We start from the raw sequence: 230,686 nt of genomic DNA on the forward strand, positions 1-230,686 counted from the left end.
CGCATCTCGCGGGTGCTTCCTTGATCCTCGGGCTGATATTCCGTCGCAAGAACATCATCCCAGGTCAGCGGGCACCCGCGGCCTATTTTGCGGTGACATCACTCATGCTGGCCGGTGGATCCGGGCTGAGAGACCTGACCGCGGGAGCGCCCCACCGGCACGGGCGTCCCGGCGTCCCTCCTTGCACGCCCCCGCGACCAGGTCCATGACCATAGTTTTCTTGAATTTCTCCGGCCCCAGCCGGGAAAGCCGGTGAATCAGGTGTTTACCTGAGCCCGCACCACGCTTTGGACGGGTGTTTGATTGAATTCTGGGCGCCTGGAGAAATCCGCATTCGGTATATCGGCGCTCTGTGTAATGAGGCGATCACAGAATGTCCGGACCGGGCGGTGGCATCTGGTTGACCGGGTGCCCACTCGTCCCCCAAAGGTGCTGCACCGCGTATGCCCGCCAGGGCCGCCAGATCTCGGCCCTCACCGTGAGCGGCCCGGGCTTGTCCGGCAGCCCGAGCCGTTGCGCGGCCTGCCGCACCCCGAGATCACCGGGAATGAATGCGTCCGGATCACCCAGGGCCCGCATGGCGATCGATTCGACGGTCCACGGACCAAATCCGGGAAGCGCGGACAACTGCTCGCGAGCGGTATTCCAGTCACCGCCGATGTCCAGGACGACGTCGCCGGAATTGAGGGCTTCGACCAGCCGCAACAGGGTCACCCGGCGGGCGCGGGGCAGGGCCAGACTCTCGGGGTCCAGCTCGGCCAGTGCCTGGCTGGTAGGGAAGAGGTGGGTCAGGCCGCCGGCCGGGTCGTCGATCGGCTCGCCGTGGGCCTGCACCAGCCGGGCCGCGTGGGTGCGCGCAGCGGCGGTCGAGACCTGCTGGCCGAGAACGGCCCGGACGGCGAACTGCTCGGGGTCGATGATGCGGGGCACCCGGCGGCCCGGCGTCTTCTCGACCAGCGGGGCCAGCACCTCGTCGCGGGCGAGCTGGTCGTCGATGGCCACCGGATCGGCGTCGAGGTCGAGCAGCCAGCGACACCGGCTGATCGCCGCGGTCAGGTCGCGGGGGTCGGTCAGCCGGAGCTGGCAGGCGATGTGGTCGGGCAGCGGCCTCAGCGCAGCGATCGCGTGGCCGTTCGGCAGGCGAAAGGCGCATCGGTAGGCGCCGTCCCGCCACTCCTCGACCCCGGGCACGGCGGTCGCGGCCAGGTGGCCGAACAGGTTGTCGGGGAAGAACGGCCGGCGGAAGGGAAGTTTCAGGGAGATGGAGCCGGGCTGGGTCTGAGCGCGCGATCCGGCCCGGGCGCGGAGCTCGCCCGGGGTCAGGGCGAACACCTCGCGCACGGTCTCGTTGAACGAACGCACGCTGCTGAACCCGGCGGCCAGGGCGATCTCGGTGAACGGCATCGGTGTGCTCTCGATCAGCAGCCGGGCCGATTGGGCGCGCTGCATGCGGGCCAGGGCCAGTGGACCGGCGCCGAGCTCGGCCATCAGGTGCCGCTCGACCTGCCGCACGCTGTAGCCGAGGCGGGCGGCCAGACCCGGCACCCCGTCCCGGTCGATCACCCCGTCGGTGATCAGGCGCATCGCGCGGGCGACCAGGTCGGCGCGCACGTTCCAGTCCGGGGAACCGGGGGCGGCCTGGGGACGGCAGCGTTTGCAGGCGCGGAAACCGGCCCCGGCCGCGGCCGCCGCGCTCGGGTAGAACCGCATGTTCTTCGGCTTGGGCGGCACCGCCGGGCAACTCGGGCGACAGTAGATCTTCGTGGTGAGCACGGCGGTGAAGAAGAACCCGTCGAAGCGCTCGTCGTGCGACTGCACGATGCGCACGCACCGTTCGGGGTCTTCGTGCAGCGCGTTCACCGGAAGCTGCCGTTGACCTCACCGAAGCCGGCGGCCCCGGCGTTGGCCGGAACCACCGGGTTCCCGGTGCGGTGCCGGTCGGCGAAGTGTCGGGCGGTGTTCCGGGACGTCATATTTCGAGCATCGCACGTGGATCGGCGCTGATGGCCGGGGCACGGGGTCGACGTCGTTTTCCTGCTGAACCACGGGTGGCTGGTGCTCGCGGGTGCTCTGTGTCTGTGCCTCACCCACTACCGTGCTCGAATGACGCCGGACGGCTGGTTGGGTGCGGCCGGGGCGTTCGTCGTCATGGTGGTACTGATGATCAGCGTGTTCTCCTTTCGCCGGCGCCGACGCGGTCCCGATCTCGGCACCCCGGCCGAACGCGCCACCTTCGACACCCTGCACACCGCCTCGCTGGCGGCCCCACCTCTGCGGGACGGGCTCACACCCGAGAGCGCCCAGCTGGCGATCCGTCATCTGAGGACGCTTCTGGGCACCCCGGCGGTCGCCCTCGCCGACAGCTCCCGGTTGCTGGCGTGGGACGGCGACGGGGTGCACCACCGCGAGCACGCCCGGCGGCATGCGGCCGGGGTGATCGCGAACGGCCGCACCAGCGTGCTCGACGCCGCCCAGATCGACGGGGACCAACCCTGCCGGGTCCTCGACTGCCCGCTGCGCAGTGCCGTGGTGGCCCCGCTGATCAGCGGCGAGACCGTGGTCGGGGCCCTGATCGCCTACGGCGGCGCGGCCAGCGCGGCCCTGGTGCGGGCGACCGGTGAGGTGGCGATCTGGGTGTCCACCCAGATCGAGCTGGCCGAGCTCGACCGTTCGCGCACCCGGGCGATCGAGGCCGAGGTGCGGGCGCTGCGGGCGCAGATCAGCCCGCACTTCGTCTACAACTCCCTGGCCGCGATCGCCTCGTTCGTGCGCACCGATCCGGAACGGGCCCGGGAGCTGCTGCTGGAGTTCGCCGACTTCACCCGCTACGCCTTCCGGACCGGCGGCGAGTTCACCACGCTGGCCGACGAGCTGCGCAACATCGAGCGCTACCTGGTGCTGGAGCAGGCCCGGTTCGGCGAGCGGCTGCGCGTGCGGTTGCGCGTGGCGCCGGAGGTGCTGCCGGTCGCCGTGCCCTACCTGTCGGTGCAGCCGCTGGTCGAGAACGCCGTGCGGCACGGCCTGCAGGCCAAGGAGGGCGGTGGCCTGATCACCCTGGGGGCCGCCGACTCCGGTGCCGATGCGCTGATCTGGGTGGAGGACGACGGGGTGGGCGCCGATCCGGTGCTGATCGAGCGGATCCTGGCCGGGCAGAGCGGGGAGTCGGTCGGCCTGGGCAACGTCGACGCCCGGCTGCGCCAGGTGTTCGGTGACCGGTGCGGTCTGGTGGTGGAGACGGCGCCGGGTGCGGGCACAAAGGTGAGTTTCCGGGTACCGAAATACGCTCCGGGAGTTCACGCGGGGCCGCCCGGCCCATAGGCTCAGCCGTTATGGCAACGACGCCGAGCCCGCTTCGCGCCCTGGTGGTGGACGACGAGCCCCCGGCCCTGTCCGAACTGGCCTGGCTACTGGGTTCGGACGACCGCATCGGCCGGGTGCTGACCGCCGACAGCGGCGCCCAGGCCCTGCGCGTCCTCGAGACCGAGCAGGTGGACGTACTGTTCTGCGACATCTCCATGCCCGGGCTGAACGGCCTGGACCTGGCCCGGGTGCTGGCCCGCTACAGCTCCCGCCCGCACCTGGTCTTCGTCACCGCCTACGAGCAGCACGCCGTGGAGGCGTTCGACGTGCGGGCCGTCGACTACGTGCTCAAGCCGGTGCGGGCGCAGCGGCTGGCCGAGGCGGTGCGACGGGCGGTGGAGGCACAGAGTGCCGTGCCCGTGCCGGTGCCCGAACGCGACGAGGACATCCCGGTCGAGCTGGGCGGCGTCACCCGCTTCGTGCGGCGTTCCACCGTGCTCTTCGTCGAGGCCTCGGGCGACTACGCGCGGCTGCACACGGCCGGGGGCAGCCACCTGATCCGGGTGCCCCTGAGCACGCTGGAGGATCGCTGGGGCACGGCCGGTTTCGTGCGCATCCACCGCAGCACCCTGATCAACATGCGGCACGTGAGCGAGCTGCTGATGGACGGCGGCCGGTTCCACGTGCGGCTCGGCAGCCACCACCTGACCGTGAGCCGGCGGCACACCCGCCAGGTGAAAGACCTGCTGATCCGCCGGGACGCCCGGTGACCGAACGCGCGCGGGCGAACGACCGCGCCCGCGCGACCGAGCGGGTGCGAGCGACCGAGCGGGTGCGGGTGACCAGCCCGCGGATGTCGGCTGTCCCGCGGCCGGAGGTCCGCCCGGCCACCCGGGAGATCGACGAGCAGACCGAGGTCGGCGAGGTCTACCTCAAGGCCCTGCTGCGTTCCCAGCTCCGGCCGGCCCTCGTGGTGCTCGGCGTGACACTGGGGGGTCTCGGCGCCCTGCCGCTGTTCTTCCTGGCTCTGCCCGAGGTGGCCGGCACCCGGGTCGGCCCGGTGACGGTGGCCTGGATCGTGCTCGGGGTCGCTGTGTTCCCGCTGCTGTTCGCGGCGGCCGGGTGGCACGTGCGCGCCGTGGAGCGGGCCGAACGCGACTTCACGGAGATCCTGCGGCGCCGGTGAGCACCTGGATCGCCGTTGCCCTGGTCTGCGCCGCGACCCTGCTGGTGGGTGCCCTCGGCCTGCGCCTGTCCCGCACCACCAGCGACTTCTACGTGGCCTCCCGGATGGTCAGCCCGCGCTGGAACGCCTCCGCCATCGGCGGCGAGTACATCTCCGGCGCCAGCTTTCTCGGAGTGGCCGGGCTGATCTTCGCGACCGGCAGCGACATGCTCTGGTACTCGATCGGCTACACCGCGGGCTACCTGGTGCTGCTGGCGCTGGTGGCCGCACCGCTGCGTCGCAGCGGCGCCTACACGCTGCCCGACTTCGCGCAGATCCGGCTGCGCTCGGCCGGGGTGCGACGGGTCACCGCCGTCCTCGTCGTCGGTATCGGCTGGCTCTACCTGCTGCCGCAGTTCCTCGGCGCCGGGCTGGCCCTGCGCACGGCCACCGGGGCGCCGGGCTGGGTCGGCACGGCGATCGCGGTGCTGGTGGTCGTGGCGAACGTGACCGCGGGCGGCATGCGATCGGTGACGTTCGTGCAGGCCTTCCAGTACTGGCTCAAGCTGACCGCGATCGCGCTACCCGTCGTCCTTCTCCTGATCGCCTGGCACTCCGACGGATCCCCGAGCCCCGCGTCCGTACCCGGTTCTGCGTGGTCCGAGCCACTGAGCGGTGGGGACCACCCGGTCTACCGCACCTACTCACTGCTGCTGGCCCTGCTCTTCGGCACGATGGGCCTGCCGCACGTGCTGGTGCGGCTCTACACCAACCCCGACGGCCGGGCCGCCCGCCGCACGGTGCTCTCGGTGATCGCCCTGCTCGGTGCCTTCTACCTGTTCCCGCCGGTCTACGGGGCCCTGGGCCGGATCTACGCCGGCGACCTGCTGGACAGCCCCGACTCGATGATGCTTCTGCTGCCGGGCCGGATGCTCGGCGAACCCTGGGGAGACCTGGCCACCGCCCTGCTCACCGCGGGCGCGTTCGCCGCGTTCCTGTCCACCTCCAGCGGGCTCACCATCTCCGTCGCCGGGGTGCTGAGCCAGGACCTGCTGCGGGGACGCTTCCGCACCAGCGTCAGCGGGTTCCGGGTCGGCGCCGCGCTGGCTGTGCTGGTCCCGGCCACGCTGTCGCTGCTCGGTGTGCGCACCGGCCTGGCCGACACCGTGACCCTCGCCTTCGCCCTGGCCGCGTCCACCTTCTGCCCCCTGCTGGTGCTGGGCATCTGGTGGCGGGGCCTGACCCGCGCCGGGGCGCTGGCCGGGCTGGTCGTCGGGGGCCTGCTGGCCAGTGCCGCCGTGCTGCTGACGGTCTCCGGGGCGGTCTCGTCCGGCTGGCCCGCCGCCCTGCTCGGGCAGCCCGCCGCCTGGACCGTGCCGTCGGCGTTCCTGGTGATGGTGGTGGTCTCCCTGCGCACCCGCCGTACCCCCGGGGTGAACACGATCATGGTGAGACTGCACGCCCCAGAAGCCCTGGACCTGAACCGGGGCGATCACCCCACCCCGCCGTAACCCTCCTCAACTTCCTCCGTGATCATGCAAATCCTCCCCGGCGTTCTAGAACTCTCCGGACCACAGTTCTAGAACTCCGGGGAGGTTTTGCATGATCACGGAAAGGTTTTTGGGTGATCACGCACCGCCCGGGGATGGCCACTCATCGTGTCTGGGTGACCGCTCGGCCCTCTCGCATTCACCGCACATCGCCCGCCGGGAACCATCCACCGAAGTGACGGCGGTCACCCCTATCGGCGGGCGAGTGACCCGGCTCACAGTGGGCGCGCATCTGCGCAATCGACGCGTACCGAGTCATGTGAGGAGCTGTGATGTCCGACGATCAGCCCGACCGCCCCCTCGGCGGCACCGGATACCAGGAGGTGCAGGCGAGCGACGAGTTCCAGGAGTTGCGTACGCGCTTCCGCCGGTTCGTCTTTCCGCTGACCGGCGTCTTCCTGGCCTGGTACTTCCTCTACGTGGCGCTCTCCGCCTACGCCCCCGACTTCATGAGCACCGAGGTGATCGGCCGGGTCAACATCGGCCTGATCATCGGCCTGCTGCAGTTCGTCTCGACCTTCGCGATCACCATGACCTACGCCCGCTGGGCCGACCGTGAGTTCGACCCGACCGCCGACCGCCTGCGCGCGCACATCGAGAGCGGTGAGACGAAGTGAAGTGGCCCATGCCTGCTGCGGCAACGGCTTCCGGTGACATCGGCAGCCCCGCACTGAACATCACGATCTTCCTCGTCTTCGTCGTGATCACCCTGGGGATCGTGCTGCGGGCCTCCCGCAACAACCGCACGGCCGCCGACTACTACGCCGGAGGGCGCGCCTTCACCGGGCGGCAGAACGGCATCGCGATCGCCGGCGACTATCTCTCCGCCGCCAGCTTCCTCGGCATCGCCGGGGCCATCGCGACGGTCGGCTACGACGGCTTCATGTACTCCATCGGCTTCCTCGTGGCCTGGCTCGTCGCCCTGCTGCTCGTGGCCGAACTACTGCGCAATACGGGCCGTTTCACCATGGCCGACGTGCTCAGCTTCCGCCTGCGACAGGGTCCGGTGCGCACCGCGGCCGCGATCTCGACCCTGGCGGTGAGCTTCTTCTACCTGCTGGCCCAGATGGCCGGCGCCGGCGGCCTGGTGAACCTGCTGCTGGGCGTGGACGGTTCGGCCGGACAGAACCTCACCATCGCGGTCGTCGGCATCCTGATGATCGTCTACGTGCTGGTCGGCGGCATGAAGGGCACCACCTGGGTGCAGATCATCAAGGCCGTGCTGTTGATCATCGGCGCCGCCCTGATGACGGTCTGGGTGCTGGGCCGGGCCGGGCTGAACTTCTCCGCGCTGCTCGGTGACGCCGCCGCAGCTTCCCCGGCCGGTACCGCGCTGCTGGAACCCGGTCTGCGGTACGGCCTCACGGACACCACGAAGCTGGACTTCATCTCGCTCGGCCTGGCCCTGGTGCTCGGTACGGCCGGCCTGCCGCACGTCCTGATGCGCTTCTACACCGTGCCCAGCTCGAAAGAGGCTCGGCGCAGTGTGGTCTGGGCGATCTTGCTGATCGGGATCTTCTACCTGTTCACCCTGGTGCTCGGTTTCGGCGCGGCCTGGCTGGTAGGGCCGGAGAAGATCCTGGCCGCCCCGGGCAAGGCCAACTCGGCGGCGCCGCTGCTGGCGTTCGAACTCGGGGGCACCTTGCTGCTCGGGGTGATCGCGGCCGTCGCCTTCGCCACCATCCTGGCGGTGGTGGCCGGGCTGACCATCACCGCGAGCGCGTCGTTCGCCCACGACATCTACGCGAACGTGATCAAGAAGGGCTCGGTGCGGGCGGACGACGAGGTCCGGGTCGCGCGGATCACGGCCGTGGTCATCGGTGCGGTCGCGATCGTCGGCGGCATCTTCGCCAAGGACCAGAACGTGGCCTTCCTGGTGGCCCTGGCCTTCGCGGTGGCGGCCTCGGCCAACCTGCCGACGATCCTCTACTCGCTGTTCTGGAAGCGGTTCAACACCCGGGGTGCCCTGTGGAGCATCTACGGCGGGCTGACCTCGGCGATCGTGCTGATCATCTTCTCCCCGGTGGTCTCCGGGAAGATCGACGCGAAGACCGGGGCCTCGTTGTCGATGATCACCGACACCGGGATCGACTTCCACTGGTTCCCGCTGGACAACCCGGGCATCGTGTCGATCCCGATCGGCTTCCTGCTCGGCTATCTCGGCACCATCACCAGCAAGGAGGTCGGCTCGGCGGAGAAGTACGCCGAGATGGAGGTCCGATCCCTGACCGGTGCGGGCGCCGAGAAGGCCGTGGATCACTGATCCTCAGCCGAAACGCCAGGTGTGCGTGACCTCTGAGGTGCGGCGGTCGGTCACGATCCGCAACCGCTCGTCGAGGATCGTGGCCGTGTCCACCACGTAGGCCCGGCCCGTTCCGTCGAAGGTCGTCCGGCGCATCACCAGCGCCGGGCGGCCTTCTGCGGTCGAGGTGAGCCCGGCCAGACCGGCGGTCAGGGCCTCGGCGGTGAGGGCTTCCTCGGCCCGTTCGGGGTGGGTGCCGGTGGCCTCGCCGATCGCGCCGTAGAGCGGGGTGACCCGGAAGTCGACCTCCGCGATCGCCTCGGCCCACGGCTGCGGCACCCAGGAGATCTGGTGCAGCAACGGGATTCCGCGGACCGACCGCAGCCGCTCCAGCCGCAGGGCGGGTGCCTCGGCGGGCATGCCCAATTCGATCGCCACCTCGCGCGGCAGCTTGCCGGTCTGCACATCGAGCACCTCGGTGCGCAGCGGCACTCCCTGGGTGTTCAGCTCGTCGGCGAGGCTGCGCAGGTTGGCCTGGTCGTGGGCGACCTCGGGGGGAACCACGAAGGTGCCCCGCCCGGCCCTCTGCTCGATCAGCCCGTCGTCTTGCAGCGCCTTCAGTGCCTGACGCAGAGTCATCAGGGTCACGCTGTACTCGTCGCTCAGGACGCGCTGCGGGGGTAGGGCGCCATCAGCACCGAAATCCCCGGCGCGAATCCGCTCGGCCAGTGCGTCGGCGATCCGGCGGTACTTCGGTTCAACTGCCACACCCTCAGATTAGGGCCAATGCGGCTCGACGATCGCGTCCAGGGCCGTGCGCACCTCCCGCACCAGGCCGGCCACCTCGTCCGCGTTCTCGCCCGCCAGCACCCGGCGCATCACGGCGGCTCCCATGATCACACCGTCCGCATGCCGGGCCGCCTGTGCCGCGGTCTCCGGTCCGGAGATGCCGAAACCCATCAGCACCGGCCGGTCGGTGGCCGCCCGCACCCGGGTGGCCAGGTCGGCCGCCTGGTCACCGAGCACGATGCGCTCACCGGTGGTTCCCATGACGGTGGACGCGTACACGAACCCGGATCCCAGGCGCGCGATCGCGTCGATGCGGTCGGGTGGAGTGGAAGGTGCCACGATCAGCACGGTCTCGATCCCCTGCGACCGGGCGGCGGCGACCAGGGGCGAGGCCTCGTCCAGCGGGGTGTCGACGGGGATCAGCCCGGACACCCCGGCGCCGGCCAGACGTTCGCAGAACACCCCGGCCCCGCGGTGCCGGATCAGATTGCTGTAGGTCATGACGACCAGCGGGATGTCGAGGTCCAGCTCCGCCACCGCCGCCAGCGCCCGCTCGGTGGTCATCCCCTGCTCCAGCGCCCGTTGTGAGGCCTCCTGGATGGTCGTGCCCTCGAGCATCGGGTCGGAGAAGGGCAATCCGATCTCGATCGCGTCGGCCCCGGCCGCGGCCAGCGCCTCGACCAGCCCGGTCCAGCCGGGCACCACTCCGGCGGTGACATAGGGCACGAGAGCCTTGCGGCCCTGGTCACGGTGGTCGCGGAGGTGTCGTTCCAAGGGTGGACGCCCGACCGTCACGGTGGTCATGCGAGCAGCTCCCTCACCTGGGCGGCGTCTTTGTCGCCGCGGCCGGACAGGGTCACCAGCACCGTTGACCCGGTGGGCAGCTCGTCGGTACCGGCGGCACGCAGCACCCAGGCCACGGCGTGGCAGCTCTCCAGGGCACCGAGAATGCCCTCGGTGCGCGCCAGTTTGACCATCGCGGCCAGCACCTCGTCGTCGTCGGCGCTGACGTAGGTGGCGCGGCCGGAGTCGGCGAGATGAGCATGCTCCGGGCCGACACCGGGATAGTCCAGGCCGGCCGAGAGCGAGTGCGCCTCCAGCACCTGCCCGTCGTCGTCCTGCAGCAGGTAGGACTCGAAGCCGTGCAGGATGCCGGGCGAACCGTTGCCGATCGCGGCCCCACCGGCCGCCTCCACGCCGACCAGCCGGGCGGAGGTGCCGACGAACCCGGCGAAGGTGCCCGCCGCGTTCGAGCCACCGCCCACACAGGCGACCACGACGTCCGGAATTCCGGCCGGCAGCAGCTGCGCGCACTGCCCCCGCGCCTCTTCGCCGATGACCCGCTGGAACTCCCGCACCATCCACGGGTACGGATGCGGACCCATCACCGAACCGATGCAGTAGTGCGCGGTGTCGGACTGCCCCACCCAGTGCCGGAACGCCTCGCTGGTGGCGTCGGCGAGCGTCTGGCTGCCCGCCGTCACCGGCACCACCTTCGCGCCGAGCAGCTCCATCCGGAACACATTGAGCGCCTGCCGCTCGACGTCTTTCGCGCCCATGAACACTGTGACATCGAGCCCGAGCAGTGCCCCGACGGTGGCGGTGGCCACGCCGTGCTGCCCGGCCCCGGTCTCGGCGAGCAGGGTGGTGCGGCCCATGCGCTGAGCCAGAAGCGCTTGCCCCAGAACGTTATTGATCTTGTGTGAGCCGGTGTGGGCGAGATCTTCGCGCTTCAGCAGCACGGTGACCCCGAGCTCGGCGGAGAGCCGGGCGGCGGGCGTGACCGGTGTGGGGCGCCCGGCGTACACGGCGAGCGTGCGGGTCAGATGCTCACGGAACGCCGAATCCGACCAGGCGGAACGAAACTCGCGCTCGAGGGTGCGACAGGCCGGGATCAGCGCCTCGGGTACGTAACGACCACCGAAGGCGCCGAACCGGCCGTCGGCGCCGGGATCGGCCAGGACGGATGCGGTCTGCGTCATGCCTTGACCGTAAGAGTTCTAGAACTCTCCGTCAAGAGTTCTAGAACTCTTACTCGAAAGTGCCCGTCCCCGGGAATCGATCTTGAGGAACCGCCACGCTCGGCCCGAAGGCCTCCCTGAGGAAAAATGCCTGCCTGATGGGGCCATCTGAGGCGAGTACGGAAACTTCTCTGCCAAAGCTCAAGTTGGGACCGACAGAGCAGGTAGTCGATAAAACATCTATGGATCGGTGGTGAGCACCATGAGCTCGATGACCATCCTGCCGGTCGCGAACCAGCACCTCACGGCCAGCAGTTATGCCCCCGTGCTGCAGCACAACAGCCGTACTGACCTGCGGGCCCTGGTGAAGTCGGAGGCCACCTCGGACACGGCCCGTCAGCTGGCCGGAGCGGTGCAGACCCGTGTCGGCGTCGAGGCCGCGACCGCGGTGCTGGCCACGAACACGGAGAACCGCGCCCGGCAGTACGAGGAACGCTCGACCACGAGCACCGTCACGGCCCGGCGGAGCACCACCAGCGCGGGTGCGGGCAGCGCCGGCGAGACGGCCGGCTCACCGGAGTCCGACACCGGGGCCGCCCCGGGACAGGCCCGTCCGGACCCGTCCCAGCTCGGCGCCGTGATCGACCTCTACCTGTAGATCATCGGCCGGTAGATCATCTTCACGGGCGTCGGCTCAGCGCACGAGCCGGCGTCGCACCTCCTGCCGCGCCTGGTTCAGGCGCGACTTCACTGTTCCCAGCGGCAGGTCCAGACGCCGGGCGATCTCCTCGTACTCCAGATCGGCCAGGTCGCGGTAGACGAAGGGCAGCACCAGCTGCGGGTGCGAGCTCTCCAGCGACTCCAGGGCCTCCAGCAGGTCGATGCGCGACCCGGCGATCACACTGGTGCGCCGGGGGTCGGGGCGCACCTGTTCCTCCACGGTGAGGGGCTGCTCGCCCGCTCTGCGCTTCAGGTCGCGGTAGGTCTGCCGGGCGGCGTTCGACACGACCACGTAGAGCCACGTGCGGAACGAACTGCGGCCCTCGAAGCTGCTGATGCGACGCGCGACCTGGAGCAGGGCGTCCTGCGCGGCCTCCTCGGCGTCTTCCCGATGGGGCAGCATCTTGCCGGTCCGTCGTAACACTTCCGGCTGGATGGCGGCGAGGAGATCGTTGAGAGCTGCGTCATCGCCGGCCGCGGCAGCCCTCGCCAAGATATCGATCCGGTCACTACCGGGTCGAGTAGCGCCCTGAGGGGCAGCGAACTCTTCGGGTACGTCGGTCATAGCGGCATGATGCTGCCATGCCTCTGCCCGAGCTGATCGGCCGCTACCGGCCCGTCCGTCGCCTCGGTGCCGGTGGTTTCGCTGTGGTGTGGCTCGCCCACGACGAGTCACTGGACGCCGAGGTCGCTGTCAAGGTCATGGCCGACAACTGGGCCGACCGCCTCGACCTGCGTGAACGCTTCCTGCGCGAGGCCCGCATGCTGCGCCAGGCGGCGTCGCAGCGGATCGTGCAGGTCTTCGACATCGGGGAGCTGACCGACGGTCGGCCCTACCTGGTGATGGAATACGCCGATCGCGGAACTCTCGCCGATCGGGTCAAGGCCGACGGCGCCTATCCCCTGGCCGAAGCGCTCCGGGTCACCGCCGAGGTGGCCCGGGGTGTGGCCGAGCTGCATTCCGCCGGGGTGGTGCACCGCGACCTGAAGCCCTCGAACGTGCTGATCACATCGGTGCGCGGAGGCGGAGAACGGCTACTGGTGGCCGACCTCGGAGTGGCCAAGAGCCTGGCCCACGGCTCGGGCGTGACGATGTCGGTCGGCTCGGCCGGGTATATGGCCCCCGAGCAGATGGAACCGCAGATCGGCGTCGACCCCCGCGCCGACGTGTACAGCCTGGGTGCGTTCGCCTACCACCTGATGACGGCCGAGAGGCCCCCGATCTCGCTGGTCCTGCGCGAGAAGCTGCCGTCCGACCTGCCGCCCGCGGTGCGCGAGACACTGCTGCTCACACTGCTGAGCGACCGGGAGAGCCGCTGGCCCGACGCCGCGAGCCTGGCCGCGCGGTTCGACGAGCTGGCCTCCCACATCGATGACGACGTCACCGTGGCCTCGATCCCGACGATCGGTCACGGCGGTTCGGCCTCCACCCCGACGCCGGGTTCCTTCACCCCCGGCGGGACGGGCCGCTCCGGTTATCCGCAGCCGGTCAGCCCGACGCCGGGCTGGAACTATCAGGGGACGCCGGGGCCGCAGGGCCCGCAGCCGGCTCCGACCGGGCCGGGATGGCAGAACCACCAGAACCACCAAGGCGCCCCGGCCGGCTCGGACCAGTTCAGCCCGCAGCCCCAGTTCACCCAGCAACCCCGGTTCGGGCAGCAGCCGGCGTCCCAGGGCGGTTATCAGAGCAGCTACCAGGGCGGTTACGCGAACCCTCCCTCGAACACCCCGCACCGGACGCCGGACCCGCAGGGCTGGAACCAGAGCGGATACGCCCAGGCCCCTCCGGTCACCGAGCAGCAGTACAACCATCCCCAGCAGGCCCAGCAGGCCCAGCAGGCCCAGCAGGCCCAGCAGGCCCAGCAGGCCCAGCAGGCCCAGCAGGCCCACAGCCCTCTTCAGGGGTTCCAGTCGACCCAGGGGCCTTCCACGACCCCGGCCCGACCGCTGAACCAGGGGCACGGACGCTGGATCGCGACGATGACGGCCGTGGTGGTCCTGGCCGCCGCCACCGGTATCGGAGCGGTACTGCTCTGGCAGTGGCGGGCGAACCGCGACCTGACGGTCAGCGATGCCAGCCGTTCGATCACTCTCACCGCGCCCCCCGCCTTCGGTTCGCAGCTGGTGGAGACCGGCTGGAACCCGACCACGATCGGTCTCACCGCCACGGAGGCCGACGGGCTGCTGCTCTCGGACAGCGTGCAGAACTGGTCGGACCTCGAAAAAGACGTCAACGGTGTGTTCGTGGGACTGAGCGATTCTGAGAACCTGCCGAAGAAGGTCATGGCCATCACCCACGACACGTGCACGGACGGCAAGGCCAAGGCGTTCGGGGTCGAGAGCACGTGGACGGGTCAGATCCACACCTGGACCGACTGTGAGGGTGGCACCGGCCAGGTGCAGGAGGTGTACCTGGAGCCCCAGGAGGGCAGCAGCACATACGTCTACCTGCAGATCCGCCGCACCAGCGACAACGACCACGCCCCCCAGGAACTGATCGACCAGCTGGTTGTCGACGAGGGATCCGCGGCCCGGAGCTGAGCTCCGGGAGAACCACCCCGAACTTTTCCGCCGTCCGACGCATCCAAGGATTCAGCGCCCGCCCCGGGCGCTCGTGATCCGGAAGGAGCGACCATGATCTCCCCCCGCGCCGCCCACACCGGTCGCCGCCGGGCTCTCTCGGCGATGGCCCTGATTCCCGCGGGCCTGCTCACCCTCGCCGCCTGTGGCTCGCCCTCGGCCACGCCGGTGGCCGACGCCACCGCCGGCCCGGCGGGCCTCACTACCTCCCGACCGTCGAGCAGCGCCACCAGCGACTCAAGCTCGACGTCGTCCTCCAGCACCACGACCAAGGACGACGCCGAGCCGACCGCGGACGGCGAGGGGTGCGCGGCGGACGGCTCCGACATCCCGGCCGGCGCCGCCACGGCCAAGGCCGGTGACCTGGACGGTGACGGTCAGGCCGACCAGATCTGGCTGGCTGACGACGGCGACACCCGGCTGCTCGGCGTGAAGACAGCCACCGGCGCGATCTTCGACACCACATTCACCAGCGCCAGCCCGATCGCCGGCTCGGCGGTGGCCAACCGGCTGAGTGACGGTTCGGCCATCATCCTGCTGAGCACCGGCCGCAGCGCCGCGCTCTACGCGGTGATCGACTGCCAGATCATCAAGACCCGGAACAAGAACGACCAGCAGTACACCTTCGACCTCGGCTACACGGGCTACGGCAACGGGGTCGCCTGCCCGGCCGTCGACGACAAGCTCTACCTGGCCGGTTACCGGGCCGATGCGACCGGCTCGGGGGCCTACACCATCACCCGCACCCGCATCGATCTCAGCGAGGGCGGCACCCGGGCCGACAACGGCACGGAGAGCATCCTGGGCGACTTCGCCCAGGGATCTGCCACCTACCGCATCGCTCACAGCGTCGGCTGCGGCGACGCCGGTACCGCCAAGGAACCGCAGGGCTGAGAATTCCGCTCCTGGAGGGGTGACCGACGATTGAGGACGTCGGCCACCCCTTCGTCCGTTCGGTGCCGGTTCGGTGTCCGTTCGGGCGGGAAATCCCGAGCATCAGTGAAACCCGGTCATTTCCAAGAGCTTTTTCAGAACGGGTGGGACACCCAAGTGATGCGGTTTCAGCGGCGGTGACGACGAGCCGGCCCGGATGTCGTAACCCCGGGCCCGGCGCGGGTCAGCTTTCAGTCCACCCGCGTCAGGGTGCCCGACGCCGTGTTGCCGACCGCGGTCTTGTCCGTCCAGGTGTAACTGATCGTGTCGGCACTGGTCCCGATCAGGATCACCTCGGCCCGGCGGGCGCAGGCCTGGTTCGGGTCGTCCGCGGCCTTCACCGGCGCATTGAGCTGGGCCGTGGTGAGACCCGAGCTCTCCACGGTGAGCTTCGCGAGACAGCCCAGCTCGGGCATGGTCATCGTGCCCGCGCGCTTCTTGCCGCCGGTCAGCTCCAGGTGCACGGTGAAGCTCGAGACCTTGCCCAGCGGCTGCGAGACCTCGCCCTCCCAGGTGCCGTCCAGGCCGTAGGGCAGCGTGCCGGAGGCTGCGACCTTGTCCGTACCGCTGCTGGAGTCGTCGGCCGAGGACGAGTCGTTCGACACCGAACTGTCCGAGGCGCAGTCGGAGTCGGCCCCGACGTTGATGCGCCCGCCACACGCGGCCGGATCCGGCGCGCTCTTCGAACCGCTGCCGGAGCTACTGCCCGAGGTGTCACCCGAACTACTGCTCGACGAACCGTCCCGGCTCACGGTGTTGTCGATCACCCGGTCCCAGACCACGATGGCAGCGGCCAGGATCAGCACGGCCGCCGCCGTGACGAGAACCACCGGGCGGCCCCGGTTCGGCGCCTTCTGACGCGGCCCCGGGACACCGGAGTTACCGGCACCCCAGGTCTGGGGCTGGGACGGCTGGGGCTGGGGGCCGCTCCAGCCGGGTCCGTTCGAGGGCTGGGACACGGCTGCGCCGCCGCGCTGAGCCGAACCGGGAACTGCGGACGACGGTCCCCCGTACGTGGGCAGCACCCCGTAGTCCGGCGAGGGAGTGCCGAAGTTCGACGGCGGAGTGCCGTGGTTCGCTGGAGCGCCATAGCTCGGAGCAACACCCTGGCCCGGGGACGAAGCGCCCCGGTCGGGCGGTGAAGCAGGCCGGTTCGAGGGGGCGCCATAGGTCGGTGCGGTGCCATGGTTGGGCGAAGCACCCGGGTGCGCGGGTGCCGCCGTGCCCTGGTTCGGCGAGACCGCGCCACGGTTCGACGGAGTCCCGTAGCTCGGCGCCGCACCGTGGCCGGGAGAGACACCGTGATTCGGCCCACCAGTGCCATGGTTCGGCCCAGTGCCGTGGCCCGACGCAGCACCCTGGCCCGACGAGAAGCCCTGGCTCACTGGCGACGTGCCCTGGTTCGACGGCACCGAACCACGGTTCGACGGAGCTCCGTAACTCGGCGAAGTGCCCTGGCCCGATGCTGGGACGCCGCGGTCCGGCGGGGTGCCGTAATTCGGCGGAGCACCCTGGTTCGACGAAGCGCCCGGGTTCGACGGAGCGCCAGGGTTCGATGGAGCGCCAGGGTTCGACGACGGAGCGCCGGCACTCGACGGCGAAGTGCCTTGCGGCTGCCCCCAACCCCGGTTCTGCTGGTGATTCTGACCCGGTGGTGCCCAGGACTGCTGGCCCGGCGCCGAGCCGCCGGAGGCCGACTGCGCACTCTGCCACGAACTCTGACCCTGCTGTACCTGACCCTGCTGTACCTGACCCTGCTGTACCTGACCCTGCTGTACCTGACCCTGACCCGGGCCCGGCTGCCCCTGGCCCCGCGAAACCGGGCTCTGCGGAACTTGCCCCGGTGAAATGTGGCCCGGCTGGAGGCCCGTACCCTGCTTGTTCTGGCTGGCTGCACCACCCCGGCCGACTGCACCACCCTGCCCCGCAGGCCCCTGTGGTCCCGGCGCACCCTGCTGGGGCTGCGTGTAGAGGGCCCGGCTGTGCTGGGGCGGGCCGTACTGGGGCTGCTCGGGGGTGCTCGGCGCGTACGTGCCCCACGGCGGCAGCTGCCCCAGGCCCGCACCGGAATCCGGGACCGCACCAGCAGCGGCACCGGTCGCGGACGCCGCGGTGGGCCGGCCCTTCCCCGCCGGGCCACCGGGGCCGGTGACCGGGGTGGCCGGGAGGCCAGATGCGTCTGTCATTGAGTGGTCCACCCGGGTCTCGCCCATCGACGCCGGCTGGTGCACCGCCGTGAGGCGGGCGTCGGGGTGGGCCGCGGTGTAGCCCACGGTCGGGCCGGTGGAACTGGCCTCGACCAGCTGCGTGGCCTCGGCCAGCACGATCGTCGCGTTCGGGGTGTCGAGCTCGGAGGGCCGCCCCAGCAACATGTACAGCGTCTGCTGGGCGGTGGGCCTCCGGGCTGGGTCCTTGCTGAAGCAGTGCCGCAGCACGGTGAGCAGTTCCGGCGGTATGCCGGTGAGATCCGGCTCCTCGTGGGCAATCTTGTTGATCGCGGCCATGATGTGGTTGGCCTCGAACGGGGCCCGGCCGGTGGCGGCGAAGGCCATCACCGAGCCCCAGGCGAACATGTCGGTGGCGGGGCCCACCTTCTCGGCGCGCAGCTGCTCCGGCGACATGTAGGCCGGGGTGCCGAAGAGCTTGCTGACCTTGGTGGTGTCTTGCGCGAGGTCGCGGGCGATGCCGAAGTCGATGACCCGCGGACCCTCCGGCGACATCATCACGTTGGCCGGCTTGAGGTCGCGGTGCACCACACCGACCTGGTGGATGGCGGCGAGCGCGGTGGACGTGCCGATGGCGAGGCGCTGCAGGCGGGTGCCGGTCAGGGGCCCCCGCTCGGCGACGTACTGCTGGAGGGACGGGCCCTCGATGAACTCGCTGATGACGTACGGCGACGGGCCGTCCGTCTCGAAGTTGATGATCTGCGCCGTGCAGAACGGCGCGACCCGGCGGGCGGCGGCGACCTCCCGGGCGAAGAGCTGGCGCGAGTGGTCGTCCTCGACGCGTAGCAGCTTGACCGCGACCCGCTCGTCATCGGGGGAAACACCCAGGTAAACAACACCCTGACCACCGGCCCCGATGCGGCCGGTGAGCCGGTACCCGGCCACCTGCGCAGGGTCTCCGGCACGTAAGGGGGCGATGTCAGGCACCGTTGCAGTCTGCCATCCGAAGCGAGTGATTCAGTAGTACTCAGGGTGAACGACCACGGCTGTACCGGTTGATGTCACTCTGCGCCGAAGAAATATCACTGTGAGGTAAGCGTTCCGTAAGCAGTGTTGCCGTCCGCGTCGTTGTCCACCCAGTCGAACGTCAGTTCGTTGTCGCTCGTGTGCCGCAATCTCACCGAGCTGTCGTCGGAGCACTGGTCCCACAGGTCGTTCTCCAGGAGCGTCGCCATCTCGATCGAGTCGCCACTGCCGCCGCTGTAGGTGAGCACGCCGTCGCAGCCGAGGTCGCGACTGGTCATCCGGCCCGTGGTCGCGTCGGCGTCCAGGGTGATGGACACGTCCCACTTGGCCACCCCGCCGAGGGGCTGCACGATCGTGCCCGTCCAGACCCCGTCGGCCCAGGCGGGCAGCGTGAAGGCCGAATCATCGGTGGACGACGGCACGCCACCGCCTGTCGGCGGCCCGTCGGTCGTGGGCACCGGAGCCGGGGTCTCCCCCTGCCCGGAAGGAGTCGATGCGTCGTGGTCCAGGAGCGTGCGCACCACGATCGCGCCGCCGGCCACCAGAGCGATCGCGAGCACCAGCACAGCCACCACCGCTCCGACGGACGATCCGAAGCCGTTCTTCCGCAGCGGCCGGGCCGACAGCGGGGAGCCGTCGGGCAGTGTGACAGGGGTTCCGTAGCGCGGGATCTCGACCCCCACGGCGGTGGGCAGGGTGTCCGGCCCGGCGACCGAGGCGACCGGCGCCACCGGAACGACGGGCTTCTCCGCCACCTTGGCCTGCGCCACCTTGGCCTGTTCGAGCTTCTCCTGCTCGGCCTTGGCCCGCTTCAGTTTCGCCTGCTGGGTCACCGGGGTGGGCACGGTCTCGTCCGCCGGGTGGGTCTTGCCCGCGGTGCTCGCCTGCGCGAAGCGACTTCCCTCGGCCAGCACGGCCGTCGGATTGGGGACGTCCTGGTCGGGTGTCGGTCGCCCGAGCAGCATCGCGAGGGCCTGCTGGGCGGTCGGGCGCTGCTTCGCGTCCTTGGCCAGGCACTGGAGGAGCACGTCGACGAGGGCGTCCGGCACACCGTCGAGCATCGGCTCCATCGTGGTGATCCGGTGGACCACAGCCATCATGTGCCCGGCGTCGAACGGGGCCCGGCCGGTGGCGGCGAACGCGACCACGGACGCCCAGGCGAACATGTCGGTCTGCGGACTCACCCGCTCGTTGCGGATCTGCTCCGGGGCCATGTAAGCCGGGGTCCCGAAAATCCGGCTGGTGACCGTGGTCTCACTGGACATGTCGCGGGCGATACCGAAGTCGATCACCCGCGGACCGTCCGGGGAGACCATCACGTTGGCCGGCTTGAAGTCGCGGTGCACGACACCCGCCTGGTGAATGGCAGCGAGTGCGGTGACGGTTCCGATGGCCAGCCGCTCGAGGCGGGTGCCGGTCATCGGGCCGGAGTCGCGCACCAGACGCTGCAGCGACGGACCTTCAATGAACTCGCTGACCACGTGTGGCTTTTCGCCGTCCAGGTCGAACGAGATCACCCGCGCGGTACAGAACGGGGCCACCCGCCGGGCGGCGGCGACCTCCTTGGCGAACTGCCGTCGCGCCTGCTTGTCCTCCACCTGGCGCAACTGCTTGATGGCGACCTTCTGGCCGTCGGCGCCGAGTGCGAGGAAGACGACTCCCTGACCACCCTGACCGAGGCGGCGAACAATGCGGTAGCCCGCGACCTGCGCGGGGTCGCCGGTGCGAAGCTCGGTCGCGTCAGGCATGACCGCCATAGTGCCAGTCCGCACTGAGCAACCCCCAGAAACCGCCACATTGTGACCTGCGGATCACGACCCGTCACTACGGGATGTGACCGAAGGGCTCAGGGAGAACCCTGATGCTGTCGGGCGATTACGCATGGTTCACTGGCCCTGGGCCGGGCAAGTGGGGATGACGAACGCCGGCCCGCGTCGGTTCGAGGGGGCGGTGGCGGAATGGTCCGCGCGTGGCAAGGTGTTCGGGAACTCATTCTGCTGGGCGCACTCTGGGGTCTCTACTCACTGTCCCGGCTGCTGGCGTCGGCCGATCTGCACCCGGCCCTGGATCGCGCGAGGTCGTTGCTGTCGTTCGAGGGGTTCACCGGGCTCGACCTCGAGCTGGGGCTGAACCGGTTCGCCGCGCATCACGAATGGCTCGGAGTCAGCGCGAGTTTCTACTACGCGGCCGCGCACTACGTGGTCACCGCGGCCGTGCTGGTGGCGCTCTGGTTCAGTGGCCCGGGGCACTATCGACTGGCCCGCAACGCACTGGTGCTGTCCACGGTGATCGCGCTGGCGGCCTACCTCACCCTGCCCACGGCACCGCCCCGGTTCCTGCCGGGCTACACCGATGTGGTGGCCGCCAGCTCACATCTGGGCTGGTGGGGCCACGGTGACTCGTTACCCGGCTCGATGGGACGGATGACCAACGAGCTGGCGGCCATGCCCTCGATGCACGCCGGCTGGGCCCTGTGGGTGGCCCTGGCCGTGCCCCTGATCACCGCGAACCGGCCGCTGAGGGCGCTGGGCTGGACTCACGCCGGGCTGACCACCCTGGTCGTCGTCAGCACCGCCAACCACTGGACGCTCGACGTGCTGGCGGGCTGGCTGGTGGTCGCCGGGGCCTGGGCGGTGACGACCAGGATCGAGGCGGGACGCCACCCCACCGAGCCCCTCAGTCCCGCTGGGGCTGGTACCCCGCGGCCGTGAGGTCGGCCACCACCTGCTCGCAGTGCGCCGGACCCCGGGTCTCCAGCCAGAGCGCCACCTCGACCTCGTTCACCGGGGTGTGCGGGCCGGTGCGCACGTGCTCGACCTCCATCACGTTGGCGTCGGTGGTGGCCAGGCGCATGAGCAACGCGGCGAGCGAGCCCGGGGAGTCGGGTACCCGGACCTGTAGCCGCAGGTACCGCCCGGACGAGGCCAGGCCGTGCCGGATCAGGCGCATGAGCAGCAGCGGGTCGACGTTGCCGCCGGAGAGCACGGCCAGGGCCGGGGTCTCGATCTCCAGTTGCCCGCTGAGCAGGGCCGCGACGGCCACCGCCCCGGCGGGCTCGATCAGCAGCTTCTGCCGTTCCAGCATCAGGATCAGGGCCCGGGAGATCGTCTCCTCGTCGACCGTGACCACCTCGTCCACCAGGTGGTCGACGATCGTGAACGGCACGTCTCCGGGGCGGCCGACCGCGATACCGTCGGCCATGGTGCTCATCGAGGGCAGCGACTCGGGCTTACCGGCGGCCAGCGAGGGAGGGTAGGCGGCGGCGGTCTGGGCCTGCACGCCGATCACCCGGATGTCCGGTCGGCGGGCCTTGATCACGGTGGCCACCCCGGCCAGAAGACCCCCGCCACCGGTGCTGACCAGAACGGTCTTCACCTCGGGCTGCTGTTCCAGCAGCTCCAGCGCAATGGTGCCCTGACCGGCCACCACGTCGGGGTGGTCGAACGGGTGGATCATCACCGCACCGCTGGACCCGGCGTGCGCCAGCGCACTGGACAGGCACTCGTCCACGGTGCTGCCGGTGAGTACCACCTCGGCGCCGTAACCGCGGGTGGCGTCGAGCTTGGGCAGCGGAGCCCCGACCGGCATGTAGACCCGGGACTCGATCCCGAGCAGGCGGGCGGCGAGCGCGACCCCCTGGGCGTGGTTACCGGCGCTGGCCGCGACCACGCCGCGGGCCTTCTCCTCGTCGGAGAGCCGGGCCATCCGGGTGTAGGCGCCCCGGATCTTGAACGACCCGGCGCGCTGCTGGTTCTCACACTTCAGGTAGACCGGGCCGCCAAGCAGGTCGGACAGGGCGCGACTGCGCACCACCGGCGTGCGCCGGATCACCGGTTCGAGCAACCGGGCCGCCGCCTCGACATCGGCAACGGTCACGGGCAGGACGAGGTCCTCGACGGGCATGAACGGAATCCTTGCACGCCCGCACGGATGGCCGTGAGCCGACTGCGTCCGCCGTCTACCTCGTCCAAAAGCCCAGGACTCTCTCGCGTGATCATGTAATCCCCGGGGAAGTGGGACACCTCCCGGCCGAAGGCAGGGGGATCGCCTGATCACGATGGAAAAGGGGGCGCGGAAAAGAGGGGAGACTGGGGGCCATGTGGGGCGACCGCGGCCTGCGCCGGATTCCGTTGCTCCGGTTCGACGAGGAGGGCCTCGTGGACCGGGGCCGCATCTGGCTGCTCGAACTCGCCCATGTCTTTCTGGCCGTGCCGTGCCTGGTGTTCTTCGTCTTCATCGTGGTGGGCTGGCCGACCGCGACCGTGCTGGCCGGGCTCCTGCTGCTCTACCTGGCCGTGCCGGCGGCGGCGCAGCTCGGCCGCCTGCACCGGTTCCTGGCCGGTGCCGCCCTGCGGCAGCCGGTCGAGGTGCCCGACTACAAGCAGTCGAAAAAGACCGGTCTGGCCGCGATCTGGTCCCGCCCGTGGACGTGGCTGCAGGACTCGCGGCGGTGGCTCGACCTGGCCTTCATAGCGTTCGCCTCGACCGGTGGCTTCGTGATGTCGGTCGTCGTGGTCAGTCTGCCCGCCGGGGTGATCGGCCACGTGGTGCTGGCCATGGTGTTCAGGAACCCCTGGTGGCTGCTGCCGATCACGCTCGAGCTGGCCCTGTGGTGGATCCTCACCCCGGTGCTGTCGAGGGTGCGGGCCATCACCACGCTGGGCATGTACGGCAACACGCTCACGGCCCAGCTGGAACGGCGCGTCGCGGCGGTGGCGGAGTCGCGGGCCGAGTCGATCGACCACTCGGCCGCCGAGATCCGGCGCATCGAACGTGACCTGCACGACGGAGCCCAGGCCCGGATCGTCTCGCTGGGGATGAACATCGGCCTGGCGGAACAGCTTCTGCACCGCGATCCGGAGGCCGCCGCGGCGTTGCTGGCCGAGGCCCGGCAGGCGACCACCGATGCACTCGAAGATCTGCGCGGGGTCGTGCGCAGCATCCACCCGCCGGTGTTGGCCGACCGAGGGCTGACGGGGGCCGTCGAGGCACTCGCGGTGCAGCTCGCGCTGCCGGTCACGACGTCGGCCGACCTGTCCGGGCCGATCCCGGCCCCGATCGAGACCGCGGTCTACTTCGCTGTCGCCGAGGCTCTGGCCAACGTGGTGAAACACGCGGGTGCCCAGCGGGCCTGGGTCAGGCTCGCACTCCGGGAGGGCAGGTTGCGAGCAGAAATTGGGGACGACGGGGTCGGCGGGGCCACGCTGGGTTCCGGTTCCGGGCTGGCCGGAGTGGCCCGGCGGTTGCGTGCGTTCGACGGCACACTGGTGATCGACAGCCCTGCCGGGGGCCCGACAAGTGTCATCGTGGAGGTGCCGTGCGCGTCGTCATCGCCGAAGACCTAGCCCTACTGCGGGACGGGCTGATCCGGTTGTTCAAGGCGCACGACTTCGAGGTGGTCGCGGCCGTCGACAACGCCCAGACCCTGCTGCAGGAGCTGGAGACGAAAGACGCCGACATCGCCGTGCTCGACGTGCGGCTGCCGCCCAGCTTCACCAATGAGGGGTTGATGGCGGCCGTCGAGATCCGGCGTCGCCGGCCGTCGTTCCCGGTGCTGGTGCTGAGCCAGTACGTGGAGCAGCTCTATGCCAAGGAGCTGCTCGCCTCCGGCCAGGGCGCCATCGGCTACCTGCTGAAAGACCGCATCACCGATGTGAAGGCGTTCGTCGAGGCGGTGCAGCAGGTGGCCGAAGGCGGCACGGTGCTCGACCCGCAGGTGGTGTCGAGCATCCTGAGCCGGGCCCAGCGCGAGGCACCGATGGAGCGCCTGACCGAGCGCGAGCGGGAGGTGCTGGCGCTGATGGCCCAGGGCCGGTCCAACGCCGCGATCGCCGCCCGGCTGTTCGTGTCGGAGAAGGCCGTGGGCAAGCACACCAACAGCATCTTCACCAAGCTGGACCTGCCTCAGGCCGCGGACGACAACCGCCGGGTGCTGGCCGTTCTCGCCTACCTGCACTCGGACTGAGCCAGGGGCCTGAGGCCTGGGCTCAGGCGATCTGCTCGCCGACTCCCGCGGCCGGCGCGGGCAGTACGACGCGGCCGCCGGTGGCCAGCCGGTCTTTCAGCCGGAGCGCGGGCTTCTCCACCAGGAACCAGGAGAAGACGGTCAGCGTCACGGTCACCGAGATCTCGAGGGAGTGCTGCACCAGGCGCGGGTACCCCTGGTGCTGAATGATCATGAAGACCGGGAAGTGGTACAGGTAGAGGCCGTACGAGACCATCCCGATCGCGACGAACGGTTTCAGCGAGAGCAGGCTCACCATCGGCCCGTCGGTCCGGGTGACCAGGTGGTGCACGACCATCGCGCTGAGCAGCGCGGCCAGCGGCAGACGCCAGTGGTAGGTGTTGGCGGCCTCGATGTACGAGGTGGCGAACAGCGCCGCCAGCCCCAGCACGCCCACCCAGGCCACGGTCTCGGACCTCCGCACCAGGGTTTCGCGGTTCTGCAGGAGCACGGCCATCAGACTGCCGAGCAGTAGACCGTCACAGTGCGAGGTGGTGGCGTAGTAGATCCACAGGGTGCTGTCGGAGTTGTGCACGCTGAGCCAGCGCACCACGATCACGACCGCGATCAGCGCGGCCAGGCCGAGGGCCGGAGCCTTGCGGCGCCGGACCAGCACGGCGATCAGCACCACCGGCCAGATCAGGTAGAACTGCTCCTCGATCGACAGCGACCAGGTGTGCGTCCAGATCCCGGTGCCCTCGTTCACCCACACGTTCGCCCAGTTCGCCACGTACAGAAGCACACTGAGCACGGCCACGAGCGGATTGATCGTGAGGTCGTAGTGCATCCACGTCAGCGCGAACGGCAGCGTGATGACCAGCATGAACACCAGCGGCGGGAGCAGGCGCAACCCCCGGCGCAGGTAGAACTGCCGCAGGTCGATACGGCCCGTACGCGTCCATTCCCGCAGTAGCAGGGCCGTGATCAGGTACCCGCTGATGACGAAGAAGACGTCCACCCCGAGGAAGCCGCCGTGCGCGGCCGGTGAGGTGTGGAAGGCCATCACGGCCAGCACGGCGAAGGCCCGCAGGCCGTCGAGCGCGGGGCGACGCGACATGGTGTCCTCGAAATCACTGGACCGATCGGGAACCTTCTGGCGCCCCGCCCCAACTGTGTACTCCTTCACCGCCGGATCCAGAAGAAGGATCGGCGGTGATTTCCACCGGAGTCACGGATTCGGCTCAGTGATATTTCAGATTGTCACCACATTGAACTTCCGGTCACCGTCAGTAGACGTCACAGGTCATCGAGGCCCTTCGGCAGATCGCCGTGGTGAACGATCGAGAGCCGTTGGGTCGGCCGGGTCAACGCGACGTACAGATCGCTGGCCCCGCGCCGTGAGGCGGCGATGATGCCCGCCGGGTCGACCACGGTGACCGCGTCGTACTCCAGGCCCTTCACGTCGTCGACGCTGAGCACCGACACCCGATCGGCCGACACCGCGAACTCCGGCGCCAGCAGCGACTTGCGCACCCGCTCCGAGACCTCGCCGGTCACCGCCTCCCTCGACAGGATCACGGCGAACTGGCCCCCGCCGAGGGCCTTGTCGTCGGCGGTCAAGGCCTCGAGCACAGCCCCCACCACCTCGTCGGTGGTGCGGGCGACCGGGAACAGGGACGGGTCCCAGTCACCCTCACGGGCCGACTCGGGCAGCCGCACACTGATGCCCTCGGTCGTCAGCATGGCCGCCGCCGGGCGCATGATCTTGGCCGGCGTGCGGTAGTTCACCGTCAGCTCGGCCACCCGCCAGCGGTCCTTGGCGATGGTGTCCAGCGCCCCGGCCCAGGTGGTGGCGCCGGCCGCGGAGCTGGTCTGGGCCAGGTCGCCGACCACCGTCATCGAACGGGTCGGCACCCGGCGGGCCAGCGTGCGCCAGAACATCGGCGAGACCTCCTGGGCCTCGTCCACCACGACGTGCCCGTAGGTCCAGGTGCGGTCGTCGCGGGCCCGCTCGGCGACGGTCAGGCTGCCACCCGGCCCTTCGAAACGGTCGGCCAGCATGTCGGCCGTCATCATCGCCGACGCCTCACCGGACATCTGCAGCACACCCTGGGCGTAGCGCACGGCCTCGGCCCGCTCGGCCGCCGCCCGGGCCCGCTCCCGGGCCGCCGTGGCACTCACCGTCACGTCGGCCCCGATCAGTTCGGAGACCTCGTCGAGCAGCGGCATGTCGGCCTGGGTCCACGGGCTGCCGGCCTCACGCAGCAACAGCCGCGACTCGGCCTTCGACAACTTGCCCTCGGCCGCCGCCCGCAGCCGGGCCGGGCTGGAGAACAGCTTGTCCAGGAACGACTCGGCCGACAGCGGCATCCAGCGCAGGTTGATCTCCCGCCGGACGTCGATGCTGTCGCGCAGCTCGGGGATCAGGTCCTGCCGGGTCTCCGGATCGTTCTCCAGACGCCGTGACCGGGCCAGCTGCCCGGCCAGGTCGTCGAGCAGGTGCTTCACGAACGTGTTGCGGGCCTCGTTGTGCGGCCGGCCGTTCTGCCGCGCCCGCGAGCGCGCCTCGGCCACGGCGGCCGGGCGCAGTGTGATCTGGTCACCGTCGAGGCTCATCGGGATCGGCTTCGGCAGGAGCAGCTGGCGCTGGCGCACCGCCTCCCGGATCACCCGGGCCATCCGCAGGTCGCCCTTGAGCACGGCCACCTCGGGCCGGTCGACCACGGTCGCCTCGACGCCCGGGAAGATCTGCCCCGGGGTGGAGAGCACCACGCCGGTCTCACCCAGCGAGGGCAGCACCCTCTCGATGTAGCGCAGGAACACCGGTGACGGGCCGACCACCAGCACACCGCTCTTCGCGATGCGCTCACGGTGGGTGTACAGCAGGTAGGCCGCACGGTGCAGGGCGACCGCGGTCTTGCCGGTACCCGGACCACCCTGCACGACCAGCACACCGGTCAGCGGGGCGCGGACGATCTCGTCCTGCTCGGACTGCAGGGTGGCGACGATGTCGCGCATCTTGCCGGTGCGGTGCTCGGTGAGCGCCGTCATCAGGGCACCGTCACCGGTCACGGTGGTCAGGTCGTCGGCGTTCAGACCGGCCGCGTCGAGCAGTTCGTCGTCGATGCCCGTCACCGTGCGGCCGCGCGTGGCCAGGTGCCGACGGCGGGCCACACCGCTCGGAGAAGCGGCCGTGGCCTGGTAGAAAGCCGCCGCCGCGGGTGCCCGCCAGTCGACCAGGAGCTGCTGCTGCGCCTCGTCGGACATGCCGATGCGCCCCACGTAGCGGCGCTCGCCGCCGGTCATGTCGAGACGGCCGAACACCAGACGGTCCTCGACCGCACCGAGCTGGGCCAGGCGCTCCGTGTGCAGGGCGTCGAAGGCGTCCTTCTCGGCCCGGCCGGCCGGGGTGTTCGACGACGACGACCTGCGCAGATCGTCGAGGGTCCTCTCGGCCCGGGACCGGATGTCGTCGAGGCGCCCGTAGAGCACGTCCACATAGGCCTGCTCCTGTGACACCTCACGTTCGGTGGCATTCTGCGTTCCACCGGCGGCATCGCCCACGCCGTCGACTCCCATTTCGTATCCCACCTGTTCGCCCACTGCTCACCGTGCGGGGCGCCCCGGCGTCCGGTGCCCCGACCTGCCCCTGGCAGGCCTTTGGTTCATTCCGCGCTGCATGCCCTACTGCACCGATGTCACCGATGTCACCGACTGCAGCAATGTCATCGCCTGCAGCCGTATCACCGCGGCCCGGCCATGATCCTTCACGCCCGGCACGTCAGTGCCGGCACAGGTCATCGTCCCGACTCACTGACACGGTCCGCCGGTGCTGCCACCACTCCTCCGTCGTCGTGATCCGGCGACAAAGGGACTTACAAGTATGGCCTCTCAGACGACCTCGCGCTGGCCCTGGGCGACGCGGTTCTCCGTGACCCACCCGTCGATCTGGCGCCACCACTCGTACAACCAGGCGATGCGCTGCTCCCGATCCTGCGGGACGCTGCCCGCCGGGACCTGCCACCAGCGCATCTTCAGGTCGATACGGACCGGCAGGGCGCCCCACACGTCGGCCACCGTGAGCAGGTGATCGGTGCCGGTGTGAGCCACCCACACCACGTCGGCCTCGGGCGCGTTCTCCAGCACCGCGAGCACCCCGCCGGGCCGGGGCGGCAGCACGTACCGCATGGCCTCGGCCTTCGCGGCCTCGGCCATCAGCCCGCGCCGGCGCAGCCGGGCAATGGCCCGGGCGCGGCGCCGGGCCGTGAAGTTGCCACCTTCGGGGAAGAGAACGAGCGCGTCGTCGTGGTCGAGCCGCCGGGCCAGATCACCGATCTGGGTCTCGGCGTCGGGGCCGGCGGCCGGGTCGATCGTGGCCCGGCCCGGCGCACCGGACCGGATGAACCGGGTCGGCAGGCGGTTCAGCACGATGTCGATCGCCGGGTCCCACTGCAGCGTGTCCTTGAGAACGATGCGCGGTTCCCGGTCGTACCAGTTCATCAGGGCGTGGACCAGGAGGAACGAGTCGCCCGGGCCGGCGTGGCGGCTGAACACGATCAGGGGCTTGTCGCGGTAGGCCTCGGGGATCGGGCCCTCCACCCGTACCTGAACCTGCAGTACGTGGTTGACCAGCCAGAAGATCCAGCGCAGGAAGGTACGCACGCAGACGTAGTGCCGGCGCTCGTGCTTCGGCTCACGCACCCGGCGACCGAACCCCGCCGCCACCCACAGATAGGCGAGCACGAACAGGGCCACGCCCTCGGCGGCCAGGTAGCCGATCACCAGTGCGGTGATACGGAACAGGCGCCCCTTCTGACCGGGTACGGCGAAACCGGCGATCGCGGCGAGCAGCAGGGTGACCGGGGACGTGACGACGGCGAACAGACTGATGACGAGCATCAGCGGAACCAGGAGCAGACGGCGGACCCAGTACGGGGGAAGCATGGGTCAGTCCTGCCCAACGGCCGGGAGTGTCTCCAGGTAGGTGCGCGAGGCCTGGTAGGCCTCGTCGATGCGTAGGCGCACGCGCTGGGTGTTGCGGTAGCGGAGGTTCGCGCTCGGGCTCACCACGGCGCCGGCCGGCATCACCCGCACGGTGACGCCCTCGGGCACCGCGGCCATGTCGGCAGCGAACCGGTGCCGACGGGCGATCTCGAAGGCCACGGTCGCGACCTCCCAGGGCCGGGTGGGCACCTTCAGCGGCTGCTCGATGCGGCCCACGTGAAGCACGAAGATCTCGGTGGCGCCGAGCGCGACGGCCCGGCCCACCGGCAGGCTGTTGACCAGGCCGCCGTCGAGGTAGTGCTCACCGTTGATCTGCACCGGCCCGAACATGCCCGGCACCGCACACGACGCAGCCACCGCGGCCGCCACCGGGCCCTGGGTGAACCAGGTCTCGGCCGCCCGCTCGATACTGGAGGCACAGCACTGGAACGGCACGGCCAGGTCTTCGATCCCGATCGGCCCCAGCCGGCGCTCGATCAGTGCGCGCAACGGCTCGATCGAGTGCAGGTGCGTGCGGGTACTGGCCGCCACCCGAAGTCGCTGGAGCGGGCCGGAGAAAAGCTCCCGGCCGCCCAGCGACTCCCAGGTCTCCACCAATTCGTCCACGCAGCCGAGTGTCGGATCGGCGGCCAGCACGGCTCCGTTGATCGCGCCGACGCTGGTACCGAGGACGAGATCGGGACGGTGCCCGGCCTCCATCACGGCGCGGAGCATGCCCACCTCACTGGCCCCGAGCATGCCCCCGCCACCGAACACGAATGCGGTCTTGCCCATACCTGCCTGTTACCCCTCTTGGGCTGCCGGGACCCGCAGACCGTACGCCATATCGGTCATTCCAGCGTGCCGAGGTCGGCCACCGCCCGCTGATCGAGATCGCAGATCTCGCCCAGCAGCCCGAAGGCCGGGTGGTGGTGGAGCACCGTGAGGTCATGCTCCAGCGCCGTCGCGGCGACGAGCAGATCCCGCGGCCGCACCGGGGCTCCTGCCCACCGGCCGAGCCGGGCCTGCAGTCGTAGGGCCCGCTCCCCGACGGCGGGTCCGAACGGCACCGAGCGGTAGGCCCGTTGCCGGTCGGCCCGCATCTCGCGGTAGACCTGCGGCGTGGCGGCCGTGCCCAGAGCCTCCAGGTCGAGCACCGGGCAGGTGTAGAGCACACCGGCCGTCAGCATCGGCCGCAGCCGGGCCGCCACCTCCTTGTGGTGCGCCAGACCGATCGCGCTGCTGTCGAGCAGCCACCCAACGTTCATTCCCCTCCCCCTCTCTGCACCGTCGGCACCGCCGGACCGGTCGGCACCGTCGGCCCGTCCGGCCCGGCCGGTCCCGCGCCCCCGGCCGCCCCCGACCGCCCGGCCAGTCCCGCGAACTGACCGGACTCGTATCGTTCGATCTCCGCAGCGACCGCACGCCGCTGATTGCGATCGCGGATGAGCTCGGCGAGAGCCTGATCGACCACCGCCGCACCCTCCACCCCCAGGAGTCGCGTGGCCTGCCGGAGCAGTGCCAGGTCGACCCCCTCGACCATGATCGTCGTAGCCAGCCGGGCCCCCTCGGAGGCTGGCGGCTGACCCCCCTCCCTCTCTCTGCTCATATCCCCATAATGCAACCCACCACCGACAATTTCGCCGATCGTCCCGGACCTGCCCCGTCGTCGCAGGTCAGGCGCCCGACCCGGAGACGGACCGGGCGGCGGCCGCCGCCCACACCGCCCGGGCGACCATCTCGTCCATCATTTGGCCTCTCGCAATTACTTTCGCAATATTACGTCGAAACAAACTGCAGTGCTTTACTTTCTATCAGACCGACCACCCGACCGCTCGGCCCCGATCCCGGCCGCCACCACGAACCCCACACCGAGGGCGGCCGACCAGCCGGGCACCTGCCCCAGCACCAGCAGGCCGATCGCCGTGGCGACGGCGGGTTCCAGGCTCATCAGCGTGCCGAACGCCGCCGCGGTCAGCCGGCGCAACGCGAACATCTCCAGTGTGAACGGCACCACCGGAACCAGGATGGCCAGGAAAAGCCCGTGCAAAAAGAGGTTTCCGTCCAGGTCGACCTCTTTCAGACCGGGCAGGGCCACGGCCGTGGCGAGCAGACCGGCCACAGGCATCGAGATACCCAGCCCGCGCAGCCCCGAGACCTCGTCACCGATCTTCTGGGTGAGCAGGATGTACGCCGCCCAGCAGCAGGCCGCGCACAGGGCGAGGGCGACCCCGGCCGGGTGCGTACCACCCGCCCACGGTTGTGTCAGCAGCAGCACGCCGGTCAGCGCGAGCACCGGCAGCAGACGGGCCCGGCCCTGGCCCCGGAACACCGCCACGCCCAGGGGCCCGAGGAACTCCAGGGCGCTGGCGGTACCCAGCGGCAGGTACTGCAACGAGGCCATGAACAGCATCGTCACACCCGCCGTCACCGCCCCGAGCAGCGTGGCGGCGAGCAGGGCGGACCGGCTCAGGCCGCCCGGCCGGGGCCGGACCAGGACGGCGAACAGCAGCCCGGCCCAGCCCAGTCGCAGCCAGGCCGTGGTCAGGGCGCCGACCTCGTCGAGCAGGGGCACGGCGACGGCCAGGCCCAGCTGGACGCTGACGATGGCACCGGCCGCCATCAGGGTGCCGGTGCGCGCGGAGGCGGTGGGCCGGGTCAGAGTCGCTGCACTCATGCGGATCATCCGAACGCCTGGGCATCGTTCGCGTCCACGTGCCGACCATGGACATACCGTTCATCGATCCCGAACAATGACGGGATGGAGACCCGCCGTCTGGAACTGCTCCTCGAGCTCTCCCGGCAGGGCTCGATGCGCGGGGTGGCCGACGAACTCGGCATTACCACGTCGACCGTCTCGCAGCAGATTGCCGTGCTGGCGCGGGAAGTCGGCGTGCCGCTGATCGAGCCGGACGGGCGGCGGGTGCGGTTCACCCCGGCCGGGCGTCGCCTGGCCGGGCACGCGGTGACCATCCTGGCCGCGGTCGAGGCCGCCCGGGTCGATCTCGACCCGACGGCCGAACCCACGGGCACGGTGCGGGTCAGCGGTTTCGCCACGGCGATCCGGCGGGCGCTGCTGCCGATCGCGACGCAGCTGGCGCAGACCCGTCCGGGAGTTCGGCTCCTCATCCACGAGTACGAGCCCGCCGAAGGGCTGGCGTCGCTCCTCGCGGACCAGGTCGACCTGGCCCTGACCTACGACTACAACCTCGCCCCACGCGCCAAAGATTCCTCTCTGCAATTCTTTCCACTGTGGTCCGCGCCGTGGTCCATCGGCGTGCCCGAGCGATGGGCGCACGCCGCCGGGCCGACGTCCACCCAGACGATGGACGCCCTGGCCGGCGAGGCGTGGATCGTCAACTCCCGCAATTCCGCCGATGAGGACGCTGTGCGAACCCTGGCATCGATGGCCGGTTTCGAGCCCCGCATCAGCCATCAGGCCGACAGCCTGGAACTGGTGGAAGACCTGATCATCGCCGGGCAGGGCATCGGGCTGCTGCCGGCCGACCGCCGCACCCGTCCCGGAGTCACTCTGCTGCCCCTGCCCGACCCGGAGATACGCCTGCGCGCCTACGCCGTCACGCGCCAGGGCCGGGCCGAATGGCCGCCGCTGGCGCTCCTTCTTCACCTACTGGATTCCGTCAAAACACCCAATTAGGTCGGTATTGCGTTACCCCTGTGACTGGAGTGACTGACCCTCGCCAGTAATCGATAGATCGTGCAGACTGCCGGACCTGACCGGTTGACGCCGGGTAGCCTGATCCGTCATGGAGGGGGCGGGAATGAAGAAAATAGGGTGGCACGAAGCGAGGTTGATCCCGACCACGGGAATCAGCTCACAGGTGGAGCAGGAGCGCCGGGCGACAGCCGCGCTGCTGGCCACCATGACCGCGGTGGAACGGTTCGGGCGCGCCCTGACGGAGCCTCTCGAGGCACCGGAGGGCACGATCGAGACCTTCACCGAGGTGCCGTTCTCGATCGGCGACAACGAATGCCTGCCGCACGGCGTGATCCGCGTGAGCGACGGCGGCACTCTCTGGACGGCTCTGGTCGAGGTGAGCACGGGCCCTCGACCGCTGCGCAGTTCCCGGCTGGAGGCCTATCTCGACCTGGCCACCGAGCACGGCATCGACGCACTGCTGACGATCAGCAACGAGATTCCCCCGGTGGCCGGGCAGCACCCCACCCCGGTGGCCAAGGAGAAGCTCGGCACGGTACCCATGCTGCACTTCCCGTGGAGCACGATCGTGGCCGAGGCGGTGGTGGAGCGCGAAGAGTGCTCCAGCGAAGATCCCTCCACCGCATGGATTCTCGGCGAACTGATCCACTACCTGGAACATCCTCGGTCGGGAGCTCTGCTGTTCGAGATCACCGACGACGCACCCACGACCTATCTGCCCCGCATCGACACTGCCGCGGAGCACGAACCGAACCCGGTGGCCGACCTTCCCGCACCGCGCGGGCCGGTGCGCCGGGAGATCCGGATCGCCCTGCGGGAAGACCCCGAACCCGAACCGCCGGGTGAGCCCGGCTGGTACCGCGACCAGGATCAGCAGGAGAACGCCGGCCGGATGCGCTGGTGGGACGGCAGCACCTGGACCGAGCACGTCTACCGGCTGCCACCGGCCCCCGAGAGCGAAAAGGTCGACAACTAGCGAAGTTCGATGTCGAGGCGGGTCTGGAGTTCGTCCGGCGTGATGCCGAAGGTCTCCCGCACCCGAACTCCGCCCTCCTCGATCTCGAACACGCCGAGCTCCGTGTACACCCGGCTCACGCACTGCCGACCGGTCAGCGGGTAGGTGCATTCCGGCACCAGCTTCGGGGTTCCGTCGCGGGTGAAGAGCGTCATCATCACGAACACCTGCTTGGCCCCGATGGCCAGATCCATCGCACCGCCCACCGCCGGGATCGCCCCCGGCTCACCGGTGTGCCAGTTGGCCAGGTCGCCACGGGCCGACACCTGGAACGCACCGAGCACACACACGTCGAGGTGACCGCCCCGCATCATGGCGAAACTGTCGGCGTGGTGGAAGTACGCGGCCCCGGGCGGCTGCGTCACTGGCACCTTGCCCGCGTTGATCAGGTCCGGGTCGATCTCGTCACCGACGGCGGCCCGGCCCATGCCCAGCATGCCGTTCTCGGTGTGCAGCACCACCCCGCTGTCCGGCGCCAGGTAGTCGGCCACGGTGGTCGGCTGCCCGATGCCGAGGTTCACGTAGGCACCCTGCGGGATATCCCGGGCGACGGTCGCGGCCAGCTCGGCCTTGCTCAGGCTCATCGGATCTCCACTACCCGGTCGACGAAAATTCCCGGCGTGACAACGGCTTCCGGGTCGAGATCGCCGGTCGGCACGATCTCGCCCACCTGCACGACCGTCGTGGTCGCGGCCGTGGCCATCACCGGGCCGAAGTTGCGCGCGGTCTTGCGGTAGACCAGGTTGCCCATCCGGTCGGCCCGGTGCGCCTTGATCAGGGCGATGTCACCGCGGATCGGATACTCCAGCACGTACTGGCGACCGTCGATCGTCCGTTCCTCCTTGCCCTCGGCCAGCGGGGTACCCACGCCGGTCGGGCCGAAGAAGGCACCGATCCCCGCGCCGGCCGCGCGCATCCGCTCGGCGAGGTTGCCCTGCGGCACCACCTCGAGCTCGATCTTGCCCGCGCGGTAGAGCTCGTCGAACACCCAGGAGTCGCTCTGCCGCGGGAACGAGCAGACCATCTTGCGCACCTGCCCGGCGGCCAGCAGCGCGGCCAGCCCGAAGTCACCGTTTCCGGCGTTGTTGCTGACCACGGTCAGATCGCGGGCACCGAGCCGGCGCAGGGCGTCGATCAGTTCCACGGGTTGCCCGGCCGATCCGAAGCCACCGATGAGAACTGTTGAACCGTCGGCAATTCCGGCGACTGCGGCATCGGCGGAGTCATAGAACCCGGCCATCAGGCGACGCTCTCCAGCACGACGGCCAGAGCCTGGCCGACACCGATGCAGATAGCCGCCACACCCCAGCGCTCATTCCGTTCGGCCAGGACGGCCGCCAGGTTCCCGATCAGCCGGCCGCCGGATGCACCCAGCGGATGACCGATCGCGATCGCCCCGCCCCGCACATTGACGATCTCCGGGTCGATCTTCCAGGCGTCGACACAGGCCAGAGCCTGCACCGCGAAGGCCTCGTTCAGCTCGACCGCGCCGACGTCACCCCAGTCGATACCCGCGCGTTGCAACGCCTTCTGCGCCGCGGCCACCGGCGCGAACCCGAACTCCGGCGGATCGCAGGCGTGGGCCGCGCGCCCGGCGATGCGGGCCCGTGGCGCCAGCCCGAGCAGGTCCGCGGCCTTCGGCGACCCGACCAGAACGGCGGACGCCCCGTCGTTCAGCGGGGAGGCGTTGGCCGCGGTGATCGTGCCGTCGGGGCGGAAGACAGGTTTCAGCGAGGCGAGTTTCTCCACGGTGGAAGAGGCCCGGATTCCCTCGTCCTTCGTCAGCCCGGCCGTGGGCGTCACCAGTTCGTCGTAGAAGCCGTCGTCCCAGGCCTGCTGCGCGAGCCGGTGCGAGCGCAACGCGAACTCGTCCTGCCGCTGCCGGCTGATCGAGAACCGTTCCCGCAGCTGCTCGTTCGCTTCACCCAGCGATACCGTCCACTCGTCGGGCATCTTCTCGTTGACCAGACGCCACCCCAGGGTGGTGGACACCAGCGAGGCGTCGCGCGCGGGTGCCGGTTTCATCAACACCCAGGGCGCCCGCGTCATCGATTCCACGCCGCCCGCGATCACCACGTCCGCGTCACCGGTCTCGATCGAGCGCGAGGCCGAGATCACCGCGTCCAGACCGGACCCGCACAGCCGATTCACCGTGGTGGCCGGCACCGAGGTCGGCAGCCCGGCGAGCAACCCGGCCATCCGGGCCACGTTGCGGTTGTCCTCACCCGCGCCGTTGGCGTTGCCCAGCACGATCTCGTCGATCCGCGCCGGGTCCAGAGCCGGAGCACTGCTGGTCAGAGCCTTGACCACGTGAGCGGCGAGGTCATCGGGGCGGCTGTCGGCGAGCGCACCGTTGAACCGCCCGAACGGTGTGCGCAGGGCTTGGTAGACGTACGCGGCGGGCATTCGTCGACTCCCAGTGTTCGCTGAGCGAACGCTTGTGCGTTCTGAGAACAGAATAGTTCATTCGTGGGTCGCCGGGGAAGAAGTGGGTGGCATCCGGTCGCACAACAGAGGACGCCTGTGGGGGTCGTAGCCACCATGCGGGCACACGGGTCAGGAATTGTGGGCGTGGCAGTAGGGGATGAGGAGCACTGGTGGGCTGCCCTGAGCAGGGGTATCGGTGACCAGGCTCTTCGGAGCCGATCCGGACCGGCCGGGAACCGCCGACGATGTGTACACCTGGTACATCCGGTACCCGATGTACCAGGTGTACACACGGCGCATGCCTCGCCGGCGGCCGGACCGCGGCGTGAGCGGCTCGCACGTGGCCGCTGTTGAACTCTTGACGTTGTGGCCGGCGTGAGAAGCGAGCCACAAGCCATGAGGTTGTTGCGCCAGAGTCAGTGGTTGTGTGCCCGCGCCCGGGCCAGGTCGGCGCCGATCTCCCGGGCACAGGCCAGGAGGGGTTCCAGGAGCTCGGCCCGGATCTCCTCGATGCTGCGGCGGGTGGTGGTGGAGATGTTCACCGCCGCGATCACCTCGCCGGACGGCGCGATCACCGGCGCGGCGACCGAGCGCAGGCCGGGTTCCAGTTCCTCGTCGACCAGGCACCAGCCCTGGTCGCGAACCCGATCCACCTCGGAACGGAGCTGACCGGCGTCCTCCATCGTGTGGCTCGTGAACCCGACCAACGGCACCCGCGAGAGATAGGCGTCCACCCACGCAGCCGGCCGCCCGGCCAGCAACACGCGACCCATCGACGTGGCGTAGGCCGGGAACCGGGTGCCGATGCCGATCGCGACGGTCATGATGCGCCGCCGTTCCACCCGGGCGACGTAGACGATGTCGTCGCCGTCGAGTTCGGACATCGAGCTCGACTCGTCGCAGGTCGCGGTGAGGTCGGACAGGTGCGGACGCGCGAGGACGGGCAACGGGGACGAGGCCAGATAGGCCCCTCCCAGTTCCAGCACCCGGGGTGTGAGCGTGAACCGGGCGTCCCGCATGCGCACGTAGCCGAGGTCTTCGAGCGTGTGCAGAATGCGGCGGGCGGTGGCGCGGGAGGTACCGGACCGGCGGGCGACGTCGGACAGGGTGAGCTCGGCGTGATCGGCGTCGAAACAACGGATCACGGCAAGCCCCCGGGTGAGCGACTGCAGGCTCTCGGCGCGGGGGCCCGGATCCGTCATGGTCGAAGACTTTAGAGCTTGCGTACGCTGCCGGTATGAGGGGTGGGATCCGGCAGGTGGCGCAATGGGCCAGCAGCACGGCCGATGACGACGGCTACGCACGGCCCGGGCCGTCCGCGCGGCAGCTGCGGTGGGACGTGATCACCGGCCTCCTGCTGACCGCGGGCATGGTGCTCAGTGCCTTCCTCTACCGCAGTATCTCGAGCGACGACGACGATCTGATGAAGATCTCGATCCTGGAGTCGGTGCTCTGGTCGTTCGCCGTGGGGCTACCGCTCTGCCTGCGCCGCCGGCACCCCCTGCCCGTGTTGCTGGTGGTGTCCGTCGCGTTCATCGGGATGCAGTCGCGGGCGATCATCGAGAGCACGATGAGCTCGATCGCCCTGTTCTGCACGCTCTACACGGCCGGGGCCTGGGGCCGTGACCGGCGCCTGACGAACGCCGCCCGCACGATCGTCGTGGTGGTGATGTTCTGCTGGCTGGCCTACGCGATCAGTGCGACGGCCTGGGCGGAGGGCGAGGGCCACGAGGGCGAGGGACCGATCCCCGCGCATCTGGCGACCGTTCTCTACAGCACTCTGTACAACGTCCTCTTCTTCGCCGGCGCCTGGTATTTCGGTGATGCCTCGTGGCGGCAGGAGCGGCAGCGGGAGCAGTTGCACGAGCGCACGCTGGAGCTGGCCCGCGAGCGCGACGAGAGCGCGCGCCGGGCCGTGCTGGCCGAAAGAGTGCGCATCGCCCGGGAACTGCATGACGTGGTGGCTCATCACGTGAGCCTGATGGGGGTGCAGGCGGGAGCCGCGCGGCGGGTGCTCGACCGCGACCCGGAACTCACCCGCCGGACGCTCGGCGTGATCGAGGAGTCGGGACGTTCCGCGGTGGAGGAGATGCGCCGGCTGCTGGTGGTGCTGCGCGACACCGATGAGAAGCCGATGGGGGACGACACCCCACCACCCCCGGGTGTCGACGGTCTGCCGCATCTCCTGGAGAATGCCGCGTCACCCGGCCTGGCAACGCATTTCACCGTGGTCGGCACACCCGTGCCGCTGACCGTGGCGGTCTCGGTGTCGGTCTACCGGATCGTGCAGGAGGCCCTGACGAACGCCCTGAAGCACGCCGGGGCCAGCCGGATCGACGCCCGGCTGCGGTACCTGGCCGAGGCGGTCGAGGTGGAGGTCGTCGACAACGGTCGGGGCGTGGGGCTTGTCGGCAGTCAGGGTTCCGGACTGGGTCAGGTCGGCATGCGCGAGCGGGTGGAGGTGCACGGCGGCACGCTCGACCTGGGCCGTCGTCCCGAGGGCGGTTACCGGGTGCGCGCCCGGCTGCCGCTGGTCAGAACCACGAACGAGGAGATGGCGGGCAAGTGACCGAGTCGATCAGAGTGCTGCTGGCGGACGATCAGGAATTGATGCGGGCCGGGTTCCGGATGATCCTGTCCAGCGAGCCCGGTCTGGAGGTGGTGGCGGAGGCCTCGAACGGCGCCGAGGCGATCGCCCGGGCCGCCGAATGCGCACCTGACATCATCCTGATGGACGTGCAGATGCCGGGCACCGACGGCATCACCGCCACCCGGGAGATCACCAGGACGTCGAGCGCGAAGGTGGTCATCCTCACCACCTTCGACCGGGAGGACTACCTGTTCGAGTCGTTGCAGGCGGGAGCAGCCGGGTTCCTGCTGAAGAACTCCACCCCGGAAGACCTGATCCACGCCATCCGCATCGTGGCCCGGGGCGACGCCATGCTGGCCCCCGAGCTGACCCGCCGGGTGCTCGACCGGTTCACCGTCAACCCGGGGTCTGTGCAGCGTCCGGCCCTGCTCGACCAGCTGACCGATCGGGAGTGGGACATCCTGCGGCTGCTGGCCGCCGGTTCGAGCAACGCCGAGATTGCCGCCGCACTCTTCGTCGGCGAGGCCACCGTGAAGACCCACGTGTCCCGGGTGCTGGCCAAGCTCGGCGTACGCGACCGGGTACAGGCCGTGGTGTTCGCCTACGAGAGCGGTGTGGTGACGCCCGGGGATCGCTGAGGGCACGTCGCAGGTCCGTCGCAGGTCCGTCGCAAGGGGGACACGGCCGGTCCGTCGCGCGCCGGACGACGAGTGATCAGGTGAGCGCCTAGCGTCGGTGGGGTCAGCAGAACCACCCACGAAGGAGCGCGGATCATGCTTGAGCTGAACGGCATCAGTCGTTCGTTCGACGGCCGCCGGGTCCTGGACGGCATCTCGTTCACCGTCGGGCCGGGTCGGCTCACCGGGTTCGTCGGCTCGAACGGCGCCGGCAAGACCACCACCATGCGGATCGTGCTGGGCATTCTCGCCCCCGACTCCGGCACGGTGAGCTGGAAGGGGCAGCCCGTCGATCGGGAGGCCCGCCGGGGGTTCGGCTACATGCCCGAGGAACGCGGTCTCTATCCCAAGATGAACCCCCTCGACCAGCTGATCTTCCTGGCCCGCCTGCACGGGGTGGACGCGGGCGCGGCCCGGCGCCGGGCCACCGACCTGCTGGAGCAGCTCGGCCTGGGCGACCGGATGACCGACAAGCTGGAGTCGCTGTCGCTGGGCAACCAGCAGCGGGTGCAGGTGGCCGCGGCCCTGATCCACGAACCGGCGCTGCTGGTGCTGGACGAGCCGTTCAGCGGTCTCGACCCGATCACCGTGGACACGATGACCACGATCCTGCGCACCAGCGCCGCGACCGGTGTGCCGGTGCTGTTCTCCAGCCATCAGCTCGACCTGGTCGAGCGGATCTGCGACGACCTGGTGATCATCGCCGGGGGCGGCGTGGTGGCGCAGGGCCCGGTCGAGGCACTGCGGCACGAGCGGGCGGGTGCCCGTTTCCGTCTGGTGCTGGGTGAGGACGCGGGCTGGCTACGGGACGTCGACGGTATCCAGGTGCTCGACGTGGACGGGCCGAAGGCCCTGGTCGAACTGCCCGACGTGTCACACGACCAGCAACTGCTCTCCGTGGCCCTGAAACACGGGCCGGTCCACGAGTTCAGCCGGGTCATTCCCGCCCTGGCCGACATCTATCGGGAGGTGTCCCAGTGATCGAGACCATTCGCCTGATCGCGGCCCGGGAGATCACGACCAAGCTCCGCGACAAGGCCTTCCTCATCTCCACCGCGGTGATGCTGCTGATCGTGGCCGGCTCGGTGGTGGTGCCGATGTTGCTGAGCGGCGACGACGGCCATCCGAAGTTCCGCCTCGCGGTGGCCGGGTCGAGCGCGACCACGATCGGCGAGACCGCCAAGACCGTCGGGGCCGCCGCGATCACCAGCGCCGACGAGCAGGAGAAGGCCGACGACAAGGCCAGCGAGGACGATCTGCCGCTGGTCACCCGCGCCGCCGAGACCGGGGTGCCGCCAGCCGACCTGACGCTGGTGAACGCGGACTCGGCCGACGCCGCCACCGCCCTGGTGCGTTCCGAGGACGCGGACGCCGCGCTGGTCGAGAACGCCGACGGCACGCTCGAGGTGATCGGCCGCGACGAGGTCGACAGCGACCTGAGCACGCTGATCACCGTGGCCGCGCAGGCCGACGAGACCAGGGCGGTGCTGGCCGAGGCCGGGGTCGGTGACGACGTGCTGACCCAGCTGCAGAGCACCCGGCCGCCGGGTGAGCGCCTGCTGGAGCCCGGCTCCCCGAACGAGGGCGTTGCCACGGTGCTCAGCTTCGCCTTCGCCGCCCTGTTCTACTTCACCGCCATCGTCTTCGGCCTGACCATCGCGCAGAGCGTGGTGGAGGAGAAGCAGAGCCGGGTGATCGAGATCCTGGTCGCGGCCACCCCGGTGCGGCTACTGCTGGCAGGCAAGATCGTGGGCAACGCGGTGCTCGCCCTGGGCCAGGTCGCCCTGTTGCTGGCGATCGGCCTGGCGGCGGCCAGCGCGACCGGCCAGGGGGCCGCGGCCAGTCTGCTGCTCAGCTCGGGCGGCTGGTTCCTGCTCTTCTTCGCCCTCGGCTTCGTGATGCTGAGCTGTGCCTGGGCCGCCGCGGGTGCCCTGGCCGCGCGACAGGAAGACCTCCAGTCGACCACGATGCCCCTGCAGATGGCCCTGATCATCCCCTTCTTCCTGGCCTTTTCGTTCACCGATCCCGGTACCGGCCTGAAAGTTCTTTCCTACGTCCCCTTCACCTCACCGATGAGCATGCCCCGGCGACTGCTGATCGAGGACGCGTCCTGGTGGGAGGCCCTGATCTCGCTCGGCATCATCGCCGCCACCGGGGCCCTCCTCATCGTCCTCGCCGCCCGTCTCTACGAGGGATCTCTGCTGCGCACGAGCACCAAGACCTCGATCGCCGCGGCCTGGAAGAGGGAGAAGCAGACCTCCGCGTAAGCCCTGCACCGACCCGAACCCCGTCACTGAATGCTTTCACCGGCCAGTGGCGGGGTTCGCTGCTGTCACCGGGGCTGCAAGTTCGTGCAGCATCGACGCAAGGCCTTGCAATCGGGTTTGCCCACGTCAGAGCGATGTGAAGAGCGTCACCGATTCCTATGTCCGGACAGGTTCACAACACCTGTCCGGACAGGTACGGTGGAGAAAACCCCGCGGACAACGACGTTCCGGCTACCGCCCGTGACATCAGAACGTCGTTCTCATGTTGTCGGGGCGAGCCGGGGCGCTGTCTGTTCCAGGCGTGATTCACACCCACGAGGAAGGCAGCCCCGTGACGACATTCCAGAACGACGCCATCACCCCCGCGCAGGCCCCGACCAGGCATCCCGGCCTGCTGGCCTGGGTCTCGCAGACGGCCGCACTGACCACTCCGGAGCGCGTGGTGTGGATCGACGGTTCGGCTGAGCAGCACCAGGAGATCATCGACGAGCTCGTCGCCGCAGGCACTTTCGTGAAACTTGCGAAGAAACCGAACTCGTACTGGTGTGCCTCCGACCCCACTGACGTGGCCCGGGTCGAAGACCGCACCTTCATCTGTTCCGTCGACGAGGCCGACGCCGGCCCGACGAACAACTGGATGGACCCGGGCGAGATGCGGGCCGTTCTGAAAGACCTTTACCGCGGCTGCATGAAGGGCCGCACGATGTATGTGATCCCTTTTGTGATGGGGCATCTCGATGCCGAGAAACCGATGTTCGGCGTGGAGATCACCGACTCCCCCTACGTCGTCGTCTCGATGAACGTGATGGCCAAGACCGGCACCCGGGTGCTCGAGAAGATGGGCCCGTCGGCGGACTACGTGCCGGCGATGCACTCGATCGGTGCCCCGCTGGAGCCCGGCCAGGAGGATGTGGCCTGGCCCTGCAACGACACCAAGTACATCGTGCAGTTCCCGGAGAGTCGCGAGATCCAGTCGTTCGGTTCGGGTTACGGCGGCAACGCCCTGCTCGGCAAGAAGTGCTACTCGCTGCGCATCGCCTCGGCGATGGCCCGCGACGAGGGCTGGCTGGCCGAGCACATGCTGATCCTCAAGCTCACCTCACCGTCGAACGTGGTGAAGTACATCGCCGCCGCGTTCCCGAGTGCCTGCGGCAAGACCAACCTGGCGATGCTCGAGCCGACGATCCCCGGCTGGAAGGTCGAGACGCTGGGCGACGACATCGCCTGGATGCGGTTCGGCCACGACGGCCGGCTCTACGCCACGAACCCCGAGAACGGCCTGTTCGGAGTGGCTCCCGGTACCGGCTGGGACACCAACCCGAACGCGATGCGGGCGATCGAGGCGGGCGGATCGGTGTTCACCAACGTGGCGCTGACCGACGACGGCGACATCTGGTGGGAGGGCATGACCCCGCAGCCACCCGAGCATCTCACCGACTGGCACGGCAACGACTGGACACCCGCGTCCGAAAGCCCTTCGTCGCACCCGAACTCGCGGTTCTGCACGCCGATCCGCAATTGCCCGATCCTCGCCGCCGAATACGACGACCCGGCCGGTGTGCCGATCTCAGCCATCCTCTTCGGCGGGCGCCGCAAGACCACGATCCCGCTGGTCACGCAGTCGCGGGACTGGACCCACGGCACGTTCATGGGTGCGACCCTGAGCTCCGAGACCACCGCCGCCGCGACCGGCGCGGTCGGCGTGGTGCGCCGTGACCCGATGGCCATGCTGCCGTTCATCGGCTACAACGCCGGCGACTACTTCCAGCACTGGATCGACGTGGGCAAGGGCGCCGACGCCGACAAACTGCCGAAGATCTTCTACGTCAACTGGTTCCGGCGTGATGAGGACGGCGGGTTTCTCTGGCCGGGCTACGGCGAGAACGGCCGCGTGCTGAAGTGGGTGGTGGAGCGGCTGGAGGGCCAGGTCGCCGCCGTCGAGACCCCGATCGGCCATGTGCCGGCGCCGGGCACGCTCGACATCAGCGGCCTCGATCTCGGCGAGGACCAGCTGGAGCAGGCCGTGCGCGTCGACCCGGACGAGTGGAGGGCCGAGATCCCGCTGATCGAGGAGTGGTTCGACAAGATCGGGGAGAAAACGCCGACCACCCTGCTCACCGAGCTGAACGATCTGAAGGCCCGCCTGGGCGCCGCCTGAACCCCTTCGTGATCATGCAAGACCTCCCCGGAGTTCTAGAACTCATCGCGCGGTGAGTTCCAGAACGCTGGGGAGGTCTTGCATGATCACGGAAGGCTTTATTCGTAGAGGACATACTCCGGGCGGGGCTTCAGCTTCAGTACCTGCGACGGCGTCATCAGCTTTCCGTGCTCCCGGTCTTCCTCGAAGAACAGCTTGAAACCGGCGTGGGTACCGTCAGGCAGGGGTTGCACCAGCTTGCGCCAGGTCTTCTCCTTGTCCACCCGCGCGCCGATCCCGTCCACGCTCAGGATGAACTGCAGGCCCTTGCGCTTCCGGATCTTCGGCACGTCACTGATGATCCGGGGCGCGAGCTGGTGCACCACGAAAGCCTTTTCCGGCAGACCGCGCTGGGTCACGAACTTCGAGAGCCACAGCGACACCTGGTTGAGCTCACCCGCGCTGGTGTGGCCGTAGACATGGCCGGGTGTCTGCTTCGGCCCGACCGCCCATTCCGGGTCCAGGGCCAGGCCCACGTCGGGCTCCTCCAGCCACTTGCTCATCGCGGTGACCTCGGTGAGGAAGTCGGCCCGGCCGGGCTGGATGTTCAGCAGCAGCAATGCCTTGTTCGCACGGGCCACCTTCAGGTAGCGCTCGATCTCGGTGTCCCGGGTGCGGGCCCGGTACATCTTGTCCCGGCCCGGCGACGCCTGCACCACGGTGGTGATGAGCTCCAGCACCGGCAGCGGCTCCCGCCCGTCACCGGCGTACTTCCGGCCGAGCTTCTCGATCTCGTCGACCCGGGCCTGCAGATCGCCGATGCCCAGCCGGCCGAACGACTTGGCAGCCCCTCCGGAATAGCCCACGAGGCGATAGCGCGGGAAGAGCTCGGTACCGCCCCGCGGCAGTTCCTGGGCCGCCGGGGCGGCCGTCGAGGTCGTTTCCGAGGTCACCGGTGCGGTGGTCGGGTCGACCGCACTGCCTGAGGACGCCGTTGAGCTTCCCTGCGGATCCGCGGTTCCCGGGGTGGCTGGGGTCGTCGAGGTGGCCGGGGCGGGTGGGGAACTGCTCGTGGACGTGGCGAGGGGCGGGGTGTTCGTCGTCCCCGATCCGCACCCGGCGACCACCAGGGAAGCCAGCGACACCAACCCCACCCCCACAGACAGATTCCGGCGCAACAAGGGCCGAGCGGGGCGCATAGGGGCAACCTCCGGGTGCTGTGGGTCTGATGTGACTCTCGTATGACTCTCGGGTGGCGCACCCATCCGACCACGACTCGGACGAACGGCGCACCTCTGGGCACCCGAACGGATGAGATCCGGAGAAGGCCGACAAAACACGAGAGGGCCCTGTCAACTGGTGACAGGGCCCTCTCGGACCGCGGAGGCGGCGAGATTTGAACTCGCGATGGGGGATAAACCCCAAACCCGCTTAGCAGGCGGGCGCCATAGACCGGACTAGGCGACGCCTCCTCGTGGTGCGGCAAGGCTACCGGTCCGGCACGCCTGACGGCAAAGCAGATGTCGCGGCGCGCCGTGATCAACCGGATTCAGAGCAAAGGAACGGGCCCGGAGAGGCACAGATCGGGCCTGGGCGAGACTGAATGAGATGGGACTGGTAGCCAACACAGCCGAAGCCCTTATTGTTAGCCACTAGCCAGATCCGCGCATATCGCGCTGATACGCCACGAATCCGGCCGTGTCACTTCGGTAACAATCTGATCGTGTGACCCACCGCACGACAGCAATGTTGTAACGAATTATCTATCTGCAGCGAGGCAGAGGGTTGGCACCGGTAGTGCATGCTCTTCCGGTCAGCATGTTCACGAGGCACCACCGATACGGCAGGAGACGCGGGTGACGCAGGTCGAGCCTTCATCTCGGCGCTCGCGACGATCCGATGCCGATGCCCGTTACGGCGAGCAGTCGCGCGGTAACGAGCAGGCTCGACCGGGGCGCTCCGGCGGGCCCGGCTACGGCGGCGGGCACGACGATCGCGCGGGCAACCGGGCTCCCCGGGAACCGTGGGACTCCCCCGACAGCCGGGGTGAACGTCCCCCGAGCCGTTCCGGGAGCCGCGCCGGTGGGCCCTCCTCGCGACGTACGCAGCCCGCTCCCGAGCCGCTCCTGGACGACGAGGACGGCCGCCGCGGTAGCCACGCCACCACCTACGGCCAGGGTTTCTCCTGGGTCGTGGCCTGGACCATCATCGGTGCCCTGATCCCGGGCCTCGGCCTGATCGCCGCCGGCTGGCGCCGGCTCGGCGCCGCGGTGCTCGGCGTGCTCGCCCTCGTCGGTGCGGCCATCGCGGTCTGGGCCCTGAGCGGCAACATCATGAAGAAGGGCGTCTCGTTCGCCGTCGACCCGCAGAAGCTGCTGATGCTCGCCGTCGCAGCGGTGCTGATCGGCGTGCTCTGGGCCCTGACCATTCTTCTCACCAACAGCCAGCTGCGCCGCTACGCCACGCTCGACGCCGGTCAGAAGGCCTTCAGCTGGGTGGTGGTCGCGGCTCTCGTCATCGGCGTCGGCGTGCCCACCTACACCGTCGGTGACTACGCGCTCGTGCAGCGTGACCTGGTCAAGAGCCTGTTCAACAGCGAGAACGACAGCGACGCGGACGATGCCAAGCCCGATGCCGAGGCCGCCGACCCGTGGGCCGGCACCGATCGCATCAATGTGCTGCTCATCGGCTCCGACGCCGGCGCCACCCGGGAGGGCATCCGGCCCGACACGATGATCGTGGCGAGCATCCAGCCCTCCAGCGGCAACACCGTGCTTTTCAGCATCCCCCGCAGCCTGCAGCGGGTGCCGTTCAAGGCCGGTACACCGGGTGCGGAAGCCTGGCCCGAGGGCTACTACTGCCCCGAGGCCGGAGTCGGCAACGAGTGCCTCATCAACGCCATCTGGCGCTGGGCCGAGGGCGACGGTGCGCAGTACTACCCCAAGACCAAGTTCAAGAACCCCGGTCTACGAGCCACCGAAGACGCTCTCACCGGCGCCACCGGCCTGGAGATCGACACCTACGCGATGCTCAACCTCGAGGGCTTCGCCGACTTCATCGACGCCATCGGCGGCCTGACGCTGAACGTCTCCGAGCGCCTGCCGATCGGTGGTAACTCCAAGAACCCGGTCGCCAAGGCCTGGATCGAGGTCGGCGACAACCAGAAGATGGATGGTTACCACTCGCTCTGGTACGCCCGGTCGCGCTGGAGCACCGACGACTACGACCGCATGCGCCGCCAGCGTTGTGTGATCGCCGCCGTGACGGATCAGGCCGACCCGGTCACCATCGCCAAGAGCTGGACCAAGATCGCCAAGGCCCTGAAGAACAACATGGCCACCGGCATCCCACAGTCCGACCTCCAGGCCTGGGTCGAGCTCGCCACCCGCGTGCAGGGCGGCAAGGTCACGAGCCTCTCATTCACCAACGAGGCCGTCGGCGGCACCACGGTCAACCCGGACTTCGACCTGATGCACTCGAAGGTGAAGAAGGCGATCAAGAAGTCCGAGAACGCCGGCAAGAAGAAGTCGACCGCCACCTCGACCGCCACGCCGAGCGCGGGCGCCTCGACCGGCACGGACAAGAGCACGGGGTCGGGCACCAAGAAGGACGACACCGACAAGACCGCCAAGGCCGAAGACCCGGACAACGCACAGGACGTCACCGAGGTCTGCTGATCTCCTCCGGTCGGTCGACCCTCGGGTCGGCCGACCGGACAGGCCAGGATCGGGCAGTCGCACACAAGTAGCCCGGTTGTCCCTTTCCGGACCCGGGATTTACTGCTCTGCGGGCATACTCACCGCTCAGTGCGCGAAGCGCGGCCGCCCGGGCCACCCGCGCCGAGGGGTGCGATGTCCGACCTACGCCAGCCGGATACCGGTCGACCCATGGCCGGCGGCCGGGTGGGCTCGTACGACGATGCGCCGATCGTCTCGGCCGGACGGCGCGGCAGTCACGCCACACGTCACGGTCAGGGCTTCTCCTGGGTGATCGGCTGGACGATCATCGGTTCCCTGCTGCCCGGTTCGGGCCTGCTGGCGGCCGGGCGCCGTCGCACGGGCGGGTTCGTCCTCGGCCTGACCGGTGCCGGGCTCGTGGCCCTGGGCTGGGCCGCCCTGGAAGGCGATCCGCTGGACCGGGTCCAGAGCCTGGTGGTCGAGCCGGGCCGGCTGATGATCGCGACGGTCTCGATCGCCGTCGTCGCCACGATCTGGGTGCTCTCGATCGTGATCACCCACACCCAGCTGCGCCGCGAGGCCTCGCTCGGCACCGGCCAGCGGCTGTTCTCCACCGTGCTGGTGCTGGCCCTGGTCATCGCTGTGGCCCTGCCCGCCTATCAGCTCGGGCGGTACGCGCTGATCGGGCGGGACCTGGTGGACGCCGTGTTCCAGGACCGGGTCGACGCCGAGACCAGCTCGGTGCTGGCTGATTCCGCGCTGGCCGACCCGTGGGCCGGCACCCCGCGGGTGAACGTGCTGCTGATCGGGTCGGACGCGGGTGAGGACCGGGTCGGCATCCGCCCGGACACGATGATCGTCGCGAGCATCGACACCCGGACGGGCAACACCGTGCTCTTCAGCCTGCCCCGCAACCTGGAGAGGGTGCCCTTCCCGCTGGGCACCCCCGGGAACAGTGCCTGGCCGGATGGTTTCGACTGCGGCGACGCCTGCCTGTTGAATGCCGTCTGGACCTGGGCCGAGGGACCAGGCTCGGGCTACGACGATTTCCGCAACCCGGGCCTGGCCGCGACCGAGGATGCGATCGAGGGCGCCACCGGCTTGAAGATCGACACCTACGCCATGCTCAACCTCAAGGGCTTCGCCGAATTCGTCAACGCCATCGGCGGTCTCACGGTCAACGTGCGCGAGCGACTGCCGATCGGCGGTGACAGCAACCCCGCCTCACCGATTTACCGCACGGCCACCGGCGGCTGGATCGAGATCGGCGACCAGCAGCACCTGGACGGCTATCACGCCCTCTGGTTCGCCCGGTCGCGGTGGGCCAGCGACGACTACCACCGCATGCAGCGCCAGCGGTGCGTGATCGCCGCGTTCGTCAGCCAGGTCGACCCGGTGACGGTGGCCCTGCAGTTCCCGAAGCTGGCCAAGGCCGCCAAGCGCAACATCACCACCGGCATCCCGCTGAGCGATCTGGACGCCTGGGTGGACCTAAGCAAGCGGGTGCAGGGCGGCCGGGTGACCAGCCTGCCCTTCACCCGCCAGGTGGTGGACGTGGTCCACCCGGACTTCGATCGCGTGCACGAACTGGTCGAGCGGTCGATCAGCAGCTCCGAGCAGGCCACCACGCCGAAACCCAAGCCAGGTAAGGCCAGGACAGCCAAGCCGGCGAACCCGAACAAGGCCCAGGACGTGAAGTCGGTCTGCTGAAAACCCTCTCCGTGATCATGCAAATCCCCCAGCCTTCGGCCGGGAGGTGCCCCCACTCCCCAGAGTTCTAGAACTCCGTCACCCACAGTTCTAGAACGCCGGGGAGGTTTTGCATGATCACGAACGGTTTTTTAGGGGGTTGCCACCGGCTGCTCCACCGTCAGGGCCCCGTCCGCATAGGCCGCGCGCAGCACCTTCTTGTCGAACTTGCCCACGCTGGTCTTGGGCACCTCGGTGACGAACGCCCAGCGCTCGGGCACCTGCCAGCGCGCCACCCGGGTCTGGAGATAGGTCCGTAGCTCCTCGACGTCCGGCACCGCCCCCTCACCGAGCACCACCACCGCCAGGGGCCGCTCACCCCACTTGTCGTCGGGCACCCCGACCACGCTGGCCTCGTGCACCGCCGGATGCCCCATCAGGGCGTTCTCCAGGTCGATGGAGCTGATCCACTCACCACCGGACTTGATCACGTCCTTGGCGCGGTCGGTGACGGTCAGGTACCCGTCGGGCGTCAGGCTGCCGATGTCGCCGGTGCGCAGCCAGCCGTCGTCGAACTTGTCCGGGTCTTCTTCGCGGTAGTAGGAACCGGTGATCCACGGCCCGCGAACCTCGATCTCGCCCACCGCCTCGTTGTCCCAGGGCTGCGCGGAACCGTCCGGGCCGACCAGCCGGGCCTCCACGTGCAGGGCGAGCCGGCCCTGGCTGTGCCGGTATTGCCAGTACTCCTCGCCTTCGGTGCCGACCGGCGCGATGGCGACCGTGCCCAGCGGCGAGGTCTCGGTCATCCCCCAGCCGTGCAGGATGGTGACGCCGTACCGGTCGTGGAAGGCGTGCATCAGCGCGGGCGGGCAGGCCGACCCGCCGATGATCACCTCGCCGAGGGAGCTGACGTCGGCCTCCGGGTGCGCGTCGAGGTACTCCAGCACGCCGGTCATGATCGTGGGAACGGCGCCGCCGCAGGTGACCTTCTCCGCCTCGATCATCTTCACCAGCGGCTCGGCCTGGAGGAAGCGGTCGGGCATCACGATGCTCGCGCCCGACAGCATCGCCGCGTAGGGCAGGCCCCAGGCATTGGCGTGGAAGAGCGGCACGATCGAGAGGGCCCGGGCGTTCTGGTTCAGACTCAGGGCATTGCTGCCGGCGCAGAACGTGGCGTGCAGCAGATTCGAACGGTGCGAGTAGACAACGCCTTTCGGGTTGCCGGTGGTGCCCGAGGTGTAACACATCAGTGCGCCGTCGTTCTCGTCGAGCTCCGGCCACACGAAGGTGTCGGGCTGGGCGTCGAGCAGGGCGCGGTAGTCGTGCACCTGACGCTTGCCACCGCCCGCCAGCGCCTGGGCCACCTCGTCGGGCACCGGGCCGTTGACCACCACGTGCTGCACCAGCGGGGCATGCTCGAGGAGCGCGGCGAACGGCTGGGCCAGGGAGTTGTCGACGAAGACCACGTGGTCCTCGGCGTGGTTCACCACGTAGACCAGCTGCTGCGGGAACAGCCGGATGTTGATCGTGTGCAGCACGGCGCCGGCGGCCGGCACGCCCAGGTAGAGCTCGAGATGCTCCTCGTTGTTCCACATGAACGTGCCGACCCGCTGGTCACCGTCCACCCCGAGCGAACGCAGGGCGTTCGCCAGGCGGCGGCAGTCCTTGGCGACGTCGGTGAACGACGAGCGCCGGGGGCCGTCGGCCCCCCAGGTCACCACCTCGGAACCGGGGTAGACCGTTCCCGCGTACTCAATCAGCCGGGAGGTCAGAAGCGGAACATTCTGCATCGTGCTGCGCATGTGAGATCACCTCGTCGTGACACGGGACACATCGACGATCAAACGCACACGGTAGGTCAGAGGTTTCCCCGGCGGGGGGTTTCGGGGGCGATCAACCGTTCCAGTGGTCGATCACCGCGGTTCCGCGGTCCCAGTTGAGCACGCTGAGCGTGGAGGTGTGCAGAGCCAGGTGCGCGGCAAGGTGCGGCTCCTGACCGATCCAGCGGGCCGCCAGCACCCGCAGGAAGTGGGCGTGGGCCACCACCACGGCCCGGGTGGGCGCCTCCCGGCGCACCCGGGCGATCACCGCGTCCGCCCGCTCCGCCACCTGCTCGACGGTCTCCCCGCCGGGCACCGGCGAGTCCCAGATCGACCAGCCCGGCGCCTTCTCCTGGATCTGGGCGGTGGTGATGCCCTCGTAGTCGCCGTAGTCCCATTCCACGGCCTGAGGCTCGGGCTCCGGGGCCAGACCGGCCAGTTCGGCGGTTCGCCAGGCGCGCTGCAGCGGGCTGGCCAGTTGCAGGTCGAAGTGCACGCCGGCCAGACGGGGAACGAGGGCGGCGGCCCCCTCCTCACCCTCGGGCAGGAGCGGGATGTCGGAGCGGCCGGTGTGCCGACGGTCACGGGCCCATTCAGTGAGGCCGTGACGGATCAGCCAGAGTTCTGGTTCGTACGAGGTCACACGGCCGATCTTCACACGGGCGCGAGAACAGTTCCCACGATCTGCCCCACCTGGCCCACCCTCCACAACTCCGACCGGTGGAAGTCGAGGCCGGACGAGCGCACCAGCACCAGGCCGAGCGGGCTGCTGCCGATCGGGACGAGCGCCGTGCCGCTGTTCGGCTCGGCGGCCCCCGGGGCGGTCATCCGCACCGAGGCCAGGCGCAGCGGCGAGGTCAGCACCACGTGCTCCGGCCCCGGACTGGCGGAACTCACGGTGAGCACGGAGGAGACGACGGCCAGGTCAGTGCCGTACTCCACCAGCGCCGCCCAGTCGGCCCCGAAGCAGTGCGGGGCGCCGTCGACCAGGGTCTGCAGGCCCCGCTCGGGCCGGGACAGCACCTGATCGATCAGTTCCAGGTCGGCGTGACCGGTGACCGGCGGGGCGGGGTACTGCAGGCCGGTGACGCTGACGCCCGGCAGGCCGTCGAGCCGGGCGGCGACCCGTTCCAGGTGGGCGACATCACGGACCCGCACGAACACGTCGTCCAGGGCCCGCCCGGACTCGCTCTCCAGCACGTCGATCTCGGCGATGTCGGCGCCCACCGAACCGATGGCAGAGGTGACGCGGCCGAGCGTGCCAGGCCGGTCCGGGATGCTGAACCGTACGCGCGCGAGCAAACCGGTCCTCCTGGTTCAGTCCCCCGTCGATGATGAGAGGAACAGGATTCCACACCGCACCGGGCCGCCACCGGCCACCCACGAGACGCCCACAGGCCAGGTGAAGAGGGGTACGTCACGAAAGGCGCACCAGCCCCAAAGGGCCCAGAATGATCATGGTGAGCGAAAGACGACCGAACGAGACCCCGTCCGAACGCGCCGATCGCAACTTCGGCGACCTGTTGCAGGAACTGCGGGTCACCCAGACCGGTGTGCAGATCCTGTTCGCCTTCCTGCTGACGCTTCCGCTGCAGAGCCGCTTCGAGTCGCTGGACGCCTGGGAGCGCGACGTCTACGTGGCGTCGCTCCTGCTCTCGGCCATGGCCACGGTGTGCCTGATCGCCCCCGTCGCCTATCACCGGGCGGTGTTCTCCCTCCACAAGAAGCCTTTGGTGGTGCGGGTCGCCGCCCGCTTCGCCATCGGCGGCCTCTTCTTCCTCGCCCTGGCCATCTGCTGCGCGGTCGACCTGGTGCTCGACCTGGTGCTGGGGCGGGGCACCGCACTCGCCATCACCGGCGGTCTGGCCCTGGTACTGCTGGCCACCTGGGTGATCTTCCCGTTGCTGCAGCGCGTGGGCGATCTGCCCGAAGACGCGGCGGAGAGCACGCCGCCCGAAGACCACTAAGCTGTGTACGAAGCTACCGGTCGGCACGAAGCTGACCGAAGTCGGCATGGAGGTGGTCACCGTGACGGGGCCGGACGAGGTCCATGCCCTCGATCGCTCGAGTCCCATGCCGCTCTGGGCCCAGCTCCAGCAGGAGCTGACCAGAAGACTTCAGGCGGGCGCGTTCGATCAGGAGTTCCCGGGCGAGCTCGAGCTGGTCGAGGCCTACGCCGTATCCCGCTACACCGTGCGGGAGGCACTGCGGCGTCTGCGTGAGTCCCGGCTGATCGACTCGGCCAAGGGCCGGGGTTCGTGGGTGCGTCGTGGGGGTGACTCCAACCCGCCGCTCGGCAGCCTGTACTCGCTGTTCCGCGAGGTCGACGCGCAGGGCATCCGGCAGCGCAGCATCGTGATCGCGCAGGAGATCGTCACCTGGGCGGCAGCGGCCGAAGAGCTCGGGCTCGAGCCCGGCACCCCGCTGTTCCACCTCGAGCGCATGCGGCTGGCCGACGAACTGCCGATGGCGCACGACCGGGTCTGGATCCCGGCCGACATCGCCGGCCCGCTGCTCGACGTCGACTTCACCGTGTCCGGCCTCTACGACGAGCTCGCCGCCCGCTGCGGTGTCTCGATGGCCGGGGGGCGCGAGCGGATCGGCGCGATCATGCCCACGCAGCGCGACCGCGACCTGCTCGCCGTACCGCCCGACGTCGCCTGTTTCCAGATCGAGCGGGTGAGCACCGTGCAGCAGCGCCGCATGGAATACCGCCACACCGTGGTGCGGGCCGACCGCTACTCGGTGCTGGCCGAGTGGTCGCCGCAGGGCTACACCGTGGCGGCCGAACCGCTCGACGGCCCCCCGAAGGCGTCCTCAGAGAGCTGAACCCCACCAGAATTGAGGACGCGGACGCGCACCGGTGGTGCGCGTCCTCAATTTTCGCTTCTCGCACCGGGGAGAGCCCGTGACACTCGCCTACACGTTCTGGCACCGGCCGCAGGCCGGAATCTCGCCCGAGGGCTACGAGCGTGATCTCTCGCTCTTCCACGAGCGGCTGGGCATGCTCGGCACCGGGCAGATTCCGGGCTACCTGGGGTCGTACTCGCTGCGGGTGCCCGACCTGCCCTGGCAGAGCGGTGGCGGTTACGAGGACTGGTACCTGGTCGACGGTTACGCCGCGCTCGGGGTACTGGCCGACGCGGCCGTCGACGAGACCCGCCTGGCCCGGCACGACGCCCTGGCCGGAGCGGTGCTCGACGGCACGGGCGGTCTGTACGGGCTGCGTCTCGGCAGCGCCGCCCCGGCCGAGGGTGCCTGGGTGGGCTGGGGTCACAAACGCCCGGGGGTGGGCTACGCCGAGCTGTTCTCCGACCTCGAGTCCCGGGTGGAAGACGGCTCGCTGAGCGCGGTCTGGCAGCGCCAGCTGGTGCTGGGCCCGGCGCCGGAGTTCCGCCTCGAAGGACGTACCCCGGTCACCGTGGCCGGTCTGGATCTACTGCTGGGGCTTGCCGTCGGTACCGTCGCCTGAGATGAGCCAGCCGTGCGGCGCCGCCAGTTCGTCCGCCGCCGCGGGGCCCATGCTGCCCGGCTCGTACGGCTGCGGCGTGGGCTTGTTCTTCAGCACCGGATCCGCCACGCGCCAGGCGTGTTCGAGGCCCGCGCTGCTGGTGAACAGGGAACGGTCACCGGTCAGCACGTCGTAGAGCAGAGCCACGTAGGGCGGTAGCGGATCCGCGTCCTCGATCCGGTCGAGTTCGAGCGTCTGCCGCACGTGTGCGAGCCGGATCCCCGCCCCCGGCCGCTTCAGCACGAAATCGGCTTCCACCGAACCGGATCCCGCCAGCGACAGGGAGATCGTACTGGGCTCGTCCGACTGCGGCAGGGGCCCTTCGACCGGCTTCATCACCAGGCTGACCCGCTGCTCGCTGACGCCCAGCCGCTTGCCGCTGCGCAGCAGGAACGGCACGCCGTGCCAGCGATCGGTGTCGACCCACAGCCGCACCGCGCAGAACGTGTCGGTCTGTGAGTCGTCGGCCACACCCTCCAGGTCGCGGTAACCCTCGAACTGCCCGAGCACCACATCGTCCGGCGACAACGGCCGGAACGCGGCGATCACCGATTCCCGGGCGTCCTGCAGGTCCTGGGCGTCCAGGCTCAGCGGCGGCTCCATCGCGATCTCGGCCGCGACCTGCATCAGGTGGGTCACCACCATGTCCATCATCGCGCCGGTGGCGTCGTAGAAGCCCGCGCGGTTGGCCACGTCGAGGGTCTCCGGCACGTCGATCTGCACGGCGGCCACGTGGTGGCCGTGCCAGGCCGTGCTGAAGGTCTGGTTCGCGAACCGCAGCACGTGCAGGTTCTGCGTGGCCTCCTTGCCGAGGAAGTGGTCGATGCGGAAGACCTGCTCCTCGTCGAGAGCATCGTGCACCGTGGCGTCGAGCTGCCGGAAGTCGTCGGGCGAGGTGCCGTAGGGCTTCTCGAACACCACCCGGGCGTGGTCGGTGAGGCCGTGCTTCTTCAGGGCTTTCGCGGTCGGCTCGAAGGCGACCGGCGGAATCGCCAGGTAGTGGATGAAGTTCGGCTGGACCTCGTCGTCGAGCTCGTCCTCGACGTCGCGGATGACGTCTAGCAGACTGCCCGGACCGGTCTCGTCGAAACCCCCGCCGGCGAACAGCAGGTTTTTCGAGAAGGCCTCCCACTCGGCATCTTCCACGTCATCGCCGAGGGATTCGCGCACCTTGGCCCGGAAGTCCTCATGGGCCACGTCACCCCGCCCGTTGCCGATGAGTCTCCACTCCTTCGGCAGCAGGTTCTTCTGCGCCAGGGTGTAGAAGGCGGGCAGCACCATTCGCGCGGCGAGATCGCCGGTTGCGCCGAACAGCACGAAGATCGTGGGTGAAGCCGGGGTCTCAGGCACAACAAGATCCTCACCCGATCCCACCCCCCTCGCCATCCGAGTCCCACCCCCTCTTCCCCCTTCCTCCCCCCTTCTTGCCCCCCTTCTTGCCCCCCTTCTTTCTCCGTGATCATGCAAAACCTCCCCGGAGTTCTAGAACAGTCGACGCAAGAGTTCTAGAACGCCGGGGAGGTTTTGCATGATCACGAGATAGGAAAGCGCCGACGTCTCATAAATTGGATCCAATCTTTACCTGATTGAACCCAACGACACGCTCGCGCCGGGATACGGTCCAGAGATGGTCACGGAGCAGAGCGAAGCAATAGTCGTGGACGGCCGGGAACAGGCCGCCCGAGCCCGTGACCGGGCGGCCGTGTCCCTGGCCTTCGTCAGTGGGGCGACCGACGCGACCGGTCTGCTCGCGCTGGGCGGCACCTTCACCAGCGTGATGACCGGCAACCTCGTCCTCCTCGGGAGCGGCCTGGCCCAGGGCGAACCGGACATCTGGGCGCACGCCGCCTACGCCATCGCCGCCTTCGTCATCGGCGCTGCGATCGGCACCCGGGTGGCGGGCACCTCGGTGTCCAGCGACCCGGTCTGGCCGGCCGCCGTGAACCGCGCGCTGCTGGTGGAGTTCGTCGTCTTCGCGATCTACGCCGCCTTCTACTGGGGCACCGGCAACCATCCCGAGGGCACGCTGATGGCCGTGCTGCTGGCCCTGAACGCCTTCGCCCTGGGCATGCAGAGCAGCGCGATCCAGCGGTACGGCGTCTCCGGGCTGTCCACCACGTACATGACCGGAACCCTGACCACCCTGGTCATCCGGCTGGCCTCGGGCAAGCCGCTGCGTGATGTCGCCCACAGCGGCACCCTGCTGATCTCGCTGATCGTGGGCGCGGCCGCGGCCGCGGCCGCCCTGCGCTGGGCCCCGGGACTCGTGCCCGCGCTCCAGCTGACCGGCGTCGCCCTGGCCCTGGGGCTGGGCGCGTGGAGCCACCGCCGGCACGGTCAGGCACCCCGCTAGATTGACGGCATGCCCGAGTTCAATCTGACCCCGCGAGCACGCATCTGGATCGCCGTCTGGCTGACCGGCGTGGTCGCGCTGGTGCTGATCACGGTGCTGACCGACCTCAACGACACCGTGGTGGGCGGTGCCCTGGGCGCCTGGTGCGGTCTCGCGATCGCCGTGGTCATGGTGCGGTACGAGCGCGCCAAGAAGCAGCCGCCGACCCAGCTGGCCAAGGAGCGTTACGGCAAGAGGTGACCCGATCGTGACTGCCGGAATTCTCTGACCAGCAGGTAGATTGACGGGCATGACCAAGGGACAGCGATACCGGATCATCGGCTGGTCCGTCTTCGCCTTTCTCGGCCTGCTCCGCGCCGCCTACGGGGTGAGCCAGGGCTATGAGTTCGGCATCCTGCTCGGCGTGCTCTGGTGCGCCTTCGGCGCCTGGAAGGCCTGGTCGGAGGCCACGATCGTCGACGAACAGGCGCTCGCCGGGGGGCGCCTGCGCAAGCAGCCCGACCGTCCCGCGAAGACGAAGCGTCAATAGCGCTCAGTCGGTCCGCTCCACCGCCGCCCGGTCCCGGACGTCCACCGCGTCGTCGTCCACCTCGTCCTTCACGTCGTCTCCCAGGGGCCCGGCCATCGCCCGGAAGACCTCCGGCAGGTCCGACGTGACGCCGTCGACGCCCAGGCCGGCCAGTTCCACGGCCCGCCGCGGATCGTTCACGGTCCACGCCATCACCTGACCGAGCCGCCGCAACCGCTCCAGCGAGCCCGGCGTCAGCAGCGGGTGCCGCACGGTCGTGGCGTAGGCGGGTTTGCCCTCGTCGAGCAGGCTGCGCAGGGCCAGAGGGTGCGCCACACTGCGCCAGGTGCGGAAACCCTCCCGTTCCAGCTCTTCCAGCGAGCGCCAGTTCTTGCTGCTCGCGTAGCACCGTGAGGGGTCGAGGCCGAGAGTCAGGACCTTGCGCACCAGCCGGAAGGCCTCGGTGCCGCGGTCGCACTTGAGGTCGAGCAGGATCTCCACGTGCGGAGGAAGCAGATCGGCCACGGCCTCCAGCGGCGGGCCCACCGGGTGCCGGGACAGCGAGAACCGCAGCCCGTCGTGGCGGAACCAGGGCAGCCTGGTCAGCAGCGGGATGTCGTGCGAGAGCACGATCTCGTCGTCGGCGGCGAGCATGACGTCGACCTCGAACACGTTCGCACCGGCAGACACCAGGGCCTCGCAGCCGGGCCGGTCAGCCGGTGTGCGGTGCGCGATCAGCAGGGGATTCGGCACATGTCGATTATCCCGGACTTCCTACTCGCCAGTCAGGGCGCGTCCGGGTTACCGGCAATCAAAGGTTGTCGGTATCGAAGCTTGACTGGAGCACCGGCACCGCCGAAACCACGGCATGGCCATCGTCCTGCGCCGAGCCCGGCCCGCGCGGCCGGAGCAGGTACGCAGGTATACCCGTGCGGCGATCTGGGCCCTTCTGGTGCTGTGTGTCCTGATGATCGTCGCGCTCCTGCTGGGGCAGGCCGCCAACCGCGCGGTCCGGGCCCAGAGTGATCTGGCCACGGTCGCGTCCGACCTGTACGCCCAGGACGCGATGACCTGGCGTGCTGTCAGCGGGCGCACGGACGACGTCACCGCGCTGGCCTGGCTGGACGCGAGTCGCGCACGCACAGCCGCGAAGATCACCGGGCTGGATTCGCCGGGTCTGACCAGCGCTCAGGTCGGCGACCTGCTCACCTCGTACCGGGCCTACGCGCGGGCGGCCGACCGCGAACTGCAGTTGCTGAACGACAGCGAGAACCAGATGGCGGACGCGGAGGTGCGGCAGAGCGTCGACCCCGCCTACCACCAGACCCGGCGGCAGATCCGGACGTTGTCCGGCCAGGTGAGCCGGAAGGCTTCCCGGGCCGGTCAGATGGCAGACATCGGCGTCGCCGGCACTTTCGGCGTGGCCGTGCTGATGTTCGGGTTACTGACGAGTGGACGCCGGTTGTCCCGGATCGTCGAAGAGACACAGGCCCGCGGGGTACTGCGCTACCGGATGCTCGCTGCCGAATCGCCCGTGATCGTCGTGGTGATGCGTCGCGACGGTCTGGTCACCTTCCTGAGCCCGGCGGCCGAGCGCATGCTGGAGGTGGAACCGGCAGACAGCGGCCTGCTCGAGAAGGGCAGTGAGGTGATGCTCCAGCGCATCCATCCGGGCGACCGCACCCTGCTGCTGACCAGCGTCCTCAGTGCCCGTCCCGATTCCCGGGGACTGCGCACCGAGCTACGGCTGCGCGCCGCGCAGGGGCAGTCCGGTGAGAAGGATGCGGCCGGTCTCTGGCGCACCTACGAGGTCTCGTTCCGCGACCACAGTGACCAGCCCGGGGTCGAGGGTGTGCTGCTCACCGCCCACGACGTCACTGAGCAGAGGGAACTGCAGAACGAGATCCACCGGCGCGCCCTGCACGACGACCTGACCGGGCTGCCGAACCGGGCGCTGCTGACCGACCGGATCCAGCAGGCCCTGCGGGACGGCGCCCGTCACGGCTTCCCGATCGGCCTGCTGATCATTGATCTCGACCGCTTCAAGGAGATCAACGACACCCTCGGCCACCACTACGGCGATGAGCTCCTGATCCAGGTCGGCCAGGCCCTGCAGCAGTCCCTGCGGGATGTCGACACCGTCGCGCGGCTCGGCGGCGATGAGTTTGCCGTGCTGTTGCCGCAGGTCAGCGACTTGAACGGGGCCTGCGCCGTGGCCTGGAAGCTGCACGACGCCATGGAAGGCCCGTTCCTGGTGGAGGGGGTGGAGCTCGACGTCGAGGCCAGCATCGGGGTCACGGTTTCCGAGCTGGCCACACAGGACTCCGCCGCCGGGCTGCTCCAACGCGCCGACGTGGCGATGTACGTGGCCAAGGGGCGCAGCACCGGGGTGGCCGGCTACGACCCGCTGGAGGACGTGAACACCATCGAGCGCCTGGCCCTGCTCGGCGACCTGCGCCGCGCTCTGAGCAACGACGAGCTGTATCTCGTCTACCAGCCGAAGATCTCCCTCACCGACGGCGCGCTGGGCTCGGTCGAGGCGCTGCTGCGGTGGAAGCATCCCGAACGCGGCCTGATTCCCCCCGACGCCTTCATCCCACTGGCCGAGAACACAGGCCTGATCGGGGCTCTCACCCGACAGGTGCTCGATCTGGCGCTCGCCCAGAGTCGCGCCTGGATGGACGCCGGAACACCCCTGCGCATCGCGGTGAACACCTCGGCCCGCAACCTGCACGACGAGGAGTTCGACCGCACCGTGCGCGGTCTGCTGACCCAGCACGGCGTCGAGCCCTCCATGCTCATCCTCGAGGTCACCGAGAGCGCCCTGATGGCCGACCCCGTGCGCGCCCGGCAACTGCTGCAACGCCTGGCCGCGCAGGGCATCACGATCTCCATCGACGACTTCGGCGCCGGGTACACGAGCATCAAGCAGCTCCGCAGCCTGCCGATCACCGAGCTGAAGGTGGACCGGTCGTTCGTCCAGGCCATGGAACAGGACGAGGGTGAGGAGTTGATCGTGCGCAGCGTGATCGAGCTCGGCCGCAATCTCGGTCTCACCACCGTCGCCGAGGGTGTCGAAACCCCCGAGGCTCTGGTCAAACTTGCTTCGTTCGGCTGCGACGTGGCCCAGGGCTACGTGCTGGCCAAGCCGATGACCGCGCCGGACCTCGACCACTGGCGATCGCAGTGGCGAGGGCTGGCGGTGCTCATCTCACCGTAGCCCTCAGGCCGACAGGGCTCTCGCCACGCTGTTCGCGTTCTGATCCATCACCAGCTTCGACACCGTGTCCGCCGGGGCCGGACGGCCGAAGTGGTAACCCTGGGCCATGGTGCAGCCCAGACGGCGCAGGGCGATCAGCTGGCTGTGTTCCTCGATGCCCTCGGCAATGGTCTCCAACTGCAGGGTGTGGCCCAGTTGCACGATGCTCTGCACCAGGCTGTCCTGCGCGTCCGCACCCGAGAGCCGGTCCACGAACGAGCGGTCGATCTTCAGGATGTCCACCGGGAAGCGGTGCAGGTAGCTCAGCGACGAGTAGCCGGTACCGAAGTCGTCGATGGCGATGCGCACGCCCCTGTCCTTGAGTTCTTTCAGGGTATTCATGGCGCTCTCGGTGTCGTTCATCAGCACGCTCTCCGTCATCTCGAGCACGAGACTGCCTGCGTCGAGACCACTGTCGGCGAGCGCGCGACTGACCTCGTCGGCGAAGTCGCGACGCTGCAGCTGTTTGCCCGAGACGTTCACACCGATGTTCATCGGGGTGGACGGAGACATCCGAGCCCACTCCTGGCCCTGGAAACAAGCTTCCCGCAATACGAATCGTCCGATGTCGTGAATCAGGCCGGTCTGCTCGGCGATCGGTATGAAGAGGTCGGGCCGCACCATGCCCCGCTCGGGATGGGGCCACCGCACCAGGGCCTCGACCCCCACCAGCTCCCCCGTGTCCAGCACGTAGGTCGGCTGGTAGTGCACCTGGAGCTGGTTGTCCGCGACGGCCTTGCGCAGTTCGGCCTCCAGCGCCAGACGCTCCACCAGGCTGCTGTGCATGATCGGGTCGTACAGGGCCGGCTCACCGTCCTGCCGTTCCTTGGCCCGGTACATCGCCAGGTCGGCGTTGCGGATCAGCTGGTCGGCGCTCACCGTGCCGACCTCGGCGCTGGCGATACCGATACTGGCCCGGATGAACAGGTCCCGGCCGTCGATGACGACCGCCGACTCCAGGCATTGACTGATCCGCGCCGCCACGGCAACGCACTCGGAGCCGGTCAGCGCCCCCTCCATCAGGATCCCGAACTCGTCACCACCGAGCCGGGCGATCGTGTCGCCCGGGCGCAGACAGCTGGTCAGCCGTCGGGCCACATCCACCAGCAGGGCGTCACCGGTGGCGTGCCCCAGGCTGTCGTTGACCTCCTTGAACCCGTCGAGGTCGAGGAACAGCACGCCCACGGTCTCCGGACCGAGCACCCGGCGGCGCATCGCGTGACGCACCCGGTCGAGGAAGAGGGCGCGGTTGGCCAGGCCGGTCAGCGAGTCGTGGAAGGCCTGGTGCACGAGCTCGTCCTCGAGCTGGCGGCGTTCACTGATGTCGCGCGAGTTCAGCACGATGGCCTGTACGGCCGGGTCGTCCAGCAGGTTCGTCACGGTGTTCTCGACAGCGACGCGGCGACCGTCGGGGAAGAAGACAACTGCCTCGAGGGTCGCCGTGGCCAGGGGCGTGGCCGAAATGCTCGCCAGAGCCTCGGTCATCGAGATTCTCGACGCCTCGTCCATCCATTCCTGCACCTGGGCGCCGGCCAGTCGCTCCGGCGACACGCCGAATACGCGGGTCACCGAGTTGCTGGTGTAGATGAACCGGCCGTTTCGGTCGACCATCGACACCACGTCGGAGCTGTTCTCGACGAGGGCCCGGAACCGCTGGTGGCTGGTGTCGAGTTCCTGCGTGCGCGAGACCACTCGATGTTCCAGTTCCCTGGTCAGGACGAGGTTCTCCCGCATGCTGAAGAGCTGTCGCGCCACCATGAGCAGGATCAGACCGGCCTGGATCCAGCGCGTTCCGTCCTCGGGTGTCCCGGTGATGGCCGGGATCACCAGCGACAGTCCGGTCGCGCCGAGAATCACGACGTAGGGCAGCAGCAGGCCGAACTGCCTTGGCAGGGAATCGCTCTCGACGATCTTCTTCGGCGGCATCACGGCCGAGACCAGCAGCAGCGTGTAGGCGGCCAGCCAGCCCGCGTCGACGGCCTGACCCGACCGGTACTCGCCCGTCAGCTCCAGGTAGGCGTAGGCGCAGTCGGAGACGCCGAAGACCAGCACGGTCAGGGCGATCGGCTCGATCGGCAGTGCCGACCTGGTTCCGTCGCCCCGGGTGCGCAGCACCAGGTAGGTGGCCAGGGTGATGAGTGCGATGTCGGCCGAGGGGTAGACGAGCAGCAGCAACTTCTCGGCCGAACCGGTGCTGCTCAGGCGCATCGTCGGCCCGAGCACGCTGACCCAGCCCACGAGCAGCACGGCCACGCTGACCATCAGGCCGTCGACCAGTGCCCGGATCCGGGCGGCGGCGTTCGGTTCGGGCACCACCATGCGCAGCAGCCCGGCCACCAGCAGCACGCCGGCGAGCAGGAACCCGATGTCAGCCACCGACGGCGAGGGACTCTCCCGCTGCCGCACCACTGCGTAGAACCCGTTCACGAACTCGCCGAAGCTCCAGGCCAGCGCCGTCCCACCGAAGAGGAACCAGGTGACCCGGGTGCGACGGTCGTCCCGCACCCGGATCCCCCGCACCCAGCACGCCAGGCCGGCCAGGATCGCCGTTCCACTCAGGGCGACAGCCGACAACCAGGCCTGGGCCAGGTGCGACCCCGGATGGGCGATGAAGCCCGTGGCCACGACCAGATATCCGATCGCGGCCAGGGCCACCAGGAAGGTGCGCACGCCGGGCCGGGTCAAGGTCATACCTCCAGCAGTCGACTAGACGCTGGGGGTTGTTGATGGCCCGTTGGAGTAGCGCGGAGTGTCTGGACAACCCTTTTGGCGGATGGCCCACCCCGGAATCAGCGAGCTTTCCAGTCGGACAGTGAACTCAGCATGAATCCGGCGCCACCCGGATCGGCGACACCCGCCAGGCGGCCGAACGGCGTGTCCTCGGGGCGCATGTTCACCGTGCCACCGTTCTTCTCGATGGCGGCCACCGTGGCGTCCACGTCGTCGCACCCCAGGTAGAAGTGCCAGTTCGCGGGCACGCCCGGCGGCAGGAAAGTGGCGTCCATGATTCCGGCCACCGGCTCGCCGCCGGCGATCTGCATCGTGTAGCGGAAGTCGTCGCTGTCGCCCGTGACCTGCGTGTCCCAGTCGAAGACGTTCTTGTAGAACTCGATCGCGGCCGGGTAGTCGGTGGCATGCATCTCGACCCAGAACGGCGCTCCGGCCTCGTCCCAGATCTGCGTGCCCTTGTGCTTCTTCGGCTCCCAGACGCCGACGAACGCACCGGAGGTGTCCTGGGCGAAGAAAAAGGTGCCAAGGTCCTGCACATCCATGGGTTCCATGATCACCGTGCCCCCGGCCGCCTGCACCTTCTTCGCCGAGGCCGCCGAATCATCGCTCTGCAGATAGATGTTCCAGGCGTCGGGCATCTCCGGCGAAGGCTTGCCCATCAGCCCGGCGACATCCTGGCCCTGGTGCTGGAACATCACGTAGCGGCCGAACTCCTCGCCGGTCACCTCGTAGGTCCAGCCGAAGACCTCGGCGTAGAAGTCACTCATCCGGCTGGTGTCGGACGTGGTCAGGTCGAACCAGATGGGGGCGCCGGAGGGGGCGGTCTCACGAATGGGCATGACGATCTCCTCGGAAGTTCGGGTCCGCGACAGCGTAGTGTGACCAAGCACTCACGCTCGGGGTGTACACGGGTTCTGACCGGCGAGTTCCCCCGAACTCATCGGTGGCGTTTGACGTCTGTCGGCCCTGCGTGGGGGGATGGATGCGTGGAGCGCATCTGGCTGGACGTGCCGTTCGAGGAGAAGGACCAGGCCAAGGCCGCGGGGGCGCGCTGGGACGCCGCGGCCAAACGCTGGTACTGCCCGCCGTCCAAGGCGCCGGCGCTGGAGCGCTGGACCTCCCGGCCCGACCTTCCCGACCTGCTGCCCGGCGAGGACCGCACCCTGGGTCGCGGCCTGTTCATCGACATGGTGCCCTCGACCTGCTGGTTCACCAACGTCCGCTCGTGCGTCTCACCGCGCGACTGGGAACGGATCCGCCGCATGGTCACGGCCCGTGCCGGACAGCGCTGCGAGACCTGCGGGGCTCCTGAAGACCGGGCCCGCCGCCGCTGGCTGGAGGTGCACGAGCGCTGGGCCTACGACGACGCCACCCAGGTGCAGAAGCTCGGGCGCCTGATCTGCCTGTGCACCGACTGCCACGCCACCACCCACTACGGCCTGGCCGGCATCCGGGGCCGGGCGGCCGAGGCCCGCTCCCATCTGCAGAAGGTGACCGGCCTGAGCGTGAGCGACGTGAGCATCCTGATCGAGGTGGCCACCGAGGACTACTACCGCCGCTCCAGTCACCCCTGGACGCTGGACCTGTCGATCCTCACCGAGACCGGAATCACCGTGGCACCACCACCGGAGGCCGAAGACCGGCCCGCCGCCGCGAAAGAAGGCCTGTACCGGGCCTCCCGCGGCAAGTGGTGACCGCCTTCTAAGAGGCCAACTGCTCGCGGGCCGGCGCGGGCTGGTTGATTTCGGCCCACACCACATCAAGAGAGAGATGGAGGACGTCGGCGATGGCGGCGATGGTCGGGAAGGCGGGGGTGGCCACCCGGCCGGACTCGATCTTGCGCAGCGTCTCCGGCGAGACACCGGCATCGAGCGCCGTCTGGAGCATGGAGCGATCGCCCCGGGCGTGACGCAGCAGGGCGCCGAGACGCTGCCCGCGCTCGACCTCTGCAGGCGTGAGTGGCAACCTGACCATGCCCACGATTCTAGTACCGGGATAGTATTACCGGGATAGTTATTGGTTGCGTGAGAAAAGGCGCCGCATGATCGAGATCCTGACCCCCGCCGACCTGGGCCGCGCCCGGGTCACCGGCGCCCTGGTCGCAGACATCCTGTACACGATGAAGAGCCGCGCCACGGTCGGCACGAACCTCCTCGACATCGACCGCTGGACCAAGGAAATGATCGTCGCGGCCGGGGCGGAGTCCTGCTACGTCGACTACGAGCCGTCCTTCGGCCGCGGCCCGTTCGGCCACTACATCTGCACGGCCGTCAACGATGCCGTGCTGCACGGAAAGCCGCACGACTACACCCTGGCCGACGGTGACCTGCTGACGCTCGACCTGGCCGTGCTGAAGTCCGGAATCGCCGCCGACTCGGCCATCAGCTTCATCGTGGGCGACTCCCGCCCCGCGGAGAGCGTCGCCCTGATCGAGGTGACCGAGCGAGCCCTGAAGGCAGCCATCGCCGCCGCCGTACCCGGGGCCCGCATCGGCGACCTCTCCCACACCATCGGCACGGTGCTCAGCGAGGCCGGCTACCCGATCAACGTCGAGTTCGGGGGCCACGGCATCGGCTCGACCATGCACCAGGACCCCCACGTGCCGAACAACGGCCGCCCCGGCCGTGGCTACAAGCTCCGCCCCGGCCTGCTCCTGGCCCTGGAGCCCTGGGTCATGGCCGACACCGACAAGCTCGTCACCGACGCCGACGGCTGGACCCTCCGCAGCAAGACCGGCGCCCGCACCGCCCACAGCGAGCACACGATCGCCATCACCCCGGGCGGAGCCGAGATCCTCACCCTGCCCTCGAAGTGAGACGTTCCGACGAGGAACGGCCCCTACCAGCACTTTCAGGGGCCGTTCCTGGCGACAGGCCTCGCCTGCCATAAGGTGCGGCGATGACGGACGCCCTGGGCCCCCGCATCGGAGTACTGGCCGCCCAACGCCTGGTTCAGCTCGGGGTCATCGACATCCAGGACGGGCTGACCGAAACCGAATTCGCTGACGTCGAGCAGCACTTCGGCTTCGAGTTCTCCGACGACCACCGCGCCTTCCTAGCTGCCGGACTGCCGATCTGGACAGCCGGCCACGACGACCACCCGGACCAGGCCGGCTGGGGATGGCCCAACTGGCGTGACCACGAGTCGGAAACACTGCAACAGCAGGTCAACTGGCCCGTCGACAGCATTCACCGTCACATCGCCGAAGGCCACTGGCCTACCGGCTGGGGCAGACGCCCGAAAACCCAGGAGCTGGTGAAGGCCAAGACCCAGAGCCTCCTGGCCGAGGTGCCACGCCTGATCCCCGTGTATGCGCACCGCTACCTCCCCGCCGGAGCAGGCACGAGCGGCCAGCCCGTCCTATCGGTCCACTCGCTCAACGACATCATCGTGTACGGGGCCGACCTCGAGGTCTACATGATCCAGGAGTTCCACGAGACCGAGGTGACCGTCCCCTTCTGGCGAGACTGCCTCTGAGCCTGGATCGCCGGCGGCGAGCCCGACCCCCGGATGGGCCGACCCTTCGGCGTGACGTGAACCCTGCCGCGGGCTACCCGGTCATGCGTGGTGACCCAGGGGCGGCTCCGGGGGTGGCGATCTGAGAGCAGCACAGCGCCCCCGATGTGTACACCTGGTACCGGGTGTACCAGGTGTACACATCGCGAGTGTGTCGATCGCGACTCCGAGCACCAGCCGCTCCTCAAGGCGCAAAGATCTTGCCAGGCATTTGCCACGACCGGTGAGCTTTGGCGGCGACCCAGCGAGACTCCGGCCACCAGACAAAGAAACGGTCCGCAACCAGCATTCCTGCTGGTCACGGACCGTTTCTCACTGATCTACCGGCGGAGAGCGAGGGATTCGAACCCCCGGACGGTTTAACCCGTCAGTGGTTTTCAAGACCACCGCCATCGGCCACTCGGCCAGCTCTCCTCCACATCTTCCGGAAGCAAGATGCGCGCACCAGTCTGGCACAACCACCCGTCTGCCGACGATGGGGATTCAGCTCGCGGCGGGGGCTTGTTGTGAAGGGAGGCCCCGCACCTGACGGCGGCTGGGGTCCCAGGCGGCCGGCTCGACGGGACGGCCGAAGAAATAGCCCTGGGCCGCCGGGCAGCCTGCCCTGGTGAGGGCCTCGGCGTCGGCCAGATCCTCCACGCCCTCGGCCACGGCGCTCATGTTCAGGGCCTGGGCCAGCCAGAGCACGGCACTGATGATGGCGGCCTTGTCCTGGTCGTGGGAGAGCCCGACGACGAAGCTGCGGTCGAGCTTCACGATGTCGGCGGGCACGCTCTGCAACCAGGTCAGGGACGAGTAACCGGTGCCGAAGTCGTCCAGGGCCAGGCGCACACCCAGCGCCTTGATGGCCAGGAGCCGGTCGCGCAGGTCGATACCTCGTTCCAGCATCGAGGTCTCGGTGATCTCCAGGACGAGTCTGGATGCGTCGGCCAGGCCGGACCGGGAGAGCGCGTCGGTCAGCATCGGCACGAACTCGGGCTCGGCCAGTTGCTTCGGGCTGACGTTGACGGAGATGTAGGGCACGGTGTCGCCCCAGGCCATGAGCTGGGCGAGGGCGGTTCTGAGCACGTGCTCGCCGAGGGGCACGATCAGGCCGGTCTCCTCGGCCAGGGGGATGAAGACGCCGGGGGCGATCAGGTCACCATCGGTCCCCCGCAGCCGCACCAGGGCCTCGGCCCCCACCACCTCCTGGCTCTCCAGCGACACGATGGGCTGGAACCACACCGGCAGCCGGCCGATCGGGTCTTCCTCCAGGGCGGCCTGCAGCGCGCGCTCGGCCGTGACCCGTCGCTCCGTGGCCTCCCGCATGGCGTCGTCGAAGAGCTGCACCCGGGCCCGCCCCGACTGCTTGGCCGCGTACATAGCCATGTCGGCGCTCTGCAGCGTCGCCCCCGCGTCCGCCGCCTCCAGGGGCAGGCTCAGGCCGACACTGGCCGTCACCGTGAGCTGCCGGTCGCCGGGAATGGCGAAGGGTTCCTCGAAGCACCCGGCCACGTTCATGGCCAGGTCTTCCGCGACGCGGGTGGATCCGACGGTCGCGACGGCGAATTCGTCACCGCCCAACCGGGCGACCACCGCCGTGTCGGGCACCACTGCCCGCAATCGTGCGCCGATCGTCCTCAATACCTCGTCGCCGGCGCTGTGCCCGTAGGAGTCGTTGACGTGTTTGAACTTGTCGACATCGATGTAGATCACCGAGACCTGACCGACGTACTCGGCCACCAGCGTCCCCAGATCCGACTCGAAGGCGCGCCGCCCGAGCAGGCCGGTGAGGGCGTCCTCCCGGGCCTGTTTGCGCAGGATCTTCTCGTGCTGATGCTTCTCCGTGACGTCGAGGTAGTGCGAGACGATCACCTGCAGTTTGCCGGTGCTGTCACGCAGGGCACTGGCGTGCATCTCGACCTGCCGGAGCCCGCCCTCGGAGTCGCGGAAGGTGCGCTCCTCCCGGACCACATCGGTCTCACCGTTCAGGATGTCCCGGTGAAGGCGGCTCTCCCGGCCGTCCGCCAACTGCATGGGCAGGTCGGAAAGCCGTGAGCGGGGCGGCAGCGGCCCGGCCATACCCGCCCAGGAGACGAAGGCCGGGTTCACCCGCAGCACGATGCCGTCGGCCGCGAGCATGGTCATCGCGATCGGGGCTTCCTCGAAGGCCGCGGTGAACTGGGCCTCGGCCTGGCTGAGGTCGTCGAGCGCCCGGCGTTCCTCAGCCTCGGTGAGACGCCAGGCCGTGATCTGTGCGGAGGCCGCGAGCAGGACGGCGACACTGTGCACGATCGCCCAGAACCAGGGGTGCTGCGTGCCGTAGCCGTGCTCGTAGGTCATGTGCGGCATCCACGATCCGAGCACGGCGTGGTGCAGGAACGTTGCCAGCAGGAACGTCAGGAACGGCACCCAGTCGCGGTACAGAGCCAGGACGCCGACGGCGACGAAGAAGGAGAAGTGGGCCTCGGTGCGGCCGTCGTAGAGCATGACGAGCTCGGCGCAGGCCGTGGTCAGGCCGATCGCGACAGCCGACGACGCGAGGCGCTGCGACGTGACCTTAACGGCACACGCGATCATCACGGCGATCACCAGCGAGGCGATGGCCCATTCCGCGTCGAGGCGGTGACGCACGGCGGCGACGACGGTCAGGCTCAGCCCGCAGACGACGGTGAGCCAGGTCAGTAACCGATGCCGGTTCTGCCAGTCTTCGTGGCGCAGTCCGATCCCGGCCGGCAGAATCGCCCCGACCTGCCGGTAACCCCGTGCGATCAATGCTGGCACGGGTGTGTCTTCGACTCGTTTCCGGGGCGCCTGAGTGCGGTTCACTCGGTTGCCCAGGGCTTACGGACGAAGTGCTCCCCCCGGGTGGTCACCGTTCAGTCGTCGACGCGACGCCAGAACCAGCGTGGGGGTTTCACCAGGTCGAGCGGAACCCGGCCGAGCGCCGTCGCCAGCACGTCGGAACATCGGGGGCACAGCGGCGCTCCGTCGTCGGGACGGGGAAGGGTGTCTCGGGTGCAGCCGACACAACGGATCGGCCGCACCCCCTTCCCCGGAACCACCATCGTGCCGGGCACAACCATCGGGGCGTCGTTCGCGAACATCTGAGTCATGACAGTTGTCTCCGTCACCCATCCCCTGAGTACCCGAGCCGGCGTGCGACCCGGGCCGACAAACCAATGCGCTCAGTAATCGTATCGCTACGATATGCAATATCGATACCTCACGCACCGGAGTGTGTGCTGTATCGGCAGACCGCCCGAACGGCTTGACCGTGTCGATCGAGCGGCCCGCCGGGGTGGGTTGTTCGGACGACTAGATGGACTAGATCCAGATCGCGGGGTCTTCCATCCAGTGGTCGCGCATGTCCGATGCGGGCTGCTTGATCACACCGGGCACTCCGACCACCACTGCGTCATCCGGAACGTCACGTACGACAACAGCATTGGCGCCGATCTGGGCATTCTTGCCGATGATGATCGGCCCCAGGACGCGGGCCCCCGCACCCACGACCACCCCGTCGAGCAGGGTGGGGTGGCGCTTGACCGGCTCGAGGCTGCGCCCGCCCAGGGTGACGTCCTGGTAGAGCATCACGTCGTTCCCGATCTCGGCCGTCTCCCCGATGACCACGCCGGTGGCGTGATCGATGAAGAAACGGCGCCCGATGGTGGCACCGGGGTGGATTTCCACCCCGGTGACCGTCCGGGTCCACAGCGAGATCAGGCGCGCCGGCACCCGCCATCCGCGCAGCCACATCCGATGGGTGAGCCGGTGGCTCCAGATCGCCTGCAGCCCGGGGTATCCCAGGATCAGCTCGACGCTGCTGTTCACCGCCGGGTCGCGAAGTTTCGCCGAGGCAAGGTCTTCGCGCAAGGTGTCGTAGGCACCCTTCACCTTGCTACCCATCATGTGCAGCTGTTGGCCCTTCAAATGAATCAGTCCACCAGGTCCTTGAAGAGGATGGTGGACAGGTAGCGCTCACCGAACGACGGGATGATGACGACGATGATCTTGCCGTCGAACTCCGGGCGACGGGCGACCTCGTTGGCGGCCCAGAGGGCAGCACCGGAGGAGATGCCGACCAGCAGGCCCTCTTCCTTGGCCGCGCGACGGGCCCACTCCACCGCGTCGTCGACCTCGGCGTCGAACACCTCGTCGTAGACCTTGGTGTCGAGGATCTCCGGGACGAAGTTGGCACCGATGCCCTGGATCGGGTGCGGGCCGGGGGCCCCACCGTTCAGGATCGGCGAGAGCTTCGGCTCGACCGCGAAGATCTTGATGTCCGGGTTCTTCTCCTTCAGCACCTGGCCGACACCGGTGATGGTGCCGCCCGTGCCGATGCCCGCGACGACCGCCGCGACCTTGCCGTCGGTGTCGGCCCAGATCTCCTCGGCCGTGGTCTTGCGGTGGATCTCCGGGTTGGCCTCGTTGGCGAACTGGCGAGCCAGCACGGCGCCCCGCTCGGCACCGATCTCCTCGGCCTTCGCCACCGCACCCTTCATGCCCTCGCTGCCCGGGGTGAGCACGAGCTCGGCGCCGTAGGCCCGCAGCAGCGCGCGGCGCTCCTTGCTCATGGTCTCCGGCATGGTCAGCACCACGTTGTAGCCGCGCGCGGCACCGACGAAGGCCAGGGCGATACCGGTGTTGCCGCTGGTCGCCTCGACGATGGTGCCACCGGGCTTGAGCTGGCCCGAGGCCTCGGCGGCGTCAATGATCGCCACGCCGATACGGTCCTTGACACTGTTGGCCGGGTTGTAGAACTCCAGCTTGGCCGCCACGATGGCGCCGGAGCCCTCGGTGAGACGGTTGATGCGGACGAGCGGAGTATTTCCGACCAGCTGGGTCGCGTCGTCATAGATCGGCATTGCTGCAGGTCACCCCTCTAAGAGCATTCTTTGGCGATACGGTCGAGAAACAGATTGTTCAGGTGCGGGCACGGGTCGGACAACCCTTTGTCTCACCCCTCGGGTCCCTTGGGCCTCATCCCTCGAGGAACGAGAACCGGACCTTCCGGGTCGAGTTGTCCCCGTTGCTGTCGACGAGCACCAGGCTCTGCCAGGTACCGAGCGTGGGCTCGCCGGACAGCACCGGAACACTGATCGACGGGCTGATGAAGGCGGGCAGCACGTGGTCACGGCCGTGGCCGAGACTCCCGTGCCGGTGCCGGTAGATGTCTTCGCGCGGCAACAGCCGGTCGACAGCACCCGCCAGGTCCGGCTCACTGCCGGAACCCGTCTCCATCAGCGCGACACCCGCGGTGGCGTGCGGGACGAACACGTTGACCAGCCCGTCTCCCCGTCCGGCGCAGAATCGCGCCAGCTCTCCGGTCAGATCGGTCACCAGCCGATCGCCGGAGCGGACGGTGATCTCAGTGCTCTCCATAAGGTGAACCATAAGCCTGACTTGCATGCCCCCCAAGTGGGGCCTTGATGAGATTTATCCGCGAAGCCAGACGGTGGTCTCGCCGGGCAGCTGATCGCCGTCGAGCGGACCGCTCGCGACCAGCACCTCACCGGCGGGCAGCGGCACCGCCGCGGTGCCGAAGTTGGTCACCACCTGCCAGCCGTCGGGACGGCGGAAATGGAGGACGTCGATGTCACCCTCCAGCCACTCGAGGGTTTCCGCTCCCTGGAGTTCGCGGCGCAGCCGCAGAGCCGTGCGGTAGAGATTGAGCACCGAGCCCGGGTCGGCGTCCTCGTTCTCCACGGAGAAGTCGCCGAACCAGTCGGGCTGCGGCAGGTGCGCCCCTCCCGTGCCGAAGCCGAACGACTGCCCGTCCCCCGCACTGCGCGAGGTGTTCCAGGGCAGCGGCACGCGGCAGCCGTCGCGACCCTTCAGGGTGTGGCCGGTGCGCAGCCAGATCGGGTCGGCCAGCTCGTCGCGGGGGATGTCCGGCACCTCGCGCAGGCCCAGCTCTTCACCCTGGTAGAGGTACATCGAGCCGGGAAGACCCAGGAGCAGAAGTGTGGACGCGGTGGCGCGCCGGCGCCCGGTCTCGTCGTCGGGTGCGGGGTCGAGTCCGTCGGCCAGCAGCCAGTCGGCCAGGCCTTCCTGCCCGATCCCGTTCGGCAGGCCGTAACGGCTGCGGTGGCGCACCACGTCGTGGTTGGAGAGCACCCAGGTCGACGAGGCGCCGGTGTGGGCGGACTCGGCCAGGTTGTCGGTGATGCTCTTACGGAAACCGGCCGCGTCCCAGTCTTCCCGCAGCAGGTCGAAATTGAACGCCTGACCGAGCTCGGTGGGCCGGGCGTAGAGCGCGCGGCGGGCGGTCGGCACCCAGGCCTCCGCGACGGCGGCCCGCGGCGGGTCGTACTCGTTGAAGACCTCGCGCCATTCCTCGAAGATCGTGTGCACGTCGTCGCGGTCGAACAGCGGCGAGCTGCCGTCGATCGGGAGGTCGAGCTCGGGGATGCTCGGCATGCTGCGCAGCGGCTCGGTCAGGTCTTTCGCCAGGCCGTGCGCCACGTCGACACGGAACCCGTCAACGCCACGGTCCGACCAGAAGCGCAGCGTCTTGCGGAAGTCGTCGCGCACCTCCGGGTTGCTCCAGTCGAAGTCCGGCTGCTCCGGGGCGAACAGGTGCAGGTACCACTGCCCGTCCGGCACCCGGGTCCAGGCACTGCCACCGAAGTGCGACACCCAGTCCGACGGCGGCTCGTCACCGTTGGGCCCCAGGCCGTCGCGGAAGATGTAGCGGTCACGCGCCGCCGAGCCGCGCTCCGCCGCCAGGGCCTCCTGGAACCAGACATGACGGTCGGACGAGTGATTCGGCACGATGTCGGCGATCAGCCGGATGCCGACGGCGTGCAGGCCGGCGCTGAGCTCGTCGAAATCGGCCAGAGTGCCGAGCTTCGGATCCACGTCGCGGTAGTCGTCCACGTCGTACCCGCCGTCGGCCAGGGCCGAGGGGTAGAACGGGCTGAGCCAGACCGCGTCGACGTTCAGCGACTTCAGATACGGGATCTTCGCGGTGATACCGGCGATGTTGCCGATGCCGTCGCCGTCACTGTCGGCGAAACTGCGCGGATAGATCTGGTAGACGACGGCCTGACGCCACCAGTCGGCTTCCGGGTGGGGGGTACGCGCGATCTCAGCCACGGTGCGGATCCATTCTGCCGTGAAGCGTTTCCGTTCTTGGGTCTTCACCCTCGCACGCCGGGCCGGGCGTTGTCCGCCCGGCCCCGGCGCACGCGGTCAGCCCTTCACACCGCCGGCGGTCAGACCGCTGACAATGCGACGCTGGAAGACCAGCACGACGATGACCAGCGGCACGGTCACCACCAGACCGGCCGCCATCGTCTGCGTATACGGCACGATGTGCGGGCCGGCGGTGAAGTTCGCGATGGCCACGGTTGACGGCTCCACGCTCTTCACCCCGTTGGACAGCACGCTGGAGAGCAGGAACTCGTTCCAGGAAGCCAGGAACACCAGGATTCCGGTGGTGAACATGGCTGGTGCCGCCAGCGGCAGGATCACCTTGCGGAAGGCCTGGATCGGCGTGCAACCGTCGACCCGGGCGGCCTCCTCCAGCTCCCACGGCATGTCCGCGAAGAAGCTGGTCAGGGTGTAGACCGCCAGCGGGATCGAGAACGAGATCTGGGGCAGGATCAGGCCCTGGTAGGTGCCCAGCCAGCCCCAGTCGCTGAACAGCTGGAAGATCGGCGTCAGAATCGCGACGCCAGGGAACATCGAGGCCCCCAGAATGGCCGCCAGCACGATCGACTTACCGCGGAACACCAAGCGGGACAATGCATATCCAGCAAAAACACCAATGATCATCGACAGTGCGGTCACCGCTGCGCCGATGATCATGCTGTTGATCAGCGACCGGCCGAACGTGTTGTTCGTCGTGTCGAAGGCATACCGGAAGTTGTCCAGCGTGACATGGGTGAACCAGGGGGTGTTGTCGAACGTGAAGGCACTGTCCCGTAGGGCCAGGACGAGCATCCAGTAGAACGGCGCCAGGCACCAGAACGCGATCAGGGCGATCGCGGCCAGGTTTCCCGCCCGCGCCCAGTCGAAACCCGGCTTGTAGGCGGTGACCGGCCGGTCTGCGGACCGGCCGACCGGTGTACCGACAGAGGTGGCGGTCATCGCGTGCCCCTCTCAACGATGTTGGCATTGAAGAGACGCACGAGCAGGAGGGCTATGGCAAAGATCAGGATGAACGTGATCGTCGAAAGCGCTGACGCAGAGTTGATTCCGCTCTTCAGCTCGTTCACGACCAGGATCGAGATCGTCTGGGTGCCGTTCGCGCCACCGGTGAGGATCTGCGGTAGGTCGTACATCCGCAGCACGTCCAGGGAACGGAAGATCACCGCCACTGCCAGCGCCGGCTTGACCAGCGGCAAGGTGATCCGCCAGAACCGTTGCCAGGCGTTGGCTCCGTCGACCTTGGCCGACTCGTAGATCTCGTTACTGATGCCCTGCAGCCCGGCCAGGATGAGCAGGGCGATGAACGGGGTGGTCTTCCAGACGTCGGCGATGATGATAGCCGCCCGGGCCGGTCCGGACTCGGATGTCCAGGCGAAATCCGTTCCGAGGACGTTGTTCAGAACGCCCTGGGGGTCGAAGATCACGATCCAGAGCTTGGCGATGACGGCGGTCGGGATCGCCCACGGGATCAGCACCGCGACCCGGACCAGGGCCCGGCCCCGGAATGCCTTGTGCATCATCAGGGCGAAGCACATGCCGATGACAGTCTCGAGCACCACCGTCACGACTGTGAAGCCGAGGGTGATGCCGACCGAACTCCAGAACTGCGAACCGCTCGTACCCGCGGGACAGCTACTGGTTCCTCCGCCGCCGGTGGCGCACTGCTGGAGGATCCAGTGCTTGTAGTGGGTAAGACCGGCCCAGGCCCCACCGTCGTTGAACATCCCGGTGGAGCTGTCGAGGCCTCCATCGGTCAGGAAGGACTGGTAGATGGCCTTGACGATCGGGTAGCCGACAATCAGGGTCAGCATGATCAGAGTGGGTGTGAGGAGGAGGAAGGCCAGTCGGCCCTCCCCGGTGTGAAGGGATTGTTCCCGCTTCCGGCGACGCCTCTTACCGCTGGTGTCTGCCGCGTTCTCCGCAATCGGCTCGGAGGTGATGCTCATGGGTGCTCCTGAGCTACTGGTGTCCAAGGGCTGATGTGAGCAGACCGGGCGGCCTGAGTGAGGCCGCCCGGTCTGACTCGATCACAGCGGTCCGAAGGGGCCACCAGCCCCGGAACATGGCACCTGCCGCCGTGACCTTGTAAAACTCACACTCAGCCGCCGGCCGCCGCCGAGTTGATCGCGGCTGCCATGTTCTTCAGAGCTTCCGCCGAGGTGGTGTCACCCTGCATCGCGGCGTAGGCGTTGGTCTGGATGGCCTGCGTGACTGCCGGGTAGAACGGCGTGACCGGGCGGGGGACCGCGGACTCGATGCTCTTCAGCAGGTCAGGCAGGTAGGTGAACTCCTTGACCAGCGCCTCGTCCGTGTACAGCGACGACAGCACGGGGGCCAGCGTGCCCACCGTCAGGTCGTTGCGCTGGACCTCTTCGGACTGCATGAACTTCAGGAACTCCAGGGCGCTGCCCTTGGTGTCCGAGTACTGGCTGATCGCGACACTGTGCCCGCCCAGGCTGGAGGCACCATGGCCGTCCGGGCCGGGAAGCGGTGCGATGCCGTACTTGTCAGCGACCTTCGAGCTTTCACCGCTGAGAATGGCTGCAGCGTAGGGCCAGTTCCGCATGAACATGAGCTGACCGGCGGAGAAGGCGTTGAGGCTCTCGGTCTCCTTGAAACCGAGGGCTTCCTTCGGGATGTAACCATCCTTGAAGCCGTTCACCAGGAAGTCGAGACCCGTCGTGGCCTGAGCGCTGTCGACGGTCGCGCTCTTGCCGTCCTCGCTCACGATGGTGCCGCCGGTGGCGTTGATCGCCTCGGCCGCGTTGACCGTGAGGCCCTCGTACTTCGCCAGCTGACCGGCGTAGCACCCGGGCTTGGAGCCCTTGATGGTGCCCTTGGTGGTCTTCCCGTCGCAGGCGGCGATGAGCTCGTCCCACGTGGTGGGAGCCTTCTTCACCAGGTCCTTGCGGTAGTAGAGAAGCCCACCGTCGGACGCGTACGGAGCCGCGTACTGGGTGCCGTTGTACGTTGCGGCATCAACCGTGGCCGGGAGCAGTGCGGCCTGGTCGAGCGCGTAGTCGTCCTTCAGCGGGACGAGCCACCCCTTGGCCGCGAACTCGGCCGTCCACACCACGTCGACCGTGACGACGTCGTAGTTCTTGTCCTTCGACTGGAAGTGCTGCTGAAGGTCGGAAAGCTGCTGGTCGGCTGAGTCCGACTGCTGCTTGATCGTCACCTTCTCGTCGGGGTGGGCCTTGTTCCACTCATCGGCGATGTACGGCATCGTGCCGCTGTTGTCCTTGCCGGTGACGAACGTGAAGGGGCCCTTAGCCGACGCGTCTCCCGCGTCTGAGCCACCGTCGCTACTGCCGCCACCGCAAGCAGTCAACACCAAAACTGTTCCTAAAAGACCTGCCAGGGCTGCGGCGCCTTTGCCTCGCATGACCTGTGTCCTTTCCGTCGGGACCGGACCGTCGATTCGATTCGACTATTTCAGGGAAGTTAAGACCTCACCGATTCACCTGTCAACGCCGGTGAACGTGCGGCGATCAACCCGTTATACGTGAACGCTCACATAACCTGAGGTGATCACTGCAGGTTTCGGCGTCGTCGAATATCTTTACTACCTGTCTGATATCGCCTGATGATCGACATCGTGCGCCGGGGCGCATGAGCCCCGAAGATTCAGTTCCCCCCTGAAGAGCAATTGCCTGGCCGGAGCCACGTCGCCGTCGAGTCGACGCAGCAACATATCCACGGCCGCCCGGCCGATCTCGGCCGCTGACGGCCCGGCGGTCGTCATCGGTGGCGTGATCAGTTCGGCGACATGCGCGGGCATGTCCAGACACATCATGGACAGGTCATCGGGAATTCGCCTCCCGAAGTCCGCAGATGCCCGGATCAGTCCGGAAACAGCTTGCTCATTGGCGACGATAATTCCGGTGATCTTGGGCGAGGAATCCAGCAGCCAGGCAAAAGCGCTCCTGCCGCCCTCGGTCGAGCACTCGGCCTCCACCGGCACAAGATCAACATTAATGCCCGGGTCCGCCCGCTTCACCGCTTGCAAAATGGCATTCTTGACGGGATTCCGGACGCTCGGCCCGCCGACGAATCCCAGCTGCCGGTGTCCCAGGTCGATCAGATGCTGAACAGCCGCCTCCGCCGTCTGCTCGGCATCCGCATCCACGAAATCGAGGCCGGCCGGATCGGCGTTGCGGCCGATCATCGTGAACGGCACCCCGGCATCCACCAGCACCTGGATCCGGGGATCCTCAGCACGCACCTCCATCAGCAGCGCACCGTCCACGAGCCCCTGCCCGGCGAACTGGGTCAGATCGTCGACGGCCTCCACGTCGGCCGTCCAGAGCATCAGGTGGTACCCGCACCGCTGGGCGTGATCCGCTGCCCCGAGGATGTATTCGAGCGAGCTCGGTTGCGGCGAACCGGGATGGGCCGGGAGCAGCAGCGAGATGATGTGGCTGCGCTTGCTCTTCAGCCCCCGGGCGAAAGCGTTCGGCGTGTACTCCAGGTCCAGCATGGCCTGCTCGATGCGCCGACGGGTGGTGAGCGAGATCGGGCGGGTACCGGACAGGGCGTACGACACGGTACTGACCGACACGCCGGCCCGGCGCGCGACGTCCGCCATCGTTGCCACAGCGCACCTCATCCATGAAAGGCGTCGACGTTGACTGACCTTCTCGCTCAGGGATATTAGGGCGCTAGCCAGGAGACCGGAAGGCGTCGGGGCGTCGGGCCTCGATCTCCGACAGCGTGCCACGCAGCCGTGCAAGCGCCCTCGGACGGCTGGTCGGAGCCGTCGGCTGCAGCAGGGGCGGCGGCACGTCGATCAGGACGCCACTCTTCAGCACCACCCGAATGGACTCCGAACCCCTGATGCCCGAGGCAATTTCGATGCGCTCGATCTCGGACCAGGTGGCCCAGCGTTCGCGCAGCAGATAGCGCACGGCCACGCCCTCGTCGTCGACCTCGAGATACATCCGTAGGCAGCCCACAGCCAGGGCGAAAAGCCCGACCGCAACGGCACCCAGGATGCCCCTGGCCGTCGGGGAGACGTCGAGGTAGAGCGCGACGAAGGCCACGACGCAGACAGCCAGCAGCAACAGCGCCGGGAGCTGCACCGGTATGCGTCGGAGCAGCGGCGGCACCTGCGGGTGACGGTCATCGGCGGTGTCGACCACGGCCCCACCATACGTGCATATCGACAGCGATCATTAAAAAGATCCGGATCTATCCCGGAAAACCTTATTCATCAGGGTTGTTCGAGTGACGCGGCTGAGGCACGCCGGGCTCCTGCCCGTTCCGCGCCGACCGACGGCCCCTCTCGGCACCGCTGCGCAGCCCCGACAACATCGAGCGCACCTGGGTGGCGCGCTGCTGGGCGGCCTCCGTCGGCGCCGTGGAGGTCAGGCTCGAGCGACTGGCGCTGACCATGGGCACCGGTCCGGCCGCCGCGTGGCGCGGCACCGGCCGCTGCGACGGGCCGGCCTGAACCGGCTGGCCGGCCGGCCTCGGCGAACCCTCACCGGCCCGAACCCCGCCCGGGTGCCCCTCGGGCACCGGCTGCTCCTCGAACCCCGGCTCGTCCTCAGGAGCCGCGGTCTGCGAAGGAATCAGGGGCGGCATCTCCGGTCCAGACACCTGAAAATCAGGGTCGTCGAGTGCCGAGTGCGTCAGGTGGGGCGCCTGCGGTCCGTTCTCCTGCAGTGAGGTTCCCCGGGCCGCACGTACTTCTTCGGCCTGACGTTGCCGGCGCAGCTGGGCCCGGGTCGGGTACGGACGGGCCTCCTCGGCCGCCGGCAACGGTTCCGGCCGGACCTCGTTCCAAGGCTCAGGCATCCAGCCCGCCTCGACCGGCTCGACCGGCTCGACCGGCTCGACCGGCTCAGGCAGCTCAGGCAGCTCAGGCAGCTCAGTCGCCATCGGTCCGGATGAGCCAGGACCGAACGAGGCCGGGTCGAACGAGCCCGGATCTGACCCGAACGATCCGCCCGGGACCGGGTGGTCCCAGGCCTGCTCCGGCTGAACCGACTCACCCTGGCGCCCTGGCGCCCACGCCGACTCCACCGACTCGGGCGCAACCGGCCCGGGTGCGACCGGACCACGAACCGCATCGGGCCAGACCGGCCCGGGCAGACCCGGTTCGACCGGAGACCCCGGCGTCCAGACCGCTTCCCCCGACCCCGCCGCAACCGACCCGGATGCGACCGGACCCCTCTGAACCGCATCGGCCCAGGCCGGCCCCGGCAGACCCGACCCAACCCGAGGTTCCGGCACCCAGGCCGACTCCACCGGACCGGGCGCAACCGGCGCAGAGGACACCGGACCACCCTGAACCGCATCAGCCCAGACCGGCCCCGGCAGACCCGACCCAACCCGAGGTTCCGGCACCCAGGCCGACTCCACCGGACCGGGCGCAACCGGCGCAGAGGACACCGGACCACCCTGAACCGCATCAGCCCAGACCGGCTCAGGCCGGCTCGGTTCGACCGGGGACCTCTGCGCCCACGCCGCCTCGACCGACGCCGGCACACCCGACCCCGATGCGAGCGGGTCGGTCCAGACCTGCTCCGGCAGAACCGGCCCTCCCCGGGACCCGTGCCCCCAGGCGTCCTCCACCGAGGCCGGCACACCCGACCCGGATGCGACCGCACCACCCTGAACCGCTTCACCCCAGACCTGCTCGGGCTGAACCGACCCAGCCCGGGGCTCCGGCGCCCAGAGCGACTCCACCGACTCCGGGACACCCGGTCCGGCCCCGGCCCGACGACCCTGAACCGGTTCCGGCCGGACCGACTCGGTCAGGGGCCCCGGCCCCCAGAACGCCCCCGCCGGCTCCGGCGCCATCGATCCCGGTGCGGCCCAGGCCTGATCCGACCGACCCGCATCGCCCAGGGGGCCTGTGGGCCAGGCCACTTCCACCGGCTCCGGCACGACCGGTCCGGGTGCGACCCGCCGACCCCGGGCCGGCTCTTGCTGAACCGGCTCGTACGGGATCGGGTCGTACTGGCCCAACCCGTGCAAGGCCGAATCACGCTGCATCGGATCGTGCTGAATTGCTACGTCGGACAACAGTTCCGAATCCGGTGCGGTGGTCCCGGAAGGCGTGATCGGATCGAAGAACGTCTTCAGCTCCGCCTCCCGGCGTCCCCGCGGACGCGGTTGCGGGACCGTTGGAGCTTCGAATGATTCTGCTGCGGATGGGGCATCGACCGGAGCGTTCGCACCGAACGGTGCATCCAGCGACAGCGGGCCGGACAGCGACACCGGCGCGGGCAGTTCCTCCACCGGGACCTCCGGACGGGTCTGGCGGTCGTCCTCCAACGGCGCCCGATCGGCATACCCCTGCCGCCCGACATATTCCGGCAGGTCGGTGTAGTCGTCGTAGTACGAGTACGCGTCCTGGTCGGGCACCACCGAAGGGGGAGGTGCCTCGTCCGTAGTGGTGATCGGTGAACCCGTGCCCGGCACGAAGGTGCCCTCGGGCAGCCCGACCGTGACGAGCACGCCGCCGCCGACGGCCTGGGCCAGTTGCACCGTGCAGGGCACCTGCCGAGCGAGCCGGCCGGCCACGAAGAGCCCCAGACCGAGCGAGCCGATCTCGGCGGTCGAGATGCCGGGATCACTCAGGCTGCGGTTGGCCGTCTCCAGATCGGCGGACGAGAAACCGGGTCCGGAGTCTTCGATCAGCACCCGCACCAGGTCGGCGCCGGGCTGGACCTCCGCCTGGACCCGCACCTGCACGCCCCCGGCCGGGAACGCATAGCCCGTCGCGTTCTCGAGCAACACCGAGAACAGATGCACGAGTGGCAGGGCGAGGTGCGGACGCACCCGGTGGTCCACCTCCGCCGACACGGTGACGCGGGAACCGTTCTCGATCTCGCCGACCGCCACGGCGAGCACCTCGGACAACGTGGCCGCACCGGGCATCCGCCGTTCCGGCTCGCCGCCGACCATGACCATGAGCGACTCGCCGTTGCGGCGCAGCCCCATGGCCAGGTGCTCCAACCGCGAGATGGCTGCCACCCGGTTCAGGCCACGGCCCACGTCACTGAAGGCCAGCTGCTCGAGACCGGCCAGCTGACGGGCCACCAGTGTCTGGTTCCGGCGTGCCACCTCGACCAGCAAGCCGGTGGGCGGACCGGCGGCGACGGTCGTGGAAGGGTTTTCCGAGACCGACTCGACCGTGGGGCCAGGGGCAGGAAGGGGTTCGTAGCCGAAGGCCGACACCGGCGCGTGCGGCTCGGGCACCGGCTTCATCGCGGAAGGATCGGCCGGGGGCATGACCGTTCTCGGCAACGGCGACTCGATGTCCGACTGATCCACCGGCGCCGGACGGGTCAACCCGGGCCCGAGGGTCAGGGTGACGAGTGTCAGCACCAGACCGAGACCCAGGATCGTGAGAAGGACCGTACGCGCGGTGCCGTCGTTCGCCATGGCCACGCCCAGGGCACAGACCACGTCGAGCACGAGGACCGGCAGCGCGAGTAGTCCGAGCAGCCGTCGTTCACCGGTGTGAGGCACCGTGAGGGTTTCGGCGCGGGCGGCCCGGTGATTAAGTCGCAGCGCAATCGGCATTCGATCACGCACCGCGGTGGCACGATCACCCGCCACGCGCAGAACGCTCGTGCTCAGCTCCACGATCCGGAGCACCTGCGGCCGTATCGTCCTACTTCATGAAGGCCGTGGTCATCACCGAGTTCGGCGAGCCCGACGTGCTCCGCGTCCAGGACGTACCCGATCCGACCGTGCGCGCGGGCGAAGTGCTCATCGACGTCGCCGCCGCCGGCGTGAACCGGGCCGACCTTCTGCAGCGCGCCGGCCACTACCCGCCCCCGGACGATTCGCCGGAGTGGCCCGGTATGGAGGTCAGCGGGACGATCAGTGCGGTCGGCGCCGACGTCGACCACTGGACGCCCGGCGATCAGGTGTGCGCGCTACTGAGCGGCGGTGGCTACGCCGAGCGGGTGGTGGTGCCGCAGGGGCAGGTCCTGCCGGTGCCGAAAGACGTCGACCTGGTCGACGCGGCCGCGCTGCCCGAGGTCACGGCCACGGTGTGGAGCAACGTCTTCATGGCGGCGGGCCTGCGCCCGGGTGAGGTGCTGCTCATCCACGGCGGCAGCAGCGGCATCGGCACCATGGCGATCCAGCTGGCCACGCAGATCGGTGCGAAGGTGGCGGTTACCTGCGGCACGCAGGAGAAGCTCGAACGCTGCCGTGATCTGGGCGCGGAGATCCTCATCAACTACCGCGAGCAGGACTTCGTGGAGGCCGTGGCCGAGGCGACAGGTGGCCGTGGCGCCAACGTCGTGCTCGACAACATGGGGGCCTCCTACCTGTCGCGCAATCTCCGGTCCCTGGCCTACGGCGGCCGCATCGTTGTGATCGGCATGCAGGGCGGCGCGAAGACCGAACTCAACCTGAACCATCTGATGTCCCGCCGGGCCGCCCTGATCGCCACCACCCTCCGCGCGCGGCCCGCCGGCGAGAAGGAAACGATCATGGCGAGCGTCGGTCAGCACGTGTGGCCCCTGCTCAGTTCGGGCGTGGTGAAGCCGGTGATCCACGCCCGGCTGCCGATGACCGAGGCCGCGCAGGCACACCGGATCATGGCGGGCTCGCAGCACGTCGGGAAGATCCTGCTGACCACCTGACACCGGCTGACACCGAGTGGTTGCTGCAGCGAACCTTAGCCACGGGACTGCCTTTTTCATTACTTTCCGTAGCTGAAGTTGAAGGCTGAACGGATTCGGGTGCAGCTATGACCAAGCTCACTTAACAGTGAGTTAGGGCTCTTCATCGGCCGAGCGGACGATCCTCACCGGAACCGAGCGGTGGAGATCCGGCTCCTTGAGGGCCGAACGCCTCGCGTGGGCCCCTCCGGCAGGGCACGATGGAGGCATGACCAGCCAGCCGCACCCGTCTGCCGATACTGGGGACGTAACCGACATGTCCGACTCGGGCCTGGACGAATCGGCCGGCGTTCCGGACGAGCGAGTCGTTGTGGTGACGGCGGAGGGCATGGCGGTCACCGGCCCGAGCAACCGCGAGACCAACCCGGCGAACCAGATCGAGCAGCCCGCCAAGGTCATGCGGATCGGCAGCATGATCAAGCAGCTGCTGGAAGAGGTGCGCAGCGCCCCTCTCGACGAGGCCGGCCGCGCCCGCCTCGCCGGCATCCACGAGCGGTCACTGAAAGAGCTGGAAGACGGCCTGGCTCCCGAGCTGGTCGAGGAACTCCGCTCGATCGTTCTGCCGTTCGACAGCAACACCACCCCGACCGACGCCGAGCTCCGCATCGCCCAGGCCCAGCTCGTCGGCTGGCTGGAAGGGTTGTTCCACGGCATCCAGACCGTCTTGTTCGCCCAGCAGATGGCAGCCCGCACGCAGCTGGAGCAGATGCGCCGCGCCCTCCCGGGCGGCCCCGGTCAGGTGGCGGCCGAAGGACTGCCGGGCGCGCAGCAAGCCGGTCCCGGCGGCACCGGCCAGTACCTGTAGACGATCAGGGTCGGCAGGCAGACAGGGAACGAAGGTATCGCCGTGAGGATGCTCGACTGGATCCGGACGCCGGCCATCGGCTCGGCCCCCCTCGGTCACGGCGTGTGGCGTCGCGTGCACGATCGGTTCGCTCGGGGTGTGCGTCGTTACCGGGCGGTCATCGATGTCGTGCCTTCCCGGCCGGTCCGCATGGAGCTCGCGGAGATCGGTGAAGACCTCGACGAGATCCTCGAACTGGTGCGGGAGGCCTGCGAGCACGCCCAGGCGGCCGCCCCCAGCGAAGGCCCCGACGTTCCGGTCGGGCCCGGTGACGTCTATCTCGACGTGCACCGCCGCCTCGCCCGCGCCGCCACGCTGTGCGGGCGGGCGTCGGAGTCGGCGATGATGACGCGCGTCGCGGTCCGCATGAAAGACGCGGACGGGGTGCGTGACCACATCGATGCGGCCCGCCGCACGGTGAAGCAGGTGCGCGAGATGGTCGAGGGCGCGGTCATCTGACCAATTGCCCTCGACGTGACGTGGGCGGTCGACTAGCGCTTGCTCTTGTTCCTGGCCTCACGCCGGGATCGGGGCTGGGCCGGCGGCCGCTCCTGGGCGTCGTACCCGTCGAAGAACGGGTGATAGGCCTCTTCGGCGTCCGGTTCCGATATCAGAGAAGGCTGGCCGTAGGCCGGGGTGGCGTGCCGGGCCATACCGGTCGGCGGGGTACGCCGCGGCACCGCGTTCGGGCCGGTGACGGCCTGGATGGCACCGGTGATCGGGTCGTCCGCCGGGATCGGCCGGGACGGCGCCTGCCGGCCACGACGGGTCGGCTGGACCGGCTGCGACTGGGTCGGCTGTGACTGGGCCCGCTGGACCGGCTGCGGCTGGGCCCGCTGAACGGGTTGTGGCTGGGCGCGCTGGACCGGCTGTGTCAGGGGGGCCGACCGGACCGGCTGTGTCGCTGGGGCCGACCGGGCCGGTTGTGGCGTCGGCGAGGGCGACCGGACCGGTTCAGTGCGCGCGAATCCGGCGATGGCCCCCGAGATCGGATCGGCTGCCCGCGGTGTGCTGGAGATTTCCTGCTCCTCCAGCACCAGCGCGAGCGTGGGGCAGGCGGCGACCGCCCGCTTGGCGTTCGACTGCACGCCGCGGGTGACGGCGCGATCGGCCAGGATCGGGTAACCCCACTCGTCCAGGGTGATCAACTCGGGAACGAGCTCGGCGCACAGACCGTGGCCCTTGCAGGCCGGCCAGTCCACGCTGAGCCGTCGTTCCGCTGCCATGCGGGAAATCTACCTGCCGACCTTGTGGTCCAGGCCGGCCAGCAGGGACTCGATCACCTGAGCGACCCCGTCCTGGTCACAAGGCGGTGCCTGACGTGACGCAGCGGCAATCGCGTCAGGGTGCCCCCCGGCCATGGCATATCCGGTTCCGACCCAGGTCAGCATGGGGATGTCGTTGGGCATGTCGCCGAACGCGATCACCTCGTCGGCCTGCACCCCCAGTTCACCGGCGAGCCAGGCCAGGGCCGTTGCCTTGGTCACTCCGGGGGCCGAGATCTCGAGCATGTGGGCCAGGGGATCGGAGTGCACCACCTCGGCCAGGTCACCGAGGGTGCCCCGAGCCAGCACCAGCAGCTCGTCGGAGTCCAATTCGCCGTAGTGCTCGGCCGACTGCTTGCACAGCACCTTCACCACGGTCGGGGAGTCGAACAGCAGCTGGTCCAGCGGCGCTGCCTGAGCCTCCTGCGCGGCCGGGTGCATGGCCACGTAGCCGGGCTCGCGGCGGTAGCCGTTCAGGGTCTCCAGAGCGAACGCCGCACCCGGGATCGCCTCGCGCAGACGCCGGGTCACCTCCACGACCGTGGGCAGGGTCAGGGCCCGGCTGCTGACCACGGTGCCGGTGGCCAGGTTCAGCACCACCGCGCCGTTCCCGCACAGGGCCAGGCCCTGATGCCCGGTCATCTCGACGATCGGCTCCATCCACCGCGGCGGCCGGCCGGTCACGAACACCACGTGCACGCCCAGCCGCTCACAGGCGGTCAGCGCGGCCAGGGTCCGAGGCGAGATCCGGCCGTCCTTACGCACGATCGTGCCGTCGAGATCGCACGCAACCATTCGCATGCGCACATCCTGCCCTGCCCGACCGGGTGTGCGAACGCCCGAGGCGGGCCACATCGTCCGATGGCTGGATCTGGAGACCGATGGCCTACCGTTTTGGCCATGAACGGCGTGGACGGCGTGACTGGCCCGGAAGACCCCGAGGGTTTCGAGGGCTCGGAGATCCTGGAAGGCATAGAGGCCCTGGAGGCACTCGAAGGCCTGATGGGTCTGGAGAAGGAGCGCGAGGTCACGGTCTGGGCCGAGGGCACGCTCACGGTCACGGCCACCCTCGAAGAGGGCTCGCTGGTGATCCTCGGGGAGGACACGGACGCGGCCGCCCTCTTCGGGGAAGATGTCTCGCAGTACGAGTACGGCATCACCGTGGCGCCGGGCGATGTGCCCGCCGTGCTCGATGCCCTGGACGTGGCCGAGGGTGTGGATGTCCTGGACGCGCTGGTACTGCGCGGGGAGGACCTGGTGAAGATCGGCGAGGCGGGCTGGTTGGAGAGCATCGGCGTGCAGGCCGAATTCTGGTCCCGCATCAGCTGAGACCCCACGCGGCTGAGACCTTTTACGGCAAGGGGGAAGCGCCGGGCGGGCACGACATCCTTCGCGACGCCGCCCGGCGCCGAGGCCATGGGTACCGGGCCGGATCCGCAGGGCCCGGTCCTCGCCTCGCCGGACACCCCCCGCGGCGTCCCGGCCGGTATCCACGTTAGGCGCCCGACCGATCGGTCGGCACGCCCCACCTTCCGGGGACGTCAGTCGTCCCGGAAACCCTCGCCGTCGTGCAGCAGACCGTCCTCGACCGCGCGCCGGTGCAACGCGATCTTCGTGCGGGCCTCGCGTCCGGCGTGCGCATACTTCTCGCGCACCCGGGTGAGGTAGGTCTTGGCCGTTTCCACCGAGATGTCCAGCTGTCGGGCAACGGTTTTCAGCGGAAGACCAGAGGCGTAGAGCACCAGCGCACGGCGCTCCTGCGGACTCAGCGCGGGGCCGGGCTCACCGTGCTCGTCCGCCACGAGCATCGCCGCCAGGGCCGGGGTCACGTGCCCCTCACCCCGGGCGGCCGCTCGCACCGCATGGGCCATCTCGTCAGCGTTCTCGCTCTTCGGCACGTATCCCAGTGCTCCGGCCGAGACGCACTCGCGCACCCGGCGGGGGTCGGAGAAGGTGCTGACCACCACCACGGCCACACCCGCCGCCGACAACTCGACGATCTTGGCGCTGGCCGGCACGTCGTCACCCAGATCGATGTCGAGCAGCACCACGTCCACCGGGAACCGGGGATGCCGCACCAGCTCCCGGAACTCGGTGACGGCGATGACGACGTCCAGGTCGTCGGCCCGCGTGGTCAGCCAGGTGGTGAGGCCGTCCAGCATCAGCCGGTGGTCGTCCACGATGGCCACCCGGGTGCGCCGCACCGGGTGCTGCCGTGGGATCGACGGCAGACCGGCGAGTTCCAGTCGGTCCCGGTGCTTCACGTGGAGCTCTCCGCGGCCTGCCGCCTGGCCGTCCTTCAGCCGACCCGCTTGATCGCGCTCGTCCACCCCGCCCTCACACCCTCCCGTTGAATCCCGGCCCGTCCTGCCGAGCTGACCGGTGACCTGAGCCCATCATGCCGAGTGGGACGCATGGTTCCGGTCGGCCAGATCGGGAGAGTCTGTGCACGACCGGCCCGTTCGGCGTTGTGGGGGGCGCCCGGATCGGGAGCGCCCGGACAGATGGGGCCAGACGGCCGACAGTCTCACTCAGCGATGGATCTTGCCCCCACAGCTGCCGATAGTGGGATCCCCTAATCTTCGATGGAGAATCTGCGGCCGCCACGCCTGATCCGACGATGCCCCGCCCCCGTAGCATTCCCCTGATCGCTGTCACCGGGGTCGGTGCCGTTGTCACCGGAGTTCTTCCGGTGCTGGGCGCTCCGGCCGCGGCCTCACTGGCCTGTGGTCTGACCGTCGCCGTCATCGCCGGCGTACTCGGCCGGGGCCTGGACCGATCGGTCGGCCGGCTGAACACCGACGCCCGCTCGGCCCGGCCGTCGACCTGCTGCTCATCGCCGACCAGGAGATGTCTGCCGCCGGCGCCACGATCAGCGACGGCGTGCAGGACACCAGCGGCAATGCCGGCCAGATCGCCGAGCAGACCAACCTGCTGGCCCTGAACGCCACCATCGAGGCCGCCCGCGCCGGGGACGCGGGCAAGGGTTTCGCCGTAGTGGCCGAGGAGGTCAAGCAACTGGCGCAGGAGACCGCTCGCGCCACCGCCGAGGTGGCCGGTCAGGCCGAATCGATCGCCGGGTCGATGGCTGTGGTGGCCGACCGGTCCAGTTCCGCAACCACCGGTGCCCTTCGCAACCACAAGGCGGTCAGCGAGGTGGCCCGACTGGCCGGTGAGCTCAAGGACGTCGTCTCTGCCCTGTCGCTGCCGGAAGCCGACATCCCGCCGGCCTCCTACTCGATCGCCTGGGACCGGGCCGCGAACCGGCTCGACATCGCGCTGCGCGGCAACTTCGACCTGCCCACGGCCAAGGCCTACGCCAGTGAGCTGGGGGCTGCCTTCCACGAGAACAAGCCGGGGTGGACGGTCATCTGCGACATGAGTCAACTGGGCGCCACCACGCCCGAAGTGCAGGCCCAGATCGAGGAGACGATGGGGCCGGCCAGCCAGCTGGGTATCCGCTACGCCGTCATCCTGCTGGACAACCCGCTGGTCGCGATGCAGATGCAGCGTTCGTCCGACGCCTCCGGCGCGCCGATCGCCTACGCCACCACGCAGCAGGAGGGTGTGGCCATCCTGGCCCAGCACTGACGGACCAAAAGGGAGGACGCCCACGACAGCTGTCGTGGGCGTCCTCCATGGAGTTTCAGTTCAATGCTTCCAGCTCTACGTCGGTGAGCAGACGCGAGCGGATCAGGAAGCGCACACCGTGCGGAGCCTCCAACGAGAATCCCGCCCCGCGACCGGGAACCACGTCGATGGTGAGATGGGTGTGCTTCCAGTACTCGAACTGGTTGCGGGACATCCAGATCGGCACCTTCTCCGCCTCGAGCGGGAGCTCGGCCAGCAGCACGTCGCTGTCGCCGGTGATGAAATCACCCAGTGGGTAACACATCGGGGAACTACCGTCGCAGCAGCCGCCGGACTGGTGGAACATCAGCGGGCCGTGCTGCTCGCGCAGGGTGTGCAGCATCTGGACCGCGGCCGGGGTGAAGGCCACCCGGGTGTACGGGTCGTCTTTCCCCGCATCAGCCAGTTGAGCCTCCAGCGAGGCACTTTCAGTCATGTCCGCCACCTCCTTCGGCCAGTGTCACCCCGGAACCGGCTGCCGACCATCCCACGTGGACATGGCCGGCAGCCGTTCCGCCCCGGGCGCGCGTCCGCAGTCCCGCGCCCCAGCACCCCGGGCCGGCCCAGCCCGGCCCGGGGTGCGCGTCCATCGATCAGAAGAAGCCCTGCTTGTTCGGGGAGTAGCTGACCAGCATGTTCTTCGTCTGCTGGTAGTGGTCGAGCATCATCTTGTGGTTCTCGCGGCCGATACCCGAGCCCTTGTAACCGCCGAACGCCGCGGCTGCCGGATAGGCGTGGTAGTTGTTCGTCCACACCCGGCCCGCCTGGATGCCGCGCCCGAATCGGTAAGCGGTGTTGATGTCCCGCGACCAGATCCCGGCTCCCAGGCCGTACAGCGTGTCGTTGGCGATCTTCATCGCCTCGTCCTGGCTGTCGAACTTCGTTACCGAGACCACCGGCCCGAAGATCTCCTCCTGGAAGATCCGCATCGAGTTGTCACCGGTGAAGATCGTCGGCGTCACGTAGTAACCACCGGACAGGTCACCCCCCAGGTCGGCCCGCGTGCCCCCGGTGACCAGCGTGGCCCCCTCGGCCTTGCCGATCTCGAAGTAGGAGAGGATCTTCTCGAGCTGGTCGTTGCTGGCCTGGGCGCCGATCATGGTGTCGGTGTCCAGCGGGTTGCCGGCCACGATCGCCTTGGTGCGTTCGGTGGCGTCGGCCAGGAACGAGTCGTAGATGCTCGACTGGATCAGCCCGCGTGAGGGACAGGTGCAGACCTCGCCGGAGTTCAGCGCGAACATGGTGAAACCCTCGAGCGCCTTGTCGTAGAAGGCGTCCTTCTGGGCGGCGACGTCCTCGAAGAAGATGTTCGGGCTCTTGCCACCCAGCTCCAGGGTCACCGGGATGATGTTCTGGCTGGCGTACTGCATGATCAGCCGACCGGTGGTGGTCTCCCCGGTGAAGGCGATCTTGCTGATCCGGGAACTGGAGGCCAGCGGCTTGCCCGCCTCCACGCCGAACCCGTTGACGATGTTCAGCACCCCGTCGGGCAGCAGGTCACCGACCAGGTCGATCCAGTGCATGATCGACGCCGGGGTCTGCTCAGCCGGCTTGAGCACCACTGCGTTACCGGCGGCCAGCGCGGGCGCGAGCTTCCAGACCGCCATCAACAGCGGGAAGTTCCACGGGATGATCTGCCCGACCACGCCCAGCGGCTCGTGGAAGTGGTAGGCCACGGTGTCTTCGTCGAGCTGGCTGATCGAGCCTTCCTGAGTCCGGATCGCACCGGCGAAGTAGCGGAAGTGGTCGATGGCCAGCGGCAGGTCGGCGGCCAGGGACTCGCGGATCGGTTTTCCGTTGTCCCAGGTCTCGGCGACGGCGAGCGCCTCGAGGTTCTGTTCCATCCGGTCGGCGATCTTGTTCAGGATGTTCGCGCGCTCGGCGGCCGAGGTGCGGCCCCAGGCCGGCGCGGCGGCGTGTGCGGCGTCGAGGGCGAGCTCGATGTCCTCGGCGGTGCCGCGGGCGATCTCGCAGAAGATCTTTCCGTTGACGGGGCTGGGGTTCTCGAAGTACTGACCCTTGACCGGGGCGACGCGGCGCCCGCCGATCCAGTTGTCGTAGCGAGAGGCGTAAGTGGTGGGGCTGCCCGGCTGGCCGGGCGCTGCGATGACAGCCATGGATAACCTCCGACGCTTCTTCGGGCCGTCGTTGGACCGAAGCTGGGGCCGACGCTAAGTCCCCGAAGGTTGCAGCGACGTTGCGGACCGACGTTGTCAGCAGGGCTTTTAGCCCAGTCGGCCCAGTCGGGCCCGGGCGAGCGCCAGGCGGGGCGACCCGGCCGGCAGGATCCGGACCAGGGCCTGCCAGGCCGCGGCGTCGTCGCTGCCCTCGGACAGACGCACCCAGCGTTCCAGCACCGCGGCGCTTCCCGAGGCGAGCACGGCCTCCCGCACCTCGCAGACGAATTCGTCGGTCAGGGAACGAATTCCGGGGGCATCTGAGCCGGGGAGAGGGCTGCCGGTGAACTGTTCCAGCGCCTGCTCCACCCGGCCTTCGGCGAGGGCCTCGCGCACCTGGGCGATATCGGTCTGGATCGGCAGATTCAGCCGGTAGGGGCGGGAAGAGAGCAGGGACGGTCCGAGAACCCTTCTCAATCGGTTGATCTCGGCCCGAACGGTGATGAGGTGCTCGCCCTCGTCATGCAGGGCGACGTCGATGGCCTGGGCGGAGAGGCCGTGGGGGGCGCTGGCCAGCAGCCAGACCAGTTCGGTGTGGCGGCGTGAGAGGTCGACGCTGCGGCCGTCGAACTCGATCGTGCCGGCCTTGGCGCCCAGCAGCCTCAGGCGGGCTGCGGGTTTTCGGGGTGCCGGCATCGCGGCCACCGGTGTGGTGCGCAGCTGCAGCCCGGCCTCCACCGCGGCGGCGCAGGCCCGCACCAGTGCCAGGGTGCGGGGTCCGGCGACGTCCGGACCGCCGGTCAGGTCGATGACGCCGAGCAGGTCACCGGTCAGCGGGTGGTGCACCGGGGCGGCCACACAACTCCACGACTGCACGCCCAGGCCGAAGTGCTCGCCCGCGCTGATCTGCACCGGGCGCCGCAGGGCCAGCGCGGTGCCGGGGGCGTTGGTACCCGCGGCTCCTTCGCTCCACAGCGATCCCTCGACGAACTGCATGTTCTCGGCCCGGCTGCGCAGGCGGTGGTGACCCTCCACCCACAGCAGCCGGCCGAGGGCATCACCCACGGCCACGATGTGACCGGCCTCGTCCGCGTCGTCGGTGAGCAGACGCCGGATCAGCGGCATCATCGCGGCGAGCGGATGATTGGCGCGGTAGTCGGCGAGCTCGTTCTCGGGCATGTCCAGAGGGGCGGCCTCACTCTGCGGATCAACGCCGAGGGCGAGCGAACGACGCCAGCTGTCGGCGACGACCGGCCGGATCAGATCCGGCAGCGGCGAGGTGGGGGCTGCGAGGAAGTTCTCGTGAACCGCCGCCAGCGCTCCGATCCGCTTCATCGAGGACATGTCGCCGATAGTAAGTGAGCCATCTCACCAGCGCATCAGCCTGGTCGGGACATTTTCCCGTAGCGCGCCGACCGGTGCTCAGGTTCGGGGCACTCCCGGATGCGCCAGCACCCGGTCGACGAGGCCGTACTCGGCCGCCTCGGTGGCCGTGAACCAGCGGTCACGGTCGGCGTCGGCCTCGATCCGCTCCAGGGGCTGGCCGGAGTGCTCCGCGGTGAGCCGGGCGAGTTGCTGCTTCATCTTGATCATCTGCTCGGCCTGGATCCGGATGTCCGTGGCCGAACCCCCGACCCCGCCGTGCGGCTGATGCATCATCACCCGGGCGTGCGGCAGGGCGAACCGCTTGCCCGGGGCCCCCGAGGTGAGCAGGAACTGCCCCATCGACGCGGCCATCCCCATCACCGTGGTGGAGACGTCGCAGCTGATGAACTGCATGGTGTCGTAGATCGCCATCCCGGCGTCGACGGATCCGCCGGGAGAGTTGATGTAGAGCGAGATGTCGCGGTCCGGGTCCTGGGCCGCGAGCAGGAGCAGCTGGGAACAGATCTGGTTGGCGTTCTCGTCGCGCACCTCGGATCCGAGCAGGACGATCCGCTCGTTGAGCAGGCGGGCGAGTACCTGGGCATTGCCGGGCACGGTGGCGGTCTCATCGGTCATGCCTTCACCGTCGGCCCTTCCGGCACCCGGCTTCCAGTGATTCGGCCGCGGGGAGATCTGCTGCGGGCAGACAGGCCGGAGCTCAATCCGGGCGGCGTTGCGCCGTAGGCTTGGGGGCAACCGCCTGAGGAGGGTGCCATGCTGCTGCGAGGCCTGATCGGGACCGTTCTACGCCGGATCCGGCTCGGCCAGGAGCGCACCCTGCGCGACGTCGCCGAGGCCGCCCGGGTATCGGTGCCCTACCTGTCCGAGGTGGAACGCGGCCGCAAGGAGGCCTCGTCCGAGTTACTCGCGTCGATCTGCGGGGCGCTGGGCCTGGACCTGATGGATCTGCTGGCCGAGGTCCGGTTCGAGCTGGAGACCGAGCGTCTCGCCGAGCTGGCGTCGCAACCCCGCACCATCGGGTTCTCCGCGCTCTCCCAGACCGAACTGGCCCCGCGTCCTTCGTTGTCGGGGTCGGGTGGGGCGGTTCTGCATTCGGTCTCGATGGTGGCGGCCTGAGCATGGAAGACGCGTGGTCACGGTGTGGCGGCGCGGTCCAGGTCGTCGAACTGTCGCCTGAGCTGGTGGTACCAGGCCCGGCGGCGGGGATTCTCCCCGTCGACCGGGGGCAGGCCCAGGGCCAGGATGGGATCGGTCACCGCGTAGGTGGCCCGGTAGGCCAGCAGGCTGGTGGCCACGTCCATCCAGGCCCGGGTGTCCTGGGCAGCGGGCATCGGGCCGAGCACCGACGTGAACCAGCTGGGCAGCAGGGCCCCGCCGCCCACAGCGTCGGCGATCCGCACGCGTAACCGGTTCTGCAACGCCGACCAGGCCCGCTCCCCCTCGGTCACCACGTCGGCCACGGCCACCTGGTTCTCCTCGTCGGCGGCGAGCAGTTCGGCGGCCTCCAGCGCCGGGGCCGCCAGGTCATGCATGCGGGTGCGGGTCTCGGTCATCCCCGCCACCGCGATCTCGAACTCTTCCGCGGCCGCGACGTGACGGGGCTCCTCACGATGGGAGTCCGCGAGCACCGCCGAGGTCTCGAGCACCACATCCCGGTGGTGCGCGTGCTGCCGTAGGGCCGCGGCGTGGGCGGCGACGGCGGCCTCCAGCGAGGAACGTCCGGCCGGCTGCAGCAGTCCGGCCTTGGCCAGGTGCCCCTCCTCGGCGATCAGCGCCAGTTCCAGCTCCCGCCGGTCCAGGGCGTCCAGCTCGACCTCGGGCACCTCGGCCTGCAGGCGGATGTTCCGCTCCAGCCATTCCACCCGGGCGTTCAGCCGTTTCACCAGCGCAGCCAGGTCTTGGGCCGCGAGTTGAGCTTCCAGCGAGCGCCTTTCGACCTGCTGCAGGGTGTTGTTCACCTCGTCCAGCGACGAGCTGAGAGTGCCGAAGCGGTGAGGCAGGTCGGAAATCGCATCACCCAGGTCTTCCACGTCGTGGCGCAACTGCACCACGGCGTGATGGAGCTCGGTGTCGGGCGCGGAGCGGGGCTTGATCACGGCCATGATGTCAGCGAAACCTCCTGGGCAGGGCCCCGATCCGGACCGGTGTCTGCTGGGCGTGCCAGATTCCTGCGGCCATGGCCACAATGCCGAGCAGCACGACGAACGCCGGCAGGTGCGCCGCCGCGCAGAACGCCGTGAGCAGGGCCCCGGCGGCGACCACGACGGCGCCGGGCCGCAACGTCTGGTGCCGGTCGCCTGGCGGGTGCACGGGTAGCCGCAGCAGCAGCCAGGCCGCTCCGCCGCTGGCGATGCCGGGCAGCACCCACCAGCGCGGCAACGCGGCCACCAGAGGTCCTACCAGCAAGGACAGGGCCACAGCCGCCGCCACCAGACCCGACCAGCGCACGATCAGCAGACTCTGGCGGCGGGGCTCGGCGTCGAGCAGCAGCGGCAGACGGCGCTCGTAGCTGATCAGCTCGCGGGTGGCCTCGATGACGGCGTCCGTAGCGTCCTGCAGGCTGGGCCTGCGGTCGGGACTTCTTTCCCCGGCCCGGTCTCTCCGCAGCCGGGCACCGCTGTCCCCGCCCGGGCCGGACCTCGGCCGGTGGTGGTACCGGGAGTTGTCCTCCAGCAGGTCACCGGACTCGGCGTGACGCAGATCGTCGTCTTCTGCGTAGCTGTCCTCGTACGCGCCGTCCGGCCAGTCGTCCTCGTCCTCAACGCCCGCCTCGTCGAGGCGGGCGTCGGTGAGGTCGATGCTGTCGGTGAGGTCGATGCTGTCCGTGAGATCGATGCCGTCTGTCAGGTCGATCTCGTAGACGTCGTCGGCCTGCCCCTCGGCGCCCTGATGTTCTTCGTCCGGGCCGTTCCCGGGCCGGCCCGGCCCGACCCGTACCTCCTGGCTGATCGCATGCAGATCCGCGAGCCGATCGTGGATGCGCGCCTGCAGGACCGCGACCTGCTCCTCCGGGTCAACCCCCATGACACCGACGGTAGCCACCGCGAAGCGCAAAGTCAGCCAGTGACCACCACGGCGTACTGACCGATTCCGAGAAGTCGTCCACCGTCGACGAAGCTGTCCTTGAGCATCAGGCTCGTCACCCGCCCGTCGGCCGGGTCGAACTCGATGTCCTTCACCTTGCCCAGCGGGTGGCCGTGCTCGGTCAGCACCCGGCGTTTCAGCACGTCGAGCTTCTTTCCCGAACGGCTTTTCAGCTCGTCCGGAGGCGCGGCCAGTCGTTCCACCGAGTTCACAGTGAGGGCGTCGGGGCCCAGACCGGCCAGTGCGCCCCAGAGCAGCACGCTGCCCGGGCCCGCGCTCTTGCGGATCCGGAAGCCCACCACCTTGCGCGCGACCGGATCGATGATCGGGGCCTCGACCCGGCCCACGGTGGTGGCGGTGGAGGTGTCCATCACCGGGTTACCCGAGATGTCGCTGAACCTGATCACTGCGGCAGCTCCCCGGTGGTCTGTTCTTCGGTACGGCCTTGCGCGGGTGCTTCGGCCGGGCGGACGGCGTGCGGCCCCAGGCGGGCCCGGAACTCCTCCACCGCCGCACCGAAACCGGCCAGGTCGTCCCGGATGAAGTCGATGGCGGTGTCGGGCAGGATCAGCGCCTCGCCCGAGACCGAGAGCGCGTCGGGCAGCGGTACGAACTGCCGCCGCGGCGCCGTCTTGTCGCTCGGCTGGATCTCGTAACCGACTGCTTCCGTTCGTTTCTCATCGACGGAAAGCACCACGTCGGTGACCGTGCCGAGGTTGCGTCCGCCCTGGGTGAGCACGACCGAGCCGAGCACGACACCGCCGGCACCCTCCAGTTCGCCGTCGAAGGCGCGCTGGTCGGCGAGGTGACTCTCGTCGACGATCATCACCGCGGCCGGGCCCAGACCGTGCACGTTGGCCCAGGGCAGCGTCTTCTTCAACGGCCCGGCGAACAGGCCCCGGCCGTTCAGGGTGAAGCCCGCCAGCTCACCGGACAGCGATGAGTAGACGACATCCTTGATCTGGGCGATGTCGTCACCGGCCAGCGTGACCACGGGGCGCTTCACCAGATCGGCGGCGCGCAGCAGCACGCTCATGACCGACCTCCCGGCGGGTTGGACGGGTTACCGGGCCGGCTGCCACGCGAACGCTGCGCCAGCACGCTTCCCTTACGCCTTCTGGCCTGGATGCCGTAGAAGACCGCTGTCAGCAGTACCAGCACCCCCAGAACCAGCACGAGCCACTGCCACACATCCACGGCGAACTCCTATCTCACCGGCGCAAACGCGCCATGCCCCCATGCTCGCGTGATCCGTTCGTCCCGGCATCCTGAAGAGCCGGTTCAGCTGTTGATCCCGCCGTCGGAGCAGAGCAGCTGCCCGTTGATCCACCCACCATCGGGCGAGCAGAGGAACGAGACCAGCGAGGCCGTGTCCCCGGGCTGCCCGAGGCGCCCCGCCGGGGTCTTCGCCGTCAGGTCGTGCCGCAGCTCGTCGCTCATCCAGCCGGTGTCAATCGGCCCCGGATTGATCACGTTCGCGGTGAGGCGCAGGTGTGCCAGTTCCCGGGCCGCGGCCAGCACGATGCGGTCCAGCGCACCCTTGCTTGCCCCGTAGGGCAGGTTGAACGTGGTGTGATCGCTGGTGAGGGCAATGATGCGGGCGTTGCCGTCCTGTCGTTCCCGTCGTTCCAGCCGCTTCGCGAATTCGCGCACCAGCAGCCACGACGCCCGGGTGTTCACCGCGAAGTGCCGGTCGAAGCTCTCCACACTCGTGCTCAGCAGGTCGGAGTCCACCGATTCGGCGTGGCACATCACCAGGGCCGTGACCGACCCCATCCGCTCGTTCACCGCATCGAAGACGTCCCCGGGCGTGCTGGGCAGGCTGAGGTCCGCCTCCACCGCCAGCGTGCGCGCCCCCGCCGCCCGCAGGCTCTCCCCGAGACTCTCGACGTCCGCCGGCTGCCTTCCCCAAGGCATCCGCTCGTCGTAGGGCGACCAGTGGGTGGTCGCCACGTCGAAGCCGTCCGCGGCCAGCCGCACCGCGATGCCCGCCGCGATCCCGGCGAGCCGTCCGGCCCCGGTGACCAGGGCGACCGGCCGCCCGTGCGCGTCGCCGGACCCTGCGTCCCCGGGCGTTCCCTCGTGCTGCGTCACGAAACCACCTCCACGGCGATCCTGTCCGTGGTCGCGGGAGGTGGCGAGCGAATTAACGCTCCAGCAGCTTCTCCAGCACGTCGGCCAGTCCGTCGTCGGCCACCGTGCCGGTGACCAGATCGGCGTGCGGCTTCACGTCGTCTGTCGCGTTCCCCATGGCCACCGCCTTGCCGGCCCAGGCGAACATCTCGATGTCGTTACGACCGTCGCCCACCGCGAGCGTGGCGTCGGCGTCCACCGCCAGGCGACCACGGATGACTTCCAGGGCGCTGGCCTTGCTGACGCTGTTCGGGGCCAGGTCGAGCCAGGCCGACCAGCCCACGGCGTAGTTCACACCGTGCAGCCCGATCGAACGGGTGAGCTCCAGGAAGTCGTCGGACGTGTGCTCGGGACTGCGCACCACCACCCGGCACGCGCTCTCGGCGCAGAGTTCCTCGAACGTGGCGACCCGGGTGTACGGGCCCTCCAGCTCACCGGGCGGGAAGGGAGCCGTGAGCAGGAACTCGCCGGAACCGTTCTCCAGCGCGTAGAGAGCTGTCGGCAGGTGCTCCCGCAGCAGGGTGAGCACGCTGGACGGGTCGAAGGTCACCGTGTCGGACACCTCGTAACCGCCGGGCGCCATCGGGTCGAGGCGCAGGGTCACGGAGCCGTTGCTGCAGACGGCCCAGCCGTTGACCAGACCCAGCCGGTCGAGCACGGGAACGGTCTCGTACAAGGAACGCCCGGTGGCGATCACCACGTGCACGCCCAGATCGGCGACCGCGCGCACGCTCTCCCTGACCCGGTCGGTCAGACGCTGGTCGTGGTCCAGGATCGTGCCGTCGATATCCAGCGCCACCAGCTTCGGGGCCCAGATGTCGGCTGGATCGATTCGGGGACGGTTCTCCATCACGTGGTCTGTCATCCGCAGAGTTTACGCGCCCTCAGGTTACGGTCCGGGGTCGATTGATGACCAGGCCAGACAAGCGCAACGTAAACAGCGTGTCTCGTCACCCCGCGTCTGGGCGGGTCTACGCTCGATCCCCGGATAACGTGCACGTCATGTCGATCAGCAGCGATGTCCTCAGGGACGTCGTTCTCATCGCCGTTCTCGTGATCGCCGTGGTGGTTCTCATCACGCTGGTCGTGACCCGGCGGCGTCTGCTCTTCCGGAGCCGTCCCACCGAGAACCCGGACGGTGCCAGCGAGGCGCCCCGGGCGGCCGTGGTCGTGCACGGCAAGAAGGTGGACGACCACGACGCCCGCAGGAGGCAGATCGAGGTGCTCTCCGGGCGCCTGGGCTGGCGGGCGCCGGTCTGGCTGGAGACCACCATCGAAGACCCGGGGCGCGGTCAGACCCGCAAGGCCGTGGCCGACGGGGCCTCGGTGGTCATCGCCTTCGGTGGTGACGGCACCACCCGCGTCGTCGCCGGGTCGCTCGCCGGCACCAACGTCCCGATGGGCCTGCTCCCCGCCGGCACCGGCAACCTGCTGGCCCGCAACCTGGGTATCCCTCCCAACCGGCTGGAGTCGTCCCTCCACATCGCCCTCACCGGACGGAACCGCACCATCGACATCGGCCACGTCGAGATGGCCGAGACCCCCGGCACCCCGCCCCGCCAGGAGAGCTTCCTGGTGATGTCCGGCCTGGGCTTCGACGCGGAGGTCATGGCCACCACCGCCCCCGAGCTGAAGAAGAAGATCGGCTGGGGCGCCTACGTGATCGCCGGGGCCGGCCGCCTACGCGGCCGCCGTACCCCCGTCACCATGCGCGTCGACGACGGCCCCGTCCAGCAGCGCAAGATCCGTGCCGTCGTGGTCGGCAACGTCGGCATGCTGCAAGGTGGCATCCAGCTCATGCCCGGAGCCCTCCCCGACGACGGCTGGCTGGACGTCGTGGTCGTCTCGCCCCGCGGTATGACCGGCTGGCTGCCCGTGGTCGGCGCCGTACTGACCCGCCGCAACCACGCCACGGTCGAGCACTTCCGCTGCCGCACGATCGAGATCCACGCCGACAAACCCATGTTCGCCCAGCTCGACGGCGACCCGGCCGGCAAGGCCCAGTCCCTCAGGGCCTGGGTGGACCCACTGGCCCTGATCGTGCGGGTCCCGGGGTAGGAGCGACCCCTTGCGGACGCGCGTCCCCGCTCCCGGGGCAGCCCGGAGTTGGTGGGGTCGGTGGGGTCGGCCAAGGAGGGACGCCCACCCCTCACCTCCCAGCGCGTGATCGTGTGCACTTGTTGCGGGAAGGCCGCAAAGAATGCACGCAATCACGAAGTAGCTGGGGTCGCTGTTGGCTGGAACCGCCCGAACACGGGTCCGGCCGACCACAAGCGCCAGCCTCCTGCCGGTCTGGGCTCATGCGCATCCGGACTATCGGCGGCGCACCGGACCAGGTGCGCGGAGGTGGGCGACGCACCGGATCAGGTGCGCGCGGGGCTCAGTTCTCCCTCGGAGGCCGGCTCGTTGCCTTCTGCCGGCCACTGCTGTTTCCGGGCGACGAGGAACCAGAGGGCCAGGAGGCTGAGGACGGCCCACCAGCTGTACGAGTTCTGGACGATGCGGGCGACGGCGTTCGGGACCTCGTTGCCGGCCAGCAGGTTCGCGCCCCACCAGGGCATGCGGATCCACAGCAGCACGGCCCCGACGAGGGCTGCTGCGACACGACGCAGGTCACGGCCGTCACCCAGCAGTGCCCCGATGACCACGACGCCCCAGTGCATGTGGTGCACCCAGGAGACCGGGGAAATCAGGTAGGCCGTCATCCCGACGACCGCGACCACGGCCACGGGCTCACCGAGCCGGTCGAAGCGGCGGGCCAGGGGCAGGGCGGCAACCAGTACCGCGGCCACGAGCAGCAGGTTCACCGCGGTGAAGGCCAGGCTGCCTTCGGGCGGGCCGATGCGTAGCAGCACACCGCGCAGCGACTGGTTGGACGTGCCGCCGTTCGGGCCGAGCCGCCCGGGGTCGAGCAGGGCATCGGTCCAGTAGGTGGCCGAGGCCGGGGGCAGCAGGAACCAGGACACGATGGTGACCAGGGCGGCCGTGCCGACCGAGGTGGCGAGCACCTTCCAGCGCCGGGCCACGGCCCAGTACAGCCAGAACACCCCAGGTGTCAGCTTGACCGCGGCGGCCAGCGCCACGCCCACGCCACTGCCACCGGCCCAGGAGCCGTCGATCCGCGACCGGCGGGTGACGTCCCACAGGCAGAGGGCCACGATCACCGCGTTGACCTGGCCGAACCGCACGCCGTCGGAGACCGGCAGCAGCCACACGCCACCAGCGGCCAGCACGCCCTGCGCCAGACCGGCACGATGGCCGAAGCGGCGGAGGAAGGGCCGGAAGGCGATACCCACCGTCCACCACAGCAGCGCGCACTGCAGCACCGTCCAGATCCAGCCCACCACCGCGAACGGCGCGATGAGCAGGGGCAGGGCGGTGAAGGCCGCGAACGGCGGGTAGGTGAAGGGCAGGAACTGCGGCTGCACCGTGCGCACGTCGTACAGCGGGAAACCGGTGACGATCGCCCGGGCGCCCTCGCGGTACACCTCGAGATCGACCTGCCAGTTCTCCCGGGGGTAGCTGACCAGGTAGTGCCAGGCCAGGGGGGTGGCCGAGGCAGCCAGCACCAGGAGCCCCAGCACCAGCCAGGGCCCTTGTCTGCGCAGCGATCCAGCCGTATCCACGGAAGAGATTGTGACGTGCCCCTCCGACATTCTCCGCACCCGCCTGTTCAGAGCCCTTTCCCGGCCGACCCGCCCAAGATCATCCACCTCGAGGGTGCGGGGGTGATCCGGACCAGGCTGTCGGTGGGGGCCCATACAGTTGCCCGGGTGAGATTCGGACTGCGGACACGGTGGGCTGCCCTCGGCGTACTCGGAACGGTGGTCGCCGGAGTGGCGTCCACCGCAACCATGGCGTCGGCGACAGCGGCTGTCGCGGCCGACGCCCACCACTCCGCGCTCGGCCGCGCGGCGACGGGCACCCCGGCCGTCACCACCGCGGCCGGCAGCACCGCCCTCGGCAACACCGCGGCCGGCAACACCGCCCTCGGCACCGCTGAGACCAAGGCTGCTTCGACCGACACGGCCGTTACCGCGTCTCCTGCTTCCTCATCCCCCACCACCCCGGTCTCCGCGACCGACACCGCCTCGACCGACACCGCCTCGACCGACACCGCCTCGACCAACGCTGCCACCACCGACACGGCCGTCACCGGCCCCGTCGTGCTGCTCGGTACGGGCGGCCTTCGCTGGACCGATGTCACCGCCAGGCAACCCGCCCTGCAGAACCTTCTCGACACCGGCTCCAGCGGCTGGCTGGCCGTCCGCAGCATCCGTTCCACCACCTGCCCGACCGACGGGTGGCTGGCGATCTCGGCCGGCTCCCGGGCCGGTGACACGGAGGTCTCCAAGAAGCAGCCGATCTGCCGCGACCCCGAGCTGACGGTCACCGACCCCGGTGAGGCGGTCGGCGTCACTCATTGGGACCGGTACGTGCAACAGGCGGCGAGCGACGACTACGACGCGCAGCTCGGTCTTCTCGGAGACACCCTGGCCGCGGCCGGCCAGCACACCGCCGCGGTCGGTGCCGGTGCGGCGATCGCCCTGGCCGGTCAAGACGGCCAGACTCCGCACGCCTGGGCGGGCGGTGCGGGCAATGCCTCCGGCACCGGCGACCCGCAGGCCCTGGCCTCGGACGTGGACGCTGCGCTCGCGACCGGTCCGGACCTGCTGGCCGTCGACCTCGGCACGATCGTCGACCCGGCCCAGCAGAATGACGAGTGGCCCGCGCTGACGGGTAGCTATGGCGCCTCCCGTGCCGATCAGGTCGCTGCGCTGGAACTTCGACTCGAAGCGGTACTGGCCGAATTGCCTACCGCCGCAACGGTCTACGTCGCCTCGCTGGCAGACTCCGGCACCAAGTCGGAGCTGCGGCTGCTCGCCGCCACCGGCCCGGTACCGGGTGGTGGCTCCTACTCCGACTCGCTGCTCGGCAGTTCCTCCACGCGCCAGGACGGCCTGGCCCAGACCACCGACCTGTTCCCGACGCTGGTCTCCGCGCTCGGTGTGGCCGCCCCCGACTCGGTGGTCGGCTCGGTGGTGCGCCCCGCCGCGGCGGGCATGAGTGACAGTGACCGCGACCGCAAACTGCTCGACCTCGACGAGGCCGGCACCGCGGTGAACCCGATCGTTCCCTTCTTCTTCATGGGCCTGATCATCGCCCAGGTACTGCTCTACCTGGTGGTCACGCTCGTGCTCCGCAGAAGGTCGCGGAGCCCGGAGGAGGCCCTCGTCGCTTCCCGCCGGGTCCTGCTGCTGCGCTGGCTGCGCCGGGTCGCCGTGGTGTTCTCGTGCGTGCCCGCGGCCACCTTCCTGGCCAACCTGGTGCCCTGGTGGCGCTACGAGCACGCGGGCCTGGCGCTGACCGGCGCGGTCGTCCTGTTCGTCGTCCCGATGGCCCTGATCGCCCATCTCGGTCCCTGGCGGCACGCCCTCCTCGGCCCGATGGGCGCGGTCGGCGGCATGACCATGCTGGTGCTCGGCGCCGACGTGATGACCGGCTCGCACCTGCAACTGTCCAGCATGATGGGCCTGCGGGCCGTGGTGGCCGGCCGCTTCTACGGCTTCGGCAACCCGGCGTTCTCGGTGTTCGCCACCGGCTCCCTGCTGCTGGCCGTCGCCGTCGCCGACACCCTGGTGCGTCGGGGCCGGTCCCTGGCGGCTGCCGCGGCCATCGCCGTCGTCGGTGTGGCCGCCACGATCATCGACGGTATGCCGGGCTGGGGCAGCGACTTCGGCGGGCCGCCCGCGATCCTCCCGGCCTTCGCCGTGCTGGCTCTGCTGGCCTACGGCGTCAAGGTCAACTGGCGTCGCGCGCTGATCATCACCGCCGGCACCGTCGTGGTGATCATTCTGCTCTGCGTGCTGGACTGGTTGCGGGGCCCGGACGACCGCACCCACCTCGGCCGGTTCGTGCAGACCGTGATCGATGGCGACGCGTGGCCGGTGCTGCGGCGCAAGGCCACCCAGAACCTGCGCATCCTGTTCGGCTCGTACCTGAGCGCCCTGCTGCCGGTCGCGGTGGCCTTCGTGGTGCTGGTGCTGGCCCGGCCGGTCTCCTGGGGTGTGCGGCCGTTGCAGGTGGCCTACGACCGCTCGCCGGTCCTGCGCTCCGGCATCATCGCCTTCGGCGTGATGATGCTGATCGGGTTCGCGATGAACGACTCCGGATCTTCGATCCCGGCCGTCGCCGCCACCGTGGCACTGCCCCTGCTCATCGCCGCCAGCGTGCGAGCCCTCGAACTCGCCGACACCGACCCGCCGGTCCAGCCCGCCGAGACGACATCGGAGCCGGAGACCAGCAAGGGTTAGTGCGGCGACCGCCAAGGTCGTCCAGGGCAGCCAGGCAGCCGGGTCGCCGGGTAGCCGGGTAGCCGGGCGTCCCGGGCAGGAAGCGGCCCGCTTCAGGTCGTTGTGCCGAACCTGGGTGCGGTGACACCCGGATCAAGAGCGTCTTCGTTCGCGATCATGCAGTCCCCCGGCCCCGGCCCGGGAGGTGACCCATCCCTCCGGGGACACTTTGCATGATCACGAACAGACGAGGACGCGGGTCAGGGCTGGTCGTTCTTGGTCGCCCGCCGCTTCCTGGGGAGCGGGGCGGGCACCGCTGTCTGAGCTTCCGACCTCTGGGCGGCCGTGGTCTGTACCGGCTTCCTGGCCGCCACGGTCTTCCTGGCTCCCACGGTCTTCTTAGCGGTCACGGCCTTCTTAGCCTTCTTGGCCGCCGTCTTCTCGGCGGGCGCCTTACCCGGGGCCGGAGCCTTACCCGGGGCCGGAGCCTTACCCGGGGCCGGAGCCTTGACCGCCGTCTTCTCGGCCGGTGCCTTACGCGGCGCGGGGGCCTTGGCGGTCTTCTTCGCCGCCGGTGCCTTACGCGGCGCAGGGGCCTTGGCGGTCTTTCTCGCGGCCGGCGCCTTACGCGGCGTGGGAGGCGTGGCCACCGGCGCGGTCGCGGGCTCCTCGGCCTCGGACGGCTGCTGCGCGGAAGATGCCTTGCGCGGGGCCGGGGCCTTGGCGGTCTTCTTCGCCGCCGAGCCCTTGCGCTGGACCGGGGCCTTCACCGCCTTCCTCGCCGCAGGAGCCTTGGCAACCTCGGTGGCGGCCGGTGCCGCCTCGTCCTCCCTGCGGTTTCCGCCCCGCCAGAACGTCAGGGTCGCCCCGCTGGCCTGCTCGACGAACAACCCGCCGTTGGCGGCCTTCGAGTTCAGCAGCTCACGCAGTTCTGCCTCGAACTCGGTGAACCGGTCACCGAAGAGATGCGGTGCGGAGTACGAGAGCGAGAACACCGACGCGATCACCTCGTTCACGGTGCGTACCCGCGTCATCGCGTAGGGCACCTCGACAACCCGCGGATCCTCGAATCCGGCCGCGGCGAAGATCTCCCGCTCGGTGCCGAAGGCCTCGGTGGGACGCAGACCCTGCCCCGCCCTCAGGTCTTCACCCAGGTAGCGCGCCACGAGCGAGCGCACCTCTTCCCACGGCGGCTGCGGGAAACGCAGGGAGGTACGCGGGGCGGCACCGGTGCCCTTGTCGGTGATGGCGCCGAGATGCACCACCGCACCACCAGGTTCGAGCATCCCGGCGACCGCCCGGGCCACCGTCTCCTGGTCGAGCCAGTGGAACGACAGGGCGAAAGTGATCGTGCGGAACCGTCCGAGGTCGGCGGGCAGCTCTTCCGCACGCATCTCACGCCAAGAAACTGACTGCATCCGAGCAGCTTTGGACGCGAGGCGACCGGCCTCGACCATCCCGGGATCCGCGTCCACACCGATGACCTCGCCGAAATACCTGGCCAGCGGCAAGGTCAGCGAGCCCGGACCGCAACCGACGTCGAGCAGGCGCCCGGTGCCGTCCAGAGCGAGGTTTTCCCGGATCGCCTGCACCACACCCGGCGGATACGGCATACGCCCCGCCGAGTAGTAGTCGGCGCTGCCGGCGTAGAGCGACGGATCCCATTGCCACACGGTCATTCCTGCAATCTCATCATTCAGCTGAACCGACGTCGAATTTGCCCACTGGTGACGCAGAGCGGCCGTGCTCGACGTCGTCCATCGTTGACTGCACCTGTGAGTACCGGAATTCCTTCCAGCGCCAACCGGTCCAGGTCAACACCGCCACTACGACGGCAAGTTCCAGCCAGGGCGCCACGGACCGGCGGAAGCCGAGGCTGATCGCCTCCACCTGTTCGGACATCCCGACGACCCGGCCCGGAACGTAGGCCAGTACCAGCACGGACAACCGGGCGAGCAGGGCACCGTCGAGCAGGGTCGGCGTGAGCAGCGCCAGCGGTGCCCACACCATGCTGTCGTACCACGGCAACGAATAAGGCGTCGTCAACAACCAGCCGACGCCGAGCGCCAGGGCGGCGCGGGCCATCGAGGCGGTCTCCGCGCCGACCGGGGAATCGGGCGTGACGCCGGTCGGCACCGCCCGCATCCGGCGCAGCAGAAGCAGCACGAGGACAGCCCCCAGGCCCATCGCGAGCGGCCCGATCACGTCCCGCAGGCCGCTGCCGAACACCGGGTCGAGCTCGTTGGTGAGTAACCGCCAGGGCGAGGCCAGCGAGACCTGACGACTGGCCTCGTGCAGCCGGTCGTAGGTGTGCGGACCGCTCCACAGATGGGCCGGCACCAGCACGGCGAGCCCGGCGAGCGCCATCACCCCCAGATGCCGGGCCAGCTGGGGCAGCGGCCGGTGCCGCAGGCCCCAGAGGATGGCCAGGGCGAACAGACCGATGGTGATCTTGCTGCCGACCGCCGCCCCGATGAGCAGCCCGGCCCAGACCGGTCGGGTGGACGCCAGAGCGAGGGCCCCGATCGCGAGGGCGACGGCGATCACGTCGAGGTGACCGCCGAGCACGACCTGGCCCAGTAGCAGCGGGTTGAGGGTCCAGAGCACCCAGGTGCGGGCCCGGGCCTGCGGGTTCCCCCGGGTCAGCCGGTCGAGGGTGAGGGCGACGGCGAGGAAGGCCAGGCCGCAGATGATCTGCCAGAACCAGACGGTGAGCCGCAGTGAGCCGTCGCCGGCCCAGGCGGCCAGGACCTGTGCGGCGGTCGAGACCGGGCCGTAGACGCTGGGGGTGTGCTGCCAGGGCGGCTGGATCGCCCCGGCGACCGGGTCGGTGCCACCGCGCCAGGTGCCCGGGTCGACCACGTAGGGATCGTCACCGGCGGCGGCGATGCGGCCGTAGGCCAGGTAGGAGAGGTGGTCGGCGGAGCCGAGCGGAGGCAGCACGGTGAGCAGGAGCACGGCGGCGCCGGCCGCGACCAGGACCACGCGGGGCGACAGCCAGGTCAGGCCGGAACGGAGCGCGAGCAGCCCGGCCACGATCGCGAGCGCGCCGAGCCCGGCGGCGATCGCCAGGACCACGCTGACGAGGCCGGAGGACGGGTGCAGTCCGAGGTCCCAGGACGGGTACCAGGTGGCCGGGCCCAGGCCCGGGACGGCGGCCGAGTCCCCGGCCACGGCGACCCCGGCCGGCAGCAGTACGGACAGCACACCCGTACAGCAGAAGACCAGCCCAGGGGGCGGCCGTCGCCGCGTGGATGACACGAGGCAATCGAATCAAACCCGGCGGCGCAAAACTGCCTTCTGGCCGGTCCGGGTCGAACCTGACCCGATGAATTGACGGAAAGTTCAGGTCGGCGTGGCAGAACGCACACGTCCGGTCACCCGCCGAGAGCTTTGCGGGCCCATCGTGAGGCCGGGCGGAAGATCTGGTTGACCACCGGCACCCGGCGGGTGCGACGTTCCAGGAGGGCCAGACCGACATCGCGGTACTGACCGGCGCGGTGGAGCTGACCGCGGAGGTCAGATCCCGTTACCCGGTGGTGTAGTTCACAGGGCACCTCGATCACCCGGTAGCCCGCCGTGAGCACGTCGATCGTCAGGCCGGTCTCGACCCCCCAGCCGATGGCCAGGGGCAGGGCGGAGTCGAAGGCCGCGCGGTTGATGCAGCGCGTACCGGAGAGCGGCTGGGTCGGCGTCCATCCGGTGGCCTGCCGGATGCCCTTGCGGGCCAGGCGCACGACCTTGCCGCTGCCGCCGCCCGAGGTCGCCTGGGGCGGGATCAGGGAGATGGTCATGTCGGCCTCACCGGCGAGCACCGGCTCGACGATGGTCGACGTCGCGGCCGCACTGGCCCCCAGGTCGGCGTCGATGAACAGCAGGGCCCGGGGCTCGTTGCCGGGGACGGCGGCGTCGAGCACCGCGGCCCGGGCCGCGCCGGTCTCCATGGCCGCGGCCTTGCCCTGATTGACCTCGTGGCTGACCACCTGGGCCCCGGCTCTGACCGCGATCGTCGCGGTTGCGTCATTCGAGCCGTCGTCCACCACGATGACCAGATCGGCGCCCGGGAGCGCGAGCGCTGCCTCCACGGTCGCGGCGATCCGGTCGGCCTCGTCCTTGGCCGGGATGATGACGGCGAGGCCACCAGGCACTGTCACGTCTGCCACGCCTCCAGAGGCTATGGGGTGTACCAGGCCGGAGGGAATCCGGACGATGAAGCTCACACCGTCCGGATTCCCTCGAGATCAGCTGAGATCAGCTGAGATCAGCGCAGGGTGACCTGGCGGGACACCACGCCGGCCCGGGCGCGGCGCTCGTCGGCCGTCAGCGGCTCGGTGCGGGCCATGGCCTCACGCAGCCGCTCGGAGAAGGCCACGATCGGCTTCTCCAGCTCTTCGGGCTCGGTGTCGTCGGCGAGGTCCCACACCGGCACGATCAGGCCGCAGGCCCGGAACGAGCCGACGTACTTGGTCTCCGGCAGCAGCGCCGACTCGCCCGCGGCGTGCAGGCGAGCGATGCCGTCGAGCACCTGGGTCTCGTCGTCGGGCAGCACCCAGCGCAGGTGGCGGCGAGCGCCCATCTGCACCCAGTAGGCGGCCTCGACCGAGGTCAGGCGCTTGGTCGACACGGCCGCACCGTTGGCCTGCTCCAGCGACTCGCGGACCTCGGGGGTGAGTTCGTTGTCCTGCGCGAACCAGAACTCGAAGCCCTCGTGCACCGTGACGTTGAAACCGCCGGAGAGGTCGAGCACGTCTTGCAGACGCGGGCCCGGGCCGGGCAGGTCACTCTCGGCCACCGGGTTGCCGGCCTCCAGCTCCCGCGCCTTCAGCAGGGCGGCGGCCAGGTCACGGCTGGCGTCGCCGGAGCCTCCGCCGGTCTGCAGACCGAGCAGCACCGTGCCGTCGGCGCGGTGCAGCGCGGGCCAGGCCATCGGCAGGATCGAGGCGACGGTGACGGTGCCACCGCCGAACTCCTCCTGCACCGGCACGACCGCGGTCGCCGCCGGCACGATCTCGCGCAGGGCTACCCAGTCGCACTCCCCGGCCAGACCCTCGAAGGGGCGCACGGCCACTTTCATTGCCTCGATCCGGGCTGCGCGCCCGTGACACGCCTTGTACCGCTTGCCCGACCCGCACGGGCAGTCCTCGCGACCACCGACGACCGGAATGTCACCGTCGATGACGGTGGTGGCGGCGGATCCGGTTCGGCGCTGCTTCTTTCCCATGACCGGCGAGCCTAGCGATCCGTGGTGGCGATCAGGTCGTCTAACCAAAGCTAGCTATGACACTAGACAGCCTTAGACGAGTTGATCGACCACGAACTGAAGGGTGGACGCCAACCCGCTCACCTCGTCCGGACGCCCGGTGCACCGCCCGCGCCCGGATGCGCAAAGATGCTCCGCCGACTCAAGCGCAAGATCACTGGGAGACGATCGTGAACGGCTTGCACGACCACTGGGTCGAGATGCCGGAATGGACACCGGGACGCGAACTCTGGGCGTTCTACCTGACCTTCGCCGAGGCGCCCGACCTGCACACGCGGATCGCCAACGACCAGGCCGCCCTGGCCCGGGTGACCGGGCTGGACATGATCCCGCAGGCCCGGCTGCACCTGAGCGTCCAGGGCATTGCCTTCCGCGATCTGGTGCACGACGCCGAGATCGAGCGGCTGGCCCAGACCGTGGGCGCGGCGGTGGCCGGGCGCCGGCTGCCCCGCCTGTACGCCGGACCCGCGATGAACGACTACGACGCCGTCGGGCTGCCGGTCTACCCGGCGGAAGACCTGGTGGCCCTGCGTGACCTGATCCGGCTGACCGCGGCCGACCTGATCGGTGCCGAGCGGATCTATCAGCTGCCGGAGTCCGAGGGCGGTTTCATCCCCCACATCAGCGTCGCCTACTCCAGCCAGGAGATTTCCGGCGCCGATCTGGCTGCCGGGCTGGAGCGGACCAGCCAGGAGATGACCGCGATCGATGTCAGCCACCTGTCGCTGGTCGCCCTGCGCCGGGCGAACAAAGCCTGGTCATGGGAGCGCGAGGCCCGTCTGCCGTTCGCCCAACCCAGCCCGATGAAGGTGAGTTAGGCCGGCACGAGCATCGAGGCGAGGGTCTTCCTGGTCTCGGCGGGCTTGTTGGTGATCAGCACCGAGGCCCCCGCGTCCAGGCAGACCCGGATCTGCTCGGGGGTGTCGACCGTCCAGACGTGCAGGTCACGCCCACGGGCCCGGATCCGCTCACCGAAGCGCGGGTTGAGCGCCAGCATCTCCACGTCGGGCGCGATGGCCACTCCGGCGGGCACCTGGCCGTCGATCATGGCCACCGGCATCCGGCGCTCCACCAGATAGACCAGCGGAAGGGTCGGGGCCAGCGCGCGCATGCGGCGCACGGCCAGAGCACTGAAGCTCATCATCCGCACCGGGGAGGGTTTCTCCGGCGTGTGCTGGTCCCAGCCGAACTCCTGCAGCAACCGGGCCAATTTGCGCTCGACCAGACCGCCGTACCGGGTGGGGTGTTTGGTCTCGACCACGATCTGGACCGGCCGGTCGAGCTCGGCGACCACCGAGAACAGCTTGCGCAGGGTCAGGAGGTGCGACCGGTCCGAGGTGTCCACCACGTCCGGGACCTCGGTGCCGTAGTCGCCGTGCTCCTGCGACAGCTTCTTCCAGGATCCCCAGTCCAGCCCCTCGAGCTGCGCGAGCTCGAGGGTGGAGACGATCCCGGTGCCGTTCGAGGTCCGGTTCACGGTGCGGTCGTGCACACACACGAGGTGGCCGTCGGCGGTGAGCCGGACATCGCACTCGAGCGCGTCCGCACCAGCCTCGATGGCCTGGAGATAGGCCGCGAGCGTGTGCTCGGGCTCTCGATCACTCGCGCCACGATGTGCGACGACCTGAGGCCGTAGCGAAGTCACGCATCAAATTTGCCACAAGATCGGGCTTCGTGTGGGGCAGAACCGGGCCGGTTCTCAGATGCACAGAAAATGCTCGCTGCCCGTTTGCCGGATGGTCGAACCCTGTAACACCGGCGTTCCCGGCCGGTCTCGCGACCGGCCGGGAACCACCGACGTGGTGAGGTACTGCCAGGAAGGGTCAGGCCTTCTTGTTGGCCTCGATCTCGAGGACGAGCTTGACCTTGTCCGAGATCAGGAAGCCGCCGGTCTCGAGGGCGGTGTTCCAGCTGATGCCCCAGTCACTGCGGTTGATCGTCGCGGTGCCGTCGAAGCCGGCCTTCTGCGTGCCCCACGGGTCGGCAGCCAGACCGTTGAACTCCCACTTGATCTCGACGGGCTTGGCCACGCCCTTGATCGTCAGGTCGCCGACCAGGATCAGGTCGTCACCGTCGAGCTTGGCCGAGGTGCTCTTGAACGTGATCTTCGGGTTGTTGTCCGCGTCCCAGAAGTCGGCGGAGCGCAGGTGACCGTCACGCTGCTCGTTACCGGTCACGATGCTGGTGGCGTCGATCTCCAGGTCGGCGCTGGAGGCCTCCGGGTTGGCGGCGTCGATGGTCGCGGTGCCGGAGAAGGTGGCGAAGTGGCCACGGGTCGTGGAGACCATGGCGTGCTTCACGGCGAAGCCGATGGTGCTGTGGCCCGGGTCGATCTCCCAGGTGCCGGTCAGCTCAGCGGGGAAGTTGCTCATCAGAAATACCTCACAGGTCGTCGGTTCGATCGGGGTGGATCGGCGGTGCTGATTGAACCTTAGATGATTCAACGTTCATCTAACTACTCCGCCACGGAGAAATTCCCGCACTTGGCCGAACGGGCACCGGTCAGTCAGGTGAAGGACACGTCGCGGACGCGCCGAGCCCGATCACGCGCAAGGATCTACCCATGACCGTCGCTCCTGTGCGCCCGCCGTCCTCTCCCCGGCTGGCCGGCTCGGCCGAGGCCGATGAGCGCCGCCGGGTGGCCCTGCGCCGGATGAAGACGGTCGCCACCACGTTGCTGGCGGTCGCCGCGGTGATCTACGTGGCCACGCTCCAGCAGGACGGCGCCCTCGGCTTCGTCAATGCCGCGGCGGAAGCAGCCATGGTCGGCGCTCTGGCCGACTGGTTCGCGGTCACGGCTCTGTTCCGGCACCCCCTGGGCCTGCCGATCCCCCACACCGCGCTGATCCCGACGCGCAAGGATCAGATCGGTGAGAGCCTGCAGGAATTCGTGGCCGACAATTTTCTCTCCGAGGAGATCGTTCGGGAGAAAGTCGGCCAGGCTGAAGTGACCCGGCGGATCGGGACCTGGCTCGCCGAGCGGGAACACGCCGAGCGAGTGGGCGCGGAGCTGGCGACAGCCGGTCACGGCGTGCTGAGCGTGCTGCGCGACGACGACGTGGCGGCGATGCTGGAGCAGGTCGTGGTGCCGCGCGCCGCCGACATCCCGGTGAGCCCGCTGGCCGGTGGCCTGCTCGACGGGATCCTCGACGACGGTGCCCACCATCGGCTGGTCGACCTGCTGGTCGACGAGGGCCGCTCCTGGCTGGAGATCAACTCCGAACGGATCATGCTGCTGGTCACCGAGCAGGCCCCGGGCTGGACCCCGCAGTGGGTGGACAACCGCATCGCCCGCCGCGTCTACGACGAGATGTATCGCTGGCTCAGCGAGATCTCCGCCGACCAGCAGCACCCGGCCCGCCAGGCCCTGGACGACCTGCTGCGCCGGCTGGCCCGCGACCTGCGTTCCGATCCGGAGACCCAGGCCCGGTTCGAGGCGATCAAGATTCGCCTGCTCGAACACCCGGAACTGCGCAAGGCCACGATCGCGCTCTGGTCGACCGTGCGCCGCATGCTGCTCGAGGCGCTCGCCGACCCGACCGGTGAGCTGCGCCGTCGCATCGTCGACGCGCTGGCCGACCTCGGGGTGCGCCTGTCCACCGACCAGGAACTGCAGGCCCGCCTCGACACCTACGCGCAGGACGTCGTCGGCTACGTCGTCCGCAATTACGCGGACGAGCTGGCCACGGTGATCAGCGAAACGGTGAAGCGCTGGGACGCGGTCGACGCCTCACGGCGCATCGAGCTCCACGTGGGCCGGGACCTGCAGTTCATCCGGATCAACGGCACGGTGGTCGGCGCCCTGGCCGGTCTGGCGATTCACACCTTCACCATCCTGATCTCCTAAAGCAGCTGCACCCCACCACTCTTGATCGACGCGTAACCTGCGGCCACCACCCGGGAGGTCTGGACCGCGTCCGGCGCCGTGGTGGGAGCCGTTGCCTCACCGGCCATCTCCAGCAGCAGGGCGCGCATCGGCCCGGCGAAGGCATGCGGGGTCCAGCGGGTACTCACCGGATAGGGCAGCCAGCCGTCGGTGGGCAGGACGTGACTGCTGAACTCCAGGGTGCCGGGATCGGTCAGCAGGTCGATACGGACCGATCCCTGCGAACCGTCGACGCGGATCCGGGCCCACCGGTCGCCGGTCGTGTTCTCGTGGTCGACGGCCACCAGGGCCCGGGCACCGGAGGTGAAGGTCATGGTGGTGGTCGTGCGGGTCTCCCCGGCCACCCGCCGGCCCGGAAGCCGACCGGCCACGCAGTACACCGTGGACGGGCTCCCGAGCAGCGCCCGCACGGTGTCGAAGTAATGGACCGAGTGGTACATCAGGTCGAGCTGCGGGGACTGCGCCAGCCACGGCCGGTCCGACCAGTCGGTCTGACCGCTCACGTCGATCGTGACGGCCGTGACCTCACCGATCCAGCCCGCCTCGACGATCGCCCGGGCCGCGGCCATCACTTCGCTGTACCGCATCTGGTGATTGACCACGAGCGACCGGCCGGCCGTTCGCGCGGCCCCGGCCAGGTCGACGGCCTCGGCATGCACCAGAGCCAGCGGATTCTGCGCCAGCACGTGCTTGCCCGCGGCCAGGGCGGCCCGCACGATCTGCGGCTGTTCCGTCGGCACGACGGCGACATCCACCACCTCGATGGTGTCGTCGGCCAGAATTTCCTCGAGCGTGAGGACGCGCTTCAGCCCGAACGCGGCCCGCGCGGCATCCGCACGGGCCGGGTCCCGATCGCAGATGCCCACCACCGGCAACCCGGCCGCGGCGTAGGCGGGCAGATGCCCCGCCCGGACGACGGCACCGGCGCCGATCACGGCGATGCGCCGGTGCAGACGCCCGGGGATCGAGAGGTCACAGGCCCGGGTAATCGGCTGGAGCAGGTCGATCACGGGAGATCTCCACTTCATCGCACCCCTCTTCTGTTCGTGGATCGAAGGGTTTACTCGGCTGCCTGCCGACGCAGGTACCTACCGAAATGTGGCACAGTGAAGGAGATTCGGCCACGTTCGCCGGAATAGATGAGGCCCTTCTTGATCAGTGAGTCACGAGCGGGCGACAGGGACTGGGGTTTGCGGCCCAGCAACAGGGCGATCTCGGAGGTCGCCACCCCCGCGTCACCCATCGACAGGCTGGACGGCAGGTCGGCCGAGACCTCGGCCATGGCCCGCAGGTACTCCCGCTCGGACGGGGTGGCGCGCTCGTAGCGCGAGCCGAAGAAGCCCACGGCCAGCTCAGCCTCCGCCTCCGGGGCCGCCACCTTCACGTCGTCGACGGTGATCGGGGTGCGCGGGGCGACGTCCCAGGTCACCTTGCCGTAGGCCTGGATGAAGTACGGGTACCCGGCGGTGACCTCGTACATCTGCGCCAGAGCCTCTTCGGTGAAGTCGGCGCCCTCTTCCTGGGCGGGTGGACGCAGCGCCTGGGCGGCTGCTCCCGGGTCGAGTCGGTCGATCCGAACGTATTTGAAAAGCCGCTCGGAATAAGACTTGCTGGCCGAGAGCACCGCCGGGATGTGCGGCAGACCGGCGCCCACCACCACCAGTGGCAGGCCCTGCTGACCGAGCTCGTGGCAGGCGGCGCACAGGGCGGAGACGTCTTCGGGCAGCAGGTCCTGCATCTCGTCGATGAACACCGCGATACCGCGACCAGCCCCGGCGGCCACCCCGGCAATATCGGAAAACAGTTCCACCAGGTCGATCTCAATGTCACCGGAATCAGCACGACCGGTGACGGCCGGCACGTCGATACCGGGCTGCCAGCGATCACGCAATGCCGTGCGCCCCTTGACCGGCGAGGCCGGTTCTTTCATGGCGAACGATTTCAGGATGCCCAGAACCTGGTTCGCGTCGTCCCGGTTGGCCGGTGACAGCTCCCGCACGGCCTGGTGCAGGGCGGCGGCCAGAGGACGGCGCAGCGGGGTATCGGGCCGGGCCTCCAGCTTGCCCGTTCCCCAGCGACGTCGCACCGCGGCCGAGCGCAGGGCGTTGAGCAGCACAGTCTTGCCCACCCCGCGCAGGCCGAGCAGCACCAGGCTGCGCTCGGGCCGCCCCCGGCTGATCCGTTCCAGCACCACGTCGAAGCTGTCCAGCTCGGCGTCGCGACCGGCCAGCTCGGGAGGACGCTGACCCGCGCCAGGGGCATAGGGATTGCGCACCGGATCCACGATCAGAGCGTATCCAGCCGTCTAGGTTAAATCCTAGAACCAGCAATAGCGTTTTATCGGTATTTTAGATACAGATGTCGTAATCTCGGGCGATGGGGCGGGGACAGGGCACCATTTCCGATGGTGTGCGGGGCGCGATTCTGGCCCTGATCATCGGCATTCTTCTGTTTGCCGGCAACGACACCCTTCTCGCGCTCGTGGCCGGGCTCGCGCCGCTGGCCTTCACCGGCCGGGAGAACCGCCAGACCCGCACCAGCACCGACGAACTCGAGGAGTTCCGCGAGCGGCTCCACGTGATCCAGTCCGATGCCTGGCGCCGGCGCAGACCCGGCCGACGGGTGGCCGCCGACGACTGGTGGGGCATCGCCGACGTGCCGGTGCCCCTGCTGAAGGAACGCACGGACACGCTGCCTCCGGAGCCCTCGGGGGCGCGCGACCGCAAGGGCCCGGTACGGCTGCCCAAATTCTTCCGTTCGTTCCAGAAAATCGTTCCGGGACAACCGAAGTACCAGGACGACACCGAGCCGTACGACTTCGAGGAATTCGAGCCGGAGAGCGTGCGACCGGTCCTGGAGGCGCTGGCCGGAGGCCAGTACAACCTGGTGCTGCGCGGGCCCCAGAACTCGGCGAAGACCGGGACCCTGCTCGGATTCGTGCTCGCCGCGCAGCAGATGCGCAACGAGGACCGCAGTTTTCCGCTGGCGATCCGGGTGAGCCTGGCCGGCTGGGAAGACCACTGGCGGGAGCATCCGTCCGGGCCGGACACCCTGCCCGGCCTGATCGACTGGATCAAGGTGCGGTTCCGGGACGACTACCCCGGTCTCCTGGAGCACGGCACACCGGCTGACGACCTGTTCGACGCCCTCTGGCGCGACGACAGCCGGGCGGGCGGCAACACCGTCGTCCTGTTCGTCGACGACATCGACCGCATCGAGAGCAGCTCCGAACGTGACCGGATCATCGCGGAACTCGGCACCCGCACGGCGCTGCTCACACACGCGGAGGATGCCGATCCGGATACCTGGCCCGGCCGCTGGGTGGCGCTCGACCTGACCCGGCCGACCCTGGCGTACGCCCGGGCGGTGCTCCCGGGAGAGGTCCAGCAGGTGCCCCGGCGCATCTACGAGAGCCCCCGGTTGCTGCGTACTCTCCGCAGCGCCTACCCGAAGGCCGACGACCTCGAGCACCGCCTGAAGATCCTGAACGAGCAAGACCGGCACCGGCCCGCACGGAGCCGGTACAACGGCGGGGCCGTGGACGAGTTCTGGAAAGGCCTGATCCACGAGGGCTGGGAGGCCCGGCCGCAGCCGGCCGGAACCCGCCGACGGACCGGGCACTCCCATCTCTGGCACGGCCTGGCCTCCGTCGGCCGCCCCGTACTCGAGTGGTTCACCGTGCGGTGGTTCATCACCTCCCCACCCCCGCCGGCCCGGCAGACCGCGCAGTCACCGGCCGTTCGCACACTGAAGTGGGTGGCCCGGGCCGGCCTGTTCGAGAACACCCGGTTCGCCTGGTGGGAGGTGCCCCGCCGAGCGGCCCAGGAACCCGGTGCCGTCCCGCCCCAGCAACTCTGGACCGCGAGCATCGACCAGCGCCGGCCGTACCGGGGCGGCCTGTGGATCCAGGCCTGGCGGGCGGGCTCGGGCCGGCCGCTGATCACCGCCGCCTACCGGCGACTGCTGTGGCGACGCGCCCTCTCGGCGACGGCCTGGGCGACCGGCACCTTCCTGGCCGGTCTGCTCGTCATCGGTGTCTGTCTGTGGCTCGGGCTGGTGCAGGGCTACGACCGAGCCAGCCACGGACTCCAGGGGGCCGGCGTCCTGACCTGGTCCGATGTCGCGCAGTGGGACTGGCGCTCGCGCCATGCGCCTCTCACCAATCCCCTCTACCTCTCCGCGTCCGTGCTCTTCGTCGTGGTCCTGACCGTGTTCGGCCTGGCCCGGTTCGGCGAAGAGTTCGAGCACAGCGACGGTGGTCGGCCGCAGATCATCCGGCCGCGACTGCCCGGCGGCCGGCAGCTGCGGGAGATCGCCCGGCTGATCCCTGCGCCCAGCGCTGTTCTCCTGGCCATCGGGATTGTCTCGGCCGTCGTTCTCCGGGTGATGAATTCCGGCCTCAGCGAACAGCTCTGGACCGGAACCGCGTTCTCGGCTCTGTTCGTCTTCCTGCTCGCCTGGCTGCACTGGTGCTCGCAGGAGGGCGACAACCTCACCCCCACCGATACTTTCGCCAGCGACCGGAGGTCCACCCGGGTGGTGGCCAGCACCCTGGGGCTCGCCATGATCGTCAGCTCCACCGCGCTGGCCTGGTGGTTCACCTCGCCCGGCCATGTGCCGACGCTCGGCCAGTGTCTGTGGATCAGCGGCGCCGCCGCCGTGTCCGTCGGCCTGGCCCGGGGTTTCTACCTCGGCGCGGGCATGATCGCCCCCATCCTCTTCCCCCTGCGCGAGGGGTTCGGCATCGGCTACGCGCACCGGATGCGGATGCTGGAGATCAGTCTGCGGCGCATCGACGACCGGCGCGCCGCGTACGACGCCGCGCTGGCCCGGCGGGCCCGCAACCTCGATCCCCCGGCGGCGGCCGACGCCGCCCGGTCGGAACTGGCGCCCCTGACCGTCATCTCCGCCTTCGACCTGAACCAGCGGGCGTCGTGGGACGACGAACGGCACCGCGGCCTGGTGCTGCGGCACGTGGGCTCACTGATCCGGTTGCGCGACGTGACCCTGGAGCGGTATCTGGCCCCGGAGGGGAAGGACCCGGACACGGCCAGCCCCCACACCTCCCGGTGGCGGCAGGCGATCGTCTTCGTCTCCCTCCTGACGGCCGTCCTCAGCCTGACCGGGACGGCGGCGGTCGTGGTTCCCCGCGCCCTCTGCGCGCCCTTCCAGGACACCTTCCAGAACCCGGTGCGGTCGCTGAACACCGTGCCCACCGCGCAGACCTGGCTGGAGAACGGCCAGTGCGTCGGCTTCGACACCCTGGTGGGAGACGGCAACCAGTTCGACAGCGCGATCGAGCCCAACGGTGAGCCGGAGGCCGAGCGTGACGAGATCCTGGCGGACATCCAGCAACAGAATGCCGCGATCCCGTCCTCCCAGCGGGCCGTGAACGTGCTGTTCCTCGCGCCCCTGAGCCGCACCCCGCAGAGCAGGTCCATCAACGCGCTCTACCAGTTGCGCGGGGCCCAGGCCGCCCAGGCCGACATCAACGCGGCCGGGTCGGTGTACGTCCGGCTCACGATCGCCAACGTGGGTGAAGACTTCACCTCCGGGCCCGCGGTCGTGCAGATGATCGACCGCCAGTTCCCGTCCGATCCTCGTGACCCCAACTCGATCAAGGCCGTGATCGGGATCGCCCAGAGCCGGGCCGCGGCCCGGGAGGCGCTCTCCCAGTTCGACGACGTCACGATCGTCGCGAGCAGCGTCAACGGCAACGGGATGCGGCACGGGCTGGTCAGCGGTCAGGACGTCGACCTGGGGAAGTACTTCGTCAGCGTCGCCCCCAGCAATCTCGACGTGGCCCGGGCCATGCTGTCGGCACCGGTCCTGGACTGGGCCGGGAAGGCTCTCGGGCCCCAGGATCCCGGGTCGGCTCCGCGGCCGCTGAAAATCATTCTCGACGACCGGGACACCTTCTTCAGCAACGACCTGGCCGGTTCCCTCGAGTTCGTGGGCGAGACCCAGGACGACGCGGACTTCGCCGAGCCGATCCGGGTCAACCTGCGGGAGACCGCCTCCGACCGTCGGTACGACGATCTGGCCGAAGACCTGTGTTCTCTCAAAAATGCGCAGACCGTCTGGCTCTTCGCCGGCCGCGGCAACCAGCTGGCCCGGCTCGGCGAGTCGATGGGGAAGGGCTGCGTGAACATCCCGACGATCATCGCCGGCCCGGGAGCCCTCAGCGCCGTCCAGGGAACCACCCCGAAAACCATGAGCTACCTGGCAAAAACTCGCTTCTACTCGCTCGTCGCGCAGTCCTCGGGCGAAATCGCACGGGGGACGACGTGGTCGGCCGGGGTTGCCCGCAGCGGTGACCGGGCCACCGGCTGGGCCGCTCTGGTGGAGGCCTACCGCCGGGTGGCTCCCTCCGACATCTCCGGGTGCCCTGAGCCGGCCAGCGGGGTACCCCAGATCGCCGTCAGCATTCCCGGTGGCTCGGACGGGGACGGGCACAACACCCTGCAGCCCAGCCTCTGCACACCGGAGGCCACACCGATCTACTGGTGCCCGGTGCTGGCCAGGGCCCCGGTCCAGAACCCGTCCGGGATGAAGAGCGAGTGCCTCGAAGCTCCTATGACAAAGCCTCGCGCAGCGTCGCCGGCCCCATGACCAGGGCCGCTTCGGGCAACCGGGCCCGCAGGCCCCGGTCGGCGGTGGCCACCAGCGGGATCCCGCCCTCAGCGACGATCTGCTCGGCCACCACGACGATCGTGCTGTCGCCATCGGCACTGGCCCGGATCACTTCCACCGGGTCCGGTCCGGTCGCGCCCTTGGCCTTACCCTCGACGACGGCGAGAATTCGACCCACCGAGACCTTTTCACCCTGCACGGAGAGGTCGGTCAACGAGGCCAGTTCTCCCAGCAACCGGGTGGCCGCCCCGAGCCGGTCGCGCCACCAGCCGTCCGGCCGGCTCCCCATCACGTTGGCCACGTCGACGAGAAGCACCACCTCGTCAGCCATCGCACAACGCCCGGGCCGTGGCGAGGATGCGCTGTTCCGTCAGCTCCACGAACTGCGCCGCCGGCCCGGACGGGAGAGGACTGTCCTTCGCCGTCGCGCGGGCCAGCCGCCCGTCGAACCCGGCCTCCAGCACACCGGTCACCAGGGCCTCGGAAACGCCTCCGCTGCGCCTGGTCTCGTCCACGATCAGCAGGTTCCCGGTGGCCGACGCGGCGGCCACCACATCGTCCATCGGCAAGGGTGCCAGCCACCGCAGATCGACCACCCGGCAACCGATGCCCTCACCCTCCAACGCGACCGCCGCGCGCAGGGCCAGGCGCAGGCCGTTTCCGTAGGCCACGATGGCGAGATCGTTGCCGGAGCCGTGCACCACGGCCCGGCCGATCGGGGCGTGCAGCGAACCCCACTCCGAGGGCGCTGCGTACGGTGCCAGCCAGGCGCCGTCACCCTCAACGGTCAGATACCGCTGGTGATACAGCGCAACCGGTTCCAGCATCACACTGACGGTGCCGTCGGCCTCGGCCGCGGCCAGGCAGGTGCGCAGCAGGGGCGGGGCCTGCGCCGGGTGGGCCGGGCAGGCGATGACCAGACCGGGGATGTCGCGCAGACCTCCCAGGGCGTTGTCCACGGCGATCGCCCCGCCGAACCCGTTCTGAAAGCCCAGACCGGGCGCGCGCAGCACCATCGGGTTGCGGTAGGCGCCGTTGGAACTGAAGGCCAGTGTGGCCACTTCGGCCCGCAGCAGTTCCTGCGCGGCGTGCAGGTCGGCGAGGCCGAGCTCGACGATCGGCAGCTGACCGCTGACCGCGGCGCCCATCGCCAGCCCGAGGATCGACGCACCGTGCGGCGCGGTGTCGGTGACCTGTGCCGGGCCCAGCCGTTTCTGCAGTCCTCGGGTCACCCCGTGCACACCACCGGCCCGGGCCACGTCGCGGCCCATCACCACCACCCCGGGGTGCGCGATCGCGGCGTCGAGGAGGGTGCGGTTGATCGACTCGGCCAGAGTGAGCGGGCCCTCCTTCTCCGGCAGCCGGTTCTCGAAGGCGGCGGCCCGCCGGTCGGCCGCGGGCTCGCGGGCCGCGGCCATCCCGACCACGGCCGGACGACGTGGGGAGAGAGGTGCCATCACCTCGGCCGAACTCCCGGGCCGGGCCCGGTGCGTGGCGTCTTCCAGCGCGGAGGCCACCCGGTCCCGCAGGATCAGCAGCCGGTCGGCCACCTGCTCCCCGGTCATCACGCCGTGACGCACCAGGGCGGTCATCGTGGCCACGAGCGGGTCGCGCTGCCGGTCTTCGGCCATGCGCTCGTCCCGGCGGTAGAGCTTCTCGTCGTCCGCCCCGCTGTGCCCGCCGATCCGGACGCACGACAGATGCAACAACACGGGACGCCGGTGCGCACGGGCCGTCTCGACCGCACGGCGCGCGGTCGAGAACAGGGTGGCGGCATCGCCCGCGGTGTCGGCCTGGAAGTACCGCAGCCCCTCGCGGCTACTGAGTGACGAGTGGATCCAGCCGGGCGGGCCGGAGGTGGAGTAGCCCAGTGAGTTGTCTTCGCAGACCAGTAGCAGCGGTAGCGGCACACCCTGTTTCGAGGCCCAGCAGGCGGTGTTGATCACGCCGAGGGCCGTGCCGTGCCCGGCGGTACCGTCACCGAAACTGGCCACCGCCACGGCGTCGTTGGGCCAGTTCAGCCGGCCCCCGACGATGCGCGCGCGGTCCCGGGGCTGGCGGCCGATCGCCCAGGCCAGCCCGAGGGCCCGGGGCAGGTGACCGGCGGTCGTCGTGGGGGACGGCAGCACGGCGACATCCGGGTGCGCGGGGGTCGGGCGGCGTCCACCGCCCGCGGGCTGGTCGACGCTGCCGGCCAGGCCGCGCGCGACCGCGGCGATGCCGTCGTCCAGACCGGCTGACGCCAGCCGGGCCAGGTAGAACGCGGTCGAACGGTAGTGCGGGAGCACCGGGTCGTTGCTGCGCAACGCCATGGCCACGGCGGCGTTGCCCTCGTGCCCGGCCGAGGCCACGGTGAAACTGCCCAGCCCGGCGGCGGCCATCCGGCGGGCGGCCACGTCGAGCCAGCGACTCGCGGCCTGGGCCTCGAACAGGTCGGCCAGGTCGGCGCGCAGGGCCTCGGCCGGCGCTTCCTCGTCGGTGCCGTCGACGGGAACGATCACGTCGTCGTCCACCGGCTCTACCGGCTTCACCTCGTCGAGGGGACGCAGCGAGGAGAGACCTTCCAGCACCTCGCCCAGGTGGTCCACGAGTTCGGCCCCCGGCCCGGGCTCCCCCAGGTCGGTGACCGTCCTCAGCGGACCGTCCTCAGCGGACCGTGGGTGCTTCACCGGTGTCGCTCACCATCTCGCGGCCTGCCGCCTGCCAGGCCCCCATGCCACCACTGACATTGACTGCTTCGAAACCGTTCTGCTCGAGCCACGCGACGGCCCGCGCGGACCGGCCGCCGGACCGGCAGATCACATACACATCGCCCTCGGGCAGGTCGCCCGTACGGGCGGGGAGCTCCATCAGCGGGATGTGCACAGCACCGCTGATGTGCCCGGCCTGCCACTCGTCGGGCTCGCGCACATCGACGATCGCGGCTTCGGCGGGCACCTGGGTGGGGTCCACCGAGGGGACCTGCGACGGGAACATCAGTTACCTCCTGAGGGCACCGGAGGAAGTGCCCGGCATCGATCGGGTCTGATCATCCTCTCAGGTGGGGAGCGCCGATCGGCGCGTCACCGGCGGCCTGTCGGCGGAGCGTCGGAGCCGGTTCTCGGCAGAACGGCCCAGATATCCGGGCAAACCCGGAATCCGGAAACCTGGGGAACCCCACCGTCACCAACCGCGTCCAAAAGCAGACGTACAGCTGACACGCCTGACACACCGTTGAATCTTTCCGGCCGACCGCGCGAGGCTCACGCACGAAAGGATGCAACCGTGGACCACCAGCGAATCGCCCGCCCGAACATCACCGACCGGCGCCGACACCGGCCCGGCCCTCTTCTCCTGGCCGCCCCGCTCGCCCTGGTCGCCGTTCTGGCGGGATGCGCCTCCGACTCCGACAGCGGCACCGTGACCCCGCAGGACGCGCCCAGCCCGGCCACCACCGACCTCACGATCAAGGTGAAGGACGGCAAGACCACGACCTGGACCCTGACCTGTGATCCCGCCGGTGGCAACCACCCGGATGCGGAGACGGCCTGCGCGGCCCTGGAGAAGAACGGCACCCAGGCCCTGGGCACCCCCGCGACCGACCAGATGTGCACACAGATCTTCGGTGGCGACCAGACCGCCACGATCACGGGCACCTGGAAGGGCAAGGCCGTGAACGCGTCGCTGAGCCGGCGGGACGGCTGCGAGGTGGCCCGCTGGGAACAGCTCGACCCGCTGCTTCCGAAAGTCTCCGGCGCACCGACCCAGTAAGTGACCTTTGGCCCCTTGCCTCCCTTGCCCCACTTCCGGGTGGCCGAACCCGCTGTCAGATCTGGAAAGTCATCCGAATCAGTTCGAAAGAGGTGTTTTCGACGCTGTTCTGAGGGCATATGGTTTCCACACCATGGGGTCGCCGGCGCCCGGAAAGCCGCGGCGATTCACCAGGGGCGGCCGGCACAGACGTGCCGGCCGTACTCCAGCTCAGTGGGGGCACCATGTCCAGGTCTCGTGTGGCCTGTGGGTTTTTCGCGGCCGCAGCGGTTTCCGGTCTTCTCGTGGCGCTTCCGGCGTCTTCCTCGCTCGCCGCGGCGACCGACTGCCCGAGGGCATTCCCCACGGCCGACGCGGTCGACGGCGTGACCGGCACCGGGTACACGGTCGAACGAGGCACCGGTACCGAGACGTTCACGGCCACGGTCCTGGGCCGGGTCACCAGCGGCATCGCCCCCGGCGTCGACATGATCATGGCAGAGGTCGACTCCCCGGCCCTCGAACGGGCGGGCGGGGTCTGGGCGGGCATGTCCGGCTCACCGGTCTACACCTCCGACGGCCGGCTGATCGGCTCGGTCTCCTACGGCCTGGCCGCGTCGTCGAAGATCGCGGGCATCACCCCCGCGGAAGACCTGCTGGCACTGAGCACTACAACCGGCGGCGCCACGAAGGTCAAGGTCTCCGGCCTCCGGGCCGCGCGCCTCGCCCAGACCGGCGAGGTGTCGAAGGCGCTGGCGAGTAAGGGTTTCGAACGCCTTCCGGTGCCGGTGAGTGCTTCCGGCCTGGCCCGGAAGAACACCGGCCGATTCCTCAGGAGCATCAGCAAGACCAGCGGGATGGCTGTGCAGGCGGGTGGCGCCACGATCGGTGTCAAGGCCACGTCGTCGCCGAGCGAGATCTTCGCCGGGTCGAACTATGCGGCGGCCCTGTCCTACGGCGACGTCTCCCTCTCCGGTCTGGGCACCACCACCTACGCCTGCAACGGCACCGCGGTCGCGTTCGGTCATCCCTTCCTCAACGCGGGCCGGGCCGAGTACGGCGTGCACCCGGCGAGCGCTGTGTATGTCCAGGCCGATCCGGTGAACGGCCCGTTCAAGGTGGGTAATCCGGGAGGCGTGGTCGGCACGGTCACCCGCGACGGCACGATCGGCCTGCGCAGCACGCTCGGGCAGGCACCCCGGCACCAGTTCCCGATCACCACGTCGCTGAAGAACGAAGACGGGAAGACCGTCACCGGCCAGACCGTGGGCGTGTACCAGCCCTACGCCGCCGACATCGCGGCGCTGCACCTGCAGAGTGCGATCGTGAAGGCCAACGGATCGCAGGGGGCGGGCTCGGTCGCAGTCAAGATCACTGTGAAGGGCACCCGGGCCGGTGGGAAAACCTTCACCCTGAGCCACAGTGACCACTTCGCCGACACTCTCGACGTCAGCTTCCCCGCGGCCGACAGCATCTACTACATGCTGACGCAACTGCTCGGGCAGTCCTACGAAGACGTCAACATCACCAGCATCACGGTGACGGGCTCGGTCGCGACCACGGTGAAGCAGTACCGGGTCACCAAGGTCGAGGTGAAGAGGCACGGCACGTGGCAGGCACTGAAGGGCATGCAGAAGGTGACGGCCGGCGGCACGATCCCCCTGCGGGCCACGCTCACCGCCTACCGCAGCGCCCAGACCGTGACCGTGCCGGTCACCGTCGCCGTCCCGACGAAGAGCCGCGGCCATGTCGGTACTCTCACCCTCTCCGACGGCCTGTCCGCCACCACGCCGGACAAGGAACCGAAGTCTCTCACCGCCCTGATCCAGCAGATCAACGCCATGCCCTCGAACGATGCCGTGGTGAGCCGGATCGACCTGGACAGCCCGACCGGCGCACTGGTGAGCAGCGTGCGGAAGACCAGGCTGCCGGGCGCCGTGAGCTCCTACCTCAAGCTGGTGCCGGTAACCGTGAAATGACCGAATAGTTGACGACGAAGGGCCCCGTTCTTTTCGGAACGGGGCCCTTTTTCATCGAAACATGACCGAAAGGATTGTTCCCCTGCCACTTTCTGAGGCCATAGAGTTACCGATGCAACTGGGGGGTTGCAGCACCGCGCTTGCGCGGGCGGCCCTTCAGGCCTGCCCGGCACAGTGGTGCCGGGCAGTTCTCGGACAAGTGGGGGCTCCATGTCCATTCCTCGCATCACCTCGCGGGCGGCCTGCGGTGTCATCACGACCGCCGCCGTCTCCGCTCTTCTGGTAGCGCTTCCGGCCGCAACGTCGTCGGCCGCGCCGACGTTGCCGGACAACTGCCCGACGGCACTGCCCACCGACCAGGCGGTCGACGGGGTCAGCGGCACCGGCTACACCGTCGAGAAGGGCACCAAGGCAGACGCATTCACGGCCAAGGTGCTGGGGCGGGTGACCGACGGCATCGCACCCGGCATCGACATGATCATGGCCGACCTCGACTCGCCCGCCCTGGAGCGGGCAGGCGGTGTCTGGGCCGGCATGTCCGGGTCGCCGGTGTACACCGCGGACGGCAAGCTGATCGGGTCAGTCTCGTACGGCCTGGTGACGCCCTCGAACATCGCGGGCATCACACCGGCCGAAGACCTGCTCGCCCTGCGCAACGACCCCTCGAACGCCCGGAGGGCAGCGACCCAGGCGAACCCGAAGATCGCTGTGCCGGGCCCGGTGGCCGAGCGGATCGCCAAGACCGGTGAGGCCACGAAGGCCACGGCCGATAAGGGTTTCCAGCGTCTGGCCGTGCCGATCAGCGCCTCCGGTCTGGCCACGAAGAACACCAAGCACTTCCTGGAGGGCATCACCAAGGACAGCGGTACAGCCGTCCGGGCGGGTGCCGGGAAGGCGAAGTCCGGGGTGAAGTCGTCACCCAGCGAGATCACCGCCGGCTCGAACTATGCGGCCGCCTTCTCGTACGGCGACGTCTCGCTCTTCGCCCTGGGCACCACCACCTACGTCTGCGACGACACGGCCGTCGCATTCGGCCACCCGTTCCTCTCGGTCGGCCCGTCGGACTACAGCGCGCACCCGGCCGAGGCCGTCTACGTGCAGCCCGACCCGGTCTGGGGCCCGTTCAAGGTGGGCAACCCCGGCGGCCCGGTCGGCACGGTCACCTGGGACGGCACGAGCGGCATCCGCAGCACGCTCGGCCAGGCCCCGGAGCACGAGTACCCGGTGACCACTTCGCTGGTCAACGACCAGGGCAAGACCGTCACCGGTAGCACCACGGGCGTCTACCAGCCGTGGGCTGCCGACGTCGCGGCCCTGCATCTGCAGGCCGCGGTGGTGAAGGCCCTCGGCGTGCAGTCGCAGGGTTCGTCCCAGGTGAAGATCACGGTGAAGGGCACCCGGGCCAACGGCAAGAAGTTCAAGATCACCCACGACGACTACTTCTCCGACAGCTACGACATCAGCTACGCCACCGCCGACAGCCTGTACTTCCTTCTGGCCCCGCTGGTTTCGCAGCCGTACGAAGAAGTCGACATCACCGGCGTGAAGATCACCGGCAAGGTGTCGACGGCCGTCAAGCAGTACCGGGTGAGCAGTGTCCAGACCAAGGAGAAGGGCAAGTGGATCCCGCTGAAGGATGTGACCGACGTCGCGCCCAACAGCAGCATCCCGGTGCGTGCCACCCTCAGCGGCTACCGCAACAGCGACACCGTCACGGTTCCGCTCACGGTCTCCGTGCCGGAGGGCACCAGCGGCTACACCGGCACGCTGACCGTCTCCGACGGACGCAGCGTCTACAACGAGTACAAGGAGCCGAACTCGCTCGACGAGTTGCTGACCCAGCTGAACGAGACGCCTTCGGGCAACCAGCTGGTGAGCCAGGTCGACCTGGACTCGCCGGAGGGCACGAAGGTGACCAGTAAGCGTGACGCCGAAGTCAACGGCGCCATCGCCTACTACTCCACCCAGGTAGCCGTCACCGTGAAGTAAGACCCAGCTGGGAGGCCCCGTTCCGGACCGGAGCGGGGCCTCTCGCTATTTCAGCAGGCGGGACATCCGGCGGTCGGCCAGGATCTTGCCGCCGGTCTGGCAGGTGGCGCAGTACTGCAAGGACGAGTCGGCGAACGACACCTCGCGCACCACGTCACCGCACACCGGGCACTTCTCGCCGGTCCGCGCGTGCACGGCCAGGCCCGCGCGCTTGGCATCTTTCAGTTCCTTCGCGGGCTTGCCCGCCGCGGCCGTGATCGCCGTGCGCAGCGTGTTCTGCAGAGCCTCGTACAACGAGGTGATCTGCTCGTCGCTCAGCTTCGCCGCCATGGCGAAGGGGGACATCTTCGCGGCGTGCAGCACTTCGTCGCTGTAGGCGTTGCCCACCCCCGCGATCACGCTCTGGTCCCGCAGCAGGCCTTTGATCTGCTGGTTGCGACCGAGGATCTGGGCGAACACGTCACGGGTGAAGGCCTCGTCCAGCGGATCAGGCCCGAGGGTGTGAATGCCCGGCACCTCATCCGGAGTTCTCACCACGTAGATGGCCAGCCGTTTGCGGGTGCCGGCCTCACTCAGGTCGAAACCAGGCGTGGAGTCGTCGTCCGGGTCGTCGAGATGCGGCGTGAATCGCACCCGCAGGGCCAGCGGGCTCTTGCCGGGCTTCAGCATCGCCTTGGGCGCGGTGTCGCTCCAGCGCAGCCAGCCGGCCCGGGCCAGGTGAAAGACCAGGTGCAGGCCGTCGACGTCGAGATCGAGAAACTTGCCGTGCCGGTTCACCGCGGTCACGGTGAGCCCACCCAGCGCCGTGGGCGGCGGATCGTAGGTCTTCAGCGCGCTGATCGCACCGATCTCCACACCGTTCACGGCACGCCCCACCAGCCGTTCCCGTAGGAATCCGGCGAGGGCCTCGACCTCGGGCAGCTCAGGCACGTGACCAGCATGCATCGGGGAGGGCCACTGGGCCAGGACTGCGGAGGGCGATCATAAAATTACTCCTCGGATCAGGGTGCAGCACCGAGGCGGATCCGCGCCTCAACCGGGTGGGGTGCCGACGGTGTCCAAAGACCCGGGTGGGTGGCAGGTCGCAGGGACAGGCCCGGGGCCAGGCCACATGAGAGCTCTCTCATCTCGCTCTCATCTGTCCTCACTTCCACTCCCCCAAGCTCACAGTTATGGGACGCCGTCATCTGCTCATCCCCGCCGGCCTGCTGGGCGCGGGCGGGCTCGCCGTGTTCGCGTTCGCCACCTCGGCCTCCGGTGACACCGCCGACCGGAACACCGACCGGAACACCGACCTCGGACCGGCCGTGGTCGCGAGCCTCGACGCCTCCGCCGACCCGACGCCGGCCAACGGCAACGTCACGCCGGTCACCCCGCCCTCGGCCACCTCCTCCCCGGATGACGACGATTCGGACGACGGGGACGACCACGCCGACAAGGTAGGGGTGGCGGAGCCCCAGAGCGTGGCGGACGATGACGACGAGAACGAACCCGAGGAGAACGAACCGGACGACGACGAGCCCGACGAGGACGAGCCCGACGACGAACCTGACGAGGACGACGACGACCCGGACGACGGCGACGATGATGGACGATGACCGCTGTGACCTCGCTGTTTCCCGGCCCGCGACGCGGGTCGGCCTGGCGTCCCAGAATCGGGGTACGCACCCGCATCCTGGCCACCGTGCTCGTGCTGACAGCACTGGGCATGCTCGGGGCGGGTATCACGATCGTGCTCATGCAGCGCGCCTCCCTGAATGAACGGGTGAACGAGGCGCTGCGCACCGAGGTGCAGGAATTCCGCGACATTGCCGAGCCCAGCAGCGGCGTCCCCACCGACCCGTCCACCGGCAAGCCGTTCACCTCGGTCGGGGCCCTTCTGCAGTCGGCTCTCCAGAAACAGGCTCCCGACCGGGACGAGACGTTCCTGACCATGGTGGGAGGGCGTCCTCAATTCGTGCCCTCCAGCGAGCGCTTCGTGAACCTGGAGGAGGAGCCGGAGCTGGTGGCCGCCGTGGCGGCCCTGCCGGTGGACGCGCCGGTGCGACTGCGGGAGATCGACACCCGGGCCGGCCGGATCCGTTATGCGGCGGTGCAGGTATCGGTGGGTGGCGAGAACACGGTGGGCAGCTACGTGATCGCCCAGTCGCTGGAGCGCAACCGCCAGGAGGTCACCCAGATGGCGCAGCGTTTCGCCGTGGTGTCACTGGTCTCGCTGATCGTGGTCGGGGTGGCGGGCTGGCTGGTCGCCGGGCGGTTGCTGCGGCCTCTGCGTCAGTTGCGCGCCACCGCCGAGCGGATCTCGCACAACGACCTCACCGAGCGCATCGAGGTCACCGGCACGGACGACATCAGCGAGATCGCGGTGACGTTCAACCGCATGCTCGACCGTCTGGAGCACGCGTTCCGGACCCAGCAGGAGTTCCTGGACGACGCCGGGCACGAGCTGAAGACGCCGATCACGATCATTCGCGGGCACCTGGAACTGATGGCCGCGCACGATCCGGGCGACGTCGAGGAGACCCGCGCGCTGGTGCTGGACGAGCTCGACCGGATGGCCCGGCTGGTGCAGGACCTGATCCTGCTGGCCCAGACGAAGCGCCCCGACTTCGTCCACCGGGAACCGGTCGCCGTGGACGAGTTGATGACCGATGTGCTGGAGAAGGCCGTGGGGCTGGCCGATCGCGAATGGCGGCTGGACGAGCAGACGCCGGCCTGGATCGACGCCGACCCGCAGCGCATCACCCAGGGGCTGCTCCAGCTGGCCCACAATGCGGTGAAGTACACGGCCCCCGGTCAGGTGATCGCCTTCGGCAGCCGGGCCGAGGGCCGGACGGTGCATCTGTGGGTGCGGGACGGTGGGCCCGGAGTTTCGATCAAGGACGCGGAACGCATCTTCGAGCGGTTCGGTCGCGGTGGCGACGCCCGCCGGATGGAGGGCTCCGGACTGGGCCTGTCCATCGTCGGCGCCATCGCCGCGGCCCACGACGGCTCGGTGGCGCTGACCTCGCCGCCGGGTGAACCCGGCGCGGTGTTCACCCTGACCGTCCCCCGGGCGCCGGTTCCGGCGTCCGCCCAGACCATTCCCCTCGTACAGGAGGTGCCGTGAACCGGATCCTGGTGGCGGAGGACGAGGCGCGCATCGCCTCTTTCGTCTCAAAAGGCCTGCGCGCCGCCGGTTTCACCCCGACGGTGGTCGACGACGGCGTCAGCGCGCTGGACTATGCGAGCAGTGGCGAGTTCGACCTGCTGGTGCTGGACATCGGCCTGCCCGGTCTGGACGGGTTCGAGGTGCTCAAGCGTCTGCGGACCGACCGGAGCACGCTGCCGGTGATCATTCTGACCGCGCGCCAGTCGATCACCGACACGGTGGCGGGTCTGGAGGGAGGGGCGGACGACTACATGTCCAAGCCGTTCCGGTTCGAGGAACTGCTCGCCCGCATCCGGTTGCGCCTGCGGGAGGACCCGCGCGAGCCCGAGCTCACGGTGCTCACGCACGGCGCGCTGGCGCTCGACCTGCGCAGCCGCCGGGCCGCGGTCGAGGGTAGGACAGTTGAATTGTCCGCACGTGAGTTCGCTCTGGCCGAGACCTTTGTCCGACATCCTGGACAAGTACTCAGCCGGGAACAGCTGCTCAGTCACGTATGGGGTTACGACTTCGACCCGGGCTCGAACGTGGTCGACGTCTACGTGCGTTACCTGCGCAAGAAGCTCGGCGTGCAGTGGTTCGAAACCGTCCGAGGTATGGGATACCGACTCGTCGAGGTGGCCTGACCATGGCACTGGACATGCTGACCGGACCGGACGCGGGCGAGTTGCTGGAAGCGGCGCTCTCCACCGCGGGCGGGCACCTGGAAGACTGGCGGGTCACCCAGGTCGATCATCGGGGTGCGGTCACCACGGTCGCCTACCAGGCGACGGTCCAGTGGCCGTCGGGGCGTACGGACGACGTGCTCGGCGCGTCTTCTCTCGCACCGGACGACGAACCGCCCCAGGTGCCGGGAGCTCTCACCCTCTCGGACGGTGAGAATCGGGTCTGTGTCTGGCGTCTTCCCGACGATCCGGGCCTACCCGGCCTGACCACGGCGATGCAGGTCCCCGCCCTGACCGAACTGCTGCGCTCGTTCGGGATCGATCCGGGCGACCTGCGCACCGATCTGGTCTCCTACCGCCCGAAACGCCGTGCGGTGATCCGGATCAGTGCGGCGGGCGGGGTGATCTACGCCAAGGTGCTGCCGCCCGGCGACGTCGAGGCCTTGCACCGGCGTCACGAAATGCTCTACAAGGCCGGAGTTCCCGTACCCCACAGCCTGGGCTGGACCGATGACGGACTGCTGGTGCTGGAGAACCTGCCCGGTACCCCGCTACGCCGCCGTCTGATGTCTGCCGGGGCCGGCCTGCCCGACGCGAACAACGTGTTGTCGGTCCTGGACCGACTGCCCTCGGCGGTGCTCGGCCTCAACCGGCGGCGGCCGTGGAGCCGTCGAGCCCCGCAGTACGCCGAACTGATCAGCCACGCCCTGCCCACCGAGGCCGAGCGGGCCCGGCAGCTCGCCGGCATCGTCGCCGAAGGCCTGAAAGACACCGGCCTGGGCTCTGATCCGACGCACGGTGACTTCTACGAGGCCCAGCTGACAGTCGATCACGGGGGCCGTATCGTCGGCCTTCTCGACGTGGACACGGTCGGGCCCGGCTGCCGCGCCGACGATCTGGCCACCGCCCTCGCCCACTGCGAGGCCCTGGCCCTGAGCTCTCCCCGCCATGCCGACCGCTCGTACGCCATGTCCCGGCTCTGGAGGCCGGTCTTCGAGCAGCGGGTCGACGCCGACCAGCTCCGGCTGCGCACCGCCGGCGTGCTGATGAGCCTGGCCACCGGCCCGCACCGGGTGCAGCGCCCGGAATGGCAGACCGCCACCACCCGCCTGCTCGACCGGATGGAAGACCTCCTCCAGGACCGCCCCTGAAGCATGAGAGTCCTTTCATCCGGCTCTCCTGAAGGCCTCACCTTCGCTCGGGAAAGTAGTTCTCACAAGGACATCCGAGAGCAGCGGAGGAAAACATCATGAAGGTCCGGAAGAACTGGGTCATCGTCGGAACCGCGGCCGTGCTGGGCGTGAGCGCCGCCACCGCCGGCGCCGCAATGGCCGAGAGCACCCCCGACCTGAAGGACCGTGCCCAGGTGACCGCCGGCGCAACCCCGTCGGCCACGGCCGACCCCAGCGCCACGTCCTCGGGCCAGGATGTCGACGCTCTCGACACGGCCAACACCAGCAACACGGCCGACACCCCGAACGACCAGGACAACACCCCGAACACCCCCAACGACGTCGACACGTCGAACACCTCGAACACGGCCGACACCCCGAACGACGTCGACAACACCCCGAACGACGTGGACTCGGCCAATGACGTCAACACCCCGAACGACACCAACACGGCGAACACGCCGAACGACTGACCCCCCAAAACCCTGCCGTGATCATGCAAAACCTCCCCGGAGTTCTAGAACTGCAGCGCTAAGAGTTCTAGAACTCTGGGGAGGTTTTGCATGATCACGAGGGACTTAGCGGTGGGTGGGCGGTTCCGGCGACTGGTCATCGACTAGCCTCACGGGCGGGGAAATGCGTCCCGCGCTGTCAGGAGGAGTCATGCCACACGACCGGGCCGGATCGCCGGCTCAGCCGGAAGATCTGATCGACGTCGCACACGTCGTGACCAGCTACTACACCATTCAGCCCGACCCGTCCGAGGCCGGGCAGAAGGTCTCCTTCGGCACCTCCGGGCACCGCGGCAGCAGTCTGAGCGGCTCGTTCAACGAATCGCACATCCTGGCCACCACACAGGCCATCTGCGATTATCGCGCCGGGCAGAACATTGCCGGGCCCCTGTTCATCGGCCGCGACACCCACGCCCTCTCCGAGCCCGCCTGGGCGAGCGCGCTGGAGGTGCTGGCTGCCAACGGCGTCCGCACGCTCATCGACGACCGCAACGGATACACGCCCACCCCGGCGGTGTCGCACGCGATCCTCACCTACAATCGGGGCCGGGCCACCGACGACTCCGGCCGGGCCGACGGCATCGTCGTCACGCCCTCCCACAACCCGCCCGCCGACGGTGGTTTCAAGTACAACCCGCCGCACGGCGGCCCCGCCGACACCGACGCCACCGGATGGATCGCGAACCGCGCCAATGCGCTGCTGGTAGCGAAATTGTCCGGGGTGAAGCGCATTCCGTTCGACCGGGCGGTGAAGGCAGAGACCACCGGCACCTACGACTTCCTCGGCACCTACGTCGACGACCTGCCGAACATCCTCGACCTGGACGCGGTCCGCGAGCACGGGCTGCACATCGGCGCCGACCCGCTGGGCGGTGCGGCGGTGGCCTACTGGGGCGAGATCGCGCAACGGCACGGGCTCAACCTCGACGTGGTGAACCCGCTGGTCGACTCCACCTTCCGGTTCATGACGCTGGACTGGGACGGCAAGATCCGGATGGACTGCTCGTCACCGTCGGCGATGGCCTCGCTGATCGGGGCGAAGGATCAGTACGACCTGGCCACGGGCAACGACGCGGACTCCGACCGGCACGGCATCGTCACGCCGGACGGCGGCCTGATGAACCCGAACCACTACCTCGCGGTGGCGATCAACTACCTGTTCGCGTCGCGCACGGGGTGGTCGGCAGACGCCGGCATCGGCAAGACGCTGGTGTCGTCGTCGATGATCGACCGGGTCGCCGCTGACCTGGGCCGCAAGCTCGTCGAGGTGCCGGTCGGCTTCAAGTGGTTCGTGCCGGGCCTGCTCGACGGGTCTGTCGGGTTCGGCGGCGAGGAGTCGGCGGGCGCGTCGTTCCTGCGCAAGGACGGCACCGCCTGGACCACCGACAAGGACGGCATTCTGCTCGCCCTGCTGGCCAGCGAGATCACCGTGAAGACGGGCAAGACGCCGAGCCAGCTGTACGCCGAGCTGGTGGAGAAGCACGGCGACCCGGTGTACGCGCGCATCGACGCCCCCGCGAGCCGGGAACAGAAAGCCGTTCTGGCCAAGTTGTCGCCGGAGCAGGTCACCGCCACCGAGCTGGCCGGCGAACCGATCACGGCGACGCTCACCGCGGCGCCGGGCAATGGCGCGGCGATCGGCGGCCTCAAGGTCACCACCGAGAGCGCCTGGTTCGCCGCGCGTCCCTCCGGTACCGAGGACGTGTACAAGATCTACGCCGAGTCCTACCGAGGCCCCGAGCACCTCGCTCAGGTGCAGCAGGCCGCGAAGGACCTGGTGTCCGAGGTCCTTTGAAGAACTAGCGAGAACCAGGCTGAAGATGACGTCGATCCAGACCACGGTCACTCCCATCCTGTCCACCTCCACCGTTGCTCCGGTGATCTCCCTGGTCCGGGGCGCGCAGGCGCACCGGATCGCGGTGGACAAACTGCTGGCCTCGTACCGGGCGATCCCGGCCGGGCAGCGCGTGCGGCTGGCCAAGCGCACGTCCAACCTGTTCCGCGACCGGGCCGTGGGCACCACCACGGGTCTGGACGTGTCGGGTCTGGACGGCGTCATCTCCATCGACACCACGGCGCGCACCGCCGACGTCCAGGCGATGTGCACCTACGAGACGCTGGTGGCGGCCACGTTGCCGTACGGCCTGATGCCCACGGTCGTGCCTCAGCTGAAGACGATCACCCTGGGCGGGGCGGTGACCGGGCTGGGCATCGAGTCGGCCTCGTTCCGCAACGGCCTGCCGCACGAGGCGGTGGTGGAGCTGGACATCCTCACCGGCGACGGCAGTCTGGTCACGGCCCGGCCCGAGGGTGAGTACTCCGACCTCTACTTCGGTTTCCCCAACTCCTACGGCACGCTCGGCTACGCCACCCGGCTGCGCATCGAGCTGGAGCCGGTGAAGCCGGCCGTGGCCCTGCGCCACGTGCGTTTCGGTGACCTGGACGAACTCGCGGCGGCCATCGGAACGGTCAGCACCTCGCGGGAGTGGGAAGGCACCGAGGTCGACTTTCTCGACGGCGTGGTCTTCTCGGCCACCGAGGCTTACCTCACGCTGGGCACCTGGACCGACGACCTGAGCGACCTCAGCGACTACACCGGCCAGCACACCTTCTACCGCTCGATCCAGTACCGCTCGACCGACAAGCTGACGATCCATGACTACCTGTGGCGCTGGGACAGCGACTGGTTCTGGTGCTCGGCGGCATTCGGCGCGCAGAACCCGAAGGTGCGCAAGTACTGGCCGGCGAAGTACCGGCGCAGCGACGTCTTCCACCACCTGGTCGGACTGGAGACGAAGTACGGTTTTGTCGCCAAACTGGACCAGTGGCGGGGTAAGCCTGCCCGTGAACGGGTGATCCAGGACGTTGAGCTCCCCGTGACCCGCACGGCGGACTTCCTGCGCTGGTACCTCGATCACGTTCCGATGACCCCGGTGTGGCTGTGCCCGCTGCGCCTGCGGGAGTCCGGACCGGCCGGCACCCCCGAACCAGGTTCGCAGCCTTGGACGCTCTACCCGCTCCGGGCCGGCGAGACCTACGTCAACGCCGGTTTCTGGGGCACTGTGGCGATCGAGCCGGGCCGGGCCGACGGTGACAAGAACCGCGAGATCGAGTCCGCGGTGGCCGAGTTCGACGGCCACAAGTCGCTGTACTCAGACGCCTTCTACGACGAGGCAACTTTCTGGGCGGCCTACGGCGGCGAGAACTACCCCGCTCTCAAGCAGCGGTACGACGGTGACGCAAGGCTGCTCGACCTTTACGCAAAGGTTGTCGGACGGCACTAGAGGCGTAATACCCGTCCGCGACGCTCAGCACATTCACATCACAGCGGGTGCATAAAACGGGCAAAGTAGTTGCATGCGGGATCATTACTACTTGTGCTTGAGGCAACTAGTACCTCAATCTAAGAGGGCTCGATGTAACTAAAAGTGATTCGAGCTCCGTCTCGCCATGATCGTTAGGACGACTTACGATGCGATCGTCGCGGGAGATTAGTCACGAGGAGATCCAGTTGAGCTTCTTACCGATCCTGGGCCGAATGGACGACGACGCCCAGCCCCTTCTTCTGGCGGACATCTTCGACGTGCTCCTGATGGAGCCCTCACCAGTGCGCTTCGTCGCTTACGACGGAAGTGCGACCGGTCCGGCCGACGCCGAGATCACCGTCTCGATCAACACTCCACGCGCTGTGGCCTACCTGGCCACTGCCCCGGGCTCGCTCGGCATGGCCCGGGCGTACATTACCGGTGACGCTCAGATCACCGGTATTCACCCGGGAAATCCTTACCCTCTGTTAGCTGCCATGGATCGGCTCCACTGGCGGCGACCCGACGTCCGCACCGCTCTGCGGATCGCTCGCAGCCTGGGCATGAAGCGGCTCGTCCCGCCACCGCCCCCGCCGCAGGAAGCTCTGCCGGACTGGCGCCGCGCCCTGGAGGGATTGCGTCACTCCAAGCACCGCGACGCCGAGGCCATCCACCACCACTACGACGTCTCCAACACTTTCTACGAGATGCTGCTCGGCGAGTCGATGACGTACACGTGCGCCTGCTACCCGCACGAGAACGCAACGCTTGAAGAGGCCCAGTACAACAAGTACGACCTGGTCGCCCGCAAGCTCGGCCTGAAGCCGGGCATGCGTCTGCTGGACGTCGGCTGCGGCTGGGGCGGCATGGTGCGTCACGCGGCCAAGCACTACGGCGTGCAGGTGCTGGGGGTGACCCTCTCCGCCGAGCAGGCCGACTGGGCGCAGCAGGAGATCAAGCGGCAGGGACTGGAAGACCTGGCCGAGGTGCGGTTCAGCGACTACCGCGACGTGATCGAGGGCGACTTCGACGCGATCAGCTCGATCGGCCTCACCGAGCACATCGGGGTGGGCAACTACCCGGCCTATTTCGAGTTCCTGAGCAGCAAGTTGCGACCGGGCGGCCGGTTGCTGAACCACAGCATCACCCGGCCCGACAACGTCCACGTGCCCCGCGTCCGTGGTGGCTTCATCGACCGCTACATCTTCCCGGACGGCGAGCTGACCGGCGCCGGCGGCCTGATCGTCGCACTGCAGAACTCCGGCCTGGAGATGCGGCACGAGGAGAACCTGCGCGAGCACTACGCGCGCACCTGCGCGGCCTGGTGCGAGAACCTGGTCGCGAACTGGGACGCCGCGGTCGCCGAGGTGGGCGAGGCGACGGCCAAGATCTGGGGCCTCTACCTGGCTGGTTCCAGCCTGGGCTTCGACAAGCGCCAGATCGAGCTGCACCAGGTGCTCGCCGTGAAGCCGGACGAGCGGGGTCGCTCGACCATGCCGCTGCGGCCCGACTGGGGCGTCTAGAGAACGTTCGCCGGTTGCCCCCATTCCTTGGTTCGTGATCAGGCGATCCTCCCCGGACCACGGTCCGTGGGGTGTGCCCGCACCCCACGGACCATTCCGGAAGAGGCAGAGAGTGGCCACGAAAGGCTCTACGCATCTTCCGGTTCGGCCGTAGGGGGGAACTACGGATACGCAGTGGTGGTGAGGATGGCCCGATCGGGGCAGCCAGGGCTCAACTGTTCCCCGCCCCCGGCCGATAGGAAGCGACGGAGCCGCAAGCCCAGCGGTCGAGCAGCAATCTGGACGGCCGTAGCCCCGGCCTCCGGAAACGGAGCGATCGTGCATGTGGCCCGCCAGGCGATCAACGACGCCAACGGCCACCTCTACGGTTATGAGCTGCTCTTTCGCAGCACGGCCGGGGCAACCTTCGCGGATCTGGACACCGACCGGGCCACCACCCAGACGATCCTGGCCGCCTTCGCCGAATTCGGGGCGGACGAGCTGCTCGGTGGCAAGCCCGGATTCATCAATCTGACCCGGAGCTTCCTGGTCGGCGATCTGCCCCTGCCGTTCGCCCCCGAGGCCGCCGTGCTGGAGATCGTGGAAACCATCCACATCGACCGTGAGGTCGTGATCGGCGCGCTCAAGCTCGCGACCCAGGGCTACCGTCTGGCCCTGGACGACTTCGTCTGGAGCGAGGAGGCCGAGCCGCTGCTCGCGGTGGCCGACATCGTCAAGATCGATGTCCTGGCGATGACCTGGGACGAAGTGCTCTTCACGGTGGAGAAGTGCCGGCCGCACAACGTCCGGCTCCTGGCCGAGAAGGTCGAGGACGCGCAGATGCACGAGCGCTGTCTCGCCGAGGGCTTCGAGCTGTTCCAGGGCTACTACCTGGGCCGGCCGGAGACGATGTCGATCGAGACGCTCTCCCCCGGTCAGCAACTGGCTCTGCAACTGATCGGCCGGCTGAGTGACCCGAGCGCCACCACCGAGGAGATCGAACGGGCCGTCCGGCGTGACCCCGCCATGGTCTATCGGCTGTTGCGGATCGCGAACTCCGCCGCGGCCGGTTCCACCCGCAAGGTCTCCTCGATCCGCGATGCCCTGGTGATGGTCGGCCTGAGCCGGCTGCGGGCCTGGCTGATCCTGATCGCGCTGGCCCCCGACCAGGCCAGCCAGACCGCGATGGTCGTGGCGCTGACCCGGGCCCGCACCTGCGAGCGGGTGGCCGAGCTGGGCCACGTCAACGCCCCGGACACCGCCTTCACGGCCGGCCTGCTCGACGGTATCGCCGAAGGACTGGGCCTGCCCTCGTCCGACCTGCTGGAACGGATGCCGATGCTGACCCCGGAACTCATCGCGGCACTCACCGGCGACGCGAAGAATCCCCTGCGCCGGGTGCTGGCGTCGGTGCGGGCCTACGAGCACAAGGATCTCGTGGGGGCCCGGCGTGGTCCGGTGCCGCTGCAGACCATGGCCGAGGCCTACCTGGAGGCGCTGGCCTGGACCACCGAGACCACGCGCTACACGAACGTCAAGGAACGCAAGCCCCGGTCTGTCTGACATCCGAGGTCGGACAGACCGGGACGAACGCGATCCCGGGCCTGGATCGTCCTGGCCAGGCTGAACCAGGCTGAACCAGGCGGGATCCGGCGGGTCAGACGGAGTCAGGCCGGCTCAGGCGGCCTGGTAGGCGAAGTCCTGCGTCCACCAGATGGTGCCGTTGGAAGCCGTCACGGCGGCGACACCAATGTCCTGGAAACTGCAGTTGAGGATGTTGGCCTTGTGCCCGGCGCTGTTCATCCACATCTTCATGACGGCCGTGGCCGCGCCGGAACCGCTGTTGTAGGCGATGTTCTCGCCGAACGAGCGCCAGACGTAGCCGGCCGCGGTGATCCGCTCACCGACACCCGCCTCACCGGTGATCTGGTGCGACAGGCTGCTCTTGCTACTCATCAGCTCCGAGTGGTCGAGCGCGGCCTGGGTGAGCGCGGCGTTCTGCTTCAGTTCCACATCGCAGCCGGCGGCCGCACGCTCCTGGTTCACGAGCTTGATGACGTCGTTGGCGAGAGTGGTGTCGCCACTCGCCTCTGCGTTGCCATCAGGGGACGTCGTGGTCGTCTCGTCGGGGTCGGTCGTCTCGGTGGGGTCGGTCGCGGTGGGGTCAGGTTCCGACGGTTCGGTGGTCGGGTCGGCCGGGGACGTCGTGGTCTCGTCCGGCTCGGTCGGCTCGGTCGGCTGGGTCGGCTCGGCGGTCTCATCCGGGTCGGAGGGCTCCGTGGTCGCGGTGGGATCCGTCGGGTCGGTGGTGATCGTCTCGCCCGGCGCGGTCGTCTCGCCAGGTGTCGTCGTCTCGCCGGGCGCGGTCGGGCCGGTCGTCGCGGTCGGGTCAGTCGGTTCCGTCGTCGTGGTGTCATCAGGGGACGACGTCGCGGTCGGCTTCCCGTGGCCGGAGTGGCCGGGCCGGTGCTTCTTGGTGGCCTCGGCCTGGGCGGCCTTCGCCTCGGAGTCGGTGCGGGTGTCGCTCTGCGGCTGGCCGAGCGAGGTGAAACTGGTGGTGATTTCCGAACGTGGCGGGTCGGACTGACCACCGATGAGCCCGTTGCAGGCCCAGGCGGCGCCGCTGCCACCGACGACGACGGCGGTGACGCCGGCAATCCAGATCGGCCGGAACCTCTTGTGACGTGTCAGGGACATGACCAGCAGGTTTAGCACGATTGCCGGTTAAGGCGTTGTCATATCGTTATCTAACGAGAGGTGCCGGTCGCAGCGCAAAAGCCGGGGAAGAGCGCGGCGCAGCCCCAGGGATTGCTCAAATCCTGGAGCGGATCCGGTTAACTGGACGGGCCGAAAAATTTCTGGGGCGACGCAAGTGCGCGATCAGCCACGCAGCCGGGAGCTGATCCCCCACCGTGCCGCCCTTCCTGGTTCGATCCCGTCATGAGCCAGACGAGCGACGCATGAAGGCCGCGGTCCGCAGCCGGTACGGACCGCCCGAGGTGGTCTCGATCACCGCGATCGACCGCCCCACCGCAGCACCCGGCGAAATCGTGATCAGGGTTTACGCCACGACGGTCAATCGGACGGACTGCGCCCTGCGCCAGGGCCGGCCCTGGCTCTGGCGCCTCGTCACCGGCCCGGTCCGGCCCCGGCTGCGGGTCCTGGGCTGCGAGTACGCGGGCGAGGTGGAGTCGATCGCGGACGACGTCACGCGTTGGCGTCCCGGCGACCAGGTGTTCGGTTTCCAGGGCAGCGACTTCGGGGCCCACGCCGAGTACCTGACGGTGAAGGAGAACGGCCCGATCGCCCTGATGCCCACGAATCTGAGCTACGAACAGGCCGTTCCTGGATCGGAGGGTTCGCACTACGCACTCACGATGATCCGCGGGGCGAGGATCGAGGCCGGCCACCCTGTGCTCGTGTACGGCGCGACCGGGGCCATCGGTTCAGCTGCCGTGCAGTTGCTCCACGGCCTGGGCGCACAGGTGACGGCGGTGTGTGACGAGGAGAATTTGTCTCTGTTAAGAGATCTCGGCGCTGACGAGGTCATCGGCCGAGCAGACTTCGACCGGGCATCACCGGCCCCCGGCCGCCCAGCTATCCGCGTGCCAGGCCTCGATACCCACCTCGACGGCCGCTACTACGCCGTGCTCGACACCGTCGGCAAGAGCTCGTTCGGACGCTGCCGCCGGCTTCTCCGGGAAAACGGTGTCTACATCTCGGCCGATCTGGGGCGGGGCTCACAGAATGTCGCGCTGGCGCTTGTCACCCCTTGGCTCAAGGGTCCACTGCGGCGTCTGCTGGGTGGCCGTGAAGTGCGCTTCCCGATTCCGCACGCCGATGCCGACACTGCAGCCCATCTGCGGAACCTGATGCAGGACGGAACGTTCCGGCCTCTCGTTGACCGCAGCTATGCGCTGGACGAGATCGTCGAGGCCCACCGGTACGTGGACAGCGGACGAAAACTGGGGAACGTCGTGATGGTCGTGCGCCCGCAGGACTGACCCGGGAGGCGACAGGTGAAGCGCCCACCATGGATCCCCTCACCATTGAGGTGCAAGCAAACTGGAGCCGGGCGCCCCGCCGTCATATCGACTGAGCGGGATCGCCCGGAGCTTCAGGACCGGTCAGGCAGGGTTCGTGGTGACCACGAGCTCGACCGGAATGTTGTTGCGCGTGGCGTTGGAGTACGGGCACACCTGGTGGGCGGTCTCGACGATGGCCTCGGCCGTGGCCTGGTCCAGCGCCGGGAAGTTGACCTTCAGGGTGACCTCGAGGGCGAAGCCGCCCTGGCCGTTGGAGCCGATGCCGACCTCGGCCGTCACCGAGGAACCGGTGGTGTCGGCCTTCTGCTTGCCGGCGACCAGGCGAGCGGCGCCGTGGAAGCAGGCTGCGTAGCCGGCCGCGAAGAGCTGCTCGGGGTTGGTCTTCTCACCACCCGGGCCGCCCATCTCCTTCGGCACGGCCAGGTCGAGGTTGATGACCCCGTCGCTCGACGTGGTGTGCCCGCCACGCCCGTCACCAGTAGCGGTAGCAACAGCGGTGTACACAGCGGCCATGACAGGTGCCTCCAAGAAATCGGACCGATCGTTCTGTCGTGTTGAACTCTCTCGCGGAGCCCTCCTGTCTGTCAAGACGGAACGGTCGGTCCGATAGACTGGTGTGATGGCAACGACCGAGACGGATTCCGTCAGACCCTCTAAGGCACGCGAGCGCCTGCTGCGGACCGCCTCGGCGCTCTTCTACACCGAAGGCATCCATGAGGTTGGTGTCGACCGCATCCTCAACGAAGCTGAGGTCACCCGTTCGACCTTCTACCGGCATTTCCCCGGCAAGGAAGATCTGGTGGTCAATTACATCCACTCGGTGGACGATGCCATCCGATCTCATGTCGATGGCGTCGAGCCGGAATCTCTGCTCGAGGCCCTGATCGACGAGCACGCCGAGCAGATCTGCCAACCGGGGTTCCGCGGTTGCGCGTTCATCAACGCCGCGGCCGAGTACCCCGACCAGACCAGTCCCGTGCGCGTGGCGATCGAGGAGCACCGGTCGTGGATGCTGGGGGCTGCCACCGAGGCGTTCCGCCGGGCCGGTCACGATGCGCCCGACCGGGCCGGGCGCCGGTTCATGCTCTTGCGTGACGGTGCGATGGTGTCCGGGTACCTGCACGACCCGGAATCCGCGCGCGCCACCCTGCGCGAGGGCATCGATGATCTGCTCGAAGACGGCCGGTCGAGTTCCTGACAGCCCCCGGGCTTGTCACAATGCAGGTTGGCACACAGACCTAGGGAGCCAGGTGGGCGAGCGGAGCGAGGTGGTCCTCGACCGCACCCGACGGCTGCTCACATTCCTGGCCGCGGCTGCGCGTGAACTGACCGTGCGACCGGTGCGTGACGTGTACCAGCACGACGGCCCGGCGCCCCTTCTTCCTTCGGACATTCCGCGGCACCCCCTGGTGCGGCTGGGCCCGGCCGAGCACCGCGCCGGCTGGCTCGAGGTGCGCAAGGTGCCCCAGCCGGCCGAACCGCCCGTCCCACCGGCGCATCTGATCCGCTATGTCGGCAACAGCCGTACCGATCTGCCCGGCTCGCCCACCCCCATCGGCGAGCCGAACACCCGTGCCGTGACCGACGTCCCCCATCTGGGCCCGGAGGCCCCGCCCGAGGCGCACGCCTGGCTCGAGAACATCTGGCACCCCTGGGCCGAGACCACGGCGATCACCCGTCAGGCCCGTGAGCTGTACGAGCGGCTCTTCACTCTGCAGCTCGAGGCCGAACGCGCCCGGACCACCCACGAACTGGTGTGGGGCCACTGCGTGCTGTCGTGGGACGTGCAGGGTGAGAAGATCCGGCATCCGCTGCTGCTGACCGGCGCCCTGATCGAGCTCGACGCCGCCACCGGCGCGCTGCGGGTGTTGCCCGACGGTCCGCCTGAACTGCAGCTCTCCCCGCTGGAAGGGCTCGATCTGCCCGTGCTCGGCGAGCTGAACAAGCTCGGCCAGCAGGTGGCCGCCGAGCCGCTCGATGTCTGGGACCCGGCAACTCGCGGTCAGCTGCACGAGAGCTTGCTGGCGCCGCTGCCTCTAGACGCTTCGACGACCGATGGACCCGGGATCGCCGATCCCACGACGGTTCCCGTCGTCACCGATACCTGGGTGCTGTTCCTGCGCCGGCGTCCCACCCGACACGAACGGTTCTACCTGCAACTGGCCGAACGGCTGCGCGACGACTCGGTGCTGCCCCAGGCCCTGGCCGCCGTGGTGGCCGACAACGAGGAGCTGCAGTCGGCGCAGGCCGAACTGGGCCAGTCGCCCGACGACGAGACCTGGCGCCCGATCGGCGAGCGCCTGCTCATGCCCTTGCCGGCCAATGCCGAGCAGGAGCGCATCGCCCGGCAACTGGCCCGTGAACGCGGTGTCACGGTGCAGGGGCCGCCCGGCACCGGTAAGAGTCACACCATTGCCAACCTGGTGAGTCATCTTTTGGCGCATGGCAAACGGGTGCTGGTGACGGCGCAGAACGAGCAGGCGCTGACGGTGCTGCGCGACAAGATTCCCGAAGAGCTGCGTGATCTGTCGATCGCGGTGCTGGGCTCGTCGAGCGAGTCGATGGAGCAGTTGCGGGGTTCGGCGCAGGCGGTGCAAGACATTGCCTCGCAGATCGATGTGGATTTCGAGGCGGCGGCGATCGTCCGGCTGGAGGCCGAGCTCGACCGGGTGCGTGAGCAGCTGCGGGGTATCGAGCTGGCGGTGCTGGAGGCGCTGAGCACCGAAGATGCCGAGTGGGAGCTGCCGTCGGGGCCGGCGAAGGCGCCCGAGGTGGCGCGCTGGCTCACCGAGCACGAGCCCGAGCTGGGCCTGATTCCCGACGAGCTGCCCGTCGACGCGCTCTCCCCGTTGTCGCCGGCCGATCTGGCCCGGCTCTTCGACCTGAGCGAGCGGCTCACGCCCACCGACTCCCATGCGCTGCGCACGGCCCGGCCGCGCGGTGATCTGCCCACGCCCGCCCAGCTCGTGTCGCTGACCAGCCGTCTCGACCAGCTGCGGCAAGACGTGGCCGATCTGGAGCAGTCGGGGGTCGACGTGGAGGCTCTCGATCGCGTGGCACCTGAGCAGTTGGTGCAGTTGCGGTCAATGGTAGACGCATCAACTGCGCGGCTGAGTGCGTTGGAAAGTCCGTGGCTGGTGAAGATCCGCGCCGATGTTCGGCATTCGGCCGAGACCGCGCAGACCTGGGCCGGTCGGGCCGAGCAACTGCGCCGGCGCACCGGTACGGCTGCGCAGTTGCAGCGTGGGCTGTTCGGTCACGAGATCCAGCTACCGACGGGCGACACCCACGAGCAGCGCCGTCTGCTGCATGAACTGGGGCAGAGATTTGCTGCGGGCAAGGGACTTCCACGGTTCGGCGGGGGTGACCTGAAGGAGTTGCACGGGCAGGCCCGGATCGACGGGCGGGCCCTGCGCACGCCGGAAGACACCGAGCTGGCCCTGACCCAGCTGGAGCTGACCGACGAGCGCGCCGCGACCCGTCGCATGCTCGCCCAGCTGGCGCAGCAGGCACCGGTGGAGACTCCCCCGGACGACCACGACTTCGTCCATCATTCGACCATTCTCGCCGAGCAGCTGACGCAGGCACTGGCGTGGGAGACCTCCGAGTTGCCTGCCCTGCTCGACCGGTTGCGCCCGGTGGTGCCGCAGGTGGGGGCCGCGCTGACGTCGGCAGATCTGCAGGCGCTGGGCCGGTTGCTGGCCGCGGCCGGGGCCCGGCCGCACGAGCGCAAGGTGACGGCCGAGCTGGAGACACTGGCTTCGGAACTGCGCCGGGGCACGGAAGCTCCGGCTGCGTCGCCGCTCTGGAACACCCTGCGCACAGCCCTGGATCAGCGCGACTGGGGCAGCTGGGGGGTCACGCTCGACGAGGTGTCACGGCTGGCCGGGCTGGAACCGATTGCGGTGCGGCAGCGTGAACTGGCCGATCGGCTGGCAGTCGTGGCGCCGGGCTGGGCGGCGGCGATCGTGGGCACCAGCGCCGATCCGGAGGTGGTCGGGCTCGCCTCGCAGACAGCGGCGGTCTGGCACTGGCGCATCACCGCGACCTGGCTCGACGCCTTGCTGCGGGCCGGCGACCTGGCCCATCTGCAGGCGCAGGTGATCACGTTGCAGCAGCGTGAGCAGGCTCTGGTGCTTCAGCGGGCCCGGCGGGGCGCGGGGCTCGGCCTCAAGCGCAACCTGCGTGACCTGAACCGGCGGGCCCTGGCCTCGTGGTTGCGGGCCCTGGGAAAACGCGGCAAGGGCACGGGCAAGTACGCACCGCACTGGGAGAGCGAGGCGCGCCGGTTCATGCCGAGCGCGATGGGCGCGGTGCCGGTCTGGATCATGCCGGTTCACCGGGTGATCGAGAACTTCGACCCGCTGGTCACGGAGCCGTTCGACGTGGTCATCGTGGACGAGTCCAGCCAGTGCGACCTGCTCTCGGTCGGGGTGCTGGCGCTGGGCGCGAAGGCGGTGGTGGTCGGTGACGACCAGCAGACCAGCCCGGCCGCGGTGGGGGTCAACCAAGAACGCATCATTGCGCTGCAGAACTCGCACCTGCCCGACGTCGGGGTGAAGAGCCTGCTCACGGTCGACCAGAGCCTGTACGCGCTGTCCGAGCTGATTTTCCCCAGCACGATCCTGCTGCGTGAGCACTTCCGTTGTGTGCCGGAGATCATCGAGTTCTCCAACCGCTACTACGACGGCGACATCCTGCCGCTCCGCGAGCCGTCCACCGCCGCGATCGGCGCGCCCCTGCGTCTGGTGCGGGTCGCGGACGGCGCCACGACCGGTTCGTCGAGCGGCGACAAGATCAACCGGGCCGAGGCGCGGGCGCTGGTGGAACAGGTGCTCGCCTGCCATCACGACGATGCTTACCAGGGCATGACGTTCGGCGTGGTCACGTTGCAGGGGTCGGCCCAGGCCCCGCTGATCGAGAACCTGTTACGAGACCGGCTGGGCCCGGAGGCTTTTGCCGAGCGGCGCCTACGGGTGGGCAATCCTCCGGCGTTCCAGGGCGACGAGCGCAACGTGGTGTTCATCAGCGTGGTGGCCGACGACGCGACCTGGGCGGCCACGAAGAACGCCGACAAGCAGCGCATCAACGTCGCGGCCTCCCGCGCGCAGGAACAGCTCTGGGTGTTCCACACGGTCGAGCCGGGCCGACTGCACGCCGACGACCAGCGCCGGGCCCTGCTGGAGTACGTGCGTGACGCCGGTTCCCGGCTCCCGGTGACGGTGGGGCTGGAGGAACGTGTCGAGTCTGACTTCGAGCTGGACGTACTCCGGGAACTACTCAAAGCCGGCTACGAGGTTCAGGTACAGCACCGGGTCGGGCGCTATCGCATCGATCTGGTGGTGGTCGGGCAGCACGCGCGTCTGGCCATCGAGTGTGACGGCGACCGCTATCACGGCGCCGACCGCTGGGAGGCCGACATCCGGCGCCAGCGTCAGCTCGAGCGGCTGGGCTGGACGTTCTGGCGGATCCGGGCCTCGGAGTTCTACCGCGAACGCGCCGAGACCGTCGCCACGCTGATCGAGCGCCTCGACAAGCACGGGGTGTTGCCCCGTGCCCGATGGGAGGTGCCCGCGTCCACCATTGCGGTGGTCACGGCACCCATTGAGGACGAGGCGGCACCAGTGGACGAGGTGGCACCGGTAGAGGAATGGGAGACCGTGGATCTGGCTGAGGTGGATGCCGACACGCTGTTCGAGATGCCCGAGCGCGGCTAGGTCGCGCTCCGTCACGGCTGCCGGAAACCGGCCCAGGGGTTGTAGTCGGCGAGAAGGTCTTCCTGGGGCGGACGTTCGGCCTCGGGCACGTGCTGCAGGTTGATCCGGATCCGGTACCAGAGCGAGCTGCGGCCGCGCATACCGTCGACCAGGATGTCGGCCGGTTCGAGCAGCGCGGAGACGGCCGGGTATTTCTGCCTCCACACCTCGAGCCATTCCAGGGCCTCGGGCTTGGTCTTGGTCCGGGCCACCTCGATGAGCGGCATGGACGACTGCCGGCGTCCCTCCCCCTTCGGCGGTTTCTCGGCCGGTCCCAGCTCCTTGGCCCGGACCAGTAGCGAATCGACCGTTCCTACGGCGGTTTCGATGCCGTTCCAGGGATCGCCCAGCTCCGCGAAGCGTGGGAGCACGGTGGCGAGGGTCAGCTCTTCCATGCGGCAGTGCTCGACCTCGTCCCAGAGCAAGGGCGCCGAGACCCGGGCATCGGGCACGGCCCTCACCGAGTAGGCCGAGGCCGTGGTGCGGTCCTTGGCCATCTGGTTGAAGTCGACGAACACCACCGAACCGCGCTCTTCCTTCCACCACTTCGAGGTGGCCAGGTCGGGCACCCGGTTCTCGACCTCGCGGGCCACGGTCTCGGCGGCGAGGCGAAGGTCTTTGTACAGACGCGTCGGCTCCACCCGCGCATAGATGTGAAACCCCCGCGAGCCGGAGGTCTTGGGCCAGCTGGTGAGACCGTGGTCGGCCAGCACCTGCCGCACGACGAACGCCACCTCGACCACCTGCGGCCATTCCACGCCAGGCATCGGGTCGAGGTCGATACGCAGTTCGTCGGGCCGGTCGAGATCCTCCGCCTGCACCGGATGCGGGTTCAGATCGATACAGCCGAGGTTGATCACCCAGGCCAGGCCGGCGGCGTCGCGGATCACGGCCTCCTGCGCCGAACGCCCCGAGGCGTACTTCAGCTCCGCCACCTCGACGAACGGGGGACGATTCGCGGGCGCCCGCTTCTGGAAGAACGCTTCCTGATCGATGCCCTTGACGAAGCGTTTGAGCACCATCGGCCGGCCGGACACCCCCCGCAGGGCGCCCTCCGCCACGGCCACGTAGTACTGCACCAGGTCGAGCTTGGTGACGCCCACCCCGCCACCGGGCCGGATCGCCTCGGGGAACACCATCTTGTCCGGATGGGTCACCGTCACCTCACACCCGGCGACCTCGAGAACCGTCCCCTTGTCAGCCATTCACCCAGGCTAGATCGAGCACAGCGTCAGGGCCGGGAAACGCAGAGCGAGAACTGGAGGTGAGACGCGTCCTCTATCTATGGTTTTGTGTTGGTACTCAAACGGATTAGCCAAACCGGCCAGGATTTTCCCGAACCAGTCACGGACAATCCGCATTCACTCCGGTGGCGGATGCATCTGACCGGCGAAAGCTCCTACCGTCCGGACATGCCCACATTCCTCGATGTGCTGCCGCGCAACGTGGCGGCCGAGCGTGCCCGTCGCGGGTGGCTGCAGAAAGACCTGGCGCAGCGTCTCGGCTGGGGCGGCACCAAGGTGTCCGAGCTGGAGACCGGCGCGCGCCGGGTGCAGATCGACGAGCTGGGCCCGCTCTGCAAGGCGCTGGGCGTGCCGCTGTGGAAGCTCGCGGAGGGCACCGACCCCGCGGAGCTCGAAGCGCTGGGGCTCACACCACCACGCTGAGATGCTGCGACGCCGTTCGCACCTCGATCTGCTGACCCCAGCCCACCTGGAGCCGGTCCGACTCCAGGCCGTCGCCGAACACCACCAGGTCGGCCTCGGCCACGACCGGCAGCACTTCGCCCCGGGCCAGCGACCCCTGGGTCTGCGTGGTGCCGGTGAACGGTGACGGCCAGGCCTCACGCACGAACCAGGCCAGCGATTCGTCCAGCGGACCCGGCAGTTCCGGCGCCGCGGCCCGATCGCGGGCGAGTGACGCACACCAGCCGGTCGAGCCGGTCCCGGTGCCGACCAGAATGCCCGACGACGACTGCCGCTCACCCCGCAGCCGGTAGCGCGCCGACTGATGGCCGGCGTCACCCAGGTACAGCTCGTTGAGGGCCCGCAGCCTCTGGCCGTCGTCCAGCACCGCCTCCACCATCGTCCTCTGTTCGACGCTCGCCTTGCCGGCCGTCACCCGGCCCAGCAGGTCCCCGCTGGCTGAGGCCGAATGCCGAACGAGCACACCTGGATTCAGGCCGGGTTCGGGATCCACGCCGATCACCGGCTGCCCGCTGAGGTACTTGGCCACGTTCGCCACCAGACCGTCCTGACCGACGGCGACCACGACGTCTTCCGGATCGAACCGCAGCCGGGGCAGATCGGCCCGCTCCACCGACGCCCGCCGCCAGCCACCCGGGATACCGGCCTCGACCTGGCGCAACGCCTCGTGCAGGGCGTCGTGCCGATCCTGCACCGGCTGGAGGTCACGGCCCCGCGAGCGCAGGAAGAACTCCGCCTGGCCGCGCGTGCTGTGTCGTTCCAGGAGCAGGTCGAGTTCGCTGCGCCGGTGCACCAGGACGGCCCGGGGAGCGATCACCGGTCGGCCAGGGCCGCGAGCGCGCTGGTGATTGCGTCGGGCGTCAGGGTCAGGCTGCCGATCTGCGGCAGGTGCGCCGCGGCCTCCCGGGCGGCCAGGGCCAGCAGCACGTCACGGTCGATGTCCGCGTACACGGCCATCCGCGCCGCCTCGGTCTCGGCCTCGGCCACGCCGACCGCCCGGATGGTGTCGGCCCGGGCCTCGGCCAGGACACGCGTCTGCTCGGCCTTGGCCTGGGTCTCGATCCGGCCGGCAGCCGCGGCCTCGGTGGCGCGGCGCCGCTCGTTGGCGCCCCGCTGCGTGACCAGCTGTTCCTCCCGGGTGGCCAGCTCGATCTGCGACTGCAGCTCGTTCTCACTGATCGCCCGTTCCCGCTCGACGGCCAGGGCCCGGCGCTCGTAGGTGGCCTTGTCGGCGTCCTGCTGCACCTGCTCGCGGGCCGGGGTCTGCAGGGCACGCTCGACATCGGCCTCCGGACGCAGGGCCACCACCCGCACGTCGACCACCTCGACACCGGTCTGGGCGAGCCGGTCGTCCTGGTGCAGGCCCTGCGCGATGCGGTCGCGGGTGGCCGCCATGCCGCGGGTCAGGGCCTGGTTCAACGAGAATCCGGCCAGTAGGTCGAGGGCGTGCTGCTGGGCGGCCTCCGTCAGCATCTGGGCGATCTGCTCCAGCGGACGACCGCGCCACTTGCCGTTCTTCAGCTCCAGCCCGAAGTCGAGCCGGCGGGCCGCGAGGTCCGGATCGGCCATCCGGTAGGCCACGGTGGCCTGCACGGTGATGTCCTGGAAGTCGGCCGTCCGGGCGTGGAAGAGCAGGCCCAGCTCGCGGTCGTCGATCGGCACCTCGCTCAGGGCCGCGCTCAGGGGGCGGAACCAGAAGGCCTGCCCTGGCCCGGAGTGCACGGTGCGCCCGCGGCTGACATGCACGAGATGATCGGTCGTGCCGCTGCGTACGTGCCACACGAAGGGGTAACGCCGAATCTCAGCCACTGCTTGCTCCTTTATCGTCACTTTGACGCCTTCTCTCGAGATGACGGTAGCTCCGCCCTTTGTTATCGTCAACCCGACGAAAGATGCCCTGCGTTGAAAGGAAGGACCCAGCGCCGTGTCCAGCAAACAGGGTTACGACCCGTCCAAGTACCCGCCGGTGGCCGTGACGGTCGACATCGTGCTGCTGACCATTCGCGACGACAGCCTCGAGGCCCTGCTGGTGCGGCGCGGACAGGAGCCGTTCAAGGGCAGCTACGCACTGCCGGGCGGTTTCGTGCGACCCGACGAGACGCTGGCCGACGCCGCTGCCCGGGAGCTCGAGGAAGAGACCGGCGCCCGGGGCATGCACCTGGAACAGCTGAGCACGTACGGAGATCCGGGGCGCGACCCGAGGATGCGGGTGGTCAGCGCGGCCTACCTGGCGCTGATCCCGAACCCGCCCGAGGTCACCGGGGGAAGTGACGCCGAAGTGGCCGAATGGGTGCCCATCGCCGCGTTCCTCGACGCCTCCCTGCCCGACTCCCCGTCGCTGCTGGCCTTCGACCACCGCAAGATCCTGCGCGACGGCGTCGAGCGGGCCCGGGCGAAGTTCGAGTACAGCGGCCTGGCCACGGCTTTCTGCGGCACCGAGTTCACCGTCGGCGAGCTGCGGCGGGTCTACGAGATCGTCTGGGGCGTCGACCTGGACGCCCGCAACTTCCACCGCAAGGTCACCGGCACCCTGGGCTTCCTGGAGCCGACCGGTGAGATGACCACCCGCGGCGGTGGGCGGCCGGCGCAGCTGTTCCGCCGGGGCGCGACCCAGACCCTGAACCCCCCGATCCTGCGGCCGACGCCGAGCGTGGTCTAACGGCCGCCGGGAGCGCGTCACGATTGGTCAGGGCCTCGTAGCAGCTGCCTGAGTACGCTCGAAGACATGAGTGATGCCATCTCGATCACCGGGTTGATCAAGAACTTCGGCAGCACCCGGGCCCTGGACGGGCTCGATCTGACCGTCCGCACCGGCGAGGTGCACGGTTTCCTCGGGCCCAACGGCGCGGGCAAGTCAACCACCCTGCGCGTCCTGCTCGGTCTGCTCACCTATGACGGCGGCACGGTTCGCCTGCTCGACGGCGATCCCCGCTCAGATTCCGCCGCTCTGCACCGCCGCCTGGCCTACGTGCCCGGCGACGTCACACTCTGGCCGAACCTCACCGGTGGTGAGGTGATCGACCTGCTCGGCAAGCTGCGCGGAGGGCTGCACGAGAGGCGCCGCGCCGAACTGGTCGACCGCTTCGAGCTGGACCCGACCAAGAAGGGCCGGGCCTACAGCAAAGGCAACCGGCAGAAGGTGGCGCTCGTGGCGGCGTTCGCCTCGGAGACCGAGCTGCTCCTGCTCGATGAGCCCACCTCCGGCCTGGATCCGCTGATGGAGAGTGTCTTTCGATCCTGTATCCAGGAGAGCAAAGACTTGGGCCGCACCGTGCTGCTGTCCAGCCACATCCTGAGCGAGGTCGAGCAACTGTGTGACCGGGTGAGTATCGTGCGGGCCGGACGCACGATCGACACCGGCACGCTCGACGATCTCCAGCGGCTCACCCACACCACGATCGAGGCCGAACTCACATCGGAACCACCCGTCCTGGAAGGTCTCTCCGGAGTTCACGGGGTGAGGATCAGGAACCGGTCCGTGTACTGCGAAGTGGAACCCGACGCCCTCACCGAGGTGCTGAGAAGGCTGGCCGAGTCGGGCGTCCACCATCTGGTCAGCCGAAAGCCCACCCTGGAAGAACTTTTCCTTCAGCACTATCAGGCGCACTGATGGCCGGCGTCTGGTCGCTGACCCGGTTCGCCCTGCGTCAGGACCGGGTGAGACTCACCGTCTGGCTGCTGGCCATCGCTTGCCTACCCGTCGCCATCGCCTCCTCCTTCGCGAATCTCTACCCCGACCAGGCCTCGCGCATCCCGTTCGCCGCCGACGTCGCCGCCAACCCCGGACTGCGCGCCCTCACCGGACCGGCCCTCGACCTGACCACGCTGGGCGGTTTGACCACCTGGCGCGGCATGGGCACGACCTGCGCGTTCACCGCGATCATGAGTTTCCTGCTGGTGCTGCGGCACACCCGGGCCGCCGAGGAGTCAGGCCGTCTGGAGCTGCTGCGAGCGGCGCCGATCGGGCGGTCGGCACCGCTGGGCGCGGCCCTTCTCACCGCCTTCATCGCCCATCTGCTGCTCGCCGTGCTGATCGGGCTGACCCTGACCGCTGCCGGGCTGCCGACCGGCGGGTCGATGCTGTTCGGGCTGGCGGTGGCCTCGTGCGGTCTGGTGTTCGCGGCCCTGGCCGCGGTCGCCGCCCAGATCACCGAGATCACCCGGCCGGCCACGGCGATCTGCGCTGCCGCGCTGGCCTCCGCCTATCTCCTCCGAGCGGTCGGGGACGCATCCGGCCCGCAGTGGCTGTCCTGGTTCTCACCGCTCGGGCTGGCCCAGCAACTGCGACCCTTCGGGACTGTCCAATGGTGGACGCTTCTGGTCTCCCTTTCTGCGGCTTGCCTTTTCGGTCTGGTCGCCTTCCTGATCGCGGGCCGCCGCGACGTCGGTTCCGGCCTTCTGGCGGCTGCGCCGGGCCCGGCGCGAGCCCGGAACCTGGGGTCGTCGTTCGCCCTGGCCTGGCGACTGCAGCGCGGCACCCTGCTGGGCTGGGCCGTCGGGTTCGCCGTGACGGGCGCCGCCGTGGGTGCTCTGGCCAACAGCGTGAGCAGCCTGGTGGACGACTCACCCCAGCTGGCGGACGTGCTGACCGCGCTGGGTGGGAAGCAGTCGGTGGTCGATTCCTACCTGGGCGCGATGTTCGGGATCTGCGGGTTGGTGGCCGCGGCCTATGCGGTGTCCACCCTGCTGCGCCTGAACACCGAGGAGACCGAGGGCCGGGCCGAGACTCTTCTGGCCACGCCGACCGGCCGCCTGCCCTGGGCCCTGGGCCACCTGACGATCGCATTGGCCGGAGCCCTCGTCCTGATGCTGGTGGCCGGACTGTCGACCGGACTCGCCTACACGCTGACCAGTGGCCAAGGCGACCTGCCCGACCTCCTGCTCACCGCGCTGAGCCAGGTCTTCGCCGCCTGGGTGTTCGCCGGGCTGGGCCTGCTGCTGTTCGGGACCCGGCCCTCGGCCGCACCTCTCGCCTGGGCGGCGCTGGGAGCGGCAGCCGGGATCCAGTTACTCGGCGCCGCGCTCGATCTGCCCCAGGCCGTCATGGACCTCAGCCCTTTCACCCACCTCCCGGACCGTCCCGCCACCGACCTACCGGTCGAGCCCTGGCTATGACTGACGACCGTGACCGCCCTCTTGATCGCGGCCGGGCTGACCACCTTGAGGCACCGCGATCTGCGCTGATACCTCTTCAACCCCGCCCCACCCCGTTCATGGCCACCCCACCCCGTTCATGGCCACCCCACCCTGTTCATGGGCCACCCCAACCTGTTCGTGATCATGCAGAATCTCCCCGGCGTTCTAGAACTCTTACGCCCACAGTTCTAGAACTCTGGGGAGGTTTTGCATGATCACGGAGGAAGAAAGAGGAGGGGAGAGGGGGCTGCGACACTGGGGGCGTGCAGGTACGCGTGCTGGGGCCGTTGATGATCGAGGCCGAGGGTGAGCCCGTCGACATCGGCGGCGCCCGTCTGCGATCGCTGCTGATCAGGCTGAGTGCGGATGCCGGGGCCTGGGTCCCGGTGAGTCGGCTGGTGCAGTCGCTGTGGCTGGAAGATGCGCCGGCGGACGAGGTCAACGCCCTGCAGTCGCTGGTCTCGCGGCTGCGGCGGGCACTGCCCCGGCCCGACCTGATCGAGTCCGGGCCTGCGGGGTACCGGTTGGCCATCACCAGGGACGACGTCGACGCGCTGGCTTTCGAGAACCTGGTGGGGCAGGGGCGGCGTACGACCGGACCGCCGGAGACGGTCGAGATGCTGGGGCGGGCACTGGGCCTGTGGCGTGGCAGCCCTCTGACCGAGGTCACCGACGCGCCCTACGCGCAGGCCTGGACCGAGCGGCTGGAACGGCTGCGACTCACCGCGATCGATGAGCGCGCCGCGGCTCTTCTCACCCTGGGCCGCGCCGGTGAGCCGGTGACCGAGCTGGAAGAGGTCATCGCCGCGCACCCGCTGCGCGAGCGCACCCACGAGCTGCTGATCCGGGCCCTCGCAGCCGGGGGCCGGCAGGGCGAGGCACTGGCCGTGTACGAGCAGCTGCGCCGGGCGATGGCCGACGAACTCGGCCTGGATCCGCCCGCCGCGCTCCAGGAACTGCAGGGTCAGGTGCTGCGGGACGACGCCGCCCTGCGTTCGGTGGCGTCCCCCACCAGCCCCGAACCGCCGCCGGGCATCGTCCGCCGCACCAATCTGCGCGTCCCTCTGACCACGTTCGTCGGCCGGGAGGCCGAGCTCGCCGGGATCACCGAGCAGTTGGGCCGGACCCGCCTGGTCACCCTGGTCGGCACCGGTGGAGCCGGAAAGACCCGGCTGGTCAGCGAAGTCGCGAGTCGCCTGGCCGATCGGGACGGCGTGTGGATGATCGAGCTCGCGCCGGTGACCGATCCGGACGACGTGGCGTCCACCGTGTTGGGCGGCATCGGATCGATCGACCGCTCCCAGCTCGACTCCACGTTGCAGCAGCCGCCACTGCGCGACGTGCGCACCCGGCTGGTCGAGAGCCTGGCGCCGCACGACACCGTGATCGTGCTGGACAACTGCGAGCACCTGATCGAGGCCAGCGCCGAGGTGGCCGAGTTCCTGCTGGCCCGCTGCCCCCAACTGACCGTGCTGGCGACGAGTCGCGAGCCGCTCGGCATCGTCGGGGAGTCGATCTGGCCGGTGCGCCCGCTCGCCACCGCGGCCGAGGACTCGCCTGCGGTGCAGCTGTTCGCCGACCGGGCGGCCCTGGTCCGGCCCGGGTTCACGCTGACCGACGAGAACGCCGAGGCGGTGCGGGAGATCTGCCGGCGCCTCGACGGTCTGCCACTGGCCATCGAGCTGGCCGCGGCCCGGCTGCGTACGCTGAGCCCACAGGCCCTGGCCGCCCGGCTGGACAACCGTTTCCGGCTGCTCACGGGCGGCAACCGCACCGCGATGCCGCGGCACCAGACGCTGCGCGCCGTGGTGGCCTGGAGCTGGGAACTGCTGCCGGACGCGGAGAGGGACCTGCTCGAGCGGCTGTCCGTGTTCGGCGGTGGAGCCACCGCCGAGACCGCCTCAACCGTCTGCCGCGATACCGAACTTGACTCGGGAACAACGGATTTCGACGAGGACACGGTCGCCGACCGGTTACTCTCACTGGCCGAGAAGTCGCTGCTGGTGGTGGCCTCGGGGAACGACCCGCAGCCGCGCTACCGGCTGCTGGAGACGATCCGCGAGTACGCGCTGGAGAAGCTCTCGGAGCGCGGCGGGATGGCGGCGATGCGCCAGGCCCACGCCACCTACTTCCTGGAGCTGGCCGAGACCGCCGACCCCCACCTACGTGGCCGTGACCAGCTGTTCTGGCTGGACCGGCTCACCTCCGAGCGAGACAACCTGCTCGCCTCCATGAGATTCGCGGTGGAGACGGAGAACGCGGACCACGCGGTGCGGCTGGCCGGCGCACTCGGCTGGTACTGGACCATGACCAGCCGGCACGAGGAGGCGGGAGATTGGGCCACACAGGCTCTGCGGGTGCCGGGCGAGAGCCACCCCGAGCCGTTGCTGGTCGTGACCGTGCTGGCCGCGCTGAGTACCGCGCTGAGTGGCAACGACCTACCGGGCGAGCACGACCTCGACCGGATCGAGGCGCTCCTGCAGCAGGTGAATGTGCTGGGCGGCCATCCCCTGCTGACGTTCATCGAGCCGGCCCTGGCCGAGCTGCGGCACGACTCCGAGGCCAGCCGGGCCGCGGTGGCCCGCAACCTTCACCACACCGATCCATGGGCCCGCGCCATGCTGCGGCTGATGGTCGCCATGCTGGCCGAGAACGAAGGCGATTTCGAGCGTTGCCGAGAGCATGTCCCGCAGGCGCTGGCGATGTTCGAGGAGATCGGCGACCGGTGGGGCATCGCCACCGCGAGCAGCCAGCTCGCTGAGATCATGCGAGTTGACGGCGAACTCGACCGGGCGATCGAGCTTTTCACTCGGGCCCGGCAGCTGATGATCGAGCTGCACGCCACCGACGACGAGGCCCAGGCCCTGGTCTGGATCGCCCGGATCCGCCAGGAGAAGGGTGACCTGGCGGGCGCCCGGCGCGACCTCGAGACGGCCCGGCGGATGGCTTCGGAAACCAGCTCGTGGATGGCTCATGCATTCGCCATCTCCGGTGCGGCGTCACTCGCGGCGGCCGAGGGCAATCTCGGGGAGGCCCGGCGGCTGGCCGAGAAGGCCATCACCGAGAATGGTTCGAGGCCACGCCTCATGCCCCAGATGCAGGCGACGCTGCTCAGCGAACTGATGGTGTACGAACTGCGCGACAACGCTCCCGACGCGGCCGCGGCCCGGCTGGCCCCGACCGTCGGGCTGGCCCTGAACAGCCAGGACCTGCCGGTCATCGCCCGGGTGAGCGTGGCCGTCTCCGAGTACCTCCTGACCGTCGACCGGCCCGCCGAGGCCGCCGGGATGCTGGGCGCCTCCGCCCGGATGCGGGGCCACGACGGTTTCCGCGACCCGGACATCGCCCGGCTCACCACGAGGATCAAGGCCGCCCTGACCCCGGAGGAGTTCACCACCCGCTTCGATTCCGGCCGTGCCCTCGACCCGGAGGACGCCGTCGCCCTGCTCAAGGCGACCACGCAGGACGCCGTTGGGCCCGATCCGGGCCCAACGGCGTCCTCCATCTGAATTCACGTACGGGAGCGGTACATCCGCACCGCCAGGGGTGCGAAGACCGCCATGATGGCGACCGACCAGCCCAGCGACCAGAGCACCGGCTCGGTGATCGCGCCGCCGACCATCAGGCCTCGGCAGGCCTCGGTCAGATGGGTGATCGGGTTGACCTTGACCCACGCCTGCAGCCAGCCCGGCAGGGTGTCCACCGGCACGAACATCGACGAGCCGAAGGTCAGCGGGAACATCACCAGGAAGCCGATGCCCTGCACGGTGCCGGAGTTACGCACGGTGGTGCCGAGGAACACGGACACCCAGGTCAGCGAGAAGGCGAAGAACAGCACCAGCAGACAGGCCGCGAGCGCCTGGAAGAAGTTGGTCTGCACCCGGAAACCGATCGCGTAGCCGAAGCCCAGCAGCACGGTGATCGAGGTGACGAAGCGGACGACGTCGCCGAGTACCGCGCCGACCAGCGGGGCCGAGCGGGGGATCGGCAGGCTGCGGAACCGGTCGAACACGCCCTTGCCCATGTCGGTGTTCAGGTTCACGCCGATGGCCAGGGTGGCGAACAGTACGGTCTGCACCATCAGGGCGGGCAGGACGAACTGCAGGTAGGCGTGCTGCGAGCCGGAGATCGCGCCGCCGAACAGGTAGACGAACAGCACGGTGAAGATGATCGGCTGGACGGTGACGTCGATCAGCTGTTCCGGTGTGCGCCGGATCTTCGTGATCGATCGGCCGGCCAGGATCAGCGAGTGCCGGATCAGCGGGAACGGTTTGGCCGGGGTGTCGGAGGTGGGCGCGGTGGGAACGTCCGGTGCCTCGGTCATCAGGGTGGTGGTGCTGCTCATGCCGCACTCTCCTGTTCGATCTGCTGGCGGGCGCCGGTGAGGCTGAAGAAGACCTCGTCCAGGCTGGGAAGTCGCAGGGACAGCTCGGTGACGGCGATTCCGGCGTCGTCGAGGCGGCGCACCACCGTGGTCATCGCGCTGTCGTCGTCCACGGGCACGCTGAGCACGCCGCGGGCGGGGGAGTCGATGTTCTTACCGGTGGACACCTGCGACAGCAGGCCGCGCACGGTGTCGAGGTGCGCGGCGTCGGCCGGGCGCACCACCAGGGTCTGGCCACCGACGACGCGCTTGAGTTCGGCCGGGGTGCCGTGGGCGATGACCCGGCCGTGGTCGATGACGGTGATGTCGTCGGCGAGCGCGTCGGCCTCTTCCAGGTACTGCGTGGTGAGCAGCACGGTGGTGCCGTCCGCGACGAGGCCCCGCACCAGACGCCAGACGTCGTCGCGCTTGGCCGGGTCGAGGCCAGTGGTGGGCTCGTCGAGGTAGATGACCGACGGGCGGCCGACCAGGCTGGCGGCGAGGTCCAGCCGGCGCCGCATGCCGCCGGAGTAGTTCTTGGCCACGCGGTCGGCGGCCTCGGTCAGGTCGAACTGACCGAGCAGGTGCCGGGCCCGGGCGAGGGCGTCGCGCTTGGAGAGGTCGAGCAGGCGGCCGATGAGCACCAGGTTCTCGGTGCCGGTGAGATCTTCGTCGACGGACGCGTACTGGCCGGTGAGGCCGATCTGGCGGCGCACCTGGGGCGCCTGGTGAACGACGTCCAGTCCGGCCACGGTGGCGCGCCCCTCGTCAGGGCGCAGCAGGGTGGCGAGGATGCGGACCGCTGTGGTCTTGCCGGCTCCGTTGGGCCCGAGAACACCGAGGACAGTGCCCTCGGGAGCCGCCAGATCGACCCCGGCCAGGGCGGTCGTGGCGCCGAAGCGCTTGACCAGCCCTTCGGCCTCGAAGGCGTATGCCATGGGTGGACTCCTTGGATGAGTACTGAATCGTTCTCTGTGACTCGTCCAAGGTGCCGGGGCGCGCTGTCAGGGCGCGCACGCGCCGCTGTCAGCGGCTATCGAGCGCTGTCAGACGTCTCCGAAGCCGCCGAAGTCACCGTCGCCGCCCCCGAACATGTCGAAGCCACCGTCGCCGCCGGCCTCCGCGAGGTCTTGCTGACCCTGGTCGACCTGCTGGCTGACCTGCTCACCCTGCTGGGTGAAGTCGTCGGCCGCGGCCTCGTAGCCCTCCTGGAACTCGCTGCCGTCGAAGCCGTCGAACATGGCGTCGGCGATCGCGGTGCCGACGAAGGCACCGGCCACACCGGCGAGCAGGCCACCGGCGATCATGCCGCCCATGCCCATCCCGCCGCCGCCCATGCCGCCGCCCATGCTGGGCCGGTTGAAGCTGCGCTCCAAGGTGCCGGGGTTACGCATCTCCGCACGGGTGGCCATCCGGGCCAGGGAACGCGGGTCGTCGCTCGTGGCTCGCTCGTGCGGCGGGACCTCTTCGGAGAGACCGGCCAGCACCATGCGCCGCTGGTCGGGCGACAGTTTCGCGAAGGCCTCGGCGTGCGCCTGCTCGATGCGCTCCGGCGGGGCGGTCTTCAGCATGTAGCGGTAGCGGGCGATCGCGGCCTGGTCGGACTGCGCGTCGCTGCCGGGCTCGGCGCCCGGACGGCCGACGGCCGGCGGGAACCCACCCTGGTGCTGGTAACCGCCCTGGTTGCCCTGGTAGCCCTGGTTGCCCTGATAGCTCTGGTCACCCGGTGACCCCCAGGACGGTTGCTGCTGCTGGCCGCCCCAACTCTGGCCGGGTGACTGCTGATAGCCCCGCTGGTCTTTGTCACGACCCAGAAGCCTGTCCAGAAACCCCACGACAGGTCACACTCCCTCGATAGCGATCGTCACTGAAAAGATTCAACGAGTGCTGCCGGGGGCAGGTTCCGCAGGCGTGCTCAGTGGTTCCACTTTCTCCATCTGGGTCACGGCCCGGCCGAAGACCTCACCCACGATTGCCTGCAGCCCGACGAAAGCAGCTAGGAAGGCGACCACCACGCCACCGGCGATGAGGCCGTACTCGACCGCGGACGATCCACGGTCGCCAGGGTGCTTCACCTGACCGACCCTACGTGGTCGTTCTCGCTCGGTGGTCACCCCGTGCACATCGTCTGCGGAAAACCCGGGAAACTAGGTGGGTGGTGAGCAGAGGGCGGGTCGGTGTCGGGGTGGTGCCGACCGGTTGCCCGACGGCACAGCCGGTCACCCGATGACGGCGCTCGGCCGACGGAAAGCCCGGGGTGCCTTCTTCACACCCGCCCCCATAGCCCGGTACGTCACCCGCTGGGCCCTGCGCGGCAGCAGTGGCCGGGTGCTCGAGCCGTCGTCCGGGGAGGCCGCCTTTTTGCTTGCGGCTGCCGAGTTCGGTGGTTCCGAATGGCTTTTGGACGGGGTTGAGCTTCATCCCGCATCTGCCCAGGCCGCTCGGTCGGCTTTGGAGGCCACCGGAATCCGGGCCACCGTCACCACGGCCGACTTCTTCACCCTCGATCCGACCGGCGACTACGACGCGGTGATCGGGAACCCTCCGTACGTGCGCTACCACGACTTCACCGGCTCCGACCGGGCGCGGGCCCAGGCCGCGGCCCGGCGGGCCGGGGTCTCCCTGAGCGGCCTGGCCTCGTCATGGGCCGCGTTCACCCTGCACGCCTCCCGGTTCCTGCGGCCCGGCGGCCGACTCGGACTGGTGCTGCCGGCCGAACTGCTCAGCGTGAACTACGCGGCCCCGGTGCGGCGGTACCTGCTGGAGAACTTCGCCCGGGTGCGGCTGGTGGCCTTCACCGAACGCGTCTTCCCCGGGGTCGTGGCGGAGATCGTGCTGGTCCTGGCCGACGGGTTCCACAGCCCTTCGAACTCCCACCGGCGGGAGACCCGGCTGGAAACGCTGCAGGTCCGCAACGCCGCGGCGCTGGAGGAACTGCCCGCCGAGCCGGTGTTCGAGTCGTTCACCGTGCCCTCGCCCGACCGGAAATGGACCCCGGCCCTGATCCCGGCCGAGCCCCTGCGCGCCTTCGACCAGTTGCTGCGCGGCCCGGAGTTCAGTGTGCTCGACGACTGGGGCCGGGTCTCGCTCGGCATCGTGACCGGCAACAACAGCTACTTCGCCCTCACCCTTGACGAGGCTGACGCCCGCGGACTGGGCCCCGCCGACCTGCTCCCGCTCTCCCCTCCCGGCAGTTCACACCTGCGCGGACTGGACTTCAGTGCCGACGCCCTCCGTGAACTCGGAGAGAATGGCTCGGCCGTAAGACTTTTCCGGCCCGCCGATCGGCGTTCCCCGGCTGCGGCCGCGTACGTGCGGGCCGGTGAGGCGATGGGTGTGGACGAGGCCTACAAGTGCCGCATCCGCACACCGTGGTGGCAGGTGCGACTGGCATCCCCTCCCGACCTGCTGCTGACCTACATGAACGCCGACGCACCCCGCCTGGTCACGAACTCCGCCCGGGCCCATCATCTGAACTCGGTGCACGGAGTTCATCTCCACCACCCGGACCCCTCGGGCCTCCTCCCCCTCGCCGCCCTTGGCTCGGTCAGTCTGCTCGGCGCCGAGACGGTCGGAAGATCTTACGGTGGAGGGCTTCTTAAGCTGGAACCGAGTGAGGCCAAACAACTGCCGCTGCCGTCACCGGATTTGCTGAAGGCTGCGACCCCGGCCCTGACCCAGATCCGCCCTGCCGTCGCCACCGCACTGAGCCGATTCCGGCTGGCCGAGGCGGTGAGCATGGTCGACGAGGCTCTGCTCAACCACACCCTGGGCCTGGCCCCCGAAACCGTGACCCACCTGCGCGCAGCCCACGCCCACCTGCAGAAACGCCGTCAGGACCGGGCCCGCACCCGCTTCTGACCGGGCCGAGCCCACCTCCCCTTGCTACACGGCGCAGCTACTTCCCTTGCTACGCAGCACAGCCACTTTCCCTGTTCGTGACAGCGGCCCCCACCCCGCCTCGTTCGTGATCAGGCACAAAGGTTTTTGGTCAGAACTTGACCAGGCCGTGTTGGTGGGCGAAGACCACGATCTGCACGCGGTCGCGCAGGGCGAGCTTGCGCAGGATCGCGCCGACGTGGGTCTTCACGGTCGACTCGCTGGCGAAGATCAGGCCGGCGATCTCGGTGTTGGACAGGCCCCGGGCCACGGCGTCGAAGACCTCGCGCTCCTTGTCGGTGAGCGCCAGGTAGGCGGACGGCACCGGCGCGGCCGCGCGGAACTGGGTCTCCAGCAGCGTGGACAGGTCACTCGGGGCGAGCACTGCGTTACCCGCGTGCACCGTGCGGATCGCGTCGCGCAGCATCAGCGGGGTGGTGTCTTTCAGCAGGAAACCGCTGGCGCCGTAGCGGATCGCCCGGGCCGCGCGGTCGTCCAGGTTGAAGGTGGTCAGCACCACCACCCGCACCGGACGGGCCCGGCGGGCCACTCGTTCGGGCTGGAAGATCTGCCGGGTGGCCTCGACCCCGTCCATCTCGGGCATCCGGATGTCCATCAGCACCACGTCGGGCTGCAGTTCGTCGACGAGCCGCACTGCCTCCAGGCCGTCACCGGCCGAACCGACCACGGCCATGCCCGGCTGCGCATTGATGATCACCTGCACGCCGGCCCGGAACAGCTCCTGATCGTCGACCAGGAGCACGCGGATGTCCGGGAGGCTCTCTTCGCTCATCGCCCGCTCACGGGAATCCAGGCAGTCACGGTGAAGGTCGGTCCTTCCGGTTCGTCGCGGGTCCGGATGTCGAGCTTGCCACCTACGCTCTCTACCCGGCGACGCATCCCGCCGAGCCCCTGCCCGCCCGGGCTCGGTGTTTCCCCGCTCGGCAGCACGTCGAGCGGCTGGGTGTCCGCGAGCCGCCGGGCCGCGACGTTACGCACCTCGATCCGCAGGTCGTGCGCGAAGGGTCCTTCCGGCCAATGTCTCTCGACGTGCACCGGACGATCGCGGCGGCCGTGCCGGATGGCGTTCGTGAGCATCTCCTGCGTCACCCGGTGGGCGACGACCTCCAGCTCGGGCGGCAGAGGACGCACCGGGCCGACCTCGTTGGTGATCACCTCGTGCCCGCTGGAACGAACCCCGGCGACGAGCTCACGGAACGAGCCCGCCGACGCCACCACGGCGGCTTGCTGGGCCCCGGCCAGCACCTGGCGAATGTCTTGCAGCGACGACCGGGCCGACGTGGCGATCGTGACCATGGTCTTCTTCAGCACCACCGGATCGTCGTCGAGGAACTGCGCCGACTCGGCCTGCGCCAGGATCACCGCCAGCGAGTGTCCCACCACGTCGTGCACGTCGGCGGCCAGCCGGGCCTGTTCCTCACGCAGCGACGCGATCTCCCGGGCCTGCTCACTCTCACGCTGAGCCAGCTCGTTCTCGCGCTGGGCCCGGGCGGCATCGGCCTCGGCCACCTCGAGTGACGCCTCCGAGGCGCTGGCCCGCACCGCGAACCGGGCGACCAGGCCGATCAGCCAGGGCACCAGCAACAGCGCGAGCACGAAGGCCGCCGACATCATCCGCCACGACACACCCAGGACATCGGCAGCCAGTGAGAGGGGCACCCCGCCGGAGAGCAACGACAGCGCCTCCGGGCCGATATGGGTCATGAAGACCACGCCGCCGATCACGGCCGTGGGAATCGACACCATGCTGACCCAGAGCGTGGCCGCGCTACCCCACCGAGCCATCGCGAAAGCGATGTAGACGATGGATAACTGGACCAGCATGATGCTGAGCTCGTTCGAGAACTGCAGCAGCCCGACCAGCCAGACCGTGCCCAGTGCCACCGACGGCCAGTGCCGGGCCATGGCGACCGCGATCGCCATGCCGAACACCAGCACCACGAATTGCAGGCGATCGATCGCGTACCAGCTGACGAAGACGGTCTCGGCGAGCCCGGCGAACCACACCAGCAGGCCGGCGAAGACGTCGGCGCCCCACCTGCGCAGCCACCTTTGCAGATCACGAACAAGCTTCTGCCCGTCAGGACTCATCGGGGGCCGGGGCTGATCGGAATGCGGTTCCAGGGACTGGTTCATCGGGGCACCATCAGAATTGCGGTGCCAGATCCCGGTGGTCGCATCGATATCGGAACGGGCGACGCGGGCCCGGTACTCCCGGCGCGCAGCAGCACGGTGATGACGGAACCTCCGACCAGGTTGATGACACTACCTCGCAATGGAAGCACGCTGAGCAGCCCCGACCCGGCAGGTGCGGGGCCTGACCGCCCAGGAGCCGGATTTCGCCGCAGCGTGCGTTTCCCCAGGTCGTGGCGGCCAAGCCGGTCGATGCTCGGGATGCTCATCGCCCCCGGCCCGTCGCCAGGGCGTCGCGCACCAGCAGATCCACCAGCTCGACGTAGGGCAGACCGCCGGCGGCGAACATCTTCGGCGCCTGCGACTGCTCCGTGAACCCCGGCGCGGTGTTCACCTCGTTGAGCACCAGGCCCTGCGCAGTGAGGAAGAAGTCAACACGTGCCACCCCCGAGCAGCCGAGCGCGTCGTACATCGCTAGCGCGGCCTCTTCCAGCGCCTTCCCCTCCTGAGCGCTCAGATCGGCCGGGATCAAGAACTCGGCACTGCCGTCGTACTTGGTCGATTGGTCGAAAATCTCTTTCTTCAGAACGATCTCGAGCGGCGGTGCGACCAGGCGGGAGCCGTCGGGCCGCCCGAGCACGGCCACGTCGATCTCCCGGCCGCTGATCTGTTCCTCCACCAGCACGCGATCATCGAGTGCGAGAGCGGCGTCGAGGGCAGCCGGTAGCTGTGCCTCGTCCATCATCAGTGAAACCCCGTGACTGGACCCCGCCGACACCGGCTTGACCACCACCGGACCAGTGAAAACATATGCGCTAGAGGTGCTTCGCGTCAGCAGGCAACCCGGCGCCACCGGAATGCCGATGGCCTGGGCAACGAGCTTCGTGACCCATTTGTCCATGGCCACCGCACCCGGGCCCACTCCCGACCCGACGTAGGGCACCTGGGCAAGATCACAGAGCGCGGCGAGGGTGCCGTCTTCCCCGTGGGAGCCGTGCAGCATCGGCACCACCACCTCGCAACTGCTGATCACCTGCACCGCGCCGGCCAGGCCGATGGGGCGCAACTCGCCGTCGCGCCAGGTGCCCGCCCGGTCGATGGTCAGGCCGACCACCTCGTAACCGGCTGCCAGCAAGGCATTCCGAACGCCCGCGGCCGAGGCGAGGGAAACCTCGTGCTCACTGTTCTGCCCACCGCCGACCACGGCCACCCGTGCGCTCACGACCGCCCTCCAGACCGGCCGCGGGCCAGACGGGGCCCCAGGCCAGTCATCATTTCGTGCTCGATAGTGTCTGCCCAGGAAGCCCATTCGGCCACCGTTGGTTCTCCGGCGGCGCCGGGCCCGAACACCGTCACGACGTCGCCCATGCGCGCGCCCTCTTCTCCCAGATCGATCACGGCCATATCCATCGAGATCCGCCCCACCAACGGCCGGCGCACACCCCGCACGAGTACCTGCGCCCGGTTCGAGGCACGGCGGGGAAGTCCGTCCGCATATCCGACGCCGATGAGGCCCAGTTGGGTTGTCATCGGTGCGGTCCAGGTCTGCCCGTACCCCACCGCGGTACCGGCACCGACCCGGCGCAGGCCGATCACGGGCGCGGTCAGGGTCAGGGTGGGCCGCATCCGCCCCGCACCCGAGGGGTCGATACCGAACAACCCGGCCCCGACCCGGACCGTCGTGTGGTGACTCAGCGGGTCGTTCAGGGTGGCAGCGGTGGCGGCCAGGTGCCGGTGCGCGGGATCGAGCCCGGCGTCCCGGGCCACCCGCACGCCCCAGTCGAACGTCGCCCGGCCCACTGCATTCGACGCGTCGTCCGGTACATCTGCGCAGCTCAGATGGCCCATCAGGCCGATTACCCGGACCAGGCCGAGCTGCTCGGCCTGCCGCGCCGCCGCGCACAGAGCCGGCCAGAGGGCAGGCTCGGCGCCGTCGCGGGCCAGGCCGCAGTCCAGGTGCAGGTGCACGGTGGCGCCCGGGGCGAGAGTGGCCACGGCAGCCAGGTGCTCCAGGCTCGGCACGGCCAGTTCCACACCCGCCCGCACGGCCCGTGCCCAGTCCGCGTCCACCGGATTGAGCCAGCTCAGCACGGGTGCGTAGACCCGCTCGGAGCGCAGGGCCAGGGCCTCGGCCAGGCTGGTGACGCCGAGCCGGGTCGCACCGTGGGCCAGTGCGGTGCGGGCGACCTGGGCGGCGCCGTGGCCGAACGCGTCCGCCTTCACCACCGCCATCACCTCGCCCTGGGTGATCCGGCTGAGATGGCGGGTGTTCGCCCCCACAGCCGCCAGGTCCACGGTGAGGGTGGGACGGGACGCGAGGCTGGTTCCGCTGCCCTTTTCTGCCTTGGGAACGGGGAAGAAAGGTGCATGATCGCCCACGATCACCGATGCACTCATGCTGCACCCTCTGGATCGGCTGGATCGGCTGAACCGGCCGGACCGTAGAGAGCACTCGGGGCGCCGGTGGTCAGGGCCCAGTAACGATCGCCGTAGGACCAGTGCCACCACTCGGTCGGGTAGTTCACCAGACCGGCGCTGTTCAGCGCGGCCGCCATCAGCCGCCGATGGGCCCTGGCCTGCGAAGAGATCCACGGCGAGTCGAAGAAGCAGGCTCCGCGTGACTGCTCGGGAGTCGCATCCACCGGTGTGCCGAGATCGAGAGCGACGCCCGCCTCGTCCACCATGGAGAGATCGACGGCGGCCCCGGCGACGTGAGGGGCCACCGCGAGCGGCGCCACGAACCGGGCCACCAGGTCGGGCAGGTCCCGCTCGCTCGCACCGGGGTGGGCCGCCCGGACCTGCGCCGTGTACGTCTCGATGATCGCCCGTTGCTGCTGCGGTGAGCGATGCCCCTCGACCACCCGCAGATGCAGGCCCCGGGGCAGGAAGGACTGAGCCCGGAGCAACCGGGTCGCCAGCCCCACGCGGACCGTGGCCCGGACCGGGCCGAAGTTCTCGGAGAGTTCGACCATCGGTTCGCCGGTCTCACGCAGCGGCACTGCAGCGACCCGAGGGTCGGAGAGAAGGATCGTCACGATGAACAACGTTCGCCCGACGGGCCCCGCCGGCACCTCCACCTGAGGTATCACCCGCCGGTACCCACGGAGGAGAGTTCAGACCCGGGGATGACGCGCCACCTGCGCCTCGCGGACGAGCATCGAGGTCATGATCCCGATGACTGCGGGCGAGATCGCTCTGATCTGTGACGGCGAGGTCCACGGCGACCCGGACCGGACGGTGACCGGCGAGGCATACCTGGACAACCGCGTCCCGGTGCGGGGCGGGCTGTTCGTGGCGCTGGCCGGAGCCCGTTCCGACGGTCACGACCACGCGGAGGGGGCGCACGTCGTGCTCGGGTCCCAGCCCACCCCCGCGACCACGGTGGTCGTGACCGATCCGGTGGTGGCCCTCGGCCGGCTGGCCCGGCACGTGGTGCGGCAGGTGCGTCCCCAGGTGATCGCCCTGACCGGCTCGCACGGCAAGACCGGCACGAAAGACCTTCTCGCGGCGTTGCTCCCCGGCGCCGTCACCACGGTGGGCAACCTGAACAACGAGCTGGGTGTGCCGCTGACCGCCCTGCGGGTCGGCGCCACGACCGACCGGCTGGTGCTGGAGATGGGCGCGCGAGGGGTCGGGCAGTTGTCCTGGCTGACCTCGATCGCCCGTCCCGACATCGCGGCGGTGCTCAACGTCGGCAGCGCCCACATCGGCCGTTTCGGCTCGGCGCAACTGATCGCGCGGGCCAAGGGCGAGCTGATCGAGGCGCTGCCCGCCGACGGCCTGGCGGTGCTGAACGCCGACGACCCCCGGGTGATGGCGATGACCCCGCGCACCCTGGCACCGGTGCGGACCTTCGGCCGGCGCGGTGACGTGACCTGGCGCCACGTCACGCTGGACCCTCTGGGCCGGCCGTCGTTCGAGCTCCGTCTCGACGGCGGGTGGTTCCCGGTGACCCTGCACCGCAGTGGTGACCACCAGGTCGCCAACGCCGCCGCGGCAGCCACGATGGCGCTGGCCGCCGGGGAGTCGCCGGGCGACATCGCGGACCGGCTGGGGCGGGCCGGGCCCACCCCGCACCGCCTGGAGCCGAAAGAACGCGTCGACGGACTTCTGGTGCTGGACGACACCTACAACTCCAATCCCGACGCGGCTCTGGCCGCGCTGGCCTGTCTGGACGGGATCGGTCGGCGCCGGGCGGGCCGGACCGTCGCGGTGCTGGGCGAGATGCACGAACTGGGACCGCACTCCGCTGATTCGCATCGGCAGGTCGGGGCGCTGACCGGGATCTTCGGTGTGGACGCCGTGCTCGCGGTGGGTGGCGAGGCTCTCCCGGTGGCCAGGGAGGCGGGTGGGGTGCACGTGCCCGACCGCGCCGGCGCACTCGACTGGCTGCGGGCCAACCTCACGGCCGATGACGTGGTGCTGGTCAAGGGCTCGCGGGCGGGCGCCCTCGATCTGCTCGTCGACGAGCTGCTCGGCACGGTCCCGGCGGGCTGACGGTGTGGGCTCTTCCTGGTCAGGTGACCGACACGCCCGGGCCCTCGCCGGCGGCACCCATTTATTGAGGACGCCGGTGGACACCGGGGCGGGCGGGTGTCCGTCCCGGGGTCGCCCGTGGGTGGCCCTGTGCCCAGGGAGGCTTCCGGGGCCCCGATCATCCCGATCAGCGGGTGACGTAGCTCTCGCCGGTTCAGGATCACGGCAAACCAAAAAAAGCTCCCGGGATGTCCCGGAAGCTTTCTTGGTGTTGCTGGGTGGTGCGCGAGGGGGGAGTTGAACCCCCACGCCCTTTCGGGCACACGGACCTGAACCGTGCGCGTCTGCCTATTCCGCCACTCGCGCTTGCTGCGAGTAGAACGCTAGCACGATTTGGGGGTGCCCCCTGACCTGCCACCCGGGGCCCGGACCCACTGTCCGGGAGGAGCCGGGCATCTGGGGATAATCGGTGACGATCTCCGGTCCCCGTCTCATCCACGGGGTGCACCGGCTCGCGGATACGCTGGGAGGTGACCGGACCCGTGCCACGGATCACGGTGTGCCCCTCAGGCGTTGTCCTCGAGGCGGGCGCACCGGGCGTCCCATGTACCGGGCCGGTCGTGCTGTGACCGTGACTGCGGCAGGATCTGTGAGGATCAGCAGTCAGCCACCGGACCGGGAGGAGGTAGCCGTGGGAATGTTCGACCGGATGGAGAAGGGCATCGAGCGCGCCGTCAACGGCGCCTTCGCCAAGGCCTTCAGAAGTGAGGTGCAGCCGGTCGAGATCGCCAGCGCCCTCCGCCGCGAGATCGACGACCGGGCCACTGTGGTCGCCCGCGGTCGCACCCTGGCGCCGAACACCTTCGTGGTGGAACTCGGCGCCGGAGACCATGAGCGCCTCGGCGAGTGGGAAGACACGCTCGGCGACGAGCTGCGCGACGTGGTCGCGGAGCACGCAGGCAACCAGGAGTACTCGTTCGTCGGGCCGATCACGGTCCGCTTCGAAGAGGCCCAGGATCTCGACACCGGCCTGTTCCGGGTCCGCAGCACCACCACCCGCGGCACCCGGCCCCAACAGTCCCACCCGCAGCAGCAGGCGCTCTCCCGCGCCCCGCAGCAGCAACAACACCGGCCCGGCCAGGGCTACGGGCAGCCCCCCGCCCAGCAACAGCAGCCCGACCACCCCTCTTTGGTGGTCGACGGCCGGGTCTACCCGATCACCGCACCGGTCACCGTGATCGGTCGCGGCACTGAGGCCGACGTGATCGTCGATGACATCGGTGTGTCCAGGCGACACGCCGAGGTCCGCGTCGAGCACGGCCGGCTGATTGCGGCCGACCTCGGATCTACGAACGGCACGTACGTCGACGGCGAACGCATCAACACCGCCGAGGTCGTCGACGGCAGCCAGATCAAGATCGGCCGCAGCACCCTCGTCATCCGCTTCGGATCATGGTGATGAAACCGCGATGAGCGAGCTCACGCTGACCCTGCTACGGCTGGGATTCCTTGCACTTCTCTGGCTACTGGTGTTGTCGGTCGTGGCGGTCATGCGCCGCGACCTGTTCAACAGCCCCCGGGTGAGCCGCCGACCAGCCACGGCCGCAGTTCCGGCCATGTCGGGTGGTGGTGGCAGATCCCAGCCACAGCAGCAGGAATCGCCACCACTCCCGACGACACTGGTCGTGACGGCGGGATCACTCAAAGGCACGACGATTCCCCTGGGTCAGGCTCCGATCCTGATCGGGCGCACACCGGAGAGCACGCTGGTGCTGGACGACGACTACGCGTCGGGTCGGCATGCACGGCTGTCATTGCGGCACGGCGTCTGGATGGTCGAAGATCTCGGGTCAACCAACGGGACCTTCTTGGGACGCAACCGCGTTCAGGACCCGGTACCGATCGCCCCCGGAGCCCAGATCCGGATCGGGCGTACCGTCCTCGAGCTGCGGAGGTAGGACATGGCGATCGCGTTGCGGTACGCGGCGCGCTCCGATGTCGGCCTGGTCCGGTCCAACAACCAGGACTCCGGCTTCGCCGGGCCCAGCCTGCTGATCATTGCGGACGGTATGGGCGGACACGCGGGCGGTGACATCGCGTCGTCCCTGGCCATCGGCGAGATGGCGCCCCTGAACGACATGGAGCACGGACTCGAGGCCGCGCTGGACGAACTGCAGGAGTCACTGCGGCACGTTCAGCACGAGCTCGAGGCACGGGTGGGCGAGGAACCGGCACTGTCCGGCATGGGTACGACGGTCACGGCGATCCTGCGGGTCGGCAACGGCCGGCTGGGTCTCGCGCACATCGGCGACTCGCGCGCCTACGTGCTGCACAACGGCCGGCTCGACCAGATCACGCGCGACCACACGTTCGTCCAGCGGTTGGTGGACGACGGCCGGATCACGCTGGCCGAGGCCGAGCAGCACCCCCAGCGTTCGGTGCTGATGCGGGTGCTGAGCGATGTCATGGACGACGTCGACCCCGACCTGACCATGCTCGAGGCCCGGGTCGGCGACCGGTACCTGCTCTGCTCCGACGGCCTCTCCGGCGTGGTCAGCTTCGAGACCATCGAAGAGACACTGGCTTTCGGTAAAGACCCGGCCAGCACCTGCGACCAGCTCGTGCAGTTGGCCCTGCGCAGCGGTGCGCCCGACAACGTCACCTGCATCGTGGCCGACGTCGTCGACTCCGTCAGCTCTCCCGTGAGCATCGAGCCGGTGGTCGTCGGGGCCGCCTCTCTTCATCCCCAGCCGCGGATCGGATTCGGCGGATCCGCGGCTGAACGAGCCGCCGAACTGACGTCGACTGCTCCGATCCCGGTTGTGCGCGACTACGACAACCCGGCCGAGCAGCTCTACCAGAACGGCTACGGCGACCAGTACCAGGACGAGTACCAGGGCCGGTACCGCGACCAGTACAGCGACGGCGGCGGTTACGGCGACCAGTACGACCAGTACGAAGACGGTTCCCGCGACGCCCTGGAAGAGGAGCCGCCGGGTGAACGCACCCGCGGAGGCCGGGCTCGCAAGGGCTCGCCGAGGCGCGGCCTGCGCATCGGTCTGTTCACGCTGGTTCTGGTGATCCTGGTGGCCGGCGGTGGCTACGGGGCCTACCACTGGAGCCAGGGGCGGTACTTCGTGGGCGCCGAGGCCGGCACGGTGGCCATCTTCAAGGGCCTGCCGCAGTCGCTCGGTCCGATCGACCTCAGCAGTGTCACCTCGCTGGCGCCGGACGTGCCGGTGAGCGGACTGTCGGAGGCGAGCCAGAAGCGCGTGCGCAACGGCATCTCGGCCGACGACCAGGCCGCGGCGGAGACCACGGTGGGCAAGCTGCGTACCGAGGTCGTGTGCCGGGCGGCGGCCAGTGCCGCTGCGGAGACGCCGACGACCACGCCCACTCCTGCGGCCACGACGACCAAGGCTGCCGGCAAGACGACGACCAAGAAGTCCGGCGCGACCGACGGGGCGAGCGCGCAGGGCAACACCAAGGTCGAACAGGCGAGTGCCACCACCGGCACCCCGACAACGGCACCGACGACCACCCCGTCCACGGGTGGTGGATCCACGGCGGACTGCGGAGAGAGCAACTGATGGCGTCCGCGAGAACAGAATCGCCGCGTACCGGGCGTAATCTCGAGGCGGTGCTGATCGCCGCTGCGATCGGGCTGGCCATCGGCGCCTACGCACTGGTCGGCTTGGCCATTGACGGCACGCTGCCGCCTGGCATGCTCGGTTACGGAGCTGGTCTGGGCGCTCTGGCCCTGGTGCTACACCTGGCTGTGCGCAAGTTCGCTCCCTACGCTGACCCGGCCCTGCTGCCACTGGCCATGCTGCTCAACGGTCTGGGCCTGGTCATGATCCACCGCATCGACCTTGGGCTGGGCAAGAGCTTCGGCGAGTCCGCGGCACTGCGGCAGCTGTTCTGGTCGGCTCTGGGCGTGATCGCGGCCACCGTGATCGTGATCTGGCTGCGCGACCACCGAGTGCTCAGCCGCTTCACCTACATCGCGATGGCGGCTGGCCTGGTCCTGCTGCTATTACCGCTAGTTCCGTTCATCGGTAAGAACATCAACGGCGCGCGGATTTGGATCGGCGTCGGTGGCTTCTCCTTCCAGCCCAGTGAAATCGCCAAGATCGCGCTGACCATCTTCTTCGCGGGTTACCTGGTCACCGCCCGGGACTCACTGTCGCTGGTCGGCCGCAAGGTGCTGTGGATGCAGCTGCCCCGAGCCAAAGACCTGGGTCCGCTGCTCGTTGCCTGGGGCGTCACCCTGGCCGTGCTGGTGTTCGAGCGCGACCTCGGTACCTCGCTCCTGTTCTTCGGCATGTTCGTCGGTCTGCTCTATGTCGCCACGGAACGCGGAAGCTGGGTTTTGCTGGGTCTGCTGCTGTTCAGTGGCGGCGCCTACCTAGCGTTGAAGTTGTTCGCACATGTGCAGCGCCGGGTCGATTTCTGGCTGCACCCCTTCGACCCGGACATTGTCGACAACAGCACCCAGATCGTGCAGGGATTGTTCGGCATGGCCAACGGCGGCCTGATCGGCACAGGTCTCGGCGAGGGTCACCCCTACGGAAGTTATATGTACTACCCGGCGAGCGACATGATCTTCGCTTCGATCGGGGAGGAACTCGGCCTAGCCGGGCTGTTCGCTCTTCTCCTGATCTATGCGGTGATCGTGGAACGCGCGCTGCGCACGGCCATCGGAGCCCGCGACGGCTTCGGCAAGCTGCTGGCCACCGGGCTGTCGCTCACTATGGCGCTGCAGGTCTTCGTCGTGGTCGGTGGTGTCACCCGGGTGATCCCGCTGACCGGTCTGACCCTGCCGTTCATGGCGGCCGGTGGCTCGTCGCTGCTGGCGAACTGGATGATCATCGCCATCCTGCTGCGTATCTCGGACTCGGCCCGGAGGCCGGCGGCCGAGTCAGACGGCCCAATGTTCGATCTGCCGATCGAAGAGATCCCCCAGGAAATGCAAGGCGATTTGGAGCACCGCGACGACCAGCGGGGCGAGTACGGGTCGGGTAACGATCAGGAGACGGTGGTGGTCCGGTGAACAGCCCGATCCGTAGGCTGGCAGCGGTCGTCGCTCTGCTCTTTGCCTCGTTGTTCATCAGCGTCACCTACATCCAGGTGGTGTCGGCCAAGGAGCTCGAGGACAACCCCCGCAATATCCGCACGGTTGTTGCGGAGCGCAGCCGCGAGCGAGGCGACATCAAGGTCGGCAACAAGGTGGTGGCGTCGTCGGAGAAGGTCGACGACATGTACCAGTACCTGCGGACATACTCCAACGGCGCCATGTACGCCCCGGTGACGGGGTTCTACTCGGTGGTCAGCGGCAGCCCGTACGGTCTGGAGGGGGCGGAGAGCGAATACCTCTCCGGCACCTCGGACGAGCTGTTCATCCGCAACCTCAGCAGTCTGCTGACGGGTGAGGAGCCGCAGGGAGCCACCGTCGAGACCACGATCAATGCCAAGGCCCAGAAGGCGGCCTGGGACGAGCTGGGCGATCAGGACGGTGCCGTGGTGGCGCTCGACCCGGAGACCGGCGACATCCTGGCCATGGTCAGCAAGCCCTCGTACAACCCGAACAGCCTGGCCACGCATGACACCGCGAAGGCCAACGCTGCTTACAAGAAGCTGAACGCGTCCGATCTCGAACCGCTGCTGAACCGCACCATCCGTCAGCTGTACGCGCCGGGGTCGACGTTCAAGATCATTACCTCGGCAGCGGCGCTGTCGAACGGCTGGAGTGCGGACTCGACCGCCAACCTCACCGGCGTGGCCCGGCTGGACCTGCCGGAAACCACGGCAACCCTGCCGAACGACGATGGCCTGCCTTGCGCCGGCGGCACCCCCACGCTGCGTCAGGCGCTCGAGAAGTCGTGCAACACCACCTACGGCCAGCTGGGCATGGACCTGGGCCAGGAGACGCTGGCCGAGCAGGCCGCCAAGTTCGGCTTCGGTCAGCCCCTCACCGTGCCGCAGACCGTGGTCGAGAGCGTGTTCCCGAGCAACCTGAACCAGCCGCAGCTGGCACAGTCGGCGATCGGCCAGTTCTCCGTGCGGGCCACGCCGCTGCAGGTGGCGATGCTGTCGGCCGGCGTGGTCAACGGCGGGATCGTGATGCGGCCCAACCTGGTCGCGAAGGTGACCAGTGCAGACGGCAAGACGGTCTCCGAGCCCAGCCCGGAGGAGTTCTCCGAGGCGGTCACCCCCGAGGTGGCGGACTCGCTGAAGTCGATGATGGTCTCGGTGGTGACGGACGGCACCGGTCGCCCGGCTCAGATCAGCGGGGTTACCGTCGGCGGTAAGACCGGTACCGCTCAGACCGCCGAAGGTCAGAACCCGGACGTATGGTTCACATGTTTCGGAGAGAAGGACGGCAAGAAGATCGCCGTCGCGGTCGTCGTCGAAGACGGCGGAAGGCTCGGCAGTGAAGCCTTCGGTAGTACGGTCGCCGCACCGATCGCCAAGGCTGTGATGGAGGCGGTGCTGTCGTGATCACCAGCGTTGGTCAAAGACTTGGTGAGCGCTACGTCCTGCGTGAGCGCATCGCCGTGGGCGGCATGGGCGAGGTCTGGGCCGCTGTCGACGAGGTACTGAACCGGCCGATCGCAGTGAAGGTGCTGCGCACCGACCTGGCTCCGGACGCGAACTTCCAGGCCCGGTTCCGGGCCGAGGCCCGTACCGCCGCGGCACTGAGCCACGGCGGGATCGCCGCGGTCTACGACTACGGCGAGGCGCTCGGCTCGGCGTACCTGGTGATGGAGCTCGTGCCGGGTGACCCGCTGTCGGCGATGATCGCCGACGAGGGTGCGCTGGGTACCGAACGCACGCTGTCGATCGTGTCCCAGGCCGCACGCGCGCTGCACGCGGCGCACCGGCACGGTGTGATCCACCGGGACATCAAACCGGCGAACCTGATGATCACGCCGGAGCTGCGGGTCAAGGTCACCGACTTCGGTATTGCCCGGCCCCGCGACCACGAGCCGCTGACGGCCACCGGCCAGGTGATGGGCACCGCCCACTACCTGGCTCCGGAGCTGGCCCGTGGCGAGACCGCGTCGCCGCTGTCCGACGTCTACGCGCTCGGTGTGGTGGCGTACGAATGCCTCACCGGGTGGCGGCCGTTCGAGGGCGACAATCAGGTCGCCGTCGCCACGGCCCACCTGCAGGACGAGCCGCCGCCACTGCCGGAGACCATCCCGGCGCCGGTGCGGCAGATCGTCATGGCGGCCATGGCGAAGAACCCGGCCAAGCGCCCCCAGGGCGCGAACGCGCTGGCCTCGCTGATGGAAGACGTACGACTGCGAGGTCTGGCGGGTGGCCGCCCGTCCACTCCCGACTCCGACCCGCTGGGTCTGATCCCGGGCGAGCCCGAGCCCTGGGACACGAACACCGCTCCCCATGGCCAGACCGGTCCGACCCAGCAGGGCGGCCGCCGGAACGCCGCCATCGACCGGGCCACCGGGCCGGGCAGCCAGGGCAGCCAGGGCAGCCCGAACGGTCAGGGTCCGTCCCGGCAGTCGGTGTGGGAATCGCGCAATCAGCGCCGGGAGCAGGAGAGCCAGCAACCGGCCGACCCCGGCTACGCCCAGGAGCAGCAGGATTACGGCTACCGCCGTGACCCCGGTCGCCAGCAGCCGCCCCAGCAGGGTGGCTACCCGCCGCAGAGCCAGCAACCGGGCCAGCAGCAGAGCCAGCAGCCGGGGTACGACCGGGACAACTTCTTCGACGAGGGCTACGACGACAACCGTCGTGGCCGGGCCGACCAGCGTCCGCCGTACGGTGGTGGCGACCAGGGCTACGACCAGGGCTACGACCAGCCTGATGCGCGCTACGACCGGAACGACCGACAGGATCGGGGCCGGGACGATGACGACCCGTTCTCGTCACTGGGCCAGGGCGGGGGCTACCCCTCGCGAGCATCGGTGCGGGGCAATGCCCGTTCCCGGGCCGGCCACGACAACTCGTCGTCGGGGCGCAGCAAACGACGGCTGAGCATGCCGCTGGCCGCGCTGCTCGCCCTGTTGGTGATCGTGGTGGTGGTAGTGCTCTGGAGCCATCGGAGTGACGCTGCGACCCGTTCGCTGGACACGGCCGGGTTGCGATCCGGTCACACCACCTCCTCCGTGACCCCCGGAAGCAACGCGACCGTGGTTACGGACGTCGGGATCAGAGGATGATGAACGCGGCCAGGACGACGCGAGGATGGAACCGGTGAACGACAACGTGCGGGTGCTCGGCAACCGCTACGAGATCGGCGACCTGATCGGTCGCGGTGGCATGGCGGAGGTGCACGCCGGCCGGGACGCCCGCCTCGGCCGTACCGTCGCGATCAAGCTGCTGCGTACCGACCTGGCGCGGGATGCGACGTTCCAGGCTCGGTTCCGGCGCGAGGCACAGTCCTCGGCCGCCCTGAACCACCCCTCCATCGTCGCGGTCTACGACACCGGCGAGGAGTCGATCGTCGAGGCCAGCGGTGCGGTGGTGAACCTGCCGTACATCGTCATGGAGATCGTCGAGGGCCGCACGCTGCGTGAGGTGCTCGGCGAGGGCCACCACCTCGACGTCGACGCCGCCCTCGAGATCACCACGGGTGTGCTGGCGGCGCTGGAGTACAGCCACCGCATCGGCATCGTGCACCGGGACATCAAACCGGCCAACGTGATGCTGACCCCGGTCGGCGACGTGAAGGTGATGGACTTCGGCATCGCCCGGGCCATGGCCGACTCGTCCTCCCAGATGACACAGACGCAGGCCGTCATCGGCACCGCGCAGTACCTTTCCCCCGAGCAGGCGCGCGGCGAGCAGGTCGACACCCGCAGCGACCTCTACTCCGCGGGCTGTCTGCTCTACGAACTCCTCACCGGGCGTCCGCCGTTCATGGGTGACTCCCCGGTGTCGGTGGCCTACCAGCACGTGCGGGAGCAGCCCATCCCGCCGAGCCACGTGGTCGCCGGTATCCCCGAGGCCGTCGACCGGATCGTGCTGCACTCCCTGGCCAAGGGCCGGGACGAGCGCTACCAGACGGCTCAGGACTTCCGCGCCGACGTCGAGGCCGCCCGCGGTGGGCGCCAGATCTACGCGCCGGCCCCGGCGATGACCGGGTCCAACTCCACCACGCAGTTCATGCCGGCGGCCGACGGCACCCGGGCGATGTCCCCGGTGCCCGGCAACGCGGCCCAGGGCGCGGCGATGTACGGCGACCAGGCCACCACGGTCGGCGGTCAGCAGTACGACCCGTTCCAGCAGCAACAGCAAGACGATTACGGTCGCCGCTCCCACGAGCCGGAACCGAGCAATCGCAGGCCCCTGATGATCGGGGCGGCGGTGCTGGCGGTCATCGTGGTGCTGCTGCTGGTGATGAACCAGCTAGGCGTTTTCGGTGGCAGCGACAAGGAAGCCACTGGTGACACCAGTTCAACCACCATCGCGATCCCCAAGGTCATCGGCAAGGATCAGGCGATCGCCAAGAGCGATCTCGTGGCTGCGGGTTTTACCGCCGACAACATCAAGACCAAGTCGAAGAAAACCACAAAATCCGACGAGTACGGCAAGGTCCTGAGCGTCGATCCGAATGAGGGGGAAGAGGCGGCCAAGGACGCCACCATCACCCTGACGGTTGGCAAGAAGCCGAACGACGTCACCGTGCCCAGCGTCATTGGTAAGACTCTGAGCAGTGCCAAAGCTCTCGTGGAAGCAGAGAATCTGGTCGTCGAAACAACAGTGGCGACCAAATCCAACGCCACCACCGCAGGTCAGGTGGTCGGCAGCAACCCGTCTGCGGGTGACAGCGTGGAACCCGGAAGCACGGTCACCCTGAACGTCTCCTCCGACACGGTGATCGTGCCGGAAGGTCTGGACAGCATGACGTTCCAGCAGGCCAAGAGTGCCCTGGCTGCCGTCGGGCTGAAGGCGCAGAGCGTTCCGGGCTCATCCAGTGGCGGTGTCACCCCGGGCATGGTGCTGGAATCCAATTACCCCAGCGGCTACAAGGTCACACGCGGTGGCACGGTGAAACTGACGGTGGCCACGGCCCCCTCCACGACCACCACCACGACCACCGCTCCCTCGGTTGATCCCACCGAGTCGGCCGATCCGACCGAGTCCGCCGACCCGACAGAACCTGCCACCCCGACCCAGACCGCCACGAGCGGCACCGGGGACGGCGACGACGATGGAGACATCCAGCCCTAGTCGCCCATAAGCCCCACATGCAGTAGGCCCTTGGAATCGGTGGATTCCAAGGGCCTACTGCATGTCCAGGGACGAATTAGCGACGCACCAGCGGAGCCATCCCGGCCGACCGCTCCACGGCCTCCTTGTCACCGCAAACTTCCAGCCAGTTGGCGAGCAGCCGGTGCCCACCCTGGGTCAGCACGCTCTCGGGGTGGAACTGCACCCCGTAGAGCGGCAGCTCCCGGTGCTGCAGAGCCATCACCACACCCCCGGCCGTGCGCCCGGTGACCTCGAGCTCGGCAGGCACGGTGTCGGCAACGACGGCCAGCGAGTGGTAGCGGGTGGCCGTGAACGGCTTCGGCAGCCCCTCGAGCACGCCCACGCCGTCGTGCTCCACCTCGCTGGTCTTACCGTGCATCAGCTCAGTAGCGTGCGTCACGGTGGCCCCGAAGACCTCTCCGAGGGCCTGGTGCCCCAGGCACACGCCGATCATCGGCTGCTTGGTCCCGGCGCAGTGCAGCACCATCTCCGGACTGACTCCGGCGTCTTTCGGGGCACCCGGCCCGGGTGACAGGAGAACCCCATCGTACCCGTCCGCGTCCTCAATTCTCACCTCGTCGTTCCGCCGCACCTCGCACTCGGCGCCGAGCTGGGTCAGGTAACCGGCGATCGTGTAGACGAAGCTGTCGTAGTTGTCGACGACGAGCACTCTGACGGGCTTCAACTCATGACTCCTGGTCGGTCTCGGTGGCATCGGGAGAAGTCGGTGTGGGGGTCGCTGAACCCGCCACCCGGGCATGGCTGAGGCTGAGTGACCCCTGATAGGCGGGGAAGCTCAGGTCCGGCGAGCTCTTCACGTCCCACCCGAGCCGCAGGGAAGCCACGTACTGCAGGTAGATGCCGATCTGGGGAGACGCGTCGACGGCGGCGCGCAGCTTGTCGATGTTGCCGATCGCGGTGATCTTGTAGGGCGGCGAGTAGACCCGTCCCTGCAGGATCAGCGTGTTGCCGACGCAGCGCACGGCGCTGGTGGAGATCACCCGCTGGTCCATGAGCATCATCGACTCGGCGCCGCCGGCCCACAGCGCGTTCACCACGGCCTGCACGTCTTGCTGGTGAACGACCAGGTCATTGGGACCGGCCTGGGCGGGCACCGAGGAGTCGCGGGGCGCGTCGTCCAGGGTGATGGTCAGACCAGGCCCGGTGACCGCCACCAGTCCGGCCTGGGCCTCCACCCCGACCGAACCCTTCTCCAGGTCGCGGATCGTGCGGTCGGTGGCCGCAGCGGCCGCGGTGTCGGCCTTGACCTGCTCGTTCAGCGCGGCGACGCGCTGGCTCTGCTCCTGCACGCGCTCGTTCTCGTCTTCGAGCAGATCGGCCAGGTCGGCCCGCTGCGAGCGCAGCTGGGTGCCGTGCGAGGTGTGGGCGCTGGTGGTGAACAAGAGACCGGCGGTGACCAGCACGACGCCGACGCCGACCGTGCCGGTGCGGGTGTGCCGGGGAGCCCGCACGACCGGGGTGGCGGTGCCTCCGAGGGGGATGTGGGGGTTCGCGCGCGGACGTGTCTGGCCGTTCTCAACTGGATCGTCCGATGCGGGTGCCACAGCACTACGCTAGAGGAAGTCGCCGCACGCCCGCCGGTGTGTGGCCCCCAGCTGAAGCCGTACCTGTCCCCGGAGGAGTCCGTCGATGCCCGAGTCCAAGCAGAGGAACAAGGGTGGGTACGAAGCCCCCCGCGCTAAGACTGCGGTCCAGAAGCCCAATGGCCGGTTCTTCGCGCCCATCATGGTCGGCTTCCTGATCCTCGGTCTGGCCTGGATCGTGGCCTACTACCTCACCCAGGGTGACTACCCGGTACCCAACATCAACGACTGGAACCTGGTGGTCGGCATCGGGATCGCTCTGTGCGGTTTCGGCATGCTCACCCGCTGGCGCTAGTCCACAGGAATTACACCGGTGGAACTTGTCCCCAGAGTTTTCCACAGCTGTGAATAACTGAAGCGGCCGCCGCGTCCTGGTGCGAAAACCGGGACACGGCGGACCGAATCGGGAGTGAAGCCACCAGAAGCCCCTGATCCCAACCAATCAGGCCCGGCTACGCTCAGGCTCATGGAGCATTCCCAGACCTGGCCCGCGGTGGTTTTCGACATCGGCGGCGTTCTCACCACCTCTGAGGGTGGCGTGCCCGAGCTGTCGCGGATCATCGGCGTGGAGCCGGAGCGCTTCGCCGGCCCCTACTGGGAGTACCGGCCCGCCTACGACCGCGGCACGTTGCCCACCGAGTACTGGCCCCTGGTCGCCGCCGATCTCGGCCTGGAATGGTCGGATGCGGACCTCGAGCGCATCGATCTCTTCGACGCCCAGCGCTGGTCGCGTCTCGCACCCGGTCGCACCGAGTTACTCACAGCCCTGCAGACCGGTGGGGTGACGACCGCGCTGCTCTCGAACGCACCCTCGTCGATGGCGCGGGTGGTGAAGGCCGCCGATTGGTCGGCCGGGTTCGATCACCAGATCTTTTCCTGCGACCTGGGCCTGATCAAGCCCGACGCGAAGATCTACCAGGCGGTGGAAGACGCTCTGGGCCGGCCGGGTGAGCAGCTGGTGTTCTTCGACGACCGGCCGCCGAACATCGATGCGGCTCGCGAGCGGGGCTGGCAGGCCCATCTGTGGACAGGCCCGGAAGCCTGTCGCGAGGTGCTCATCAGTCTGGGCCTGCCGACCCCTTAGAGCAGCAGCCCTTCCGGAACCATGCTGATCTTGATCATGTAGGCCGCAGCGAGCACCACGACCACCGCGATCACGCCGCCGGCCTGCACGGCCGTACGGTTGGCCCGTGGCGCGTACGCCAGCACGGCCGCCGTGACCACACCCGTCACCAGGCCACCGAGGTGGGCCTGCCAGGCGATGTTGGGCAGCAGCAGACCGATGACGAAGTTGATGCCGATCATCGCGACGATCTGCGTGGCGTCGCGGTTCAGCCGCCGCTGCACCACGAAGAACGCGCCGAACAGGCCGAACACCGCACCGGAAGCGCCCACCGTGGTGGTCACCCAGGAACCGGTGACGTTCGGGGTGGCCAGCACCAGCGAGGCGATCGAGCCGCCGAGGGCGCTGACCAGGTAGAGCGCCGCGAACCGGACCCGGCCGAACATCTGCTCCAGGTACGGCCCGGTGATCCACAGGGCGTACATGTTGAAGAGGATGTGCAGCGGGCTGGTGGAGTGCAGGAACGCCGCGGTGATGAGCCGCCAGGGCTCGGACTCCGACAGCGGGGGGAAGAACGCGAAGTCACTGGTGATCTGTGAGTTCGACAGCTGCAACAGCCAGGCGACGACGCACAGGCCGATGATCGTCATCGTCACCAGCGGCCGGCCACCGGGGGTCAGAGCCGCCCCGAACGGTGTGCGGGCCGTGCGCATGCCCTTGTTCTGGTTACGCACACAGTCCACGCACTGCACACCGACGGCCGCCGCACGCTGGCACTCCGGGCAGACCGGCCGCTCGCAGCGCTGGCACCGGACGTAGGACACGCGGTCCGGGTGGCGCGGACAGACCGGTTCCCCGGCCGCCGCGCCACCCGTGGAGGGCTGAGTGGTCACCCGCGCGTGATGGTGACCCGCTCGATCACGACGTCCTTCTCGGGACGGTCGCGACGATCGACCGGGGTGTTGGAGATGCTGTCCACGACATCACGGCTGGCCTGGTCAGCGACCTGGCCGAAGATCGTGTGCTTGCCCTGGAGGTGGGTCGGGGTGCTCGTGGTGATGAAGAACTGCGAGCCGTTGGTGCCCCGGCCGCCGCGGACGCCGGCGTTCGCCATGGCCAGCAGGTACGGCTGGGTGAACGTGAGCTCCGGGTGGATCTCGTCGTCGAAGTTGTACCCCGGGCCGCCGGTGCCGGTGCCGGTCGGGTCTCCACCCTGGATCATGAACCCTGCGATGACGCGGTGGAAGATGATGCCGTCGTAGAAGTTCTTGCCGTTGTTCGGCCCTTCCTGGGTGCCCTCCGCCAGCTCGACGAAGTTACGCACCGTCTTGGGGGCGTGGTTCGGGAAGAGCTGAATGCGGATCATGCCGTGGTTCGTGAGCATGTCGGCATACAGGTTTGACGGAAGCTGCTCGGTCAACGGGTGATTCCCCTTCAGGATGTGCGGATGTCGCTCGATGCTGATGAAGTCTGTCACGGACCGGCCGGCGCCATCGGTTGAGTTCGCCCTGCGCGGACACGCCAGCACCGGGTACGTCTTTCCCAACGGCCGAACGTGCTGGATGGATCCCCAGGGACAGCACCTCGACTTGGTACTCCACGGTAAAGATCACATAGTGGATCTGACGATGGAGCTCGGGTGGCATATTGCTCAGATCGCGGAACGATGGGGACCAACGCGGCGCGCTCAGTGCCTCGGCGAGTGGGCCGCATGAACAGGGAGGACGATGCCGTGAGTTCGCGAAGGAAGAGGGCCAACGCCAAGAGCGAGGCCCAGGCGCAGCTGCGATCAGCACTGGAGAGCGCTGCTGCCAACGCCCGCACCGGCGGGGTCATCGTCGCCGAGCGGGTGACTCCCGCCGCGATCGCGACGAAAGACCGCGTAGCGGTTGTCACGAAGGACCACGTGGTCCCGGCGGTGCGCAATGCCGCTGACCACGCCGGCCCGGCGCTGGAGAAGGGCTACGCCCAGGCCCGGGAGAAGGCTGCCCCGGTCGTGGCCCACGGGCGCGACAAGTTCGTCGACGACCTGCTGCCGAAGCTGGCCGAGGCCATTGCCGCGGCGTCGGCCGCCGCGATCGCCGCGCGTGACAACGCCGTGGAGACCGCGCAGGACCGCGCCACCTACGCGGTGGAGCAGCTGCCGAAGAACAAGAAGGCGCTGAAGAAGGCCCGTCGCCGTCAGCGTCGCCGCCGTTTCCTGCTCTTCTCGGTGATCGCGGCCGCCGCCGGTGGCGCAGCCGTGGCCTGGAAGAAGAGCAACGAGAACAAAGACCCGTGGACACCCGACCCGGGTGTCGCCACGGTCAACGGCGCCGCCAACGGCACTCCGCTCACCACCACCCCGGTGGTGCCGCCGGAAGAGCCGGATTCGGACAAGATCATCGGTGACCCGATCGCGGGAGACCCGCGGTCCGACCGCCGATAGGCCCGAACGCTGAGAAGCCCGAACTACGGGCGTCCTGTTCACCTTTCGAGGTGACCAGGACGTCCGTAGTTTGCTTGAGGACGCATGCCCGCCCCACTCCCAGCGCGGACACACCAGCAATTCATGCACCCCAATTCTTCCGTGATCATGCAAATCCTCCCCGCTGATCAAGCGGACCCCCACCCAGAGCCCTGACCCGTAAACGGTCGGCCCGGGCAAAATGCTTGTCGGCCCGGTCCGTCTCACCCAGTGCCAGTGCCAGTCGCCCGAGATAGGTCGCGACCGGACCCAGGTAGACCATCCCGCTGCCCGCGCCCGCTAGTTCGTCCTGCGCCGGAAGTAGCTGTGCGTAGGCCCTTCTCATAGACGGCTCGTCCCCGTCCCGCAGCGCGACGAGGGCTTGCAGACAGGTGCGGGCCTCGAACAGCAGGTCCCGCGGAGACGAGGCCGGCACCGGACCGGCCTTCAACAGAGCCTCGGCCCAGGGCTGATACGGGCCGAAATCCTGCAATCCTTCTCCCTCCTCGCCGTTCACCAGGTCGAGACACAGCAGGGCCAGAGGCACGATCCCGCTCTCCAGACCGGGCATGCCGGAACCGGGCAGGGTTGCTCCCGCTGTGAGATAGGCCTCGCGGGCCTCCTCGGCCGAGCCGACAACAGCCGTGCGAAGCGCCGTGAACCAGGTCGTGAACACCCCGACCAACGGAATCCCGTGCCGCTCGGCCAGGACGTCCGCCGCCCGGGCGTGGCGCTCGGCTGCCCCCAGGTCGGCCAGCGCCGCGTACGACTGGATGAGGATGAGGTGGCCCAGCACCTCCACCGTCGGAAGACCGGCAGGCTGAGCTGCGGCGATCTCCAGAAGCTCGTGACCGATCAGCGCCCGCTCGGGAGCCAGGCCGGCCCGGGCGAAGGTCTGCAGAAACCGGCCGTTGAGCGCGAGTGCCAGCAGGTTCGGGTCGTCGAGGTCGCGGGCCAGACGCTCCGCCTCGTGCGCGGCTTCCATCCCGCGTGGCCCGGAGTCCGCCCGCCGTTCCAGGGCGATGGTCACCAGCAGGCGGGCACACTCAGGGAGGTGTTCCTCGTCCTCTGCTCGAAGCCCTGCCAACGCGCGCTCAGCCGAGTCGACCAGAAAACCCGACAATTCCTCGTCGTCGTTGGCGGTCCAGATCGCCGGAACATCAAAAGCGCCCACCACCTGGGCAAACAGCAGCGGATCGGCAAGCTCGGCGGCGGCCCGCACGGCCTCACCCCGGTACTGCCGGGCCTGCGCGAGTTCCCCGGTGACCGCGAGCGCCCGCACCAGTCCCATCAGCGCCTCGAGCCGTTCCCGGTGGCTGTCCGGACCGGTCGAGGTCGGATCTTGCCCCCGAATCGCCGCCCGCCACAGACTGCTCCCGGAAACTTCTCTCGGTGCAGGCTTTTCCAGATGCTCGGCGTGAGCGAGAACATCCGACTCCAGCTGCCGCAGAGCATCACCGGGTTCCACCCCGAGCTGCTCGACCAGTGTCTGCCGGGCCCGGCGCAGCGCCGCCAGCGCATCCCCCTGACGCCCGGTCCGGTACAGCGCGAGTGCCAAGAGACGCCATCCGTCCTCCCGTAACGGGTGGCGCTCGACGTGCGCCTCCAGATCGGGAACGAGAGCGGCGGCACGCCCTAGTTCCAGCGCGGCCCCGGCCCGGCACTCGACGGCGAGCGACCGCAACTCGTCCAGACGGTGAGCCTCGGCCCGGGCCCAGGGCTGGTCGCCGAACTCCGCATAGGCCGGTCCGCGCCACCGGTTCAGAGCGCGTTCCAGCTGGTCGTGGGCCTGAAGGGGCTGTCCAGCGGCGATCTGGCGCTGCCCCTGTTCCAGGCCTTGGGCGAACTCCCAGGCATCGACAGCGGGAGCGCGCACGGCATATCCGGGCGCCTGGGTGACGAGCAGTGACGACGCCGTACGCGGCGGGCGGTCAGGTTCCAGCGACTTGCGCAGCGCCCCGACGAAGGTCTGCACCGAGCCCAGCGCGCCCTGCGGCGGGTCGTCCCAGAGATCGTCGATCAGCCACTGCACCGGCACCACCCGCGGCGCCGCGATCAGCAACCGTGCCAGCACCGCCCGGTGCCGAGGCCCACCGACCCTGAGCTCACGACCTTCGTCCCTGACCTCGAGCGGCCCCAGCACCCCGAATCGCAACACCCCCCGACTCTAGGTTTCGCCCGGAGAGGTCCCCCACTCCCCGCCTACTGATTGGTTGCTGATTCATCCCACCCACCCTGATCCGCATGACAGAGATTCCTGGTTTCGACTACCGCCGGATCGAGGGTGCCGAAGGAGTGCACCTGAATGTGGCGGTGGGCGGTGCAGGCCCCGCGGTCGTCCTGCTGCACGGCTTCCCACAGACCCACCTGTGCTGGCGCGACGTCGCCGTCGAGTTGGCTCAGGAGCACACCGTCATCTGCCCTGACCTGCGCGGATACGGGGACAGCGACAAGCCGGAAGACACCGGTGAGACCTACTCCAAGCGCATCATGGCCGCAGACGTGGTGGCCGTGGCGAAGAACCTGGGCTTCGACCGCTTTGCCCTGGCCGGGCACGACCGGGGCGCCCTGGTCGCGATCCGGGCGGCACTCGACCACCCGCAGACCGTGACCCACCTGGCCTCGCTCGACGTCTTCACCACGCTGGACATGTGGGATGTGATGGCCGGTCGTGCCGCCGCCGTGGGCTTCCACCTCTACCTGATGGCCCAGCCGCCCGGCCTGCCCGAACTCATGATCAACGCGGTTCCGGACGAATTCTTCGGCCACTTCCTCGACATCTGGGCCACGTCACCGCTGGAGTACCGCGAGATCTACCTGGAGAAGTCCCGCGCGGCCGTGACCTCGATCGTCGCCGACTACCGGGCGTCGGCCGGCATCGACGTCGACCACGACCAGGCCGACCGCGACGCCGGGAACCACCTGCGCATGCCGGTCACCGTGCTGCAGCAGGACTGGGGCCAGGCCATGACCGGTCAGGCCGTCGAGCGCTGGCAGGCCTGGGCCCCCGATCTGGAGCACCGCACGGTCAACTGCGGGCACTTCATGGCCGAGGAAGACCCGGCCACGATCACCCAGGCCCTGAAAACCCTCCTGAAGCGCTAGCCACCACCAAATTCCCCGTGATCATGCAAAACCTCCCCGGAGTTCTAGAACTCTACGACTCACAGTTCTAGAACGCTGGGGAGTGGGGGCACCTCCCGGCCGAAGGCTGGGGGATTTGCATGATCACGAACAAAGAGAGGGGGGAGGTCTTCAGACGGCTAGGTTGCTCGAGCCGCCCAGGTTCCCGATCATCCGCCGCAGCGTGTTGATGGTGGTGACGTAGTCCTCGGTGCTGATCCCGGCGCAGGTCTCGGCGTGGGCACCGGCATTGCGTTCGCGGGCGCGGGCCAGGCCCTCCTCCCCGGTCGCCGTCAAAACGAAACCGGGCTCCTCGAGCAACCATCCACGCTCGATCAGGTCGTCGAACACGTCTTCCAGCTCGACGCCCAGGTCGTCGTAGGGCTGGAGTTTGTCGGCCAGCTCGGTGCGGGTCCAGGTGCCCGGCGAACCAGCGACGTGGTTCAGCGTCCACCAGTGCGGCTGGGTGAGCTGCTCGAAGGCCAGCTCGGCGCGCAGGCGCCCGACGACCGCCCGGTAGGCGGCCCCGCTCCAGTAGCCGATGGGCTGGGCCGCCACCTGGTCGTCCGGGTACTCGTTCATCATCATGGCGGCCACCGTACGAAGGTGAGGTCAAACAGCAGTAACAGAGGACGCCTCGGTCGCCTGCGGTGCGGAGGTCACCGGGTCGGGGTGGATGGTGGCGAGCAGGACACGCAGCACGCCGACCCAGGTCAGGGCGGCGCCGCCCATGTGGATGACCACCACCACCCAGGGCAGGCCGTCGAGGCTCTGGTAGAGGCCGACCATCATCTGCGCGACCAGCACCCCGAGCAGGATCAGCCCACGCTGCAAGGTCTTGCGGTCTCCGGCGCGATGCGCGGCGACGGCGCAGACCGCGGCCAGCCCGAGCACCAGCACGCCCAGCAGCCCGTGGATCCAGGCCATGGCGGCCCAGTCGATCTGGATGCGGTGCACCTCGCTGGAGTCACCCGGGTGCGGGCCGGAGCCGGTGGTCAGTGTGCCCGCCACCACCAGGAACCCGGCCACGACGACCAGGGCCCAGGCCAGTTTCGTGCGCATCGGACGCGTCGGGTCGAGTGCCGGCCCCGGAAGCACCACGGTGCCGTCGGCGGCCTGCGACGTGCTCGGAACGTCGTTCTGGGTGAGCACCGCCCGCCGCCCGTACCGCGGGCCGGAGCCGCTGACCGTGCGCCGGTTCCACGCCTCGAAGGCGTGGCTGTGGGCGAAGTCGTAGCTCAGCGCCGTCGTGGTCAGCAGCAGCGTGGCGGCGCAGAAGTGCACGGCCACCAGGTACGGGTTCAGGCCCGTCCACACCGTGATCCCGCCGAGCACGGCGTTCAGCACGATGATGAAGAACTGCGACCAGGTGGTGCGCACCAGCCAGCGGTTCGGCACCTTCTGGAACCGCGCCGTGATGATCGCCAGCCCCACCGCCACCGAGATGACGAAGGTCAGCAGGCGGTTGGTGAACTCGATGGCTCCGTGGATACCCATCTCGGCGGGCACGACCAGGGAGTCTTCTGTGCACTTGGGCCAGGTCGTGCAGCCCAGGCCGGAGCCGGTCAGCCGGACGATACCGCCGGTCAGGATGATCCCGATGCTGCAGACCAGGGCGAACGTGGTGGCCCAGCGCACCGCCCGAGGATTCAGCCGGATGAAGGGCTCGAGCAGGCCGAACGGCGTACGCATGGGTCCGAGTCTGTCATGTCGCGCAGCGTGATCCACCGTAGGTCCGCCCGAGGAGAGACAGGTCGGGACGAACAGCGGAGCGTTCCGGGACGAAGGTCAGATCTCGGGCCGGCGGAGATCGGGAAAGACTGGTGCCAGGTCGGAATCCGGATCGGTCTTCATGTCGTGCCGGGGTCGCATCTGCCGGGGAATCAGGCCGCTGCGTGGGGTGAGCATGGGAACCTCACCGGATTCCGGCCCCTGAACCCGCTGCTGGGGAACCGGCGGAACGGGTGCCGGGGCGGTGGACACTTTCGTCCCGCCCACAGCGTGTGCCTCCCCGCCGCTGAGATTGACCACGATCACCCCGAGAATGATCAGCAGCAGTCCGCCGATGCGCGGCAGGGTGATCGTCTCACCGAACATCACCACCGCGAGAAGCGTGATGGCCGCCGTGCCCACAGCTGACCAGAGTGCGTAGACCAGGCCCACATCAAGGGTTTTCAACGCAAAGCCAAGAAGACTGAAACAGCCGATGTACCCCACCACGACGATCACACTCGGCCAGAACCGGGTGAATCCATCAGCCGTTTTCAGGCTGATCGTCGCCATGATCTCCAGAACGATAGCTCCCGCCAGAGCCAGCCACGCCACGACATTCCCCCACATCCGCCCGCTTGATCAACAGCTTGAACTGTATAGCGAAATTGACTGCGGAGTAGGCGAACCCGATTTCAATGCATCGAGATTCCCTTGATCCGAAGGACATTCCACGAAGGGACGATGTGGCACCGTCATCCGTCTACCCGATGTCCGCGTCACAGCACTTTCACAGTTTTCACAGCAGTCACATAAGTAATTCGCACAGCAGGCTTTCAGACTTCCTTGCCGATCACCCCAGCTCCCGCCCCGAGGATTCTTCATAACCGGATCACCCGAGGAACTCCAGGAGGAGCCATGGCCATCACCGACATCGTCGTGCCTGGGCTGCGCCGGAACCACCTGCCCGAGCAGCCGCTCGTCGCCGGCCACCGCGCAGCCGCCACCACGGTGGCCTGGCCCGCCTGGGGAACCACCGCGTCCGTCACCGTCGACGACCCGGCCGCCCTGACCGTGGCCCGCCGCATCGTCTCCCGTCAGATCGCGGCCGCCGAGAAGGCCGCCGCCCGCTTCCGTTCCGACGCCGAACTGCACAAGCTGTACCGGGCCGGGGGCAGTCCGGTGACGGTCAGCCCGCTGCTCGCCGAACTGGTCGCAGCCTCCCTGGCCGTGGCGATGCGCACCGACGGCGACATCGACCCCACCGTGGGTGCGGCGATGAACGCGGTCGGCTCGGTCGGTCGGGACCGCTCCCACCTGCCGGTCTGCGGTTCCCGCCCGACCGGCGGCCGCCCCGCGGCGGGCTGGGAGCAGGTCCGGCTGGAGGGTCGCAAGCTCCAGGTCCCGGCCGGCACCACGCTCGACCTGAGCGCCACCGCCAAGGCCGCCGTCTGCGACATGGCGGCCGCCCGGGTGCGCGAGCGCGTCGACGCCGGGGTGCTGGTGCGGCTCGGCGGCAACGTCGCCTCGGCCGGCCCGGCCCCGGAACAGGGCTGGAGAGTGCTGATCGAAGACCGCGACGGCGACCTCACCACGCAGATCCACCTGCCCGCCGGCGCGGCTCTGAGCACGTCCCGGATCGCGGTTCTTCCCGAGCGGCACCGCGACGCCCGGGTGACCCACCTGATCGACCCCCACACCGGCGAGATGCCCCTGCCGGTGTGGCGCATGGTCAGCGCCATCGGCTTCACCTGCCTCGAGGCCTCGACCTACTCCACCGCCTCGCTGGTGCGCGGCACCCGGGCCCGCTCCTGGCTCACCCAGCTCTGGGTGCCCGCCCGGCTGATCACGGTGGCTGACGACGAGCTGCTCTCCGGCAACTGGGCCGCGCACACAACGCCCCCCAACCCGTCGTGATCATGCAAAAACTCCCCAGCGTTCTAGAACTCTTCCCCGCCCGACAGACCGCCCGACAGACCTCCCGACAGACCTCCCGACAGACCACGAAGGAAAACCGATGACAGCCACCCTGGACAGCCAGACCGGCTCCGGGCCCCAGACCGATCCGCCTCCCCCGAGCCGGGCCGACAGCGCCCAGGGCACCCGCGGCCTGGGCCGGCGCATCGTCCGTGGCCGGGAGCAGGACCCAGCCTGGGTCCGCCCGGCCCTCCTCGCCCTGCTCGTCTCCACGGCCTTCCTCTACATGTGGGGCCTGGGCGCGTCCGGCTGGGCGAACTCCTTCTACTCCGCCGCCGTGCAGGCCGGGTCGAAGAGCTGGGAGGCGTTCTTCTTCGGCTCCTCCGACGCCGCGAACGCGATCACGGTGGACAAGCCGCCGCTGGCGCTGTGGCCGATGGCCCTGGCGGTGCGGATCTTCGGCCTGAGCTCGTGGAGCATCCTGCTCCCCCAGGCCGTGATGGGTGTGGCCTCGGTCGGCCTGCTCTTCACCATCGTCCGGCGCCACTTCGGGGCCGGGGCCGGGCTACTCGCCGGGGCCGTGCTCGCCACCACGCCGGTGGCCACGCTGATGTTCCGGTTCAACAACCCGGACGCCCTGCTCGTGCTCCTGATGATCGCCAGCGTCTACTTCGTGCTGCGCGCCGTCGAGCACGCGAAGATGCGCTGGCTGCTCCTGGCCGGCGTGATGATCGGCCTGGGCTTCCTGACCAAGCAGTTGCAGGCCCTGCTCGTGGTGCCGGCCCTGGGCCTAACCTACCTGTGGGCCGCACCGACCACCTTCCTCAAGCGGATCGGCCACCTGCTGGCCGCTTTCGCCGCGATGATCGTCTCGGCCGGCTGGTGGATCGCTGCCGTCGAACTGTGGCCCGCCGACTCGCGTCCGTACATCGGTGGCTCGCAGAACAACTCGATCCTGGAACTCACCTTCGGCTACAACGGTCTGGGCCGGCTCACCGGTAACGAGACCGGAAGCGTCGGCAGCAACGGCAACTGGGGCGAGACCGGCATCACCCGGCTCTTCACCTCCGAGTTCTCCAGCCAGATCGGCTGGCTGATGCCGGCCGCGTTCATCCTGCTCGTCACCGGTCTGATCGCCACCCGGAAACTGCCGCGCACCAGCGCCGTTCGCGCCCAGTTCATCGTCTGGGGCGGCTGGCTGGTCATCACCTTCCTGACCTTCAGCCTGATGCAGGGCATCTTCCACTCCTACTACACCGTGGCCCTGGCCCCGGCCATCGCCGCCCTCGTCGGCATCGGCACGGCCGCGCTCTGGAAGACCCGCTCGGTCATCGGCACCTTCGCCCTGGCCGGCACCGTGCTGGTCACCGCGCTGTGGTCGTACACACTCCTGGCCAACAGCTCCGACTGGCACCCGTGGATCCGCGTGGTCGTGCTGATCACCGGCCTGCTCGCGACCGCGGGTCTGGCGGCCTCCAGCTGGCTCGCCGTCCGGCTGCAGGGCGTCACCCGCAAGCGCGTCATGCTCGGTATCGGCGCTCTCGCCCTGATCTCGGGCCTGCTCGGACCGACCGCGTACTCGCTGAACACAGCGGCCACGGCCCACACCGGGTCGATCCCCACGGCCGGTCCGAGTACCGGGATGGGTGGCATGGGCGGCGGAGGCGGCATGCGGGGCGGCGGTGGCGGAACGGGTGGCCCGGGCGGCCAGACCCAGGGCGGCGCCACCCAGGCCCCCGGTGGCACGGGTGGCACCACCCAGGGCCAGTCCCCGGGCGGCACCACCACCCAGGGTCAGGGCGGCTTCGGCGGCGGTATGGGCGGCGGCGGTATGGGCGGTCTGCTCAACGCCACCACCCCGAGCGACGAGATGGTGGCGGCGCTGCAGGCCAACGCCGACGACTACACCTGGGTCGCGGCCACGGTCGGATCGAACAACGCCTCCGGCTACCAGCTGGCCAGCGAAGAGCCGGTGATGGCAATCGGTGGCTTCAACGGCACCGACCCGGCACCGACGCTCGACGAGTTCAAGGCCTACGTGGCCGCAGGGAAGATCCACTACTTCATCCCCGGCAGCACGATGAGCGGCAGCAGCTCCAGCGGCAGTGACGCCGCGACGGAGATCACCGAGTGGGTCGAGGCTAACTACGCCACGACCACGATCGACGGCACCACGGTCTACGACCTCACCCAGTCGGCGACCTCGGCGACCTCCACCAGCTGACCGGCTCGCCCCCTCAGGGCGGACCGTGCATGATCGCGAACAGTTATCCGGCTGTGATCATGCACGGTCCGCCCTTTGAAACGTTCTTGAACGGTTCCGGAACGATTTCTGGCACGAATACCCGGGCCCGCCCGAAAGGGAACCGTCTGACGCCCGACGTGATCTGCGTCCCCCCTTTAACGTCAGTTCACTCACCCTTTGAAGCGACCCGGACAGGCCCCGGACTCTCGACCCCGAAGCGCCTCTGACCTGGGCAGCAGTAGGCCAGCCGTCGCAAAAGATGATCTTTCCCGAAGTCGGCCGAAAACATTGTCACTGAGCACCGGATCAAACCTTCCGGATCAAAAGACAGCCGAAAGGCATGAGGCGCCCGACGTTATTCATGCCGTAGCCTCACTCGCGTTCAACCGCTTGCCGAGACGCCAGGGAGAATCGTGGGCACGCTGGAGCAGATCGTCTACACGGGCATCATGATCAGCGGCGCGATCGCGATGGGGCAGATCGCCTGGCTGGGCACCGACAAGGTGATCGGGAAGCTCGGCACCGAGCCCCGGCACTGGCTGGAGAACAAACTCCGCAGCGAGAACTAATCAGTTACCCGGCGCCATTCCTGCGTAACAGTGAGCATTTACGTCAAGACTCACCCTTCGCCCCCGATGTGCAGGAGTGGGTCATGACGAGCACACCGGCCGACGTCGCAAGCGCCACGCACGAAACGCTGGAGGACTACACCCTCCGATTCGCTCCCCGCAGCTATCGCCGCTGGAGCACCGGGGTGTTTGCCGTCTCGGCCCTGGGCGGCATCGCCTATCTGGCCGACTTCGCCATCGGCGCCGACATCGGTCTGAGTTACGGCACCACCAATGCCCTCTGGGGCATCGCCGGGTTCGCCGTGGTGATCTTCCAGACCGGTTTCCCGTTGGCCTTCGACCTCGCCGCGTAGCCCAGCCAGAGGGGGACGATGCTGAGCTCGCTTCGCGGGGTGGGCACCCGGGCTTCCAGGCGAAGCGAGTTCTAACGAAGCTGGCGTAGACCCTCGATCAGGGGCGTCGTCGGCCGGCCGATGAGCCTGGACAGGTCGGCGGTGGCCTCAGCGAGGGCACCCTCGGCAATGTCGGCGTCGAGCTGGGTGAGGAACCCGACGAACCGCGGGTCGATACCGGCGGCCGTGAGGGCGGCGGTGTGCGATTCCCGGTCGAGCGGCACGAGCTCGACCGGACGGCCCAGGACCTCACCCATCACACTCGCGAGGTCGGCGAAGGTCCAGGCCACATCGCCGGAGAGCTCGTAGACGCGTCCGTCGTGATCGCCGCCGGCCAGCACGATCGCTGCGGCCTGCGCGTAGTCGGCGCGGGAGGCCGAGGCGACCCGTCCGGTACCGGCGCTGCTGAACAGCTTTCCGGTCGCCTCGGCGTTCTTCAGGTGAGCCCCGTAGTTCTCGTGATACCAGTTGTTGCGCAGAATCGAGTAGGCCAGACCCGAAGCCCGGATCAGGTTTTCGGTCGCCGCGTGGTCGGGCGCGACCAGCAGCACGGTGTCGTCGGCGTGCGGCGCCGAGGTGTAGGCGATGAAACCGACTCCGGCCTGCTGCGCCGCGGTGACGACCGAACCGTGCAGGGACACACGTTCGCCGGACTCGGGGCCCGAGATCAGGAGCAGCCGGTCGACACCGTCGAGGGCGCGGGCCAGGGCAGGAACGTCGCCGTACGGGGCGACGCGCACGCCCACACCCAGGTCGGCGAGCGCTTTCGCCCGGTCGGCGTCGCGCACCAGGGCGACGATGTCGGACGCGGGGGTGCCCCGGGTGAGGAGGGCGTCGACGACGAGAGAGCCCAGGGCTCCGGTGGCGCCGGTGAGAGCGATGCTCATGGTGGTCCTTCGGTTCGCAGAGCCTCCCGGTGAGGCGCTGAAAACCACGTTAATAGCCTGAGGATATTAGGTTCCTCAGGGATACTATTGGGCATGACCACGCCTTCGATCGAGCGCCCCTTCGGTAGCGGCACCGACGGGTTCGATCCCTGCCCGATCACCCCGGTGGTCGAAATGATCTTCAGCCGGTGGACCACCCCGCTCCTGTGGTCGCTGCACCACGAGGGACCGTTGCGGTTCAACGAGATCCGTGACCGGCTGACGGGGGTGACGCCGAAGGTGCTCACCCAGCGGCTCCGTCAGCTGGAACGCGACGGGTTGGTCACCCGTGAGCAGTTCCCGGAGGTACCGCCTCGGGTCGAGTACTCGATCACCGAGCTGGGTATGTCCCTCAGCCCGGCTTTCGGCGTTCTCGGCACCTGGGCCGACGAGAACCTGTCTCTGGTCGCGAATGCCCGTGAGCGCTACGACGGGTCGGGGCGGCCCCGCCCCGCCTGACCCCGACCAACACAGACCGATGCCGACTGACACAGACCGACGCAGGCGGGCGTCCACCAGGTGACCGATACTCTCGCTTCTCGTGACCCTGCGCGTGCTGGTGGCGGACGACCAAGAACTGGTGAGGACGGGCTACGCGACGATCCTGTCGGCACAGCCAGACATGGAGGTCGTGGGGGAGGCCGGTGACGGTCGCGCCGCCGTGAACCTGGCGCTGGAGCTGAAGCCTGATGTCGTGGTGATGGACGTGCGGATGCCCGTGCTCGACGGCATCAGCGCCACCCGCGAGCTGGCCGGCCCGGGGATCGAGAATCCGGCGAAGGTACTGGTCGTGACCACGTTCCAGCTGGACGAGTACGTCTACGAGGCGTTGCGGGCGGGGGCCAGCGGGTTCTTGCTGAAAGATGCTCCGCCCAGCGAGCTGTTGAACGGGATCCGGGTCATCGCTTCGGGGGAGTCGCTGCTGGCCCCGGCCATCACGCGGCGCCTGGTGGGAAAGTTCGGCGAGCGGCTGCGGCCCACCGCTGCCGGGCCGGATGCGCTGAAGGCTCTGACCCCACGCGAGATCGAGGTGCTGAAGCTGATCGCCGAGGGTATGTCCAACGTGGAGATCGCCGAGGCCATGGTGGTCAGCCGGGAGACCGTGAAGACCCATGTCTCACGCATCCTGACCAAACTCGACCTGCGCGACCGGGTGCAGGCCGTGGTGTTCTCGCACCGCAACGGGCTGGTGAGCTCGGCCTCGTAGAGGCGTCCCCCACGAGAGCTACTCCAGGTGCGCTCTGTGGCGTGACGACCGGGAAGCTTCTGAAATCTAGGTTCTTGGTGTGGCCCGGAGGCCGCGACCGACACCTAGCAGGAGGCTCCCGATGTTCGCTCAGCAGCTTCGTCAGACCCCCGTCCGTCTGGTCGTTCTGGCCATCGGCTTCCTGGCCGTGAACGCGGCCTTCATCGGCCCGCTCGCCGCGATGGTCAACCAGGGCAACCCGCTCCTGTCGCTGCTGACCCTGGTGCTGGGAGTCGCCGCCGCGGTCGCCGAGGTGTGGCTCTACCGCTGGGTGATCCGGAAGGTCGAGCACCGAGAGGCCACCGAGCTCGCCGCGGTCGACGTCGCTGCCCTGCGCCGCGGCACCCTGCTCGGCCTGGGCATGTTCTGCGTGGTGATGCTGCTGATCACGATCTTCGGCGGCTACGACTCGCTGAGCTGGGGTTCATTCTTCTCGGTCTTCGCCACCGCCGGCCTGATGGCCGCCGTCGCCGTGATCGAGGAGATCATCTTCCGCGGCATTCTCTTCCGCCTGCTGGAGCAGATGACCGGCACCCTCGGCGCGATGATCGGCTCGGCCGTGGTCTTCGGTGGTCTGCACCTGATCAACGACCCGACCGCCTTCTGGGGCGCCCTGGCCATCGCGATCCAGGGTGGTCTGATGCTGGCCGCCTGCTATGCCGTGACCCGCTCGCTGTGGCTGCCGATCGGTCTGCACTTCGGCTGGAACTTCGCTGAGTCCGGCATCTTCGGCACCACGGTCTCCGGCTCCAGCAACAGCGGTGGCGGCCTCTTCCACAGCGTGCTCGACGGCCCGACCCTGATCTCCGGCGGCGACTTCGGCCCCGAGGCCACCGTCTTCGCGGTGCTGGTCTGCAGCGCCCTCACCCTCCACTTCGTGCGGAAGATGAGGGCCCTCTCGAAGACCGAGGCCCAGGAACTCGCCGCCGTCTGACCCTCCCGCTCCACACCGCTCACGGTGGCATCACTGCCTGCGGGCCGAGATGCCACCGCAGCGTTTTGTCTACAGGTTCCGCTCCGCATAGGCCCTCAGCGCATCCCGCACGTACTCCGCGTACGGCGTCGCATCCGCCCCGGGCGGCGCGTAGTTCTTCGCGAAACGTGGATCGGCCACGTACATCTCGCCGATCCCGATGATGTAGTCCCGGCTCGGCTCAGCCGTGATCCTCAGCCACTCGACCTGCCGGCGGGCAACCTCCTGGGCGACCACCCCGTCCACTGCTTCCTGATCGTCGTGGGCCCGGGCGAAATCCCTGGCGATGTCGAGCATCTGCCTCCGGAACGACGCCTTCTGCCCGTCGTCGAGCGACCTCCACCACCGGTCGCCCTTCTCGTAGGCCTCCGGCCCCCACTGCTGCGTGACCTCGTCCCGGTACTGCGTGTGGTCGAACCCGTCCAGCACTTCCTCGGCCATGAGCGTCTCCCCTCCCTCGAGCTTGCGAATGGTCGTGCGAATCGACCGCACCTGACGCCCAATGCGATCCTGTTCCTGCGCAAGCATTTCCAGATGCTCACGCAGGGCCTTCACCGGGTCGGACGCCCCGTCCAGAGCTTCTTTGATCGCCGGCAGCCCCACCCCGTGCTCCCGCAGCAGCAGAATCCGCTGCAATCTGACCAGCCCCTGCTGGTCGTACCAGCGCTGCCCATTGCTCGCGGTCCGGCTGGGCACGAGCAGCCCGACGTCGCCGTAGTGCCGCAGGGTGCGACTCGTCGCGCCGGTCAGCCGGGCCACTTCCTGGATGGACCATTCCGCCGTCACGAGAACCACGGTAGGAGTTGACGTTGCGTCAATGTCAACTACGTCAGGCGGGCGGCCAGCTCCTCAGTGCGGCGTCGGCCACCTGCTGCAGTTCTTCGCGGGTGGCACCGCCCGCGGCCTGGACCGCGATGCCGTTGGCCACGGTCATGACGTAACGGGCCAGCACTTCGGGGTCGGAGGTCGGGGGTAGATCACCTTCGTCCACGGCCTGCCGGAAGCGGTCGACAAGGGCCGCGCGACCTCCGTCCCGCCACACCGCCAAGGTGTCGCGGACGACTCGTCCCGCTTCACCGGTGCTCAGTGCACCCTGCACGCCCATACAGCCGGCGGGTCCGCCAGGCCAGGTGCTCGAGCGGACCGACCCGGCGAGAAACATGGTGGCCACCTGCCGGGCGGTCGGCTGGCGCAGGGACTCGAACGAGTAGGCCGCGGGGCCGACCGTATAGCGCTGCAGCGCTTTGAGAAACAGCCTCCGCGTCCAAGGCCGCTCTGCGGACCTTCGCGCGGGTCTGGGCCCATGAGCTGGCAGGCCGGAACATCCGTGTCAACGCTGTCTCCCCCGGCCCGATCGACACCACCGGCATCAATGAGCTGGTCGGCGAGGAGAACGCGGCCGGCTTCAAGGCGAGCCAGGGTGCTGGTCTCCCGATCGGGCGCATCGGTCGCCCGGACGAGGTCGCCGCCGCCGTAGCCTTCCTGGCCTCGGCGGACAGCAGCTTCGTGATCGGCTCGAACCTCTACGTCGACGGCGGCGAGAACCAGATCTGAGACGCCAGGGGTCGTTTCCGCCGAATTCCGACGGGACGGCCCCTGCCTCTCAGTTCTTCAGCGTGTTCTTCCCAGCCCCGCCGTTGAGGACGTCCTTGCCCAGCCCGCCGTACAGCCAGTCGTTCCCGGCCTGCCCGAACAGCTTGTCCACACCCGAGTTGCCGTAGAGCTTGTCGCTGGCGATGCCGCCCTCGAGCCGGTCGTCGCCCGCGTCGCCGTACAGCACATCGTTGCCCGAGCTGCCGCTGAGCCGATCGTTGCCCGCGCCGCCGTACACCTTGTCGTTGCCGCCCTCGCCCAGGACGCCGTCGTTACCGGCACCTCCGTAGACCAGGTCTTTGCCGTTGCCGCCCATCACGATGTCGTTACCGGCGTCCCCGTACAGCTTGTTGTTGCCCTCGTCGCCGTAGACGCTGTCATTGCCGCTGCCACCGTGGATGACGTCATTGCCGGCGTCACCGCGCAAGACCTGGGCACCCACGCCGCCGGTGATCGTGTCGTCGCCCTCGTTCCCGCTGGCAGACGTGCCCTTACCGATCGCCCGCACGACGTCGTTGCCCTCGCCGCCCTCAAGGATCGGGCCGTTGTGGCCGGTGATGATGTCTTCACCGGGGCCACCCCAGACCGTGGTGGCGAAATAGAGGTCGCTGCTCTTCGTGCGGAGGGTGTCGTTGCCATTGCCAAGAACGAACTGATTGATGACGCGCGTCCCGGCCGGGTTCGAGAAGGTCACCGTGTCGTCCTGGTCGTACAGACGAGTCACTGTGTACGAGATCGGCTCGTCGCGATACAGATTCGCGTCGTAGTCGTCGATCGTGCAGGTGACGCGGGTGTGGTCGGTCGCGTCGGGGTAGGCACAGCCAGGCCCCGCCGAGATCTCCACAATGTCGTCGTAGGTGTACGTGAAAGTTTTCCCGCCACCGGACTTCTCGCTCGTGACGGTGAGGTCGTTCCGCTGACCCGGCGACGCTTTGTAATCGAGGCGATAGCCGATCCGGTCGGCTCCACGCGTGAAGTAGTACACCCGAGCGGTGGCGGGGGCAGTAACGGTGCTCGCGGGGGCAGCACCCGCGCTCTCCCCCAGACCGATGGCCGCCATCCCGATTCCCAGGAGCGAGGCGACAGCCCCGAGGCTCACCAGCTGGCGGGGGCGGCGACGCAGAGCCATGTGGAGGTTCTCCAGGAGAGCAAGCCCAGAAGGCAGGCAAGAGGGGATTCGCCGCAACAATGTTGGACGAATACCAACAGAGGGTACCGCTTCTGGGAGCCGCCGGGACCGCACAGAACCTTTGATGAACTGTGAATCGGACCGCGCCCGTGAACACCAGAGCTCGTGACAGTCCGCAGACCACCTGGGAGCACCCATGCCGGATCAGCAGCCACTCACGGTCGAGGAGTGGCAGGTCTTCCTCACCGAGTTCAGCCGGAGAGTGCTGGCCTCCTCGCGGCAGACCGTCGACCGGTTCGACCCCACCACCGAGCTCGGCTTCGTCACTGTTCCGCGGTTCAGCCCCGAGGTCGTGGAGAAAGCCTGGATGGGCACCGACCCGTGCAGCGAGAGCGATATGGCCCTGGCCGAAGCACGTCTGGGCTGTTCCCTCCCCCCGCGGTTCCGGAACTTCTACCTGGTCAGCAACGGCTGGACCGACGCCGGACGGTACGGGGAAGATGTATGGCCGCTCGAGAAGATCGACTGGCTTCGTGACGCCGAACCCGAACTCCTGGAGATCTGGCTCGAGGTCTACGACGAGGAGGAAGCCGCCGTACTCAGGACCAGCCTGCTCATCGGGTATGCCGACGGGGGCGCCGGCGACTACTGGCTCTTGAAACCTCCGACCGGCGATGCCGATTCAGAGTGGACCGCGTACCAGTGGGGGCCCGGATCCGCCGGGGACCCGGAACCGTACGAGAACTTCGCCGTGCTCATGGCGGAGTACTTCGACGAGGTGGTGGACGAGAAGTGAGCGTTCGGTCGTTATGGTGCTCGCCATGTCTGCTTGCAAACAACAGGTCAGTAGGTCGCCGAGCGTCTTTGCCGTGCTGGCAACGCTGATGCCGGCCGATCCGGAGCGGCTGCGGTCGGGGTGTTTGCTGTACTTTCCCCGCCGACCTGAGCACGCTTCCGTTCAGATCCTGCCGCTGGACGATCCGAGCGGGTTATCGTTTGTGCCATGGCAGAACCCCGCACAGTGACGGTACCGATCGTCATCGAACAAGACGAAGACGGCGTGTGGTGCGCCCACGCCCAGCTCCGCCCCGGCCTGGGCGCCCACGGTGAAGGCGACACCGAAGCAGCAGCCTTGGACGACCTCCGCGAGGCGCTCACCGCTCTGATCGAGGAGTTCGGTGTCCCTCGCGAACTGTCGATCACCGTCGCGGCCTGATGCCCCCGTTCCCTTCGGTCTCCGGGGCGCGCGTAGTCCGGGCGCTTGAACGAAAAGACTTCAAGGTCGCGAGAGTCGCCGGAAGCCATCACATTATGCGGCACCCTGACGGGCGAGGAACTACTGTCCCTGTGCATGGAAACCGGGACATCGCCAAGGGCACCCTACGGGGGATTCTCAGCGACGTAGGTATGACCATCGACGAGCTTGCCCCCTAGCCCCAACCGATGGCTTTGGCTCCCTGCACGTGGAAGGGGCCGTCCCCGCCGAAGCGGAAACGGCCCCTGACCTGCGGTGGAGACGATGGGACTCGAACCCACAACCCCCTGCTTGCAAAGCGGCCAGAAGGGTCAATCATTCTGCCGCGCAACCACTTTCGATGAATTTGAAAGTCCAAATCGGTCCCGGATCGTCCACGGTAGTCCGGGACCGTTGGCTCCCTGCTTGGCTCCCCGGAGCTTGGCCGGCATAAGGAGTTCCGCCCCTTGCCCTGGCGACGTCTACATCGATCCCTCAACGGCGCCCGGGCCTGTAACGACCGAAAGACTGGCGGTCCCCGTTCCGGTGTAGGCACTAGCCCGAGGGGTCGTCACGTACTCAGTCGCATGGTGATTTCGATCCGATCCGCCATCCGCTAAGACCGATAAGTCATCGATTAGCCCAGAGTTCTGCGTAGCCATGACACAAAATCTGACGAACAGTTGGTGTTTCTGCGATTTCAGGGACAAGGGACTGATGAAACCCCAGCACTCGTAGCGACCACGTGCGAACCGGAAGCGTCCCGTTTTCCACAGGCTAGACACTCTGAACGCCTGATGCGCTACATTGCATCCACGAAGTTGTCAAGGCGTGCATCAGAGTCAGCTCAGATAGGGGAGCAACGTGCCGAAGGTTTCCTTGCGCACAGTTGTGCAAGCCATGCCGTCGCGTCAGGTGGAAGAACTGGCGCTTCAGCGAGATGACCCGGGCCTAAAACTCGACGTATCTGACGCTGAGGGCTACGTATGGCCGCAGCTCAATTTGGATACAATCACCCCTTCGGCGTCCATACTACTTATTCGCGCCCCCGGAGCAATGGGCAAGTCAATGGCGTCAAGGGCGATAGCCCACGCTATCAAAGCTCCCAAGGTAGACCTTGCAAAAGTTCACGTGGGTAGCAACTCATTGTCGGGAATGTTCCTAAAATCCTTTGGCCCTGGCAATGCAGCTCAGTTTATGTTTGCCCTTCAGCAGGGCCATATGGGCCTTGTTCTCGATGGTCTGGATGAGGCACAACTCAAGGCAGGGCACGATCATTTCTGGTCATTCCTCGAAGACGTTGCGGCTCTGCTCGCTGGTGCAGTTCCTATGCGCCAAGTGGTGGTACTTGGACGCCCCGACTCGATATTTGCCGCCGAGTTGGCATTCGGAGAGATGGGCATCTCTTACGAGGTAGCTGATCTTTTGCCTCTCGATGCTGAGACTTTCATCGAGCTTATCGACGTGACCCTCGATAATTTGAAGGTCGATGGCAACACTTACACGACGCATAGAGTGCACCCGCAGCCTTTCGCCGAATTCCGAAGGGCCGTCACAAACGACCTTGCCTTGGCTCTTGAGCCCGACATCAGCGTGTCCGAAGACTACTGGGCAAGGGTGGACTACTTCCTTGGGTATCCCCCAGTTGTTTTGTCGCTAGCACGGCGAATGGCGGTGCCTAACCCGCAGTCTGAGGCAAACGATTTGCTGAATGACCAACGGTCTCACAAAACGAGCGTTGACCGAGGAATTCTACTCAAAGAAATTGTGGAAACCATCCTTGATCGGGAGAGCGTCAAAGTCCGGGAGAGCGTTGCTCAATCGCTTCAACTCTCCGACGAGAAACGAGACCTTCTGTACACCCGGGAAGAGCAGACGCTTCGGGTGATCTCCTATGTTTCCAAAGTCAGCCTCGATCTGACGCTCCCGGCATCACTATCAACGTCCGAGCGAGTTGCCTACGAGGAATTGGTTGGAACCTTTGTACCGGACCATCCTTTCATTTTGGATTCACAGCTAGCAAACGTTGTTTTCGCCGACTACCTTCGGGCATTTGTTACCGTCGCCGAGACAACGGCTCTCCATGGAGTTAAGCGCGCTGACTTGATCGGCGCCTGCCCTCCGCCTGGGCCTTTCTATGTTCATTTCGTATCGGGCCTCAGCCCGGATGCAACTGATCACGATTCCGTTGATGAATCAATGATCGGTGATCTTGTGCGCTCTTACATTGCCGGGTCGCGAGGACCGGCCGGGTTCACCCTGGCACAAGGTGGGGAAACCTATTCATTGGTGCTATACCCAACTAACGAGGACGGTTCTTGGGTTCCGGATATTAACCCTATACATTTTTCTATACCCATGACGTCGGGCGTGGTCGAGCTGACAGGCCCTCTAGCCCGCGCAACCGTTGCCCTTCGCGAAGCCAGCCTTGTGCTGAATGCATCTACCCAAGGCGAATTGGAACTCGGCCCCGGCGTCCTCGTCGTCGTGGATTCCTTGGAGATACGTGCCGCTAGCATTGCAGTCGTTCAAGCGAAGGAGGCAGCGTCTGTCTTTCTTAGCGCCCGAGACTTCACCGGCGACCCCAAGGCCCGAGTTACTAGTCGATCCGACCACGCATTGATGGTTAATTGGCCCGACTGCTGGCATCCCTGGAGGGCCTTTGAGTCAAGGATTGCTTATGTTGGCACTGATGGGGCGTTCAAGAGTTCAAACGCTAGGAAGGTGAGCAGCGCTATTGTCGGCATGAGGCGTATTCTCACGTCTTTCAAGCAGAGCGCTGCCGCCGAACCCGCCCTTCATCGAGAGATGTTCGATAATCTTATTATTGGAAAGAATGAAATCTTTCGCGCGGCGTTGAGGCGTTTGATGGAGATGGATATTGTACGCCTGGACTCCCAGCTGTACCGGTTGTCATTGCCAAATCTGAAACCCTTCGGTGTCAGCTACGCCGCGTTGCGGGCACCAGGGTTTGCAGAGACTTTGCGGCCTCTGATGATTAAGGCTTTGGAGTCGGAAGATTTCCGTCAGTCTCTTACTGGTGAAGGCTGACCATTCGCCCTAAACCGCCATTTGCGACCGGCGGCGGTATTCGCGGGCCGCGTCTGCTAATTGAAGACGCGGATCTCTCGGCCGCGATCTGAGTGCGGTTTGACCTGTGCGGCTCCGACCGTGCCTGTGAATCTGTGAATGAGGCACGGCCGGAGCCAATGCCGTGACGTCGCTCGGCGGAGGGAGGCTGAGCACGTCACGTTGGGTGCCCCCACGGCGCCCGTGTTCCCCGTCAACGGGTGCGGTGGGGGCGGTTGGTGGGCGGGAAGTCGGCTTCCCCGTCAGGCCAGCTTCCCGCCATTCCCTTGTGCGTCGTCTGCCCGTGACGACGCTCCCCAGGCATCCCGCAGGGCGGCCGGCATCTTGTGCCGGGGGCGGGTGGGGCCCCGTCTGACGCAGGGGGATCAAGGGAGTTGAGGCTCGGCGCCTGTCGCAGCGACCCGCGTGGTGGGGCGGTCAGACGCCGAGCTGTTGTGAGCTGAGCCCAGGCGGCTCAGCGGGCCGGGACCATGTCCCAGAACGGCCAAAGGGTGGTTTTCAAGATCTCGCTAGCACCGCTGGTGTATCTGCGTCTCATCGCGATCTCACTTCCCGTTATCGCCCCGTATGTTTCTGCTACTAACCGTGGCGGCCCTGCGGGCTTCAGTGCAACAGGGCCTTTAGCCCGGTCTACTGGGTTCGTAGCATCGGCTCACGGGGCATGACGCGGGGCGACGTGACAGGGGGCAAGTCGACGATGGTGGCGCGGAAACCACGGGCGACCGTGACGCAACGACAGGTGGCCAACCGGCTGAAGACCTACCGGGTGCGGGCCAAGAAGACGCAGGAGGAAGCCGCTATGGCTTTCGGCTGCGCGGTTTGGAAGATCCGCCGAATGGAGGCCGGGACGGTTGCGGCCAGCTCGGGCGATGCGCGGGAGCTGGCCGACATCTACGGCCTGGACGATGAAGAGACTCAGGCGCTGGTCAACCTGGCCAAGGGAGCCAAGGCGCGGAACTTCCTGGCCAATCTGGACGCAGTTCCGCAGGGCCTGTCGCTGTTGGCCGGTCTGGAGGCTCAGGCATCAGCCATGAAAGACTATTCGGCGTCCGTCGTCACTGGCCTGTTGCAGATCCCGGACTACATCCGTTCGGTCATCCGGGCCGATCCCGAAGTGCCTGAGTCCGACGTTGAGCCGCTGCTGGAGTTCCGCCTAGAGCGGCAGCGGCTGTTCGCCCGAGAACCTTTGCTGAACGCCGATTTTCTTGTTCATGAAGCCGCTCTACGGGCGCATGTTGGTTCCCCGCGTCTGATGTTGGACCAGCTCAGGCACCTGGTTGAGCTGGACGAATCAGAAGCGGTGTCCATCCGCGTCTGGCCGTTCCATGCCGGATTGCATCGACTCCTGGCAGCACCGTTCATCGTCATGGAGTTCGACGATCCGGCCGACCCGGACGTGATCTATCTGGAAAACCATGTGGAGGAAAGATATTTGGAGATTCCGGCACAAGTGAGCGCGTTCCGAGCCATGTTCGCCGACGCCTTCGACCAGGCACAACCGATCAAGGAGTTCAGACCATGACTGTCGAAACCGACTGGTTCAAGGCAGCGAAGAGCGGATCACAGAACGGCTGCGTAGAGATGCGCGGCAATGAAGGACGCGTGCAGGTCCGCGACACCAAAGCCAAGGGCGCGGGACCGATTCTGACCCTGACCCCGGTCGCATTCGGCGCCTGGGTGGCGGGAGCCAAGGGTGGCGAACTCGACCACCTGATGAAGTGACACTCAGGGGTGACCTGAGCTGACGACCAACGGGGTTGTTCCCGGTCAAGCGTGGAACCGGGAACAACCCCTCAGCGCTCAGGCCGGCATAGCGACTCTGACGTCCTTCTGGAACAAGGCACCCGATCCCCGGTGCGGTAGATCGACCACCCTGACCAGCTCGAATCCCTGGCTTCGGTAGTAGGCGTGGAGCGCTGTGTTGGTCTTCCAGGCATCTAGGCGCAGCCATCGGTGCCCCTGGTCAGCCGTCTCCCGTACCGCCCAATCGAGCATCTGGCCGCCCAGCCCCTGGCCCGCGAGTCGCCGGACGATGACCATGCGGTGGACGTAGAGAGCCGATGCGGGATCGTCTGTCTCAGTCCAGAACTCAGGGTCGGCGAAGTCGTCGAGTGTGAGCGAGCCGACGGCCGTCTCCCCGTCGAGGGCAAGGAATACCTTGCCCTGAGCGATCGAGGAACTCAGACTCCGATCGGTCGATGCCCAAGGGTTATGGGGAGCCGTGGTCTGCCATTGATCGGTGCCCTTGGAGGCAAGCCAAGCAATGGCTTCGGCCTGGAGGTCGGCAACGGTTGGCTCATCGCTGGTCTGTGCCTGGCGGAATCCGAGCTTCATTGGTCCTCGCTGGGCAGTGGTAAGCCGGGCCGGTCGAACGTGATGACGTGCCGGTCGCCGGGAAGGACGTTGTAGACGCACCGAATGGGCAGGTCATCCGGCCCGTAACCAGTGATGATGTGCAGGGCGATCGGAGTGCCGGCCGTTAGGTCGAGGCGGGTCACTTCGTCGGGGCTGGGCATCCGGAAGAAGATCTCGTCGACGGCCCGGACCTGGACGAAGCCCCGGTTCGCGAGGGCCTGATTGGCACCTTCGGGGATGTCGAGGGGCGCCATGATCGGGGTGTCTTTGACGATCTCTAGCGGGTAGTAGCTGTCATTGATGTAGAAGGGTTCGCCTTCGAGGTAGCGGACGCGCCGCCGGACCACGGCTAGCTCATCGGCCTCTAGCTTGAGGCGGTCACGCACCACGACGGGCGGGGCGACGATTGCCACGTCGATGGTCTGGTGAGGGTCGCGCCCAGCCCGAGACTGCTCGGTGATGAACACGTCTTTCTGAGCGTCGGGCGACGGGGGCTGTAGGTCATCCTGCGGGCGGTAGGTCATCCGCTTTCGGTCCCGGATGAAGTAGCCGTGCGGACGTCGGGACTCGATCAGCCCCTCGTTGACCAGAAGGCCCAGGGCATCGCGGGCTGTGTTCCGCGCCACACCGAACGACTCCATGAGCTCGGCCTCGGTGGGCAGTTTCCCGCCCGGAGGACGCGTGCCGTCGAAGATCTCATTGCGCAGCTGATCTGCGATTTGTTGCTTCACCGTGCGGGTGCCGCTCGGCACTGCCATGAGTTCCTGCCTCCCGGTCAGATTGTCTAGACAGTCTATCTCAAGTGGTTGACATCGCCCCGCGATCGCTTCTAACGTCCACATTGTCTAGTCAATCCGGACGAACTGAACGATTGGACGGAAGTCTGATGATGTTCCACTTCCTGTCCGCCGACATGGCGGACGACGAACCGTCGGCGCAGGACCTCACCGCGATCGAGGCCGAGGGGCCCGTGATCCGGGCCGAGCTGGCGGTCACCGATGCCGAGATCGTGATTGCTCAGCTTGGGCAGCGTGTTTCGGAACTGGACTGGGCCCGGCTCCGGCTGGCCGAGCGTCGCTTGGCTCGGGTGAGCCGGGAGCGTTTCAACGCGGGCCGCCCGATGGGTGATGCCGCGTGAGCGGGGTCGAGGCGCAGCGCCGGGCCGCTGTCCGCACCGCGATCGAGGCCCGGCGTCCGTTCGGACGATTGGGCCGCAGGCTGGCCATCGGCTACCTGGTCGCCCTGGCCGTCACCCCGGCGACGGTCGCCGTTGCTCAGCTCCTGACCCCGGATCACGCCCAGGTCGAGGGCCCGGTCTCGCGGATGGTCGAGGCCCGGTGCCTCAACGGCCGGATTCAGGTGGCCATCGACACCGGCCGGGCTGACGGGATGTTGCTCGCCCGCGACACCGGGGAGGCGTGCTGATGTCCGCACCGCAGACCAACCACATCGACGTGACGGAGGAATCGAGCATGACCACGGAAACCAGTACGCCGGATCAGCGTTCGGGGAAGTCGCCCCGCGTGTGGCCGGTTCTGCTGCTGGCCCTTCCCGCGTTCGTCGCGATCTGGTCCGGCTGGGTCGAGCTGGGCCGCCTGACCGGGTTCGGCCCGGTGTCGCCACTGCCTGGCATCTGGGACGAGGCGACGATCGACACCGCGATCACGCTCCCCATCGGGGTCGAGACCTACGCCGCGTACGCCATGTACGTGTGGCTGGCCCTGAACGTCAGCGCCAAAGCCCGGACGTTCGCCCGTGTCTCCGCGATCGGCTCCCTGATCCTGGGTGCGGGCGGACAGGTTGCTTACCACCTGATGGCAGCGGCCGGGATGACCCGGGCCCCTTGGCCGATCACGGCCACGGTCGCCTGCCTGCCCGTCATCGTCCTCGGGATGGGTGCCGCTCTGGCCCACCTGGTCCGGCACGAACCGGCCGAGACCGAACCGCAGGTAGCGACGAAGAAGGACGCCGAACCGGCAGCGACCGAGGACACCGACGCCCCGGCAGAGGACGCCCCGGAAGCCCAGGGCGAGACCGAGCCGGAGACGACCGAGCCCGATCGGCCAGCACGGCGTGACCAGCCACAACGCAAGATCCGGACGAACGCCGAGAAGGCCCGGGCGATGCGCAAGCGCTACCCGAACCGGACCTACGCCGACATCGCCGAACGGCTCGGCGTCACCGAGCGAACGGTGAGCCGCTACTTCAGCCCCGCTGTCTCGGCGGATGTCGCCGAGCCGGACGACATCGCCGCCTGATCCCTGCCTGACATCACGCGTCACCGGGCCCGCCCGTCCCCTGCATCGGGCGGGCCCACCAACTCCGGGAGGAACGCAAGGATGAGCACCGCCCCTGAGTACGGCACGGCCACGGACGATAACGACGAGAACAACGGCGCCCAGGTCTTCGACCTGGCGACCGCACGGATTCGCAACACCGAACCGGACACCCGACCGGACAGCGAACCGGACATCGACCCTGACACTCAGGACGACATCGACCCGGACAACGATCACGAGTCGCTGCTGATCGAGCGTGACGACCTGGGCGCCCCGGTCGATCCGGCCGACGACATCCCGGCCCGGCTGATCGGCCGCAACGGCCGCCCGGTCCGGCCGATCGTCCCGGAGTGGGCCCGCTCCCGCTCTGCGCTGTACATGTCCGCCCGATGGGGCCTGAAGTACGGGGGATACGTGGTTGCCTACCAGGCAACCCGGACGCCGAAGTATGCCGCAAAGGCTGCGTTTTACGCCCCGATCGGCGCGTTCCGCACGTCCTGCGGTCTGGTCCGCTGGGCGATGGCGGAAGAGGGCAATTGGGTGCTGCGGCAGCATGCCGCGAACAGGGGTGACGCCGAGACGTGGCTCAAGCTCGACCGTCAGCGGCAGCGGCAATCGGTGTGGCGCTGGTGGGTGGCCGCCCCGACCTTCCTGGTCGTCACCGTCGCTCTGGTCCTGCTGGTCACCGGTGTCGTCCCGACGCTCTACCAGGCACTGACCGTGCTGATCGGGGTGCCTCTGCTGGCTCGGGCCGGAATGCCGGCCGATGCCCGGATCACCGACCGGGTGATGCAGGGCAAGACCTACCGCAAGCTCACGGCCGAGCTGGTCCGGCGCGGCCTGACGTCCATCGGTATCGCCGGGATCAACTCGGCGGTGGCGAAGGATGCCAACGCGATCAGCTTCCCGACCGAGATCCACCGCGACGGGCCCGGGCATCTGGCCCTGATCGATCTGCCGTTCGGGGTCGAGGCCGCCGAAGTCATCGCCCGACGCGGACGCCTTGCCTCTGCGCTGCGGCTCCCGCTGGATCAGGTCTGGCCCGAACCGGCCGGACGGGCCCACCCGGGCCGCCTCGCGCTGTGGGTCGGGCATGAGCCTGCCTCTGCGATGGCTCAGCCGGTCTGGGCGCTGCTGAAGGACGGCAACAGCCGCTCGGGTGCGGTGGACCTGTTCAAGCCGTTCGAGTTCGCCACCGATCCCCGGTTGCGTCCGCTGCTGGCCGAGCTGATGTTCCGGAACTGGCTGTTCGGTGGTCAGCCCGGTTCCGGGAAGACGTTCGCCCTGCGGCTGCTGATCCTGGCCGCTGCGCTCGACCCCCGGGCCGAGATTCGCGGCTACGAGCTGAAGGGGGTCGGGGACTTCAAGGCAATCGAGCCGGTGGCCACGGAGTATGGCAACGGGTTCGATGACGAGACCATCGCCCGGTGCGCCCAGTTCTTCGACTGGTTGTTCGAGGAGTGTGAGCGTCGGTCGAAGCGGATTGCGTTCTACGCGGCCAAGGGGATGTGCCCGGAGAACAAGGTTACGCCGGAACTGGCTTCCCTGAAGGGTTCTGGGCTTCATCCGCTGGTCTGCTTTGTTGATGAGATTCAGAACCTGTTTCTTCACAAGGAGTTCGGAAAGAAGGCCGGGGAGGTGGCCGAGAAGGTCATCAAGCTCGGTCGCGCCCTGGGGATCGTCCTGGTCCTGGGCACGCAGATTCCGGACAAGGATTCACTGCCGACCGGGATCACGCGGAACGTGAACACGCGGTTCTGCCTGTCGGTGGCTGACCAGACGGCGAACGACATGATCCTGGGTACGTCGATGTACAAGAACGGCTATCGGGCAACGGTGTTCGAGCCCGGGATCGAGGCGGGATGGGGCATCGCGGTCGGGCTGGGCAAGGCTGGCGCCTACCGGTCGTACTACATCGACTCGACCAGCGCCGAGAAGATCATTGAACGGGCGGTTCGGCTGCGGCAGAAGGCCGGGACGATGCCCGAGGGTCCGGCCGAGCGTGAGGTGCCGACGTTCGATCTGCTGGCCGATCTGGTCACCGTGTGGCCCGTCGGGGACGAGAAGGCATGGAACGAGTCTCTTCTGACCGCACTGACCGAGTTGCGGCCCGAGATCTATGACACCTGGGAACGAGACCAGCTCACGGCAGCCCTGAAGACCCACGGGGTTCCGGTTGGGCAAATCGGCCGGCGGATCGAGGGCAAGCCCGTCACCAGGCGTGGCCCGGCCAAGGCCGACGTCCTCTCGGCTATCACGCGCCGTAACCAGAAACGGGCCGCCGATTAGGTGCTAGATCGCCGCTAGCGCTAGCGGTCACGGCTGCTAGCGCTAGCACCCCCGCTAGCACGCAACCTCCGGGCCGACCTGCGGCCTAGCGGCTAGCACCCCTTTGCCCAAAACCACTAATCAGAGGCCCTGGAGGCAGTCTTGAACCCCCTGGCATCTCCCGCTAGCGCACTGATCCTGATCCCCCTGTTCTTCACGCTCGGTTACCTCCTGACGTGTGTGTTCTGGCCGTTCGGGAACTGCCGACGCTGCTCCGGCTCGGGCAAACGTCTCGCCTGGTTCGGCGGCAAGGGCTTCCGCGACTGCCCCCGCTGCACCGGAACCGGCCGCAGGCTCCGCACCGGCCGACTGATCTGGAACTTCTACCGCCGCCTCCACGGCGACGCCCACCGATGAGCACCGCGACCAGGGCGACGACCGGGCCTGCCTCCCAGAAGCGTCCCAGCCGTCCCAGCCGTCCCGCCGCAGGTCAGAAGGGGATCGGGCCCGCCCCGGTCCGTCCCATGGGACGGCTCAAGCCGTCCCACAACCCCGAGGGAGAACAACTGTGAGCACCGAACGCCGAGCACCGGCCGAGATCAACGGTGCTGAACTCCTGGACCGGGTGCGGGCCGCCGTGACCCGCTACGTGATCCTCCCGTCGGATGCCGCAACCGATGCCTTCGTGCTGTGGGTCGCGGCCACCCACGGTCTGAAGTTCTGGACCCACGCCACCCGGATGGTCATCCGGGCACCCGAAAAGCGCTGCGGCAAGTCCCGTCTGCTGGACGTTGGTGAGGCTCTGTCGTGGAAGCCGTTGGTGACCGTGAATGCGTCTCCGTCCGCGATCTACCGCAGTATCGGGGATGTCGATGAGGACGCTCCGACGATCCTGATCGACGAAGCGGACACGATCTTCGGGCCCAACGCCCAGGGCGCCAACGAGGACCTGCGGGGACTGCTGAACGCCGGATTCGGTCGAGGCCGGGCCGCGCTGCGGTACGACGCTGCCACCCGGCAGGTCGAGGAGATCCCCACCTTCGCCATGGCAGGCATGGCCGGGATCGGCACTATGCCCGACACCATCGAAGACCGGGCCATCGTGATCCGGATGCGCCGACGCGGGCCCGGCGAGAAGGTCGCCCCGTACCGGGCCAAGCGAGACGGGCCGCCCCTGGGCCGCCTGCGGGCCGAGCTGAACCGGTGGGTCCGCTCTCACCCCGAGCTGGAGCACGCCGAACCGGTCATGCCGGTCGAGGACCGGGCCGCCGACACCTGGGAACCCCTGATCGCTATCGCCGATCTGGCCGGGGGCGACTGGCCCGAGCGGGCCCGGGCCGCGTGCCTCGCTCTGGAGGCCGAGAAGGAGGCCAACACCGACATGCCGATTCAGGTCCGGCTCCTGATCGACATCCGGGCCGCTTTCGAGGACGACGAAGCTCTGGCCACGTCCACCCTGCTCATGCGGCTCACCAGCGACGACGAGGCACCCTGGGCCGCCTACGGCAACCGGGGCGACGCGATCACGCCGATGCAGTTGGGCAGGCTGCTGCGGGAGTACGACATTCGGCCCGGAAACATCCGGTTCCCCAATGGAATCCAGGCCAAGGGCTACACCCGCGAGGCATTCGCCGACGCCTGGTCGCGGTACTGCCCGGAAGTGCTGGCCGAATCCGGGCAAGATGTCGAGGCCGACGGACCCGCGACCGCGTGGCCGGAACAGCCGCAGACGTTCCTTCACCCCTCGTTGGGACGGCTTGAGCCGTCCCATGGGACGGATCGAGACGAGAGCACACCCCCTCTGACCAGCGGTGGGACGGCTGGGACGGCTGGGACGCCTCTCACGGGCACGCCTACATCTCCGGCCGTGTGCATCCACTGCCGCAAGCCGCTCAGTTACGACGACGGTTCCCACACTCACCCCGCCTGCGCCTGATCTCACGGACGAGAGGACGCCTCCCTTGACGACGGCTCACCCCGAAAACAGCCCTCTGCTTGGCCGGAAGCTCTACCGCGTGCCCATGGACGTGATGCAGATTCTCGGGTTCTCCCGCAGCACCACCTACGAAGTCATCCGCTCGGGCCGACTCCCCTCGGTGGTCGAGGGCAGCACGCGGTTCGTGACCGAGCGAGGAATCACGGAGTACATCGCCCTTCTGGAGCGCGAGGCGCAACAGGATCACAACGAAATCGGGAGGGCCGCCTAAATGACCACGCGTCGCGGGCAGGGTGACGGTTCGATCTTCTGGGAGGAGTCGCGCAAGCGCTGGGTTGCTCTGGCCGATCTCGGATATGGACCGAACGGCAAGAGGATTAGGCGCAAGGCAATCGGTCGCACAAAGACCGAGGTTCGGGAGAAGCTGAAGGAGATTATCCGGGAGCACGAGGACGGGGCTCCGGCTACTCCGCAGAATTACACGGTGGCGGACGCGGTTGATTACTGGCTGGCTCACGGATTGAGCGGGCGCTCTGCTAAGACGGTCAAGCTCTACACCGACCTTGCCCGGGATCGTCTCATTCCCGGACTGGGAAAGAAGAAGCTTCGGGATCTCTCGGTCGAGGATGTCGAGCAGTGGCTCAAATCCGAATCAAAAACCCTCAGTACCCGGTCGCTGAAGATGCTGCATTCGGTCCTGAACCGGTCGGTCAAGAAGGCCCAGGCTCGGGACAAGGTCCGCCGGAACATCGTGCTCTTGTGCGAGGTGCCCGAGGGGGAGCGGCCGGGCCGCCCGTCCAAGTCGCTCACGCTCGACCAAGCGTCGAAGCTGCTTGACGCTTCCGAGGCATTCCGGATGCACGCCTACATCGTGCTTTCGATCCTCACCGGTGCCCGGCCCGAGGAATTGCGGGCGCTGCGTTGGCGAGAGGTCGATTTGATCGGGGGAGAGAAGGACGGCCAGATGATCCCGGCTTCAATCGCCGTCCTTCGTTCCGTCCGTGAGAGTGGAGACACGAAGACCCAAAAGTCCCGGCGACGCCTGGCGATGCCCATTCGCTGCGTCAAGGCATTGCAGGGGCAGCGGGAGAAGCTGAAGAAGGAATTCGGAGCCAAAGCAATTGAGCATGACTCACTGGTCTTTCCTTCAGCGGCAGGAACCGAGTACGACCTTCACAACCTTCGGCACGCGTTCCGAAGAGTAGTAAAGGCTGCCGGGCTTAACGAAACCGAGTGGACGCTACGCGAAATGCGCCACACCTTCGTTTCGCTGCTCTCCGATGACGGGGTGTCCCTGGAAGACATCGCCCGCCTGGTCGGGCACCAGGGAACCGCCGTGACCGAGTTGGTCTACCGGCACCAGTTGCGGCCCATCCTGGAAGGGGGAGCCACCGCCATGGACCGGATCTTCGGCGACACCGAGACCGGGCCGGGGGAGCCGACCGGGGAGCTGGACCAAGGGCACTCAGCCACTTAGATCCCTGGGCAGGTAAGAGGCGGCCTCCCGATGGCGCGGAAACCGCCTCTTACCTGCGGCGGAGCCGATGGGGCCGCAACTTCCGGCCTGCCTAGTCGCCGATTGAAGTCACAGATTGCCATTCTCAATCATCGCAACCAGTACGGGAGCGGCGGCATGCTCCACAATCTTTAGAATTTGCCTTCCTGCACCTAGAGACACCATCTTTAGCACGTGTGCAAGGCTAGGTTTTTGAGCCTCAATTAATGGCTCAACTTCGGCGGTTAATACGCTAGCACCGTCAACGAGTTTACGTTTCTCCAAGAAGCTAATAAAGTCTTCTAGCTCAACGGCCGCACGGTTTCTATCCGCCGTGGTTATGTTGAGGTCTTGGTTGCGCGATTCCCCGTGTGAAATTTTCCCTATGGCAAAAGACCCATGAATGTTTATCTGATCCCCACCGATGTAGGAACTGCGCAGATCCTTGCTCTCCATCGATTCAACCTTTCCGGACGGATCAGTCGGATTTTGTCATTTCAGATTGACCTGGCCCACTCCTCCTGGTCCATGAAAATTGAACTGGTCACCGAATACCACGTTCTCGACCGTGAACTCCATGGCCCTGTCCGGTGGGGATCCTAGCGCCCCATCCAGCGCTTTCTTGAGATCTCCTAGGTCCTTCTCGTCCATTGACGAGATTGTCAGAGACTCTAGGCCCGAAGGCTGGATCGTAAAATAGAATATCTTCTTTCGAACCAAGAGGCCATTTCTGCATCCCAAGTATGCAAAGGGGAAAACCCAAAGCCCTAGAAAACCTAGGCTGGCCATCACAGTGCCGACATTGGCTTCATCGGAACCATCGTGAGGGCTAAAAACAATGCCTAATACGAGCAGGGCAACGCTCGCAAGGCTGGCATATTTATGAATCTTGCGCCATCGCCTTGACTTATCCGTAGGCCCTTCTCGCACCCTCTTCCGAGGCAAGCGCGATGAGATGCCAGAGGTTCCGATTATGTGCTGTAGGGCAAAGGTCTTGCCACCAACCAGCAGCGTCCTTTGGTTGATAGTTACATCAATCCCCATAAGGTCCCCCGAACCGCCCGACTCAACCTGGGGGCCGATGAAGCCGCTAGCCCTCGTGGTTGTGACTCCAGGTGTTGCTATTGGTTCCCGACCATACCCGCCCCGTCTACGCGCCAGCAGGAAAATCGTTAGTACACGTCCTCTAGAGAAGCATTTCCAAGGCCGTGGGCCCAGCGCCTTGCCCTACTTACGAGTACATGTCGTCGGGGTGCAGGTGTTTGTGCAACCAGGCAAAGAGCATGGTGCTTCACTCAAGGACATCGCGTTGATCGGGAACAGGACACCCCTGCGACCGGGTGGTCTCCCGGCATCAGCTGCGGCCGATCCTGGAGGGCTTGCGGCACCGCCATGGACCGGATCTTCGGCGACACCGAGACCGGGCCGGGGGAGCCGACCAGGGAGCCTGATCAGAGGCCCTCAGCCGCTTAGGCTCCCTATTAGGCTCCCTGGCAGCAAAAGAGGCGGTTTCCGAGTGATCGGAAACCGCCTCTGACCTGCGGTGGAGACGATGGGACTCGAACCCACAACCCCCTGCTTGCAAAGCAGGTGCGCTACCAATTGCGCCACGTCCCCGTATCTCGCGAGCAATCATTATCACTCACGGGACGGGAGGATCAAATCTTGTCGGTCACTGTCGCCCAGGGCTGGGTGGGCTTCGTAGCGCCGACCTTGCGCCACACCGCGACACCGGCTGCGGAGGCAACCGCGACCATCAGCAGCTTCTTCATCAGGGTCCTCCCCGTCCAGGAAGGGCGACGTCTCCGTCACCCTTTGAGCAGGTCGAGATTATCACTGACTCCCGGCTGGGCGGTTCATACCGATCGCCCCGTCAGCCACTGCGTGACCAGGCGGGCCAGGTCGTCCTCGCTCTGCCCCGGATCCAGACTCATCACCCCGCTGAGCAGCAGGGTCGCCAGGCCGTGCACGAGTGACCAGGCAGCGAGGGCCGGCACGCGGTCGTCAGCCGGCGAAAGCGCTTCTGCCGCACCTCCTCGCAACACGTCATAGGCGCGCCCGGAGGCCTCCTGAAACGCCTCGTCCTCGGCGTTGACGGTGTCGGTGCGGAACATCACCGCGAAATGCCCCGGATGCGCCAGGGCGAAGCGCACGTACCGCAGACCCATGCCGGAAAAGTCGTCGGCCTGCTCCAGCGAGTCCGCCAGAAGCTCGAAACCCTGTGCCGCCACAGCAGTCAGCAAGCCGGTTCGGTCGCCGAAGTGGTGGCCGGGCGCGGCGTGCGAGACGCCGGCCCGGCGCGCGAGTTCACGCAGGCTCAGGGCATCGGTGCCCGACTCGGCGATCACGTCGGCCGCCGCCTCGATCAGGGTCCGGCGCAGATCGCCGTGGTGGTAGGGCCTGGTTCCGGATGTCACGACTCCCGACCGTAATTCAGGATCTTGCCATTGACAAGTTATTGAAGATTTGCAACTCTCCTTGCATCTAGCCAATGACAAGATGCAAGGGAGTGGACCGATGCCGACGATCCCGTGGCAGAACCTGGACAGCACGCTCACCGATGACACCGAGGTCGTGGTGATGGCCTCGCGCTTCCAGCTGCACAAGCTGAGCCAGGTGCCGCGGTTCTTCCTGGATGCCATGAAGATTCACCGCCAGGTGGGGCGCAGTGAGGGGGCGGTCGGGATCTCGCTGGAGGCCCATCCGCTACGGCGCGAGTTCTTCACCCTGAGCGCCTGGCGCGATCAGGCCTCGATCGACGCGATGATCCGCCAGGAACCGCACCGCGGCGCGATGTCACGACACCGCCGGGCCATGGCTTCCTCCGCCTTCATCTTCTACCGGTTGCCCGCGGGTCAGCTGCCGGCCGGATGGGAAGACGCCCACGTTCGGCTCGCCGGGAACGAGGCCGGCTGAGGCAGCATCGAGCCAGGTCAGGCCGTAGGTGATCAGCCACGCGCAATTCGGTGCACGGGCACTGGCTCACGTCTGTCCGTGGCCACTGGTGGACAGTTAGGATCGCGGTCTGACCACACCAGCCCCCGAGGTGCGAGCTTTTCAGACCGCGAAGTGGTTCCTCGGCCGCCCATACGCACACGTCGAGGGGTTCTTCATGCTCGCATCCGCTACCCGTGCCATGGCCGTCCTTCTGGTGGACGACGACCCGGGTGACGTCCTCATGATCGAAGAGGCACTGGAGACGATCGGCGCGCCGCGCAACGTCTACGTGGTCAACGACGGCGAAGAGGCGGTGTCGTTCCTCCGCCGCACCGGCGAGTACGAAGACGCCCCGCGGCCCGACGTGATCCTGCTCGACCTGAACATGCCCCGCATGGACGGGCGTCAGGTGCTGGCCGAGATCAAGAACGACCCCGAGCTGCGCAGCATCCCCATCGTGGTGCTGACCACCTCGCAGGCCCCGACCGACATCCTCAGCAGCTATTCGCTGCACGCGAACGCCTACGTCACCAAGCCCATGAACCTCGACGGGCTCACCGAAGTCGTGCATCGGATCGACCATTTCTACGCCAGGATCGCCGCCCTGCCGGGTCGCCGGCCGCGCAGCGAGGACTGATCGCCCCGTTTATCCGCAAGGCTTTTCAACAGCCTGGGGGAAATGAGTGGGCCCAGCATTCGGGAGACCGCAGGCGCCGTGGCACCAGCCTGGCCCCGAATCCGGGAATGATCGAAAGATTTCGCGCAGTAAAGTCTTTCGTCAGCGACCAGGTCATCACACCCCCGTCGACGAGCCGGGCCGCACGATCATCAGAATCACGACGATCGCCCAGGTCAGGCCGAAGATGCCCGTCACCATGCGCAGTCGCGGCAGCAGGGTGGGCACCTGGTCCGGCCCACCCGGGTTCTGCAGCAGTTCCATGACGCGTCGCTGCACCGGCACGACCACCCAGGCCAGCAGGACGGCAGCAACCAAGGTCAGGGCCATCGAGACCCAGATCCAGTAGTCACCGAGTACGCCCATGGCCGAGGCCGTGGCGATGCCGAACACCGGCACGGTGATACCGGCGACCGCATATCCCGTGCTGATCCGGTGCAGCGCCTTGAGCACGGCGAACGGCCCGGCGTGGTCGTCGCCGGCATCGACAGCCTCGCGCGCATAGCGGGGGAACAGGCTGGCCGCGGCGGTGAGCGGGCCGATGAGCACGATGGCCAGAACCACATGGAGGACGAGGAGGAGGGCCTTCATGGGCGACAGGTTACAGCCAGACTTAAACTGATCCGAGAGGGGTGCCGGATGTCAGGATGGGCAGGTGACTGGTGCCCCGAGATCGCCGCAGCCCAGCCCGGGTTTTCTGCTGATGACCATCGGGCGCACCATCCGGACCGAGGTCGAGGCAGGGCTACGCGAACACGGCACCTCCCTGAGGCATCTCTCCGCGCTGGGTCATCTGTCGCGCGAGGCCGGGCTGTCGTACAGCGAACTCGGCCGCCGGGCCGGAGTGACGGCACAGAGCATGCAGGCCACGCTGCGTCAGCTCGAGGAGCTCGGCGCGGTTGATCGACGCACGCTGCCGGGCCGCGGGCGCACCGCCGATCTGGTCGTCACCCCCGCCGGCCGGGAACTCATCGACATCGGCCGACGCACCATGCTCGAGGTGGAGGCGAAAGTTCTCGAGCTTTTGGACGAAGAACAGCGCCAAACACTCACCACGCTCCTGTTCCCGGTGCTGATCGGTAACCAGAAACCGGCGGGGACCTGACCGCGGGGGCCGGCAAACGTCCAAAAGAACTTCAGGAAGTGACCCAGAGCCGCTCGATGGCCGCCCGCAACGGTTCGGCGGGAGGTGCCTCCCCCGTGACCGTGGCCTGCAGAAACACTCCGTCGACGAGGGTGGCGAGGGCGTAGCCGGTGTTCTTGTCGGTGAGGCGACCCGTCACCTCACGTAGCCCCATCAGCCAGCGGGTGGCCAGGGGCCGCAGCTCCGGCGTATGCCCCGCGGCGAGATACAGCTCGCACTCCAGCCGCGCACGCGGCTGATCGGCCAGGTACCCCAAAATCAATTGCGTGAGGACGTCGCTGAGTTTCTTTGCTGCGTGGTCACCTTCACCGATCTCGGCCTGAGCGGCGCGCAACTGTGACTCCCAGCGCTCCAGATCGGCGTCCCAGGCATCGCCCGCCTGCTCCAGCGCCCCGGCAATGAGATCGTTCAGAGTGGGGAAGTAGTAGGTGGTCGCGCCGAGCGGCACGCCGGCCCGGGCCGCGATCGCCCGGTGCGTCGTGCGGGCCACGCCCACCTCGGCCACCACTTCGACGGTGGCCGCGAGCAGGGCGCGGCGTCGGCCTTCCGGATCCCGGGAGCTAGTCATCAGACTCAGTGAACCCCAGCCACGTTAAGGATCACCACCCCACCGATGATCATCGCTGCCCCCGTGACCTTGGCGAGGCTCAGCGGCTCACCCAGGAACGTGGCCCCGATCAGCATGATCGCCGCAATCCCCGCACCCGACCAGGTCGCATAGACAACGCCCACCGGCAGTTGCTCCACGATGCGCCCCAACAGCATGAACACCACCGCATAGGTGCCCAGACACACCACACTCGGCCCCAGCCGAGAGAACCCCTGCGTCGCAGGTAGCAAGCTCGTGGCCACCACCTCCAGGGCAATCGCCACGACCAACATGATGTACGCCATCGCCAACTCCTGTACGCCTGTACTAGTACGTCTGTACAAGACGGAGTCCGTGACGTTTGTTCCCGATGAGCAAGCTGAGCAACAGGAGTCGCCAGAGCGAGCGAGAGGTGTTGCGGCGGAGTTCTTCGGGGCGCGGAGAAAGCCCGCGCGGAGCTATCGCGATGTGTACACCTGGTACATCCGGTACCGGATGTACCAGGTGTACACATCGCGGCCCAGGGGTTCTCGCTCCAAGAGCCGGCGTCCCTACGACTGCCCCCGGCAACCTTCGCGGCTGCCGTACTCGTGGAGGCGCCCATCCGAGTTTGCCCCACCAGCTTTGCCAGCAAGGGCTGTGGGTTCGAGTCCCATCGTCTCCACCGCAGGTCAGGGCCGGTTTCCAGGAATCTTGGAAACCGGCCCTGCGTATATGTGAGCTACGAAGCACGGCCGGGGTTCTCAAGCTGTCACACCGGCTGGTACCAGCCATCCGGCAAACCTGGCGCGATCACTGCAAATCCGCGATCCGCTGCGGCCTGGGCCTGTTGGCGGTCATAGGTAAGAAATTCGCTCTCCCCGAGCTCCATGGCAGCGATGAGATGGATGGCGTCGGCGGTGCGCAAGAAGGTGCCGGCTGGAGAGGGAAGCCGACCTGCGCGCCAGAGGCTGGCTTCATCGATCGTCAACAGGTCGAGTTGACGCAAGAGCAACCCAGCTGCGGCCGCATCGACTCCGGCGCGCGCCACGGTCCGCGTCACCTCAGCGATACTCAGTTCACTCGAGGTCGTGCGGTCTTCGACTTTGGACAGATATTCACCCAGCGCTGCCGTTTCAGCCTCGGCGATGAGTAGTTTCACAAGTCCCGAAGTGTCTACGTACGTCACCGGCCGCGATCCTGCTCGAGCAGACTTTCGGTGGAGACTGAGCTTGCGACCGGCGCGGGGAGAGCACTGAGATCCAGACCGGTACCGAGGTGAAGACGACTGGAGGCCGCCAGGCGGCTACGAGTGTCCGAGCCCGGAGGCACCAGGACCGCGGCAGGCACACCGTTGTTGGTGACGATGATCGATTCCCCCTGCGCAACCCTCCGGAGCACCTCACTCGACTGATTGCGCATCTCTCTCTGGCTGATCGAGTCCATAGCGACAGCGTAGCGCGGCGTAGCACACCGACCCCATCGAATTCCCACACAGAGGTAGCGGACAACTACCGTCAGTCGGTCTTCAGCTGCAACACCGCGAGCGCCCGCCCGGCCACGGTCAGGGACTTCTCGGCGTCCACCACCGGCCCGGGCTCGCCCGTGACCGGCACCGCTGTCTGAATACCCTGCACCGGCACGACCGGCGCCGAGATCGGCAGGCGGCCCGGTTCGGTGCTCAGGACCAGGGCCCAGCTCGCGCCGAAGGTCGCGGGCGGCATGGAGAAGTCGATGGGTTCGTCGTGGGCGTTGTAGCAGAGCACGAATGAGTCGTCGACGACCCGTTCGCCCCGGGTGCTGAGATCGGTGATGCCCTGGCCGTTCAGGTACACGGAGATGGCGCGGCCGAAACCGGATCCCCAGTCCTGGTCGGTCATCTCGGAGCCGTCGGGGCGGAACCAGGCGATGTCGGGCTGGGCCTGCGAACCCTGGGCACGCACCGGCAGACCACTGAAGAAGCGGCGCCGGCGGAACACCGGGTGGTTGCGGCGCAGGGCGGAGGCGGCGCGGGTGAACTCCAGCAGGTCTTCGTCGACGTCCGACCAGTCGATCCAGCTCAGTGGGCCGTCCTGGCAGTAGGCATTGTTGTTGCCGTGCTGGGTGCGGCCCAGTTCGTCGCCGTGCGAGATCATCGGCACGCCCTGGGACAGCAGCATGGTGGTGATGAAGTTGCGTTGCTGGCGAGCGCGGATCTCCAGCACGGCGGGGTCGTCGGTCGGGCCCTCGGCCCCGGAGTTCCAGGAGCGGTTGTGACTCTCTCCGTCGTTGTTGTCCTCGCCGTTCGCCTCGTTGTGCTTCTCGTTGTACGACACCAGGTCTCGTAGTGTGAAGCCGTCGTGCGCGGTGACGAAGTTGACCGAGGCCACGGGGCGGCGGGCCGAGTGCTCGTAGAGGTCGGCGGAGCCGGTGATGCGTGAGGCGAATTCCCCGAGGGTGGCGGGCTCGCTGCGCCAGAAGTCCCGCACGGTGTCACGGTACTTGCCGTTCCACTCGGTCCACTGAGGCGGGAAGTTGCCGACCTGGTACCCGCCGGGACCGACGTCCCAGGGTTCGGCAATCAGTTTGACCTGGCTGACCGTGGGGTCTTGCTGCACGAGTTCGAAGAAGCTCGACAGCCGGTCGACGTCGTAGAACTCCCGGGCCAGGGTGGATGCCAGGTCGAAACGGAAGCCGTCGACGTGCATCTCGGTGACCCAGTAGCGCAGCGAGTCCATCAGCAGCTGCAGCGTGTGGGGGTGCCGCACATTGAGGGTGTTGCCGGTGCCGGTGTAGTCCATGTAGTAGCGCCGGTCGTCCTCGACCGTGCGGTAGTAGGCCCGGTTGTCGATGCCCCGCAGCGACAGTGTGGGCCCGAGGTGATTGCCCTCGGCGGTGTGGTTGTAGACCACGTCGAGAATGACCTCGATGCCGGCCTCGTGCAGGGCCCGCACCATCGCCTTGAACTCCTGCACCTGACCACCCGGGGAGGGGGTGGACGCGTATTTCGGGTCGGGCGCGAAGAACCCGATGGTGTTGTAGCCCCAGTAGTTCGACAGACCCTTGCTGATCAGCGTCGAGTCGTTGGCGAAATGGTGCACCGGCATGAGCTCCAGCGCGGTGACACCGAGCGAGGTCAGGTGCTCCACGATCGCGGGGTGCGCGATGCCGGAGTAGGTGCCGCGCATGGCGTCGGGCACTTCCGGATGGGTTTGCGTCAGGCCCTTCACGTGCGCCTCGTAGACCACGGTGTCGGCGTACTCGTGGCTCGGCGGCCGGTCTGTGCCCCAGTCGAAGTACGGGTTGATCACGACGCACTTGGGCATGTGCCCGGCCGAATCCGCGTCGTTGCGGGCGTCAGGGTCTCCGAAGGGGTAGCCGAACACCGACTCGTCCCAGTCGAAGACTCCCTCGATCGCCTTGGCGTAGGGATCGAGCAGCAGCTTGTTCGGGTTGCAGCGGTGCCCCTGGGCCGGGTCCCACGGCCCGTGCACGCGGTAGCCATAGCGCTGACCAGGCTGAATACCGGGCAGGAAGACATGCCAGATGAATGCGTCGACCTCCGGCAGTTCCACCCTGGATTCGTTGCCCTGCTCGTCGAACAGGCAGAGCTCGACCTTCTCGGCCACCTCGCTGAAGATCGCGAAGTTGGTGCCGTAGCCGTCGTAGCTGGCTCCGAGTGGATAGGCCTTGCCGGGCCAGATGCCGAGGCCGGTGGGGCTGATGGCGGGATCCGTCACAGTGAGCTCCCCGAGGTGTCCAAGGATCGATGCGGGTCTCAGCCGTCAGAAGCTGAACCATGATCTTTGCCCGGAATGCGCCTTTCCGCACGTTGAAGCACTGATGGCCGAGGTGCTCCTCGTCCGCAAACACGAGACCATCACCGGGTGCTCATGGACGTCCGCACCATCTACGCCGAGCCCGCCGCCCTCGACCTGGAGCGCGGGCGGGAGATCGTGGCGCGCTGGCCTCAGGCCGAGGTGGTGGAGGTCGCGTCGGCGAACCGGATCGACGCTGTGCACAACGACGAGCAGAACGTGCAGCGCTGGGTGCGGGTGAAGACCGAGGTTCTGGCCCTGGGCGTACGCAAGACGATGACGGCGCGGGTGAACGGGCGGTCGGCCGACTGGATCGCGCCGAGCGCCTCCAACGGTTGCGCCATGGCCTGCGCCTATTGCTACGTGCCGCGGCACAAGGGGTATGCCAACCCGATCACGGTCTACGCCAACATCGAGCAGATGATCGGCTACCTGGGCCGGCACATCGTTCGGCAGGGCCCGAAAACCGAGCCCAACCAGTGTGATCCGCAAGCCTGGGTGTACGACCTGGGGGAGAACAGTGACGCGTCGGTAGACGCGATGGTGAGTGACAACGTCCTCGATCTGGTCGTCGCTTTCCGGAACTGGCCGACGGCCAAGGCCTCGTTCGCCACCAAGCAGGTGAACCGCGACCTCCTGGACTACGACCCGCAGGGGCGCACCCGCGTCCGTTTTTCCGTGATGCCCGAACGCACCGCGAAACTGCTCGACATCCGCACCTCCCCGGTGAGTGAGCGGATCGCCGCGGTGAACGACTTCCTCGAGGCCGGCTACGAGGTGCACCTGAATCTCTCACCGGTGGTGGTGCACGAGGAGTGGCTGGCCGACTGGACCGAACTGCTGGCTCAGCTGAACGACTCGCTGTCACCCGCGGCCAAGGCCCAGGCGCAGGCCGAGGTCATCTTCCTCACCCACAACCAGGGCCTGCACGAGGTGAACCTGGGCTGGCATCCCCAGGCCGAGAACCTGTTGTGGCGACCGGACATCCAGGAGTTCAAGACCTCGCAGAACGGTATGCGCAACGTGCGCTACCGGGCCGCCTGGAAGTCGGTGTGGAAGCAGCGTCTGCTCGACCTGATGACCGAGCAGACGCCCTGGTTGACGGTCCGATACGCTTTCTGAAATGACGGCTTTGGTGGTATTCGCCGACGAGCTGCGGTTCATGCTCCCGATCCGGCACCGCACCGGGCCGGTCGAGATTCCGGTCGACGGCGTCAACTCGCTGCTCCATGTGGTGGAGTCGCTGGGTGTCTCGCGCACCGAGTTCGGGCGGCTGCTGGTCGACGGACAGGTCGTCAGCGGTGATCACCGGCCGGCCCCGGGCGAGCGCATCGAGGTGGAGGCCACCGCCCGGCCGCAGCCGGTTCCCGCCCATCGCTACCTGCTCGACGTGCATCTGGGCACCCTGGCCCGGCGCATGCGTCTGGCCGGTCTGGACACGGCGTACGAGAACGACGCGGACGACCCGGAACTCGTCGAGTGGGCCATCCGTGAACATCGCGTTCTGCTCACCCGCGACCGGGGACTGCTGCGGCGGCGGGCCCTGCCGCACGGCGCCTACGTGCGTGGGCAGGATCCGGATGCCCAGTTCCGCGACGTGCTCGACCGGTTCCGGCCGCCGCTCGCACCGATGACGAGGTGCCCTGCGTGCAACGGCCTGCTGCGTCCCGCCGATCGCGCCGAGGTGGAACCCCTGCTCGAGGCGGGCACGCTGCAGACCTATGACGACTTCTTCCGCTGCACCGACTGCGGGCGTCCGTACTGGCGCGGGGCCCATTCCGAGGGGCTCGACAAGATTCTCGGAGAGGCCCTGCCCTGAGGCCTCAGGCCGGACGCGAGATCCTCAGTGTGAAGCTGCCGTTGCCCTTCACCTGCTCGACGGTCCATCGGTACTGGCCGCCGGTGCCGGTGTAGCTGACGCTTTCGGTCGAGTCCGACCGGTTGCCCGATGCGACCGGCACCCAGCTGCGACCGTTCCACTTCGACAGCGTGAGGTCGAAGTTGGTGCCCTTCGGGCCGGTCAGGCAGCCGCGGTGCAGGCCTGAGGTCCTACTCGTGTAGGTGAGCGCGGTGATCGCCTTCGTCCTGAGCTTCACCTTGCCCTTCAGCGCGGTCGTACAGACCGGTGCGGGGGTGGTCGTGGCCGTAGGAGTCGGGGTCGTGGGGGTGGGTGTGGGCGTCTTGGTCGCCGTGGGTGCGCTGGTGGGAGTCACAATGGGGGACGCCGTGGGCACCGGGGTGGTCGGGGTGGCTGTCGGTGCGGTGGTCGGCGTGGGGGTCACCGGGGTCGGGGTGGGCGTGCTCGTGGCGGATCCCACGTACAGCAGCAGGTTCGGCGTTCCGCCGGGCACCGAGGAGAGGACGCGGCTGGCGGCGTTCGCGGTCAGGGCCGAGGCCACTGCGGCCGGGGCCGCACCCGGATTGGCCTGCAGGTAGAGCGCTGCAGCGCCGGCCACGTGTGGGGCGGCCATCGAGGTACCGCTCATCACCGCCGTAGCGGTGTCGGAGGTGTAGTAGTCCGAGCCGATCGATTCCCCGGGCGCGTACAGGTCGACACAGGTGCCGAAGTTGCTGAAGCTCGCGTTCGCATCAGCCTTGGTCGAGGCCGCGACGGTGAGGGCTTTCGGTACGCCGGCGGGGGAGGTGCCACATGCGTCCCTGGCCTCGTTGCCGGCCGCCACCGCGAAGGTGACACCCGACGCGATCGACGCGTTGACCGCGCTGTCCAGGGCGGAGTTGTACGAGCCCCCCAGGCTCATGTTCACCACGGCCGGATTGACGCGATTGGCCGTGACCCAGTTGATCCCGGCGATGACGTCGGACGACGTACCCGACCCCTGACAGCTCAGTACCCGCACCGGAACGATCTTCACCGCCGGCGCGACACCGTACTTCGTGCCGCCGATCGTGCCGGCCACGTGCGTGCCGTGCCCCTGGCAGTCCTGCGTGCCCCTGCCGTCGGAAATGGCGGTGTAGCCGGACAACACCCGGCCGGCCAGGTCGCTATGGGTGGATCGCACGCCGGTATCGATGACGTACGCCGTGACCCCGCTGCCGTTGCCGGCGGTGGTGAGCGTGTTGTCGAGTCCGGAGCGTGCGTCGATCCGGTCCTGACCCCATGACGGGACCGTGCGGGAACCGTCGATGCTGACGGTCTGGTCGGCGGTGATGTAGGCGACCGCCGGGTCCAGCTGGGCCTTCGCCAGTTCGGCCGCACTCATCTGCGCGGCATAGCCGTTCAGCGCGTCGCCGTACTCCTGGGTCACTTCTGCGCCGCGGTCCTCCGCCCGGTCCACGGCCCCGTCCAGCGCGGCACCGTCCTCACCGGTGGGCGGGGCCTTGAGCACGACGATGTACTGCCCGGGGATGGCATCGGGATCGGACGTACCCAGCACCCGCGCACGATAGACGCTGCCGACCGAGGCGTTGCTCTGCTCGGCGCTACCGGGCAGAGCGGTGAGCACCGCTGCCCCGGTGACGGCCGCGATGATGAGCTTGGTGGGCAGATCGAGCTTGATACGGCTTTCGCCCACGTTTTGACCCCATCCTGGAAGACACACCCGTCTTCTGACATGACGGAGCACAGCCGGTGGGTATGAGGGGCCGATCGGGTTTCTGATGGACCCCTGCATTTGTCCCGCCCGGTGTGCCCTTGTAGGACAGGGTGATGGCTTCACAGAACTTGCAAGACCTGGCGGAACGATGGCTGAGGGGGATCGACGCGTCGCTACCGGCGGCGATCGAGCTGAGGCATGAGCTGCACGCCTCGCCGGATCTGTCCGGGCAGGAAGACCCCACCTCGCGACGGGTGCTGAACGCGTTGGGCGATCATGCTTTCGAGGTCGAGACGGTCGCGGGCACCGGACGCCTGCTACGCCTCGGCCCGGCCGGCCCGTCGATCGGGCTGCGGGCCGAACTCGATGCGCTGCCGTTGACGGAGATGACCGGTTCGCCCTTCTCCTCGGCCGCGTCGAACCCGCCGGCGATGCACGCGTGCGGCCACGACGTCCATCTTGCAGGTCTTTTCGCCGTTCTGGATGCGGCTCGGGACCTCGATCTGCCGCTGGGTCTGGTGGGCCTGCTGCAACCGCGGGAGGAGGTCGGCCCCACCGGGGCCGCCGACGTGGTGGCCGGTAACCACCTGATCGATCACGAGGTGCGAGCGCTCGTCGCCGCGCACGTCCAACCGCAGGTTCCCGCCGGCCACGTGGCGTCCGACGGGGGACCGGTGAACGCCGCCGTGGACGAGATCGAGATCGTGGTCTCCGGCCGGGGCGGTCACGGTGCCTACCCGCACCTGGCCGTCGACCCCGTGCCCGCTCTCTGCCGGATCATTCTGGCCCTGCAGGAGACCGCGCGCTCGACGGTGAATCCCCTGCACGCGGCGGTCGTCTCGATCACCCAGATACAGGGCGCCGCCGCCCCGAACGTGATTCCGGGAACGGCCACGGCCGCGGGCACGATCCGGGTGATGGACGAGACCGACCGCACCCTGCTGCACGAGCGCCTGGCCCGGACGGTCACGAGCATCGCCGAGGCCCACGGGTGCACGGGCAAGTACGAGATCCGCCGGGGCGAGCCGGCACTGGTCAACGACCAGGTGCTGGCCGGACTCACCCGCAACTGGCTGAGCGAGTTCGGAGTGCCGACCAGCTCGTTCGCATCGTGCGGCTCGGACGACTTCGCCACCTACGGCTCACAGCTGCCGATCCTCATGCAGTTCGTCGGAACCGGCTACCCCACGGAGCACTCGGCCGGCGGACCGATGCTGCACGACCCGTCGTTCCTGCCCGGTGACCACGTCGTGCGGGAGGTGGCCGTGGCCATGCTGTCCGGATGGCTGGGTGCTGCGTCGATCACGCCACCGAGTAACTGAGCAACACCAGGCCGCTGGGAGTGCTGCGGCCGTCCTGCAGAGTGAGGCGGCGCAGCACTTCCTGACTGTCGAACAACTTGCGCCCCTTCCCCGCCAGCGTGGGCGCGACCACCAGGCGCAACTCGTCCACCAAGCCGCTGCGCAGCAGTGACTGGGCAAGACTGATACTGCCGTGCACGCCGATGTCCCCGCCGGGTTCGGCCTTGAGTTTCTTCACGAACGTCTCGAGCGGCTCAGCGATTCGTTCGGCCCCCGACCAGGCCTTCTGCAGCGGGGTACGGGTGGCCACGTACTTGGGCACACCGTTGATGAAGTCGGCGAACGGCTGCATGTCGAAGCCCGGCCAGATGCCGGCCCAGTCGTCGTACATCGCCCGTCCCAGCAGCACCGCATCCTGCTGCGCGATCACCTCGCCCAGGTGGGCCAGGTACACCTCGTCGTCGACCATCGGCATCCAGAGATCCGGGCTCTCGGCCACACCGTCCAGCGACAACAGTTCGTAGAGCACGACCTTGCGCATGATGTCTCCCCTCACGTCATGGGTGAAGACACCTCAAGGCTCCCTAACTCATCGATCTACGGTGAACGAAATGGCCATGCTCAGCGCAGCCACCTCCGAGGAAGTCGTGTCCGAGACCTTGCTGGCCGTGGTCAACAGCTGATCCTGACCACGGCGTTCAGTTTTCTTGACCCGGTAGTAGACACGACGCTCAGACCCAAGCTTGCGGCCACTGGCCGCGCTGGTTCTGACGGTGATGCGTCCGGAAGACCAGCGTTGCGCGCTCCACCGGCACGGTGCTGACAGCTGCTCCAAGGCGCCCGG

General features: G+C 68.5%; 204 protein-coding genes, 4 tRNA genes and 6 pseudogenes. 103 read left to right on the forward strand and 111 right to left on the reverse strand.

Features of this window, described 5'->3' with window-relative positions; translation table 11 throughout:
- Positions 1-366: 366 nt before the first annotated feature.
- Positions 367-1,851, reverse strand: a complete 1,485-nt coding sequence (locus QSK05_RS00005) for a DNA-3-methyladenine glycosylase 2 family protein (protein ID WP_352300168.1) — start codon at positions 1,849-1,851, stop codon at positions 367-369.
- 297 nt (positions 1,852-2,148) lie between these two features.
- Between QSK05_RS00005 and QSK05_RS00010 the strand changes: the two genes are divergently transcribed.
- The 6 genes from QSK05_RS00010 to QSK05_RS00035 all read left to right on the forward strand — a co-directional run bounded on the left by QSK05_RS00010 (position 2,149) and on the right by QSK05_RS00035 (position 8,278).
- Positions 2,149-3,318, forward strand: a complete 1,170-nt coding sequence (locus QSK05_RS00010; RefSeq protein WP_352300171.1) for a sensor histidine kinase — start codon at positions 2,149-2,151, stop codon at positions 3,316-3,318.
- 11 nt (positions 3,319-3,329) lie between these two features.
- A complete protein-coding gene (locus QSK05_RS00015) occupies positions 3,330-4,070 on the forward strand; it encodes a LytR/AlgR family response regulator transcription factor (protein WP_231487283.1) in 741 nt (246 codons plus the stop codon).
- Entirely contained in the window at positions 4,067-4,486 is a 420-nt protein-coding gene (locus QSK05_RS00020) for a DUF485 domain-containing protein (protein WP_285592541.1), read from the forward strand. Before QSK05_RS00015 ends, QSK05_RS00020 begins: the two co-directional genes overlap by 4 nt.
- Positions 4,483-5,976, forward strand: coding sequence for a sodium/solute symporter (locus QSK05_RS00025; protein WP_285592543.1), 1,494 nt, complete (start codon positions 4,483-4,485; stop codon positions 5,974-5,976). The genes QSK05_RS00020 and QSK05_RS00025 overlap by 4 nt, the downstream gene beginning before the upstream one ends.
- Positions 5,977-6,287: 311 nt before the next feature.
- On the forward strand, positions 6,288-6,632 hold the full coding sequence (locus QSK05_RS00030) for a DUF485 domain-containing protein (protein ID WP_285592545.1): 345 nt from the start codon (positions 6,288-6,290) through the stop codon (positions 6,630-6,632).
- Between the two features lie 8 nt (positions 6,633-6,640).
- The gene (locus tag QSK05_RS00035; protein WP_285592547.1) at positions 6,641-8,278 is read left to right on the forward strand and encodes a monocarboxylic acid transporter; all 1,638 of its coding nucleotides are present in this window, start codon (positions 6,641-6,643) and stop codon (positions 8,276-8,278) included.
- Positions 8,279-8,281: 3 nt separating this feature from the next.
- Here QSK05_RS00035 and QSK05_RS00040 read toward each other — a convergent pair whose 3' ends face one another.
- Genes QSK05_RS00040 through trpB form a run of 3 tightly spaced genes read right to left on the reverse strand, consistent with a single transcriptional unit; the run spans position 8,282 to position 11,028 of the window.
- On the reverse strand, positions 8,282-9,025 hold the full coding sequence (locus QSK05_RS00040; RefSeq protein ID WP_285592549.1) for a GntR family transcriptional regulator: 744 nt from the start codon (positions 9,023-9,025) through the stop codon (positions 8,282-8,284).
- 9 nt (positions 9,026-9,034) lie between these two features.
- Positions 9,035-9,850 carry a tryptophan synthase subunit alpha gene (gene trpA / locus QSK05_RS00045; protein WP_285592551.1) on the reverse strand — a complete coding sequence of 272 codons (816 nt, stop codon included), beginning with the start codon at positions 9,848-9,850 and terminating at the stop codon, positions 9,035-9,037.
- The gene (trpB, locus tag QSK05_RS00050; RefSeq protein ID WP_285592553.1) at positions 9,847-11,028 is read right to left on the reverse strand and encodes a tryptophan synthase subunit beta; all 1,182 of its coding nucleotides are present in this window, start codon (positions 11,026-11,028) and stop codon (positions 9,847-9,849) included. The genes trpA and trpB overlap by 4 nt, the downstream gene beginning before the upstream one ends.
- Positions 11,029-11,260: 232 nt before the next feature.
- Here trpB and QSK05_RS00055 point away from each other — a divergent pair, with 232 nt between their 5' ends.
- Positions 11,261-11,665, forward strand: a complete 405-nt coding sequence (locus QSK05_RS00055; RefSeq protein WP_285592555.1) for a hypothetical protein — start codon at positions 11,261-11,263, stop codon at positions 11,663-11,665.
- A 36-nt stretch (positions 11,666-11,701) separates the two neighbouring features.
- On the opposite strand, the gene QSK05_RS00060 is transcribed toward QSK05_RS00055, so the two are convergent.
- Complete coding sequence (locus QSK05_RS00060) at positions 11,702-12,292, reverse strand: RNA polymerase sigma factor (protein WP_285592557.1); 591 nt, start codon at positions 12,290-12,292, stop codon at positions 11,702-11,704.
- A gap of 17 nt (positions 12,293-12,309) precedes the next feature.
- Between QSK05_RS00060 and QSK05_RS00065 the strand changes: the two genes are divergently transcribed.
- Both QSK05_RS00065 and QSK05_RS00070 read left to right on the forward strand, forming a co-directional pair.
- Positions 12,310-14,268, forward strand: a complete 1,959-nt coding sequence (locus QSK05_RS00065) for a serine/threonine-protein kinase (RefSeq protein ID WP_285592559.1) — start codon at positions 12,310-12,312, stop codon at positions 14,266-14,268.
- A 93-nt stretch (positions 14,269-14,361) separates the two neighbouring features.
- Positions 14,362-15,201, forward strand: a complete 840-nt coding sequence (locus QSK05_RS00070; protein WP_285592561.1) for a hypothetical protein — start codon at positions 14,362-14,364, stop codon at positions 15,199-15,201.
- 230 nt (positions 15,202-15,431) lie between these two features.
- Here QSK05_RS00070 and QSK05_RS00075 read toward each other — a convergent pair whose 3' ends face one another.
- The gene (locus tag QSK05_RS00075; RefSeq protein WP_285592564.1) at positions 15,432-18,392 is read right to left on the reverse strand and encodes a serine/threonine-protein kinase; all 2,961 of its coding nucleotides are present in this window, start codon (positions 18,390-18,392) and stop codon (positions 15,432-15,434) included.
- A gap of 95 nt (positions 18,393-18,487) precedes the next feature.
- Positions 18,488-20,179 (reverse strand): serine/threonine-protein kinase, encoded by a 1,692-nt coding sequence (locus QSK05_RS00080; RefSeq protein WP_285592565.1) that lies wholly within the window; start codon positions 20,177-20,179, stop codon positions 18,488-18,490.
- A 210-nt stretch (positions 20,180-20,389) separates the two neighbouring features.
- On the opposite strand from QSK05_RS00080, the gene QSK05_RS00085 reads away from it, so the two are divergent.
- A complete protein-coding gene (locus tag QSK05_RS00085) occupies positions 20,390-21,142 on the forward strand; it encodes a phosphatase PAP2 family protein (RefSeq protein WP_285592566.1) in 753 nt (250 codons plus the stop codon).
- On the opposite strand, the gene ilvA is transcribed toward QSK05_RS00085, so the two are convergent.
- On the reverse strand, positions 21,108-22,334 hold the full coding sequence (gene ilvA, locus QSK05_RS00090; RefSeq protein ID WP_285592567.1) for a threonine ammonia-lyase: 1,227 nt from the start codon (positions 22,332-22,334) through the stop codon (positions 21,108-21,110). The genes QSK05_RS00085 and ilvA overlap by 35 nt on opposite strands.
- 194 nt (positions 22,335-22,528) lie before the next feature.
- On the opposite strand from ilvA, the gene QSK05_RS00095 reads away from it, so the two are divergent.
- Positions 22,529-23,776 (forward strand): sensor histidine kinase, encoded by a 1,248-nt coding sequence (locus QSK05_RS00095; protein WP_285592568.1) that lies wholly within the window; start codon positions 22,529-22,531, stop codon positions 23,774-23,776.
- Positions 23,749-24,396 carry a response regulator gene (locus tag QSK05_RS00100; protein WP_285592569.1) on the forward strand — a complete coding sequence of 216 codons (648 nt, stop codon included), beginning with the start codon at positions 23,749-23,751 and terminating at the stop codon, positions 24,394-24,396. The genes QSK05_RS00095 and QSK05_RS00100 overlap by 28 nt, the downstream gene beginning before the upstream one ends.
- Before the next feature lie 22 nt (positions 24,397-24,418).
- On the opposite strand, the gene QSK05_RS00105 is transcribed toward QSK05_RS00100, so the two are convergent.
- The 7 genes from QSK05_RS00105 to QSK05_RS00135 all read right to left on the reverse strand — a co-directional run bounded on the left by QSK05_RS00105 (position 24,419) and on the right by QSK05_RS00135 (position 32,035).
- Positions 24,419-25,492, reverse strand: a complete 1,074-nt coding sequence (locus QSK05_RS00105) for an acyltransferase family protein (protein WP_285592570.1) — start codon at positions 25,490-25,492, stop codon at positions 24,419-24,421.
- 179 nt (positions 25,493-25,671) lie between these two features.
- Positions 25,672-27,954, reverse strand: a complete 2,283-nt coding sequence (locus tag QSK05_RS00110) for a HelD family protein (RefSeq protein WP_285592572.1) — start codon at positions 27,952-27,954, stop codon at positions 25,672-25,674.
- Between the two features lie 312 nt (positions 27,955-28,266).
- Positions 28,267-29,319 carry a 1-acyl-sn-glycerol-3-phosphate acyltransferase gene (locus QSK05_RS00115; RefSeq protein ID WP_285592574.1) on the reverse strand — a complete coding sequence of 351 codons (1,053 nt, stop codon included), beginning with the start codon at positions 29,317-29,319 and terminating at the stop codon, positions 28,267-28,269.
- A 3-nt stretch (positions 29,320-29,322) separates the two neighbouring features.
- A complete protein-coding gene (locus tag QSK05_RS00120; protein WP_285592576.1) occupies positions 29,323-30,153 on the reverse strand; it encodes a patatin-like phospholipase family protein in 831 nt (276 codons plus the stop codon).
- Positions 30,154-30,209: 56 nt separating this feature from the next.
- Complete coding sequence (locus tag QSK05_RS00125) at positions 30,210-30,626, reverse strand: PIN domain-containing protein (RefSeq protein ID WP_285592578.1); 417 nt, start codon at positions 30,624-30,626, stop codon at positions 30,210-30,212.
- Positions 30,623-30,967, reverse strand: coding sequence for a hypothetical protein (locus QSK05_RS00130; RefSeq protein WP_285592580.1), 345 nt, complete (start codon positions 30,965-30,967; stop codon positions 30,623-30,625). The genes QSK05_RS00125 and QSK05_RS00130 overlap by 4 nt, the downstream gene beginning before the upstream one ends.
- A 195-nt stretch (positions 30,968-31,162) precedes the next feature.
- Positions 31,163-32,035, reverse strand: coding sequence for an EamA family transporter (locus QSK05_RS00135; RefSeq protein ID WP_285592582.1), 873 nt, complete (start codon positions 32,033-32,035; stop codon positions 31,163-31,165).
- Positions 32,036-32,119: 84 nt separating this feature from the next.
- Between QSK05_RS00135 and QSK05_RS00140 the strand changes: the two genes are divergently transcribed.
- Both QSK05_RS00140 and QSK05_RS00145 read left to right on the forward strand, forming a co-directional pair.
- Positions 32,120-33,016, forward strand: coding sequence for a LysR family transcriptional regulator (locus QSK05_RS00140; protein ID WP_285592584.1), 897 nt, complete (start codon positions 32,120-32,122; stop codon positions 33,014-33,016).
- 154 nt (positions 33,017-33,170) lie between these two features.
- Positions 33,171-34,013 carry a DUF2510 domain-containing protein gene (locus QSK05_RS00145; RefSeq protein ID WP_285592586.1) on the forward strand — a complete coding sequence of 281 codons (843 nt, stop codon included), beginning with the start codon at positions 33,171-33,173 and terminating at the stop codon, positions 34,011-34,013.
- On the opposite strand, the gene QSK05_RS00150 is transcribed toward QSK05_RS00145, so the two are convergent.
- The 4 genes from QSK05_RS00150 to QSK05_RS00165 form a co-directional block, all read right to left on the reverse strand.
- Positions 34,010-34,636: a 3-oxoacid CoA-transferase subunit B gene (locus tag QSK05_RS00150; RefSeq protein ID WP_285592587.1), complete on the reverse strand. Its 627-nt coding sequence runs from the start codon at positions 34,634-34,636 to the stop codon at positions 34,010-34,012. The genes QSK05_RS00145 and QSK05_RS00150 overlap by 4 nt on opposite strands.
- A complete protein-coding gene (locus QSK05_RS00155; protein ID WP_285592588.1) occupies positions 34,633-35,292 on the reverse strand; it encodes a 3-oxoacid CoA-transferase subunit A in 660 nt (219 codons plus the stop codon). The genes QSK05_RS00150 and QSK05_RS00155 overlap by 4 nt, the downstream gene beginning before the upstream one ends.
- Entirely contained in the window at positions 35,292-36,458 is a 1,167-nt protein-coding gene (locus QSK05_RS00160) for a thiolase family protein (RefSeq protein ID WP_285592589.1), read from the reverse strand. The genes QSK05_RS00155 and QSK05_RS00160 overlap by 1 nt, the downstream gene beginning before the upstream one ends.
- A gap of 437 nt (positions 36,459-36,895) precedes the next feature.
- The gene (locus QSK05_RS00165) at positions 36,896-37,681 is read right to left on the reverse strand and encodes an IclR family transcriptional regulator domain-containing protein (protein WP_285592590.1); all 786 of its coding nucleotides are present in this window, start codon (positions 37,679-37,681) and stop codon (positions 36,896-36,898) included.
- Positions 37,682-37,716: 35 nt separating this feature from the next.
- Here QSK05_RS00165 and QSK05_RS00170 point away from each other — a divergent pair, with 35 nt between their 5' ends.
- From QSK05_RS00170 to QSK05_RS00190, 5 genes are all read left to right on the forward strand, one after another.
- Positions 37,717-39,048: a sensor histidine kinase gene (locus QSK05_RS00170; protein WP_285592592.1), complete on the forward strand. Its 1,332-nt coding sequence runs from the start codon at positions 37,717-37,719 to the stop codon at positions 39,046-39,048.
- Positions 39,045-39,707: a response regulator gene (locus QSK05_RS00175; protein WP_285592594.1), complete on the forward strand. Its 663-nt coding sequence runs from the start codon at positions 39,045-39,047 to the stop codon at positions 39,705-39,707. The genes QSK05_RS00170 and QSK05_RS00175 overlap by 4 nt, the downstream gene beginning before the upstream one ends.
- 135 nt (positions 39,708-39,842) lie before the next feature.
- On the forward strand, positions 39,843-40,727 hold the full coding sequence (locus tag QSK05_RS00180; RefSeq protein WP_285592596.1) for an ABC transporter ATP-binding protein: 885 nt from the start codon (positions 39,843-39,845) through the stop codon (positions 40,725-40,727).
- The gene (locus QSK05_RS00185) at positions 40,724-42,013 is read left to right on the forward strand and encodes an ABC transporter permease (protein ID WP_285592599.1); all 1,290 of its coding nucleotides are present in this window, start codon (positions 40,724-40,726) and stop codon (positions 42,011-42,013) included. The genes QSK05_RS00180 and QSK05_RS00185 overlap by 4 nt, the downstream gene beginning before the upstream one ends.
- 331 nt (positions 42,014-42,344) lie before the next feature.
- Complete coding sequence (locus QSK05_RS00190) at positions 42,345-44,171, forward strand: phosphoenolpyruvate carboxykinase (GTP) (RefSeq protein ID WP_285592601.1); 1,827 nt, start codon at positions 42,345-42,347, stop codon at positions 44,169-44,171.
- 98 nt (positions 44,172-44,269) lie between these two features.
- On the opposite strand, the gene QSK05_RS00195 is transcribed toward QSK05_RS00190, so the two are convergent.
- Both QSK05_RS00195 and QSK05_RS00200 read right to left on the reverse strand, forming a co-directional pair.
- Positions 44,270-45,295 (reverse strand): hypothetical protein, encoded by a 1,026-nt coding sequence (locus QSK05_RS00195; RefSeq protein ID WP_285592603.1) that lies wholly within the window; start codon positions 45,293-45,295, stop codon positions 44,270-44,272.
- Positions 45,296-45,531: 236 nt separating this feature from the next.
- Positions 45,532-45,622, reverse strand: a tRNA-Ser gene (locus QSK05_RS00200).
- A 384-nt stretch (positions 45,623-46,006) separates the two neighbouring features.
- Here QSK05_RS00200 and QSK05_RS00205 point away from each other — a divergent pair.
- Together QSK05_RS00205 and QSK05_RS00210 are read left to right on the forward strand one after the other, a co-directional pair.
- Positions 46,007-47,827, forward strand: a complete 1,821-nt coding sequence (locus QSK05_RS00205; RefSeq protein WP_285592605.1) for an LCP family glycopolymer transferase — start codon at positions 46,007-46,009, stop codon at positions 47,825-47,827.
- Positions 47,828-48,001: 174 nt separating this feature from the next.
- Positions 48,002-49,537, forward strand: a complete 1,536-nt coding sequence (locus QSK05_RS00210; protein WP_285592607.1) for an LCP family protein — start codon at positions 48,002-48,004, stop codon at positions 49,535-49,537.
- 131 nt (positions 49,538-49,668) lie between these two features.
- Here QSK05_RS00210 and QSK05_RS00215 read toward each other — a convergent pair whose 3' ends face one another.
- From QSK05_RS00215 to QSK05_RS00225, 3 genes are all read right to left on the reverse strand, one after another.
- Positions 49,669-51,318, reverse strand: a complete 1,650-nt coding sequence (locus QSK05_RS00215; protein ID WP_285592609.1) for a long-chain fatty acid--CoA ligase — start codon at positions 51,316-51,318, stop codon at positions 49,669-49,671.
- Between the two features lie 91 nt (positions 51,319-51,409).
- Positions 51,410-51,979 (reverse strand): histidine phosphatase family protein, encoded by a 570-nt coding sequence (locus tag QSK05_RS00220; protein ID WP_285592611.1) that lies wholly within the window; start codon positions 51,977-51,979, stop codon positions 51,410-51,412.
- Between the two features lie 11 nt (positions 51,980-51,990).
- Positions 51,991-52,638 carry an ACT domain-containing protein gene (locus QSK05_RS00225; RefSeq protein WP_285592613.1) on the reverse strand — a complete coding sequence of 216 codons (648 nt, stop codon included), beginning with the start codon at positions 52,636-52,638 and terminating at the stop codon, positions 51,991-51,993.
- A 158-nt stretch (positions 52,639-52,796) separates the two neighbouring features.
- Between QSK05_RS00225 and QSK05_RS00230 the strand changes: the two genes are divergently transcribed.
- From QSK05_RS00230 to QSK05_RS00240, 3 genes are all read left to right on the forward strand, one after another.
- Positions 52,797-53,303: a DUF6328 family protein gene (locus tag QSK05_RS00230; RefSeq protein ID WP_285592615.1), complete on the forward strand. Its 507-nt coding sequence runs from the start codon at positions 52,797-52,799 to the stop codon at positions 53,301-53,303.
- 46 nt (positions 53,304-53,349) lie between these two features.
- Positions 53,350-54,165 (forward strand): GntR family transcriptional regulator, encoded by an 816-nt coding sequence (locus QSK05_RS00235; RefSeq protein ID WP_231487325.1) that lies wholly within the window; start codon positions 53,350-53,352, stop codon positions 54,163-54,165.
- 79 nt (positions 54,166-54,244) lie between these two features.
- Positions 54,245-54,808 carry a hypothetical protein gene (locus QSK05_RS00240; RefSeq protein ID WP_285592619.1) on the forward strand — a complete coding sequence of 188 codons (564 nt, stop codon included), beginning with the start codon at positions 54,245-54,247 and terminating at the stop codon, positions 54,806-54,808.
- Here QSK05_RS00240 and QSK05_RS00245 read toward each other — a convergent pair.
- Positions 54,773-56,197 carry a glucose-6-phosphate dehydrogenase gene (locus QSK05_RS00245; protein ID WP_285592620.1) on the reverse strand — a complete coding sequence of 475 codons (1,425 nt, stop codon included), beginning with the start codon at positions 56,195-56,197 and terminating at the stop codon, positions 54,773-54,775. The two genes, QSK05_RS00240 and QSK05_RS00245, sit on opposite strands and share 36 nt — an antisense overlap.
- Before the next feature lie 277 nt (positions 56,198-56,474).
- On the opposite strand from QSK05_RS00245, the gene QSK05_RS00250 reads away from it, so the two are divergent.
- The 3 genes from QSK05_RS00250 to QSK05_RS00260 are packed head-to-tail and all read left to right on the forward strand — an operon-like array spanning position 56,475 to position 57,729.
- Positions 56,475-57,200, forward strand: a complete 726-nt coding sequence (locus tag QSK05_RS00250) for a DUF1275 family protein (RefSeq protein ID WP_285592622.1) — start codon at positions 56,475-56,477, stop codon at positions 57,198-57,200.
- A 9-nt stretch (positions 57,201-57,209) separates the two neighbouring features.
- Positions 57,210-57,440: a hypothetical protein gene (locus tag QSK05_RS00255; RefSeq protein WP_285592624.1), complete on the forward strand. Its 231-nt coding sequence runs from the start codon at positions 57,210-57,212 to the stop codon at positions 57,438-57,440.
- A 49-nt stretch (positions 57,441-57,489) separates the two neighbouring features.
- On the forward strand, positions 57,490-57,729 hold the full coding sequence (locus QSK05_RS00260) for a hypothetical protein (RefSeq protein ID WP_285592627.1): 240 nt from the start codon (positions 57,490-57,492) through the stop codon (positions 57,727-57,729).
- Between the two features lie 3 nt (positions 57,730-57,732).
- On the opposite strand, the gene QSK05_RS00265 is transcribed toward QSK05_RS00260, so the two are convergent.
- On the reverse strand, positions 57,733-58,461 hold the full coding sequence (locus QSK05_RS00265) for a glycerophosphodiester phosphodiesterase (protein ID WP_285592629.1): 729 nt from the start codon (positions 58,459-58,461) through the stop codon (positions 57,733-57,735).
- A gap of 115 nt (positions 58,462-58,576) precedes the next feature.
- Here QSK05_RS00265 and QSK05_RS00270 point away from each other — a divergent pair, with 115 nt between their 5' ends.
- Positions 58,577-60,928: a putative bifunctional diguanylate cyclase/phosphodiesterase gene (locus tag QSK05_RS00270; protein WP_285592631.1), complete on the forward strand. Its 2,352-nt coding sequence runs from the start codon at positions 58,577-58,579 to the stop codon at positions 60,926-60,928.
- 3 nt (positions 60,929-60,931) lie between these two features.
- Here the strand turns inward: QSK05_RS00270 and QSK05_RS00275 are convergent, their stop codons facing one another.
- Positions 60,932-63,658, reverse strand: a complete 2,727-nt coding sequence (locus tag QSK05_RS00275; RefSeq protein ID WP_285592633.1) for a putative bifunctional diguanylate cyclase/phosphodiesterase — start codon at positions 63,656-63,658, stop codon at positions 60,932-60,934.
- A 98-nt stretch (positions 63,659-63,756) separates the two neighbouring features.
- The gene (locus QSK05_RS00280; RefSeq protein ID WP_285592635.1) at positions 63,757-64,536 is read right to left on the reverse strand and encodes a VOC family protein; all 780 of its coding nucleotides are present in this window, start codon (positions 64,534-64,536) and stop codon (positions 63,757-63,759) included.
- A 147-nt stretch (positions 64,537-64,683) separates the two neighbouring features.
- On the opposite strand from QSK05_RS00280, the gene QSK05_RS00285 reads away from it, so the two are divergent.
- Positions 64,684-65,391 carry a DUF5710 domain-containing protein gene (locus QSK05_RS00285; RefSeq protein ID WP_285592637.1) on the forward strand — a complete coding sequence of 236 codons (708 nt, stop codon included), beginning with the start codon at positions 64,684-64,686 and terminating at the stop codon, positions 65,389-65,391.
- A 7-nt stretch (positions 65,392-65,398) separates the two neighbouring features.
- On the opposite strand, the gene QSK05_RS00290 is transcribed toward QSK05_RS00285, so the two are convergent.
- Complete coding sequence (locus QSK05_RS00290; protein ID WP_285592639.1) at positions 65,399-65,671, reverse strand: helix-turn-helix domain-containing protein; 273 nt, start codon at positions 65,669-65,671, stop codon at positions 65,399-65,401.
- A 67-nt stretch (positions 65,672-65,738) separates the two neighbouring features.
- Here QSK05_RS00290 and map point away from each other — a divergent pair, with 67 nt between their 5' ends.
- Both map and QSK05_RS00300 read left to right on the forward strand, forming a co-directional pair.
- Complete coding sequence (gene map, locus QSK05_RS00295; protein WP_285592641.1) at positions 65,739-66,512, forward strand: type I methionyl aminopeptidase; 774 nt, start codon at positions 65,739-65,741, stop codon at positions 66,510-66,512.
- A gap of 83 nt (positions 66,513-66,595) precedes the next feature.
- On the forward strand, positions 66,596-67,174 hold the full coding sequence (locus QSK05_RS00300) for a hypothetical protein (protein WP_285592643.1): 579 nt from the start codon (positions 66,596-66,598) through the stop codon (positions 67,172-67,174).
- Positions 67,175-67,540: 366 nt separating this feature from the next.
- On the opposite strand, the gene QSK05_RS00305 is transcribed toward QSK05_RS00300, so the two are convergent.
- The 13 genes from QSK05_RS00305 to QSK05_RS00365 form a co-directional block, all read right to left on the reverse strand.
- A tRNA-Ser gene (locus QSK05_RS00305) sits at positions 67,541-67,627 on the reverse strand.
- A 69-nt stretch (positions 67,628-67,696) separates the two neighbouring features.
- Positions 67,697-69,976 (reverse strand): putative bifunctional diguanylate cyclase/phosphodiesterase, encoded by a 2,280-nt coding sequence (locus QSK05_RS00310; RefSeq protein WP_285592645.1) that lies wholly within the window; start codon positions 69,974-69,976, stop codon positions 67,697-67,699.
- Positions 69,977-70,071: 95 nt separating this feature from the next.
- The gene (locus tag QSK05_RS00315) at positions 70,072-70,308 is read right to left on the reverse strand and encodes a hypothetical protein (protein WP_285592647.1); all 237 of its coding nucleotides are present in this window, start codon (positions 70,306-70,308) and stop codon (positions 70,072-70,074) included.
- Positions 70,309-70,519: 211 nt separating this feature from the next.
- Positions 70,520-71,101, reverse strand: coding sequence for a serine O-acetyltransferase (gene cysE, locus QSK05_RS00320; protein ID WP_285592649.1), 582 nt, complete (start codon positions 71,099-71,101; stop codon positions 70,520-70,522).
- Between the two features lie 29 nt (positions 71,102-71,130).
- Positions 71,131-72,060: a cysteine synthase A gene (cysK, locus tag QSK05_RS00325; RefSeq protein ID WP_285592651.1), complete on the reverse strand. Its 930-nt coding sequence runs from the start codon at positions 72,058-72,060 to the stop codon at positions 71,131-71,133.
- A gap of 115 nt (positions 72,061-72,175) precedes the next feature.
- Positions 72,176-72,577: a YjbQ family protein gene (locus QSK05_RS00330; protein ID WP_285592653.1), complete on the reverse strand. Its 402-nt coding sequence runs from the start codon at positions 72,575-72,577 to the stop codon at positions 72,176-72,178.
- Positions 72,578-72,631: 54 nt separating this feature from the next.
- Entirely contained in the window at positions 72,632-74,293 is a 1,662-nt protein-coding gene (locus tag QSK05_RS00335) for a glycoside hydrolase family 13 protein (RefSeq protein ID WP_285592655.1), read from the reverse strand.
- A gap of 96 nt (positions 74,294-74,389) precedes the next feature.
- Positions 74,390-75,289, reverse strand: a complete 900-nt coding sequence (locus tag QSK05_RS00340) for a carbohydrate ABC transporter permease (RefSeq protein WP_285592657.1) — start codon at positions 75,287-75,289, stop codon at positions 74,390-74,392.
- Positions 75,286-76,296: a carbohydrate ABC transporter permease gene (locus QSK05_RS00345; protein ID WP_285592659.1), complete on the reverse strand. Its 1,011-nt coding sequence runs from the start codon at positions 76,294-76,296 to the stop codon at positions 75,286-75,288. The genes QSK05_RS00340 and QSK05_RS00345 overlap by 4 nt, the downstream gene beginning before the upstream one ends.
- Before the next feature lie 152 nt (positions 76,297-76,448).
- On the reverse strand, positions 76,449-77,735 hold the full coding sequence (locus QSK05_RS00350) for an ABC transporter substrate-binding protein (RefSeq protein ID WP_352299520.1): 1,287 nt from the start codon (positions 77,733-77,735) through the stop codon (positions 76,449-76,451).
- Between the two features lie 180 nt (positions 77,736-77,915).
- The gene (locus QSK05_RS00355; RefSeq protein ID WP_285595140.1) at positions 77,916-78,938 is read right to left on the reverse strand and encodes a LacI family DNA-binding transcriptional regulator; all 1,023 of its coding nucleotides are present in this window, start codon (positions 78,936-78,938) and stop codon (positions 77,916-77,918) included.
- 73 nt (positions 78,939-79,011) lie between these two features.
- Positions 79,012-79,491 (reverse strand): PH domain-containing protein, encoded by a 480-nt coding sequence (locus QSK05_RS00360; RefSeq protein WP_285592663.1) that lies wholly within the window; start codon positions 79,489-79,491, stop codon positions 79,012-79,014.
- Between the two features lie 64 nt (positions 79,492-79,555).
- Positions 79,556-82,951: an ATP-binding protein gene (locus tag QSK05_RS00365; protein WP_285592665.1), complete on the reverse strand. Its 3,396-nt coding sequence runs from the start codon at positions 82,949-82,951 to the stop codon at positions 79,556-79,558.
- Between the two features lie 35 nt (positions 82,952-82,986).
- Between QSK05_RS00365 and QSK05_RS00370 the strand changes: the two genes are divergently transcribed.
- The 3 genes from QSK05_RS00370 (at position 82,987) to QSK05_RS00380 (ending at position 85,306) form a co-directional block, all read left to right on the forward strand.
- Positions 82,987-83,964, forward strand: coding sequence for an NAD(P)H-quinone oxidoreductase (locus tag QSK05_RS00370; protein ID WP_285592667.1), 978 nt, complete (start codon positions 82,987-82,989; stop codon positions 83,962-83,964).
- A gap of 295 nt (positions 83,965-84,259) precedes the next feature.
- A complete protein-coding gene (locus tag QSK05_RS00375; RefSeq protein WP_285592669.1) occupies positions 84,260-84,808 on the forward strand; it encodes a bacterial proteasome activator family protein in 549 nt (182 codons plus the stop codon).
- A gap of 42 nt (positions 84,809-84,850) precedes the next feature.
- Positions 84,851-85,306 (forward strand): hypothetical protein, encoded by a 456-nt coding sequence (locus QSK05_RS00380; protein WP_285592671.1) that lies wholly within the window; start codon positions 84,851-84,853, stop codon positions 85,304-85,306.
- A 32-nt stretch (positions 85,307-85,338) separates the two neighbouring features.
- Here QSK05_RS00380 and QSK05_RS00385 read toward each other — a convergent pair whose 3' ends face one another.
- Both QSK05_RS00385 and QSK05_RS00390 read right to left on the reverse strand, forming a co-directional pair.
- Positions 85,339-86,073, reverse strand: a complete 735-nt coding sequence (locus QSK05_RS00385) for a ferredoxin (protein WP_285592673.1) — start codon at positions 86,071-86,073, stop codon at positions 85,339-85,341.
- 9 nt (positions 86,074-86,082) lie between these two features.
- Positions 86,083-86,913: an HAD family hydrolase gene (locus tag QSK05_RS00390; protein WP_285592674.1), complete on the reverse strand. Its 831-nt coding sequence runs from the start codon at positions 86,911-86,913 to the stop codon at positions 86,083-86,085.
- 99 nt (positions 86,914-87,012) lie between these two features.
- Between QSK05_RS00390 and QSK05_RS00395 the strand changes: the two genes are divergently transcribed.
- Positions 87,013-87,441, forward strand: coding sequence for a hypothetical protein (locus tag QSK05_RS00395; protein WP_285592676.1), 429 nt, complete (start codon positions 87,013-87,015; stop codon positions 87,439-87,441).
- A 212-nt stretch (positions 87,442-87,653) separates the two neighbouring features.
- Here QSK05_RS00395 and QSK05_RS00400 read toward each other — a convergent pair whose 3' ends face one another.
- Positions 87,654-88,376 carry a response regulator transcription factor gene (locus tag QSK05_RS00400; protein ID WP_285592678.1) on the reverse strand — a complete coding sequence of 241 codons (723 nt, stop codon included), beginning with the start codon at positions 88,374-88,376 and terminating at the stop codon, positions 87,654-87,656.
- Positions 88,377-89,022: 646 nt separating this feature from the next.
- On the opposite strand from QSK05_RS00400, the pseudogene QSK05_RS36190 reads away from it, so the two are divergent.
- Positions 89,023-89,703, forward strand: a pseudogene (locus QSK05_RS36190) (methyl-accepting chemotaxis protein); the annotation flags it as partial.
- 55 nt (positions 89,704-89,758) lie between these two features.
- Here QSK05_RS36190 and QSK05_RS00410 read toward each other — a convergent pair.
- The 4 genes from QSK05_RS00410 to QSK05_RS00425 form a co-directional block, all read right to left on the reverse strand.
- The gene (locus QSK05_RS00410) at positions 89,759-90,085 is read right to left on the reverse strand and encodes a DUF779 domain-containing protein (RefSeq protein ID WP_352300174.1); all 327 of its coding nucleotides are present in this window, start codon (positions 90,083-90,085) and stop codon (positions 89,759-89,761) included.
- A gap of 250 nt (positions 90,086-90,335) precedes the next feature.
- Positions 90,336-91,859, reverse strand: coding sequence for an aldehyde dehydrogenase (adh, locus tag QSK05_RS00415; RefSeq protein WP_285592682.1), 1,524 nt, complete (start codon positions 91,857-91,859; stop codon positions 90,336-90,338).
- Positions 91,860-91,967: 108 nt separating this feature from the next.
- On the reverse strand, positions 91,968-93,203 hold the full coding sequence (locus QSK05_RS00420; RefSeq protein ID WP_285592684.1) for a GAF domain-containing protein: 1,236 nt from the start codon (positions 93,201-93,203) through the stop codon (positions 91,968-91,970).
- A 78-nt stretch (positions 93,204-93,281) separates the two neighbouring features.
- Positions 93,282-93,860, reverse strand: coding sequence for an ATP-dependent Clp protease proteolytic subunit (locus QSK05_RS00425; protein WP_285592687.1), 579 nt, complete (start codon positions 93,858-93,860; stop codon positions 93,282-93,284).
- 138 nt (positions 93,861-93,998) lie between these two features.
- Here QSK05_RS00425 and QSK05_RS36195 point away from each other — a divergent pair.
- A pseudogene (locus QSK05_RS36195) lies at positions 93,999-94,218 on the forward strand (helix-turn-helix domain-containing protein); the annotation flags it as partial.
- Between the two features lie 160 nt (positions 94,219-94,378).
- On the opposite strand, the gene QSK05_RS00435 reads toward QSK05_RS36195, so the two are convergent.
- From QSK05_RS00435 to QSK05_RS00465, 7 genes are all read right to left on the reverse strand, one after another.
- Positions 94,379-95,347, reverse strand: coding sequence for a hypothetical protein (locus QSK05_RS00435; RefSeq protein WP_285592691.1), 969 nt, complete (start codon positions 95,345-95,347; stop codon positions 94,379-94,381).
- A 4-nt stretch (positions 95,348-95,351) separates the two neighbouring features.
- A complete protein-coding gene (locus tag QSK05_RS00440; RefSeq protein ID WP_285592693.1) occupies positions 95,352-96,269 on the reverse strand; it encodes an MFS transporter in 918 nt (305 codons plus the stop codon).
- A 32-nt stretch (positions 96,270-96,301) separates the two neighbouring features.
- Complete coding sequence (locus tag QSK05_RS00445; protein ID WP_285592695.1) at positions 96,302-96,736, reverse strand: PRC-barrel domain-containing protein; 435 nt, start codon at positions 96,734-96,736, stop codon at positions 96,302-96,304.
- Positions 96,733-97,365 (reverse strand): PRC-barrel domain-containing protein, encoded by a 633-nt coding sequence (locus QSK05_RS00450; protein WP_285592697.1) that lies wholly within the window; start codon positions 97,363-97,365, stop codon positions 96,733-96,735. Before QSK05_RS00450 ends, QSK05_RS00445 begins: the two co-directional genes overlap by 4 nt.
- Positions 97,362-97,526 carry a hypothetical protein gene (locus QSK05_RS00455; protein WP_285592699.1) on the reverse strand — a complete coding sequence of 55 codons (165 nt, stop codon included), beginning with the start codon at positions 97,524-97,526 and terminating at the stop codon, positions 97,362-97,364. Before QSK05_RS00455 ends, QSK05_RS00450 begins: the two co-directional genes overlap by 4 nt.
- Before the next feature lie 84 nt (positions 97,527-97,610).
- Positions 97,611-98,423, reverse strand: a complete 813-nt coding sequence (locus QSK05_RS00460) for an SDR family oxidoreductase (RefSeq protein ID WP_285592701.1) — start codon at positions 98,421-98,423, stop codon at positions 97,611-97,613.
- 52 nt (positions 98,424-98,475) lie between these two features.
- Positions 98,476-99,327, reverse strand: coding sequence for an HAD family hydrolase (locus QSK05_RS00465; RefSeq protein ID WP_285592703.1), 852 nt, complete (start codon positions 99,325-99,327; stop codon positions 98,476-98,478).
- A gap of 137 nt (positions 99,328-99,464) precedes the next feature.
- Here QSK05_RS00465 and QSK05_RS00470 point away from each other — a divergent pair, with 137 nt between their 5' ends.
- Entirely contained in the window at positions 99,465-100,520 is a 1,056-nt protein-coding gene (locus QSK05_RS00470; protein WP_285592705.1) for a diacylglycerol/lipid kinase family protein, read from the forward strand.
- Between the two features lie 305 nt (positions 100,521-100,825).
- Here QSK05_RS00470 and QSK05_RS00475 read toward each other — a convergent pair whose 3' ends face one another.
- On the reverse strand, positions 100,826-102,088 hold the full coding sequence (locus QSK05_RS00475; RefSeq protein WP_285592707.1) for a glycosyltransferase 87 family protein: 1,263 nt from the start codon (positions 102,086-102,088) through the stop codon (positions 100,826-100,828).
- 147 nt (positions 102,089-102,235) lie between these two features.
- Between QSK05_RS00475 and QSK05_RS00480 the strand changes: the two genes are divergently transcribed.
- Positions 102,236-104,776, forward strand: a complete 2,541-nt coding sequence (locus QSK05_RS00480) for a hypothetical protein (protein WP_285592709.1) — start codon at positions 102,236-102,238, stop codon at positions 104,774-104,776.
- 239 nt (positions 104,777-105,015) lie between these two features.
- Here QSK05_RS00480 and QSK05_RS00485 read toward each other — a convergent pair whose 3' ends face one another.
- From QSK05_RS00485 to QSK05_RS00500, 4 genes are all read right to left on the reverse strand, one after another.
- Positions 105,016-106,428: a class I SAM-dependent methyltransferase gene (locus QSK05_RS00485; RefSeq protein WP_285592711.1), complete on the reverse strand. Its 1,413-nt coding sequence runs from the start codon at positions 106,426-106,428 to the stop codon at positions 105,016-105,018.
- A 19-nt stretch (positions 106,429-106,447) separates the two neighbouring features.
- Positions 106,448-107,962, reverse strand: coding sequence for an MptA/MptB family glycosyltransferase (locus QSK05_RS00490; protein WP_285592713.1), 1,515 nt, complete (start codon positions 107,960-107,962; stop codon positions 106,448-106,450).
- 170 nt (positions 107,963-108,132) lie between these two features.
- Entirely contained in the window at positions 108,133-108,918 is a 786-nt protein-coding gene (locus QSK05_RS00495) for a glycosyltransferase family 2 protein (RefSeq protein ID WP_285592716.1), read from the reverse strand.
- Positions 108,919-109,016: 98 nt separating this feature from the next.
- Complete coding sequence (locus QSK05_RS00500) at positions 109,017-109,976, reverse strand: DUF5926 family protein (protein WP_285592718.1); 960 nt, start codon at positions 109,974-109,976, stop codon at positions 109,017-109,019.
- Positions 109,977-110,185: 209 nt separating this feature from the next.
- Here QSK05_RS00500 and QSK05_RS00505 point away from each other — a divergent pair, with 209 nt between their 5' ends.
- Positions 110,186-110,833 carry a 2'-5' RNA ligase family protein gene (locus QSK05_RS00505; RefSeq protein ID WP_285592720.1) on the forward strand — a complete coding sequence of 216 codons (648 nt, stop codon included), beginning with the start codon at positions 110,186-110,188 and terminating at the stop codon, positions 110,831-110,833.
- On the opposite strand, the gene QSK05_RS00510 is transcribed toward QSK05_RS00505, so the two are convergent.
- Both QSK05_RS00510 and QSK05_RS00515 read right to left on the reverse strand, forming a co-directional pair.
- A complete protein-coding gene (locus QSK05_RS00510) occupies positions 110,830-111,660 on the reverse strand; it encodes a glycerophosphodiester phosphodiesterase (RefSeq protein WP_285592722.1) in 831 nt (276 codons plus the stop codon). The two genes, QSK05_RS00505 and QSK05_RS00510, sit on opposite strands and share 4 nt — an antisense overlap.
- A 178-nt stretch (positions 111,661-111,838) precedes the next feature.
- A complete protein-coding gene (locus tag QSK05_RS00515) occupies positions 111,839-112,387 on the reverse strand; it encodes a YceI family protein (protein WP_285592724.1) in 549 nt (182 codons plus the stop codon).
- 191 nt (positions 112,388-112,578) lie between these two features.
- On the opposite strand from QSK05_RS00515, the gene QSK05_RS00520 reads away from it, so the two are divergent.
- The gene (locus QSK05_RS00520; RefSeq protein WP_285592726.1) at positions 112,579-113,862 is read left to right on the forward strand and encodes a DUF445 domain-containing protein; all 1,284 of its coding nucleotides are present in this window, start codon (positions 112,579-112,581) and stop codon (positions 113,860-113,862) included.
- Here the strand turns inward: QSK05_RS00520 and QSK05_RS00525 are convergent.
- Positions 113,859-114,911, reverse strand: a complete 1,053-nt coding sequence (locus QSK05_RS00525) for a Gfo/Idh/MocA family protein (RefSeq protein WP_285592727.1) — start codon at positions 114,909-114,911, stop codon at positions 113,859-113,861. The genes QSK05_RS00520 and QSK05_RS00525 overlap by 4 nt on opposite strands.
- Before the next feature lie 50 nt (positions 114,912-114,961).
- Positions 114,962-116,185, reverse strand: a complete 1,224-nt coding sequence (locus QSK05_RS00530; protein WP_285592729.1) for an ATP-binding protein — start codon at positions 116,183-116,185, stop codon at positions 114,962-114,964.
- A gap of 92 nt (positions 116,186-116,277) precedes the next feature.
- Here QSK05_RS00530 and QSK05_RS00535 point away from each other — a divergent pair, with 92 nt between their 5' ends.
- The gene (locus QSK05_RS00535) at positions 116,278-120,513 is read left to right on the forward strand and encodes a type 1 periplasmic-binding domain-containing protein (RefSeq protein ID WP_285592731.1); all 4,236 of its coding nucleotides are present in this window, start codon (positions 116,278-116,280) and stop codon (positions 120,511-120,513) included.
- Here the strand turns inward: QSK05_RS00535 and QSK05_RS00540 are convergent.
- Genes QSK05_RS00540 through QSK05_RS00550 form a run of 3 tightly spaced genes read right to left on the reverse strand, consistent with a single transcriptional unit; the run spans position 120,476 to position 123,510 of the window.
- Complete coding sequence (locus tag QSK05_RS00540) at positions 120,476-120,865, reverse strand: hypothetical protein (protein ID WP_285592733.1); 390 nt, start codon at positions 120,863-120,865, stop codon at positions 120,476-120,478. The genes QSK05_RS00535 and QSK05_RS00540 overlap by 38 nt on opposite strands.
- Positions 120,858-123,203, reverse strand: coding sequence for a thiamine pyrophosphate-dependent enzyme (locus QSK05_RS00545; RefSeq protein WP_285592734.1), 2,346 nt, complete (start codon positions 123,201-123,203; stop codon positions 120,858-120,860). The genes QSK05_RS00540 and QSK05_RS00545 overlap by 8 nt, the downstream gene beginning before the upstream one ends.
- Positions 123,181-123,510, reverse strand: coding sequence for a rhodanese-like domain-containing protein (locus tag QSK05_RS00550; RefSeq protein ID WP_285592736.1), 330 nt, complete (start codon positions 123,508-123,510; stop codon positions 123,181-123,183). Before QSK05_RS00550 ends, QSK05_RS00545 begins: the two co-directional genes overlap by 23 nt.
- A gap of 288 nt (positions 123,511-123,798) precedes the next feature.
- On the opposite strand from QSK05_RS00550, the gene QSK05_RS00555 reads away from it, so the two are divergent.
- The 3 genes from QSK05_RS00555 to QSK05_RS00565 all read left to right on the forward strand — a co-directional run bounded on the left by QSK05_RS00555 (position 123,799) and on the right by QSK05_RS00565 (position 128,231).
- Positions 123,799-124,284 (forward strand): SSI family serine proteinase inhibitor, encoded by a 486-nt coding sequence (locus QSK05_RS00555; protein ID WP_285592738.1) that lies wholly within the window; start codon positions 123,799-123,801, stop codon positions 124,282-124,284.
- A 224-nt stretch (positions 124,285-124,508) separates the two neighbouring features.
- Positions 124,509-126,242 (forward strand): SpoIVB peptidase S55 domain-containing protein, encoded by a 1,734-nt coding sequence (locus QSK05_RS00560; RefSeq protein ID WP_285592740.1) that lies wholly within the window; start codon positions 124,509-124,511, stop codon positions 126,240-126,242.
- 210 nt (positions 126,243-126,452) lie between these two features.
- On the forward strand, positions 126,453-128,231 hold the full coding sequence (locus tag QSK05_RS00565; RefSeq protein ID WP_285592742.1) for a SpoIVB peptidase S55 domain-containing protein: 1,779 nt from the start codon (positions 126,453-126,455) through the stop codon (positions 128,229-128,231).
- A 45-nt stretch (positions 128,232-128,276) separates the two neighbouring features.
- Here QSK05_RS00565 and QSK05_RS00570 read toward each other — a convergent pair whose 3' ends face one another.
- The gene (locus QSK05_RS00570) at positions 128,277-129,161 is read right to left on the reverse strand and encodes an Fpg/Nei family DNA glycosylase (protein WP_285592744.1); all 885 of its coding nucleotides are present in this window, start codon (positions 129,159-129,161) and stop codon (positions 128,277-128,279) included.
- Between the two features lie 242 nt (positions 129,162-129,403).
- On the opposite strand from QSK05_RS00570, the gene QSK05_RS00575 reads away from it, so the two are divergent.
- From QSK05_RS00575 to QSK05_RS00615, 9 genes are all read left to right on the forward strand, one after another.
- Positions 129,404-129,829 (forward strand): hypothetical protein, encoded by a 426-nt coding sequence (locus QSK05_RS00575; RefSeq protein ID WP_285592746.1) that lies wholly within the window; start codon positions 129,404-129,406, stop codon positions 129,827-129,829.
- Positions 129,826-131,340, forward strand: a complete 1,515-nt coding sequence (locus QSK05_RS00580; RefSeq protein ID WP_285592747.1) for a sensor histidine kinase — start codon at positions 129,826-129,828, stop codon at positions 131,338-131,340. Before QSK05_RS00575 ends, QSK05_RS00580 begins: the two co-directional genes overlap by 4 nt.
- A complete protein-coding gene (locus QSK05_RS00585; protein ID WP_285592749.1) occupies positions 131,337-132,005 on the forward strand; it encodes a response regulator transcription factor in 669 nt (222 codons plus the stop codon). Before QSK05_RS00580 ends, QSK05_RS00585 begins: the two co-directional genes overlap by 4 nt.
- A gap of 2 nt (positions 132,006-132,007) precedes the next feature.
- Positions 132,008-133,195: a phosphotransferase gene (locus QSK05_RS00590; RefSeq protein WP_285592751.1), complete on the forward strand. Its 1,188-nt coding sequence runs from the start codon at positions 132,008-132,010 to the stop codon at positions 133,193-133,195.
- Between the two features lie 98 nt (positions 133,196-133,293).
- Positions 133,294-133,689: a hypothetical protein gene (locus QSK05_RS00595; RefSeq protein WP_285592753.1), complete on the forward strand. Its 396-nt coding sequence runs from the start codon at positions 133,294-133,296 to the stop codon at positions 133,687-133,689.
- A gap of 190 nt (positions 133,690-133,879) precedes the next feature.
- A complete protein-coding gene (gene pgm / locus QSK05_RS00600; protein WP_285592755.1) occupies positions 133,880-135,523 on the forward strand; it encodes a phosphoglucomutase (alpha-D-glucose-1,6-bisphosphate-dependent) in 1,644 nt (547 codons plus the stop codon).
- Positions 135,524-135,548: 25 nt separating this feature from the next.
- Positions 135,549-137,012, forward strand: a complete 1,464-nt coding sequence (locus QSK05_RS00605) for an FAD-binding oxidoreductase (RefSeq protein WP_285592757.1) — start codon at positions 135,549-135,551, stop codon at positions 137,010-137,012.
- 254 nt (positions 137,013-137,266) lie between these two features.
- Positions 137,267-138,556, forward strand: a complete 1,290-nt coding sequence (locus QSK05_RS00610; protein ID WP_502879721.1) for a class I SAM-dependent methyltransferase — start codon at positions 137,267-137,269, stop codon at positions 138,554-138,556.
- A 318-nt stretch (positions 138,557-138,874) separates the two neighbouring features.
- Positions 138,875-140,098 carry an EAL and HDOD domain-containing protein gene (locus tag QSK05_RS00615; RefSeq protein WP_285592762.1) on the forward strand — a complete coding sequence of 408 codons (1,224 nt, stop codon included), beginning with the start codon at positions 138,875-138,877 and terminating at the stop codon, positions 140,096-140,098.
- Positions 140,099-140,212: 114 nt separating this feature from the next.
- On the opposite strand, the gene QSK05_RS00620 is transcribed toward QSK05_RS00615, so the two are convergent.
- Positions 140,213-141,232 carry a CAP domain-containing protein gene (locus QSK05_RS00620; protein WP_285592764.1) on the reverse strand — a complete coding sequence of 340 codons (1,020 nt, stop codon included), beginning with the start codon at positions 141,230-141,232 and terminating at the stop codon, positions 140,213-140,215.
- 263 nt (positions 141,233-141,495) lie between these two features.
- On the opposite strand from QSK05_RS00620, the gene QSK05_RS00625 reads away from it, so the two are divergent.
- The gene (locus QSK05_RS00625) at positions 141,496-142,539 is read left to right on the forward strand and encodes an NAD(P)-dependent alcohol dehydrogenase (protein ID WP_285592766.1); all 1,044 of its coding nucleotides are present in this window, start codon (positions 141,496-141,498) and stop codon (positions 142,537-142,539) included.
- Between the two features lie 123 nt (positions 142,540-142,662).
- Here the strand turns inward: QSK05_RS00625 and QSK05_RS00630 are convergent, their stop codons facing one another.
- Positions 142,663-143,094: an organic hydroperoxide resistance protein gene (locus QSK05_RS00630; protein ID WP_285592768.1), complete on the reverse strand. Its 432-nt coding sequence runs from the start codon at positions 143,092-143,094 to the stop codon at positions 142,663-142,665.
- Between the two features lie 106 nt (positions 143,095-143,200).
- Between QSK05_RS00630 and QSK05_RS00635 the strand changes: the two genes are divergently transcribed.
- Both QSK05_RS00635 and QSK05_RS00640 read left to right on the forward strand, forming a co-directional pair.
- The gene (locus tag QSK05_RS00635) at positions 143,201-143,779 is read left to right on the forward strand and encodes a TetR/AcrR family transcriptional regulator (protein WP_285592770.1); all 579 of its coding nucleotides are present in this window, start codon (positions 143,201-143,203) and stop codon (positions 143,777-143,779) included.
- A 52-nt stretch (positions 143,780-143,831) separates the two neighbouring features.
- A complete protein-coding gene (locus QSK05_RS00640) occupies positions 143,832-148,298 on the forward strand; it encodes a PDDEXK-like endonuclease domain-containing protein (protein WP_285592772.1) in 4,467 nt (1,488 codons plus the stop codon).
- A gap of 11 nt (positions 148,299-148,309) precedes the next feature.
- On the opposite strand, the gene ligD is transcribed toward QSK05_RS00640, so the two are convergent.
- Entirely contained in the window at positions 148,310-149,542 is a 1,233-nt protein-coding gene (gene ligD, locus QSK05_RS00645) for a non-homologous end-joining DNA ligase (protein WP_285592774.1), read from the reverse strand.
- Positions 149,543-149,749: 207 nt separating this feature from the next.
- Here ligD and QSK05_RS00650 point away from each other — a divergent pair, with 207 nt between their 5' ends.
- A complete protein-coding gene (locus QSK05_RS00650; protein ID WP_285592776.1) occupies positions 149,750-150,004 on the forward strand; it encodes a helix-turn-helix domain-containing protein in 255 nt (84 codons plus the stop codon).
- Here the strand turns inward: QSK05_RS00650 and QSK05_RS00655 are convergent.
- Both QSK05_RS00655 and QSK05_RS00660 read right to left on the reverse strand, forming a co-directional pair.
- Positions 149,988-150,860 carry an NAD(+)/NADH kinase gene (locus tag QSK05_RS00655; RefSeq protein WP_285592777.1) on the reverse strand — a complete coding sequence of 291 codons (873 nt, stop codon included), beginning with the start codon at positions 150,858-150,860 and terminating at the stop codon, positions 149,988-149,990. The two genes, QSK05_RS00650 and QSK05_RS00655, sit on opposite strands and share 17 nt — an antisense overlap.
- Positions 150,857-151,852 (reverse strand): SPFH domain-containing protein, encoded by a 996-nt coding sequence (locus QSK05_RS00660; RefSeq protein WP_285592779.1) that lies wholly within the window; start codon positions 151,850-151,852, stop codon positions 150,857-150,859. Before QSK05_RS00660 ends, QSK05_RS00655 begins: the two co-directional genes overlap by 4 nt.
- Positions 151,853-151,967: 115 nt before the next feature.
- On the opposite strand from QSK05_RS00660, the gene QSK05_RS00665 reads away from it, so the two are divergent.
- The 4 genes from QSK05_RS00665 (at position 151,968) to QSK05_RS00680 (ending at position 158,688) form a co-directional block, all read left to right on the forward strand.
- Positions 151,968-152,702 carry an NUDIX hydrolase gene (locus QSK05_RS00665; protein ID WP_285592781.1) on the forward strand — a complete coding sequence of 245 codons (735 nt, stop codon included), beginning with the start codon at positions 151,968-151,970 and terminating at the stop codon, positions 152,700-152,702.
- A gap of 66 nt (positions 152,703-152,768) precedes the next feature.
- Positions 152,769-153,653, forward strand: a complete 885-nt coding sequence (locus QSK05_RS00670; protein ID WP_285592783.1) for an ABC transporter ATP-binding protein — start codon at positions 152,769-152,771, stop codon at positions 153,651-153,653.
- Positions 153,653-155,158, forward strand: coding sequence for an ABC transporter permease (locus QSK05_RS00675; protein ID WP_285592785.1), 1,506 nt, complete (start codon positions 153,653-153,655; stop codon positions 155,156-155,158). Before QSK05_RS00670 ends, QSK05_RS00675 begins: the two co-directional genes overlap by 1 nt.
- A 284-nt stretch (positions 155,159-155,442) precedes the next feature.
- Positions 155,443-158,688: an AfsR/SARP family transcriptional regulator gene (locus QSK05_RS00680; protein WP_285592787.1), complete on the forward strand. Its 3,246-nt coding sequence runs from the start codon at positions 155,443-155,445 to the stop codon at positions 158,686-158,688.
- A gap of 2 nt (positions 158,689-158,690) precedes the next feature.
- Here QSK05_RS00680 and QSK05_RS00685 read toward each other — a convergent pair whose 3' ends face one another.
- The 4 genes from QSK05_RS00685 to QSK05_RS00700 form a co-directional block, all read right to left on the reverse strand.
- Complete coding sequence (locus QSK05_RS00685; RefSeq protein WP_285592789.1) at positions 158,691-159,524, reverse strand: ABC transporter permease; 834 nt, start codon at positions 159,522-159,524, stop codon at positions 158,691-158,693.
- Positions 159,521-160,480, reverse strand: a complete 960-nt coding sequence (locus tag QSK05_RS00690; protein WP_285592790.1) for an ATP-binding cassette domain-containing protein — start codon at positions 160,478-160,480, stop codon at positions 159,521-159,523. The genes QSK05_RS00685 and QSK05_RS00690 overlap by 4 nt, the downstream gene beginning before the upstream one ends.
- Positions 160,481-160,588: 108 nt before the next feature.
- Positions 160,589-161,377 carry a hypothetical protein gene (locus tag QSK05_RS00695; protein ID WP_285592792.1) on the reverse strand — a complete coding sequence of 263 codons (789 nt, stop codon included), beginning with the start codon at positions 161,375-161,377 and terminating at the stop codon, positions 160,589-160,591.
- A gap of 42 nt (positions 161,378-161,419) precedes the next feature.
- Positions 161,420-161,617: a Flp family type IVb pilin gene (locus QSK05_RS00700; RefSeq protein ID WP_285592794.1), complete on the reverse strand. Its 198-nt coding sequence runs from the start codon at positions 161,615-161,617 to the stop codon at positions 161,420-161,422.
- 124 nt (positions 161,618-161,741) lie between these two features.
- Between QSK05_RS00700 and QSK05_RS00705 the strand changes: the two genes are divergently transcribed.
- Positions 161,742-163,403 carry an Eco57I restriction-modification methylase domain-containing protein gene (locus QSK05_RS00705; RefSeq protein ID WP_285592797.1) on the forward strand — a complete coding sequence of 554 codons (1,662 nt, stop codon included), beginning with the start codon at positions 161,742-161,744 and terminating at the stop codon, positions 163,401-163,403.
- Positions 163,404-163,533: 130 nt separating this feature from the next.
- On the opposite strand, the gene QSK05_RS00710 is transcribed toward QSK05_RS00705, so the two are convergent.
- The 5 genes from QSK05_RS00710 to QSK05_RS00730 form a co-directional block, all read right to left on the reverse strand.
- Entirely contained in the window at positions 163,534-164,214 is a 681-nt protein-coding gene (locus tag QSK05_RS00710) for a response regulator (protein WP_285592799.1), read from the reverse strand.
- Positions 164,211-165,578, reverse strand: coding sequence for a sensor histidine kinase (locus QSK05_RS00715; protein WP_285592801.1), 1,368 nt, complete (start codon positions 165,576-165,578; stop codon positions 164,211-164,213). Before QSK05_RS00715 ends, QSK05_RS00710 begins: the two co-directional genes overlap by 4 nt.
- A 262-nt stretch (positions 165,579-165,840) precedes the next feature.
- Entirely contained in the window at positions 165,841-166,797 is a 957-nt protein-coding gene (locus tag QSK05_RS00720) for a D-alanine--D-alanine ligase family protein (RefSeq protein ID WP_285592803.1), read from the reverse strand.
- On the reverse strand, positions 166,794-167,972 hold the full coding sequence (gene alr, locus QSK05_RS00725; protein ID WP_285592805.1) for an alanine racemase: 1,179 nt from the start codon (positions 167,970-167,972) through the stop codon (positions 166,794-166,796). Before alr ends, QSK05_RS00720 begins: the two co-directional genes overlap by 4 nt.
- Positions 167,969-168,610: a M15 family metallopeptidase gene (locus QSK05_RS00730; RefSeq protein ID WP_285592807.1), complete on the reverse strand. Its 642-nt coding sequence runs from the start codon at positions 168,608-168,610 to the stop codon at positions 167,969-167,971. The genes alr and QSK05_RS00730 overlap by 4 nt, the downstream gene beginning before the upstream one ends.
- Before the next feature lie 130 nt (positions 168,611-168,740).
- Here QSK05_RS00730 and QSK05_RS00735 point away from each other — a divergent pair, with 130 nt between their 5' ends.
- Positions 168,741-170,072 carry a UDP-N-acetylmuramoyl-tripeptide--D-alanyl-D-alanine ligase gene (locus QSK05_RS00735; protein WP_285592808.1) on the forward strand — a complete coding sequence of 444 codons (1,332 nt, stop codon included), beginning with the start codon at positions 168,741-168,743 and terminating at the stop codon, positions 170,070-170,072.
- A gap of 258 nt (positions 170,073-170,330) precedes the next feature.
- On the opposite strand, the gene QSK05_RS00740 is transcribed toward QSK05_RS00735, so the two are convergent.
- Positions 170,331-170,417 (reverse strand) — tRNA-Leu (locus QSK05_RS00740).
- Between the two features lie 331 nt (positions 170,418-170,748).
- On the opposite strand from QSK05_RS00740, the gene QSK05_RS00745 reads away from it, so the two are divergent.
- Genes QSK05_RS00745 through pknB form a run of 7 tightly spaced genes read left to right on the forward strand, consistent with a single transcriptional unit; the run spans position 170,749 to position 180,251 of the window.
- Positions 170,749-171,510: an FHA domain-containing protein gene (locus QSK05_RS00745; RefSeq protein WP_285595142.1), complete on the forward strand. Its 762-nt coding sequence runs from the start codon at positions 170,749-170,751 to the stop codon at positions 171,508-171,510.
- A 10-nt stretch (positions 171,511-171,520) separates the two neighbouring features.
- Complete coding sequence (locus QSK05_RS00750) at positions 171,521-172,009, forward strand: FHA domain-containing protein FhaB/FipA (RefSeq protein WP_285592810.1); 489 nt, start codon at positions 171,521-171,523, stop codon at positions 172,007-172,009.
- A 3-nt stretch (positions 172,010-172,012) separates the two neighbouring features.
- Positions 172,013-173,641, forward strand: a complete 1,629-nt coding sequence (locus QSK05_RS00755) for a PP2C family protein-serine/threonine phosphatase (protein ID WP_285592812.1) — start codon at positions 172,013-172,015, stop codon at positions 173,639-173,641.
- Positions 173,641-175,104, forward strand: a complete 1,464-nt coding sequence (locus QSK05_RS00760; RefSeq protein WP_502879695.1) for an FtsW/RodA/SpoVE family cell cycle protein — start codon at positions 173,641-173,643, stop codon at positions 175,102-175,104. The genes QSK05_RS00755 and QSK05_RS00760 overlap by 1 nt, the downstream gene beginning before the upstream one ends.
- Complete coding sequence (locus tag QSK05_RS00765; RefSeq protein ID WP_285592816.1) at positions 175,101-176,552, forward strand: peptidoglycan D,D-transpeptidase FtsI family protein; 1,452 nt, start codon at positions 175,101-175,103, stop codon at positions 176,550-176,552. The genes QSK05_RS00760 and QSK05_RS00765 overlap by 4 nt, the downstream gene beginning before the upstream one ends.
- Positions 176,549-178,237: a protein kinase domain-containing protein gene (locus QSK05_RS00770; protein ID WP_285592819.1), complete on the forward strand. Its 1,689-nt coding sequence runs from the start codon at positions 176,549-176,551 to the stop codon at positions 178,235-178,237. Before QSK05_RS00765 ends, QSK05_RS00770 begins: the two co-directional genes overlap by 4 nt.
- A 25-nt stretch (positions 178,238-178,262) precedes the next feature.
- Positions 178,263-180,251 carry a Stk1 family PASTA domain-containing Ser/Thr kinase gene (gene pknB / locus QSK05_RS00775; protein ID WP_502879696.1) on the forward strand — a complete coding sequence of 663 codons (1,989 nt, stop codon included), beginning with the start codon at positions 178,263-178,265 and terminating at the stop codon, positions 180,249-180,251.
- Between the two features lie 76 nt (positions 180,252-180,327).
- On the opposite strand, the gene QSK05_RS00780 is transcribed toward pknB, so the two are convergent.
- Together QSK05_RS00780 and QSK05_RS00785 are read right to left on the reverse strand one after the other, a co-directional pair.
- A complete protein-coding gene (locus QSK05_RS00780; protein ID WP_285592823.1) occupies positions 180,328-180,957 on the reverse strand; it encodes an aminodeoxychorismate/anthranilate synthase component II in 630 nt (209 codons plus the stop codon).
- A gap of 1 nt (position 180,958) precedes the next feature.
- Complete coding sequence (locus QSK05_RS00785; RefSeq protein ID WP_285592824.1) at positions 180,959-181,837, reverse strand: DUF881 domain-containing protein; 879 nt, start codon at positions 181,835-181,837, stop codon at positions 180,959-180,961.
- Positions 181,838-181,922: 85 nt separating this feature from the next.
- On the opposite strand from QSK05_RS00785, the gene QSK05_RS00790 reads away from it, so the two are divergent.
- On the forward strand, positions 181,923-182,171 hold the full coding sequence (locus QSK05_RS00790) for a cell division protein CrgA (RefSeq protein WP_285592826.1): 249 nt from the start codon (positions 181,923-181,925) through the stop codon (positions 182,169-182,171).
- Positions 182,172-182,342: 171 nt separating this feature from the next.
- Complete coding sequence (locus QSK05_RS00795; protein WP_285592828.1) at positions 182,343-182,960, forward strand: HAD family hydrolase; 618 nt, start codon at positions 182,343-182,345, stop codon at positions 182,958-182,960.
- Here the strand turns inward: QSK05_RS00795 and QSK05_RS00800 are convergent.
- Together QSK05_RS00800 and QSK05_RS00805 are read right to left on the reverse strand one after the other, a co-directional pair.
- Positions 182,957-183,832: a rhomboid family intramembrane serine protease gene (locus tag QSK05_RS00800; protein ID WP_285592830.1), complete on the reverse strand. Its 876-nt coding sequence runs from the start codon at positions 183,830-183,832 to the stop codon at positions 182,957-182,959. The two genes, QSK05_RS00795 and QSK05_RS00800, sit on opposite strands and share 4 nt — an antisense overlap.
- Positions 183,829-184,323: a peptidylprolyl isomerase gene (locus tag QSK05_RS00805; RefSeq protein WP_285592832.1), complete on the reverse strand. Its 495-nt coding sequence runs from the start codon at positions 184,321-184,323 to the stop codon at positions 183,829-183,831. Before QSK05_RS00805 ends, QSK05_RS00800 begins: the two co-directional genes overlap by 4 nt.
- Positions 184,324-184,671: 348 nt before the next feature.
- Between QSK05_RS00805 and QSK05_RS00810 the strand changes: the two genes are divergently transcribed.
- Complete coding sequence (locus QSK05_RS00810) at positions 184,672-185,367, forward strand: hypothetical protein (RefSeq protein WP_285592834.1); 696 nt, start codon at positions 184,672-184,674, stop codon at positions 185,365-185,367.
- Between the two features lie 145 nt (positions 185,368-185,512).
- Here the strand turns inward: QSK05_RS00810 and QSK05_RS00815 are convergent, their stop codons facing one another.
- Positions 185,513-187,543: an AfsR/SARP family transcriptional regulator gene (locus QSK05_RS00815; RefSeq protein ID WP_285592836.1), complete on the reverse strand. Its 2,031-nt coding sequence runs from the start codon at positions 187,541-187,543 to the stop codon at positions 185,513-185,515.
- 86 nt (positions 187,544-187,629) lie between these two features.
- Here QSK05_RS00815 and QSK05_RS00820 point away from each other — a divergent pair, with 86 nt between their 5' ends.
- Entirely contained in the window at positions 187,630-188,490 is an 861-nt protein-coding gene (locus tag QSK05_RS00820; RefSeq protein WP_285592838.1) for an alpha/beta fold hydrolase, read from the forward strand.
- A gap of 150 nt (positions 188,491-188,640) precedes the next feature.
- On the opposite strand, the gene QSK05_RS00825 is transcribed toward QSK05_RS00820, so the two are convergent.
- From QSK05_RS00825 to QSK05_RS00835, 3 genes are all read right to left on the reverse strand, one after another.
- Entirely contained in the window at positions 188,641-189,093 is a 453-nt protein-coding gene (locus QSK05_RS00825) for a MarR family winged helix-turn-helix transcriptional regulator (RefSeq protein WP_352300180.1), read from the reverse strand.
- A gap of 27 nt (positions 189,094-189,120) precedes the next feature.
- Positions 189,121-190,200: a COX15/CtaA family protein gene (locus tag QSK05_RS00830; RefSeq protein ID WP_285592842.1), complete on the reverse strand. Its 1,080-nt coding sequence runs from the start codon at positions 190,198-190,200 to the stop codon at positions 189,121-189,123.
- 96 nt (positions 190,201-190,296) lie between these two features.
- Positions 190,297-190,833: a DMT family transporter gene (locus QSK05_RS00835; protein WP_285592844.1), complete on the reverse strand. Its 537-nt coding sequence runs from the start codon at positions 190,831-190,833 to the stop codon at positions 190,297-190,299.
- A gap of 303 nt (positions 190,834-191,136) precedes the next feature.
- Between QSK05_RS00835 and QSK05_RS00840 the strand changes: the two genes are divergently transcribed.
- From QSK05_RS00840 to QSK05_RS00855, 4 genes and pseudogenes are all read left to right on the forward strand, one after another.
- Entirely contained in the window at positions 191,137-192,135 is a 999-nt protein-coding gene (locus tag QSK05_RS00840) for an FAD:protein FMN transferase (RefSeq protein ID WP_285592846.1), read from the forward strand.
- A gap of 100 nt (positions 192,136-192,235) precedes the next feature.
- Positions 192,236-194,359, forward strand: coding sequence for an ArnT family glycosyltransferase (locus tag QSK05_RS00845; protein ID WP_285592848.1), 2,124 nt, complete (start codon positions 192,236-192,238; stop codon positions 194,357-194,359).
- Positions 194,360-194,793: 434 nt separating this feature from the next.
- Positions 194,794-194,949 carry a hypothetical protein gene (locus tag QSK05_RS00850; RefSeq protein ID WP_285592850.1) on the forward strand — a complete coding sequence of 52 codons (156 nt, stop codon included), beginning with the start codon at positions 194,794-194,796 and terminating at the stop codon, positions 194,947-194,949.
- A gap of 83 nt (positions 194,950-195,032) precedes the next feature.
- Positions 195,033-195,287: pseudogene (locus QSK05_RS00855) on the forward strand (hypothetical protein); the annotation flags it as partial.
- A gap of 86 nt (positions 195,288-195,373) precedes the next feature.
- Here QSK05_RS00855 and QSK05_RS00860 read toward each other — a convergent pair.
- Complete coding sequence (locus tag QSK05_RS00860) at positions 195,374-196,228, reverse strand: SDR family oxidoreductase (RefSeq protein WP_285592853.1); 855 nt, start codon at positions 196,226-196,228, stop codon at positions 195,374-195,376.
- Positions 196,229-196,321: 93 nt separating this feature from the next.
- On the opposite strand from QSK05_RS00860, the gene QSK05_RS00865 reads away from it, so the two are divergent.
- The 3 genes from QSK05_RS00865 to QSK05_RS00875 all read left to right on the forward strand — a co-directional run bounded on the left by QSK05_RS00865 (position 196,322) and on the right by QSK05_RS00875 (position 198,447).
- Positions 196,322-196,726 carry a winged helix-turn-helix transcriptional regulator gene (locus QSK05_RS00865; protein WP_285592856.1) on the forward strand — a complete coding sequence of 135 codons (405 nt, stop codon included), beginning with the start codon at positions 196,322-196,324 and terminating at the stop codon, positions 196,724-196,726.
- Positions 196,727-196,808: 82 nt separating this feature from the next.
- On the forward strand, positions 196,809-197,474 hold the full coding sequence (locus QSK05_RS00870; protein WP_285592857.1) for a response regulator: 666 nt from the start codon (positions 196,809-196,811) through the stop codon (positions 197,472-197,474).
- Between the two features lie 121 nt (positions 197,475-197,595).
- Positions 197,596-198,447: a CPBP family intramembrane glutamic endopeptidase gene (locus tag QSK05_RS00875; RefSeq protein ID WP_285592859.1), complete on the forward strand. Its 852-nt coding sequence runs from the start codon at positions 197,596-197,598 to the stop codon at positions 198,445-198,447.
- A gap of 69 nt (positions 198,448-198,516) precedes the next feature.
- Here QSK05_RS00875 and QSK05_RS00880 read toward each other — a convergent pair whose 3' ends face one another.
- The gene (locus QSK05_RS00880; protein WP_285592861.1) at positions 198,517-199,272 is read right to left on the reverse strand and encodes a MerR family transcriptional regulator; all 756 of its coding nucleotides are present in this window, start codon (positions 199,270-199,272) and stop codon (positions 198,517-198,519) included.
- A gap of 43 nt (positions 199,273-199,315) precedes the next feature.
- Positions 199,316-199,741 (reverse strand): annotated as a pseudogene (locus QSK05_RS00885) (TetR family transcriptional regulator C-terminal domain-containing protein); the annotation flags it as partial.
- A 2-nt stretch (positions 199,742-199,743) separates the two neighbouring features.
- Between QSK05_RS00885 and QSK05_RS00890 the strand changes: the two are divergent.
- Positions 199,744-200,040: pseudogene (locus QSK05_RS00890) on the forward strand (SDR family NAD(P)-dependent oxidoreductase); the annotation flags it as partial.
- A gap of 49 nt (positions 200,041-200,089) precedes the next feature.
- Here the strand turns inward: QSK05_RS00890 and QSK05_RS00895 are convergent.
- The gene (locus QSK05_RS00895) at positions 200,090-201,208 is read right to left on the reverse strand and encodes a calcium-binding protein (protein ID WP_285592865.1); all 1,119 of its coding nucleotides are present in this window, start codon (positions 201,206-201,208) and stop codon (positions 200,090-200,092) included.
- Positions 201,209-201,404: 196 nt separating this feature from the next.
- On the opposite strand from QSK05_RS00895, the gene QSK05_RS00900 reads away from it, so the two are divergent.
- The 6 genes from QSK05_RS00900 to QSK05_RS00920 all read left to right on the forward strand — a co-directional run bounded on the left by QSK05_RS00900 (position 201,405) and on the right by QSK05_RS00920 (position 207,254).
- Entirely contained in the window at positions 201,405-202,004 is a 600-nt protein-coding gene (locus QSK05_RS00900; protein ID WP_285592867.1) for an SMI1/KNR4 family protein, read from the forward strand.
- A 207-nt stretch (positions 202,005-202,211) separates the two neighbouring features.
- The gene (locus QSK05_RS00905; protein WP_285592869.1) at positions 202,212-202,424 is read left to right on the forward strand and encodes a type II toxin-antitoxin system HicB family antitoxin; all 213 of its coding nucleotides are present in this window, start codon (positions 202,212-202,214) and stop codon (positions 202,422-202,424) included.
- The gene (locus QSK05_RS36200; protein ID WP_352299567.1) at positions 202,424-202,642 is read left to right on the forward strand and encodes a type II toxin-antitoxin system HicA family toxin; all 219 of its coding nucleotides are present in this window, start codon (positions 202,424-202,426) and stop codon (positions 202,640-202,642) included. Before QSK05_RS00905 ends, QSK05_RS36200 begins: the two co-directional genes overlap by 1 nt.
- Positions 202,643-203,306: 664 nt before the next feature.
- On the forward strand, positions 203,307-205,493 hold the full coding sequence (locus tag QSK05_RS00910) for a hypothetical protein (RefSeq protein ID WP_285592871.1): 2,187 nt from the start codon (positions 203,307-203,309) through the stop codon (positions 205,491-205,493).
- A 700-nt stretch (positions 205,494-206,193) separates the two neighbouring features.
- Positions 206,194-207,054 carry a helix-turn-helix domain-containing protein gene (locus QSK05_RS00915; protein ID WP_285592873.1) on the forward strand — a complete coding sequence of 287 codons (861 nt, stop codon included), beginning with the start codon at positions 206,194-206,196 and terminating at the stop codon, positions 207,052-207,054.
- The gene (locus tag QSK05_RS00920; protein WP_285592875.1) at positions 207,051-207,254 is read left to right on the forward strand and encodes a DUF397 domain-containing protein; all 204 of its coding nucleotides are present in this window, start codon (positions 207,051-207,053) and stop codon (positions 207,252-207,254) included. The genes QSK05_RS00915 and QSK05_RS00920 overlap by 4 nt, the downstream gene beginning before the upstream one ends.
- Before the next feature lie 78 nt (positions 207,255-207,332).
- Here QSK05_RS00920 and QSK05_RS00925 read toward each other — a convergent pair whose 3' ends face one another.
- The gene (locus tag QSK05_RS00925; protein ID WP_285592877.1) at positions 207,333-207,866 is read right to left on the reverse strand and encodes a GNAT family N-acetyltransferase; all 534 of its coding nucleotides are present in this window, start codon (positions 207,864-207,866) and stop codon (positions 207,333-207,335) included.
- Complete coding sequence (locus QSK05_RS00930; protein ID WP_285592879.1) at positions 207,863-208,729, reverse strand: GntR family transcriptional regulator; 867 nt, start codon at positions 208,727-208,729, stop codon at positions 207,863-207,865. Before QSK05_RS00930 ends, QSK05_RS00925 begins: the two co-directional genes overlap by 4 nt.
- A 44-nt stretch (positions 208,730-208,773) precedes the next feature.
- On the opposite strand from QSK05_RS00930, the gene QSK05_RS00935 reads away from it, so the two are divergent.
- The 8 genes and pseudogenes from QSK05_RS00935 (at position 208,774) to QSK05_RS00970 (ending at position 215,847) form a co-directional block, all read left to right on the forward strand.
- Positions 208,774-209,025: a DUF6284 family protein gene (locus tag QSK05_RS00935; RefSeq protein ID WP_285592881.1), complete on the forward strand. Its 252-nt coding sequence runs from the start codon at positions 208,774-208,776 to the stop codon at positions 209,023-209,025.
- Entirely contained in the window at positions 209,022-209,312 is a 291-nt protein-coding gene (locus tag QSK05_RS00940) for a hypothetical protein (RefSeq protein ID WP_285592883.1), read from the forward strand. Before QSK05_RS00935 ends, QSK05_RS00940 begins: the two co-directional genes overlap by 4 nt.
- A gap of 92 nt (positions 209,313-209,404) precedes the next feature.
- Positions 209,405-209,809 (forward strand): annotated as a pseudogene (locus QSK05_RS36205) (ABC transporter permease); the annotation flags it as partial.
- Positions 209,810-210,226: 417 nt separating this feature from the next.
- Positions 210,227-212,455 (forward strand): hypothetical protein, encoded by a 2,229-nt coding sequence (locus tag QSK05_RS00950; RefSeq protein WP_285592887.1) that lies wholly within the window; start codon positions 210,227-210,229, stop codon positions 212,453-212,455.
- A gap of 141 nt (positions 212,456-212,596) precedes the next feature.
- Positions 212,597-212,851, forward strand: coding sequence for a hypothetical protein (locus tag QSK05_RS00955; RefSeq protein ID WP_285592889.1), 255 nt, complete (start codon positions 212,597-212,599; stop codon positions 212,849-212,851).
- 151 nt (positions 212,852-213,002) lie between these two features.
- Entirely contained in the window at positions 213,003-214,370 is a 1,368-nt protein-coding gene (locus QSK05_RS00960) for a DUF3631 domain-containing protein (protein WP_285592891.1), read from the forward strand.
- A 79-nt stretch (positions 214,371-214,449) separates the two neighbouring features.
- Positions 214,450-214,641: a helix-turn-helix domain-containing protein gene (locus tag QSK05_RS00965; RefSeq protein ID WP_285592893.1), complete on the forward strand. Its 192-nt coding sequence runs from the start codon at positions 214,450-214,452 to the stop codon at positions 214,639-214,641.
- Positions 214,642-215,847, forward strand: coding sequence for a site-specific integrase (locus tag QSK05_RS00970; protein WP_285592895.1), 1,206 nt, complete (start codon positions 214,642-214,644; stop codon positions 215,845-215,847). It begins immediately after the preceding gene.
- Between the two features lie 108 nt (positions 215,848-215,955).
- Here the strand turns inward: QSK05_RS00970 and QSK05_RS00975 are convergent, their stop codons facing one another.
- The 5 genes from QSK05_RS00975 to QSK05_RS00990 all read right to left on the reverse strand — a co-directional run bounded on the left by QSK05_RS00975 (position 215,956) and on the right by QSK05_RS00990 (position 218,282).
- The gene (locus QSK05_RS00975) at positions 215,956-216,321 is read right to left on the reverse strand and encodes a hypothetical protein (protein ID WP_285592899.1); all 366 of its coding nucleotides are present in this window, start codon (positions 216,319-216,321) and stop codon (positions 215,956-215,958) included.
- 36 nt (positions 216,322-216,357) lie between these two features.
- A complete protein-coding gene (locus QSK05_RS36595) occupies positions 216,358-216,516 on the reverse strand; it encodes a hypothetical protein (RefSeq protein ID WP_502879697.1) in 159 nt (52 codons plus the stop codon).
- Between the two features lie 893 nt (positions 216,517-217,409).
- Positions 217,410-217,482: transfer RNA gene (locus QSK05_RS00985), tRNA-Ala, on the reverse strand.
- Positions 217,483-217,523: 41 nt separating this feature from the next.
- Entirely contained in the window at positions 217,524-217,637 is a 114-nt protein-coding gene (locus QSK05_RS36600) for a DLW-39 family protein (RefSeq protein WP_502879698.1), read from the reverse strand.
- 84 nt (positions 217,638-217,721) lie between these two features.
- On the reverse strand, positions 217,722-218,282 hold the full coding sequence (locus QSK05_RS00990; protein WP_285592903.1) for a TetR/AcrR family transcriptional regulator: 561 nt from the start codon (positions 218,280-218,282) through the stop codon (positions 217,722-217,724).
- A gap of 100 nt (positions 218,283-218,382) precedes the next feature.
- Here QSK05_RS00990 and QSK05_RS00995 point away from each other — a divergent pair, with 100 nt between their 5' ends.
- Complete coding sequence (locus tag QSK05_RS00995) at positions 218,383-218,781, forward strand: hypothetical protein (RefSeq protein WP_285592905.1); 399 nt, start codon at positions 218,383-218,385, stop codon at positions 218,779-218,781.
- Positions 218,782-218,977: 196 nt separating this feature from the next.
- Entirely contained in the window at positions 218,978-219,439 is a 462-nt protein-coding gene (locus tag QSK05_RS01000; protein ID WP_285592907.1) for a response regulator, read from the forward strand.
- Between the two features lie 156 nt (positions 219,440-219,595).
- Here the strand turns inward: QSK05_RS01000 and QSK05_RS01005 are convergent, their stop codons facing one another.
- Positions 219,596-220,069, reverse strand: coding sequence for a hypothetical protein (locus QSK05_RS01005; RefSeq protein ID WP_285592909.1), 474 nt, complete (start codon positions 220,067-220,069; stop codon positions 219,596-219,598).
- A 64-nt stretch (positions 220,070-220,133) separates the two neighbouring features.
- On the opposite strand from QSK05_RS01005, the gene QSK05_RS01010 reads away from it, so the two are divergent.
- Positions 220,134-220,583 carry a MarR family winged helix-turn-helix transcriptional regulator gene (locus QSK05_RS01010; protein WP_285592911.1) on the forward strand — a complete coding sequence of 150 codons (450 nt, stop codon included), beginning with the start codon at positions 220,134-220,136 and terminating at the stop codon, positions 220,581-220,583.
- A 31-nt stretch (positions 220,584-220,614) separates the two neighbouring features.
- Here the strand turns inward: QSK05_RS01010 and QSK05_RS01015 are convergent, their stop codons facing one another.
- The 5 genes from QSK05_RS01015 to glgX all read right to left on the reverse strand — a co-directional run bounded on the left by QSK05_RS01015 (position 220,615) and on the right by glgX (position 224,909).
- Positions 220,615-221,190 carry a TetR/AcrR family transcriptional regulator gene (locus tag QSK05_RS01015; RefSeq protein ID WP_285592913.1) on the reverse strand — a complete coding sequence of 192 codons (576 nt, stop codon included), beginning with the start codon at positions 221,188-221,190 and terminating at the stop codon, positions 220,615-220,617.
- A gap of 5 nt (positions 221,191-221,195) precedes the next feature.
- Positions 221,196-221,516, reverse strand: a complete 321-nt coding sequence (locus QSK05_RS01020; protein ID WP_285592915.1) for a DMT family transporter — start codon at positions 221,514-221,516, stop codon at positions 221,196-221,198.
- Positions 221,517-221,962: 446 nt separating this feature from the next.
- A complete protein-coding gene (locus QSK05_RS01025) occupies positions 221,963-222,379 on the reverse strand; it encodes a type II toxin-antitoxin system VapC family toxin (RefSeq protein ID WP_285592917.1) in 417 nt (138 codons plus the stop codon).
- Positions 222,376-222,636 (reverse strand): type II toxin-antitoxin system Phd/YefM family antitoxin, encoded by a 261-nt coding sequence (locus QSK05_RS01030; RefSeq protein WP_285592919.1) that lies wholly within the window; start codon positions 222,634-222,636, stop codon positions 222,376-222,378. Before QSK05_RS01030 ends, QSK05_RS01025 begins: the two co-directional genes overlap by 4 nt.
- 71 nt (positions 222,637-222,707) lie before the next feature.
- Positions 222,708-224,909 carry a glycogen debranching protein GlgX gene (glgX, locus tag QSK05_RS01035; protein ID WP_285592921.1) on the reverse strand — a complete coding sequence of 734 codons (2,202 nt, stop codon included), beginning with the start codon at positions 224,907-224,909 and terminating at the stop codon, positions 222,708-222,710.
- Positions 224,910-225,062: 153 nt separating this feature from the next.
- Between glgX and QSK05_RS01040 the strand changes: the two genes are divergently transcribed.
- Together QSK05_RS01040 and QSK05_RS01045 are read left to right on the forward strand one after the other, a co-directional pair.
- On the forward strand, positions 225,063-226,109 hold the full coding sequence (locus QSK05_RS01040; RefSeq protein WP_285595144.1) for a spore photoproduct lyase family protein: 1,047 nt from the start codon (positions 225,063-225,065) through the stop codon (positions 226,107-226,109).
- A 1-nt stretch (position 226,110) separates the two neighbouring features.
- Complete coding sequence (locus tag QSK05_RS01045; RefSeq protein WP_285592923.1) at positions 226,111-226,806, forward strand: Mut7-C RNAse domain-containing protein; 696 nt, start codon at positions 226,111-226,113, stop codon at positions 226,804-226,806.
- A gap of 4 nt (positions 226,807-226,810) precedes the next feature.
- On the opposite strand, the gene QSK05_RS01050 is transcribed toward QSK05_RS01045, so the two are convergent.
- Positions 226,811-228,520, reverse strand: a complete 1,710-nt coding sequence (locus QSK05_RS01050) for a S8 family peptidase (protein WP_285592924.1) — start codon at positions 228,518-228,520, stop codon at positions 226,811-226,813.
- Positions 228,521-228,654: 134 nt separating this feature from the next.
- Here QSK05_RS01050 and QSK05_RS01055 point away from each other — a divergent pair, with 134 nt between their 5' ends.
- On the forward strand, positions 228,655-229,863 hold the full coding sequence (locus QSK05_RS01055) for a M20 metallopeptidase family protein (protein WP_285592926.1): 1,209 nt from the start codon (positions 228,655-228,657) through the stop codon (positions 229,861-229,863).
- Here QSK05_RS01055 and QSK05_RS01060 read toward each other — a convergent pair.
- Positions 229,844-230,383: a dihydrofolate reductase family protein gene (locus QSK05_RS01060; protein ID WP_285592928.1), complete on the reverse strand. Its 540-nt coding sequence runs from the start codon at positions 230,381-230,383 to the stop codon at positions 229,844-229,846. The two genes, QSK05_RS01055 and QSK05_RS01060, sit on opposite strands and share 20 nt — an antisense overlap.
- Positions 230,384-230,686 lie beyond the last annotated feature (303 nt).

Origin of the sequence: Kineosporia sp. NBRC 101731 (assembly GCF_030269305.1) — a bacterium.
Lineage (GTDB): Bacteria > Actinomycetota > Actinomycetes > Actinomycetales > Kineosporiaceae > Kineosporia.

Excerpts from the sequence above, each read along its gene's own strand:
- QSK05_RS00010 (WP_352300171.1), top strand. The coding sequence starts at position 2,149 with ATGGTGGTACTGATGATCAGCGTGTTCTCCTTTCGCCGGCGCCGACGC.
- QSK05_RS00015 (WP_231487283.1), top strand. The coding sequence starts at position 3,330 with ATGGCAACGACGCCGAGCCCGCTTCGCGCCCTGGTGGTGGACGACGAG.
- QSK05_RS00030 (WP_285592545.1), top strand. The coding sequence starts at position 6,288 with ATGTCCGACGATCAGCCCGACCGCCCCCTCGGCGGCACCGGATACCAG.
- QSK05_RS00035 (WP_285592547.1), top strand. The coding sequence starts at position 6,641 with ATGCCTGCTGCGGCAACGGCTTCCGGTGACATCGGCAGCCCCGCACTG.
- trpA (WP_285592551.1), bottom strand. The coding sequence starts at position 9,850 with ATGACCACCGTGACGGTCGGGCGTCCACCCTTGGAACGACACCTCCGC.
- trpB (WP_285592553.1), bottom strand. The coding sequence starts at position 11,028 with ATGACGCAGACCGCATCCGTCCTGGCCGATCCCGGCGCCGACGGCCGG.
- QSK05_RS00060 (WP_285592557.1), bottom strand. The coding sequence starts at position 12,292 with ATGACCGACGTACCCGAAGAGTTCGCTGCCCCTCAGGGCGCTACTCGA.
- QSK05_RS00065 (WP_285592559.1), top strand. The coding sequence starts at position 12,310 with ATGCCTCTGCCCGAGCTGATCGGCCGCTACCGGCCCGTCCGTCGCCTC.
- QSK05_RS00070 (WP_285592561.1), top strand. The coding sequence starts at position 14,362 with ATGATCTCCCCCCGCGCCGCCCACACCGGTCGCCGCCGGGCTCTCTCG.
- QSK05_RS00080 (WP_285592565.1), bottom strand. The coding sequence starts at position 20,179 with ATGCCTGACGCGACCGAGCTTCGCACCGGCGACCCCGCGCAGGTCGCG.
- QSK05_RS00085 (WP_285592566.1), top strand. The coding sequence starts at position 20,390 with ATGGTCCGCGCGTGGCAAGGTGTTCGGGAACTCATTCTGCTGGGCGCA.
- ilvA (WP_285592567.1), bottom strand. The coding sequence starts at position 22,334 with ATGCCCGTCGAGGACCTCGTCCTGCCCGTGACCGTTGCCGATGTCGAG.
- QSK05_RS00095 (WP_285592568.1), top strand. The coding sequence starts at position 22,529 with ATGTGGGGCGACCGCGGCCTGCGCCGGATTCCGTTGCTCCGGTTCGAC.
- QSK05_RS00105 (WP_285592570.1), bottom strand. The coding sequence starts at position 25,492 with ATGTCGCGTCGCCCCGCGCTCGACGGCCTGCGGGCCTTCGCCGTGCTG.
- QSK05_RS00110 (WP_285592572.1), bottom strand. The coding sequence starts at position 27,954 with ATGGGAGTCGACGGCGTGGGCGATGCCGCCGGTGGAACGCAGAATGCC.
- QSK05_RS00115 (WP_285592574.1), bottom strand. The coding sequence starts at position 29,319 with ATGCTTCCCCCGTACTGGGTCCGCCGTCTGCTCCTGGTTCCGCTGATG.
- QSK05_RS00120 (WP_285592576.1), bottom strand. The coding sequence starts at position 30,153 with ATGGGCAAGACCGCATTCGTGTTCGGTGGCGGGGGCATGCTCGGGGCC.
- QSK05_RS00125 (WP_285592578.1), bottom strand. The coding sequence starts at position 30,626 with ATGAACGTTGGGTGGCTGCTCGACAGCAGCGCGATCGGTCTGGCGCAC.
- QSK05_RS00130 (WP_285592580.1), bottom strand. The coding sequence starts at position 30,967 with ATGAGCAGAGAGAGGGAGGGGGGTCAGCCGCCAGCCTCCGAGGGGGCC.
- QSK05_RS00135 (WP_285592582.1), bottom strand. The coding sequence starts at position 32,035 with ATGAGTGCAGCGACTCTGACCCGGCCCACCGCCTCCGCGCGCACCGGC.
- QSK05_RS00140 (WP_285592584.1), top strand. The coding sequence starts at position 32,120 with ATGGAGACCCGCCGTCTGGAACTGCTCCTCGAGCTCTCCCGGCAGGGC.
- QSK05_RS00150 (WP_285592587.1), bottom strand. The coding sequence starts at position 34,636 with ATGAGCCTGAGCAAGGCCGAGCTGGCCGCGACCGTCGCCCGGGATATC.
- QSK05_RS00155 (WP_285592588.1), bottom strand. The coding sequence starts at position 35,292 with ATGGCCGGGTTCTATGACTCCGCCGATGCCGCAGTCGCCGGAATTGCC.
- QSK05_RS00160 (WP_285592589.1), bottom strand. The coding sequence starts at position 36,458 with ATGCCCGCCGCGTACGTCTACCAAGCCCTGCGCACACCGTTCGGGCGG.
- QSK05_RS00165 (WP_285592590.1), bottom strand. The coding sequence starts at position 37,681 with ATGACGGATCCGGGCCCCCGCGCCGAGAGCCTGCAGTCGCTCACCCGG.
- QSK05_RS00170 (WP_285592592.1), top strand. The coding sequence starts at position 37,717 with ATGAGGGGTGGGATCCGGCAGGTGGCGCAATGGGCCAGCAGCACGGCC.
- QSK05_RS00180 (WP_285592596.1), top strand. The coding sequence starts at position 39,843 with ATGCTTGAGCTGAACGGCATCAGTCGTTCGTTCGACGGCCGCCGGGTC.
- QSK05_RS00210 (WP_285592607.1), top strand. The coding sequence starts at position 48,002 with ATGTCCGACCTACGCCAGCCGGATACCGGTCGACCCATGGCCGGCGGC.
- QSK05_RS00215 (WP_285592609.1), bottom strand. The coding sequence starts at position 51,318 with ATGCGCAGCACGATGCAGAATGTTCCGCTTCTGACCTCCCGGCTGATT.
- QSK05_RS00235 (WP_231487325.1), top strand. The coding sequence starts at position 53,350 with ATGGAGGTGGTCACCGTGACGGGGCCGGACGAGGTCCATGCCCTCGAT.
- QSK05_RS00250 (WP_285592622.1), top strand. The coding sequence starts at position 56,475 with ATGGTCACGGAGCAGAGCGAAGCAATAGTCGTGGACGGCCGGGAACAG.
- QSK05_RS00255 (WP_285592624.1), top strand. The coding sequence starts at position 57,210 with ATGCCCGAGTTCAATCTGACCCCGCGAGCACGCATCTGGATCGCCGTC.
- QSK05_RS00260 (WP_285592627.1), top strand. The coding sequence starts at position 57,490 with ATGACCAAGGGACAGCGATACCGGATCATCGGCTGGTCCGTCTTCGCC.
- QSK05_RS00270 (WP_285592631.1), top strand. The coding sequence starts at position 58,577 with ATGGCCATCGTCCTGCGCCGAGCCCGGCCCGCGCGGCCGGAGCAGGTA.
- QSK05_RS00275 (WP_285592633.1), bottom strand. The coding sequence starts at position 63,658 with ATGACCTTGACCCGGCCCGGCGTGCGCACCTTCCTGGTGGCCCTGGCC.
- QSK05_RS00280 (WP_285592635.1), bottom strand. The coding sequence starts at position 64,536 with ATGCCCATTCGTGAGACCGCCCCCTCCGGCGCCCCCATCTGGTTCGAC.
- QSK05_RS00290 (WP_285592639.1), bottom strand. The coding sequence starts at position 65,671 with ATGGTCAGGTTGCCACTCACGCCTGCAGAGGTCGAGCGCGGGCAGCGT.
- map (WP_285592641.1), top strand. The coding sequence starts at position 65,739 with ATGATCGAGATCCTGACCCCCGCCGACCTGGGCCGCGCCCGGGTCACC.
- QSK05_RS00300 (WP_285592643.1), top strand. The coding sequence starts at position 66,596 with ATGACGGACGCCCTGGGCCCCCGCATCGGAGTACTGGCCGCCCAACGC.
- QSK05_RS00315 (WP_285592647.1), bottom strand. The coding sequence starts at position 70,308 with ATGACTCAGATGTTCGCGAACGACGCCCCGATGGTTGTGCCCGGCACG.
- cysE (WP_285592649.1), bottom strand. The coding sequence starts at position 71,101 with ATGGGTAGCAAGGTGAAGGGTGCCTACGACACCTTGCGCGAAGACCTT.
- cysK (WP_285592651.1), bottom strand. The coding sequence starts at position 72,060 with ATGCCGATCTATGACGACGCGACCCAGCTGGTCGGAAATACTCCGCTC.
- QSK05_RS00330 (WP_285592653.1), bottom strand. The coding sequence starts at position 72,577 with ATGGAGAGCACTGAGATCACCGTCCGCTCCGGCGATCGGCTGGTGACC.
- QSK05_RS00340 (WP_285592657.1), bottom strand. The coding sequence starts at position 75,289 with ATGACCGCCACCTCTGTCGGTACACCGGTCGGCCGGTCCGCAGACCGG.
- QSK05_RS00345 (WP_285592659.1), bottom strand. The coding sequence starts at position 76,296 with ATGAGCATCACCTCCGAGCCGATTGCGGAGAACGCGGCAGACACCAGC.
- QSK05_RS00350 (WP_352299520.1), bottom strand. The coding sequence starts at position 77,735 with ATGCGAGGCAAAGGCGCCGCAGCCCTGGCAGGTCTTTTAGGAACAGTT.
- QSK05_RS00355 (WP_285595140.1), bottom strand. The coding sequence starts at position 78,938 with ATGGCGGACGTCGCGCGCCGGGCCGGCGTGTCGGTCAGTACCGTGTCG.
- QSK05_RS00370 (WP_285592667.1), top strand. The coding sequence starts at position 82,987 with ATGAAGGCCGTGGTCATCACCGAGTTCGGCGAGCCCGACGTGCTCCGC.
- QSK05_RS00375 (WP_285592669.1), top strand. The coding sequence starts at position 84,260 with ATGTCCGACTCGGGCCTGGACGAATCGGCCGGCGTTCCGGACGAGCGA.
- QSK05_RS00385 (WP_285592673.1), bottom strand. The coding sequence starts at position 86,073 with ATGGCAGCGGAACGACGGCTCAGCGTGGACTGGCCGGCCTGCAAGGGC.
- QSK05_RS00390 (WP_285592674.1), bottom strand. The coding sequence starts at position 86,913 with ATGCGAATGGTTGCGTGCGATCTCGACGGCACGATCGTGCGTAAGGAC.
- QSK05_RS00395 (WP_285592676.1), top strand. The coding sequence starts at position 87,013 with ATGAACGGCGTGGACGGCGTGACTGGCCCGGAAGACCCCGAGGGTTTC.
- QSK05_RS00410 (WP_352300174.1), bottom strand. The coding sequence starts at position 90,085 with ATGCTGCACACCCTGCGCGAGCAGCACGGCCCGCTGATGTTCCACCAG.
- adh (WP_285592682.1), bottom strand. The coding sequence starts at position 91,859 with ATGGCTGTCATCGCAGCGCCCGGCCAGCCGGGCAGCCCCACCACTTAC.
- QSK05_RS00420 (WP_285592684.1), bottom strand. The coding sequence starts at position 93,203 with ATGTCCTCGATGAAGCGGATCGGAGCGCTGGCGGCGGTTCACGAGAAC.
- QSK05_RS00425 (WP_285592687.1), bottom strand. The coding sequence starts at position 93,860 with ATGACCGATGAGACCGCCACCGTGCCCGGCAATGCCCAGGTACTCGCC.
- QSK05_RS00435 (WP_285592691.1), bottom strand. The coding sequence starts at position 95,347 with ATGGCCGTGATCAAGCCCCGCTCCGCGCCCGACACCGAGCTCCATCAC.
- QSK05_RS00440 (WP_285592693.1), bottom strand. The coding sequence starts at position 96,269 with ATGGGGGTTGACCCGGAGGAGCAGGTCGCGGTCCTGCAGGCGCGCATC.
- QSK05_RS00450 (WP_285592697.1), bottom strand. The coding sequence starts at position 97,365 with ATGAGCGTGCTGCTGCGCGCCGCCGATCTGGTGAAGCGCCCCGTGGTC.
- QSK05_RS00465 (WP_285592703.1), bottom strand. The coding sequence starts at position 99,327 with ATGACAGACCACGTGATGGAGAACCGTCCCCGAATCGATCCAGCCGAC.
- QSK05_RS00470 (WP_285592705.1), top strand. The coding sequence starts at position 99,465 with ATGTCGATCAGCAGCGATGTCCTCAGGGACGTCGTTCTCATCGCCGTT.
- QSK05_RS00500 (WP_285592718.1), bottom strand. The coding sequence starts at position 109,976 with ATGGGAAAGAAGCAGCGCCGAACCGGATCCGCCGCCACCACCGTCATC.
- QSK05_RS00515 (WP_285592724.1), bottom strand. The coding sequence starts at position 112,387 with ATGAGCAACTTCCCCGCTGAGCTGACCGGCACCTGGGAGATCGACCCG.
- QSK05_RS00520 (WP_285592726.1), top strand. The coding sequence starts at position 112,579 with ATGACCGTCGCTCCTGTGCGCCCGCCGTCCTCTCCCCGGCTGGCCGGC.
- QSK05_RS00535 (WP_285592731.1), top strand. The coding sequence starts at position 116,278 with ATGGGGCGGGGACAGGGCACCATTTCCGATGGTGTGCGGGGCGCGATT.
- QSK05_RS00540 (WP_285592733.1), bottom strand. The coding sequence starts at position 120,865 with ATGGCTGACGAGGTGGTGCTTCTCGTCGACGTGGCCAACGTGATGGGG.
- QSK05_RS00550 (WP_285592736.1), bottom strand. The coding sequence starts at position 123,510 with ATGTTCCCGTCGCAGGTCCCCTCGGTGGACCCCACCCAGGTGCCCGCC.
- QSK05_RS00560 (WP_285592740.1), top strand. The coding sequence starts at position 124,509 with ATGTCCAGGTCTCGTGTGGCCTGTGGGTTTTTCGCGGCCGCAGCGGTT.
- QSK05_RS00565 (WP_285592742.1), top strand. The coding sequence starts at position 126,453 with ATGTCCATTCCTCGCATCACCTCGCGGGCGGCCTGCGGTGTCATCACG.
- QSK05_RS00575 (WP_285592746.1), top strand. The coding sequence starts at position 129,404 with ATGGGACGCCGTCATCTGCTCATCCCCGCCGGCCTGCTGGGCGCGGGC.
- QSK05_RS00580 (WP_285592747.1), top strand. The coding sequence starts at position 129,826 with ATGACCGCTGTGACCTCGCTGTTTCCCGGCCCGCGACGCGGGTCGGCC.
- QSK05_RS00590 (WP_285592751.1), top strand. The coding sequence starts at position 132,008 with ATGGCACTGGACATGCTGACCGGACCGGACGCGGGCGAGTTGCTGGAA.
- QSK05_RS00595 (WP_285592753.1), top strand. The coding sequence starts at position 133,294 with ATGAAGGTCCGGAAGAACTGGGTCATCGTCGGAACCGCGGCCGTGCTG.
- pgm (WP_285592755.1), top strand. The coding sequence starts at position 133,880 with ATGCCACACGACCGGGCCGGATCGCCGGCTCAGCCGGAAGATCTGATC.
- QSK05_RS00605 (WP_285592757.1), top strand. The coding sequence starts at position 135,549 with ATGACGTCGATCCAGACCACGGTCACTCCCATCCTGTCCACCTCCACC.
- QSK05_RS00610 (WP_502879721.1), top strand. The coding sequence starts at position 137,267 with ATGGACGACGACGCCCAGCCCCTTCTTCTGGCGGACATCTTCGACGTG.
- QSK05_RS00620 (WP_285592764.1), bottom strand. The coding sequence starts at position 141,232 with ATGTCCCTGACACGTCACAAGAGGTTCCGGCCGATCTGGATTGCCGGC.
- QSK05_RS00625 (WP_285592766.1), top strand. The coding sequence starts at position 141,496 with ATGAAGGCCGCGGTCCGCAGCCGGTACGGACCGCCCGAGGTGGTCTCG.
- QSK05_RS00630 (WP_285592768.1), bottom strand. The coding sequence starts at position 143,094 with ATGGCCGCTGTGTACACCGCTGTTGCTACCGCTACTGGTGACGGGCGT.
- QSK05_RS00635 (WP_285592770.1), top strand. The coding sequence starts at position 143,201 with ATGGCAACGACCGAGACGGATTCCGTCAGACCCTCTAAGGCACGCGAG.
- ligD (WP_285592774.1), bottom strand. The coding sequence starts at position 149,542 with ATGGCTGACAAGGGGACGGTTCTCGAGGTCGCCGGGTGTGAGGTGACG.
- QSK05_RS00650 (WP_285592776.1), top strand. The coding sequence starts at position 149,750 with ATGCCCACATTCCTCGATGTGCTGCCGCGCAACGTGGCGGCCGAGCGT.
- QSK05_RS00670 (WP_285592783.1), top strand. The coding sequence starts at position 152,769 with ATGAGTGATGCCATCTCGATCACCGGGTTGATCAAGAACTTCGGCAGC.
- QSK05_RS00675 (WP_285592785.1), top strand. The coding sequence starts at position 153,653 with ATGGCCGGCGTCTGGTCGCTGACCCGGTTCGCCCTGCGTCAGGACCGG.
- QSK05_RS00685 (WP_285592789.1), bottom strand. The coding sequence starts at position 159,524 with ATGAGCAGCACCACCACCCTGATGACCGAGGCACCGGACGTTCCCACC.
- QSK05_RS00690 (WP_285592790.1), bottom strand. The coding sequence starts at position 160,480 with ATGGCATACGCCTTCGAGGCCGAAGGGCTGGTCAAGCGCTTCGGCGCC.
- QSK05_RS00710 (WP_285592799.1), bottom strand. The coding sequence starts at position 164,214 with ATGAGCGAAGAGAGCCTCCCGGACATCCGCGTGCTCCTGGTCGACGAT.
- QSK05_RS00715 (WP_285592801.1), bottom strand. The coding sequence starts at position 165,578 with ATGAACCAGTCCCTGGAACCGCATTCCGATCAGCCCCGGCCCCCGATG.
- alr (WP_285592805.1), bottom strand. The coding sequence starts at position 167,972 with ATGAGTGCATCGGTGATCGTGGGCGATCATGCACCTTTCTTCCCCGTT.
- QSK05_RS00735 (WP_285592808.1), top strand. The coding sequence starts at position 168,741 with ATGATCCCGATGACTGCGGGCGAGATCGCTCTGATCTGTGACGGCGAG.
- QSK05_RS00745 (WP_285595142.1), top strand. The coding sequence starts at position 170,749 with ATGTTCGACCGGATGGAGAAGGGCATCGAGCGCGCCGTCAACGGCGCC.
- QSK05_RS00750 (WP_285592810.1), top strand. The coding sequence starts at position 171,521 with ATGAGCGAGCTCACGCTGACCCTGCTACGGCTGGGATTCCTTGCACTT.
- QSK05_RS00755 (WP_285592812.1), top strand. The coding sequence starts at position 172,013 with ATGGCGATCGCGTTGCGGTACGCGGCGCGCTCCGATGTCGGCCTGGTC.
- QSK05_RS00760 (WP_502879695.1), top strand. The coding sequence starts at position 173,641 with ATGGCGTCCGCGAGAACAGAATCGCCGCGTACCGGGCGTAATCTCGAG.
- pknB (WP_502879696.1), top strand. The coding sequence starts at position 178,263 with ATGGAACCGGTGAACGACAACGTGCGGGTGCTCGGCAACCGCTACGAG.
- QSK05_RS00790 (WP_285592826.1), top strand. The coding sequence starts at position 181,923 with ATGCCCGAGTCCAAGCAGAGGAACAAGGGTGGGTACGAAGCCCCCCGC.
- QSK05_RS00795 (WP_285592828.1), top strand. The coding sequence starts at position 182,343 with ATGGAGCATTCCCAGACCTGGCCCGCGGTGGTTTTCGACATCGGCGGC.
- QSK05_RS00805 (WP_285592832.1), bottom strand. The coding sequence starts at position 184,323 with ATGCTCACGAACCACGGCATGATCCGCATTCAGCTCTTCCCGAACCAC.
- QSK05_RS00820 (WP_285592838.1), top strand. The coding sequence starts at position 187,630 with ATGACAGAGATTCCTGGTTTCGACTACCGCCGGATCGAGGGTGCCGAA.
- QSK05_RS00825 (WP_352300180.1), bottom strand. The coding sequence starts at position 189,093 with ATGATGAACGAGTACCCGGACGACCAGGTGGCGGCCCAGCCCATCGGC.
- QSK05_RS00830 (WP_285592842.1), bottom strand. The coding sequence starts at position 190,200 with ATGCGTACGCCGTTCGGCCTGCTCGAGCCCTTCATCCGGCTGAATCCT.
- QSK05_RS00840 (WP_285592846.1), top strand. The coding sequence starts at position 191,137 with ATGGCCATCACCGACATCGTCGTGCCTGGGCTGCGCCGGAACCACCTG.
- QSK05_RS00845 (WP_285592848.1), top strand. The coding sequence starts at position 192,236 with ATGACAGCCACCCTGGACAGCCAGACCGGCTCCGGGCCCCAGACCGAT.
- QSK05_RS00860 (WP_285592853.1), bottom strand. The coding sequence starts at position 196,228 with ATGAGCATCGCTCTCACCGGCGCCACCGGAGCCCTGGGCTCTCTCGTC.
- QSK05_RS00865 (WP_285592856.1), top strand. The coding sequence starts at position 196,322 with ATGACCACGCCTTCGATCGAGCGCCCCTTCGGTAGCGGCACCGACGGG.
- QSK05_RS00875 (WP_285592859.1), top strand. The coding sequence starts at position 197,596 with ATGTTCGCTCAGCAGCTTCGTCAGACCCCCGTCCGTCTGGTCGTTCTG.
- QSK05_RS00895 (WP_285592865.1), bottom strand. The coding sequence starts at position 201,208 with ATGGCTCTGCGTCGCCGCCCCCGCCAGCTGGTGAGCCTCGGGGCTGTC.
- QSK05_RS00900 (WP_285592867.1), top strand. The coding sequence starts at position 201,405 with ATGCCGGATCAGCAGCCACTCACGGTCGAGGAGTGGCAGGTCTTCCTC.
- QSK05_RS00905 (WP_285592869.1), top strand. The coding sequence starts at position 202,212 with ATGGCAGAACCCCGCACAGTGACGGTACCGATCGTCATCGAACAAGAC.
- QSK05_RS36200 (WP_352299567.1), top strand. The coding sequence starts at position 202,424 with ATGCCCCCGTTCCCTTCGGTCTCCGGGGCGCGCGTAGTCCGGGCGCTT.
- QSK05_RS00915 (WP_285592873.1), top strand. The coding sequence starts at position 206,194 with ATGACGCGGGGCGACGTGACAGGGGGCAAGTCGACGATGGTGGCGCGG.
- QSK05_RS00920 (WP_285592875.1), top strand. The coding sequence starts at position 207,051 with ATGACTGTCGAAACCGACTGGTTCAAGGCAGCGAAGAGCGGATCACAG.
- QSK05_RS00925 (WP_285592877.1), bottom strand. The coding sequence starts at position 207,866 with ATGAAGCTCGGATTCCGCCAGGCACAGACCAGCGATGAGCCAACCGTT.
- QSK05_RS00930 (WP_285592879.1), bottom strand. The coding sequence starts at position 208,729 with ATGTGGACGTTAGAAGCGATCGCGGGGCGATGTCAACCACTTGAGATA.
- QSK05_RS00935 (WP_285592881.1), top strand. The coding sequence starts at position 208,774 with ATGATGTTCCACTTCCTGTCCGCCGACATGGCGGACGACGAACCGTCG.
- QSK05_RS00950 (WP_285592887.1), top strand. The coding sequence starts at position 210,227 with ATGAGCACCGCCCCTGAGTACGGCACGGCCACGGACGATAACGACGAG.
- QSK05_RS00970 (WP_285592895.1), top strand. The coding sequence starts at position 214,642 with ATGACCACGCGTCGCGGGCAGGGTGACGGTTCGATCTTCTGGGAGGAG.
- QSK05_RS00975 (WP_285592899.1), bottom strand. The coding sequence starts at position 216,321 with ATGGAGAGCAAGGATCTGCGCAGTTCCTACATCGGTGGGGATCAGATA.
- QSK05_RS36595 (WP_502879697.1), bottom strand. The coding sequence starts at position 216,516 with ATGGACGAGAAGGACCTAGGAGATCTCAAGAAAGCGCTGGATGGGGCG.
- QSK05_RS36600 (WP_502879698.1), bottom strand. The coding sequence starts at position 217,637 with ATGAAGAAGCTGCTGATGGTCGCGGTTGCCTCCGCAGCCGGTGTCGCG.
- QSK05_RS00995 (WP_285592905.1), top strand. The coding sequence starts at position 218,383 with ATGCCGACGATCCCGTGGCAGAACCTGGACAGCACGCTCACCGATGAC.
- QSK05_RS01000 (WP_285592907.1), top strand. The coding sequence starts at position 218,978 with ATGCTCGCATCCGCTACCCGTGCCATGGCCGTCCTTCTGGTGGACGAC.
- QSK05_RS01005 (WP_285592909.1), bottom strand. The coding sequence starts at position 220,069 with ATGAAGGCCCTCCTCCTCGTCCTCCATGTGGTTCTGGCCATCGTGCTC.
- QSK05_RS01015 (WP_285592913.1), bottom strand. The coding sequence starts at position 221,190 with ATGACTAGCTCCCGGGATCCGGAAGGCCGACGCCGCGCCCTGCTCGCG.
- QSK05_RS01020 (WP_285592915.1), bottom strand. The coding sequence starts at position 221,516 with ATGGCGTACATCATGTTGGTCGTGGCGATTGCCCTGGAGGTGGTGGCC.
- QSK05_RS01030 (WP_285592919.1), bottom strand. The coding sequence starts at position 222,636 with ATGGACTCGATCAGCCAGAGAGAGATGCGCAATCAGTCGAGTGAGGTG.
- QSK05_RS01040 (WP_285595144.1), top strand. The coding sequence starts at position 225,063 with ATGGACGTCCGCACCATCTACGCCGAGCCCGCCGCCCTCGACCTGGAG.
- QSK05_RS01045 (WP_285592923.1), top strand. The coding sequence starts at position 226,111 with ATGACGGCTTTGGTGGTATTCGCCGACGAGCTGCGGTTCATGCTCCCG.
- QSK05_RS01055 (WP_285592926.1), top strand. The coding sequence starts at position 228,655 with ATGGCTTCACAGAACTTGCAAGACCTGGCGGAACGATGGCTGAGGGGG.
- QSK05_RS01060 (WP_285592928.1), bottom strand. The coding sequence starts at position 230,383 with ATGCGCAAGGTCGTGCTCTACGAACTGTTGTCGCTGGACGGTGTGGCC.